Origin of the sequence: Mycobacterium sp. IS-1590, from assembly GCF_001500025.1 — a bacterium.
In the GTDB taxonomy this organism is placed as follows: domain Bacteria; phylum Actinomycetota; class Actinomycetes; order Mycobacteriales; family Mycobacteriaceae; genus Mycobacterium.
Genome location: NZ_LQIW01000050.1, coordinates 56,615 through 250,348, shown reverse-complemented (window position 1 = coordinate 250,348; position 193,734 = coordinate 56,615). Strand labels below are relative to the sequence as shown.

173 protein-coding genes, 2 tRNA genes and 1 pseudogene (1 of these 176 running past the window's edge) are annotated in these 193,734 nt (G+C 67.5%); 56 read left to right on the top strand and 120 right to left on the bottom strand.

Translation table 11 applies throughout. From position 1 onward, the window contains the following. Positions 1-361 precede the first annotated feature (361 nt). Both tyrS and AU197_RS24700 read right to left on the bottom strand, forming a co-directional pair. On the bottom strand, positions 362-1,636 hold the full coding sequence (gene tyrS / locus AU197_RS24705) for a tyrosine--tRNA ligase (protein ID WP_064406374.1): 1,275 nt from the start codon (positions 1,634-1,636) through the stop codon (positions 362-364). Between the two features lie 18 nt (positions 1,637-1,654). Beyond that, complete coding sequence (locus AU197_RS24700) at positions 1,655-2,266, bottom strand: DNA-3-methyladenine glycosylase (protein WP_064406371.1); 612 nt, start codon at positions 2,264-2,266, stop codon at positions 1,655-1,657. Positions 2,267-2,349: 83 nt separating this feature from the next. Here AU197_RS24700 and AU197_RS24695 point away from each other — a divergent pair, with 83 nt between their 5' ends. The 3 genes from AU197_RS24695 to AU197_RS24685 are packed head-to-tail and all read left to right on the top strand — an operon-like array spanning position 2,350 to position 4,486. After that, complete coding sequence (locus AU197_RS24695; RefSeq protein WP_064406369.1) at positions 2,350-3,114, top strand: ABC transporter ATP-binding protein; 765 nt, start codon at positions 2,350-2,352, stop codon at positions 3,112-3,114. Next, complete coding sequence (locus tag AU197_RS24690; RefSeq protein WP_082696837.1) at positions 3,048-3,866, top strand: ABC transporter permease; 819 nt, start codon at positions 3,048-3,050, stop codon at positions 3,864-3,866. Before AU197_RS24695 ends, AU197_RS24690 begins: the two co-directional genes overlap by 67 nt. A 5-nt stretch (positions 3,867-3,871) precedes the next feature. Beyond that, on the top strand, positions 3,872-4,486 hold the full coding sequence (locus AU197_RS24685; protein ID WP_064406365.1) for a TetR/AcrR family transcriptional regulator: 615 nt from the start codon (positions 3,872-3,874) through the stop codon (positions 4,484-4,486). Here AU197_RS24685 and AU197_RS24680 read toward each other — a convergent pair. The 3 genes from AU197_RS24680 to AU197_RS24670 all read right to left on the bottom strand — a co-directional run bounded on the left by AU197_RS24680 (position 4,469) and on the right by AU197_RS24670 (position 8,363). Then, entirely contained in the window at positions 4,469-4,693 is a 225-nt protein-coding gene (locus AU197_RS24680) for a Trm112 family protein (protein WP_197415652.1), read from the bottom strand. The genes AU197_RS24685 and AU197_RS24680 overlap by 18 nt on opposite strands. After that, entirely contained in the window at positions 4,693-5,244 is a 552-nt protein-coding gene (locus AU197_RS24675) for a hypothetical protein (protein ID WP_064406362.1), read from the bottom strand. The genes AU197_RS24680 and AU197_RS24675 overlap by 1 nt, the downstream gene beginning before the upstream one ends. A 101-nt stretch (positions 5,245-5,345) precedes the next feature. Beyond that, positions 5,346-8,363: an acyl-CoA synthetase gene (locus tag AU197_RS24670; RefSeq protein WP_231745181.1), complete on the bottom strand. Its 3,018-nt coding sequence runs from the start codon at positions 8,361-8,363 to the stop codon at positions 5,346-5,348. Positions 8,364-8,411: 48 nt separating this feature from the next. Here AU197_RS24670 and AU197_RS24665 point away from each other — a divergent pair, with 48 nt between their 5' ends. Further along, a complete protein-coding gene (locus AU197_RS24665; protein WP_064406361.1) occupies positions 8,412-10,163 on the top strand; it encodes an ABC-F family ATP-binding cassette domain-containing protein in 1,752 nt (583 codons plus the stop codon). A 66-nt stretch (positions 10,164-10,229) separates the two neighbouring features. On the opposite strand, the gene AU197_RS24660 is transcribed toward AU197_RS24665, so the two are convergent. From AU197_RS24660 to AU197_RS24605, 12 genes are all read right to left on the bottom strand, one after another. Continuing rightward, positions 10,230-11,105, bottom strand: coding sequence for an alpha/beta hydrolase (locus AU197_RS24660; protein ID WP_064406358.1), 876 nt, complete (start codon positions 11,103-11,105; stop codon positions 10,230-10,232). After that, positions 11,102-12,514 (bottom strand): argininosuccinate lyase, encoded by a 1,413-nt coding sequence (argH, locus tag AU197_RS24655; RefSeq protein WP_064406357.1) that lies wholly within the window; start codon positions 12,512-12,514, stop codon positions 11,102-11,104. Before argH ends, AU197_RS24660 begins: the two co-directional genes overlap by 4 nt. Before the next feature lie 105 nt (positions 12,515-12,619). Next, positions 12,620-13,822: an argininosuccinate synthase gene (locus AU197_RS24650; protein WP_064406355.1), complete on the bottom strand. Its 1,203-nt coding sequence runs from the start codon at positions 13,820-13,822 to the stop codon at positions 12,620-12,622. Next, positions 13,822-14,316 (bottom strand): arginine repressor, encoded by a 495-nt coding sequence (locus AU197_RS24645; RefSeq protein ID WP_064406353.1) that lies wholly within the window; start codon positions 14,314-14,316, stop codon positions 13,822-13,824. Before AU197_RS24645 ends, AU197_RS24650 begins: the two co-directional genes overlap by 1 nt. Next, positions 14,313-15,245: an ornithine carbamoyltransferase gene (argF, locus tag AU197_RS24640; RefSeq protein WP_064406351.1), complete on the bottom strand. Its 933-nt coding sequence runs from the start codon at positions 15,243-15,245 to the stop codon at positions 14,313-14,315. Before argF ends, AU197_RS24645 begins: the two co-directional genes overlap by 4 nt. Continuing rightward, positions 15,242-16,423: an acetylornithine transaminase gene (locus tag AU197_RS24635; RefSeq protein ID WP_064406349.1), complete on the bottom strand. Its 1,182-nt coding sequence runs from the start codon at positions 16,421-16,423 to the stop codon at positions 15,242-15,244. The genes argF and AU197_RS24635 overlap by 4 nt, the downstream gene beginning before the upstream one ends. After that, a complete protein-coding gene (argB, locus tag AU197_RS24630) occupies positions 16,420-17,292 on the bottom strand; it encodes an acetylglutamate kinase (protein WP_064406347.1) in 873 nt (290 codons plus the stop codon). Before argB ends, AU197_RS24635 begins: the two co-directional genes overlap by 4 nt. Further along, positions 17,289-18,494: a bifunctional glutamate N-acetyltransferase/amino-acid acetyltransferase ArgJ gene (gene argJ / locus AU197_RS24625; protein WP_064406345.1), complete on the bottom strand. Its 1,206-nt coding sequence runs from the start codon at positions 18,492-18,494 to the stop codon at positions 17,289-17,291. The genes argB and argJ overlap by 4 nt, the downstream gene beginning before the upstream one ends. Beyond that, the gene (gene argC, locus AU197_RS24620) at positions 18,491-19,525 is read right to left on the bottom strand and encodes an N-acetyl-gamma-glutamyl-phosphate reductase (protein ID WP_064406343.1); all 1,035 of its coding nucleotides are present in this window, start codon (positions 19,523-19,525) and stop codon (positions 18,491-18,493) included. The genes argJ and argC overlap by 4 nt, the downstream gene beginning before the upstream one ends. 47 nt (positions 19,526-19,572) lie before the next feature. Next, on the bottom strand, positions 19,573-22,074 hold the full coding sequence (pheT, locus tag AU197_RS24615) for a phenylalanine--tRNA ligase subunit beta (protein ID WP_064406341.1): 2,502 nt from the start codon (positions 22,072-22,074) through the stop codon (positions 19,573-19,575). Then, positions 22,074-23,117: a phenylalanine--tRNA ligase subunit alpha gene (gene pheS / locus AU197_RS24610; protein WP_064406339.1), complete on the bottom strand. Its 1,044-nt coding sequence runs from the start codon at positions 23,115-23,117 to the stop codon at positions 22,074-22,076. Before pheS ends, pheT begins: the two co-directional genes overlap by 1 nt. 74 nt (positions 23,118-23,191) lie before the next feature. Then, a complete protein-coding gene (locus tag AU197_RS24605) occupies positions 23,192-24,064 on the bottom strand; it encodes an adenylate/guanylate cyclase domain-containing protein (protein ID WP_064406337.1) in 873 nt (290 codons plus the stop codon). 287 nt (positions 24,065-24,351) lie between these two features. Between AU197_RS24605 and AU197_RS24600 the strand changes: the two genes are divergently transcribed. Together AU197_RS24600 and AU197_RS24595 are read left to right on the top strand one after the other, a co-directional pair. Beyond that, positions 24,352-25,365 carry an oxygenase MpaB family protein gene (locus AU197_RS24600; RefSeq protein WP_064406335.1) on the top strand — a complete coding sequence of 338 codons (1,014 nt, stop codon included), beginning with the start codon at positions 24,352-24,354 and terminating at the stop codon, positions 25,363-25,365. 5 nt (positions 25,366-25,370) lie between these two features. Further along, positions 25,371-26,612 carry an acyl-CoA dehydrogenase family protein gene (locus AU197_RS24595; protein ID WP_064406333.1) on the top strand — a complete coding sequence of 414 codons (1,242 nt, stop codon included), beginning with the start codon at positions 25,371-25,373 and terminating at the stop codon, positions 26,610-26,612. A gap of 4 nt (positions 26,613-26,616) precedes the next feature. On the opposite strand, the gene AU197_RS24590 is transcribed toward AU197_RS24595, so the two are convergent. The 5 genes from AU197_RS24590 to infC form a co-directional block, all read right to left on the bottom strand. Next, a complete protein-coding gene (locus AU197_RS24590) occupies positions 26,617-28,221 on the bottom strand; it encodes a GMC family oxidoreductase (protein WP_064406331.1) in 1,605 nt (534 codons plus the stop codon). A 73-nt stretch (positions 28,222-28,294) separates the two neighbouring features. Then, complete coding sequence (locus AU197_RS24585; RefSeq protein WP_064406330.1) at positions 28,295-29,050, bottom strand: TrmH family RNA methyltransferase; 756 nt, start codon at positions 29,048-29,050, stop codon at positions 28,295-28,297. Between the two features lie 23 nt (positions 29,051-29,073). Further along, positions 29,074-29,463 carry a 50S ribosomal protein L20 gene (rplT, locus tag AU197_RS24580; RefSeq protein ID WP_064406328.1) on the bottom strand — a complete coding sequence of 130 codons (390 nt, stop codon included), beginning with the start codon at positions 29,461-29,463 and terminating at the stop codon, positions 29,074-29,076. 37 nt (positions 29,464-29,500) lie between these two features. Further along, complete coding sequence (rpmI, locus tag AU197_RS24575) at positions 29,501-29,695, bottom strand: 50S ribosomal protein L35 (protein ID WP_064346257.1); 195 nt, start codon at positions 29,693-29,695, stop codon at positions 29,501-29,503. Positions 29,696-29,716: 21 nt separating this feature from the next. Continuing rightward, positions 29,717-30,304, bottom strand: coding sequence for a translation initiation factor IF-3 (gene infC, locus AU197_RS24570; RefSeq protein ID WP_082680943.1), 588 nt, complete (start codon positions 30,302-30,304; stop codon positions 29,717-29,719). A gap of 223 nt (positions 30,305-30,527) precedes the next feature. On the opposite strand from infC, the gene AU197_RS24565 reads away from it, so the two are divergent. The 3 genes from AU197_RS24565 (at position 30,528) to AU197_RS24555 (ending at position 35,733) form a co-directional block, all read left to right on the top strand. Continuing rightward, entirely contained in the window at positions 30,528-30,908 is a 381-nt protein-coding gene (locus tag AU197_RS24565) for a DUF1844 domain-containing protein (protein ID WP_064406327.1), read from the top strand. Between the two features lie 43 nt (positions 30,909-30,951). Next, entirely contained in the window at positions 30,952-34,278 is a 3,327-nt protein-coding gene (gene lysX, locus AU197_RS24560) for a bifunctional lysylphosphatidylglycerol synthetase/lysine--tRNA ligase LysX (protein WP_064406325.1), read from the top strand. A gap of 108 nt (positions 34,279-34,386) precedes the next feature. Then, on the top strand, positions 34,387-35,733 hold the full coding sequence (locus tag AU197_RS24555; protein ID WP_082696836.1) for an alpha/beta hydrolase: 1,347 nt from the start codon (positions 34,387-34,389) through the stop codon (positions 35,731-35,733). A gap of 38 nt (positions 35,734-35,771) precedes the next feature. Here AU197_RS24555 and AU197_RS24550 read toward each other — a convergent pair whose 3' ends face one another. Continuing rightward, a complete protein-coding gene (locus AU197_RS24550) occupies positions 35,772-36,068 on the bottom strand; it encodes a DUF732 domain-containing protein (RefSeq protein WP_064406324.1) in 297 nt (98 codons plus the stop codon). Positions 36,069-36,185: 117 nt separating this feature from the next. On the opposite strand from AU197_RS24550, the gene AU197_RS24545 reads away from it, so the two are divergent. After that, positions 36,186-36,497 carry a hypothetical protein gene (locus tag AU197_RS24545; protein ID WP_064406443.1) on the top strand — a complete coding sequence of 104 codons (312 nt, stop codon included), beginning with the start codon at positions 36,186-36,188 and terminating at the stop codon, positions 36,495-36,497. On the opposite strand, the gene AU197_RS24540 is transcribed toward AU197_RS24545, so the two are convergent. Continuing rightward, a complete protein-coding gene (locus tag AU197_RS24540; RefSeq protein ID WP_064406322.1) occupies positions 36,491-37,570 on the bottom strand; it encodes a hypothetical protein in 1,080 nt (359 codons plus the stop codon). The genes AU197_RS24545 and AU197_RS24540 overlap by 7 nt on opposite strands. After that, complete coding sequence (locus tag AU197_RS24535; protein ID WP_064406320.1) at positions 37,567-38,871, bottom strand: hypothetical protein; 1,305 nt, start codon at positions 38,869-38,871, stop codon at positions 37,567-37,569. The genes AU197_RS24540 and AU197_RS24535 overlap by 4 nt, the downstream gene beginning before the upstream one ends. A gap of 83 nt (positions 38,872-38,954) precedes the next feature. Here AU197_RS24535 and AU197_RS24530 point away from each other — a divergent pair, with 83 nt between their 5' ends. After that, entirely contained in the window at positions 38,955-39,410 is a 456-nt protein-coding gene (locus tag AU197_RS24530) for a hypothetical protein (protein ID WP_064406319.1), read from the top strand. On the opposite strand, the gene AU197_RS24525 is transcribed toward AU197_RS24530, so the two are convergent. The 3 genes from AU197_RS24525 to AU197_RS24515 all read right to left on the bottom strand — a co-directional run bounded on the left by AU197_RS24525 (position 39,411) and on the right by AU197_RS24515 (position 42,756). After that, positions 39,411-40,604, bottom strand: a complete 1,194-nt coding sequence (locus AU197_RS24525) for a CHAT domain-containing protein (RefSeq protein WP_064406441.1) — start codon at positions 40,602-40,604, stop codon at positions 39,411-39,413. It abuts the gene before it with no gap. Further along, positions 40,601-42,220 carry a hypothetical protein gene (locus tag AU197_RS24520; protein ID WP_064406439.1) on the bottom strand — a complete coding sequence of 540 codons (1,620 nt, stop codon included), beginning with the start codon at positions 42,218-42,220 and terminating at the stop codon, positions 40,601-40,603. Before AU197_RS24520 ends, AU197_RS24525 begins: the two co-directional genes overlap by 4 nt. Positions 42,221-42,282: 62 nt before the next feature. Next, entirely contained in the window at positions 42,283-42,756 is a 474-nt protein-coding gene (locus AU197_RS24515; protein ID WP_064406317.1) for a lipoprotein LpqH, read from the bottom strand. A gap of 119 nt (positions 42,757-42,875) precedes the next feature. On the opposite strand from AU197_RS24515, the gene AU197_RS24510 reads away from it, so the two are divergent. Then, positions 42,876-44,033: a winged helix DNA-binding domain-containing protein gene (locus tag AU197_RS24510; protein ID WP_064406315.1), complete on the top strand. Its 1,158-nt coding sequence runs from the start codon at positions 42,876-42,878 to the stop codon at positions 44,031-44,033. A gap of 68 nt (positions 44,034-44,101) precedes the next feature. Here the strand turns inward: AU197_RS24510 and uvrA are convergent, their stop codons facing one another. Beyond that, positions 44,102-47,011, bottom strand: a complete 2,910-nt coding sequence (gene uvrA / locus AU197_RS24505) for an excinuclease ABC subunit UvrA (RefSeq protein ID WP_064406314.1) — start codon at positions 47,009-47,011, stop codon at positions 44,102-44,104. Between the two features lie 84 nt (positions 47,012-47,095). On the opposite strand from uvrA, the gene AU197_RS24500 reads away from it, so the two are divergent. Genes AU197_RS24500 through AU197_RS24490 form a run of 3 tightly spaced genes read left to right on the top strand, consistent with a single transcriptional unit; the run spans position 47,096 to position 51,796 of the window. Next, positions 47,096-47,767: an MBL fold metallo-hydrolase gene (locus tag AU197_RS24500; RefSeq protein WP_064406312.1), complete on the top strand. Its 672-nt coding sequence runs from the start codon at positions 47,096-47,098 to the stop codon at positions 47,765-47,767. Beyond that, positions 47,761-48,621 carry an SDR family NAD(P)-dependent oxidoreductase gene (locus AU197_RS24495; protein ID WP_156434549.1) on the top strand — a complete coding sequence of 287 codons (861 nt, stop codon included), beginning with the start codon at positions 47,761-47,763 and terminating at the stop codon, positions 48,619-48,621. Before AU197_RS24500 ends, AU197_RS24495 begins: the two co-directional genes overlap by 7 nt. A gap of 10 nt (positions 48,622-48,631) precedes the next feature. Further along, positions 48,632-51,796, top strand: coding sequence for an AAA family ATPase (locus AU197_RS24490; protein ID WP_064406310.1), 3,165 nt, complete (start codon positions 48,632-48,634; stop codon positions 51,794-51,796). Here the strand turns inward: AU197_RS24490 and AU197_RS24485 are convergent, their stop codons facing one another. After that, positions 51,797-53,107, bottom strand: coding sequence for a cytochrome P450 (locus AU197_RS24485; protein ID WP_064406308.1), 1,311 nt, complete (start codon positions 53,105-53,107; stop codon positions 51,797-51,799). Positions 53,108-53,231: 124 nt separating this feature from the next. Between AU197_RS24485 and AU197_RS24480 the strand changes: the two genes are divergently transcribed. Together AU197_RS24480 and lnt are read left to right on the top strand one after the other, a co-directional pair. Next, positions 53,232-54,113 (top strand): fructose bisphosphate aldolase, encoded by an 882-nt coding sequence (locus AU197_RS24480; protein WP_064406307.1) that lies wholly within the window; start codon positions 53,232-53,234, stop codon positions 54,111-54,113. Beyond that, a pseudogene (lnt, locus tag AU197_RS24475) lies at positions 54,110-55,549 on the top strand (apolipoprotein N-acyltransferase); the annotation flags it as partial. The gene AU197_RS24480 and the pseudogene lnt, both read left to right, overlap by 4 nt. Here lnt and AU197_RS26730 read toward each other — a convergent pair. Next, positions 55,515-55,955, bottom strand: coding sequence for a universal stress protein (locus AU197_RS26730; protein ID WP_156434548.1), 441 nt, complete (start codon positions 55,953-55,955; stop codon positions 55,515-55,517). The pseudogene lnt and the gene AU197_RS26730 sit on opposite strands and share 35 nt — an antisense overlap. 224 nt (positions 55,956-56,179) lie before the next feature. Here AU197_RS26730 and AU197_RS24465 point away from each other — a divergent pair, with 224 nt between their 5' ends. Further along, positions 56,180-57,721: a glycosyltransferase family 39 protein gene (locus AU197_RS24465; RefSeq protein ID WP_064406304.1), complete on the top strand. Its 1,542-nt coding sequence runs from the start codon at positions 56,180-56,182 to the stop codon at positions 57,719-57,721. 35 nt (positions 57,722-57,756) lie between these two features. Beyond that, the gene (locus AU197_RS24460; protein ID WP_064406302.1) at positions 57,757-58,416 is read left to right on the top strand and encodes a UdgX family uracil-DNA binding protein; all 660 of its coding nucleotides are present in this window, start codon (positions 57,757-57,759) and stop codon (positions 58,414-58,416) included. A 128-nt stretch (positions 58,417-58,544) separates the two neighbouring features. Here the strand turns inward: AU197_RS24460 and AU197_RS24455 are convergent. The 4 genes from AU197_RS24455 to uvrB all read right to left on the bottom strand — a co-directional run bounded on the left by AU197_RS24455 (position 58,545) and on the right by uvrB (position 63,159). Beyond that, positions 58,545-58,615, bottom strand: a tRNA-Cys gene (locus tag AU197_RS24455). Positions 58,616-58,690: 75 nt separating this feature from the next. Next, on the bottom strand, positions 58,691-60,097 hold the full coding sequence (locus tag AU197_RS24450; RefSeq protein ID WP_064406299.1) for an MFS transporter: 1,407 nt from the start codon (positions 60,095-60,097) through the stop codon (positions 58,691-58,693). A gap of 47 nt (positions 60,098-60,144) precedes the next feature. After that, positions 60,145-60,942, bottom strand: coding sequence for a ribosome hibernation promotion factor (locus AU197_RS24445; protein ID WP_064406297.1), 798 nt, complete (start codon positions 60,940-60,942; stop codon positions 60,145-60,147). Between the two features lie 66 nt (positions 60,943-61,008). Beyond that, positions 61,009-63,159 carry an excinuclease ABC subunit UvrB gene (uvrB, locus tag AU197_RS24440; protein WP_064406295.1) on the bottom strand — a complete coding sequence of 717 codons (2,151 nt, stop codon included), beginning with the start codon at positions 63,157-63,159 and terminating at the stop codon, positions 61,009-61,011. Between the two features lie 63 nt (positions 63,160-63,222). On the opposite strand from uvrB, the gene AU197_RS24435 reads away from it, so the two are divergent. From AU197_RS24435 to AU197_RS24425, 3 genes are all read left to right on the top strand, one after another. Continuing rightward, positions 63,223-63,729: a ribonuclease FAU-1 family protein gene (locus tag AU197_RS24435; RefSeq protein WP_082696834.1), complete on the top strand. Its 507-nt coding sequence runs from the start codon at positions 63,223-63,225 to the stop codon at positions 63,727-63,729. A gap of 2 nt (positions 63,730-63,731) precedes the next feature. Beyond that, complete coding sequence (locus tag AU197_RS24430) at positions 63,732-64,514, top strand: Fpg/Nei family DNA glycosylase (RefSeq protein ID WP_064406291.1); 783 nt, start codon at positions 63,732-63,734, stop codon at positions 64,512-64,514. An 86-nt stretch (positions 64,515-64,600) separates the two neighbouring features. Next, positions 64,601-65,131 carry a hypothetical protein gene (locus AU197_RS24425; protein ID WP_064406288.1) on the top strand — a complete coding sequence of 177 codons (531 nt, stop codon included), beginning with the start codon at positions 64,601-64,603 and terminating at the stop codon, positions 65,129-65,131. Between the two features lie 4 nt (positions 65,132-65,135). Here the strand turns inward: AU197_RS24425 and coaE are convergent, their stop codons facing one another. Together coaE and rpsA are read right to left on the bottom strand one after the other, a co-directional pair. Beyond that, on the bottom strand, positions 65,136-66,347 hold the full coding sequence (coaE, locus tag AU197_RS24420; protein WP_064406286.1) for a dephospho-CoA kinase: 1,212 nt from the start codon (positions 66,345-66,347) through the stop codon (positions 65,136-65,138). A gap of 73 nt (positions 66,348-66,420) precedes the next feature. Next, entirely contained in the window at positions 66,421-67,863 is a 1,443-nt protein-coding gene (rpsA, locus tag AU197_RS24415; RefSeq protein WP_064406284.1) for a 30S ribosomal protein S1, read from the bottom strand. Between the two features lie 168 nt (positions 67,864-68,031). Between rpsA and AU197_RS24410 the strand changes: the two genes are divergently transcribed. After that, a complete protein-coding gene (locus AU197_RS24410; protein WP_064406282.1) occupies positions 68,032-69,195 on the top strand; it encodes a PrsW family intramembrane metalloprotease in 1,164 nt (387 codons plus the stop codon). Here AU197_RS24410 and AU197_RS24405 read toward each other — a convergent pair. Beyond that, on the bottom strand, positions 69,180-70,415 hold the full coding sequence (locus AU197_RS24405) for a threonine/serine exporter family protein (RefSeq protein ID WP_064406280.1): 1,236 nt from the start codon (positions 70,413-70,415) through the stop codon (positions 69,180-69,182). The genes AU197_RS24410 and AU197_RS24405 overlap by 16 nt on opposite strands. Before the next feature lie 10 nt (positions 70,416-70,425). After that, positions 70,426-73,086 carry a DNA polymerase I gene (gene polA / locus AU197_RS24400; RefSeq protein ID WP_197415650.1) on the bottom strand — a complete coding sequence of 887 codons (2,661 nt, stop codon included), beginning with the start codon at positions 73,084-73,086 and terminating at the stop codon, positions 70,426-70,428. A gap of 184 nt (positions 73,087-73,270) precedes the next feature. Here polA and AU197_RS24395 point away from each other — a divergent pair, with 184 nt between their 5' ends. From AU197_RS24395 to AU197_RS24380, 4 genes are read left to right on the top strand one after another with little or no spacing between them, the layout of a single operon-like run. Further along, the gene (locus tag AU197_RS24395) at positions 73,271-73,708 is read left to right on the top strand and encodes a Zn-ribbon domain-containing OB-fold protein (protein ID WP_064406276.1); all 438 of its coding nucleotides are present in this window, start codon (positions 73,271-73,273) and stop codon (positions 73,706-73,708) included. Beyond that, positions 73,690-74,904, top strand: coding sequence for a lipid-transfer protein (locus tag AU197_RS24390; protein WP_502687904.1), 1,215 nt, complete (start codon positions 73,690-73,692; stop codon positions 74,902-74,904). The genes AU197_RS24395 and AU197_RS24390 overlap by 19 nt, the downstream gene beginning before the upstream one ends. Beyond that, positions 74,894-75,568 carry a YwaF family protein gene (locus tag AU197_RS24385; protein WP_064406272.1) on the top strand — a complete coding sequence of 225 codons (675 nt, stop codon included), beginning with the start codon at positions 74,894-74,896 and terminating at the stop codon, positions 75,566-75,568. The genes AU197_RS24390 and AU197_RS24385 overlap by 11 nt, the downstream gene beginning before the upstream one ends. Then, on the top strand, positions 75,565-75,789 hold the full coding sequence (locus AU197_RS24380; RefSeq protein WP_064406435.1) for a DUF167 domain-containing protein: 225 nt from the start codon (positions 75,565-75,567) through the stop codon (positions 75,787-75,789). The genes AU197_RS24385 and AU197_RS24380 overlap by 4 nt, the downstream gene beginning before the upstream one ends. 99 nt (positions 75,790-75,888) lie before the next feature. Here AU197_RS24380 and AU197_RS24375 read toward each other — a convergent pair whose 3' ends face one another. The 6 genes from AU197_RS24375 to AU197_RS24350 all read right to left on the bottom strand — a co-directional run bounded on the left by AU197_RS24375 (position 75,889) and on the right by AU197_RS24350 (position 81,775). After that, on the bottom strand, positions 75,889-76,638 hold the full coding sequence (locus AU197_RS24375) for an ABC transporter ATP-binding protein (protein WP_064406270.1): 750 nt from the start codon (positions 76,636-76,638) through the stop codon (positions 75,889-75,891). Continuing rightward, positions 76,622-77,449, bottom strand: coding sequence for an ABC transporter ATP-binding protein (locus AU197_RS24370; RefSeq protein ID WP_064406268.1), 828 nt, complete (start codon positions 77,447-77,449; stop codon positions 76,622-76,624). The genes AU197_RS24375 and AU197_RS24370 overlap by 17 nt, the downstream gene beginning before the upstream one ends. Next, complete coding sequence (locus AU197_RS24365; RefSeq protein WP_064406267.1) at positions 77,446-78,615, bottom strand: branched-chain amino acid ABC transporter permease; 1,170 nt, start codon at positions 78,613-78,615, stop codon at positions 77,446-77,448. The genes AU197_RS24370 and AU197_RS24365 overlap by 4 nt, the downstream gene beginning before the upstream one ends. Beyond that, positions 78,612-79,658 carry a branched-chain amino acid ABC transporter permease gene (locus AU197_RS24360; RefSeq protein WP_064406265.1) on the bottom strand — a complete coding sequence of 349 codons (1,047 nt, stop codon included), beginning with the start codon at positions 79,656-79,658 and terminating at the stop codon, positions 78,612-78,614. Before AU197_RS24360 ends, AU197_RS24365 begins: the two co-directional genes overlap by 4 nt. An 82-nt stretch (positions 79,659-79,740) precedes the next feature. After that, on the bottom strand, positions 79,741-80,955 hold the full coding sequence (locus AU197_RS24355) for a branched-chain amino acid ABC transporter substrate-binding protein (RefSeq protein ID WP_064406264.1): 1,215 nt from the start codon (positions 80,953-80,955) through the stop codon (positions 79,741-79,743). A gap of 187 nt (positions 80,956-81,142) precedes the next feature. Next, positions 81,143-81,775, bottom strand: coding sequence for an ANTAR domain-containing response regulator (locus tag AU197_RS24350; RefSeq protein WP_064406262.1), 633 nt, complete (start codon positions 81,773-81,775; stop codon positions 81,143-81,145). A gap of 92 nt (positions 81,776-81,867) precedes the next feature. On the opposite strand from AU197_RS24350, the gene AU197_RS24345 reads away from it, so the two are divergent. Together AU197_RS24345 and AU197_RS24340 are read left to right on the top strand one after the other, a co-directional pair. Further along, a tRNA-Leu gene (locus tag AU197_RS24345) sits at positions 81,868-81,941 on the top strand. 50 nt (positions 81,942-81,991) lie between these two features. After that, positions 81,992-83,293 (top strand): adenylate/guanylate cyclase domain-containing protein, encoded by a 1,302-nt coding sequence (locus AU197_RS24340; protein WP_082696840.1) that lies wholly within the window; start codon positions 81,992-81,994, stop codon positions 83,291-83,293. Here AU197_RS24340 and AU197_RS24335 read toward each other — a convergent pair. From AU197_RS24335 to AU197_RS24300, 8 genes are all read right to left on the bottom strand, one after another. Beyond that, positions 83,268-83,717 carry an SRPBCC family protein gene (locus AU197_RS24335; protein ID WP_064406260.1) on the bottom strand — a complete coding sequence of 150 codons (450 nt, stop codon included), beginning with the start codon at positions 83,715-83,717 and terminating at the stop codon, positions 83,268-83,270. The genes AU197_RS24340 and AU197_RS24335 overlap by 26 nt on opposite strands. Positions 83,718-83,837: 120 nt before the next feature. Further along, positions 83,838-84,329 carry a Dps family protein gene (locus tag AU197_RS24330; RefSeq protein ID WP_064406259.1) on the bottom strand — a complete coding sequence of 164 codons (492 nt, stop codon included), beginning with the start codon at positions 84,327-84,329 and terminating at the stop codon, positions 83,838-83,840. A gap of 54 nt (positions 84,330-84,383) precedes the next feature. Continuing rightward, positions 84,384-86,126 (bottom strand): DUF2339 domain-containing protein, encoded by a 1,743-nt coding sequence (locus tag AU197_RS24325; RefSeq protein ID WP_064406256.1) that lies wholly within the window; start codon positions 86,124-86,126, stop codon positions 84,384-84,386. Positions 86,127-86,170: 44 nt separating this feature from the next. Beyond that, the gene (locus AU197_RS24320; protein ID WP_064406254.1) at positions 86,171-86,824 is read right to left on the bottom strand and encodes a response regulator; all 654 of its coding nucleotides are present in this window, start codon (positions 86,822-86,824) and stop codon (positions 86,171-86,173) included. Beyond that, positions 86,797-87,924, bottom strand: coding sequence for a MacS family sensor histidine kinase (gene macS / locus AU197_RS24315; RefSeq protein WP_197415643.1), 1,128 nt, complete (start codon positions 87,922-87,924; stop codon positions 86,797-86,799). Before macS ends, AU197_RS24320 begins: the two co-directional genes overlap by 28 nt. Positions 87,925-87,928: 4 nt before the next feature. Next, positions 87,929-88,681, bottom strand: coding sequence for an amino acid ABC transporter ATP-binding protein (locus AU197_RS24310; protein ID WP_064406428.1), 753 nt, complete (start codon positions 88,679-88,681; stop codon positions 87,929-87,931). Between the two features lie 5 nt (positions 88,682-88,686). Next, positions 88,687-89,619 carry an amino acid ABC transporter permease gene (locus AU197_RS24305; protein WP_064406252.1) on the bottom strand — a complete coding sequence of 311 codons (933 nt, stop codon included), beginning with the start codon at positions 89,617-89,619 and terminating at the stop codon, positions 88,687-88,689. Positions 89,620-89,630: 11 nt separating this feature from the next. Further along, positions 89,631-90,479, bottom strand: coding sequence for an ABC transporter substrate-binding protein (locus tag AU197_RS24300; protein ID WP_156434546.1), 849 nt, complete (start codon positions 90,477-90,479; stop codon positions 89,631-89,633). A gap of 259 nt (positions 90,480-90,738) precedes the next feature. Here AU197_RS24300 and AU197_RS24295 point away from each other — a divergent pair, with 259 nt between their 5' ends. From AU197_RS24295 to AU197_RS24270, 6 genes are all read left to right on the top strand, one after another. Next, a complete protein-coding gene (locus AU197_RS24295) occupies positions 90,739-91,341 on the top strand; it encodes an HdeD family acid-resistance protein (RefSeq protein WP_064406249.1) in 603 nt (200 codons plus the stop codon). A 62-nt stretch (positions 91,342-91,403) separates the two neighbouring features. Further along, a complete protein-coding gene (locus AU197_RS24290) occupies positions 91,404-92,858 on the top strand; it encodes a cytochrome ubiquinol oxidase subunit I (RefSeq protein ID WP_064406247.1) in 1,455 nt (484 codons plus the stop codon). Positions 92,859-92,887: 29 nt separating this feature from the next. Next, complete coding sequence (cydB, locus tag AU197_RS24285) at positions 92,888-93,928, top strand: cytochrome d ubiquinol oxidase subunit II (protein ID WP_064406245.1); 1,041 nt, start codon at positions 92,888-92,890, stop codon at positions 93,926-93,928. A 23-nt stretch (positions 93,929-93,951) separates the two neighbouring features. Beyond that, a complete protein-coding gene (gene cydD / locus AU197_RS24280) occupies positions 93,952-95,502 on the top strand; it encodes a thiol reductant ABC exporter subunit CydD (RefSeq protein WP_064406425.1) in 1,551 nt (516 codons plus the stop codon). Continuing rightward, positions 95,495-96,985, top strand: coding sequence for an ATP-binding cassette domain-containing protein (locus tag AU197_RS24275; RefSeq protein ID WP_064406242.1), 1,491 nt, complete (start codon positions 95,495-95,497; stop codon positions 96,983-96,985). The genes cydD and AU197_RS24275 overlap by 8 nt, the downstream gene beginning before the upstream one ends. Beyond that, the gene (locus tag AU197_RS24270; RefSeq protein ID WP_064406241.1) at positions 96,982-97,506 is read left to right on the top strand and encodes a DUF4190 domain-containing protein; all 525 of its coding nucleotides are present in this window, start codon (positions 96,982-96,984) and stop codon (positions 97,504-97,506) included. The genes AU197_RS24275 and AU197_RS24270 overlap by 4 nt, the downstream gene beginning before the upstream one ends. On the opposite strand, the gene AU197_RS24265 is transcribed toward AU197_RS24270, so the two are convergent. The 13 genes from AU197_RS24265 to AU197_RS24205 all read right to left on the bottom strand — a co-directional run bounded on the left by AU197_RS24265 (position 97,507) and on the right by AU197_RS24205 (position 115,941). After that, on the bottom strand, positions 97,507-98,367 hold the full coding sequence (locus tag AU197_RS24265) for an acyl-CoA thioesterase II (protein ID WP_064406238.1): 861 nt from the start codon (positions 98,365-98,367) through the stop codon (positions 97,507-97,509). Further along, positions 98,364-99,782, bottom strand: coding sequence for a pyruvate kinase (gene pyk / locus AU197_RS24260; protein ID WP_064406236.1), 1,419 nt, complete (start codon positions 99,780-99,782; stop codon positions 98,364-98,366). Before pyk ends, AU197_RS24265 begins: the two co-directional genes overlap by 4 nt. Positions 99,783-99,808: 26 nt before the next feature. Further along, positions 99,809-101,326: a glutamate synthase subunit beta gene (locus AU197_RS24255; protein WP_064406234.1), complete on the bottom strand. Its 1,518-nt coding sequence runs from the start codon at positions 101,324-101,326 to the stop codon at positions 99,809-99,811. Further along, positions 101,319-105,860: a glutamate synthase large subunit gene (gene gltB / locus AU197_RS24250; RefSeq protein ID WP_064406232.1), complete on the bottom strand. Its 4,542-nt coding sequence runs from the start codon at positions 105,858-105,860 to the stop codon at positions 101,319-101,321. The genes AU197_RS24255 and gltB overlap by 8 nt, the downstream gene beginning before the upstream one ends. Positions 105,861-105,944: 84 nt before the next feature. Next, positions 105,945-106,355 carry a DUF2752 domain-containing protein gene (locus tag AU197_RS24245; RefSeq protein ID WP_064406230.1) on the bottom strand — a complete coding sequence of 137 codons (411 nt, stop codon included), beginning with the start codon at positions 106,353-106,355 and terminating at the stop codon, positions 105,945-105,947. Further along, a complete protein-coding gene (locus AU197_RS24240) occupies positions 106,345-106,758 on the bottom strand; it encodes an NINE protein (RefSeq protein ID WP_064406424.1) in 414 nt (137 codons plus the stop codon). The genes AU197_RS24245 and AU197_RS24240 overlap by 11 nt, the downstream gene beginning before the upstream one ends. 196 nt (positions 106,759-106,954) lie before the next feature. Beyond that, a complete protein-coding gene (locus AU197_RS24235) occupies positions 106,955-108,388 on the bottom strand; it encodes an HNH endonuclease signature motif containing protein (RefSeq protein ID WP_064406229.1) in 1,434 nt (477 codons plus the stop codon). A 75-nt stretch (positions 108,389-108,463) separates the two neighbouring features. Next, positions 108,464-110,884, bottom strand: a complete 2,421-nt coding sequence (gene lgt / locus AU197_RS24230; protein ID WP_064406227.1) for a prolipoprotein diacylglyceryl transferase — start codon at positions 110,882-110,884, stop codon at positions 108,464-108,466. Continuing rightward, a complete protein-coding gene (gene trpA / locus AU197_RS24225; RefSeq protein ID WP_197415642.1) occupies positions 110,881-111,696 on the bottom strand; it encodes a tryptophan synthase subunit alpha in 816 nt (271 codons plus the stop codon). Before trpA ends, lgt begins: the two co-directional genes overlap by 4 nt. Next, positions 111,666-112,925, bottom strand: coding sequence for a tryptophan synthase subunit beta (gene trpB / locus AU197_RS24220; protein WP_064406224.1), 1,260 nt, complete (start codon positions 112,923-112,925; stop codon positions 111,666-111,668). The genes trpA and trpB overlap by 31 nt, the downstream gene beginning before the upstream one ends. A gap of 3 nt (positions 112,926-112,928) precedes the next feature. Then, positions 112,929-113,747, bottom strand: coding sequence for an indole-3-glycerol phosphate synthase TrpC (gene trpC / locus AU197_RS24215; protein ID WP_064406222.1), 819 nt, complete (start codon positions 113,745-113,747; stop codon positions 112,929-112,931). 77 nt (positions 113,748-113,824) lie between these two features. Further along, positions 113,825-114,418, bottom strand: coding sequence for a TIGR02234 family membrane protein (locus AU197_RS24210; protein WP_064406220.1), 594 nt, complete (start codon positions 114,416-114,418; stop codon positions 113,825-113,827). Then, positions 114,415-115,941 carry an anthranilate synthase component I gene (locus tag AU197_RS24205; protein ID WP_064406218.1) on the bottom strand — a complete coding sequence of 509 codons (1,527 nt, stop codon included), beginning with the start codon at positions 115,939-115,941 and terminating at the stop codon, positions 114,415-114,417. The genes AU197_RS24210 and AU197_RS24205 overlap by 4 nt, the downstream gene beginning before the upstream one ends. A 157-nt stretch (positions 115,942-116,098) precedes the next feature. Between AU197_RS24205 and AU197_RS24200 the strand changes: the two genes are divergently transcribed. Continuing rightward, positions 116,099-116,563, top strand: a complete 465-nt coding sequence (locus AU197_RS24200) for a peroxiredoxin (RefSeq protein ID WP_064406216.1) — start codon at positions 116,099-116,101, stop codon at positions 116,561-116,563. A 40-nt stretch (positions 116,564-116,603) separates the two neighbouring features. On the opposite strand, the gene AU197_RS24195 is transcribed toward AU197_RS24200, so the two are convergent. The 10 genes from AU197_RS24195 to AU197_RS24150 all read right to left on the bottom strand — a co-directional run bounded on the left by AU197_RS24195 (position 116,604) and on the right by AU197_RS24150 (position 124,512). Continuing rightward, positions 116,604-117,515: an alpha/beta fold hydrolase gene (locus AU197_RS24195; RefSeq protein ID WP_064406214.1), complete on the bottom strand. Its 912-nt coding sequence runs from the start codon at positions 117,513-117,515 to the stop codon at positions 116,604-116,606. After that, positions 117,512-117,856: a phosphoribosyl-AMP cyclohydrolase gene (gene hisI, locus AU197_RS24190; RefSeq protein WP_064406212.1), complete on the bottom strand. Its 345-nt coding sequence runs from the start codon at positions 117,854-117,856 to the stop codon at positions 117,512-117,514. The genes AU197_RS24195 and hisI overlap by 4 nt, the downstream gene beginning before the upstream one ends. Beyond that, positions 117,853-118,635 (bottom strand): imidazole glycerol phosphate synthase subunit HisF, encoded by a 783-nt coding sequence (gene hisF, locus AU197_RS24185; RefSeq protein WP_064406209.1) that lies wholly within the window; start codon positions 118,633-118,635, stop codon positions 117,853-117,855. The genes hisI and hisF overlap by 4 nt, the downstream gene beginning before the upstream one ends. Beyond that, positions 118,635-119,450, bottom strand: coding sequence for an inositol monophosphatase family protein (locus AU197_RS24180; RefSeq protein ID WP_064406207.1), 816 nt, complete (start codon positions 119,448-119,450; stop codon positions 118,635-118,637). The genes hisF and AU197_RS24180 overlap by 1 nt, the downstream gene beginning before the upstream one ends. Then, entirely contained in the window at positions 119,450-120,178 is a 729-nt protein-coding gene (gene priA / locus AU197_RS24175) for a bifunctional 1-(5-phosphoribosyl)-5-((5-phosphoribosylamino)methylideneamino)imidazole-4-carboxamide isomerase/phosphoribosylanthranilate isomerase PriA (protein WP_502687905.1), read from the bottom strand. The genes AU197_RS24180 and priA overlap by 1 nt, the downstream gene beginning before the upstream one ends. Before the next feature lie 50 nt (positions 120,179-120,228). Next, positions 120,229-120,849 carry an imidazole glycerol phosphate synthase subunit HisH gene (hisH, locus tag AU197_RS24170; RefSeq protein ID WP_064406206.1) on the bottom strand — a complete coding sequence of 207 codons (621 nt, stop codon included), beginning with the start codon at positions 120,847-120,849 and terminating at the stop codon, positions 120,229-120,231. Continuing rightward, the gene (gene hisB / locus AU197_RS24165; protein WP_197415649.1) at positions 120,846-121,478 is read right to left on the bottom strand and encodes an imidazoleglycerol-phosphate dehydratase HisB; all 633 of its coding nucleotides are present in this window, start codon (positions 121,476-121,478) and stop codon (positions 120,846-120,848) included. The genes hisH and hisB overlap by 4 nt, the downstream gene beginning before the upstream one ends. Further along, positions 121,457-122,587, bottom strand: coding sequence for a histidinol-phosphate transaminase (locus tag AU197_RS24160; RefSeq protein WP_064406203.1), 1,131 nt, complete (start codon positions 122,585-122,587; stop codon positions 121,457-121,459). The genes hisB and AU197_RS24160 overlap by 22 nt, the downstream gene beginning before the upstream one ends. Next, the gene (hisD, locus tag AU197_RS24155; protein WP_064406419.1) at positions 122,584-123,897 is read right to left on the bottom strand and encodes a histidinol dehydrogenase; all 1,314 of its coding nucleotides are present in this window, start codon (positions 123,895-123,897) and stop codon (positions 122,584-122,586) included. The genes AU197_RS24160 and hisD overlap by 4 nt, the downstream gene beginning before the upstream one ends. A gap of 99 nt (positions 123,898-123,996) precedes the next feature. Continuing rightward, complete coding sequence (locus AU197_RS24150) at positions 123,997-124,512, bottom strand: hypothetical protein (RefSeq protein ID WP_064406201.1); 516 nt, start codon at positions 124,510-124,512, stop codon at positions 123,997-123,999. A 751-nt stretch (positions 124,513-125,263) separates the two neighbouring features. On the opposite strand from AU197_RS24150, the gene AU197_RS24145 reads away from it, so the two are divergent. Together AU197_RS24145 and AU197_RS24140 are read left to right on the top strand one after the other, a co-directional pair. Next, complete coding sequence (locus AU197_RS24145; RefSeq protein ID WP_231745180.1) at positions 125,264-126,460, top strand: PGRS repeat-containing protein; 1,197 nt, start codon at positions 125,264-125,266, stop codon at positions 126,458-126,460. Between the two features lie 85 nt (positions 126,461-126,545). Further along, positions 126,546-126,956 (top strand): nitroreductase family deazaflavin-dependent oxidoreductase, encoded by a 411-nt coding sequence (locus AU197_RS24140; RefSeq protein WP_064406197.1) that lies wholly within the window; start codon positions 126,546-126,548, stop codon positions 126,954-126,956. A gap of 1 nt (position 126,957) precedes the next feature. Here AU197_RS24140 and AU197_RS24135 read toward each other — a convergent pair whose 3' ends face one another. Further along, positions 126,958-127,983, bottom strand: a complete 1,026-nt coding sequence (locus AU197_RS24135; RefSeq protein ID WP_064406416.1) for a zinc-dependent alcohol dehydrogenase — start codon at positions 127,981-127,983, stop codon at positions 126,958-126,960. Between the two features lie 64 nt (positions 127,984-128,047). On the opposite strand from AU197_RS24135, the gene AU197_RS24130 reads away from it, so the two are divergent. Then, entirely contained in the window at positions 128,048-128,614 is a 567-nt protein-coding gene (locus AU197_RS24130; RefSeq protein ID WP_064406195.1) for a TetR/AcrR family transcriptional regulator, read from the top strand. Between the two features lies 1 nt (position 128,615). Here the strand turns inward: AU197_RS24130 and AU197_RS24125 are convergent, their stop codons facing one another. Genes AU197_RS24125 through nadA form a run of 4 tightly spaced genes read right to left on the bottom strand, consistent with a single transcriptional unit; the run spans position 128,616 to position 132,595 of the window. Further along, the gene (locus tag AU197_RS24125; protein ID WP_064406193.1) at positions 128,616-129,098 is read right to left on the bottom strand and encodes a hypothetical protein; all 483 of its coding nucleotides are present in this window, start codon (positions 129,096-129,098) and stop codon (positions 128,616-128,618) included. Between the two features lie 22 nt (positions 129,099-129,120). After that, positions 129,121-129,978: a carboxylating nicotinate-nucleotide diphosphorylase gene (gene nadC / locus AU197_RS24120; protein WP_064406414.1), complete on the bottom strand. Its 858-nt coding sequence runs from the start codon at positions 129,976-129,978 to the stop codon at positions 129,121-129,123. Then, complete coding sequence (locus AU197_RS24115) at positions 129,978-131,555, bottom strand: L-aspartate oxidase (protein WP_064406191.1); 1,578 nt, start codon at positions 131,553-131,555, stop codon at positions 129,978-129,980. The genes nadC and AU197_RS24115 overlap by 1 nt, the downstream gene beginning before the upstream one ends. After that, complete coding sequence (gene nadA / locus AU197_RS24110; protein WP_064406190.1) at positions 131,552-132,595, bottom strand: quinolinate synthase NadA; 1,044 nt, start codon at positions 132,593-132,595, stop codon at positions 131,552-131,554. Before nadA ends, AU197_RS24115 begins: the two co-directional genes overlap by 4 nt. Before the next feature lie 47 nt (positions 132,596-132,642). Here nadA and AU197_RS24105 point away from each other — a divergent pair, with 47 nt between their 5' ends. Both AU197_RS24105 and AU197_RS24100 read left to right on the top strand, forming a co-directional pair. Then, a complete protein-coding gene (locus tag AU197_RS24105) occupies positions 132,643-133,335 on the top strand; it encodes an NUDIX hydrolase (protein ID WP_064406188.1) in 693 nt (230 codons plus the stop codon). 42 nt (positions 133,336-133,377) lie between these two features. Further along, positions 133,378-134,715 (top strand): lipase family protein, encoded by a 1,338-nt coding sequence (locus tag AU197_RS24100; protein WP_064406187.1) that lies wholly within the window; start codon positions 133,378-133,380, stop codon positions 134,713-134,715. Here the strand turns inward: AU197_RS24100 and AU197_RS24095 are convergent. Genes AU197_RS24095 through bioB form a run of 3 tightly spaced genes read right to left on the bottom strand, consistent with a single transcriptional unit; the run spans position 134,672 to position 136,557 of the window. Beyond that, positions 134,672-135,349 carry a DUF2567 domain-containing protein gene (locus tag AU197_RS24095; protein ID WP_064406184.1) on the bottom strand — a complete coding sequence of 226 codons (678 nt, stop codon included), beginning with the start codon at positions 135,347-135,349 and terminating at the stop codon, positions 134,672-134,674. The genes AU197_RS24100 and AU197_RS24095 overlap by 44 nt on opposite strands. After that, positions 135,346-135,537 (bottom strand): biotin synthase auxiliary protein BsaP, encoded by a 192-nt coding sequence (bsaP, locus tag AU197_RS26360; protein ID WP_064406182.1) that lies wholly within the window; start codon positions 135,535-135,537, stop codon positions 135,346-135,348. Before bsaP ends, AU197_RS24095 begins: the two co-directional genes overlap by 4 nt. A gap of 24 nt (positions 135,538-135,561) precedes the next feature. Then, the gene (gene bioB, locus AU197_RS24085) at positions 135,562-136,557 is read right to left on the bottom strand and encodes a biotin synthase BioB (protein ID WP_064346184.1); all 996 of its coding nucleotides are present in this window, start codon (positions 136,555-136,557) and stop codon (positions 135,562-135,564) included. 72 nt (positions 136,558-136,629) lie between these two features. On the opposite strand from bioB, the gene AU197_RS24080 reads away from it, so the two are divergent. Both AU197_RS24080 and AU197_RS24075 read left to right on the top strand, forming a co-directional pair. After that, positions 136,630-137,235: a TetR/AcrR family transcriptional regulator C-terminal domain-containing protein gene (locus AU197_RS24080; protein WP_064406180.1), complete on the top strand. Its 606-nt coding sequence runs from the start codon at positions 136,630-136,632 to the stop codon at positions 137,233-137,235. A 17-nt stretch (positions 137,236-137,252) separates the two neighbouring features. Next, positions 137,253-137,597 carry an MmcQ/YjbR family DNA-binding protein gene (locus AU197_RS24075; RefSeq protein WP_064406179.1) on the top strand — a complete coding sequence of 115 codons (345 nt, stop codon included), beginning with the start codon at positions 137,253-137,255 and terminating at the stop codon, positions 137,595-137,597. Here AU197_RS24075 and AU197_RS24070 read toward each other — a convergent pair. The 4 genes from AU197_RS24070 to AU197_RS24055 form a co-directional block, all read right to left on the bottom strand. Then, the gene (locus AU197_RS24070) at positions 137,590-138,111 is read right to left on the bottom strand and encodes a 2'-5' RNA ligase family protein (RefSeq protein WP_064406413.1); all 522 of its coding nucleotides are present in this window, start codon (positions 138,109-138,111) and stop codon (positions 137,590-137,592) included. The two genes, AU197_RS24075 and AU197_RS24070, sit on opposite strands and share 8 nt — an antisense overlap. Positions 138,112-138,113: 2 nt before the next feature. Continuing rightward, positions 138,114-138,779, bottom strand: coding sequence for a dethiobiotin synthase (gene bioD, locus AU197_RS24065; protein WP_064406177.1), 666 nt, complete (start codon positions 138,777-138,779; stop codon positions 138,114-138,116). Then, the gene (locus AU197_RS24060) at positions 138,776-139,924 is read right to left on the bottom strand and encodes an 8-amino-7-oxononanoate synthase (protein WP_064406176.1); all 1,149 of its coding nucleotides are present in this window, start codon (positions 139,922-139,924) and stop codon (positions 138,776-138,778) included. Before AU197_RS24060 ends, bioD begins: the two co-directional genes overlap by 4 nt. A gap of 70 nt (positions 139,925-139,994) precedes the next feature. After that, positions 139,995-141,278: an adenosylmethionine--8-amino-7-oxononanoate transaminase gene (locus AU197_RS24055; protein WP_064406174.1), complete on the bottom strand. Its 1,284-nt coding sequence runs from the start codon at positions 141,276-141,278 to the stop codon at positions 139,995-139,997. A gap of 32 nt (positions 141,279-141,310) precedes the next feature. Here AU197_RS24055 and sucT point away from each other — a divergent pair, with 32 nt between their 5' ends. From sucT to treZ, 4 genes are read left to right on the top strand one after another with little or no spacing between them, the layout of a single operon-like run. Further along, a complete protein-coding gene (sucT, locus tag AU197_RS24050) occupies positions 141,311-143,488 on the top strand; it encodes an acetyltransferase SucT (protein ID WP_064406172.1) in 2,178 nt (725 codons plus the stop codon). Next, entirely contained in the window at positions 143,488-145,665 is a 2,178-nt protein-coding gene (glgX, locus tag AU197_RS24045) for a glycogen debranching protein GlgX (protein ID WP_064406411.1), read from the top strand. The genes sucT and glgX overlap by 1 nt, the downstream gene beginning before the upstream one ends. Continuing rightward, positions 145,665-147,968 carry a malto-oligosyltrehalose synthase gene (treY, locus tag AU197_RS24040; protein ID WP_064406170.1) on the top strand — a complete coding sequence of 768 codons (2,304 nt, stop codon included), beginning with the start codon at positions 145,665-145,667 and terminating at the stop codon, positions 147,966-147,968. Before glgX ends, treY begins: the two co-directional genes overlap by 1 nt. Continuing rightward, positions 147,961-149,685 (top strand): malto-oligosyltrehalose trehalohydrolase, encoded by a 1,725-nt coding sequence (gene treZ / locus AU197_RS24035; protein WP_064406168.1) that lies wholly within the window; start codon positions 147,961-147,963, stop codon positions 149,683-149,685. Before treY ends, treZ begins: the two co-directional genes overlap by 8 nt. 74 nt (positions 149,686-149,759) lie before the next feature. Here treZ and ilvA read toward each other — a convergent pair whose 3' ends face one another. Continuing rightward, a complete protein-coding gene (gene ilvA / locus AU197_RS24030) occupies positions 149,760-151,040 on the bottom strand; it encodes a threonine ammonia-lyase IlvA (RefSeq protein WP_064406166.1) in 1,281 nt (426 codons plus the stop codon). 29 nt (positions 151,041-151,069) lie between these two features. Then, the gene (locus tag AU197_RS24025; RefSeq protein WP_064406164.1) at positions 151,070-151,507 is read right to left on the bottom strand and encodes a nitroreductase family deazaflavin-dependent oxidoreductase; all 438 of its coding nucleotides are present in this window, start codon (positions 151,505-151,507) and stop codon (positions 151,070-151,072) included. 88 nt (positions 151,508-151,595) lie between these two features. Between AU197_RS24025 and AU197_RS24020 the strand changes: the two genes are divergently transcribed. After that, positions 151,596-151,826 carry a hypothetical protein gene (locus tag AU197_RS24020; protein ID WP_064406408.1) on the top strand — a complete coding sequence of 77 codons (231 nt, stop codon included), beginning with the start codon at positions 151,596-151,598 and terminating at the stop codon, positions 151,824-151,826. Here AU197_RS24020 and AU197_RS24015 read toward each other — a convergent pair. Next, a complete protein-coding gene (locus tag AU197_RS24015) occupies positions 151,823-152,236 on the bottom strand; it encodes an SRPBCC family protein (RefSeq protein WP_064406162.1) in 414 nt (137 codons plus the stop codon). The two genes, AU197_RS24020 and AU197_RS24015, sit on opposite strands and share 4 nt — an antisense overlap. Before the next feature lie 30 nt (positions 152,237-152,266). Here AU197_RS24015 and AU197_RS24010 point away from each other — a divergent pair, with 30 nt between their 5' ends. Then, on the top strand, positions 152,267-152,950 hold the full coding sequence (locus AU197_RS24010; protein ID WP_156434544.1) for a hypothetical protein: 684 nt from the start codon (positions 152,267-152,269) through the stop codon (positions 152,948-152,950). Positions 152,951-152,953: 3 nt separating this feature from the next. Here the strand turns inward: AU197_RS24010 and dnaE are convergent, their stop codons facing one another. From dnaE to AU197_RS23980, 6 genes are all read right to left on the bottom strand, one after another. Next, a complete protein-coding gene (gene dnaE / locus AU197_RS24005) occupies positions 152,954-156,499 on the bottom strand; it encodes a DNA polymerase III subunit alpha (protein WP_064406159.1) in 3,546 nt (1,181 codons plus the stop codon). 89 nt (positions 156,500-156,588) lie between these two features. Further along, positions 156,589-157,248 (bottom strand): TetR/AcrR family transcriptional regulator, encoded by a 660-nt coding sequence (locus tag AU197_RS24000; protein ID WP_197415641.1) that lies wholly within the window; start codon positions 157,246-157,248, stop codon positions 156,589-156,591. Positions 157,249-157,279: 31 nt separating this feature from the next. Beyond that, a complete protein-coding gene (rarD, locus tag AU197_RS23995; RefSeq protein WP_064406157.1) occupies positions 157,280-158,179 on the bottom strand; it encodes an EamA family transporter RarD in 900 nt (299 codons plus the stop codon). Next, the gene (locus tag AU197_RS23990) at positions 158,176-159,105 is read right to left on the bottom strand and encodes an RluA family pseudouridine synthase (RefSeq protein WP_064406155.1); all 930 of its coding nucleotides are present in this window, start codon (positions 159,103-159,105) and stop codon (positions 158,176-158,178) included. The genes rarD and AU197_RS23990 overlap by 4 nt, the downstream gene beginning before the upstream one ends. Next, the gene (gene lspA / locus AU197_RS23985; RefSeq protein ID WP_156434542.1) at positions 159,106-159,657 is read right to left on the bottom strand and encodes a signal peptidase II; all 552 of its coding nucleotides are present in this window, start codon (positions 159,655-159,657) and stop codon (positions 159,106-159,108) included. A 79-nt stretch (positions 159,658-159,736) separates the two neighbouring features. Next, a complete protein-coding gene (locus AU197_RS23980) occupies positions 159,737-161,104 on the bottom strand; it encodes a DNA polymerase IV (protein ID WP_082696829.1) in 1,368 nt (455 codons plus the stop codon). 33 nt (positions 161,105-161,137) lie between these two features. Here AU197_RS23980 and AU197_RS23975 point away from each other — a divergent pair, with 33 nt between their 5' ends. After that, the gene (locus AU197_RS23975) at positions 161,138-161,371 is read left to right on the top strand and encodes an RNA-binding S4 domain-containing protein (RefSeq protein WP_064406149.1); all 234 of its coding nucleotides are present in this window, start codon (positions 161,138-161,140) and stop codon (positions 161,369-161,371) included. On the opposite strand, the gene ileS is transcribed toward AU197_RS23975, so the two are convergent. Together ileS and AU197_RS23965 are read right to left on the bottom strand one after the other, a co-directional pair. After that, positions 161,368-164,505 (bottom strand): isoleucine--tRNA ligase, encoded by a 3,138-nt coding sequence (gene ileS / locus AU197_RS23970; protein ID WP_064406147.1) that lies wholly within the window; start codon positions 164,503-164,505, stop codon positions 161,368-161,370. The two genes, AU197_RS23975 and ileS, sit on opposite strands and share 4 nt — an antisense overlap. 280 nt (positions 164,506-164,785) lie before the next feature. After that, a complete protein-coding gene (locus AU197_RS23965) occupies positions 164,786-165,427 on the bottom strand; it encodes a hypothetical protein (RefSeq protein ID WP_064406145.1) in 642 nt (213 codons plus the stop codon). A gap of 136 nt (positions 165,428-165,563) precedes the next feature. On the opposite strand from AU197_RS23965, the gene AU197_RS23960 reads away from it, so the two are divergent. Together AU197_RS23960 and AU197_RS23955 are read left to right on the top strand one after the other, a co-directional pair. Then, positions 165,564-165,935 carry a hypothetical protein gene (locus tag AU197_RS23960; protein ID WP_064406143.1) on the top strand — a complete coding sequence of 124 codons (372 nt, stop codon included), beginning with the start codon at positions 165,564-165,566 and terminating at the stop codon, positions 165,933-165,935. Positions 165,936-165,979: 44 nt separating this feature from the next. Then, positions 165,980-166,717: a hypothetical protein gene (locus AU197_RS23955; protein ID WP_064406141.1), complete on the top strand. Its 738-nt coding sequence runs from the start codon at positions 165,980-165,982 to the stop codon at positions 166,715-166,717. Positions 166,718-166,724: 7 nt separating this feature from the next. Here AU197_RS23955 and lipL read toward each other — a convergent pair whose 3' ends face one another. From lipL to mutA, 4 genes are read right to left on the bottom strand one after another with little or no spacing between them, the layout of a single operon-like run. Then, positions 166,725-167,999, bottom strand: a complete 1,275-nt coding sequence (gene lipL / locus AU197_RS23950) for an esterase/beta-lactamase LipL (protein ID WP_064406139.1) — start codon at positions 167,997-167,999, stop codon at positions 166,725-166,727. A gap of 47 nt (positions 168,000-168,046) precedes the next feature. Further along, positions 168,047-169,039: a methylmalonyl Co-A mutase-associated GTPase MeaB gene (gene meaB / locus AU197_RS23945; RefSeq protein ID WP_064406137.1), complete on the bottom strand. Its 993-nt coding sequence runs from the start codon at positions 169,037-169,039 to the stop codon at positions 168,047-168,049. Further along, a complete protein-coding gene (gene scpA / locus AU197_RS23940; RefSeq protein WP_156434554.1) occupies positions 169,040-171,289 on the bottom strand; it encodes a methylmalonyl-CoA mutase in 2,250 nt (749 codons plus the stop codon). It lies immediately after the preceding gene. Between the two features lie 19 nt (positions 171,290-171,308). Then, positions 171,309-173,126, bottom strand: a complete 1,818-nt coding sequence (mutA, locus tag AU197_RS23935) for a methylmalonyl-CoA mutase small subunit (protein ID WP_064406133.1) — start codon at positions 173,124-173,126, stop codon at positions 171,309-171,311. Positions 173,127-173,225: 99 nt separating this feature from the next. Here mutA and AU197_RS23930 point away from each other — a divergent pair, with 99 nt between their 5' ends. After that, entirely contained in the window at positions 173,226-174,032 is an 807-nt protein-coding gene (locus AU197_RS23930; protein WP_082696828.1) for a TVP38/TMEM64 family protein, read from the top strand. On the opposite strand, the gene AU197_RS23925 is transcribed toward AU197_RS23930, so the two are convergent. Beyond that, positions 173,941-175,149, bottom strand: a complete 1,209-nt coding sequence (locus AU197_RS23925) for an SPFH domain-containing protein (protein WP_064406131.1) — start codon at positions 175,147-175,149, stop codon at positions 173,941-173,943. The genes AU197_RS23930 and AU197_RS23925 overlap by 92 nt on opposite strands. 30 nt (positions 175,150-175,179) lie before the next feature. Then, entirely contained in the window at positions 175,180-175,611 is a 432-nt protein-coding gene (locus tag AU197_RS23920) for an NfeD family protein (RefSeq protein ID WP_064406129.1), read from the bottom strand. A gap of 60 nt (positions 175,612-175,671) precedes the next feature. Here AU197_RS23920 and AU197_RS23915 point away from each other — a divergent pair, with 60 nt between their 5' ends. Beyond that, on the top strand, positions 175,672-176,520 hold the full coding sequence (locus AU197_RS23915) for an Rv1486c family protein (RefSeq protein WP_064406127.1): 849 nt from the start codon (positions 175,672-175,674) through the stop codon (positions 176,518-176,520). On the opposite strand, the gene AU197_RS23910 is transcribed toward AU197_RS23915, so the two are convergent. The 10 genes from AU197_RS23910 to AU197_RS23865 form a co-directional block, all read right to left on the bottom strand. Continuing rightward, the gene (locus AU197_RS23910) at positions 176,517-177,506 is read right to left on the bottom strand and encodes a ferrochelatase (RefSeq protein ID WP_064406125.1); all 990 of its coding nucleotides are present in this window, start codon (positions 177,504-177,506) and stop codon (positions 176,517-176,519) included. The genes AU197_RS23915 and AU197_RS23910 overlap by 4 nt on opposite strands. After that, positions 177,503-178,312, bottom strand: coding sequence for an NADH-dependent enoyl-ACP reductase InhA (gene inhA / locus AU197_RS23905; RefSeq protein WP_064406123.1), 810 nt, complete (start codon positions 178,310-178,312; stop codon positions 177,503-177,505). The genes AU197_RS23910 and inhA overlap by 4 nt, the downstream gene beginning before the upstream one ends. A 29-nt stretch (positions 178,313-178,341) precedes the next feature. Next, positions 178,342-179,121 (bottom strand): 3-oxoacyl-ACP reductase FabG1, encoded by a 780-nt coding sequence (gene fabG1 / locus AU197_RS23900; RefSeq protein ID WP_064406122.1) that lies wholly within the window; start codon positions 179,119-179,121, stop codon positions 178,342-178,344. Between the two features lie 60 nt (positions 179,122-179,181). Next, on the bottom strand, positions 179,182-180,192 hold the full coding sequence (locus AU197_RS23895) for a VWA domain-containing protein (protein WP_064406120.1): 1,011 nt from the start codon (positions 180,190-180,192) through the stop codon (positions 179,182-179,184). Between the two features lie 23 nt (positions 180,193-180,215). Further along, entirely contained in the window at positions 180,216-181,223 is a 1,008-nt protein-coding gene (locus AU197_RS23890) for a VWA domain-containing protein (RefSeq protein WP_064406118.1), read from the bottom strand. Between the two features lie 21 nt (positions 181,224-181,244). Continuing rightward, on the bottom strand, positions 181,245-182,192 hold the full coding sequence (locus tag AU197_RS23885; protein WP_064406116.1) for a DUF58 domain-containing protein: 948 nt from the start codon (positions 182,190-182,192) through the stop codon (positions 181,245-181,247). Continuing rightward, positions 182,189-183,337: a chaperone MoxR1 gene (moxR1, locus tag AU197_RS23880; protein ID WP_064406405.1), complete on the bottom strand. Its 1,149-nt coding sequence runs from the start codon at positions 183,335-183,337 to the stop codon at positions 182,189-182,191. Before moxR1 ends, AU197_RS23885 begins: the two co-directional genes overlap by 4 nt. Positions 183,338-183,472: 135 nt before the next feature. Next, positions 183,473-184,180 carry an NlpC/P60 family peptidoglycan endopeptidase RipB gene (gene ripB / locus AU197_RS23875; protein WP_082696827.1) on the bottom strand — a complete coding sequence of 236 codons (708 nt, stop codon included), beginning with the start codon at positions 184,178-184,180 and terminating at the stop codon, positions 183,473-183,475. A gap of 31 nt (positions 184,181-184,211) precedes the next feature. Beyond that, positions 184,212-185,636 carry an NlpC/P60 family peptidoglycan endopeptidase RipA gene (gene ripA / locus AU197_RS23870; RefSeq protein ID WP_064406115.1) on the bottom strand — a complete coding sequence of 475 codons (1,425 nt, stop codon included), beginning with the start codon at positions 185,634-185,636 and terminating at the stop codon, positions 184,212-184,214. Positions 185,637-185,881: 245 nt separating this feature from the next. After that, a complete protein-coding gene (locus tag AU197_RS23865) occupies positions 185,882-186,445 on the bottom strand; it encodes an Rv1476 family membrane protein (protein ID WP_064406112.1) in 564 nt (187 codons plus the stop codon). A 159-nt stretch (positions 186,446-186,604) separates the two neighbouring features. On the opposite strand from AU197_RS23865, the gene AU197_RS23860 reads away from it, so the two are divergent. Together AU197_RS23860 and AU197_RS23855 are read left to right on the top strand one after the other, a co-directional pair. Further along, entirely contained in the window at positions 186,605-189,439 is a 2,835-nt protein-coding gene (locus tag AU197_RS23860; protein WP_064406110.1) for an aconitate hydratase, read from the top strand. Positions 189,440-189,459: 20 nt separating this feature from the next. Further along, positions 189,460-190,053: a TetR/AcrR family transcriptional regulator gene (locus AU197_RS23855; RefSeq protein ID WP_064406109.1), complete on the top strand. Its 594-nt coding sequence runs from the start codon at positions 189,460-189,462 to the stop codon at positions 190,051-190,053. On the opposite strand, the gene AU197_RS23850 is transcribed toward AU197_RS23855, so the two are convergent. From AU197_RS23850 to AU197_RS23830, 5 genes are all read right to left on the bottom strand, one after another. Continuing rightward, positions 190,050-190,241 (bottom strand): helix-turn-helix domain-containing protein, encoded by a 192-nt coding sequence (locus AU197_RS23850; RefSeq protein WP_064348432.1) that lies wholly within the window; start codon positions 190,239-190,241, stop codon positions 190,050-190,052. The genes AU197_RS23855 and AU197_RS23850 overlap by 4 nt on opposite strands. Positions 190,242-190,362: 121 nt before the next feature. Next, on the bottom strand, positions 190,363-191,991 hold the full coding sequence (locus tag AU197_RS23845) for an ABC-F family ATP-binding cassette domain-containing protein (protein WP_064406108.1): 1,629 nt from the start codon (positions 191,989-191,991) through the stop codon (positions 190,363-190,365). 12 nt (positions 191,992-192,003) lie between these two features. Continuing rightward, positions 192,004-192,816 carry an enoyl-CoA hydratase gene (locus AU197_RS23840; protein ID WP_064406106.1) on the bottom strand — a complete coding sequence of 271 codons (813 nt, stop codon included), beginning with the start codon at positions 192,814-192,816 and terminating at the stop codon, positions 192,004-192,006. 26 nt (positions 192,817-192,842) lie between these two features. Then, positions 192,843-193,208 (bottom strand): thioredoxin, encoded by a 366-nt coding sequence (trxA, locus tag AU197_RS23835; RefSeq protein ID WP_064406104.1) that lies wholly within the window; start codon positions 193,206-193,208, stop codon positions 192,843-192,845. A 40-nt stretch (positions 193,209-193,248) separates the two neighbouring features. After that, positions 193,249-193,734, bottom strand: partial view of a hypothetical protein gene (locus tag AU197_RS23830; protein ID WP_064406102.1) — the 3' portion only. 147 nt of this gene lie beyond the right edge of the window; only the last 486 of its 633 coding nucleotides appear in the window; the start codon falls outside the window, past its right edge; the stop codon is at positions 193,249-193,251.

Genomic DNA, 193,734 nt, shown 5'->3' with positions numbered 1-193,734 from the left:
AAAACAGGGCATGGCAAAAAACAACAACAAACAAAAACCACCAAACACACTATTGAGTTCTCAAACAACACACCCGCACGGCCGCGCCACTAGTCCGCGGCTTTGAAGCCGCGTACTCGTAGTGCGGACGCTCAGGAACCCACCGAAGTGGGATTTCCCTCTGGGAGTCGCCGCGCTCTTCGGGCTTGGCCCGTGTCGCAGCGACGAGTCCATAAGTTACGTGAGGGAAAAGTAGGAGTCAAATGGCCTGATAGAAGGGGTTTTTCAGCTCGATACCCGTCGCGCGCACCGGAGTGCGTTGACTCCTACCGAGGGGTTCAACGCTTCTCGACCCGTTGTTGTTCCCGCGGCGATCGAGCCCTCAAGCGACCCGCTCGATGCCGGCGATGTTGCGCTTACCGCGGCGCAGCACGAGCCAGCGGTCGTGCAGGAAATCCGTGGGCTGCGGCACCCAATCCTCGCTTTCGACCCGGGCGTTGTTGACGTAGACGCCGCCCTCGGCGACGGTGCGCCTGGCCGCACCCTTGCTCGGCGAGAGCCCACTGGTCACGAGCAGATCGACGATGGTGTCGGGGCCACCGGGCTTGAGTTGGGCGACGGCGGCCTCGCGCAACGCTGCGCCGAGTGTCGGCTCGTCGAGCTCTGCAAGTTCGGCCCGGCCGAACAGGGCCTGGCTCGCGTGCTCGACGGACTGCGTGGCAGCCTCGCCGTGCACCAACGTCGTGAGTTCGCGGGCCAGGCGTCGCTGCGCGGCACGTTCGTGGGCGCGCTCGGCGGTCGCCAGTTCCAGCTCGGCCACCTCGTCTGGCGAAAGAAAGGTGAACCATCGCAGATACCGGACGACGTCCGCGTCAGCGGTGTTGACGAAGTACTGGTACCAGGCGTACGGGCTCGTCATGTCCGGGTCCAGCCACAGGCTGCCGCCGCCGGTCGATTTACCGAACTTCTTGCCCTCGGAGTCGGTCACCAACGGGGTGGTCAGCGCGTGCACCGTGGCGCCGTCCTTCTGGCGGACCAGTCGGACGCCGGCGATGATGTTGCCCCACTGGTCGGAACCACCGATCTGCAGCGAGCAGTCGTACCGCCGGTGCAGCTCCACATAGTCGTTGGCCTGCAGCAACATGTAGCTGAACTCGGTGTAGGAGATGCCCTCGCCCTCGAGGCGGCGCCGGACGGTGTCGCGGTCGAGCATGACGTTGACAGAGAAGTACTTGCCGACGTCGCGCAGGAACTCGATCGCCGACAGAGGCCCGGTCCACGAGAGGTTGTTCTCGATGATGGCCCCGGTCGGGGAGTTGTCGAACTCGACGAAGCGCTCGAGCTGCCCGCGGATACGGTCCGCCCACTCCGCCACGGTGTCGGCGGTGTGCAGCGTGCGCTCCCCGGCGTCACGCGGGTCGCCGATCATGCCGGTCGCACCGCCTGCGAGAACGATGGGCCGATGGCCTGCCTGCTGGAAGCGACGCAGCGTCAGCAGCGGGATGAGATGACCCGCATGCAGGCTCGGGGCGGTCGGGTCGAAGCCCGAGTAGACGGTGACGGGCCCGGCCGCAAGAGCCTCGGCCAGCGCGTCACGGTCGGTGGATTGCGCGATCAGCCCGCGCCGCTCCAATTCGTCGAGGATCGACGTACCCATGCGTGCGATCTTTCCGTACTAGTCGCTTTCCCCGGGAGCCGGTGCCCGTGGGCTCCGCCGGTACGCCGACACCTCGGGCCGGCCTGCCAGCCAGAATCGCCACGGGCGGTCGGCGGCCTTGCTCACGCCGACGCGCGGGCCCTCGGCCGCGACGTGCCGTTCCCCGAGCGTCAACTGGACCGGGCTGTTCGGGTCGAAGATGTCGATCCCATTGTCTTCCATGGTGATTCCCAATGCCGAGCACAGGTTGCCCGGCCCTCGTGCCAGTGCGGCGGGGCGGACCGACTCGCCGCGACGGGCATGCGCGGCGCTCAGACCGGCTTCGATGGCGGCCGCCCGCAGCAGCACGGCGCCCGCCACGCCGTCCGTCGCACAGACGACGTTCGCGCAGACATGGATGCCGTGGCTGCGATAGGTGTAGAGCCGCCCCGGCGGCCCGAACATCACGCGGTTACGCGGTCCGGGGCCCCGGTACGAGTGGGCCGCGGCGTCGGGCCACGGTCCATCCGGTGGCCCGCCGTACGCCTCGACCTCGACGATCATCGCGCTGACGCCACGCGCGGTGAGGTCGGCGCCGAGCAGCCGATGAGCGGCGGTCAACGGGTCGACCGACAACAGTTCAGCGGTCACCGTCGACCAGGCCCTTCGGATTCATCGAGGTGATCCTACGGAGACCCTTGACACGGCGTGACCACCCGAGGATATTTCACCGCATGATGACTTCATCAAAAGATGAATTCCTTGGCGCACGTGTCACCCCCGCCGTCGAGATGGAGAATCTGCGGGTCATCCGCGGTAATCGCGTGGCCGTCGATGACGTCACGGTGGCGATTGCCCCCGGCACGATCACGGGCCTGCTGGGACCATCCGGCTGCGGTAAGACAACGCTGATGCGAAGCATCGTCGGTACCCAGATCATCAGTTCCGGAACAGTGGTGGTGCTCGGGAAACCGGCGGGGTCGGCCAGCCTACGTCACCGCGTCGGCTACGTCACCCAGGACCCCACGATCTACGACGACCTACGGGTCATCGACAATGTCCGCTACTTCGCCGCCCTGTACGGCGCCGGCGCCGACTCCGCCGATGAGGCCGTGACCGCCGTCGGGCTCGACGACCACCGAACAGCGTTGGGCGCCAACCTTTCCGGAGGTCAGCGCACCCGGGTTTCGCTGGCGTGTGCGTTGGTGTCGCACCCCGAGGTGCTGGTGCTCGACGAACCCACCGTGGGGCTCGATCCCGTCCTCCGCGTGGAGCTGTGGGCCCATTTTCAGAGCCTCGCTACGCAAGGCACAACGCTTGTGGTCTCCAGCCATGTCATGGACGAGGCCGATCACTGCGGCGACCTGCTGCTCATGCGTGAAGGTCGAGTGCTCGCCCACACCACGCCCTCGAAACTACGAGAGGACACGCGATGTCAGTCACTGGAGGAAGCGTTTCTGTCCGTCATCAGGCACAGCACCGCGGCCGGAGCCGGCTGAGCGCCCAGGCCTATCTGGCCACCACCAACCGCATCCTGCGCCAACTGGCGGCCGATCACCGCAGCGTGGCGATGATCCTCGTCGTGCCGAGCGTGGTCATCACGCTGATGTACTTCATGTTTCAGAATCTTCCGCACCCGCCCGGCACCCCGAGCCCATTCAACACGGCCTGCCTGATCATGCTCGGGCTGTTCCCGCTGGTGGTGATGTTCCTGATCACGTCGATAACGATGCAGCGGGAACGGGTTTCGGGCACGTTGGAGCGAATTCTGACCACTCCCCTGCGCCGACTCGACCTGCTGGCGGCGTACGGCACCGCGTTCTCGCTGGCAGCCGCGGCCCAGGCGACGATCGCGTGCGTCGTGTCGTACGCCTTCCTCGGCCTGCACACCGAAGGCAGCCCCGTGTGGGTCTTCGCGATCGCGATCGTCAACGCCGTCCTCGGCGTCGGGTTGGGGCTGCTGTGTAGCGCGTTCGCGCGCACGGAGTTTCAGGCCGTCCAATTCATGCCCGTGGTGATCGTCCCCCAACTTCTGCTGTGCGGGATCATTGTGCCGCGCGCCATGCTGCCGGAGTGGCTTCAGTGGATCAGCAACGTGATGCCGGCAAGCTACGCTCTGGAGGCGCTGCAACAAGTGGGGGCATACGCCGAGCCGACATTCACCGTGGTGCGCGACGTCGCGGTGGTCGTCGGCTTCGCGGTCGTCTCGCTCTGTCTGGCGGCGGCCACGCTACGACGAAGGACACCGTAATAACGTTGACCACCAACGCCGAACGCAAGCGCCCGGGACGGCCACCCGGTCCGTCAGACACCCGTGAACGGATATTGAACAGTGCACGGGAGTTGTTCGCGCGCAACGGTATCGACAAGACATCGATACGTGCGATCGCCGCCGCTGCGGGCGTCGACCCGGCGCTGGTACACCACTATTTCGGAACCAAGACCCAGCTGTTCGCCGCGGCCATCCACATTCCGATCGATCCCATGCAGGTCATCGGCCCGCTACAGCGGGTTCCCGTCGAGGAGATCGGCCGCACCCTGCCGTCCCTTCTGCTGCCGCTGTGGGATTCGGAGCTGGGGAAAGGTTTCATCGCAACCCTGCGGTCGATCATCGCCGGCAACGACTCCTCGTTGGTGCGGTCGTTTCTGCAGGAGGTGATCGCCAGAGAAGTCGGTTCGCGTGTCGACGATCCCCCGGGCAGTGGACCGGTCCGCGTGCAGTTCGTCGCCTCGCAGCTGGTGGGCGTGGTGATGGCCCGCTACATCCTCGAACTCGAACCGTTCAAATCTCTGCCGGTGGACCAGGTCGTCGAAACCATCGCTCCGAACCTGCAGCGCTACCTCACCGGGGAGCTACCCGGCTTCACCTGAGGAGCGGTCGAGCATCTGCTGATGTGCGGCGTCGTCGGTGATGTCGACGGCCTCGTCGATCAGCAGCACGGGGATCCCGTCATCGATGCGGTACGCACGGCGAAGCCGGGGGTTGTAGAGGAATTCGTCGCCGATGAGCAGCAGGGGTCCGCGGTCTTGCGGGCAGACCAGGATGTCGAGCAGTTTCTCGTCGAGGGCCACGGTGATCAGCCGGCCGGAACCGGCATGGCCGGCGCCTGCGTGACGGGGATGCCGGCAATGGAGCCTCCGCTGGCGGCAGCCTGCTGTGCGGCGCGCGCCTGCATCTTGCGCTGGTGGGTGATCGTTTCCTTGAGCGCTTCGACGAGCGGCGTCTGATTCGGCCGGTCCTCGAGGGCTTCCTTGAGTGCGGCGGCGTTCGCGTTGGACGGGCGGAAGCCCAGCTTGCGCAGCTTGACCGCGTCGTCGATCAGCACGGAGACCTGACCGCCGCCGTCGCCTTGCCGGTACTCCTCGTGGATCATCTGGAGCACCTGGTCGGCGTTGACCCTGGGCGCGGTCTCCTCGGACCTGTTGCAGTCGTCACCGGTGCACGGCGTCTTCGGGCCGTCGGCTTGCGGCTCAGGTGCCTCGGACTGAACGCTCGGCTCGGCCGGCTGCGCCATCGCCGCCGGGCCTGCGACACCGGTCAGCAGACCGACCGTCAACACGCCTCCGGCCGCACCGCCGATGACGAGGCGACGCCAGATGTCGCGTTGGCTAGCGGTTCGCGATGTCATCAATCCTCCAGCTCGGTGGCGCGGCGGCCGGACCGCCGACTCGCCGCAAGGCGGAGCCTAACAGCGCTCGGCTCCGGCGGCAGGTCGTCGTGAGGTCCCAGCTACTGGCCTTCGGCCAGTTCGGCGCGGACCGCCACGGTCAACCGCTTGTACCGCTTGGTATCGGGGTCGAGGTACCACGCGTTACGAGACGGCTTCGGAACGCCCTCGGCCCGCAGTGGGCTGACCAGCGGCCGGTAGGACGCGCTGAGCGCCATTCTCGGTACCACGTGGACGATGTCGGGCGGCTCACCCACCGCCAGGTTGGCGAGTGCCTCGGACAGGTCGGCGGACGGAATGCTGCCGCCGGGGCGCAGCTCCAGAGCGGTGATGGCGAGCTGCCGTCCGTTGGCGTGCACCCCGTAGGTGACCGAGAGGTCGACCGCCCCCAGGCAGCCGACGGCATCGTTGACCGTCGACGCGTAGACGCAGCCACGGTCGGTGCTGATGACGAGTCCGCGGCTGTCGACGAGCCAGTAATCGCCGTCGTCGTCGCGGCGGAACAGGTACTCGGTGGACACCCAGGTGTCGGCCGGTGCGAACACCCCTCGCTTGATCGGGGCGGTCGGGTCGACCGGACCGCGCGGTCGTGCGAGCAGCACACCGACCTCGTTGGTCTCGGCGTGGCGGACGAAGCCATGTTCGTCCTCCAGGATCAGGTCCTCGCCTGGGTCGTAGGCCGCCAGCGCCAGTTCCCGGCTGCCCGGGAGCGGCCGGCCCTTGCTGCCGATCTTGGCACCGGACACGTTGGCCAGCACGGCTTGTCCATCCGTGGTCGCGAAGAACTCGACGACGTGCGCGGGTTCGAAGATCTCGACCACACGCTTCCACAGCCCGGTCGGCATGCCCGACCCGATGAACAGCCGCACCGGGTGGCTGCCGTGCAGCGCGAACGACGGGTCGTCGATGACGTCGCGCAGCATCGCCCACGTGTAGCTGACGACGGTGACCCCGTACTGGCGAAGTTCGTTGAGAAACCGGTCGGGCCGCAGGCTGCGCGACAGCGCGATCCGCGAGCCGCCGACGGTGGCACCGCCGATCGCCACCAGCAGCCCCGACTGGTGGTGCAGCGGCGTCAGGCAGTAGACCGTGTCGCTGCGGCTGAGGTTGGCCGCCGACGCGGTGCCGAATGCCGAGATCGCCCATCGTGCGTTGGTGATCTGCCGGGCGACCAGGTCGCCACCGATCGAGCTGAACCCTATGAAGGCGAGGTCGCGGGCCAGACCGGGATTCGGCCGGTACCACCCCGGCAGGTCCACCGCGTCCGGGTCGATCTTCTCCATGTCGATGACGTCGCTGTCCTCGGGCACGTCGAGGTCGCGGGCCTCACCGCCACCGAGCACCAGCACACGCATATCGAGTCGCCGGGCGGCCTCGAGATTGCTGGGGTCGGCGATGATGTCCGACACCGAGCCGAGCCGGGCGGCGGTGGGCAGGTCGGCGTCGGGCGGCATCAGCACTGCGACCGCGCCCAGTCGCGAGAGCGCGGCGATCGCCACCAGCGCGCTGGGCCGGGTCTCCATCAGGACGCCGACGCGCGTGCCTTGGCGTACCCCGACCTCGATGAGGCCGCGAACGACGTTGTTGATGCGCCGGTCCACGGCTTCGTAGGTGTGAACTCGACCGTCGAACAGCAGGCAGTCACCGCGCGGGAAGTCGCGAGCCTGTTCGGACATGATGCGGCCGAACGAGATGCGGGTGTGCTCGTTGATCTGGCCGAGCCGGGCTAGGCGCGGAAGCGTGCGCGCCGTCTCGACAGCCAGGGCTCTGGCCGATTTGTTGGCGCTCACCACCGCGTCGGCCGCCGAGCGCGCGAGGGTCCATGCCATCTCCGTGGCCGCGGCGGTGCCGTGCGCAAGGCGCGAGCTGAGCGAGACGCCGGTCTCGTTGGGTTCGGCTGGCTGCAGCGCCATCGGGTTGACGCCTTCGGGCCGTTCACCGGTGCCGTCGAGCCATTTGACCCACTGCGCCACGGCCGGCCACGTCTGGCTGGATGCCTTCGATCCGACGACGAGCCCGAAATGGCCTGCGCGGATGAGGAATTCGTAGACATCGGCCTTCGGAGCGGCACGCTTGATGCCGCGCACCGACGCCGGCTGGCCGATGTCGTCGACCTCGCCCACGACGGCCAGGACCGGACATTCGATATCCGACAACGTGACCAGGTCGCCATGAATCGAGAAGCCGCCGCTCATCATCCGGTTGTGCGCGATGAACTGTTTCAGTAACTCCGCGATCGCGGGCCCCGACCACGCGATCCAGCCATCGGAGGCCAGGAACCGGCGTTGTTGCTCGCGGGGCAACAGGGCTTCGCGATCGTGCAACTGACGCAGGAAGTCGATGCGCGACTGGGCGGTCTTGATCGGGTCGAGCATCTGAAAGCCGGTGCGGGCCAGCCAACCCGGGATGTCGATCCGGCTGAACACATGGTCGGCCATGAAATCCGCGGCCGCAGGTGCCACGCTGGCCGGCAGGTTCATCGGCAGGGCGGCCAGGGTGTCGACCGGCGAACCGAACGCGATGATGCTCGCGAGATCCTTCGACCGTCGGTAGGCGGCGACCTGGTAGGCGAACATCCCGCCCTGCGAGTAGCCGGCGAGGTGCACGTCGCGCCCGGTGACCTCCTTGACGGTGTCGATGGCCTCGCTGAGCGCGACGACGTGGTCGGCCAGCGTGCGTTCCATGCCGCCTTCGACCTTGTCGGGCGAGCCGAAGTCGATGACCCACGGGTCGATGCCCGCGTTGTGCAGGATGCCCACGGCGCCGTCATCGCGGGTGACGTCCCACATGTCGGCCGACATCATCATCGGATGCACCATCAGCACCGGTGGGCCCGGTTGCTTTGCCCCCGGCCTCGTGTCGGGCGGGAAGTAGCGTCGCAGACGGTACATCGGGACGCTCTGGATGATCTGGAACGGCGAGGGTACGGCGCCGGTCTCCAGACCGCCGTAGCGCAGCACTTCCAGCCCGTTCTGCGCGGTCGCCACCAGGCGTCCGACCGGCTTGGTTATCGCCGACAGATCCACAGCGCACGCTCCCATTCCGGCCGAGATGAAAACCCCCGAATTGGCCGACGTCATCATGGCACAGGGGCCCGGCCGGCAGGGGCGACCTATCATCGGCGGCTGATGGCGAACCTGATCAATGTCGAGCGCGCGACCGTCGGCTACGGCACCCGCACGCTTCTCGATGCGATCAGCCTGGGTATCGACGAGGGTGACGCGATCGGCGTCGTCGGGCGCAATGGCGACGGGAAAACCACGCTGCTGCAGATCCTGACCCTCACCCGCGAGCCGGATTCGGGTCGGGTGACCCACACATCGGGGCTATCGGTGGGCTACCTGCGCCAGAGTGACGACTTCGCCGCCGGTGCCACCGTGCGCGACGTGATCGTCGGTGGCCGCCCCGATCACGTCTGGGCCGCGGAATCCGGCACGCGCGACGTCGTCTCCCATCTGTTGGCCGACGTCTCCCTCGACAGCGCGGTCGGCCGGCTCTCCGGCGGGGAGCGGCGCCGGGTGGCGCTGGCTGCGGTGCTGATCGCCGGTCACGACGTGCTCGTCCTCGACGAGCCGACCAACCACCTCGACGTCGAGGTGATCGGATGGCTGGCCGCCCATCTCAATCGGCGCGCAGCCAAGGCGCTGGTGGTGGTGAGCCACGACCGCTGGTTCCTCGACGCGGTGTGCACCAGGACGTGGGAGGTCCACGACGGTGCCGTTGATGGATACGAGGGCGGTTATGCGGCCTACGTGCTCGCGCGGGCCGAGCGGATGCGCCTGGCGGCCGGGGCCGAGGCGCGCAGGCAGAACCTCATGCGCAAGGAACTGGCGTGGCTGCGGCGCGGACCGCCGGCGCGGACGTCGAAGCCGAAGTTCCGCATCCAGGCCGCCAACGAGTTGATCGCCAACGAACCGCCGCCGCGCGACTCCCTGGTTCTGCAGCGGTTCGCCACGACCCGGCTGGGAAAAGACGTGTTCGACCTGCACCGGGTGCGGCTCGACGTCGGCGACACCGTGGTGTTGGACCAGGTGGACTGGTCCATCGGACCCGGTGCGCGGATCGGGCTGGTCGGAGTCAACGGCACCGGCAAGACGTCGGTGCTGCGACTGCTGGCCGGTGAGCTCGCTCCGACGGCGGGCACGATCAAGCGGGGCGCGACGTTGAAGATCGGCTACCTCAGCCAGGCGCTGGCCGAACTCGACCGCGACGACCGGGTGCTCGACGCGGTCGAGGACCGGCGCAGGGTCACCCAACTGGCGGGCGGCAGCGAGATCAGCGCCGACACCTTGCTGCGCGACTTCGGGTTCACCGGCGACAAGCTGACGACCCGGGTGGCCGAGCTCTCCGGTGGTGAACGACGCAGGCTGCAGTTTCTGCGGTTGCTGCTCGACGAACCGAACGTGCTGCTGCTCGACGAGCCCACCAACGACCTCGACATCGACACGCTGACCGTCATCGAGGACTACCTCGACGGCTGGCCGGGCACGCTGATCGCCGTCACCCACGATCGCTACTTCCTCGAACGGGTCTCCGACGTCACCTACGCCCTGACGGGCGGTGGCCGTTGCGACCTGTTGCCGGGTGGGATCGAGCAGTATTTGGCCGATCGCGCGGCCGCGGCGACACCGCAGACTGCCGCAACGTCAGGTGCGCAAGGCGAAACTGCGTCGGCGCGGGAGCGACGCACCGGCAAGGAGATGGCGCGCATCGAGGGGCAACTGGAAAAACTCGAGTCGCGCATCGCCGAATTGCACGAGTCCATGGCCGAGGCGGCAGCAGACCACGTCCGGCTGGGCGAACTCAACGCCGAGCTCCAAGAGCTGTTGAACCGCAAGGAATCTCTCGAAGAGGCTTGGCTGGCCGCCGCAGACGGCTGACGACGTAGCGTGGGGGCATGGCAACCAGAACTGCCTGCAACGACGGCGACGACTGATGCCGGAGGGTTAAGCGAGGACTCGGCGCAGGAAAGCGATCTGATCCGCGATCACCCGACGACGGACGTCGTCGCGGTAGAAGTCGAAATGGGCGAAGTCGTAGGTTTGCAGCTCACCTCGGGGTGTGAGTTCGGCGAGTTGCCGCGCATCGGACTCTTGGGCTTCCTTGTCCCGCTTGCCGACACACACCATCACCGGAGCGCGCACGCGCGGTGCGTGGTCACCCGGTTTGTAGCGCATCATCGCGAACAACGCCCGCGGCGCGACCTCGTTGCGCCATGTCGTGCTCTGCATGCCCTCGATGGTCTGCTGCGCTTCGGAACTGGCCATCACGGCGAGCTCACCGGGTTCTCCAACCGCTTTGATGTACGCCGGTGTTGCGCCCAGAGCGCCGCGCACGGTGTCGGCGGCCATCGCCCACAACAATCGCAGTGTGGCCGCCGCCGAGCGTCCCTCGACTTTTCTGGGGAACCCGTTGAAGGGGATCTGGGCGATCACCGCCGCGATCCGTGGGTCGCGAGCCGCCGCGGTGACAACGTGGCCGCCCCCGAGCGAACTGCCCCACAACACAATGCGGTCGGGGTCGATGCCGCTTTGGGCGCGCGCGAACGTGACCGCAGCAGCGATGTCGTCGAGTTGGCCACCGATGTCCACCAACTGCCTTGGCTCACCGGAGCTTTCGCCGAAGTTGCGGTAGTCGAACGTGAGGGCGGCGTAGCCCGCTTCGACGAAGCTCGTCGCGTTGGCCGTCAACGCCGGAGTGTCCTGCGTCCCGCCGAAGCCGTGGCACAGCACGACACAGGGCCGTGGTTCGTCCTGGTCGCCGTTGTAGAGGTAACCGACCAGAGTCGTCGCACCGGAGCTGAATTCGACGCGTTCGGTCATCCCCTCAACAGTAACCGCAGCCGGCCGGCGGTCTCGCGCACGGCGCCGAGCTGCCGGGCGACCTGCGTCGGCGCGGTGCCGCCGCGCGCGTCGCGGGAGTCCACCGATCCCTCGATGGTCAGGACCTCACGCACCTGCGGGGTGAGCTCGGGATGAATTGCGGCGAGGTCGGCGTCCTCGAGTTCTTCCAGGCCGATGCCGCGCGCCTCGGCCGCGCGCACCGCGGCGCCCGCGGCCTCGTGCGCCACCCGGAACGGCACTCCCCTGCGCACAAGCCATTCGGCGATATCGGTGGCCAGGGTGTAACCCAGCGGCGCGAGCTCGGTCATCCGGTCGACGTCGAAGCGCAACGTCGCCACCAGGCCCGCCATCGCCGGCAGCAGGAGTTCGAGCTGAGCGACGGAGTCGAACACCGGCTCCTTGTCCTCCTGTAGGTCCCGGTTGTAGGCCAGCGGTTGTGCTTTGAGTGTCGCCAGCAGCCCGGTGAGGTTGCCGATCAACCGGCCGGACTTGCCGCGGGCGAGTTCGGCGATGTCGGGGTTCTTCTTCTGCGGCATGATGGAGCTTCCGGTCGACCAGGCGTCGTGCAGGGTGACGTAGCCGAATTCGGTTGTGCTCCAGAGGATGATGTCCTCAGCCAGGCGGGACAGGTCGACGCCGATCATCGAGAACACGAATGCCGCCTCGGCGGCGAAGTCTCGCGATGCGGTGGCGTCGATCGAGTTGTCGGCGGCCGAGTCGAAACCGAGGTCCTCGGCGATCGTATCCGGGTTCAAACCCAGTGACGAACCGGCCAGTGCGCCGGATCCGTAGGGCGACACCGCGGCTCGCTTGTCGAAGTCCGCAAGTCGGTCGACGTCGCGCAGCAGCGGATGCGTGTGCGCGAGTAGGTGATGCGCGAGAAGGACGGGTTGCGCGGACTGCAGATGCGTCTTGCCCGGCATGATCGCGGTCGGGTGCGCGGCCGCCTGGGTTGCCAACGCGTCGACGACCTGCAAAGCCCCGTCGGCGACACGTCTGATCGCGTCGCGCAGCCACATCCGAAACAGCGTGGCCACCTGGTCGTTTCGCGACCGGCCCGCCCGCAACCGGCCGCCGAGCTCCGCGCCAACCCGGTCGATCAGGCCGCGTTCGAGGGCGCCGTGTACGTCCTCGTCGGTCAACAGTGGTTCGAAGCTGCCATCGGCGACGTCGGCGGCCAGACTGTCGAGGCCCGCGAGCAACCCATCGCGCTGATCGTCGGTCAGCAGACCCGCGTCGTGCAGCACTTGCGCATGGGCTTTGGACGCGCGAATGTCGTAGGGCGCCAGAACCCAGTCGAAGTGGGTGGACTTCGACAGGGCCGCGAGCGCGTCGGACGGCCCGTCGGCGAACCGCCCGCCCCACAACGATCCTTCGTTCGTGCTCATTTGCGGCCCCTCACTCTGCGTGAGCGACCGCGTTTGTACGCGTGACAGCGGCGTGTCGGCGGGCAGACACGGTCGCTCGCGGTGGTGGTGGTGGGTGGCGCTTACTCACTCGATACCCAGGTCCCGGCGGGCGGCGATGCTCGACGACAGACCGTGGATCTGGACGAACCCGCGGGCCGCCGACTGGTCGAACGTATCGCCCTCGTCGTAGGTGGCCAGGTTGAAGTCGTAGAGCGACTCGGCGCTGCGACGGCCGTTCACCGCGATGTGGCCGCCGTGCAGGACCAGCCGGATCTCCCCGGTCACGTGCTCCTGGGTCTTGGCGACGAAGGACTCGAGCGCGGTCTTCAGCGGCGAATACCAGAGACCGTCGTAGACCAGCTCCCCCCACTTCTGGTCGGTGTGGCGCTTGAACCGGCCGAGTTCGCGCTCCAGGGTGACGTGCTCGAGTTCGGTGTGGGCGGTGATCAGCACCATCGCGCCCGGCGCCTCGTAGATCTCGCGGCTCTTGATGCCGACCAGCCGGTCCTCGACGACGTCGAGCCTGCCGACACCCTGCTCACCGGCGCGGCGGTTCAGCTCCTCGATCGCCTGCAGCACCGTGACCGCCCGGCCGTCGATCGACACCGGTACGCCACGTTCGAAACCGATGATCACCTCGTCGGGTGTGCTCCAGTTGACCGTCGGGTCCTCGGTGTAGTCGTAGACGTCCTTGGTGGGCGCGTTCCACAGATGCTCGAGGAAGCCGGTCTCCACGGCGCGACCCCAGACGTTCTGATCGATCGAGAACGGCGAGCGCTTGGTGACGTTGATCGGAATGGCGTTCTCCTCGGCGAACGCGATCGCCTTCTCACGCGTCCACGCGTAGTCGCGCACCGGCGCCAGCACCTTCAGATCCGGTGCCAGCGATGCGAACCCGACCTCGAAGCGGACCTGGTCGTTACCCTTGCCGGTGCAGCCGTGCGCGACGGTGCCGCCGCCGTGCTCGCGCGCCGCGGCCACGAGATGCTTGACGATCAGCGGTCGACTGAGCGCCGAGACCAGCGGATAACGGTCCATGTAGAGCGCGTTGGACTGGATCGCCGGCAGGCAGTACTCGTCGGCGAACTCGTCCTTGGCGTCGACGACAACGGCCTCCACGGCGCCGCAGTCGATGGCGCGCTTGCGGACGACCTCCATGTCCTCGCCGCCCTGGCCGAGATCGATTGCGACGGCGACGACTTCGCGCCCGGTCTCCTTGCCGATCCAGCTGATCGCCACCGAGGTGTCCAGGCCACCGGAATAAGCCAGGATGACGCGTTCGGACATCAGCAGGTCTCCTTTTGTCTAATGCTTTCGAGTTTGATCGCTAGTTCGGCGCCGGTCATCGGTTCGCGGGCGACGACCAGGATGGTGTCGTCGCCGGCGACGGTACCGACGACGAACGGAAGTGCCGCGCGGTCCATCGCGCTGGCAAGATAGTGCGCCGCCCCCGGCGGGGTGCGCAGGATGGCCAGATTGCCGCTGGCGTCGGTCGACACGAGCAACTCGGCCAGCAGCCGCGACATCCGTTCGGTGCCACCGGAAACACCGCGCACCGGGCTGCCGTCCTCCGGGACGATGTACACGCCGACCCCGCCGTCGGCGCCGCGCAGTTTCACCGCGCCGAGTTCCTCCAGATCACGCGACAGCGTGGCCTGTGTGACCTCGATGCCCTCCTCGGCCAGCAGGGCGGCCAGTTCGGTCTGGCTGTGCACCGACCGCGACGACAGGATCGCCACGATGCGGGCCTGCCGCCCGGCCCGAGTCGCCGCTGAAGTCACTTCGCGCGCTCCAACAGCCACACCAGCAGCGCCTTCTGCGCGTGCAGGCGGTTCTCGGCCTCGTCCCATACCGCGCTCTGCGCGCCGTCGATCACGTCGTCGGTGATCTCTTCACCGCGGTGGGCCGGAAGACAGTGCAGCACAACCGCATCGGCGGCAGCCCGGCCGAGCAGGTCGCCGTTGACCTGGTACGGCCGGAACGGGCCGACCCGGTCCAGGCCGTCGTTCTCCTGCCCCATCGACGTCCACGTGTCGGTGACCAGCACGTCGGCACCGTCGGCCGCCGCGTCGGGGTTCTCGGTCACGGTGACGGTCGCACCGGTCTCCGACGCCCGCTTCTGCGCGGCCTCGACGAAGTCCGGATGCGGTTGGAAGCCGGCCGGTCCCGCGATCGTCACGTGCACACCCGCGGTCACGCCGCCCAGCATCAGCGAGTGCGCCATGTTGTTCGCGCCGTCCCCGAGGTAGGACATCCGCAGCCCCGCCAGCGTGCGCTTGCGTTCGGCGAGCGTCTGCAGATCGGCGAGCACCTGGCACGGGTGGAACTCGTCGGAGAGCGCGTTGACGATCGGCACGCTCGCACCGGCCGCCATCGCGGTCAGCCGGTCCTGGGCGAACGTGCGCCACACGATCGCCTTGACGTACCGCGAGAGCACCCGGCCGGTGTCCTCCAACGTCTCGTCGCGGCCCAGCTGAGTGCTGCGGCCGTCCACCACGACGGCATGCCCGCCGAGTTGGGCGATACCCAGCTCGAACGAGAACCGCGTCCGGGTGGAGTTCTTGTCGAAGATCACCGCCACCCCGCTCGGGCCCTCCAACGGGCGGCGGCTGAACGGCTGGGCCTTCAACTCGGCCGCAAGGGCGAGAACCTCGGCCTGTTCGTCGGGGGTCAGGTCGTCGTCGCGCAGGAAGTGCCTGGTCCTTCTCATGAGGCGGCGCCTTTGTCGAGGACCGCGGGAAGCGCGGTGAGGAACTCGTCGACCTGGGCCTCGGTGATCACCAGCGGCGGGGCCAGCCGGATCACGTCCGGCGCTGCGGCGTTCACCAGGAACCCGGCATCACGGGCCGCGACCTCGACGGCTTTGGCCACCTGGGCGGTCAGCACGACGCCCAGCAGCAGGCCGCGACCACGGACGTGATCGACCAGCGGGTGCCCCGAGGCCTCGATGCCCGCCGACAGGGTCTTGCCGAGCACCTCGGCGCGGCTGACCAGGTCGTCATCGGCCAGCACCCGCAGTACCGCGAGCGCGGCGGCGGTGCAGACGGGATTGCCGCCGAACGTGCTGCCGTGCAATCCGGGCGTCAACAACTCGGCGGGTGCGCCTGTGGCGATGCATGCGCCGATCGGCAAGCCGCCGCCGAGGCCCTTGGCCAGGGTCACGATATCGGGAGTGATCCCGTCATGTTGATGGGCGAAAAACGCTCCGGTGCGGCCCATTCCGGTCTGCACCTCGTCGAGCACCAACAGCGCGCCGTGCTGCGCGGTGATCTCGCGAGCGGCGGCGAGGTAGCCGGCGGGCGGAACCACCACCCCGCCCTCGCCCATGATCGGTTCGAGGAACACCGCCGCGGTCTCGTCGTCGACGGCGGCCCGCAGTGCCTCGATGTCGCCGTAGGGCACATGGGTCACATCACCGGGCAGCGGCGCGAACGGTGCCTGCTTCGAGGGCTGACCGGTCAGCGCAAGGGAGCCCATCGTACGGCCGTGGAAAGCGCCCTGCGCCGCAACCAGTTTGATGCGCCCGGTGAGCCGGGTGATCTTGAATGCGACCTCGTTGGCCTCGGTGCCGGAGTTGCAGAAGAACACCTTGGCCGGGGCCGACGGGCCCGTACCGAGCAGCCCGACCAGCGCTTCGGCCAGCGCGACACCGGGTTCGGTCGCGTACAGGTTCGACGTGTGGCCCAGCGTGTTGAGTTGAGCGGTGACGGCTTCGATGACCGCGGGGTGCCGGTGGCCGAGGATGTTGACCGCGATGCCGCCGAGCAGGTCGACATAGGTCTTGCCGTCGACGTCGGTCACCACCGCGCCGTCACCGCTGGACAATGCGAGCGGCGGGGTGCCGTAGTTGTTCATCATCACGGCCTGCCACCGCTCCAGCAGAGTCATGACCGCACCACTTTCGTCCCCGTCCCCTCGTCGGTGAGCAGTTCGACCAACACGCAGTGCTCGACGCGACCGTCGATGACATGTGCACTCGGCACGCCGCCGGCCACCGCCCGCAGGCACGCCTCGATCTTGGGCACCATCCCGGCCTCCAGTGTCGGCAGCATCTGAGTCAGTGCGGCGGAATCGATCTCGCTGACCAGCGAACCACGGTCGGGCCAGTTCGTGTACAAGCCCTCGACATCGGTGAGCATGAGTAGCTTCTCGGCGCCCAACGCCTCGGCCAGCGCGGCGGCCGCCGTGTCGGCGTTGATGTTGTGCACCACTCCGTCGCTGTCGGGGGCGATGGTCGACACCACCGGAATCCGGCCCGCGGCAATCAGATCCAGCAGCGATCCGGCGTTGACCCTTTCGACGTCGCCCACCAGCCCGATGTCGGTCGCCACACCGTCGACGGTCACGCTGCGCCGCACCGCGGTGAACAACTGCGCGTCCTCGCCGGTGACCCCGACCGCGTAGGGGCCGTGGGCGTTGATCAAGCCGACCAGTTCCCGGCCGACCTGACCGAACAGCACCATGCGCGCCACATCGAGCACCTCAGGGGTGGTGACCCGGAACCCGCCCTTGAAATCACCTTGTATGCCTAGGCGTTTGAGCATCGCACTGATCTGCGGACCGCCTCCGTGCACGACGACGGGATGGACGCCGCAGTTCCGCAGGAAGACCATGTCGGCGGCGAACGCGGCCTTGAGCACGTCGTCGGTCATCGCGTTACCGCCGTACTTGATCACCACGATCTTGCCGTGCAGTTGTTTGAGCCACGGCAGCGCTTCGGCCAGGACCTTGGCCTTGACCGGGGTTTCGACGCTCATGAGCTGTAGGCCGAGTTCTCTTCGACGTAACCGTGCGACAGGTCGGTGGTGCGGATGGAGGCCTGCGCCGACCCGTTGCCGAGGTCGATGGTGACGTCGATGTCGGCACCGGAGAGGTCCACGTCGCGCGAGCCCGGCTGTGGTGCTCCGTCCCGCCAGACCGCAAACCCGTTGAACGACACGGTGACCCGCTCTGGGTCTACCTTGAACGGCGCCATGCCGATGGCGGCCAGCACCCGGCCCCAGTTCGGGTCCGAGCCGAACAGCGCGGTCTTGACCAGGCTGTCTCGCGCGACGATGCGTGCGCCGAGCAACGCGTCGTCCTCGGAGGCTGCCCCGGCCACCGTGACGACGATGCGCTTCGTCACGCCCTCGGCGTCGGCCTGCAACTGCTGGCACAGGTCGTCGCACACGCGCAGGACCGCTTCGTCGAGTTCGTTCTGACTGGGGGTGATCGCGCTGGCACCGGACGACAACAGCAACACCGTGTCGTTCGTCGAACAGCTGCCGTCGACGTCGAGGCGATCGAAGGTGAGCGCGGTGGCGCGAGTCAGTGCGGCCCGCAACGCTTCCGAACTGGCGACGGCATCGGTGGTGATCACACTCAGCATGGTGGCCAGCGACGGGGCGATCATGCCCGCGCCCTTGGCCATACCGCCCACTGTCCAGTTGTCGGCGTGGTGCAGCGCGACCTGTTTGGGCACGGTGTCGGTGGTCATGATGGCCCGTGCGGCCTCTTCGCCGCCGGTGAGGCCGCCTGCCAACTCGTGCACGATCTCGGTGACGCCCGGCAGCACTTTGTCCATCGGCAGCCGGTCGCCGATCAACCCGGTCGAGCAGACCGCCACCTCGATCGCACCGGTTTCGGTACCCCAGTCGCTCAACGCCGCCGCGACCGCTTCGGCGGTGGCATGGGTGTCCTGGAAGCCCTGCGGTCCGGTGCAGGCGTTGGCGCCGCCGGAGTTCAGGATCACCGCGCGCAGTCGGCCGGTGGTGAGCACCTGCTGGCTCCACAAGACCGGCGCGGCCTTGACCTGATTGCGGGTGAACACGCCCGCGGCGGCGTAGTCGGGCCCCTCGTTGAACACCAGCGCCAGGTCCAGCGCACCGGATGCCTTGATGCCGGCGGCGATTCCGGTCGCGCGGAAGCCTTCGGGGGCGGTGACGCCCTGGGTGCGGAGCAGCCGGGTGGCGGTGGTCACGGTGCCATGCCCACGATCGAAAGCCCTTCGGTCTCCGGCCAGCCCAGCGCCAGGTTCATCGACTGCACCGCGGCCCCGCCGGTGCCTTTGACGAGGTTGTCGATCGCAGCGACTGCGACGAACGTCTTGGCGTCGGCATCGAGGGCGACGGCGAGTTGGGCGGCGTTGCTGCCGAGCACCGAACCCGTCTTGGGCAGTTGACCTTCGGCCAGCAGATGAACGAACGGCTCGGCGTCGTAGGCTTTTTCGTAGGCGGCGCGGATCTCCGAGAGCGGGGCGTCGGTGCGCGCGGTACAAGTGGCCAGGATGCCTCGAGACGTGGGGATGAGCACCGGCGTGAACGAAACGGTGACGTCCTTGGCGGTGACCGCGCGCAGCCCTTGAGCGATCTCCGGTGTGTGCCGATGTTTACCGCCGATGTTGTATGCCCGCGCCGATCCGATCACCTCGGCGCCCAGCAGATCGGGCTTGGCGGCGCGGCCCGCCCCCGAGGCGCCGCTGACCGACACCACGGTCACCGCCGGCTCGATGAGGTCTTCTGCCACCGCCGGCCACAGCGCCAGCAGGGCCGCGGTCGGATAGCAGCCGGGCACAGCGATCCGCTTTGCACCGCGTAGCCGGTCGCGCGCACCCGGCAGTTCCGGCAGCCCGTAGGGCCAGGTACCGGCGTGCTCGGACCCGTAGAACCGCTCCCATGCCGCGGCGTCGGTGAGCCGGAAGTCGGCACCGCAGTCCACGAGCAGGGTGTCTTCGCCGAGTTGTTCGGCCAGCTGAGCCGAATGCCCGTGCGGCAACCCCAGGAACACCACGTCGTGACCGCGCAGCACCTCGTCGTCGGTGGCTTCCAGCACCCGGTTGGCCAGCGGCAACAGGTGCGGGTGGTGTTCACCCAGCGAGGTGCCTGCACTGGCGGCCGCGGTCAGCGCGCCGATCGTCAGCCGCCCGTCGGCGTAGGCGGGATGACCGAGGAGAAGGCGTAGGATCTCACCGCCGGCGTATCCGCTGGCGCCCGCTACCGCGACTGAAATCATGCAGGCAATTCTGCATGTTTATGCATAGCCATGCAAATCCATTACTATCAGCGGCGTTGCTCGGCGCCGACCCGTTGCGCTGCGGCGGCCACGGCCGCTTCCCGCGCTGCGCTGGCCTCGTCCTCGGTGAGGGTGCGATCGGCGGCACGGAACCGCAGCGCGAACGCCAGCGATTTGCGGCCCTCGCCGACCTGCGGGCCGGTGTAGACGTCGAACAACCGCACATCCTCCAGCAGCGGCCCCGCTCCGGCCCGGACCGCGTCGACCACGGCCGCCGCGGCCACCTCCTCGTCGACGACGAGGCTGATGTCCTGGAACACCGCGGGAAACGGCGACACCCTCGGGGCCGGAAGCCGCTCGACGATGGGTATGGCGTCGAGGTCCAGTTCGACAGCACAGGTGCGCTTGGGCAGACCCGACCGCTCCACGACCGCAGGGTGCAGTTCACCGGCGTGGCCGACGACGGTACCGCTGTCGCGGTCACCCAGCACCACTTCGGCGCAGCGACCCGGATGCCACGGCAGGTGCTGGGCGGCACGCAGGCTCAGCTCGACGCCCGCGGCGCGAGCGATCACCTGCACCGCCTCGAACACGTCACCGGGTTGCACCGCGCGACCCGGGCCCCACGGCCCGGCGGGCTCACGTAACCCGGCCACCACCACGCCGACGTGTTGGGGCTGTCGCGGCAGCGACGTGTTCAGCGCGGCGATCTCGTCGTCGGTGGGCCTGCGGTCGGTCGGTATCCGCTCGGGGGAACGGGTGTCCGGCGTCGGTTGGACCACCTGCTGGATGGCGAACAACCCGACGTCCACGGTTCCGCGAGATACGTTGCGGCTCAATGCCTCCAGTAGGCCCGGCAGCAATGTGGTGGCCAGTTGCGGGCGGTCGGAGTCCAACGGATTGAGCACCGCGGTCGTCATCCGGCGGGTGTCGTCGGCGGGCAGGCCCCACTGCTCGAACACGTCGGCGGGCAGGAACGGGGTGGGCAGGATCTCCACATACCCGTTGAGCCCCAACGACTTGCCGATCGCACGCCGGCGTCTCTGCACCGGGGTCAGGCCGCGGCCGGCGGGGGCCAGCGGCAACACCGACGGAATGGTCTCCAGATCCTCGAGGCGCAGCACCTCTTCGACGAGGTCGGCGGGCTGGCCCAGGTCGGGACGCCAACTCGGCGGGGTGACGGTGAGCGTGCCATCGCCGGCGGTGACGACCCGGGCGCCGATCTGGGTGAGCCGCCGTTCCACGGTGCCCGGGGCGTATCGGACACCGGCGGTGCGGTCGGGCAGGTCGGTCGCCATCGTCACCGGCGGTGGCGACCAGTCGTCTCTGGGTGGCTCGCCGCGCCAGTCGGTCAACGTGGGTTCGACCGTGCCGTTGGTGATCTCGGCGAGCAGCGTGGCGCAGCGGTCCAGGGCGGCGACCGAGATCGCCGGATCGACGCTGCGCTCGTAGCGCCGTCCCGCCTCGCTGTACAGACGCAGCCGCCGCTGCGTGCGCGAGACGGCGGCCGGATCCCACACGGCGGCCTCGAGGAGGACGTCGGTGGTGGTATCGCGCACCTCGGTGGTGCCCGCACCCATCACACCGCCGATCGCGGCGGTAGCGACGTCGTCGACGATCAGCACATCGCCCGGGTCGAGGCGGCGTTGCACGTCGTCGAGGGTGACCACGGTCTCCCCCGGTTCGGCAAACCGCACCTGGAAGCCGCCGGTGATCAGGCTGCGGTCGTGGGCGTGCATCGGGTGTCCGAGTTCGAGCATCACGTAGTTGGTGACGTCCACCGCGGGCGAGATGGCCCGGATTCCGGACAGCAGCAGCCGTCGCTGCAGCCACCACGGCGAGACGGCGGCGGGGTCGATGCCGCTGACCGGGCGCAGTCCGAACCGCTGTACACCGGTGCCCGGATCGATCGACACCGGCAGCGCCTCGCCCTGGGCCGGCAGCGGGGCCACGTCGGCAGGATCGACGTAGGTGAGGTCGTAGGCGGTCGCGATCTCGCGGGCCAGACCTCGCACCGACAGGCAGTAGCCGCGGTCCGGTGTGATGGCCAGGTGAAAGACGACGTCGTCGAGGCCGAGGACATCGGCGGCGGGGGTGCCCGGTTCGGCGGTACCGGCAGGCAGCACGAGGATGCCCGAATGGTCGGTGCCGAGGTTCATTTCGGCCGTCGAGCAGATCATCCCGTCGGAGATCCGGCCGTAGGTCTTGCGGCTGGCGATCGTGAAGTCGCCGGGCAGCACCGTTCCGGGCAGCGCCGTCACGACCAGGTCGCCGACGGCGAAGTTGGTTGCGCCGCACACGATATCGCGTGGCTCGGCCTCCCCCACGTCCACTTTGACGGCGCGGATCGGCTTCTTGAACCCGGTGAGCTCCTCGATGGCGGCCACCCGCCCCACCGTCAGCGGGCCCGTGACGGGGCCGACCGGGATGACCTCCTCGACCTCGTGGCCGATGCGGATCAGCGTCTCTTCGAGGTCGGCAGCGCTCACGTCCCAACCCGGCGCGCCGGCCCGCACGACGTCGCGCAGCCAGCTGTACGGCAGCCGCATCAGGCCCCTACCCCGAACGGCAGGGAGAACCGCACGTCGCCTTCGACCATGTCGCGCATGTCCGGAATTCCATTGCGGAACTGCAGGGTTCGCTCCAGGCCCATACCGAAGGCGAAACCGGAGTAGACGTCAGGGTCGATTCCGCAGGCGCGCAGCACGTTCGGATTGACCATGCCGCAGCCGCCCCATTCCACCCAGCCGGCTCCGCCCTTCTTGTTCTCGAACCAGATGTCGACCTCGGCCGACGGCTCGGTGAACGGAAAGAAATGCGGACGGAACCGGGTGCGGGCGGCAGGGCCGAACTCGGAGCGGGCGAACGCGTCCAGCGTGCCGCGCAGGTGCGCCATCGTCAGCCCCTTGTCCACCGCGAGCCCTTCGACCTGATGGAAGACGGGGGTGTGGGTGGCGTCGAGTTCGTCGGTGCGGAAAGTGCGCCCGATCGAGACGATGTAAACCGGCGGCTGGCGTTCCAGCAGCGTGCGGATCTGCACCGGCGAGGTGTGCGTGCGCAACACCTGCCGCGACCCCTCAGGGGCGATGTGGAACGTGTCCTGCTCGCTGCGCGCCGGATGGTCGGGAGCGAAGTTCAGCGCATCGAAGTTGAACTGCTCGGTTTCGACCTCGGGTCCCTCGGCCAGTTCCCAGCCCATCGCGACGAACGTGTCGGCGATGCGCTCGCCCAGGATCGTGATCGGGTGCCGGGCGCCGATCGGTCGCCGGGTCGACGGCAGCGTCACGTCGATACGCTCGGCCACCAGCACCGCGGCATCCCGCTCTGCCCGCAGGGCCGCCAACCGCTCGTCGTACCCGTTCTGCACCTCGGTGCGGGCGACGTTGACCCGTTTACCCGCGTCGGCCCGATCCGCTTTGGCCAGCGACCCAAGCGACTGGCGCGCCAACGCGATCGGAGACCGGTCGCCGAGATGCTCGGTTTTCGCACGCGCGAGCGCATCGAGATCGGCGGCCGCCTCGAAGGCACGCCGAGCGGCGCTGACAGCCTCGGTCAGCGCTTCTTCGGACAGGTCTGCGGGCCGATCAGCCACCCGGCGATCATAGGCGATGGGCCGCTGGCCCTCGAACGCCCATAAGGCGCGCCGATCACCGCGGAAGCCGCCGGCTACTCCGCCGCCGGCCGCTCCTCGTCGCCTCCGGCGCCCCGCGGTTGCGGGAGCGTCTTCAGTCGATACATGACGAAATCGGCCGGCACACCGTCCTGTTTGGGCGCGAAGAGCTGCCGTCGGACGCGTTTGGCCTCGACACCGAGCGAATCGAACTCCTCGGCCGGGATGCGGTCCAGTGTGCTCTGCGAGACCACGAGCTCGCCGTGGGTCGCGCGACTCATCACCCGCGCCGCGATGTTGACGTCGACGCCCAGCCAGTCCGATCCGATGCGCAGTGGACGGCCCGTATGGACGCCCACCCGCATCCGCGGCGTAAAGCCCTCGACACTCACGCTTTTCACCCCTTCGCGTGCGGCGATCACGGCCCGCAGCGCGGTCGTCGGGTCCCGGAAAACCGCCATGAGGCCGTCGCCCATGCGCTTGACGATGTGTCCACCCGCCTCCAGTAGCGGGGGCTCGACGACCTGCGACACCTGACGCAGCAACCGCAGGGTGGCCTCGTCCCCGGCGCTCAACGACCACGCCGAAAAGCCGACGAGGTCGGTGAAGACGAGCGTCGCTTCACGGTTGGCGGGTTTTCCCGACATGCGTTCGGTGACGGCTTGCCACACCTGCAGCGCGCCCAGGCTGACCTCCCGTGTCGCGGCATCCCGCCGCAGCAGGCGGTCAGCAGCGCGCGCAGCCGCCCGCGGTCCACCGTCGCCGTCGGCCGACAGCGGATCCCCGAACTCCGGATCCCCGGGCAGCGCACGCCTCGTTCGACGCAGGAAGGCGATGACCCCCGGGCTGTGGTTGGGGTTCTGCAGCCACGTGCGGCGAAGCGCTTCGCCGCTGCTGCCGGATCGCTCATCGAACGACTCGACATTCACGGTTCGAGCCTAAGCGGCCGTCTTCAGGCGCGGCAATCGACCGTTTGCGAAATTGGCCTCCGTTTTACGAAGCCCGCCGCTCCGAGTTGCTGGTGTGAGGCGTCTACGTGCACTCCAGTCGTTCTCATCACCGCCCCCGGCGGTTTGACAGTGCATTTGCTGGTTACGCGGCTATGTTCGGCTGGTGGAGCGTCGGTAACACTGCGTTGCGACACCGTCTCGGGTCGTAGACAACGGTAGTTGTCAACATTATCGTTTAGCTTGACGCCGATTCAGCGAGGAATCAGATGACCGTGAGCACACCCGACCATCCCCTGGGCCCCGACTCGTTGACGTGGAAGTACTTCGGCGATCTGCGGACCGGCCTGCTGGGTGTGTGGATCGGCGCCGTCCAGAACATGTATCCAGAACTCGGCGCGGGCGTGGAGGACCATTCGATCCTGCTGCGCGAACCGCTGCAGCGCGTCGCCCGTTCGGTGTACCCGATCATGGGTGTGGTCTACGACGGCGAACGGGCACCGCAGACCGGTGAGCAGATCAAGAGCTACCACACCACGATCAAGGGTGTGGACGGCGAGGGCCGGCGCTACCACGCGCTGAACCCCGAGACGTTCTACTGGGCACACGCCACGTTCTTCATGCTGATCATCAAGACGGCCGAGTACTTCTGCGGCGGACTGACCGAAGCCGAGAAGCGCCAGCTGTTCGACGAGCACGTGCAGTGGTACCGGATGTACGGCATGAGCATGCGGCCGGTGCCGCAGAGCTGGGAGCAGTTCTGCGAGTACTGGGACCGCAAATGCCGCGAGGAGCTCGAGATCAACCGCGCCACTCTCGACATCTTTTCGATCCGGATCCCCAAGCCGTGGTTCGTGCTGATGCCCACCGGGCTGTGGGATCAACTGTTCAAGCCGATGGTCGGTGCGCAGCGCTGGATCGCGGCAGGCGTTTTCGACGACGCCCTTCGCGAGAAGGCCAACATGCGTTGGACGCCGGGCGACGAAGTGCTGCTGCGCCTGTTCGGCAAGCTCGTGGAGTTCGCGTTCGTGGCGGTGCCCGACGAAATTCGTTTGCATCCACGGGCTTTGACGGCTTACCGGCGTGCGCAGGGCCGCCTGCCCGCCGATGCTCCACTGGTAGAGGCGCCGGCGTTCATGGCTCCCCCGAGCGACCGGCGCGGCCTGCCGATGCACTACGTCCCGCCGCGCAAGTCGCTGCTCGACCGGGCGGGTTCCCTGGTGCACACGACGTTCTCTTTGGCGGGGCTGCGTCCGGCCCGCGGACGCCATAAGGCAGCCTAGAGGGCATGCTCGATTGGTCTGATGTCGATCTCGCCGTGCGCGATGCCGTCCGCGAGTTCGTCGACAAGGAAATCCGCCCGCATGTCGACGCGCTGGAAAGCGGCGAGATGGAGCCCTACCCCATCGTCCGCAAGCTGTTCGCGACGTTCGGCATCGCCGACATGGCGCGCGAGTCGCTGAACAAGCGTCTGGCCCGGCTGCGCGACGGCGGCGGCTCGGCGGAGAAATCGTCGGGCGGCGGCATGTTCGGCGAGGGTTCCGGCGGCATGGGGTTCGTCGTGGTCAGCGAGCTGTGCCGGGTGTCGATGGGCGTCGTCACCGGCATGGGGGTCAGCCTCGGGCTGACGGTACCGACGATCATGAGCCGCGGCACGCTGGCCCAGCAGGAGCGCTGGCTGCCCGATCTGGTCACCTACGACAAGGTCGGCGCATGGGCGATCACCGAGCCCGACTCGGGGTCCGATGCGTTCGGCGGCATGAAGTCCTATGTCGTACGTGATGGAGACGACTACATCCTCAACGGGCAGAAGACCTTCATCACCAATGGCCCCGACGCCGACGTCGTCGTGGTCTACGCAAAGCTCGACGAGGGGGACCCCAGCGTCGACAAGCGCGACCGCAAGGTGCTGACCTTCGTTCTCGACCGCGGTATGGAGGGTTTCGTGCAGTCGAAACCGTTCCGCAAGATGGGGATTCACAGCTCGCGCACCGGTGAGTTGTTCTTCAACAACGTGCGGCTGGGCCGGGACCGGTTGCTCGGCGAAACCGAAGGGGACGGAGCCAGTTCCGATGGTCGCTCCAGCGCGCGGTCGAACTTCAGCGCCGAACGTATCGGTGTCGCAGCGATGTCGTTGGGCGTGATCGAGGAGTGCCTGCGGCTGTGTGTCGACTACGCCAAGAGCCGCACCCTGTGGGGCCAGGAGATCGGACAGTTCCAGCTGATCCAGCTCAAGCTCGCGAACATGGCGGTGGCGCGGATGAACGTGCGCAACATTCTGTTTCGCGTGATCGAGGCAGCGCAGACCGGTGTGCCGATCTCGCTGCCGGAGGCGTCGGCGATCAAGTGGTACTGCTCGCAGGCGGCAACCGACGTCGCGATGGACGCGGTGCAGTTGTTCGGCGGCAACGGTTACATGACCGAATACCGCGTCGAACAGCTGGCGCGCGACGCCAAGTCGCTGATGATCTACGCCGGCAGTAACGAGGTGCAGATCACCCACGTGGCGCGGGGTCTGCTCAGCTCCTGACGCCTCAGCGGTCCTCGACGATGAACTGCGCGGCGCGGGCGGCCATGGCCATCACCGGCCCGTTCAGGTTGCCGGCCAACATGATCGGCATCGCCGAGCAGTCGACGATACGCAGGTCCTCGAGGCCCCGCACCCGCAACCGATCGTCGACGATGTCGTCGTCGCTGGGGCCCATGGCGCAGCTGCCGATGGCGTGGTATCCGCAGTAGCCGCCGTCGAGCGCCGCGTCGACGAGTTCGTCGTCACTCTGCGCCTGCGGTCCAGGGAAGGTCTCGTGGTCGATGTGCTCGGCGATCGGTGACTGCTCGAACAACTCCCTTGCCCGGCGCAAAAGGTTCGCGGTGGTGCTGCGGTCGTGGTCGCTGGTGAGGTAACTCGGGTCGAGCAGCAGCGGCGCCGCCGGATCCGCGCCGGTGATCGCGACGCTGCCCTCCGAGGTGGGCCGCAGGGTGAAGCCCAGGCAGGACACCCCGGGGTCACGCTCGAGGGCCACCGGCTCACCGTCGTTGTAGGCCGGAATAGTGAAGGGCCCCAACAGAAGTTGTCCGTCGACCCGCGGCATGTCCGGTGCGGTCTTCATGAACGCCAACACATCGAAGGTCGGCGTCGCCAGCGAGCCCCGGCGCCTGGCCAGATAGCGCGCGGCGCTTCTGGCCTGCCCGGCCCGGCTGGACAGCTGCCGGTTGTATCCGAGCTCGGCGTTGAGCCGATACTTCAGCGCGAAGCAACGGTGTTCGCGCATCCGCCTGCCCACGTTCGCGCGTTCGAGCAGCACCTGGACCCCGGCGCGGTCGAGTACCTCGCGCGGTCCGATGCCCGACAGCTGCAGCAGTTTCGGGCTGCCCATGCTGCCGAGGGCGAGGATCGTCTCGCAGTTGGCCTGGAACTCGGACCGCGCGCCGTTGGGCATTCGAACGGTTATGCCTGTGGCGCGCTCGTTCTCGATGACGACGCGGCACACCTCTGCCCGCGTGAGAACGGTGAGGTTCGGCCGTCGCATCGCCGGCCGGAGGAAGGCGTCGGCCGCGCTCACCCGGCGCCCCCTGCGGATCGTGGCCGGCGTGAAGCCGATGCGGGGCTCGTCGCTCTCGTTGATGTCGTCGAGCGGACGAAGCCCGGCGTTGGCGCCGGCCTGAACCATTTCCTGGCTGACGATGTCCTGCTCGGCCGCCACCGAGATGTGCAGCGGTCCGCCCGCGCCCCGGGTCGGCGAGGCGCCGAACGCGTTGTCCTCCATGGCTTTGAAGATGGGCAGGATCTCGTCCCAGCCCCACCCCTTGTTGCCCAGCCGCTCCAGCTCGTCGTAGTCGGCCCGGTTACCACGGTTGTAGACCATGCCGTTGATCGAACTCGAACCGCCGATCACCCTTCCACGCGTCCAGAATTCGGGACGTCGTCGCGGCCCGAACGGCGTCGTGGCATAGCGCCAGACATATTTCTCGTTCTCGAACAGCACGCCCGAGCCCTTGGGCACGTGGAGCATCGGATGCCGGTCGGGACCGCCGGCCTCGACGAGCAGCACCGTTGTCGCAGGGTCGGCGGACAGCCGATTCGCCAGTACGCACCCGGCCGAGCCGGCGCCCGCGATGATGTAGTCGAAGCGACGCATCGCCGCACAATACTTCGCCGAGCTAAGGTTGTGGGCCGATTTGAGCGTCGCAGTGACACAACGCGCTTCGACGCTATAGACGCTGTGCCCGCGCGCTCTGATACAGGCAGATCGCCGCGGCAGCGGCCACGTTGAGGCTTTCGGCGGCACCCGGCATCGGGATGCGGACGCGGTGCGTGGCCGATGCCGCCAGTTCCGCAGGCAGACCGTGGGCCTCCGGCCCGAACAACCACGCCGTCGGCTCGCCCAGTGCGGCCTCCAGAGCGGCATCGTCCAGTGACGCCTCCCCGTCGACCGTCGTCGCCAACACCTGCAGGCCGGTATCGGCGAGTTCCCGCACCGCCGAGGCGGGATCGTTGTCGGTGACAACGGGAACCGAGAAGATGCTGCCCGCGGAGGCACGCAGACACTTGCCGTTGTAGGGGTCGACGCTATGACCGACGAACGCGACCGCGTCCGCCCCCATCGCGTCGGCGATCCGAATCAGCGTGCCCGCGTTACCGGGTTCGGAGATGTCGACTGCGACCGCGACCAGGCGCGGCGAGGCGGCCAGCACCTGGTCAAGCGACGTCTCCGGTGTCGAGCACACGGCCACCAGGCCGACGGGGGTCACGGTCTCCGACAACGCTTTCGCGGCGCGTTCTGTCACCAGATGTACCGGGGCGTCGGCCAGCAGCGCACCGAATCGGTCGGCGGCCTCCTCGGTGGCGAACACCTCGGATACGAGTCCGCGCCGCAACGCCGCCTCGACGAGGTTGGGTCCCTCGGCGAGGAAGCGCGCGGCGCGGCGTCGCCCGACGTGACGGTGCAGCTTGACTGCTGCGACCACCCGGGCGGAGCGTTCGGTGAGCGTCAGGCAGCCTCGCCCGACGGCGCGTTGACGTCCTCGGGCAGTGCGCCCTTGGCGACCTCCACCAGCGTGGTGAACGCGGCCGGATCGCTGACGGCGATCTCGGCGAGGTTCTTGCGGTCGACCTCGACCCCGGCGGCCTTGAGCCCCTGGATCAGCCGGTTGTAGGTGATGTCGTTGGCGCGGGCGGCGGCGTTGATGCGCGAGATCCACAGCTTGCGGAACTCGCCCTTGCGGGCGCGCCGGTCACGATAGGCGTAGTTGAGCGAATGCAGCTGCTGCTCTTTGGCCTTGCGGTACAGCCGCGACCGCTGGCCCCGGTAGCCCTTGGAGGCCTTGAGGATTGTCCGCCGCTTCTTCTGGGCGTTGACTGCGCGCTTGACGCGTGCCATGGGAGTGTCCTTCGTTCAGGTCGTACGTGTTGGTCGGTCAGCCGTTGAGCATCTTCTTGATGCGGGCGTTGTCGGCGGCCGACACAACGGTGCGGCCGTCGAGTCGCCGGGTGCGCTTGCTGGGCTTGTGCTCGAGCAAGTGCCGGCGGTTGGCCTTCTGGCGCACGATCTTGCCGGTTCCGGTGCGACGGAACCGCTTGGAAGCGCCGCTGTGGGTCTTCGCCTTGGGCATGGGGTCCTCTGCTCTGTTGTTCTAGCTGTTTCGGTCGGGTGCTGGGGCCGGCTCGGCGGAGCCTTCGGCCTGTTGCGCCGCCTTGGCGCGAGTCTTCGCGCCGCGGTGCGGGGCCAGCACCATCGTCATGTTGCGGCCGTCCTGCTTGGCCGACGTCTCGACGAAGCCGTAGTCGGCGACGTCGGCGCCCAGCCGCTGCAGGAGACGGAAACCCAACTCGGGTCGCGACTGTTCGCGGCCGCGGAACATGATCGTCACCTTGACCTTGGACCCGGCCTCGAGGAAGCGGATCACGTGACCCTTCTTGGTCTCGTAATCGTGCGGGTCGATCTTGGGACGGAGCTTCTGTTCCTTGACGACGGTCTGCTGCTGGTTCTTGCGAGACTCGCGCGCCTTCTGAGCCGTCTCGTACTTGAACTTCCCGTAGTCCATGATCTTGCAGACCGGGGGTTTGGCATCCGGTGCTACTTCGACGAGATCGAGATCGGCATCCGCGGCGACGCGGAGGGCATCTTCGATACGCACGATGCCTACCTGTTCACCGCCCGGTCCGATCAGGCGGACTTCAGGTACGCGGATGCGCTCGTTGACGCGGGTCTCAGTGCTGATGGGGCCTCCTATGTTGTCCTCAAGGAGCCCACTCCGTCAGCTCTGCTCAACGAACAGAAAAGCCCTGCTCAGAGCAGGGCCCACAGCCGACCAGGACAGGCGCTGACGCCTGTGACCGGACCGCTGAGCCTTCGAAAAGATCCTGTGGCCAGCGGTGGGAGGGGGACTCCACTTGCTGTCCCTGGCGTTTGCCGGGACGGTCGCGCATGCCAGTCTAGCAGCCATGACCGATGACCCGAACTCAGCTGACCTCGGCGGCTCAGGTGATCTGAACGGCTCGGCCGTTCGTGAACTCGCCGAGATACCCGCCGTCGAGGTGATCACCCGGTCGGCCGTGATGCTGATGAGCGCCGCGGCCGAGAAGCTCGGGCTGTCGGCCGACAATCCCGACGAGAGCCCGCACCGCGATCTCGACGAGGCGCGCAGGCTGATCACCGCGCTGGCAGGCTTGGTGACCGCGTCCGCCGAGTATCTCGGATTTCATGCCGGGCCGGTGCGCGACGGCCTGAAGTCGCTGCAGTTGGCCTTCCGCGAGGCCAGCGCATCCCCGGACGAACCAGGGCAGGGCCCGGGCGAAAAATACACCGGACCCGTCTGGTCGTGAGTCGCCACCCATTTGGCGCCCTGACCGAATAATGTCGCGGCCTATGACCGTCGCGAGCCTGCCCGTCACCCGCCGCAGGTCGAGGTACTGGTGGGTGCCGGCAGCGGCGGGCTGGACGGTCGGCATCATCGCGACGCTCTCGTTGATGGCGAGCGTCTCGCCGTTCGTGCGGTCGGTCATCCGGGTTCCGCGCGAGTTCGTCAACGACTACGTCTTCAACTTCCCCGACACCAGCTTCGCGTGGGCGTTCGTGCTGGCGCTGCTGGCCGCGGCGCTGGCGGCACGTAAGCGGATCGCCTGGTGGATCCTCGTCGCCTACATGGTGGGCGCGATCGTCTTCAACGTCGCGGACCTGGTGTCGGGGGACGAGTCGGTGATGGAGGAGATCGGCGAAGTCATCGGGCTGGTCTTCCACGTCGCCGCAATCCTGTTCCTGGTGCTGGCTCGCGGCGAGTTCTGGGCCAAGGTGCGCCGCGGCGCCCTGCTGAAGGCGGCGGTCGTGCTGGTCGCGGGGATGGCGGTCGGCACCCTGATCGGATGGGGTCTGCTCGAGCTGTTCCCGGGCACGCTGACCCGTGGCGACCGGTTCTGGTACGCGCTGAACCGGGTCAGCGCGTTCGCGGGCGCGGACTCGTCGAATTTCACCGGTCATCCCCATGTCCTGATCAACGCCCTGCTCGGCCTTTTCGGCGCACTGGCCCTGATGGTCGCTGCGATCGTGCTGTTCCAGTCTCAGCGCGCCGAGAACGCCCTGACCGGCGCGGACGAATCCGCGCTGCGGGGGCTGCTGGAGTTGTTCGGCAAGAACGACTCGCTCGGGTACTTCGCCACGCGCCGCGACAAAGCGGTGGTGTTCGCGCCCAACGGCCGCGCCGCGATCACCTACCGTGTCGAAGTCGGTGTGTGCCTGGCGAGCGGCGATCCGGTCGGTGATCCCAAGGCCTGGCCTGCGGCGATCGAGGCGTGGCTCGCGCTGTGTCAGACCTACGGCTGGGCGCCTGGAGTGATGGGTGCCAGCGCGTCGGGCGCCGAGGCCTTCCGCGAGGCCGGGCTGAACGCCTTGCAACTCGGCGACGAAGCGATTCTGTATCCGGACACCTTCCGGCTGTCCGGGCCGGAGATGCGCGCGGTCCGGCAGGCCGTGACGCGGGCGCGGCGCGCGGGCGTGAGTGTGCGCATTCGCAGGCACCGGGATCTGGGCGCCGAGGAGATGGCCGACGTCATCGGCCGCGCCGACGCCTGGCGCGACACCGCGGACGAACGCGGCTTCTCGATGGCGCTGGGCAGGCTCGGTGACCCGGCCGACGGCGACTGCCTTCTGGTAGAGGCGGTCCGAAGCGACACCGGGCGCTCGGGTGCGAATGACGAAGTGGTCGCGATGCTTTCGCTGGTGCCGTGGGGCACCAACGGCGCCTCGCTGGACCTGATGCGCCGTGCACCCCAATCCCCCAACGGCACTATCGAGTTGATGGTCAGCGAGCTGTGCATGCAGTCCGAAGACATCGGCATCACGCGGATATCGTTGAACTTCGCCATGTTCCGCTCGGCGTTCGAGCAGGGCGCACAGCTCGGGGCGGGGCCGGTGGCTCGGCTGTGGCGCAGCCTGCTGGTGTTCTTCTCCCGGTGGTGGCAGCTCGAGACGCTGTACCGCTCGAACATGAAATACCAGCCGCAATGGGTGCCGCGTTACGCGTGCTACGACGACGCCCGGCTGGTCCCCCGGGTAGGTGTGGCATCGGTGATCGCCGAGGGCTTTCTGGTGCTGCCCTTTTCGCGGCGCCACGTGCAGCCGCACACCGGACACCACACCGCGGTGCCGCAGGATCTGATGGCCACGGGGCTGCTGCACCACGACGGTACGGCCCCCGACCTCGGCGGGCTGGCGGCCGATCTGCCCGATGCCGAGGAAACGCGGCTGCCGGAACAGGTGCGAGTGCGCATGGCCAAGTTGAAGGCTCTGCAGGACAACGGGACCGACGCCTATCCGGTCGGAAGTCCACCGTCGCACACCATCGCCGAGGCGATCGACGCCGACGACGACGTCGCGGTGACGGTGGCGGGCCGGGTGCTGCGCAGCCGCGACTACGGCGGCGTGCTCTTCGCCCAGCTGCGCGACTGGTCCGGCGAAGTTCAGCTGCTGTTGGACAATTCGTTGCTCGAATCGGCGACGACGGCGGACTTCACGCACGCAATCGACCTCGGTGACCTCATCGAGGTGTCGGGCACCATGGGCTTCAGCAAGAAGGGCACCCGATCGCTTCTGGTGCGTGACTGGCGGATGATCGGCAAATGTCTGCGCCCGCTGCCGGACAAGTGGAAGGGTTTGACCGACCAGGAAGCCCGTGTGCGCGCCCGTTACGTGGATCTGGCGATCAACACCGACGCTCGCGATCTCATCCGCGCGCGCAGCGGTGTGCTGCATGCGATTCGGGAAACCTTGGTGGCCAAGGGGTTCCTCGAGGTCGAGACCCCGATCCTGCAACAGATCCACGGCGGGGCGAACGCGCGCCCGTTCCTCACCCACATCAACGCCTACGATCTCGACCTCTACCTGCGGATCGCTCCCGAGCTGTACCTCAAGCGGCTCTGCGTGGGCGGGGTCGAGCGGGTTTTCGAGCTGGGCAGGGCATTTCGCAACGAGGGCGTCGACTTCAGCCACAACCCCGAATTCACGCTGCTGGAGGCGTATCAGGCGCACGCGGATTACAACGTCTGGATCGAGGGCTGCCGGCAGCTGATCCAGAATGCGGCCGAAGCCGCCAACGGCGCCGAGGTGTTCTATCGGCCCCGGGACGGCGGTGGACTCGAACCCGTCGACATCTCCGGTCAGTGGGCGGTCAAGACCGTGCACGGTGCGGTGTCGGAAGCCCTCGGTGAACAGATCGGCCCCGAGACCGAGCTGCCGCGGTTGCGCAAACTGTGTGACGCCGCGGCCATTCCGTACCTGACCCATTGGGACGAAGGTGCGGTGGTGCTGGAACTGTACGAACGGCTGGTCGAGGACCGCACCGAAGAGCCGACGTTCTACAAGGACTTCCCGACGTCGGTCTCGCCGCTGACCCGCCCGCACCGCAGCATTCCCGGTGTCGCCGAACGGTGGGACCTGGTCGCCTGGGGAGTCGAACTCGGCACCGCCTACAGCGAACTCACCGATCCGGTCGAGCAGCGGCGCCGGTTACAGGAGCAGTCGCTGCTGGCCGCGGGCGGCGACCCGGAAGCGATGGAACTCGATGAGGACTTCTTGCAGGCCATGGAATACGCGATGCCGCCCACCGGCGGTCTGGGCATGGGTGTGGACCGTGTCGTCATGCTGATCACGGGCCGCAGCATCCGTGAAACCCTGCCGTTCCCGTTGGCCAAGCCGCGTTGACAGCGAATCCACAGCGCCCCACAAGGATTGCCCGTCACTCTGTAGTTCGTGACAACGGCGACACTCGCTCATGCGCTCGCTCATGCGCTTCGTGGGCACCTGTCGTTGATGCATGGCTGGATTCCCACAGTGATCCAGGTGGCCGCTGCGATCGCACTGATCGGTGCGATCGGCTGGCGAACACGTCGGTGGCGCCTGGTGTGGGTGCCGTGGGCTGCGCTGTGCGGCCTCATGCTGGCGGCGACAACGTACACCTTCATTGAGTCGCAAGGTCTTTCGGGCAACCCGGCACCGCGTTCGCTGTGGGTGTGGATGGGGCTGACCGGCACCGCGTGCGCCGTGCTGATCGGGGGCTGGCGAGGCGCCCGCTGGTGGCGTCGCGGCTTGTCGCTGATGGCGCTGCCGTTGAGTGTGTTGTCCGCGGCGCTGGTGGTGAACCTATGGGTGGGTTACTTCCCCACCGTGCAAGCGGCGTGGAATCAACTGACCGCGGGACCGCTCCCCGACCAGACCGACGCGGCGGCGATGCAGGCGATGCAGAAGCGGCATCAGGTCCCGGTGAAGGGCACGGTGGTTCCGGTCCACATCGCCGACACGGCTTCGGGCTTCCGGCACCGCACCGAGTTCGTCTACCTGCCACCGGCGTGGTACGCGACCAGTCCCCCGCCTCCGCTTCCCGCCCTGATGATGATCGGGGGCGAGTTCAACACACCCGCGGATTGGGTGCGTGCCGGCAATGCGGTCGCCGCTGCGGACGACTTCGCCTCCGCTCACGGCGGGTACGCCCCGGTTCTGGTATTCGTCGATGCCGGTGGCACGTTTCAAAACGACACCGAATGTGTCAACGGCAAACGTGGCAACGCCGCCGACCATCTCACCGAAGATGTCGTGCCGTACATGATATCGACGTTCAAAGTCAGCCCCAGGCAAGCGAACTGGGGAGTCGTCGGCTGGTCGATGGGAGGCACCTGCGCCGTCGACCTGGCGGTGATGCATCCCGATATGTTCGCCGTCTTCGACGACATCGCCGGCGACCTGGGGCCCAACGCCGGCACCAAGGATCAGACGATCGCGCGACTGTTCGGCGGCAACGCCGCGGCGTACGCGGCGTTCGACCCGACGACGGTGATCCGCCGCCACGGCCACTATTTCGGCGTCACGGGCCGATTCGACGTCAACACCGCGGACACCGCGCAGAAGGATGCGGCCAGGCTGCTGTGCGGCCTGGGCACGGCGAATGGCATCGCCTGTTCGGTGGTGGTCCAGCCGGGTATGCACGACTGGCCTTACGCGGCACATGCGTTCGCCACGGCGCTGCCGTGGCTGGCAAGCCAACTGGGCACGCCGGGGGTCGCAGCCGCACCTGGGTTGACCACAGTCCGCGATGTCGGTACCCCGACACCGCCGCCGGAAGCGCCGCCTGGACTCCCGGTGCGCGCGGGCACGCCGAACTAGTTCGCAGCCAAGGCCCGTGCGCCACCGCGTCGGAACGGCTACGACGGGCAGTAAGACTGGGTCGCGGCCCCGACGAAGAACCCGCTCTGCTCCACGCTCCAGTGCGCGGGCCCGCTGATCTCGACCGCAACCTGCTCGGGCTTCTGCCCGGCGGCCACGTAATCACATACAGCGTGGGCCAGGTCGATCGCGTTCTTGGGACTCGAGAACGGGATCCCCTCGTCCTCGAGCACGGCGACGAAGATGTCGTCGGTGTCATCGGCCAGGGCCGGTGCCGCGGTGCCGAGCGCCATGGCGACGCCGACAACCGCTGAGAAGAGGATGGTGCCGCGCATGGTGGCTCCTTTCGCCGTTATTGGTGGACAGACGCTACGCCCCGCGTACGAGCGCCGCGGAAGTTTCGTCAAAATTGTCATACACGTCAGGGCGTGCAGGCGGGTATCTTGAACCACATGCCGGGCGAACCGGAACAGGATCAGCAACCCGCCGTAGACGCCGAGGTCGTGGAGCCCACGCCGGGATCCACCACGCCGGTCGAGCCCGTCGACAGCGGCTACACCCCGGGCGGCGTCCCGACGTTCGACGCCGTGCGGGAGAAGATCGAAACCCGCTACGGCACCGCGATCGGCGCCTCCGAGCTGGCGGCCGAGACCCCCGAAGGCCGCAGCGTCGCCGAGCAGTACGACGAGCGGCAGCGGGCGGCCGCCGAGCGCCTGGAACAGATCCGCGAGCAGATGCGCAAACAGTCCGACGAGTCTCAGTAATCGGCCTCGGCGGCGAGGATCTCGGCCAGGAACGCATCCGGACCCGGGTGATCCATCCGCGATCGTGCGTAGGCCCGCACCCTGTCGCGGGTCGGTGCGGACTCGTCGACATCGGCGCCCACCACCACCCTTGCGCCGCGCCAGTCATGGTTCCACGCAACCGTTTCCGAGATCGACGTCCCTTCGGTGTCGACGACGGGAAACGCCGCACGCCCGTCGGCGCCGAGAACGCCCGTCCCGCCGACGGCCCCGGACTCCAACCGCACCGCGATGCCGTGGGGCGAGCCCAGCCCCGTCAACTCCACGCCGACCACAACGCTCACACCGTCGCCGACGGCTTCCACCGACCATTCGACGGTGTCCTCGGCGGCGTCGAAGACACCCGGTGGTACGGCCGCCCAGTTGAGCGATGCAGTGCCGCCGGCGATGACCGCGCCACCCCGGACACGCGAATCGGCCCCTGCGGCAAGCGCATAGTCGGCGCGCCGAGAACTCACCGGGCCCACATCGAAGGCGACCCCGACGTCGTCGGCAACATCGCGGCACAGCTCAACTAGCGCGGTGACCCGCGGATCACCCTCGTGCGCAGCGGTGTTCAGGGCCGTCGCGTGCGGCGTGAGCAGATGGGCGATCTCCGAATCGAAGGTGTCGTCACCGAAGTAGTCCTGCGCCGCGGCGGTCAACAGCGCGACCTCGGCGTCCAGAAGGGCACCGTCGAGCGATGCGATCGCATCGCGCTGGCTGGCCGGCCACCAGCGCCGCAGCCAGTGGCCGACCGCGAGGCGGCGCAGTGGAGCAAGCGCGTCGGGCAGCAGAGACACGCCGGTCACGTCGACACTGTCGGACGCGGTGGGGTCGCCCAGCGCGGAGATCACGGCGTGGTGGCCGGTCTCACCGACCACCCGCCACAGCCAGTCGGCTCGCGCCGGATCGGTGAACGCGATCTGGGCGTCCGTCGGTTCGTCGACCGTCCACGACAGCACCGCTCCGCTGACCTCCAGCACGGCCACCAGCGGAGGCGGAGCCACCTGCGGTCCGGTGGTCCACAAGCCCGAATCCGTCATGAGCCTCATCCCGCCACCTGCAGCTCCAGCATCGTCTTGATCCGCTGGCGGTGGTCCAGGCTGACCGACCTCGCCACACCTTCCAGCACCGCGCGCACCTCGTCGACGTCGTCACACGGTTCCTGCCACACGTCGCGACCGTGCAGCCGCGCCCACAACCGGCTCAGATACGGGCGCGCGAATGCCGCGAGCTCGTCGATCACCTGCTGCTGACGCGGATGGATCGGCCCGTTGGCGGCCAGGTACCGACGCGCGTGCAGCACATAGGCCTCCTTGCGCAGCCGCGCCTGAATCTGCCGGGCCAACTCGTAGCGGGGCTCGGCGACATCGGCCAGCGGCGCGAGATGCACCGCGACCTCGATGCCTGCGACCAGCGCGGCCTGCTTGTCTTCTGCGATCAGACCCCACGGAGCGCACGCCCGGTCGACCTCTTCGGCGCACAGTGTCGGCACGTCGGGAAGTTCGTCGCGGTCCATGGCCCTTCGCAGCGTTGCGCGCACCCTGTCGATCACGCTGCGGTTCAGGGGACGGTCACTGTCCTGGCGACCGATGATGCTCGGCTGCTGTTGTGGTTCAACAGAACTGAGGCCGAGGTCCACAATGGACCAGGGCAGCTCTCCCGGCCCACCGCGTGCCCTGGCCCCGAGGTTGTACGGCGCGGCGTCTGCGATCAAGGCGTGCCAGACCCGCTGTCGCGCCGCGGTGGCCGAGTGGCTGTCGGCCGGGCCGAGCACGGTGGTCAGCCCCGCCATGAACGGACCGGTGATGCCGGTGCCGGCGCGCACGTCGCGCCAACTGCGGCTCAGCTGCTTCTCCAGTTCGGCGATGACCCTTTCGTCAGACACAAACCGGTTCAGCACCTCGATCGCGGTGCGGTCGCGTTCACCGTGGATCTCGCGCAGCACCTCTTCCACGTCGGAATCATGTTGCGATGGAGGGCCTTTCGTCACAGCCAATTCGAAACACACCGGAAAATACAGCTCTTGGGCATTGCCGGAGGTGATGCGTAGCCGACGCCGCTCCCGTTTGAGGACGTCGAACCAGGCTGCGGTGTCCCGCAGTTGCGCACCGTGCCCGACGATGGCGTCGTACATCGCATCGGCCACGTCGGGCGCCACGAAAGGTGCCGAGAAGTGGGTATTCGATCGCAGCCGCAGCACCAGCGGATCGATGATCCGCTTCACCGTCCGCCGCAACGGCCCGCCGTCGTCGCCGCTGAGCACCTCCACTCCGGGCCCGATGGCACGCCAGGCCCGGTCGATGACCGCCCGGCGCGGATGGGCGACGGCGACTGCCGTCTCGGTGCTCATCAGGACAGGATAGAAGCACGTCCCGGCTGTGGACAGCAGGAAAGTTGGGTTCGGTAGCCGCGCGGCCGCCCGACCCTTAGGTCATGTTCACTGCGCTGTTCGCGTTCCTCTGCATCATCTACATCGGCACGACGGCCGCCTCGTTACTACCGGCTTGGAAGCTCTCGCTCGTGGAATCCGGCGAGGCCGACGAGCGCCTGGCCACCGCCGATGACATCCTCGCCGCGCGAGCGGAGTTCGACCGGACGATGGTGCGAAAAGGCCTGCTCACCCGTGACCGACTCGAGTTGATCCGCAACGGTATCCGATCACGAGCGGTCGTCACCGCGATGCGGCCCACCGGACAGGCGCTCGAGGGCTGCCGGGAGGTCGAGCTCGATGTGATGGTCAAAAAGCTTGGAGGCGGGCAGTTTCCCGCCCGCGAGACCGCCCTGGTGCCGGCATCTGCGCTCGTGAAGGTCTCCCCCGGCAGCGTCATCGACACCTACTACCGTCCCGGCGACGAGACCGCCGTCGCGATCTGCGTGGCGCCGGTGTGATCAGCGGGCGCCGTCGACGGCGAAACTGGCCAACGACGCCCAGTACAGCGGGCTGGCGGTCAGATCGCCACCGCGCCAGTCGCGCATCCGTTGTCGCTGCCAGCGGTTCACCGCCCGGCCGGCCTCGTCGGCCTCATGGGCGCGGTCGACGGCGACGATCACCTCGCTCATCGGGTCGGCATCCGACGCCGCGAACTGCCGGTAACCCGCCGTCGTCGGTAACGACCACAAAGTGGCGGTGACCAGTTGGGCACCACCCAGAACCATCGCCGCCACCAGCCCACTGGCCTCGTCGAACTGGTAGTCCCCGCCGGATGCGCACGCCAGCAGAGCAACCCGCGGCGGGAAGGGCAATCTCGCGGCCATGATTTCACCCGCGGTCAGCGGCCACTCTTCGGCGAGGTGCAGTGCGGCGCGGTCCGCGTGGCCGGCCTCGCCGTCGGCGGCGGTTGCGTGACCGACGTACACCATGCGGCTGGGCCGCCGGGCGAGTTGACCGGCGAGCCAACCCCGGTCGGCGTCGGTGCGCCGGAACAAATCGACGATGACCGGTACGTCCGGCAGCACCGCGCGACGGTCGGCGAACTCGGCGAAATGGCGGGCCAGCACGGTGTCGGGTGACGGTCTGCCGAGCACAGAGCCCAACGCCGCGTCCGGGCGCTGGCCGGGAACGCGCGGGTCGAGCACCAACAGAACGGCGTGGTCGCTGGTGGTGTTCCAATCCGCCGGGGCCCGCGGTGAATTGACGATGTTGGGTGGCACAGCCATCATGACCTCGACCAGCTCCATCAACCTGGTGGCCTCGTCGTGCGGCGCCGCCAGCAGACCCCAGGGCATCCTCGCCAGCCGTGCGCTCGGCGAGACGAACAGCGTCGCGCGTGGTGACGCCGCATGCTCGACAAGCAGCTGCCAGGCAGCGGGTGCGATCAGCCGCGTGCCCAATGCGCGCGCGAGTTCGAATTCGGTTGTGGGCGAGGCGAATGCAGCTTTGGTGATCGCGCGGTCGAGGGCGTCGAGGCGGGTCTCGGCGCCGACCGGGTCGGGCAGGGCCTGGGCCAGCCGCTGCTCCGCTGCGATGAGGTCCGGCTGCTCGACCACCCACGTGACCGTTTTCGACGGGTCGCCGACGACCCGCAGGGCCGCATACGTCGCCACCCCGACGTCGGCGAAGCGCAGGACGAGAGTTTCGGTCAAGGCCACGTGTACCACGCGGGCTCGTCCGCGGTCACATCGCGGCCGTAACGCTCAGCCGCCAGCGTGCGGTAGCGGCCGATGATCGGTGCGGTGGCAGGGTCCATCACAAGCGGCGGCAACGGTCCCAGCCGGGTCAGCGACGCACCTGAAGTGACCGCTGGTCCGGCGGCGACGAGCGCGTACTCGTCGGCGGACTCCACCGGCACGGCCGCTGTGGCGGTACCCGCCCAGTCCATGGCATCGGCGGAAGTGGGTTCGGCGGTGAACGTGCCCCGCGCGCTGTGGTATTCGATGAGCTCGCTGACGAGCTCGGTGTTGCCCCACGCCCATGCGACGGCGAAGGCACCGGCGAGCATCGGGGCGGAAACGTAGGTCGCCCAGCGCATCCGGGCATCGGCGTCGGGAATCGAGTACCGCACCGAGTCGACGGCCATCGCGGCGGGAAGTTTGAGTTCGGCGGCCTTCTCCAGCTTTTCGGCCGCATGGGCGGGATCGGCCAGTGCATCGGCCCGCCAGACGTTGCCGAGCTGGTCGTCGAGGCGGGCGTACTGCAGCCAGCTGTGCCGCGGCCATGCGTCGAGCAGTTCGCGCGCCTCTTCGACGCGCTCGAGCGCTGCGGCGAAGTCTCCGCGGAAGATGTCTACCCAGCTGCGCTGCAACAGGATCCGGTGGATGTGCAGTGGTTTCTCGATCTCACGCCAGTGCCGTTCGGCGTGGCCGAGTCGTTCGTCGGCGTCATCGAGCGCGTTCACCGAGATGCTGATCAGACCGAAGTACAGCCAGCACCGCGAGACGTCGTGTGCACGAAGATGTTCGGCGATGGCCGGATACGCCTCGTGGACCAATGTCTGCGCCTGCGGCCGGTCCCCCGCGGTCCACGCCGCCGTCGCGCGTTCGAGCTGGGTGCGCGCCACGGCCAGCCGCCAGCCGCGCGACTCGGCGCGTGCCCCGGCCCGCCGCAGCCAGGGCTCGGCTTCTGAGAGTCGGCCGGTCTCGACGCAGAACCTGCCGTAGCCGGTAGCTCCCTGGACGAGCAGGTGGTCGTGGTGTTGTCCACCGTCGCCCGGCCGATTGATGACGTCGATCACGCGCTCCCACAGTGGGATCGACTTCACGTGCAGGTCGTCGTCGCACAGCGCGACCGCGCAGAGGATCTCGGCGTAGGTGATCAGGAACCGGTGTTCGGCGGCGAGTTCGGCCACCGGTTCGTCGTCGGTCAGGGCGATCAGCGCGGCCTCGGCGGTCTCATGGTCCCCGTGCGCGGCAGCCAGTCCGGTCTGTAGGAACTGTGCCCGCCGCCAGTGCCGGCGCACCATCAACTCGATCTCGGCCGTCGGCATCGTCACCGGTGCCGCGGCCTCGGGCCTGGTGCCCGCGAGTATCGCCGAATAGACGGCCAGGCGCTCACGCATGCGGTTCAGGCATTCCTCGGTGCCGCTGTACGCGGTGCGAACGAGGTAGATCTCGCCGAGCAGCGAGTACACCTCGAGCATCCAGTCGTCGCGGCCGGCCTGCTCGATCTGCGGCACCAGAGACAGCAGGAGATCCTTGGCCGCCTCTTCGTTGGCGGCGAAGGCCAGGTGACGGGCACGCTCGAGGTCCGCGGGGATCGCCACGGTCGAATCATAGAAAGCGGCGGGCATGCCTGGCACGCCCGCCGCTTCAGGAGGGGGATCGCTCAACTGCAGTTGACCTTGACGGTGAACGGCTTGGTGATCGACCCTGCCATCGGGTTCGAGATGTCGGCGCCGGTCGCTTCGCCGGTGATGGTGTAGGTGTCGCCGTCCACCTTCACCTCGGCCGAACCGACCTTGGCGCCCATGGTGTTGGTGACCGCGAGGGCGTTTCCGTCGACCACCATGCCCAGCGACTCCACTTTCGGATTCGCTTCATCGCTCATCACGATGCCCAAGCCCTGCTGACCGCCGACCGCGCCGCTGGCGACGTTGATGCGGCCGCCCTGCTTCACGCATGTGACGGTGTTGAGGTCCAAGCCCGCGAGATCCTTGCCGTCGACCTTCACCTCGGTGCTGCCACCGCTGCTCACGCCCGCCGCGCTGGCCGCGGGGGCACTTCCCTTGTCGTCTGAACAGCCCACCAGCACGGTGGCGCCGGCGACCAGTCCCATCAGACCCACAACAACGCGATTCATCGATCTTCCCTTCATTCGGACGTCGCCCCGATGGCGCCCGTCATGGCGGTAAGTCAAAACCGCGCCGGTCGCTACCGATCCCAAACTTTGTCGGCGTCCGACGGTACGGTTCGCAGGCGATGCGCAGATTCACGATCGACGAGCGGCGGGCACGGCTCGCCCGTCGGCACTTCCTCGGTGCGCTCGCGGACTCCATCGGAGCTGTCGTCGGCGGTGTGCTCGGGTTGCACGCGACCGATCCGGCAACGCCGTTCCTGTCGCTGTGGGCGCGCCTCCCGGGATTCGGAGTGGCCGATCTGGATGCCGAACTCTACGAGCGGCGCACGCTGGTCAAGCATCTGGCGATGCGAAGGACGCTGTGGACGGTACGTGCCGGCGACGTGCCGCTGATCCAATCGGCGGCAAGCGACAGAGTCGCCGAGACCGAGCGTCGGCGACTCCTCGCCGATGCGCAGAAAGCCGGTCTCTGTACCGATCCCGACGCGTGGCTCGACGCGGCCCGCAGTGCGGTCCTTCGGCACCTGAGCGAACGGGGCCCGACGAGCGCCAAGGACCTGCGCGAGGCGCTGCCCGAGTTGGCGGGGTTCTGGGACCCGGCCCCGGGTAAGCGCTGGGGCGGCGAGACCCCGTTGGCGCCGCGCATCTTGACCGTGTTGGCGGTGTGCGGCGACATCATGCGTGGCCCCAACGACGGGAAGTGGACCACATCCCGGCCGCGTTGGGTCGCCACCGGCGACTGGATCGACGCCGCCGATGCGGTCAACCCGCGGACGGCCCGCGGAGAGCTCGTGCGCCGCTGGCTCGCAGCGTTCGGCCCGGCCACCGTGACCGATGTCAAGTGGTGGTTCGGCAACACGTTGACGTGGGCGCGGGAGGCGTTGCGGGATGTCGGCGCGGTCGAGGTGGATCTCGACGGCACACCGGGCTTTGCCCTGGCCGACGATCTCGACGTCGAACCCGAAGCCGAACCGTGGTGTGCGCTGCTACCGGGTCTGGACGTCACGACGATGGGCTGGTTCGACCGCGACTGGTACCTCGGGCCGCATCGGGCGCAGGTGTTCGACCGCAACGGCAACGGCGGGCCCACCGCATGGTGCGACGGCAGGATCGTCGGTGCGTGGGGTCAGGACAGCGCCGGGCGGGTCGAGGTGCGACTGCTCGAGGACGTCGGCCGCTCGGCACAGGCCCGCTTGCAGAAACGGGCCGACGAGTTGACCGACTGGCTCGACGGCGTACGGGTCAGCCCGCGCTTCCCGTCGCCGCTGTCCAAGGGCTAGCGCCGAGACTGCGCTTTTTGACGGATTTCGACCGAATCCCGTCAGAAACCGCATTCTCGGTGAAGGCGCTAAGCGCTGACCTTGCTGCGCTTCCCGTTGCGCGCCTTGGGTTTCGGTCGTGCGACACCCAGGCACTCGGCGAGGAAGTGGCCGGTGTAGCTGTCGGGATTGGCCGCGACGTCCTCCGGCGTCCCGGACGCGACGAGGGTGCCGCCACCCGCTCCGCCCTCGGGCCCCATGTCGACGATCCAGTCCGAGGTCTTGATCACGTCGAGGTTGTGCTCGATGACGATCACCGTATTGCCTTTGTCGACAAGGCCGTTGATGACCTTGAGTAGCTTGCGGATGTCCTCGAAGTGCAGGCCGGTGGTCGGCTCGTCGAGGATGTACACCGTGCGGCCAGTCGACCGCTTCTGCAGTTCGGAGGCCAGCTTCACGCGCTGGGCCTCACCACCGGACAGCGTCGGGGCCGGCTGGCCGAGGCGCACATAACCCAGGCCCACGTCGACGAGCGTCTTCAGATACCGGTGGATCGAGGTGATCGGGGCGAAGAACTCGGCGGCCTCCTCGATCGACATGTCGAGGACCTCGGCGATGGTCTTGCCTTTGTAGTGCACCTCGAGCGTCTCACGGTTGTACCGGGCGCCGTGGCACACCTCGCACGGGACGTACACGTCGGGTAGGAAGTTCATCTCGATCTTGATGGTGCCGTCACCGGAACACGCTTCGCAGCGACCGCCCTTGACGTTGAACGAGAACCTCCCGGGTTGATACCCGCGCACCTTGGCCTCGGTGGTGGCCGCGAATAGGGTGCGGATCTTGTCGAAGACGCCGGTGTAGGTGGCGGGGTTGGACCGCGGTGTGCGCCCGATCGGCGACTGGTCGACCCGAACCAGCTTGTCGAGCTTGTCGAGCCCCGTCACGCGGGTGTGGCGGCCCGGCACCTGTCGCGCCCCGTTGAGTTTGTTCGCCAGCACCGACGCCAGGATGTCGTTGACCAACGTCGACTTACCCGACCCCGAAACACCGGTGACCGAGGTCAGCACCCCCAGCGGGAAGGCCACGTCGATCTCACGCAGGTTGTGCTCGCGGGCGCCGACGACCGTCAGCAACCGCTTCTTGTCGACCGGCCGCCGGATCGCCGGCACCTCGATCTCTTCCTTGCCCGAAAGATACGCTCCGGTAAGCGATTCCGGGTTCTTCAGCAGCTCGTCGTAGGGCCCGCTGTGCACGATCTGACCGCCGTGCTCACCCGCAGCCGGACCGATGTCGACGACCCAGTCGGCGTGGGCGATGGTGTCGAGGTCGTGCTCGACGACGATCAGCGTGTTGCCCAGATCCCGCAACCGGACGAGCGTGTCGATCAGCCGGCGGTTGTCCCGCTGATGGAGCCCGATCGACGGTTCGTCGAGCACGTAGAGCACTCCGACGAGCCCCGACCCGATCTGGGTGGCGAGCCGGATACGTTGCGCCTCACCGCCCGACAACGTCGCGGCGGCCCGCGACAGCGACAGGTAGTCCAGGCCGACGTCGAGCAGGAAGCCCAACCGCGACTGGATCTCCTTGAGCACCTGGCCCGCGATGGCCTGCTCGCGTGCACCCAGCGTCAGCGCGTTGAGAAACTCCGAGCACTCCGCGATCGACAGCTCGGCGACCTCGGCGATGGACTTCGGGCCGAACTCGCCCGCCGTCAGCGTCACCGCGAGGATTTCGGGTTTGAGCCGCGTGCCCTCGCACTCCGGACAGGGCACGTCGCGCATGAAGCCCTCGTAACGCTCCTTCATCTGCTCGGAGTCCGTCTGCTCCATCCTGCGCTGCAAAAACGCCATCACGCCCTCGAAATCGGCGTAGTACGAACGGGTTCGGCCGTAGCGGTTCTTGTACCGCACGTGCACCTGCTCGTCGCAGCCTTCGAGAATCGCCTTGCGCGCCTTGGCGGGCAGCTTCTTCCACGGCGTGTTCACATCGAACCCGAGCGCATCGCCGAGCCCCGCCAGCATCCGGGTGAAGTACTCCGCGGTCTGCCCCATCGACCAGGGCGCGATGGCCCCCTCCGCCAGGGTCAGGTCCGGATCCGGCACGACCAGTTCGGGATCGACCTCCTTGCGGATGCCCAGGCCCAGACATTCGGGGCAGGCGCCGTAGGGCGAGTTGAACGAGAACGACCGCGGCTCGAGGTCGTCGACAGCCAGCGGGTGACCGTTGGGGCAGGCCAGCTTCTCGGAGAACCGCTGTTCGCGGTGCGGGTGGTCGTCGTCGCGGTCGACGAACTCCAGCACGACGATGCCGTCGGCGAGGTTCAGCGCCGTCTCGATCGAGTCGGTCAGCCGCTGCTTGGCGCTGGCCTTGACCGTCAGGCGGTCGACGACCACCTCGATGTCGTGCTTCTCCTGCTTCTTGAGCTTCGGCGGGTCGGTGAGCGGATACACCACCCCGTCGACCCGCACGCGGCTGTAGCCCTGGGTGTTCAGCTTGTCGAACAGGTCGACGAACTCGCCCTTGCGGGTGCGCACCACCGGTGCGAGCACCTGGAAACGCAGCCCCGCGTCCATGGCCAGCACCTGATCGACGATCTGCTGGGGCGTCTGCCGGGCGATGCGCTCACCGCAGATGGGGCAGTGCGGGGTGCCCGCGCGGGCGTACAGCAGGCGCAGGTAGTCGTAGACCTCGGTGATGGTGCCGACCGTCGACCGCGGGTTGCGGTTGGTCGACTTCTGGTCGATGGACACCGCCGGGGACAACCCCTCGATGAAGTCGACGTCGGGTTTGTCCATCTGACCGAGGAACTGGCGGGCATAGGCCGACAGCGACTCGACGTAGCGGCGCTGGCCCTCGGCGAAGATCGTGTCGAAGGCCAGCGACGACTTCCCCGAACCCGACAGCCCGGTGAAGACGATCAGCGCCTCGCGTGGTAAATCAAGATCGACACTTCGCAGGTTGTGCTCGCGCGCACCCTTGACGACAAGGCGGTCAGCCACCCGGTTCCCTCCCGAAGAGATAGTTCAAAGCCACTCTATGTGGACCCACCGACAAGCCCCAGACGAGGCGGATACCGTGAGGACATGACCGTCGTCGACGACAACTACACCGGCCATGTCGAACCAGGGACCGGGGCCCGGCGCACGCTTCCCGGCGCCTCGATCGTCAAGGTCTCGGTCGGCCCGATGGACAACAACGCGTACCTGGTCACGTGTTCCCGGACCGGCGAAACCCTGCTGATCGACGCCGCCAACGATGCCCCGATCGTGCTCGAGCTGATCGAGAAGCACGCCCCGAAACTGTCCTTGATCGTCACCAGCCACCAGCACTTCGATCACTGGCAGGCGTTGGAAGAAGTGGCCAAGGTCACCGGGGTGCCCACGGCCGCGCACCAACTCGACGCGGACCCGCTGCCGGTGCGGCCCGATCGGCTCCTCGCCCACGGCGACACAGTCGACATCGGCGAGCTGAGCTTCGACGTCATCCACCTGCAGGGCCACACTCCCGGTTCGGTGGCGCTCGCGCTCGACGGCGCCGACGAGGCGACCCACCTGTTCACCGGCGACTGCCTGTTCCCCGGAGGTGTCGGCAAAACATGGGAGGACGGCGCCTTCGACCAGTTGCTCGGCGACGTGACCCGCCGCGTGTTCGATGTGTACGGCGATTCGACGGTGGTCTATCCCGGCCACGGTGACGACACCACGCTCGGCACGGAGCGCCCGCACCTGGCCGAGTGGAGAGAACGCGGTTGGTAGACGCGCCCATCGCTGTCGTCACGGGTGCCAGCCGCGGCGCCGGACGCGGCATCGCGCACGCGCTCGGCAGGCACGGCTGCACGGTGTATGTCACGGGGCGCACCGAGCGCGCAGACGAGTCCGTGCTCGACGGCACGATTCACGAGACCGCCGAGCTGGTGACGGCCGCCGGCGGCACCGGGATCGCCGTCCGCGTCGACCATGCCGACGACGAACAGACGAAGGCCCTCTTCGAACGGGTCGAACGGGAGCAGGGCCGGCTGGACCTACTGGTGAACAACGCGGTGATCATCCGCGAGGAGATGATGGGTCGAACCCGGTTCTGGGAAGAGCCCGTCCACGTCATCGACACCCTGAGGGTCGGCCTGCGCAGCAGCTACGTCGCGACGGTGTACGCGGCCCCGCTGATGCTGGCGCAGCGCCGCGGGCTGGTGGTGTTCACCTCCGCGCCCGGTGCGGCCCACTACGTGTTCGGCCCGGCATACGGCGTCCACAAAGCCGGCACCGACAAGATGGCCGCCGACATGGCGGTCGACTTCCGCGACTTCGGCATCGCGACGGCGTCGATCTGGATGGGTGTCCTGCTGACCGAACGCTTCAAGCAGTTGCTCGCAGCCGCACCCGACAAGCTCGCTCACCTGCTCGACAACACGGAGACACCGGAGTTCACCGGGCATCTGATCTGGGCCCTGTTCAACGACCCCCAACTGTTGGACAAGAGTGGCCAAACCTTCATCGGAGCTGAGCTGGCGGCGGAGTACGGGATCAAAGATGCCGGGGGTCGGGAACCGCCGTCGTACCGCGACCTGCACGGAATTCATCCGATCAGGCAATTCGACCGCATATTGCGGTGACACTGATGGTGTGGACGCCGCGCGGTGCCCGTCGTGCGGAACCGAAGTGGGGACGCAGGCCAAGTTCTGCAGCGAGTGCGGAACACCGCTGACCCGTGCCGCGGGAGCGGCCGAATACAAGCAGGTGACGGTCCTGTTCGCCGACGTGGTGCGCTCGATGGACATCGCCAGGACGGTCGGCCCCGAGCGGCTGCGCGAGATCATGGCCGAACTCGTCGACGTAGCGGGTTCCCTCGTCCAACGCTACGGCGGAACCGTCGACAAGTTCACCGGCGACGGCATCATGGCCGTCTTCGGTGCACCCCTCGCACTGGAGGATCACGCGGTGCGCGCGTGCCTGGCAGCGCTGGGCATTCAAGCCGAGATGCACGCCGTCGCCGCCGACGTCGGCAAGCGCGACGGTGTCGACCTGCAACTGCGCATCGGCCTCAACTCCGGACAAGTCATCGCCGGTGAAATAGGTTCCGGCGCTTTGGGTTACACCGCAGTCGGGGAGCACGTCGGGTTGGCTCAACGGATGGAGTCGACGGCCCCGCCGGGAGGGGTGATGCTCAGCGCGTCGACAGCGCGCCTGGTGGAGTCGGTGGCGGCACTCGATGCACCGGAGACGGTGCACGTCAAGGGCGGCGGCGAACCAATACCCGCCCGGCGGCTGCTGAGCATCGGCCGCGGGCAGGGCCCGCTGCGATCCGAGACCGCACTGGTCGGGCGGCGCTGGGAGAAGTCGGCCCTCGAGGGGCTGTTGGACAGGGCGATCGACGGTCAGGGCTCCGTCGTCGGCGTATCCGGACCTCCCGGCATCGGCAAGAGCAGGCTCACACGTGAACTCGCGGCGACCGCGGTCAGCCGAGGAGTGCCCGTGTACACGACGGTCTGCGAATCACACACCACCCAGGTGCCCTTCCACGTGGTGGCCCGGCTGCTGCGGGCGGCGACCGGCGTCGAGCACCTGGATGCGTCGTCTGCCCGTGCCCTGATCGAAGCGGGGACCTTCCCCGACGCCGGCCGTGACGACGTAGCCCTTCTCGAGGACATGCTGGGCATCGCCGACCCTGTGGTGGAGCCGCCGCGGATCGACGCCGACAGCCGTCGGCAACGCCTCATCGCGCTCGTGAATTCGGCTGCGCTGGCCACACCGACGCCTGCCCTCTACATCATCGAAGACGCCCACTGGATCGACGAATCCAGCGAGTCCATGCTCGCCGCGTTCCTCACCGTCATCCCCCAGACACCGCTGCTGACGATCATCACGTATCGCCCCGAGTATCGCGGATCGTTGACCCAGGTGCCGGGGACGCAGACCATCGCTCTCGGCCCGTTGAACGACGTGGAAACCGCCGATCTGGTCACTACCCTGCTCGGACCGGATCCGTCCGTGCGTGCGCTCACGCATACCATCGTCCAAAAGGCCGTGGGCACACCGTTTTTCGCCGAGGAGATCATTCGCGACTTCGTGGAACGCGGCGTACTGCACGGGCGCCCGGGGGCGTATGCGTCGACGGCCGAAGCCGCCGACGTCAGTGTGCCCGCCACGCTACAGGCGACGATCGCGGCCCGCATCGACCGACTCGATCCGGCCGCGAAACGCACCCTCAATGCGGCGTCGGTCGTCGGATCACGCTTCGGCACAGAGCTGTTGAAGGCGCTCGACATCGAACCGCGCCCGGCCGAGCTGTTGACGGCTCAGTTGATCGACCAGGTCACGTTCACCGATGAACCGGAATTCGTGTTCCACCACCCACTCATTCGCGCGGTCGCCTACGAAGCCCAGCTCAAGTCCGACCGGGCCGAACTGCACCGCCGCGTGGCCGCTGCCATCGAACGACGGAGCGCGGGCAACCTCGGCGATAACGCGGCCCTCATCGCCGAACACGCCGAAGCCGCAGGCGATCTGCACGCCGCATTCGGTTGGCATATGCGAGCCGCCGAATGGTCGAACAATCGCGACGTATCCGCCGCGTTGCTCAGTTGGGAGCGTGCGTGCCGAGTCGCCGATACCCTGCCCGAGGACGACCCGGACCGCAGCGCGATGCGCATCGCGCCACGCACCTTTCTCTGCGCGAGCGGCTGGCGGATGGCCCGCGAATGCGGCGCGTATTTTGAGGAGTTGCGCGAACTTTGCGAGTTGACGGGAGACAAGGCGTCGCTGGCCGTCGCGATGATGGGCCCGATGTCGGATCATCACTTCCGCGGTGAGACACGGGAATCGTCGCGGTGGGCCTCCGAGCAGATGGCGCTCCTGGAATCGATCGGCGATCCTGGGCTGATCGCGCAGGCCGCCTTCGGAGCCATCGGCATCAAGGTCCAGAACGGCGAGATGGCAGACGGATTGCGATGGGCGGAGACCACCATCGAGTGGGCCGCAGGCGACCTCACCAAGGGCGGCCTCGTGGTGGGCTCGCCCCTCGCGATCGCCACGGCGATGCGCGGGTTGGTCGGGTGGTGGTTCGGCCGTCGAGGATGGCGGCGCGACGTCGATGCCGCCTTCGCTCTGGCCGAGGAAAGCAACGAACCGCTCACCATCGCCCTCACCACCTCGTGGAACCTGGGGCTTGGTGTGGCCTTCGGCGCGGTCGCCTGCGACGGATCGGCGGTCGCGAAGGCCGAAGCGACGTTGTCAACCGCAGAGTCGTTCGCCTACGGGTACGCCGGCGAAATCGCGAGGTACGTCCTCGGTGGTCAGCTGCTGTATCAGGACACCGTGGACAACTGGGACCGCGGGCTTCAGATGGTCACCGAGGTCAGGGACGCCTGGACCAGGAACCGGACGATGCTTGTCGAGGTCACGTTCATGGACGCCCTGCTCGGGGTCGACCGCGCCAACCGGGGCGACTACGACGCGGCGGTCGCCCTCATCCGCGGCGTGGCCGACACAATGTTGGACCGCGGGCAGTACACGTACTGGATTCCGGTTGTCGGCTTTCTCGTCGACACGCTGCTCAAGCGCGGGTGTGACGGCGACGCCGCCGAAGCCGAGGCCGCCATCGACGAGCTCGAGCACGCACCGCTCGACGGAGCGGCCATCTGCGACATCTGGGTCCTGCGCTTGAGAACATTGCTGGCCCGGGCCCGCGGTGACGACGCCGGATACCGCCAACTCAGAGATCGTTATCGGAAGATGGCCGACGACCTCGGTTACGAGGGGCATCAGAAGTGGGCCGCCGCGATGCCCTGATCACGCGGGCACCGACCAGGCGACGGGCAGCCGTTTGATGCCGTGCACGAAAGCCGAATGCTGGACGGCCGGCTCCTCGGCGGCGACGATGTCGGGAATCCGGCGGTAGAGCTCTTCGAACAGCACCCGGATCTCGCGGCGGGCCAGGTTGGCACCCAGGCAGAAGTGGGCACCCCCGGCCCCATACCCGATGTGCGGGTTGGGATCCCGGGACAGATCGAACAACCACGGATTGTCGAATTTGGTCTCGTCCCGGTTGGCCGAGTTGTACCACATCGAGATCTTGTCACCGGCGTGCATCGCGATGCCGCGCATCTCGATGTCCTGAGTCAGGTTGCGCCGCATGAAGATGATGGGCGAGGCCCATCGCACGATCTCTTCGACCGCAGTGGCGGCCAGGCCGTCGAAGTCGGCCCACCATCTGGCTCTCTGCTCCGGGTACCGGGTCAGCGCCACGAGACCGTGACTGATCGCGTTGCGCGTCGTCTCGTTCCCCGCCGCGGACAGCAGGATGAAGAACGAGGCGATCTCATCGGATGTCAGTCGTTCGCCGTCGACCTCCGCCTGTACCAGGTTCGTGGTGAGGTCCTCGGCGGGGCGGGCACGCCGCTCCTCGGCCAAGTGCACGCCGTAATGGCCCAATTCCGTTACCGCGCTGATGATCTCTTCGAATCCGCCGGCGACCACCTCGTCGTCGCCGGCACCGAGGGTGACCGACGTCAGGTAGAAGATTCTCGCCTCGTCCTCCTCCGGGATGCCCATCATGTCGCAGATGATCTGCAGCGGCAGCAGGCTTGACACCTCGGCGACGAAGTCGGCCTGGCCGTCCGGATGGTCGGCGGTCAGCTTGGTCACGATCTGCCGTGCCCGCTCACGCACGCTGTCCTCAATGCGCGCCACCACCTTGGGTGTGAACGAACGGTTGACGATCTTGCGAAGCCGGAGGTGACGCGGGTCGTCGAGGCTGATCATCGAACCCACGTACTCGGCGACCTCGGCGGGCACGTCCGTGAGCGCCGTGCTGGTGGGAATGGAGCTGAAGATGTCGGGGTGTCTGCTGGCGTGGTGGATGTCGTCGAACGACGTCAACGCCCAATGTCCGGACCCGGCGGTGAAGCCCGGGAACTCCGGCGCGTCGAAGAAGGCGATCGGCGCTTCGCGACGCAACGTCGCGAAGGCGCCGTCGCGCACGTCGTCGTTGAGCTCCCAGAACTCGAGCGAGCCGAGGTCGATGTCGGCGAGCGGTACGAACGGGGGCGGGGCACCGTTCTCACGCGGTGCGATTCCTGATCTGGCGAACGTCGCAGTCATAATTGACCTCCCCGTCGAGCGAATTGTCCCACCCGGACAAGGCCCGCATCGGATGTTGGGCAGCCATCTGACGATCGGCCGTGCGAACTTCGATAGATTGCCTGGTGACGAAGAAAGGGCAGACATGAACACCGATCAGTTGAAGAAGGCGCAGAGCGGCGCCGGGTTCATCGCAGCGCTCGATCAGAGCGGCGGGAGCACCCCCAAGGCGCTGAAGCTCTACGGGATCGCCGAGGATGCCTACTCCGGCGACGACCAGATGTTCGACCTCGTGCACGAGATGCGCACACGCATCATCACCAGCCCCGCCTTCGACGGCGACCGCATCATGGGCACCATCCTGTTCGAGCAGACGATGGACCGCGAGATCGAGGGCCGCCCGACCGCCGACTACCTGTGGAACGTCAAGAACATCGTGCCGTTCCTCAAGATCGACAAGGGCCTGGCCGAGGAGAAGGACGGCGCGCAGACGATGAAGCCGATGCCCGGCCTCGACGATCTGCTCGACCGCGCCGCCGCGAACGGCGTCTTCGGCACCAAGGAGCGTTCCGTCATCAAGCTGCCCGGCGCCGGCCTGGACGCCGTCGTGGCGCAGCAGTTCGAGGTCGCCGAGCAGGTGCTCGCCAAGGGCCTGGTGCCGATCATCGAACCCGAGGTCGACATCAAGAGCCCGAAGAAGGCCGAGGCCGAGGAGCAGCTCAAGGCGGCGCTGCTCGAAGGTGCGGGCAAGCTGGGCGACAAGAAGGTCATGCTCAAGCTGACACTGCCCGACGTCGACAACCTGTACAAGGATCTGGTCGAGCATCCGAACGTACTGCGGGTCGTGGCACTGTCCGGTGGCTACAGCCGCGACGAGGCGAACGAGAAGCTGGCGCGCAACATCGGTGTCATCGCGAGCTTCTCGCGCGCGCTGACAGAGGGGCTGACCGCCCAGCAGAGCGACGAGGAATTCAACTCCACGCTCGACCAGGCGATCGCGAGCATCGCCAAAGCGTCGAGCACCTGATCTCGCTGCGGGGCTACGCGTCGGCGCTCGTCGCCGGCGCGTTCCCCGCGCTCGCGTTTCCGGCACCTGCCCTGTGGTATCTGGCCTGGCTCGGGCTGGCACCGCTTCTGCTCGTGCTCCGGGCGGCACCGACGTCCGGACAGTCCGCCGCGCGAGCCTGGCTGGGGATGGCCGCGTTCGTCGGCGTCACCCAGTATTGGCTCTGGCCGAGCACCGGTCCCCCATTGGTCGTGCTCGCGGCCGCACTCGGTGCGTTGTGGCTGCCCTTCGGGTGGGCGGCGCACCGCCTGTTGGCCGGCCATGTCACCCCCGCTCGGGCGTTCGGCGCCGTGGTGGTGCTCCCCAGTCTGTGGGTGCTGGCAGAAGCGGTCCGATCATGGGACCGGCTCGGCGGGCCGTGGGCGGTCCTCGGCGCATCGCAGTGGAATCAGCCCGCCACATTGGCGCCCGCCACCCTGGGCGGCGTGTGGCTGGTCAGCTTCCTCGTGGTGGCGGTCAACACCGCAATGGTCGCCGCCCTCGTGCGGCGTTCGGCGGCACCGGCCGTGCTCGCGGCACTTCTTCTCGCGATGGGTCCCGCCTGGTTCTGGTGGGGTCCGGCACCAACGCCCGGGCCCACGGTCCGCGTGGCCCTCGTCCAACCGGGCGACATCGCCGAGTCCTCGGCGCGACAGACCGCCAGCGAGGCGCTGACCGAACAGCTGGCCGGGCAGCGACTCGACCTGGTGGTGTGGGGCGAAAGCAGTGTGGGCGTGGATTTGGCGGGCCACCCCGACGTCACCGCACGGCTTGCCGCCCTGTCGCGGCGTGTCGGTGCGCAGCTTCTGGTCAACGTCGACGCCCGGGCGGCATCGGGTGATATCTACAAGTCGTCGGTGCTGATCGGACCAGACGGGACGCAGGGCTCGTATGCCAAGACGCGTCTGGTGCCGTTCGGCGAGTACGTGCCGTTGCGGTCCCTGATCGGATGGGCCACGTCGAACACCCAGGCCGCGGGCGAGGATCGGCGTCGCGGGGACGGACCGGTCGTCCTGCACACCGACGCCGTCGCGATCGGACCGCTGATCAGCTTCGAGACGATGTTCTCCGACCTCGCGCGGGAAGCCGCCCGGCGGGGAGCCGAGCTACTCGTCTACCAGAGCTCGACGTCGTCGTACCAAGGCAGTTGGGCGCAGCCGCAGTTGGCGGCGATGCCCGCGGTACACGCGGCCGAAACGGGCCGCCCCGCGGTTCACGCCGGGTTGTCCGGGGTCAGTTCGGCGTTTGATGCTCGCGGCCACCGGCTGGCGTGGCAGCCCGCCGCCGAGCGCGGGGTCACCGTCGTCGACGTCCCGCTGGGCGCGCGGACGACCCTGTATCAGCGGTGGGGTGACTGGACGATCGCGGCGGCGCTGGTGGTGATTACGGCGTGGTGTGCACGATCAACACGTCGGTCTTGGACCGGCGTGCGACGTTGGCGGGAACAGAACCGAGCAACCGGCCGGCGATGGTGGACAGGCCGACGTTACCGACGACCAGCAGATCCGCCTTGACCTCTTCCGCGAGCTCCACCAGCGCATCGACGGGAGCGCCGACGATGGCCTTCTCCTCGACGTTCGTGGCCCCCGCCTGGTGGGCGCGTTCCTTCGCCTCGCGCAGGATCGCGTAGATCGGCGCGTTGCCGGCCATCTTGTAGCCCTCGTCCTTGAGCACATCGGCCGCTCGCTGATCTTCGTTCTGGGGGAAGTACGCCGTTGCGATGACCAGCTTGGCGTCACCGGCGATCTGACCAGCTTTCTCGACCGCGCGCAGCGACGAGTCCGATCCGTCCGTGCCAACCAAGACGGTCTGATAGGCGCTCATCCACATCCTCCCGATTTCAGTTCCGTTGCCATCCGGAACAGTAGCCGCTCGAGTGGCAGTTTCCTGCGATTTCGTCCTACTTCGCACCCAACGTCACCCTGGGCCGCCCCAGGTGACGCCGCCTACACCCGGTCATCACGATGACTTCCCCATCCATTCGGCGAGCGCGGTACAAGCGCACACGCTAGCGTTTTGCCGTTCGCGGGAAGGGTGGGTAGCAGCGCGTGGATCTGTCGCTGGTACAGCAACGCCTCGCGCGCCTCGACCCGTCGGGATCCCTTCGCGCCGGCCGGTTCGACGCTGCGCTGACGGCGATGTTCGCGATCGCGGTGTCGGCGGCGGGCGCGGCCCGACCGTCGCTGTGGTTCGACGAGGCGGCCACGATCTCGGCATCGACGCGGTCGATCCCCCAGCTGTGGGGCCTGCTGCACAACATCGACGCGGTGCACGGCCCGTACTACCTGCTGATGCACGGGTGGTTCGCGGTGTTCCCGGCCACCGAGTTCTACTCCCGGCTGTCGAGCTGCCTGGCCGTCGGGCTGGCCGCCGGCGGCGTCGTCGTCCTCGCGCGACGCTTCGCTTCCCGGACGACGGCCGTCTGCGCGGGCGTCGTGTTCGCGATCCTGCCCCGTATCACGTGGGCGGGCATCGAGGCGCGCTCCTATGCGCTGACGGCGGCGGCGGCCGTCTGGCTGACCGTGTTGTTGGTAGTCGCGGTCCGCCGCAATTTCCGATGGCTGTGGGGCTGCTACGGGCTGGCGCTGGTGGGCGCGTCGTTGCTGAACGTCTTCGTCGTGCTGATGGTGCTCGTGCACGCGGTGACGCTGGCCGCGGTGACGGCTCGGCGAGCGGTCGTGCGCCGCTGGATCGTGACGGCCGCGGTGGCGATCGCGCTGGTGGCGCCGTTTCTGGTGTTCAGCAGGAGCCAGATAGCGCAGGTCCGGTGGATCTCGCCTCCGGGCTGGCACACGGTCGCCGAAGTGCTGCAGGAACAGTACTTCGACCACAGCGTGGCGTTCGCGGTCTCGGCGGGGCTGGTGCTGGCCCTGCTGGCGATGCGGCAGTTCCGGCCGACGGACGCCGGTGTCCGGTCGCTGGTGGCGATGAGCGCGGCGTGGATCGTGCTCCCGACGGCCGTGCTGCTGCTCTACTCGGTGTGGTCAGAAGCCGTCTACTACCCGCGCTATCTGACCTGTACCTCGCCGGCGATGGCGTTGCTGTTGGCTGTCGGCCTCACCGCCATCGCCAGGTCGCGCGAGGCCGTCGTGGTGATGCTGACCGCTCTCGCGGTGGCGGCGACCCCGAACTATCTGCTCGAACAACGGGGTCCGTACGCCAAGGAGGGAATGGACTTCAGCCAGGTGGCGGACGTCCTCACGACACACGCCTCCCCCGGCGACTGCTTGGTGCTCGACAACACCACCAACTGGGCGCCCGGGCCGATTCGCCCCTTGACCGCCGCGCGGCCCGAGGCGTATGCGGGCCTGGTCGACCCCGGGCGCGGCCGCCGCGCAGCGGACCGAAACCGCTTGTGGGACAGCCATCTTGGCATCTGGGGTGTGGCCGATCGGCTTCGGCCCTGCACGGTACTGTGGACGGTTTCACAACGCGACGCCACCGTCCCGGATCGAGAAAGCGGGCCCGCGCTGGATCCGGGACCACGTCTGCGCCGCGCGCCCGCCTACCGGGTACCGCACGCGATGGGCTTCCGGCTCGTCGAGCGCTGGCAGTTCAGTTTCGCGCAGGTGGTCAAGTCGACGCGGTAGCGCGTGACCGCACCGGAACCGGGTACCCGATTCCCATGCCCACAAGGCCAGCCCACACCGCTGCGGAGTTCGTGCCCGACACCCGCGATCTCGATGCTCTGGCCGACGCCGCGCACGGTTGCAAGGGCTGCGATCTGTACCTCGATGCGACGCAGGTGGTGTTCGGCGGCGGTTCCTCCAGCGCGGACATGATGCTGGTCGGCGAACAGCCCGGCGATCAGGAGGACAAGGCGGGAGAGCCGTTTGTCGGACCCGCAGGCAAACTGCTGGACAAGGCGCTGGCGCAGGCCGGTATCGACCGCGAGCGGGTGTATGTGACCAATGCGGTCAAGCACTTCAAGTTCACGCTGCCCGAGCGCGGTAAACGACGGATCCACAAGACCCCGGGCCGCACGGAAGTGGTGGCTTGCCGGCCGTGGCTGCTGGCCGAGCTGGACGCCGTCAGACCCGAGGTGCTGGTGCTGATGGGAGCGACCGCCGCACAGTCGTTGATGGGCAGCAAGTTTCGGCTCACCGCGCACCGCGGCGAAGCACTGCAACTGCCCGAGACCGACGAGCTCGACGTCGCACCGGAAGTCGCCGTTACCGTGCATCCGTCGTCGGTGCTACGCGGCCCGCCGGAGGATCGGGAGAAGGCGTTCGAGGCGCTGGTGTCCGATCTGCGGTTCGCCGACGGCCTGCGCGCGCACCGCTAGCAGTCGACCACCGGCGTGGCTTGCCTCGAAGCAGCGAAGTGTTGCCCATACGCGGCGATGATGCGCTGAAAAGCACTGTCGCGCAGTTCGGTTGGAATGCGTTGATTTGCTCAACAACGGCCCATACGAGCGAGTGACGGGATTCGAACCCGTGTAAACGGCTTTGCAGGCCGGTGCCTAGCCACTCAGCCACACCCGCATTGACAGTGAGTGTCCCAGCGCGGTCAGTCACCGCCCAGCGTTGAAATCGCCGTGATCGTTAAGCGGTTCACCATCACGGTTGGCTGGGCTGTCGTCCGCTCCGCGTCGACGCGACCAGGCCCATCGCGGCGAGCGCGGCGAATGCCGCCAGCAGCCACCGCGCCGGTGTGGCATCACCGCTGTCGGTCATGTTCACGAGAACTCCGGCCAGCCCCGCGCCGAAGGCGCCGGAAATCAGCTGCACGGTGTTGATCGCGGCAGCCGCGGTCGGCCCCTCCGACGGGTCCTCCACACGGCTCATCGCCCATGCCGACAGATGCGGCCAGGCGATCCCCACCCCGGCGCCGGTCACGATCAACGCCGCGGCCCAGACGGCCACCACGGCCGCCGGTGCGTCGTCCCGCATGGTCACCGCCGCAAGCGCGAGGCCCACGGCCATCACCGCGGGCGCGACAGCGACCGTGCGCTTGATCGCTCGCGGGTTGCTCATCGAGGCGCTGCCGATCTCCCCGACCGTCCAACCGAGCGCCAGACCCGCACCGAGAAATCCCGCAGCGACCGGTGTGAGATCGGCCAACCGCTGCCCGAACAGCGGAACATACATGTCCGCCATCGTCGCGGCCATCAACACAGCGAGGGTCAGGTAGATCCACTTCAGCGGTCCGCGCGCAAAAGTGCTGGGCGGCAACACCTCAGCGGGTAGCCGCCGGTCGACGACCAGGAACACGGCCACCAAAAGGGCCCCGAAGCCGAGCAGCACGATCGTGGGCCACACATCGCGCGGGATACCGGCTGCGCTGACGGCCAACGCGGCAACACCCAACAACAGCAGCGACCACACGGGTATCGGCGTTCGCGGCGCTTCGAAGTCGGCGCGAGTGCGCCGGGGCAACGCCAGCGGGACCAGCACCGCGATGGCTGCAGTCAAGATCGCCAGCGCAGCGAACGCCCAACGCCACGAACCATATTGGGAGAACAGACCCCCGGCGGCGGGGCCGAGCAGCGTCCCGACGCCCCACATCGCCGACACCAACGCCGACGCCTTGGTCCACAACCGCTCGGGCAACGCCGTGTTGATCACCGCATAGCCCAACCCGGCCAGCAACCCGCCCGCCAGTCCCTGCACCGTGCGGCCGACAAGCAGGGTTTCCATCGTGGGCGCCGCCCCACATGCGAGGCTGCCCAGACCGAATACGGACAGCGCCGCCAGATACGACACCCGCGGTCCGAAGCGCATCAACGTCGAATGCACGGTGGTCGCCGCGATCACCGAGGCGACCAGATACACCGTCGTCACCCATGCATACAGTCGGTAACCGCCGATATCCGCCACCGCGCTGGGCATCAGGCTGATGGTGAGGAACTCGTTGGTGGCGTACAGCGCGACCCCGCCGGCCAGGACGGTGCTGGCGCCGAGGTACTTCGGTCCCAACAGGTCGCGCCAGCGTCCTGTACTGGTCGTCGGCGCGGTGTCGGTCACGCCGGACACGCTACGAGCTCAACCTTCGTTCAGGTCAAGCGGTGACCTCAACCGGCCGGGGTGATGAGCCCGTAGTGGCCGTCGTAACGGTGGTAGAGCACGGCTGCACGACCTTGGGCGGCGTCGATGAAGAACATGAACGGCAGCCCCAGCAGACCCATCCGCTCGGCGGCCTGCTCGACGGTGTGGATCGGCGGCGGGTGGGGGCTGATCGTCAGCGGCAGTTCGAACGGCGCCAGCTCGCCTTCCGAAGCCGGTTCGACCTGAGCCAACCGGTATTCGGACGGTCCGCTCTTGTAGAGCACGCTCGCCATCCCGGTGCGCTGCTCGGTGAACAGGTGAAAGTCGTAGTCGAGCAGGTCCATCTCGATGGCGGCCTCGTCCACCGTGCACGGCGCGAGGGTGAACGACTTGCGCCGCACGATCTGGCGCTCCTCGGGTGGGAGCGGAAGGCGGCTGGGCTGCTGAGCGGGTCCGGCGTCGGGCTCGTGCGAAACCCGTGTAGTTCGACCGTCGCGGCGAGCCTGCCAGTGGTCGGCGGCCCGGCGCAGTTGGCGTCCCAGGCGTTCACCCAGGCGGTCGATCGCGTCTCGCGCCGTGTCACCTGAGGCCTGAGCACGCACCAACCGGCCGTCGAGGTCGAGGTTCGCCTGCGCAATGACCGGCCGTTCCAGTTCCGGGTCACCGTGGCGCGTCAGCTTCACATGGGCATGTGCCAACGGTCGGTGTGCGAACCGGCTGACGTCTTCGATCTTGCCCCGCGCGTATTCGGCCGCGCCGGGAAGATCACCGCGTGTCGTCACATCGACGTGGACTGACGATTCGATATCGGCTCTGTCACTCATACTTTCGTTTGTACGCGAGGCGACAGGGCAAGGACCAGGGCCGAAGGTCCCGGACGGTGTTGTCGGCTATTTCAGACCGGCCGCGTCCATGCCGCGCAGTTCCTTCTTGAGGTCGTGGATCTCGTCGCGGATGCGTGCGGCCAGCTCGAACTGCAAATCCCGCGCCGCGGCCATCATCTGCTCGGTCAGGTCCCTGATGAGGTCGGCCAACTCGGCGCGCGGCATGTTGGAGGTGTCGCGCCCTTCGATGATGCCGGCGCTGACCGCCCGCCCAGGTTCGCCCTGCGCCCGGCGGCCCCGCGACGCGTTGCGCCCGGAACCACCCACCTCGACATCGTCGGCTTCGCGATACACCTGGTCGAGAATGTCGGCGATCTTCTTACGCAACGGCTTTGGATCGATGCCGTGGGCCTCGTTGTAGGCGATCTGCTTGGCGCGCCGGCGTTCGGTCTCGTCGATGGCTTCCCGCATCGACTCGGTGATGTTGTCTGCGTACATGTGCACCTCGCCCGACACGTTGCGCGCGGCGCGGCCGATCGTCTGGATCAGGCTGCGAGTCGACCGGAGGAACCCCTCCTTGTCCGCGTCGAGAATCGCCACCAGCGACACCTCCGGCAGGTCGAGACCCTCGCGGAGCAGGTTGATGCCGACCAGCACGTCGTAGTCGCCGAGACGCAGTTGGCGCAGCAGTTCCACCCGACGCAAAGTGTCCACCTCGGAGTGCAGGTAGCGCACACGGATCCCCATCTCGAGCAGGTAGTCGGTGAGGTCCTCGGCCATCTTCTTGGTCAACGTGGTCACGAGCACCCGCTCGTCGCGCTCGGTGCGCGTGCGGATCTCGCCGATCAGATCGTCGATCTGGCCCTTCGTCGGTTTCACGACCACCTTCGGATCCACCAAACCCGTTGGGCGGATGACCTGTTCGACGAATTCACCGCCGGACTGGCTGAGCTCGTACGGCCCCGGCGTCGCCGACAGATACACGGTCTGGCCGATGCGGTCGGCGAACTCCTCCCAGGTCAGTGGCCGGTTGTCGACGGCCGAGGGCAGTCGGAAACCGAAGTCGACGAGGTTGCGCTTACGCGACATGTCGCCCTCGTACATGCCGCCGATCTGCGGCACCGTCACGTGGGATTCGTCGATGACGAGCAGGAAGTCCTCGGGGAAGTAGTCGAGCAGCGTGGCTGGCGCGGAGCCCGCGGGCCTGGCGTCGATGTGACGCGAATAGTTCTCGATGCCCGAGCAGAAGCCGACCTGGCGCATCATCTCGATGTCGTAGTTGGTGCGCATCCGCAGCCGCTGCGCCTCCAACAGCTTGCCCTGCCCCTCCAGCTCGGCGAGCCGCTCCTCGAGTTCCTGTTCGATGGTCGAGATCGCATGCGCCATCCGCTCCGGGCCCGCGACGTAGTGGGTGGCCGGGAAGATCCGTAGCGAATCGACTTTGCGGACGACGTCTCCGGTCAACGGATGCAGGTAGTACAACTCCTCGATCTCGTCGCCGAAGAACTCGATGCGGACGGCCAACTCCTCGTAGGACGGGATGATCTCGACGGTGTCGCCGCGCACACGGAACGACCCGCGAGTGAACGCCATGTCGTTGCGGGTGTACTGCACGTCGACGAGCAGCCGCAGCAGCGCGTCACGCGGCACCTCGTCACCGATCTTGAGCTCCACGCTGCGGTCCAGGTACGACTGCGGCGTGCCGAGACCGTAGATGCAGGACACCGAGGCGACAACGACCACGTCGCGACGGGACAGCAAACTCGAGGTTGCCGAGTGCCGCAGCCGCTCGACGTCGTCGTTGATCGAGCTGTCCTTCTCGATGTAGGTGTCCGTCTGGGCGATATAGGCCTCGGGCTGGTAGTAGTCGTAGTACGACACGAAATACTCGACGGCGTTGTGCGGCAACATCTCCCGCAACTCGTTCGCCATCTGCGCGGCGAGCGTCTTGTTCGGTTCCATCACCAGCGTCGGCCGCTGGACCCGCTCGATGAGCCACGCCGTCGTCGCCGACTTACCGGTGCCGGTGGCGCCCAGCAGCACCACATCGTGCTCCCCCGCCTTGATCCGGCGCTCCAGTTCGTCGATGGCGGCCGGCTGGTCACCCGCCGGTGAGTAGGGGCTGACCACCTCGAAGCGGTTGCCGGTGCGCACGATCGCATCGACCGGGCGGTACTCCGAGTGCGCGAGCACGGGGTGTTCGGTAGCGAAAGCCATAATCACTCAGGGTAAGCGCGCACTCCGACAAGTTCATTCCCCGGACAGCCCTATCCTGTTCTCATCCACGCTCCCAAACACGAGACGTTCGACCTCGTCGCCCGCACCAACACCGATCCGAAGGGCATCGTGCGCGCCGTCGACGTCTTCACCGTCCAGCCCTGGGGCCTGTACATGGCCCGCCCCACCCCGGGGCGGGCGCAGTTCCACTATCTGGAGTCCTGGCTGCTGCCCTCGCTGCGACTGCGCGCAACCGTGTTCCACTTCAATGCAGGTCACGAGCTCGACCAGGACTACTACCTGGACGTGGGCCAGTACACACCTGGCCCCGACGCCTGGCACGCCGAAGACCACTACCTCGACCTGGTGGTGCGCACCGGCCGGGGTGTCGAACTGCACGACGTCGACGAACTGCTCACCGCGGTACGGCACAACCTGCTGGCACCCGAGACGGGCGAGCAGGCCGTGCAGACCGCGGTGGCCGCCATCGACGGGCTGGCCCGGCACGACTACGACCTCAAACGGTGGCTGGCCGGGCAGGATATGCCACTCACCTGGCGCGACGAGTAGACATGCCCGAACTACCCGACGTCGAGGGCTTCCGCAGGGAGCTGGTGCGTGAGCTGCCCGGGCGTCGTATCCGCCGGGTGGACGTACGCGACGCGGGAGTGCTGCGCAACACCTCCGCACGCGCGCTGGCCCGAAACCTGGTCGACCGCACCTTCGAGGAGCCTCGTCGGCACGGCAAATGGCTGATCCTGCCGACCGACGGCCCCGTGTTGCTGGTGCACAGCGGTATGACGGGCAGGCCGTACCACACGCTGGGCGACGACGACACCAAACACGTCCGGCTGGTCATCGCACTCGACCATGGCGAGTTCCGCTACGCGGACCTGCGCAAGCTGCGTGGTGTGTGGCTCCTTGCCTCCGAGGACGACATCGGCGAAGTGACGGGCAAGCAGGGCCCCGACGCCCTGCACCTCGACCTGCGCTCGTTTCGCGAGCTTCTGCGGGGTCGGCGCGGACGCCTGAAACCGACGCTGATGGATCAGGCCGTGATCGCCGGGCTGGGGAATCTGCTCGTCGACGAGATTCTCTGGCGTACGCGCCTGTCGCCGTCGCTGCCGGTGTCGACCCTGGACGACGACGACGTCAAGCGTCTCCACGAGGCGATGCGGGCGGTACTGCAAACCGCGGTCCGGCACGGGCGGGTTCCCGACCTACCGCGGTGGCTAACCGGCAACAGGGAAGCGCCCGACCCGACCTGTCCCCGCTGCGGCGCCCGACTCGCGCGCGGCCGCATCGCGGGGAGAACCTCGGTGTGGTGCCCGCACTGCCAACCGGCCCCCGGGTAACGAACCCCCTGCATACGGCGATCTTGATTCCGATGGCTACCGCTACGAATTTGTCTGCCCAGGTACGGCCGGTATTCTCTCGTCGCATGTCCCCCACAGCCCGCATCCGGACCGCAGGCGCGGCGGCCGCGGCGATGCTCGTGGGCTCGGTCCTGTTCCCGGGTGGCGCCGCGGCCCAGCCGAGCGCCGAGACCGAGGCGCAGCCTGCGCCGCCGGCGCCCGAAGTTCTGCACAACGTCATCTACCGAGCCCGCGCGGACGGCACCTCCCGCGGCGCGGTGGTGGCGTACAAGATGGACGACCACAACGTGAACAGCGCGCAGCCCACTCTGCTACCCGGCCAGACATTCGAGGTCAACGCGGTGCTCGCCGATCCCCAACTGGCCGGGATGGAGATCTCCATCGAATGGCCCTACGGCTCCAACCTGCACTGCGAGATCCTGGTCGACGACCAGATCGTGGCCAAGGCCGACCAGTTCATCGCGCCGCGACTGCTCCGACCCAAGGACGACCCGATGTACGGGGTGCTGCAATGCGGGGCGCCGCTGAACATCCCGGTCGACGGGGGCACCACCCCGACACCCGACGTCGGCACGCCGCCGCCACCCGAGGCCTAGTGCCTCACGGCCGCCACCCGGTGCTGTCGGCCCACTCCCAGGCCCGCCGGTACGCGTCGAGGAACCAGGGTTCCTTCGCCTCGGCATAGGCACCCGTTGAAACGTGCCCGTGCCCGGCGACCCGCCGCTTCAACGAGAGGTAGTCGGCCCGGACGCCGGGGTTCGCGCGCATCCAGTCCACGAACAGCAACGCGAACTGTTGGCCCGGCCACCCATCCACCCGGATGTGGACATTGGTCGGCCGCCCGGGATCGGCAGAGCTGTGAAGACGCTTGTGCCACAACGCCTCATCGTTCGACTGGTCGAACTCGGCGATGGTGCTGCGGGCGTCGGGCTTAGCGACGTCCGCGGTGACGGGCCCGCGCACATACCCCGCGGCGGTCAGCGCTTCGTCGAGTTCGTCGGCATCCGCGAGCGACGCGACCGTCACCTGGATGTCGATCACGTCCTTGGCGTCCATGTCCGGCACCGCCGTCGACCCGACGTGGTCGACCCGCACGGCGCGATGCCCGCACGCGGTCTTGAGTCGCGCCACGATGCGCCGCGCCTGATCGGCCCATGTGGGGTCGAAGGGCACCAGGACCGGCTGCGAGTCCGCCGGCCGATTCTCGTGCAGGTTGTGCGCGAAGGGCAGGATGCGCTCGTGCCACAGCTCACGGGCCTTCTCGACCAGTTCGCCCGCAGTGCCCGAGTTGTCGAGCCAGACGTCGGCGACGGCGCGGCGCTGCTCCTCGGTGGCTTGTGCGGCGATCCGGGCCCGGGCGTCCTCTTGGGTGAACCCGCGGTACTCGATCAGCCGCTTCACCCGCAACTCCTCATCGGCGTGGACGATGACCACCAACGGAAACATCGGCGCCATACCGGATTCGACGAGCAGCGGGATGTCCTCGATGATGACGGCGTCGTCGGCCGCGGCCGCGATGAGCTCGGAGCGGCGGTGGGCCACCAGCGGGTGCACGATCCCGTTGAGGATCTGCCGCTTCTCCTCGTCGCTGAACGCGATCGCGGCCAGCGCGGGGCGGTTCAATGCGCCGTCATCGTGCAGGATTTCCCTGCCGAAGGCGTCGACGAGCTTGGCCAACCCCTCCGTCCCCGGTTCGACGACCTCCCGGGCTATCACGTCGCCGTCGACGACGATGCCTCCCAGCTCACTGAACGTCGAAGACACCGTCGATTTTCCGGCGCCGATACCGCCGGACAGCCCAATGCGCAGCACGGCCCCAGTCTGTCAGGGCCGCTCGACGACGAAGGCCCCGGCTCGGTGAGCCGGGGCCTTCGGTCGTAACGAGTTAGGCGTTGCCTGCGAGCTTCTCACGCAGCGCCGCGAGCTGGGCGTCGCTGGCCAGCGAGCCTCCCGCCGACTGCTCCTCGCCCCGCGAGGTGCCGTTGGCCGCCGGACGGCTGGCCGCCTCGGCCTCGGCAGCGGCGAACTTCTCCATCTGCGCGGTGTGCATCTTGTGCCGGCGCTCGGCCTCGGCGTAGCGCGACTCCCACTCCTCACGCTGCTTCTCGAAACCCTCGAGCCACTCGTTGGTCTCGGAGTCGAAGCCCTCCGGGAAGATGTAGTTGCCCTGCTCGTCGTAGCTGTCGGCCATGCCGTACTTCGACGGATCGAACTCCTCGGTGTAGTCCTCGTTGGCCTGCTTGAGGCTCAGCGAGATGCGGCGACGCTCCAGGTCGATGTCGATGACCTTGACCATCGCGTCGTCGCCGACCTGAACCACCTGGTCCGGGACCTCGACGTGGCGCTCGGAGAGCTCGGAGATATGCACCAGGCCCTCGATGCCCTCCTCGACGCGGACGAACGCGCCGAACGGCACCAGCTTGGTGACCTTGCCCGGCACGATCTGGCCGATCGCGTGGGTGCGGGCGAAGTGACGCCACGGGTCTTCCTGGGTGGCCTTGAGCGACAACGAAACCCGCTCGCGGTCCATGTCGACGTCGAGCACCTCGACGGTGACCTCGTCGCCAACCTGAACCACCTCGGACGGATGGTCGATGTGCTTCCAGGACAGCTCGGAGACGTGCACCAGGCCGTCGACGCCGCCGAGGTCGACGAACGCACCGAAGTTGACGATGCTGCTGACGACGCCCTTGCGGATGGCGCCCTTCTGCAGCTGGTTGAGGAACTCGCTGCGCACCTCGGACTGGGTCTGCTCCAGCCACGCGCGGCGGCTGAGCACCACGTTGTTGCGGTTCTTGTCGAGCTCGATGATCTTGGCCTCGATCTCCTTGCCGATGTACGGCTGCAGATCGCGGACGCGACGCATCTCGACCAGCGACGCGGGCAGGAAGCCGCGCAGGCCGATGTCGAGGATCAGGCCGCCCTTGACGACCTCGATGACGGTGCCCTTGACGGCCTCGTCCTTTTCCTTGAGCTCTTCGATGGTGCCCCAGGCCCGCTCGTACTGAGCGCGCTTCTTGGACAGGATCAGGCGGCCTTCCTTGTCCTCCTTGGTGAGGACCAGGGCTTCGACCTCATCGCCCACGGAAACGACCTCGTTGGGGTCGACGTCGTGCTTGATGGACAGCTCACGGGAAGGGATGACGCCTTCGGTCTTGTAGCCGATGTCGAGCAGGACTTCGTCACGGTCAACCTTGACGATGGTTCCCTCGACGATGTCGCCATCGTTGAAGTATTTGATGGTCTTGTCGATGGCGGCGAGAAAGTCCTCGCTCGAGCCGATGTCGTTGACGGCTACTTGGGGCGAGGTGACGGAGGGACTTGGCATGTGGTGGGTTGCTCCGGACAGGTTCAATCGTAGGGACTTAGGACATTCGAGTTAAGGGTGTTACCCGCCGCAGAAGATGACGAAAACCACAGACAGGTACCCGTAGAGGTTACTCGACTGGGCACATGCTGGACAAACTCGGTCCCCACCGGCCGCTAGTCTGCTCTGGTGTCACATCCCGGCGCCCCGCACCACCCCTGGCTGCACGCACCGCCGTTTCAACGCAAGGTCCGCAAAGTCGGGGCGCCGCTGGCGGTGCTCATCCTGCTCGCCACCGTGGTGGGGCTGATCATCATCGGGCTGACCGCGCTCAACCCCATCGGAGCCGGGATCGGGCTGGTGCTGTCGAGCCTGGCCATGGTGGTCGTGGTCCTGGCGTATGTGTGGCTCGACCGCTTCGAACCCGAACCGCCGCGGTTGTTGGCCCTCGCCTTCCTGTGGGGCGCCTCGGTCGCGGTCGTGTTGTCGGTGATCCTGGGACTTTTTCTCGAGTCGTTGATCGTGGCGGGTGACTCCGACGGTGTCAGCGCGGTCTCGGTGGTGGTCATCGCGCCCGTCATCGAGGAGGCGGCCAAGGGCGCGTTCCTGCTGGTCATGATGACCGGTCGACGCCGCCGGGAATTGAACTCCCTGACCGACTGCCTGGTCTACGCGGGACTGGTCGGCGCCGGGTTCGCCTGGCTGGAGGACATCCTCTACATCGCCAGCGGTGAATCGCTCGGTGACTCGCTGCTGACCGCCGCGTTACGACTGGTCATGGCCCCGTTCGCGCATTCGCTGTTCACCACGTTCTTCGGTATCGGGGTCTACTTCGCCCTGCACCGCCGCGACGCGTCCGCCAAGGCCCTGGCTCTTGTCCTGGGGTACTTGGCGGCGGTCTTCACCCACGCGCTGTGGAACGGGTCGTCGCTGCTGGGCGTCGGCTGGTACCTCGGGATCTACCTGTACTGGATGATGCCGCTGTTCGCGCTGGCGATCGTTCTCGGCGTGCAGAGTCGCCGCCGCGAGCAGGCGATCGTCGCCAGCAAGCTGCCCGGCATGGTGCACGCCGGTCTGGTCACGCCCACCGAGGCCTCATGGCTGGGCTCGCTGCGGCACCGCAAGTTGGCGCTCGCCCAGGCCGCCCGGCAGGGCGGGCGTCCGGCCCGCAACGCGGTCAAGCGGTTCGCCGGCCAGGTCGTCGAATTGGCGTTCGTGCGCGACCGCATGGACCGTGGGTTCGGCGATCCGCGGGTGCAGGCGATGCTGGTCGAGGAGACCTACGCGCTCTACGCCGCCCGCGCGGCCGCCGGCCCGGCGCTGCAGTCGCTGGGCGGCTACCGCGGTCCCTGACCGGCGACCACGCGGTGCTGGACCAGCTGCCACAGCACCAGGCCGGCTTGTAGCCCCAACGCCACGGAGATCATCGAGATCACCGTCGCCGGGAAGGCGGAGTCTCCGTCGGCGCCGAAGAGTTCGGTCACCCCGATAAGGCCCATCGAGCCCGGCACCAGCAACCAGAAACCGGGCAGAATCATCGTGATTGCCGGCGGTGCGCCGCGACGCCGAGAGATGGCCAGCGCGGCGACCGTGAGCACCAGCCCGCCGCAGAAGCCGCTCGCGTAACTTCCGAACACCATGTCGCCGACGAACTGGGCGGCGAATGCGGTGTACACGATCAACGTCAGCCACGGCAGGAAAGACAGGGGCGGAGCCAGGAAGAGCAGTACGCCGATGGCATAGACCGCAACCCCCACCCACGGCGACCACGGGCCGATCTTGTTGACCACATCGGGACTGAGTTGGCTGCCGTCTGCACCGAGCAGCTGGGTGGCGATGAGAATGCCGAAGGCCAGCTGGGCGATCTGCATGAAACCACTGATCAACCGGCTGGAGCCGGAAATGACATCACGGGCGGTCAATTCGACCACGGCCAGCGTGATGGCGGCACCAGGCAGGAACGTCGCCAGCGGCGGGATCAAGGCACGCAGGCTGACGTGGTCGAGGCCCATCCGCTGCGCGCCGGCGATGCAGATGGCCGACACCGCGAACGCGCTGATGGCCGGGATCAGATGTTGCAGCACGGTGACGCGTCGCCCGGCCGCGCAGAAGGCGCCCACCATGAACCCGAGCACGGTGGCGATCAGCAGGTTCAGCGGCGTCGGCTCCATCACCAACGCGAGACCGGCGCTCTGGACCCCGTACCCGAGCACGGTGACCCAGCCCGGGTACCTGCTGCGCATCGCCAGGATGTCATCGAGTCGGGCTTCGCCGTCCTCGGGAGAGACCCGGCCGTGTCGGGCATCGGAGATCAGCCGGGCCAGCGGGAACGTCTGGTCGAACCGCAGGTCCTGGTCGAGGTTCGCCGCCTCGACCACGGTCCCGCTATCGGTGGACGGGCCCACCACCTGAACGTAATTGGGCAGCGCGATGTATCGGTTGGGCACGCCGTAGGCCGCCGACACCTGAGTCAGCATCTGCCGGATCAGGGTGACCGGGTAGTTGGCGGCACCCATGGCCGCCCCCAACCGAGCGATGAACCGGATTTGTTGGTGCGCAACGGATTCGGTCATCGCAATGGATCTAGTGAGCGGCGGTATCCCAGCTGCGGCCGTAGCCGACCGACACCTCGAGCGGCACGTCCAGCGGATAGGCATTGCCCATCTGCTCGCGGACCAGGGCATCGACCGTCTCCCGCTCCCCCTCGGCGACCTCGAAGAGCAGTTCATCGTGCACCTGGAGCAGCATCCGTGACTTGAGTCCCGCCTCCTTGAGCGCGGTGTCGACGTTGATCATCGCGACCTTGATGATGTCGGCCGCGCTGCCCTGGATCGGCGCGTTGAGCGCCGCACGCTCGGCGGCCTCGCGGACGTTGCGGTTGCTGCTGTCCAATTCGGGTAGATAACGCCGCCTGCCGAACACCGTCGAGGTGTAGCCGTCCTTGCGCGCCTGGTCCACGACGTTGCGCAGGTAGTCGCGCACCCCGCCGAACCGGTCGAAGTACTGCTCCATCTGCACCTTGGCCTCTTCGGTGGAGATCTTGAGCTGGGCGGCCAGCCCGTAGGCGCTCAGCCCGTAGGCCAGCCCGTAGGACATCGCCTTGACGCGGCGCCGCAACTCGGCGTTGACCTCGTCGATCGGCACCGAGAACGCGCGTGATGCGACGAAGGAGTGCAGGTCCTCTCCGGTATTGAAAGCTTCGATCAGGCCCTCGTCCTGGGACAGATGCGCCATGATGCGCATCTCGATCTGGCTGTAGTCCGCGGTCATCAGCTCCGCGAAACCCTTGCCCACCACGAAGGCGTCGCGGATCCGGCGGCCGGCATCGGTGCGGATGGGGATGTTCTGCAGGTTGGGCTCGGTCGACGACAACCGTCCGGTGGCCGCGATCGTCTGGTTGAAGGTGGTGTGAATGCGGCCGTCGGACGCCACCGAGTTGAGCAGCCCGTCCACGGTGACCTTCAACCGCGTGGCGTCGCGGTGGGTCAGCAGATGCTGCAGGAACGGGTGGCCGGTCTTGTCGAACAATGACTGCAGTGCGTCGGCATCCGTCGTGTAGCCGGTCTTCGTGCGCTTGGTCTTGGGCATCTCGAGCTCGTCGAACAGCACCACCTGCAGCTGCTTTGGCGAGCCGAGGTTGATCTGCTTGCCGATCACCGCATACGCCGCCTCGGCCGCGTCGCGGATGTGGTCGGCGAACTCGCTCTGCAGCCGGCCGAGTTGCTCGAGATCCACCGCGATGCCCACGGTCTCCATCTCGGCCAGCACCCGCTGCACGGGCAACTCCATGTTGCTGAGCAGTGCCAGGGAGTCGATGCGCGCGAGTTCCTCGTCGAGCGCGTCGGCGAGGTCCATCACGGCGCTGGCCCGCAGTATCACGGTCTGCACGGCCTGGTCGTCAACGCCGTCACTGTCGTCGAGCAGCGAAAGTTGTTGCTGCTCAGGGTTTTCAGCGCGCAGTTCACGCTTCAGATAACGCAGCGAGAGGTCGTCGAGCGTGAAGCTGCGCTGGCCGGGCCGGACCAGGTAGGCCGCCAGTGCCGTGTCGGAGGTGACGCCCGCGAGCTTCCATCCGCGGCCCTCGAGGTCGTGCATCGCCAGCTTGGCCTCGTGAAGGGCCTTCGGCGGGCCGGGGTCGGCAAGCCACGAGGCCAGGGCGGCCTCGTCGTCCTCGGTCAAGGTGGCGGTGTCGATGTAGCGTCCGTCCCCGTCGGCGGCGACGATGCCCAACGCCGTCGCGTCCGCGTCGAAGGCCAGATGTGTGCCGACGACGGCCAGCCCGAACCGCTTGCCCGAGCTGTGCTCGGCCAGCCACGCGGCCAGCTCCCCCGGCTCCAGGGCCCGCCCGCGCACGTCGAAGCCCTGGTCGACCTCGGGATCCGCTGAGGCCAGCGTGTCGAACAGCCGATCGCGCAGGACGCGGAACTCCAAATCGTCGAACAGCCGGTGGATCTGGTCGCGGTCCCACGGCTGCATGCGCAGGGTGTCGGGGGTCTGGGGCAGCGGGACGTCCCTGACCAGATCGGTCAGTTCCCGGTTGAGCACGACGCTGGACAGGTTGGCCCGCAACGCGTCGCCGACCTTGCCCTTGACCGTGTCGACGTTGTCGACCAGCGCCTGCAGCGAGCCGAACTCCGCGATCCACTTGGTCGCCGTCTTCTCTCCGACCCCGGGGATGCCGGGCAGGTTGTCGCTGGGGTCGCCGCGCAGGGCCGCGAAGTCCGGGTACTGCTGCGGGGTCAGCCCGTACTTCTCCTGCACCGCCTCCGGCGTGAACCGGGTCAGCTCGCTGACGCCCTTGCGGGGATACAGCACCGTGACGTCATCGCTGACCAACTGCAGCGAGTCGCGGTCGCCGGTGACCACGAGAACCCGGTAGCCGCCCTGCTCGGCCTGCGTGGCCAGCGTGGCGATGATGTCGTCGGCCTCGAAGCCGGGCTCGGCGAGCACCGTGATGCCCAGCGCGCCGAGCACCTCCTTGGTGATGTCGATCTGGCCGCGGAACTCGTCGGGTGTCGACGAGCGACCCGCCTTGTACTCGGGGTACTTGTCGACGCGAAACGTCTGGCGCGACACGTCGAACGCGGCGGCGATGTGGCTCGGTTGCTCGTCGCGCAGCAGGTTGATCAGCATGGCGGTGAACCCGTACACCGCGTTGGTGGTGAGTCCGCCCTGTGTCTTGAAGTTCTCGGCGGGCAGTGCGTAGAACGCCCGGTATGCCAGTGAATTGCCATCGAGCAACATCAATGTCGGCTTCTGATCGGTCGACTGGGGCGCCGTCTTCTTGCCGGTGGCGGTGGTGGCAGGGCTCACGGCCCTAACTCTAGGCACCGCCGCCGACATCGACCCCACCCGCGGCCGTTGTGCCCACGTCCCACTGAACTGGAACACGTTTCAGTTCTGCCCCGCGACTCGGTACTCTGAGCGGGTGTCAGCTTCCACTCAGCCCGCGATCGACGGTTGGTTCGCCACCGACGGGTCCGGAGCGCCCTACCTGATCGGCGGCAAGTGCCACCAGTGCGGCACCTATGTGTTCCCGCCCCGCGCCAACAACTGCCCCAACCCGGCCTGCGACGGTGACGAACTAGCGCAGGTGGCGCTGTCGCGGCGGGGAACCCTGTGGAGCTACACCGAGAACCGGTACGCTCCCCCGCCGCCGTATCCGGCGCCGGATCCCTTCGAGCCCTTCGCTGTTGCCGCGGTGCAGCTCGCCGACGAGGGGCTGATCGTGCTCGGCAAGGTCGTCGAGGGAACGTTGGCCGCCGACCTGAAGGTCGGTATGGAGATGGAACTGACCACGATGTCCTTGTTCGTCGACGACGAGGGCGTCGAACGTGTCGTCTACGCATGGAGGGTCGCGGAATGAGTCCCGAACCGCTGTACATCCTCGGCGCCGGCATGCACCCGTGGGGAAAGTGGGGCCGCGACTTCACCGAGTACGGCGTGGTGGCCGCACGGGCGGCGCTGGCCGAGGCGGGTCTGGACTGGCGACAGATCCAGCTCGTCGCGGGAGCCGACACGATCCGCAACGGCTACCCCGGTTTCGTCGCCGGCTCTACGTTCGCCCAGAAGCTGGGCTGGAACGGTGTGCCCGTGTCGTCGAGTTACGCCGCGTGCGCCAGCGGCTCGCAGGCACTGCAGAGCGCCCGGGCCCACATCCTCGCGGGATTCTGCGACGTAGCGCTGGTGATCGGCGCCGACACCACCCCGAAGGGTTTCTTCGCCCCGGTCGGCGGTGAGCGCAAGAACGATCCCGACTGGCAACGCTTCCACCTCATCGGCGCCACCAACACCGTCTACTTCGCGCTGCTGGCGCGCCGGCGCATGGACCTCTACGGGGCCACGCTGGAGGATTTCGCCGCGGTGAAGGTGAAGAATGCCAAGCACGGATTGGACAACCCGAACGCGCGCTACCGCAAGGAAGCCACGATCGACGATGTCCTGGCCAGCCCGGTAGTCTCCGATCCCCTTCGGCTGCTTGATATCTGCGCGACATCGGATGGCGCGGCCGCTCTGGTGGTGGCGAGCAAGTCCTTCGCCGAGAAGCATCTGGGCTCCGTCGAGGGGACTCCGTCTGTCCGCGCCATCAGCACGGTGACACCGCAGTATCCGCAGCATCTGCCCGAATTGCCGGACATCGCAACGGATTCCACGGCGGTGGTGGATGCGCCCGAGCGGGTGTTCAAGGACCAGATCCTCGACGCCGCCTACGCCGAAGCCGGTATCGGGCCCGAGGACCTGAGCCTCGCCGAGGTCTACGACCTGTCGACCGCGCTCGAACTCGACTGGTATGAGCACCTGGGTCTGTGCCAAAGGGGCGAGGCCGAACAACTGCTGCGCAGCGGGGCCACGGCGATCGGCGGGAAGATCCCGGTCAACGCGTCCGGCGGCCTGGCCTGCTTCGGCGAAGCCATTCCGGCACAGGCCATTGCGCAGGTGTGTGAGTTGACCTGGCAGCTGAAGGGCCAGGCGACCGGCCGCCAGGTCGAGGGCGCCACGGTGGGGGTCACCGCCAACCAGGGGCTGTTCGGGCACGGCTCGTCCGTGATTGTTGCTCGCTAGGCAGTTCGAACCCTACGGCCCCTCCTACTGGGGCGCCATCACCGTGTTCGCGGTCGGCGTGGTCGTGCTGGTGTGGACGGGTCGCAGACAGACCGACGGCCAGGCGCAGCGATGGGGCCGCGCGCTCGGCGGGCTGACCGCGCTGATCTACGGCGCGATCGTGATCTACAACCTGCTGCCACCGACGCTGGCCGGTTCGGTGCCGCTTCAGCTCACCGACCTGGCGACCGTCGTCGCCGCCTACGCCCTGTGGTCGCGACGGCAATGGGCGTACGCACTCACCTATTACTGGGGTCTCGTGCTGAGCGTGCAGGCGCTGATCTCACCGGTGTTGCGGGGTCCCGACTTTCCGCACTATCGCTTTCTGGCCTTCTACGCGATCCACCTGCTCGTGGTGTGGGCGGCGATCTATCTGACGTGGGGCCGCCGTATGCGGCCCGACTGGCGCGACTACCGACTGGCGGTGACGGTCACCAGCGTGTGGGCCCTGGTGACCGTCGTGTTCAACAGGGTCGCCGACACCAATTACGGCTTCACGAACCACAAGCCGGACACCGCGTCGGCGTTGGACTTCCTGGGGCCGTGGCCGGTGTACATCGTGAGCACCGCGGCCGTGGTCTTCGCCGTGTGGGCCTTGATGACATGGCCCTGGGTGCGGCGATGATCGTCGTCGTCCGGGTCAAGCCCGGCAGCGCGAAAGGCCCGCTGGTGGAGGTCGACGATACCGGCGAACTGACGGTGTACGTGCGTGAGCGGGCCGTCGACGGCAAAGCCACCAAGGCCGTGATCCAGCTCCTCGCATCGCATTTCGGAGTAGCACCCTCGCGGATCGGCTTGGTATCGGGGGCCGCATCGCGGGTCAAGCGCTTCACAATCGAGCGTTGAGCGCACTGTCACCGCGTCGCGAACGTGCGCAATCGCAGGGATTTCCGCGGCGTGTCGAGGACAGACACGCACGCTCGCGCAACGAGAGGGGGGATGTGATCAGGCGACGCCGAGGTAGGCGGCACGAATGCTGTCGTCGGCCAACAACTCTCGGGCATCGCCGGTACGGGTCACCTCACCGGTCTCGAGGATGTAGGCCCGGTCCGACCGGCTCAACGCCTGCTGGGCATTCTGCTCCACCAGTAACACCGTGGTGCCCTGGGCGTTGATCTCCGCGATGATCCTGAAGATCTGCGAGATGACCATCGGCGCCAGGCCCATGGACGGCTCGTCGAGCAGCAGCACCCGCGGCCGGGCCATCAACGCGCGGCCGATCGCGAGCATCTGCTGCTCACCACCGGACAGCGTGCCGCCGACCTGATTGCGGCGTTCGGCCAGCCGCGGAAACGTCTCCAGAATCCAGTCGAGTCGTTCCCTGTGTTCGGACCGTGAGGCGAATTTTCGTCCATAGCAGCCCATTTCGAGGTTCTCGACAACCGTCATGCCCGGGAACACCCCGCGTCCCTCGGGCGCCTGCACCAGCCCCTGGATCACGCGTTGGTGGGCCTTGACCTTGCTGACGTCGCGACCCTCGAACCAGATCGAGCCCGCCGTCAGGGGCAGCAGGCCCGAGATGGCGCGCATGGTGGTCGTCTTACCGGCGCCGTTCGAGCCGAGGAGGGTGACCAGCTCACCCTCGTGAACCTTCAGCGAAATACCGTGCAGTGCACGGATTCGCCCGTATTGCACGACGATGTCGCGTAACTCGAGGATGACGGGCCGTTCGGATGTCTCATTCGACTGCGTCATCGGGCACCCCCAGATAGGCGGCGATGACCTTCGGGTCCTCGCGGATCTCGGAAGGTAGTCCGTCGGCGATCTTGCGCCCGAACTCCAGAACCACGATGCGATCGGTCACGCCCATCACCAGCCTCATGTCGTGTTCGATCAGCAGGACCGTGTAGCCGTCGTCGCGGATTTTCTGGATCAACTCGATCAGGGAGGCCTTCTCGCGCGGGTTGAACCCGGCCGCCGGTTCGTCCAGACACAGCAGTTTCGGTTCGGTGGCCAGCGCGCGTGCGATCTCCAATCGGCGTTGATCCCCGTACGGAAGGTTCTTCGCCTTCTCCCCGCCGCGGTGCGCGATCCCCACGAAATGCAGCAGTGCGGCCGACCTTTCGATCGCCGAGCGTTCCTCGCGGCGGTGGCGCGGCGAGCGGATCAGTGCGCCGGGAACCGAGGTGAAGTGCCGGGCGTCGGTGCCGACCATGACGTTCTCCAGAGCCGTCATCTCGCCCCACAACCGGATGTTCTGGAAGGTGCGGGCGATACCGCGGCGGGTGATCTGGTGTCGTTTGATCCGGCCCAACGGCGCGCCATCGAACGTGACCGTTCCCGACGTAGGGCGGTAGACCCCGGTGATCGCGTTGAAGCACGTGGTCTTACCCGCCCCGTTCGGCCCGATCATGCCGAGGATCTCACCGCGGCGGATGTCGAACGACACCGAGTCCAACGCCGTCAGCCCACCGAACTTCATCGTCAGATCGGTTGTCCGCAAGAGGACTTCACCTTCGGCGGCCTGGATCTCGCGGTGAACGCCGGCCAGCTCTTCGATGGTCATCGCGCCGACTCCTTCTCCGGCGAGCGCAGCAGGTCGCGCGCGGCCTTACCGTAGGCCAGCAACTGCGCGCGTGCCGGGAACAGGCCCTGCGGCCGGAAGATCATCAACATCACCAACGCCAGCCCGAAGAACAGGTACTTCAGGTCACCGAGGTTGATGCCCAGGAACTCCACACCCAGTAGCCGGTTCGGCAGGTAGACGATGACGAACGCGCCGACCACCACGCCGAGTTTGTTGCCCTGCCCGCCGAGCACCACCGCGCACAGGAACAGCATCGAGTTGATGATGTTGAACGTCGGCGGCGCCACGAACTGCACCTGGCCGGCGTACAGCGCGCCCGACAGGCCGCCGATCGCCGCACCGATGACGAAGGCCCACAGTTTGAAGCGGAACGTGTTGACGCCCATGACTTCCGCGGCGTCCTCGTCCTCGCGGACCGCGATCCAGGCGCGTCCGACGCGGCTGCGTTCGAGGTTGCCGACCAGGATCAGGATTCCGATCATCAGCACGATGCCCAGCCAGAACCACCACGTCCCGTAGTTCGCGTCGCCCGCGGAGTTGCCGCTCGAGAAGACGCCGTCGGGCACGCGTTCGCTCGCACCCACCCGTGGGTAGGCGACCTCGTTCAGGCCGCGGGGCCCGTTGGTCACCTCCGAGAGGTTGTCGGCCATCAAGCGGATGATCTCGCCGAAACCGAGCGTGACGATCGCCAGATAGTCGCCGCGCAACCTCAGCGTCGGTGTGCCCAGGATGAGGCCCGTCAGCGCGGTGATGGCCATCGCCAGCGGCACACAGGCCAGCCACGCCCAGTCCTCGTTGAACCATCCCGTGGCGCCCATCTTGTTCCACGGGCTGTTCGGACTGGTCAGCAGCGCAACGGTGTACGCACCCACGGCGTAGAACCCGACGTAACCGAGGTCGAGCAGGCCTGCCTGACCGACCACGACGTTGAGGCCGATCGCGATGATCGCGACCATCGCGAACTGCGCCATGGTGCCGCCGAAGCTGATGTTCGGCGTGTTGAGCAACGGTGGCGGAAACAGCGGCAGCAGCGCGACCAGGCCGAAGGCGATCACCCCGAAGCCCCACTTCTGTACGCGGGAAAGCCCGTCCCACCAACGACGCAGCGCGTCGCCGGGTGCCAAGACCTTCTCGCCGACCCTCATGCTCGCGCCTTCCCCAGGCTTTCGCCGAGTATCCCCGTCGGCCGGAAAAACAGAACCAGAACCAGCAGCACGAAAGCCACGACGTCACGCCACTGGGTCCCGAACACGGCCTGCCCGTAGTTCTCCATGATGCCGAGCAGCAGGCCGCCCAGCAGGGCGCCGCGCAGGTTGCCGATGCCGCCGAGAACCGCGGCCGAGAACGCCTTGATGCCGAGCAGGAAACCGCCGGAGTAGATGATGCCCTGCGGCACTTTCAGCGTGTACAGCAGCGCGGCCGCCCCGGCCAGCAGGCCACCGATCAAGAACGTCATCATGATGATGCGTTCGCGCGAGACGCCCATCAGCGTCGCGGTGTCCGGGTCCTGAGCCACCGCCCGGATCCCGCGTCCGAATTTGGTTTGGTTGATCGTCAGGTCGGTCATCAGCGCGAGGACCAGCGCCGCGCCGACGATGATCAGGGTGATGTTGGAGACCGCCGAACCGAACACCGTGAACTGAGTTTCGGGTGCGACGAGCCGGATCGGTTGCTGCGCATTGGATCCGCCGTAGCCGTCGATGATCTTCGGCAGGATGAAGTGCACGAACTCCTGCAGCACGAACGACATTCCGATCGCGGTGATGAGAAACGACAGTCGGTCGGCCTTGCGTCGCCGCAGCGGCCGATAGGCCACCGCCTCCAGGCCGACCGCCGTGGCGCCGGACACCGCCATCGCGAACAGCATGGCGATACCGAGGTACAGCACCGTCAGCGCGATGCCTTTGTTGTAAGTGTTACCGCTGGGCGTGAAACCCAGGATCATGTCGAGGCAGAAGTACGCCCCGAACATGCCGAACATGAACACTTCCGAATGTGCGAAGTTGATCAGCTTCAGCACGCCGTAGACCAGCGTGTAGCCCACGGCAACCAACGCATAGATCGCGCCCCACGACAGCCCGTCGATCGTCAACTGCCAGAAGCCGTCTCGCAACCCGTCCAGGTTGAAGCTGATGTTCGCGGCCAAACAGGTGTACTGGTCGACGCACTCGGGTGGGATCCCGGTCATCCGGTGGCGGCTCCTCGCGGGGACAGGCCTCTAGCGAAAACGCGTCCGAGCCTTGCGGTCTCGGACGCGTTCGCCTCAGCGGCTATTGGACTTTGTAGATCCAGATCAAGCTGGTGGTCAACTCACCGTTCGGGGTCCACTGGTACTGCCGGGCCACGCCGCGACCGTCGTAGTTGCGGACGAAGTCGAGCAGCGCGGGACGGGTGATGGCGCCCGAGTCGATGCCCTTCAGCAGGATGGTGCCCAGGTCGTAGCCCTCGCTGCTGTACGTGCCGGGTTCCTGGTTGAATTTCTTGGTGTACTCGTCGGCGAAGCTGCCGGTGGCCGGGCCGCACGGGCACGACAGCACGGCGTCCTTGGACGCGTCGCCGGCCTGCTTGACGAACTCGGGGTCCTTGGTGCCGTCGGCGCTGGCGAAGGTCCCTTCGTAGCCGCCGTCCCGCAGCTGCTGCACGAACGGTGCGGCCTCGGCGTAGTAGCCGCTGAAGAACACCGAGTCCGGATTGGCACCCTTGATCTGGGTCACCGCCGCCGAGAAGTCCTTGTCGCCCTTCTTGACCGAGATGTTGCAGGACGAGTCGGCCACCGGGCCCAGCGTCTCGCGGACGGTCTGCGCCAGCCCCAGGCCGTAGTCCGTGCTGTCGTCGACGACGCAGACCTTCTTGTGGCCGAGGGTGTTCTTCAGGTAGTTGGCCACCGACGGGCCCTGCACGCCGTCGTTGCCCAGACCGCGGAAGAAGGTCCGCCAGCCCTTGTCGGACAGCGTCACGTTGGTCGCCGAGGCGGTGGCGGCGACGAGACCGGCCTGATTGAAGACGTCGCCGGTGGCCATGGTCTCACCGGAGAAGGCGGGACCGATCAGGCCGATGGTGAACGCGTCGTTGATGATCTGCGGCGCGATCTGGGTGGCCTTCTGCGGGTCGCCCTCGGTGTCGAAGGTCTTCAACTGGACCTGGCACCCGGGGTTCGCGGCGTTGTGCTTGTCCACGGCGAGCTGGATGCCGTTCTTGATGTTGATGCCCAGTGCCGCGTCGGGGCCGTTGAGCGCCCCGGCCATCGCCAGCGACACCGGCGGGCACTGCGCGTTGCCGTCCCCGGCGGGGTCGGCCGGCGCGGCACCCTCGTCGGCCTTGACCTCGGCACCGTTCTCGTCGATCTGGATCTGTTCGACGATCTTCAGATCGGTCTGCGCCTCACCGCCCTCGGTCGGCTCGGCCTGTTGGCAGCCAGCTATGCCGAGCACAACCAGGCCTGCGCTACTGATAGCAAATGCTTTCCGTGCCACGCGACCGCGCACGCTTCACCTCCGGGTCGTTGTGTTTGTCGGCTCCGGCGCCTCAGCCCGGTGGGCGGGGGCGGCGACGTTCCGGGAAGACCATAGCCAACGCTCGGCGCTGGTGCGTGGTGTTGAACCACGCGTCGCGGCCGTCGCGGTCAAACCACGCCATCGGAAACGCAGTTTTTACGGGGTGCCATGTCGGCGGTTAACTCGGTTCCGGCGCATCGCTCGGCGCGTCGAGGGTTTCGAGCACCACTTCGGCGACGCGCTTCATGGTGGTGCGCCGGTCCATCGCGGCGCGTTGGATCCACTTGAACGCCTCGGGTTCGGTCATCCCCTGGTTGGTCTGCAGCAAACCCTTGGCCCGTTCGACCAGCTTGCGCGTCTCCAACCGGTCCGACAGCGTGGCCACTTCCTGCTCCAGCGCGGCGATCTCCCCGAAGCGGCTCACCGCGACCTCGATGGCCGGGATGAGGTCGGTGACGGTGAAGGGTTTGACCAGATAGGCCATGGCGCCCGCATCCCTGGCACGTTCGACCAGCTCCCGTTGGCTGAACGCGGTCAGGATGACGATCGGCGCGATGCGCTTGCCGGCGATCTCGGCGGCGGCGTCGATGCCGTCGCGCCGGGGCATCTTGACGTCCATGATCACGAGGTCGGGTTTGAGGCTCTCGGCGAGATCGACCGCCTCCTGTCCGTCGCCGGCCTCGCCGACGATCTCGTAGCCCTCTTCGCGGAGCATCTCGGCCAAGTCCATCCGGATGAGCGCTTCGTCCTCGGCGACGAGAACACGGCGGCCCTTCACGGCCTCGGGTGGTGCCCCAGCAGCGGTTGCCATGGAAACCATTGTGGCGGTAGCAGTGCCGTTCAGCGAGTTCGGGGCATCATCTAAGGTGGTAAGCCGCGCACCAGAGCCGTACGACGACCAGAGCCCTCGTAGCCCAATTGGCAGAGGCACACGACTCAAAATCGTGACAGTGTGAGTTCGAGTCTCACCGAGGGCACCGAGAATCAGCAGGTCGAGACCGTTCGGCGTTACGCTCTAGTCGTGGAGATGAGGCTGCGGCCGGTCTGCGTGCCCGAAGTGGCGCTCGAAAACCGGACGCCCGCCCGGGTTCGGCATCACGCGGAAAGGTCCGTGCGACGCCGCCGGGTACTCGACGTCACCGCCATGATCAGCGCGGCCATCAGCGCCTTCTTCGGCTTTCAGGGTCTGCTCGTCGGCGTCGAGGTGTGGTGGATCCCGGTCCTCAGCCTCGTCAGCGCCGTTGCGTTCGCCACCATCCCCCTGCTGTGCCGGTTCGGCGAGCTGGTCGCGCCGCTGGTGTTCTTCGCCGTCGCGTACGTGACCATCGCGATCCAGTGCATACAGCTCGGGACCGGTTCGGGGCTGCAGTTCTACTTCGTCGTCGCGGCCGCGATCGTGGTGGTCATCCTCGGCATCGACCACATCGTGCTGGCCTCGGTGCTGTCGGCGCTGGGTGCGGCGACGGTGGTGGCTCTGGAGTTCTTCGTCCCGGAAAACACCGGCATTCAACCGGACTGGGCGCGCACGACCTCGTTCATCCTCACCGTGGCCACCGCGTGGATTCTCGTCGTGGCCACGCTGTGGTTCGCGCTTCGGGAGATCCGCCGCGCACGGTTGGCGATGGAGGCCGAATACGAGCGCTCCGAACGCCTGTTGACCAACATCCTGCCCGCGACCATCGCCGAGCGACTCAAGGACCCGACCCGTACGGTCATCGCCGACAGGTACGACGACGCATCGATCCTGTTCGCCGACATCGCCGGGTACACCGAGCGGGCCAGCGACACGAACCCGTGCGATCTGGTGCGGTTCCTCGACCGGCTCTACACCGATCTCGACGCACTCGTCGACCGTCACGGCCTGGAGAAGGTCAAGACAAGCGGCGACTCCTACATGGTGGTCAGCGGTGTGCCGCATCCGCGCCCCGATCATCTCGAAGCGCTGGCCTGCCTGGCTCTCGACATGGCCGACGCCGTCGCCGACCTGCGCGACCCACGCGGACGCAAGGTGCCCCTGCGGATCGGTCTGGCCGCGGGACCGGTCGTCGCCGGGGTCGTCGGGGCGCGCAAGTTCTTCTACGACGTGTGGGGCGATGCGGTCAACGTCGCGTCCCGGATGGAGACCACCGACGTCGAGGGCCGCATTCAGGTTCCCCAGGACGTGTACGAACGCCTGCGCAGCACGTTCGTGTTCGAGCCCCGCGGCGAGGTCGACGTCAAAGGCAAGGGCGTCATGACGACGTGGTACCTCGTCGGTCGTCGCGACGACGCCGCGGTGCGCGAGGCGGTCGAACTCCAACCGCTCAGTCGTCGACCTCAGTCGGTTTGAGCCGCTCGGCCAGTGCGGCCAGCCGCCGCAGGGTCTCCCGGTTACGGGGGTAGACGGCGATGTCGGTCAGCTTGTTGGGCATGACCGCGGCGGGGCCGCTCACCGGGAACTCCGTCATCTCCACCCGGCAACCGTCGGGAATGTCGTGCAGCCGCAGGACGATTCGCGCGCCACCGAAGGGCCGCCCCTTGGCGTGCAGCACCAACTCCTCGGGCGGCACACTCTTCTCCACGACGGTGACGTCGTTGAGCAGGAGCGGCCAGACGCCCACCGAATGCCGGATCTCGGATCCGGGTGCCGGCCAGTTCGGGTCGACGGCGCGCATCCGGCTGTTGCCGACCACCCATTGGGAGTACGTCCATCCGTCGGCCATGACGTCCCAGACCTGCTGACGGGATGCGTGAATATCGCGTGTCACAGTCACGGCCGGAGATATACCCCGATCGCGGAAAACAACCCACCCCGCGATGCGATCACAGATGCAAAACGCCGCGACCGGCGTTGTGAAACGCACAGTCGCGGCGTCGGCGGTTCGGCGAACCTGCTAGACCTTGCGGTTCTCCGACTTGATCAACCAGGCCAGCTTCTCGAGGCCCTCGATCAACTGATGGAGGATGTCGGCAGAGGTCGGATCCTCGGCGTCCACGGCGTCGTGAACCCGACGCATCGTGTCGACAGCGGCGTACACCCGACCCGTGATCAGGTCGACCGCGTCCTGGGTGCTCACCGCGTAGGCGGGGAACTGCGGCAGCGAGGTGCCGGCGGTGACCGTATCCGACCGTCCGTCGGGCCACGCTTCCAGCGCGCGCATCCGCTCGGCGATGGTGTCACTGCCCTCGCGGGCGAAGTCGACGAGTTCGTCGAGCTGTAGATGAAGGTCGCGGAAGTTGGTGCCGACGATGTTCCAGTGCGCCTGCTTACCCTGAAGATGCAGCTCGATCAGATCGACCAGAACCCGCTGCAGGCTGTCGCTGAGTTCCGGTGAGGCCTCGAATGCCTCGATATCTGCTTCTGAACGACGTGTTGTGGTGGTCATGATCGCTACAACGCCTCCTTTTTTGGATTGATTCCAGTTTAGCACAGTTCCTGGTCAGAGGCTATTTTGTTGGTCTTGTCTCTCCAGCAGACGGGCATATCCGGCGCCCATGCCCAGCAGCACCAGGCCGACGACGATGAACACCACGACCCGGAAGATGCCGTCGAGCGTGCCGAGGTCGAACAGGAACAGCTTCGCCATCGCCGCGGCCACCAGCGCCAGGCCCCCGGCGATCGGGACCGACCGGTCGGTTCGCGGCAGCCGCGCCGCGTAACCGAACAACGCGGCGGCCAGCCCGATCCAGCAGATTGTCGCCGCCATGTGACCGGCGTAGAAGCCGCTGTCGGTGCCACCGATCAGCACACCCGTGGTGACGGCGAACGTGGTGATCGCGTATCCCGCGACGACGGCGGCGACCGCCCACAGGGCCGAATTGCGCCGGTCGAACGCCCACACCATCGTCACCGACCACGCGATCAGCAGCACGCTGGCGATCAGCGTCGAGGCGGCCACCCCGGCGCTGGCCGACGTCCCCCACAGCAGCGTGTCCGGCGGGGCCCAGTTCAGGTAGTAGAGGGCACCGACGGCCGCGAAGCCGACCGAGATCGTCTTCGCCGTGAGGTGCTGCCGCCCGGCCAACGCCACCACCAGCGCCATCGCGAACAGCACCGGTCCCGCGATCGGGCCGTCGAACGCGACCACCACCGCGGTCAGCGCCGATATCGCGGACAGCACCGTCCAGATGCGCCGTACCGCGCCGTCGACGCCCGGCAACCGGTCGCCGATGAGCACGATGGCGAGCAGTCCGGCCGCCAGCGCGGCCGCCATCAGAGCCGCGACGACGCGGTCGGCGGCCAGCGCAACGGAGAGCACAGGCAGCACGCCGGCCCCGGTCAACACGGCCATCGCCGACCTGTTGGCTGTACCCGGCAGCAGGACGAGTGCCCCGGCGATCGCGAGCAACGCGCCGATGCCACACGCACCGACCAGCCACGGGTCGCGTCCGTCATCGAAGTGCACGCCGAGGAGCGCCACCAACAGCGGCAGAGTGCCCGCCGCGATCCGGGCGGCATGCAGCCAGAGCCAGTCCTTGCCGATCTGCACGGGCAGCGAGGCCGCCGACAGAGCGAGCATGAACGCCACGAGCAGCAGCGTGACACCACCGACCACGATCGGCGCCAGCACCAACAGCGGCACCAGCACGAGCAACCCCAGCTGCTCGGAGTTCCATCGCCGGGCCAAGGTGAGCCCGCCGCCACCGATGAGTGCGGCGAGAATCAGGCCGACGGGCGGAGCCACCCAGTCGTAGATCGTGGTCAACGCGATGACGTCCATATAGGCCGCGGCGATACCGGTCGCCGCCAGGGCGACCGCCCCGGTGCGGCCGCCGGGCCTGCGATACAGCCACCAGCCGGCGCCCACGAGCCCAGCGGCCAGCGCCGTCCCGGCCGCGACGCGGATCTGAGGGCTCAACAGGCCCGCCTGCGCGGCCAGCACGAGGAGGAACACCACCCCGATCAGCGTCACCGCGACACCGGCGACCGCCAGCAGCTTGCCGATCCAGCCCTCATCCCGGGCCGGCTTCGGCGGTGAATACCCAACGGGCTCAACGTGTTGCGGCTGATACTGCGGCGGCGCGACGTAGGCGGTCGGGTGGTATTGCGGCTGGTATTGCGGTGACGACGCCAGCTGCCGGTCGAGTTCGGTCAGGTCCGACGACACCCGCGCCAGGTACGCGGAGATCGCGGCGACATCAGCGGACAGGCGGGCGACGACGGCACGCTGCGGTTCGGTCATGCTGACATCGTCACAGCACAACGGCGTCAGCGGGATGAGTAGGACTACTCGTCTAAACCGTGTTCGATCGCGTATCGCGCCAACTCGACACGGTTGGCGACCTGCAGCTTGCGGAAGGTGGCCTGCACGTGGTTCTCGATGGTGCGGTGACTCAGCGAGAGCCGCGCCGCGATCTGTTTGGCGGTCAGCCCTTTGGCGACGTACCGAAGGATCTCGGTCTCCCGCTCGGTCAGGCTCGGGGCCTGCGGGCCGCCCTTGTTCTGCGCGATCCGCCGGTACTCGCCGAGCACAAGGCCCGCCAGTCCGGGTGTGAACACGGCCCTGCCCTCGGCGGTGGCGCGCACGGCATCACCGAGTTCCTGCTTCGAAGCGCTCTTCACCAGGTATCCGGTCGCCCCGGCCTTCACGGCCTCGAGCACGTCCTCGCGTTCGTCGGAAGCCGACAGCACGAGGATCTTCGACGACGGCGATACGGCGAGCACGTCGGCGGTCGCCTGCGCGCCGTCACCGTCGGCGAGCCGCATGTCCATCACCACGACATCGGGCTGCACCGCTGCGGCGCGGCGTCGCGCGGCACCGCAGCCGTCGGCGGTGGCGACCACGGTGAAACCGTCCTCTTCGAGGTCGCGGGCCACCGCATCGCGCCAGATGGGATGGTCATCGACGACCATCACCGTCGGGGTAGCGTCAGTTCCCATTCCGTCCCGCTCTCCGGACCGGTGGTCAGCTTGGCGCTGCCACCGAGCCAGTTCATCCGTCCGACAATCGATTTCGCGACACCGATGCGGCCCTCTCGCACGGCCTCCTCGAGCCGTCCCTCGGGGATCCCGATGCCGTCGTCTCGGATGCTCACCGTGATGGTGTCACCGAGGTCCTCCAGCAGCACGTAGGTGTGGGCGTCCGGTCCGGCGTGGGCGACCACGTTGTCGAGCGCGTTGACGACCGCGGCGGACAGCTCCGTGGCCACGACCGCGTCGACAAGGACGGGTGCGGCGGGCAGGCTCACCGAAACACGGTCAGAGGCGCGCTGTCGCAATACCGCACCGAGGTCGGTCATCGCCCCGACGCGTGGTTCGGCCTCACCGGAGCTGACCAGCCGCCTCAGCGCCCGTTCCTGCTCACCGGCGAGTTCGGCGAGTTCAGCTGTCGCTCCTCCGATTTCGCGGCCGCGACGCGAGACCAGGGCGAGCACCTGGATGGCGCCGTCGTGCACCTCGCGAGACAACCTCTCCCGCTCCTGGTGGGCGGCCGCCAGCCGAGCCGCCTGCTCGAGTTCGGAATGGGCCCGTCGGGCGGTCTGCGCGGCCATGCCCACCGCGAGACCAACCGCGAGTTCGATGACGATCGTCGCGTTGCGGCCGAGGTCGTAGTTGATGAAGCCCTTGACGACGGTGCTGGCGACCATCACGAGCACGCCGGTGAACATGCCCGCGATGGGGCCGGCGACGATCGCCGCGGAGATGGTCGCATTTGTCGCCCACAAGGTCGTCGGCCACGACTGGTTGTCGAACGCCCACTGCGACGAGGCGACCACCTCGGTCGACAGGATCAACGCCACGACCACTGCGAGCTCGGCCAGCACGAACACCGGGCGCCGGCCGAACCCCTGCAGATAGGCGACCGCGCACAGCGCACTGAACCCCAGCAGCACTGCGAACAGTGCCCACGCCACGGCCGGGCGGTCCAGGTCGGGGTTCACCGACACCTGGAATCCGAGCGCGTACAGGCAACTCAGCAGTCGGAACACCTGGGCGGCCCGCCACAGCGGCGTGGCCGGATCCGGGGCGTTGGCCGGCATCTGTCTACAGCACCTTGGACAGAAACGCCTTTGTGCGTTCTAGCTTGGGGTTGGACAGCACTTCGCGCGGCGGTCCGCTCTCCACGACCACACCGCCGTCCATGAACACCAGTTGATTGGCCACCTCGCGGGCGAACCCCATCTCGTGTGTCACCACCACCATCGTCATACCCTCGGCGGCAAGCTTTTTCATCACTTCGAGCACCTCGCCGACAAGTTCGGGGTCCAGCGCCGAAGTGGGTTCGTCGAACAGCATCAGCTTGGGGCTCATCGCCAGAGCGCGGGCGATCGCGACGCGCTGCTGCTGGCCACCGGACAGCTGGGCGGGATAGGCGTCGGCCTTGGCGGTCAGACCGACCTGGTCGAGCAGGTCTCGTGCGCGCGCCACCGCCTCGTCTTTCTTGACGCGCTTGACGTGAATGGGAGCCTCGATGACGTTCTCCAGCACCGTGCGGTGGGGAAACAGGTTGAAGTGCTGGAAGACCATACCGATGTCGCGGCGCTGCCGGGCCGCTTCGCGCGGGGACATCTCGTGGATCTTGTTGCCCCGCTGCCGGTATCCGATCAGCTCACCGTCGACGTACAGACGCCCGGCGTTGACCTGTTCGAGGTGGTTGATGCACCGCAGAAACGTGGATTTGCCCGAGCCGGACGGCCCGACCATGCACAACACCTCGCCGCGTCCGATCTCGAGCGTGACGCCCTTCAGAACCTGCAGCGCACCGAAGTTCTTGCACACGGCCTCGGCTTTGACCATCGGTGTCACGGGTGCGCCTCCCCCAGCGTCTGCGCCTTGGCCAGCGCCTCGAGCTGTTTGGTGGTCAGCTTGCGTGACGCGCCACGCGAGTAGTAACGCTCCAAGTAGTACTGGCCGACCATGAGCACGCTGGTGATCGCCAAGTACCACGTCGCGGCCACCAGCAGCAGCGGAACGGGTTCGAAGATGCGCGCGGCGATCTCACGCGATGTGATGCCGTACAGGTCCAGCGTGAACGGTACCGCGGTCACCAGCGACGTGGTCTTCAGCATGCTGATCACCTCGTTGCCGGTCGGTGGGATGATCACCCGCATCGCCTGCGGAAGCACGGTGCGCCGCATGGTCATCCCCCAGGACATGCCCAGCGCTGTGGAGGCCTCGGCCTGGCCCTCGGGCACGGAACTGATTCCCGCGCGGATGATCTCGGCCATGTACGCGGCCTCGTTCAGCGCCAGTCCGAGGATGGCCAGCAGGAAGGGAATCGACAGCGACTGCAGGTCGACCTGAAGCAGCGAGGGCCCGAACGGCACCCCGAGCTGGAGGTTCTGGTAGATCGTCGGCAACAGTCCCCAGAACACCAGCTGCACGTACACCGGGGTGCCGCGGAAGATCCACAGATACACCCACGCAACGGCTTTCAGCACCGGGTTCGGAGACAGTCGCATCACCGCGAGCAACACACCCAGCAGGATCGCGAGCACCATCGAGTAGATGGTCAGTTGCAACGTGTTGAGCACCCCGACCGTCAAAACCCGTTCGTTGAACAGGTACTCCCAGTAAGTGGACCAGCGATAGGAGTCGTTGGTCGCCGCGCCGTAGAGGAACAGTGCGACGAGTATGGCGATGACGACCGCCGCCACCCACCGCCACGGATGGCGCAGCGGCACCGCATCGATGGCGGCGGGGGCAACGGGTGACGACGTGTCGACATCGCTCATGAAAGCGTCCTTTACGAGACCGCGCCGTTGATGACCGGCTTGTCGATCATCCCGTTCTCGACGCCCCAGTTGGCGGCGATCTCGCGATAGGTGCCGGCTTCGATCAGGTGCTCGAGGGCCTTCTGCAGGGACTGCGCCAGGGCCGAACCCTTCTGCACGGGCCAGCCGTACGGCGCCGAATCGAAGATCTCACCGGCGGACTCGAGTTTGCCGTTGCTCTGCTTGATCGCATATGAGGTCACCGGGGAGTCCGCCGACATCGCGTCGACCTGGCCCAGCACCACCGCGTTGGTCGCGGCGTCCTGGCCGTCGAACGGGACGATCTCTATCGGCGGCTTGCCGGTATCGGTGCACGCCTTGCTCTTCGCCGGAAGTTCCTGGGCCTCTTGGGTGGTGGTCGCCTGCACCGCCACCTTCTTGCCGCATGCGTTGTTCGGGTCGATCGCCGATCCCGGCCGCTGCGCCCACAGCGTGCCCGCGTTGAAGTAGGTGACGAAATCGACGGTTTTCTCCCGTTCTTTGGTGTCGGTGAACGACGACATGCCGACGTCGTAGGTGCCACCCTGGATCGACGGGATGATCTTCGCGAAGTCCGACTCGCGGTATTCGGGCGTCAATCCGAGCGTGGCCGCGATCGCATTCATCAGGTCGACGTCGAAGCCGACGATCTTGCCGCTGGGATCCTTGAATTCGTTGGGCGCGTACGGAATGTTGACACCGACGACCAGCTCGCCGGACGATTTGATGTCCTCTGGAACGGTATTGGCAATCTCGTCGACCTTGGCCGCCGGCGCCGTGGGCGACGCACTGGTGGCATCGCCACCGCCACCGCCTCCTTCGCCGCTGGCGCATCCGGACATCGCCAGGGCGCCGGCCGCGGCGAATACGACTGCGAAACGCCAGAATCTACCTCGACGGTTGTGACACTCACCTAACACGGATGCCCCTACTTTCTGCGTCGTGGGATCGATGCATAGCACCGGTACCGGAACAGTAGTAGAGACGCCAGGCTGCGGCAGGGGAACCAAACGGCGCGCATGCGCGGGGCCGCACCATTGACGGTCGAATCGATACCGAATTGCGACGATCATTTCCGTTTCGCTATGTCACACTGCGCCCATGACTAGCACCGCGCCGCCCAACCTGTTGCGGCATCTGTGGAAAACAACCTTGGTCTCCGGACTTCTCGCAGTAGTCCTGGGCGCGCTCATCTGGCTGTGGCCGGGCAAGACGATCGTGGTCGCCGCGATCTTCTTCGGGGCCTACCTCTTGATCGCCGGTATCGCCCAGGTGATCTTCGCGTTCAGCCTGCACGTCTCCGCCGGCGGCCGGGTGCTGCTGTTCATCTCCGGCGCCGCGGCGCTGGTCCTTGCCGTGTTGTGCTTCCGTAGCCTGCAGGAGTCGATCCTGCTGCTGGCGATCTGGATCGGCATCGGCTTCATCTTCCGCGGCGTGGCGACGGCGGTCTCGGCGATCAGCGACCCGACACTGCCGGGGCGTGCATGGGAGATTTTCGTCGGCGTGATCAGCCTCATCGCCGGTGTGGTGATGCTCGCCCTGCCGTTCGAGTCGCTCGCGATCCTGACGGTCGTGGCCGGCTTCTCGCTGGTCGTGATCGGCATCTTCGAGATCGTGTCCGCGTTCGGGATCCGTAAAGCCTCGAGGGAGCTCACCGACGCGGGGTCAACCCCCTCACCTGCGGCCGAGGAGTCGGTGAGCTAACACACACTGACGTCTACTACACCCTGTCGTAGGCTGGGGCCACAGCCACGGAAGAGGGTGAGATGGACGCACTCGATGTGTCGCGGTGGCAGTTCGGCATCACGACCGTCTACCACTTCATTTTCGTCCCGCTGACCATCGGCCTGGCGCCGTTGATCGCCGCCATGCAGACCGCGTGGCTGCTCACCGGGAATTCGTCCTGGTACCGCCTCACCCGCTTCTTCGGCAAACTGTTCCTGATCAACTTCGCCCTGGGCGTGGCCACCGGCATCGTCCAGGAATTTCAGTTCGGCATGAACTGGAGCGAGTACTCACGGTTCGTAGGTGACGTTTTCGGCGCACCGCTGGCGATGGAAGGACTGGCCGCCTTCTTCTTCGAGTCGACGTTCCTCGGCCTGTGGATCTTCGGGTGGACCCGGCTGCCGCGCCTGGTACACCTCGCCTGCATATGGGTGGTGGCCGTCGCGGTGAACCTGTCGGCGTTCTTCATCATCGCGGCCAACTCATGGATGCAGCACCCCGTCGGCGCCCGGCTCAACCCGGAGACCGGGCGCGCGGAGTTGACCAGCATCGTCGAGCTGTTCACCAACAACACCGCGATCGCCGCCTTCGCGCATGCGGTGTTCGGTGCGTTCCTCACCGCCGGCATGTTCGTCGCGGGCGTGTGCGTGTGGTGGATGATCCGCGCGCGGGACGACAAGCGTTCCGAGGCGCAGACGATGTTCCGGCCGGCGGCGATCATGGGATGCCTGGTCGTCCTCGCCTCGACGCTCGGTCTCGTCGTCACCGGAGATGTGCAGGGCAAGCTGATGTTCGAGCAGCAGCCGATGAAGATGGCGTCGGCGGAATCACTGTGCCACACCGCAACCGACCCAGACTTCTCCATTCTGACCGTCGGCACCCACAACAACTGCGATAGCGTCACGCATCTCATCGAGGTCCCCTACGTTCTGCCGTTCCTGGCCGAGGGCGAATTCGAGGGCATCCGCCTCGAGGGTGTCAAGGACCTTCAGGACCAGTACATCGAGAAGTTCGGACCGGGCGACTACCGGCCCAACCTGTTCGTCACGTACTGGTCGTTCCGCGCCATGATTGGATTGCTCGCCGTCCCAGTGCTTTTCGCGGTGGTAGTGCTGTGGCTGACACGTCGTCGCCGGATTCCGCAGTCACGCCGGCTCTCGCGCTTCGCGCTGGTTGCGCTACCCGCCCCCTTCTTGGCCAACAGCGCCGGATGGATCTTCACCGAGATGGGTCGTCAACCTTGGGTGGTGGTGCCCAACCCCACCGGGGATCCGATGATTCGGCTGACCGTCGCCGACGGGGTCTCAGGCCATCCGGTCGGCATGGTCGTCGCCTCCCTCGTCGCCTTCACGCTGGTATACGCGGCGCTCGCGGTCATCTGGTTCTGGCTCATCCGCCGCTACACGATCGAAGGGCCGCAGGCACACGACTCCGAGCCCGCCGCGCCGCTACCGCCCGGCAGCGACGAGGTGGCGCCCTTGTCGTTCGCTTACTGAGTCGTTCGCGTACTAGAGGAGTGGTGGCAATGGCACTGCAGGAACTGTGGTTCGTGGTGATGGCCGGTCTGTTCCTCGGCTTCTTCGTGTTGGAGGGCTTCGATTTCGGCGTCGGCATGCTGATGGGGATGATCGGCCGCACCGGCGGCGGTGACCCCGAACGACGCCGCCGTGCGGTGCTGAACACCATCGGGCCCGTCTGGGACGGCAACGAAGTCTGGCTGATCACCGCGGGCGGGGCCATGTTCGCCGCCTTCCCCGACTGGTACGCGACGATGTTCTCGGGTCTGTACCTGCCGCTACTGGCAATCCTGCTGTCAATGATCCTGCGCGTCGTGGCGATCGAATGGCGCGGCAAGATCGACGATCCCGGTTGGCGGCGGTGGGCCGACATCGGGATCGCCGTCGGATCGTGGGTGCCCGCCGTGCTGTGGGGTGTGGCGTTCGCCGCGCTGGTACGCGGGCTTCCCGTCGACGCCGACAAGCAGCTGCGCATCGCGTTCGGTGATCTGGTCAACGGTTACACGCTGCTCGGCGGCCTGACCACCGCCGGATTGTTCCTGTTCCACGGCGCGGTGTTCGTGGCGCTGAAAACCGATGGCACCGTGCGTGAAGATGCCCTGCGATTTTCCGGCAGGCTGGCACTGCCCGTGACCGCGGCACTGGCGTCGTTCGGGCTGTGGACGCAACTGGCGTACGGCAAGGACTGGACCTGGCTGGTGCTTCTTGCCGCGGCTCTGGCGCAGCTGGCAGCGGTCCTGCGGGTCTGGCACGGTGTCCGAGAAGGCTGGGCGTTCGCGTACACGACCTTGACCGTCGCGGCGGTCGTGGTTCTGCTCTTCGGCGTGCTCTACCCGAATCTAATGCCATCCACGATAGATCCTGCCTACAGCCTGACAATCGACAACGCCGCCTCGAGCCCGTACACGTTGACCATCATGAGCTGGGCGGCGCTGATCTTCGCACCACTGGTGCTGCTCTATCAAGGTTGGACGTATTGGGTCTTTCGGCAACGTATCTCGGTCGACCGGATCCCCGAACCGGCGGGATTGACGCGGCGGCGGAGATGAACCTGTGGCGGTCCTCCCCCGCGATGCGGCGCTATCTGGTCGCATCGGTGGTGTGCGGGGTGCTCATCGCCGGCGCGACGATCGGTGCGGCGGTCGTGCTCGCCGATGTCGTGGCAGGGGTGATCACCGACCCCACCTCGCATCACCTCCGCCACTGGGCGGGCCCGCTCGCAATCCTGGTTGGGCTGTGGGCGATTCGCTCTGTCGCGCACTGGCTTCAGAGCAGGCTGGCCTCGACGGGCGCGACACAGGTGATCGCCGACCTGTCCGGTCAGGTTCTCCGCGCTGTCACCGCACTGCCACCGCGACTTCTCGCGGCCGAACGCGATACCACGGCCGCGCTGATCACCCGCGGCCTCGACGGTCTGCGACCGTTTCTCACGGCGTATCTGCCCGCGATGTTCCTCGCGGGCATCCTCACACCAGCCGCGGTGCTGGTGATCGCCGCGGTCGACTGGCCCTCGGCGCTCATCGTTCTGATCGCGCTGCCGCTCATCCCGATATTCATGGTGTTGATCGGTCTGCTGACCAGGGACCGTTCGGAGACCGCCCTGGCGGCGATGAGCACACTGCAGTCGCGGATGCTCGACCTGATCGCGGGCATACCGACGCTGCGGGGACTGGGTCGCCTCGAAGGATCCGCCGGCCGCATCACCGAACTGGCTGCGGCGCACCGTCGTTCGACAATGGCTACCCTGCGGATGGCTTTTCTGTCGGCGTTGGTCCTCGAACTGCTGGCCACGTTGGGCGTCGCGCTCGTCGCCGTTGGCATCGGGCTGCGGCTGGTATTCGGCGAGATGACCCTCACCGCAGGCCTCACCGCGCTGCTGCTGGCGCCGGAGGTGTTCTGGCCGCTTCGCCGCGTCGGGGTCGAGTTCCACGCCGCCCAGGACGGCAAGACCGCGGCCGAGGCCGCACTCCGGCTCCTGCACAAGCTGCCGCGTAGACCGGCGGCGACCCGCACGGTCCGGGCGGCCGGGGCCACCATCCACCTCGGGACCCTCGACGAGGATGTGGAGCCGGGGCGGGTGACGGTGCTGACCGGTCCCAACGGTGTCGGCAAGTCGACGCTGCTGCACACGATCCTCGGCCTGCATCCCGGTCAGGTTTCGATCGACGGCATCGATGTCGACGACCTCGACCTGCGGGCATGGTGGGCCCAGGTCTCCTGGCTACCGCATCGTCCGATGCTGGTGCCGGGCAGCGTCCGCCACAACCTCGAGTTGTTCGGGCCGATCGCCGATCTCGACGAGGCCTGCCGCTCAGCGGGTTTCGACGAGGTCCTCGCGACGCTTCCCCAGGGCCTGGACACCGTGCTCGGCCGCGACGGTTCGGGCCTGTCACTCGGTCAGCGCCAGCGGCTCGGGCTGGCCCGGGCGCTGGGCTCGACCGCGCCGGTACTCCTGCTCGACGAGCCGACGTCTCACCTCGATGCGGCGATGGAGACCCGTGTGCTCGACACGATCGTCGCGCGGGCCCGCGCCGGCACCACGGTGCTGGTCGTCGGTCACCGAGATTCGGTGCGCGCCATCGGTGACCGCGTGATCTACATGAGGGAGCTCGTCGATGCGTGAGCTGCTGAGGGCCCGGCTGGGGCGCTTGTCGCTCGCGGTCCTGCTCGGTGTCCTGTCGTTGGGCAGCGCGCTGGCGCTGGCCGCGATTTCGGCCTGGCTGATCACGAGGGCGTGGCAGATGCCACCGGTGCTGGACCTCACGGTCGCGGTCGTCGCGGTGCGCGCGCTCGGTATCTCCCGCGGCGTGCTGGGGTACTGCCAGCGGCTGGCGTCACACGACACCGCGCTTCGCTCCGCGGCCGACACCCGCGAGTCGCTGTATCGGCGGCTGGCGGATGCGCCCGCCGACACCGCGATGCGGATGCCCGCCGGCGAGCTGGTGGCCCGGATCGGCGCGTCGGTCGACGACCTGGCCGACGTCGTGGTGCGCGCCGTGCTGCCGATCGCCGTGGCAGCCGTTCTCGGGTTGGCCGCCGTCGTCGGCATCGGCCTCATCTCCCCCGAGGCGGCGGTCATCCTGGCGCTGTGCCTGCTGATCGCGGGCGTGGTCGCACCCGCGCTGGCCGCCCGCGCCGCCGAGGCGACGGAACATGCAGCCACACAACATCATTCGGGGCGCGACGTCGCGGTGATGCAGGCTCTCGAGCACGCACCGGAACTTCGCGTCTGCGGACGCCTCGATGCGGTACTGGCCGAGGCCGAGCGCCGACACCGCGACTGGGGACGCGCCACCGACAGGTCGACCGCCCCCGCAGCGGTGGCGGCCGCGGCCTCGACCGCGGCGATAGGCGCCAGCGTGTTCGGCGCTGTGGTCGCCGCGATCGCGATCGCCGACTCGGTCCCAGCGACGACGCTCGCGATTCTGATGCTGTTACCGCTGTCGGCGTTCGAGGCGAGCGCGGCCTTGCCCGCGGCCGCGGTGCAGCTGACCCGGTCGCGTATCGCGGCGCGCCGCCTCGCCGAGATCACCGAACCGATCGACTCCCCGCGTGAGCGGCCGGCCGTTCCCGAGGTGTCGGTGGCGCGCGGCGACCGTGTCGCGATCGTGGGCCCGAGCGGATCGGGCAAGACGACGCTGTTGCTCTCCATGGCCGAAAGCGACCCGTCCGCTGTCTTTCTCGCCGAAGACGCCCACATTTTCGCCACGACGGTGCGGGACAACCTGTTGGCGGCGCGCGGTGACGCGACTGACGACGACATCCGGGCGGCCTTGCAACGGGTGGGTTTGCGCGACTGGTCGAACACGTTGCCGGAAGGGCTGTCCACCGTGCTGTTCGGCGGGGCGGCCGCCGTGTCCGCCGGGCAGCGCCGGCGTCTGCTGTTGGCGCGCGCACTGCTCACCACCGCCCCAACGGTGTTGCTCGACGAACCGACCGAACACCTCGACGCCGCCGCTGCCGACCGGATTCTGATCGGCCTGCTCACTCCCGGGGGGCTATTTCCCGCCGACCGCACGGTCGTCGTCGCCACGCATCATCTACCCGGCCAGCTTGAGTGTCCTACCCTCATTCTCGCTGGTCGCGGAGTAACCTCCTCGACATGAGCGATCCGGAACACCCCGAAACGCCTTCGCAGCCGCCACCGCCGCCACCGCCTCCACCGCAGCCTTCGTCCCAGCCGCAGTACGGGGCGTATCCAGGCGGTTATCCGCCGCCTCCACCGCAGGGTTACGCGTATCCACCGCCGGCGACCGCGCCGAAGAACGGCATCGGCATCGCGGCCCTGGTGGTCGCGATCATCGCGCTGCTGTCCGTCTTCGGCGGCATCGTGCTCGGCGTCGTCGCCGTGATCCTCGGCTTCATCGGCTGGGGCAGGGCCAAGCGCGGCGAAGCCACCAACGGCGGTGTCGCCATGGCCGGTATCGTGCTCGGGTTCCTGAGCATCATCGAGGCCATCGTCGTCATCTGGCTCGCCGTCTGGGGTTTCAACCAGGTGGGGGGAACCGACTACGTCGATTGCGTGTCGCGCGCCGGCAACGACCAGGACGCCGTGCAGCAGTGCGCCGAGGAGTTCCAGCACCGCGTCGAGGACCAGTTCGACGTGACGCTCACACCGACGCCTTAGTCAGCGGGGCGGGAAGTACTTGACGATCCCTTCCTGCACCACGGTCGCAACCGGCTGACCGGACCGGTCGAAAAAGTGTCCGGTTCCCAGGCCGCGGGAGTCGGCGGCCACCGGTGAGGCGGTCGAGTACAGCAGCCATTCGTCGAAGCGCACCGGCCGGTGGAACCACACCGAGTGATTGGTGGTGACCGCGAAGATCCGGTCGTAACCCCACGACAGACCGTGTGTGGTGATGATCGAGTCGAGCACGGTGGTGTCCGACGAATAGACGAGCGCGGCGGCGTGCAGCACCGGGTCCTCGGGCATCGTCCCGAGCGCCTTCATCCACACCCGGTTGTGCGGCAGCTTCTCGCCTCTGTCGCGCATCACCCAACTCGGGTCGTTGGTGTAACGCCACTCGATCGGTCGCAGCGCGTTGACGAAATGCGGGACGACGTCTTCGTAGCCGCGCAGCAGTTCGTCCACCGGCGGCACCGACTCCGGATCGGGCAGCTCCGGTGGCGCGATCGCGTGCTCCAGGCTGCGACCGCCGGCCAGGAACGACACCATGGCCGTGGTCAGCAGCCGGCCGTCCTGCATGACGTCGACGCGGCGGTTGGCGAACCGGCGTTCGTCACGGAGCCGCACGATGTGAAACTCGAGATCCTTCTCCGGATCCCCACCCGCGATGAAGTGAGCCGAGAGCGCACTCGGCGGCGTCGGATGCTTCAAGCTGCGGCCCGCGGCAACGAAGGATTGGGCCATCATCTGGCCGCCGAATGTGCGAACGGGGTTCTTGCTGGGATGCGAGCCGACGTAGATGTCGTCGTCGATCTGGCGGAGGCGGAGAATCTCGAGCAGCTCGTCGAAGTCCGCCGTCACACGTCGTCCTCGCCGATCCGGTGCACGTGGATCAGATTGGTGGAGCCAACCGTGCCCGGCGGGATGCCCGCGATGACGACCACCAGATCCCCTCGCTTGTAGCGCCCGAGCTCGAGCAGCGACTTGTCGACCTGACGGATCATTCCGTCGGTGGTCTGGATGTGCGGCACGATGAACGTCTCGGTTCCCCAACTCAGCGCGAGCTGGCTGCGCACCTCGGGAAGCGACGTGAACGCCAACAGCGGCAGCGGCGTGTGCAGCCGCGCGAGCCTGCGCACCGTGTCGCCCGACTGGGTGTAGGCCACCAGCGCCTTCGCGTCGAGGCGCTCGCCGATGTCGCGGGCGGCATAGGAGATGACGCCGCGCTTGGTCCGGGGCACATGCGTGAGCGGCGGAGCCGCAACGGAGTTCTCCTCGACCGCCTTGATGATGCGCGCCATCGTCTTGACCGTCTCGAGCGGGTACTTGCCGACGGAGGTCTCACCGGAGAGCATCACCGCGTCGGTGCCGTCGAGGATCGCGTTGGCGACGTCGGACGCCTCGGCCCGGGTGGGCCGCGAGTTCTCGATCATCGACTCCAGCATCTGGGTCGCGACGATGACGGGTTTCGCGTTCTCCCTTGCCATTTGGATCGCGCGCTTCTGCACCAGCGGGACTTCCTCGAGCGGCAGTTCCACACCGAGGTCGCCGCGGGCCACCATGATCGCGTCGAATGCCAGTACCACGGCCTCGAGGTTGTCGATGGCTTCGGGCTTCTCGAGCTTGGCGATGACGGGCACCCGACGTCCGACCCGGTCCATCACCTCGTGTACGAGTTCGATGTCGGCCGGTGACCGGACGAAGGACAGCGCCACGAAGTCCACGCCGAGGCGCAGTGCGAACTCGAGGTCGTCGATGTCCTTGTCGGACAGGGCCGGCGCGGACACGTTCATCCCGGGTAGCGACATGCCCTTGTTGTTGCTGACCGGACCGCCTTCGGTGACGGTGCAGACGATGTCGTTGCCTTCGATGCTTTCGACGACGAGACCGACATTGCCGTCGTCGACCAGGACCCGGTCACCGGGCGTGGCGTCCTCGGCCAGGCGCTTGTAGGTGGTCGACACGCGGTCGGATGTTCCCTCGACGTCGTCGACGGTGATGCGCACCGTCTCACCGGCCGCCCAGAACGTGGGGCCATCCTTGAAGCGGCCGAGCCGGATCTTGGGGCCCTGCAGGTCGGCCAGGATGCCGACCGCACGGCCGGTGGCGTCCGACGCGGACCGAACCCGCTTGTAGTTGGCCTCGTGATCGGGATAGTCGCCGTGGCTGAAGTTGAGCCGCGCAACGTCCATTCCCGCTGCGACCAGCGCACGGACGGCGTCATCGGTCGCGGTGGCCGGACCGAGGGTGCAGACGATCTTTCCGCGTCTATTCACGACACTCGAGCATAGTCGTTATCGATTCAGACGACGGCCAGCGGAAGTGCGCCCGGCGTCACCGGGGCCGGCAGATCCGACTCCCCCATCAGAAACGTGTCGACCGCATGCGCGGCGCTTCGGCCCTCGGCGATCGCCCAGACGATCAGTGAGGCACCGCGATGGGCATCGCCGCAGACGAACACGCCGGGGGTGTTGGTCTGCCAGTCCGAGCCGCACGGCAGTGCGCCGCGCCGGTTCAGCGTCAGGCCCAGTTCGTCGAGGAGTGGCATGTGTTCGACACCGTCGAAACCGATGGCCAGCAACGCGAGTTCACAGGGAATTTCCATCGGATCGCCGACCGGCGTGATGACGCGGCGCCCTACCGGGCTTTTCATGTCGCGCTCGACCTTGACCTCGGCGATCTGAAGCGCACGGAGCTGACCGCTGTCGTCGCCGACGAATCGCTGGACGGCGACCTCGTAGCGTCGATGCCCGCCCTCGGCGTGGGCCGGTGAGAGCCGGGTCCGTAGCACGATCGGCCAAGTCGGCCACGGAGTGCGCGACTCGTCGCGGGTTTCCGGCGGTTCGGGGTTGTAGTCGAGCTGGGTCACCGACAGTGCGCCCTGACGGTGTGCGGTGCCGAGGCAGTCGGCGCCGGTGTCACCGCCGCCGATGATCACGACGTGCTTGCCCTTCGCGCTGATCGTGCTGGGCCCATCGCCCTCGCATTCCTTGTTCGCGGACACCAGGTGCTCCATCGCCAAATGGACACCCTTGAGATCACGACCCTCGACCTGGTAGTCGCGTGCACGCAGCGCGCCGACCGCCAGCACGACCGCGTCGTACTGCGCGCGCAGTTGCTCGACGGAGATGTCGACGCCGACTTCGGTCTCGGTGACGAATCGCGTTCCCTCCGCACGCATCTGAGCCAACCGCTGATCCAGCGTCGCTTTCTGGAGTTTGTACTCGGGGATGCCGTAACGCATCAACCCGCCGATGCGGTCGTCACGCTCGTAGACGGTCACCTCGTGGCCGGCGCGCGTGAGCTGTTGTGCCGCGGCCAATCCCGCCGGGCCGGAGCCGACGATCGCGACACTCTTACCGGAGGCGATGGCGGCGGGCTGCGGTTCGACGATGCCGTTGAGCCAGGCATGGTCGGCGATGGTCTGCTCGATGCGCTTGATGGTGACGCTGCCGCCGGTCTGCTCCTCCGAGATCGACAGCACGCACGCCGCCTCGCAGGGTGCCGGGCACAACCGGCCGGTGAACTCGGGAAAGTTGTTGGTGGCGTGCAGGCGGTCGCTGGCCGCGTCCCATCTGCCGCGGCGCACCAGATCGTTCCACTCCGGAATCAGGTTGCCCAGCGGGCAGCCCGCGGTTCCGGAGTGGCAGAACGGTATTCCGCAGTCCATGCACCGACGGGCCTGCTGGGACACCTCGGCGGCGCGCCGGTTCGGGTCCTGCTGTTCGTAGACCTCGCGCCAGTCGCCGACGCGTTCGTCGACCGGACGTTTGGCCGCCTCGACCTTCGGAACTCTCAGGAATCCGGTGGGATCAGCCACGGCTGGCCTCCATGATCGCAGTGTCGACGTCGCGCCCCTCGCGCTTCGCGGTGAGTGTGGCCTGCAGGACGCGCTGGTAGTCGCGGGGCATGATCTTGGTAAATTGTGTACTGCGCCTTGGCCAGTCCGACAGCAGTGATGTCGCCAGGCTGCTGCCGGTGAACTGAGCGTGCCGGGAGATCACGTCGCGCAGCCACGCCAGATCTTCCGGGTCGAGATGCTGCAACTCCACCATCTCGGTGTTGACCCGTCTCGGGTCCAGGCCCAGGACAAAGGCGATGCCGCCGGACATGCCCGCGGCCATGTTGCGACCGGTCTTGCCGAGCACGACGACCCGGCCGCCGGTCATGTACTCGCACGCGTGGTCGCCGACCCCCTCAACCACCGTCAGCGCACCCGAGTTTCGGGCGGCGAAGCGTTCGCCGGCCCGACCCCGCAAATACACCTCACCCGACGTCGCGCCGAACAGCAGCGTGTTGCCGGCGATCACGTTGTCCTCGGCCAGGAACAGCACGTCGTCCGGCGGTCGCACGATGATCCGACCGCCGGACAAACCCTTTCCGACATAGTCGTTCGCGTCGCCGACGAGTTCCAAGGTGATGCCGGGTGGCAGGAAGGCGCCGAGCGACTGGCCGGCGGAACCGGTCAGGGTGATGTGGATGGTGCCGTCGGGAAGACCCTGTGCGCCGAAACGCCGGGTCACCTCGGAGCCCAGCAGCGTGCCGACGGTGCGGTTGACGTTGCGGATCGGTAGTTCGAGTCGGACGGTATGCGCGTCCTCCAGTGCGCCCTCGGCGAGCTGGATCAACGTCTGGTCCAGTGCCTGGTCCAGTGCGTGGTACTGGTCGCGGACCTTGCGGCGGGGCGCGGCTTGGCCGGTGTGCCCGTCGGCGGGCACTGCGAAGATCGGTGAGAGGTCCAGGCCCCGGGCCTTCCAATGCTCGACACTTTTGTCGGTATCGAGCAGCTCGGCGTGGCCGATCGCCTCGTCGAGGGACCGGAATCCGAGCTCTGCCAGGTATTTGCGGATGTCTTCGGCGATGAAGCGGAAGAAGTTCTCGACGAACTCGGGCTTGCCGGTGAACCGGGCGCGCAGTTCCGGGTTCTGCGTGGCCACGCCGACCGGGCAGGTGTCGAGGTGGCAGACCCGCATCATGATGCAGCCCGACACGATCAGCGGTGCGGTGGCAAACCCGTACTCCTCGGCGCCGAGCAGCGCGGCGACGATGACGTCGCGCGCGGTGCGCATCCCGCCGTCGCACTGAACCGTGATCCGGTCGCGTAACCCGTTGAGCATCAACGTCTGCTGAGTCTCGGCCAGCCCGATCTCCCATGGTGCGCCGGCGTGCTTGAGGCTCGTCAGGGGCGCGGCTCCGGTGCCGCCGTCGTACCCCGAGATCAGCACGACGTCGGCATGCGCCTTGGACACGCCGGCGGCGACGGTTCCGACGCCGACGCTGCTGACGAGCTTGACGTGGATGCGCGCCTGGTCGTTGGCGTTCTTGAGGTCGTGGATCAGCTGAGCGAGATCCTCGATGGAATAGATGTCGTGGTGCGGCGGCGGCGAGATGAGACCGACGCCCGGGGTGGAGTGCCGTGTCTTGGCGATGTTGGGATACACCTTGAAGCCCGGGAGTTGCCCGCCCTCACCGGGTTTCGCGCCCTGTGCCATCTTGATCTGGATGTCCGTCGCGTTCACCAGGTAGTCGCTGGTGACGCCGAATCGACCGGAAGCGACCTGTTTGACGGCGCTGCGGCGCGTGGGGTCGTAGAGACGATCGGTGTCCTCGCCGCCCTCCCCCGAGTTGGATCGGCCGCCGAGGTTGTTCATCGCGATCGCCATCGTCTCGTGGGCCTCGACCGAGATGGAGCCGTAACTCATGGCGCCGGTGTTGAATCGCTTGACGATCTCCTCTATGGGCTCCACTTCGTCGAGCGGCACCGGCGGCCTGAGCCTCTTGAACTCGAACAGGCCGCGCAGGGTCCCGCCTTCGCGGGAGAGGCGGTCCACTTCGTCGGAGTACCGCTGGAAGATGTCGTGGCGCCCGGTACGGGTCGAATGCTGCAGCAGGAACACCACTTCGGGTGTGAACAGGTGCAATTCGCCTTCTCGCCGGAACGCGTAGTCGCCACCGACCTCCAGGCGTCGGTGCACGCGCTCGGTCGGGTTCTCCGGGTAGGCCCGGCGGTGGCGCTGTTTGACCTCCTCGGCGATCACGTCGAGGCCCACACCACCGAGTTGGCTAGGAGTGTCGGTGAAGTACTCGTCGATGACGGCCTTGTCGATGCCGACCGCCTCAAAGGCCTGCGCGGCCGTGTAGGAGGCGACGGTGGAGATACCCATCTTGCTCATCACCTTCATGACGCCCTTGCCGAGTGCCTTGCAGTAGTTGCGTACTGCGGCGGCGGGTTCGATTCCGGTGAGTTCACCTTCGCGGACCAGGTCCTCGATCGACTCGAACGCGAGGTAGGGGTTGACCGCGGCCGCGCCGAAGCCGATGAGCATCGCAATGTGGTGCACCTCGCGGGCATCGCCGCTCTCGACGACCAGTGCCACGGTGGTGCGTTCCTTGGTCCGCACGAGGTGGTGGTGAACGGCCGAGACGGCCAGCAGCGACGGGATCGGCGCACGGGTGTGGTCAGAGTCCCGATCGGAGATGACAAGCGTTCGTGCGCCTTTGGCGATCGCCTCGCAGGCTTTGGTGCGGAGGTCTTCGAGGGCCTCGGCGAGGCCTTCGCCGCCGCGTTCGACGTCGTAGAGGGCCTTGAGCACGGTGGTGCGTAGGCCGGGGTGTTCGCCGTCGTCGTTGATGTGAACGATCTTGTTGAGCTCGTCGTTGTCGAGAACCGGCCAGCGCAGCACGATCTGGCGACAGGACGCGGCTGACGGTTCGAGCAGGTTCTGCTCCGGGCCCATGATTCGGGCCATCGACGTGACGATCTCTTCGCGGATTGCGTCCAGCGGCGGGTTGGTGACCTGTGCGAACATTTCGACGAAATAGTCGTAGAGCAGTCGGGATCGTTGTGAGAGGACCGCGGCCGGTGTGTCGGTACCCATGGATCCCAACGGTTCTGCCCCGGCGGCGGCCATCGGTGTGAGCAGAACGCGCAGATCCTCTTCGGTGTAGCCGAAGGCGATCTGGCGTTTGACGACGTTGTCGTGGTTGGGCTGCACACGGGTGCGGTCGGGCAGGGTGGCGATGTCGAGCAGTCCGGAGTGCAACCATTCGCCGTAGGACTCTTGCGCCGACAGGTCGGCCTTGATCTCGTCGTCGGAGACGATGCGCCCGGCCGCGGTGTCGACGAGGAACATCTTGCCCGGCTGCAGGCGGCCCTTGGCGACGATCTGCGCCGACGGCACGTCGAGCACGCCGCTCTCGCTGGCGAGGATGACGCGGTCGTCGATCGTGCGCCACCACCGGCCGGGACGTAATCCGTTGCGGTCCAACACCGCGCCGACGACTGTGCCGTCGGTGAAGGTGACACAGGCGGGGCCGTCCCACGGCTCCATCAAGGACGCGTGGAACTGCCAGAAGGCACGCTCGGCGTCGTCCATGGTGGTGCTGTTCTCCCAGGCCTCCGGGATCATCATCAGTACAGCGTGGTGCAGGCTGCGGCCGCCGAGGTACAGCAGTTCGAGCACTTCGTCGAAGGAGGCAGAGTCCGAAGCGTCCGGCGTGCAGATCGGGAACAAGCGGGACAGATCGCCGGGGATGTTGGCGCTGGCGAGCATCGCTTCCCGTGCGCGCATGCGGTTTCGGTTGCCGCGGACGGTGTTGATCTCACCGTTGTGGGCCACGTAGCGAAATGGGTGCGCCAAGGGCCACGACGGGAACGTGTTTGTCGAGAACCGGCTGTGCACGATCGCGATGGCACTGCGGCAACGCTCGTCGCGCAGATCCGAAAAGTACTGCGGCAGCTGCTTTGTGGTGAGCATGCCCTTGTACGCCATGGTGCGGCTCGACAGCGATGGGAAGTAGACGCCTTCGCGCTCGGCCCGCTTGCGGAGCGGATAGACGCGTCGGTCGAGGTCGATTCCGCCGACGTCGCTCGTCGACGTCACGAACAGCTGCTCGGCGTGCGGCATGCAACTCAGCGCGGTGGCACCGAGATTCGCGCCGAGAGGGTCGATCGGCAAGAGGCGCCAGCCGAGAACCTTCAGCCCCTCGTCGTCTGCGATGGCTTCGACGGTTTCGCGGGCGGCCGCGCGGGCCGCGGGCTCCTGCGGCATGAAGCAGATGCCTGCGGCGAAGGTGTTGCTTCCGTCGAGCGCGGGGGCCGGGAGGTCGAAGTCGACAACTTCGCGCAGCAGGTCGACGGGCAACTGGATAAGGATTCCGGCACCGTCGCCACTGTTGGTCTCGGCGCCGGCGGCGCCGCGATGGTCGAGATGTTCGAGGGCGGTCAATCCGTCGGCGACGATGGAATGCGAACGTCGCCCCTGGATGTCGACAACCATGGCGACACCACAGGAATCCGCTTCATTGGCCGGGTCGTAGAGACCTTGGGGCTCGGGGAATGCCGAAAACAGCATCGTGGGGCACCTTCGCAGTCCGGAAGAGTTTCATGTCCGGGACTGCACCGGCCCGCAGCCGATTGTAACAGCGCGGCTATGGGCTCACCCGTCGAGAACCGTGGGGACCAGCGGGAATCCGGGCAGATTGCGCATCACGGTCCAGGTCAGGGCTGAGACGACAATCACGACGATCAACGGGGCGTTCAGCAACGGTTTGTTTCGACGCCACCGGACCAGAAGCCACGCCATCAATAAGGGAAGGCCGACGAGCAGGTAGACATTGTCGACGACCGCTGCGGCCAGGTCGCCGTGCAGTAGGTCGTGCGTCATGCGCAGACCACCGCAGGCGGGGCAGTCCAAACCGGTGATCGCCTTGAACGGACAGGCAGGGAAGACGAAACTCGGGCGATGTGGGTCGCCGATGCCGATATAGGCCAGGGCACCAGCCAACACGGCGCCGGTACCGAGTGCGCCGTACAGCCGCTTGCGGCTCGTGTCGGCGCTAGGTGCCATCGCGCAGAGGGCGCCCCTGTGGATCGCGGACTTTGTCGGTGAGCAGCATGACGGCGTCGATGATGCCCCAGATGATGGCGCCGATACCGCACGTGATCAGGCCGACGACCAACTGGGCGATACCGAGCCCGGTATAACCGAGGTAAATACGGCCGATCCCGACCAGTCCGAAGAGTCCGAGCAACTGCAACAGGCCCGCGACCAGTTTGGACTTGTCGGAATAGGGCTCCCCCGTGATGGGGTGACGTCCGTAAGGCGCCAGCGGGTCGCCGTATGCCGACGGGTAACCCCCGGGGGGCGCGCCGTACTCGCTGCCTGGCGGGGGCGGGTATTGCGGCTGGTAACTCGGCTCCTGAGGGGGCGTGCTGCCATGCTCACTACCACCGAACTGCGGCTCCGTCATGGCTCCCAGCATGCCAGACAGGGGTGTGCCAGTCAGTAAGAATTCTGTGGCGCATTGACCCCGAGGTGTAGCCCAGGCATGCGCGGGCGTTTGCCGAAACCCGCGGTCGTGGCGAGATGGGTCAACGGATTGTCGCTCAGGAGGATTCGCTGGAGCGACTGCGGAATGACTTCGCGGTCCCCGATGGTCGGGCGTGTCAGAACGGTGGCGGTTGATAGTTGGCGGCCAGCCAGGCTTGTCGCTGCCGCTCTTCTTCGGCGATCAACTCGGCGCGCTCGCGGCGTTCGGCCTTGATCCGGTCGCGAAGGTCGTCGTCACGCGTCTGTTTGCGCCGGGGCATCATCAAGGTTCGATCGGCGGTGTCGTCGGAGATATCCGCGGGAACGTCGAGCTCGCCCGTCGACTGTCCGAGCGCTGGAAACATGCTTGCGCCATGGGGTTCGCTCCGCCACACGTGTCCTGTCGGAGCTATCAACTCGATTGTGCCGTCGGACAGCTGTCGATCCGTCCAACCACGAGGCCCACTGAAGAACGTCTTGAGCAGATGGTGAGTCCGGCAGTAGTGCTTGGTGTTCGACGGATGCGTCGGCCCCTGGGGCCAAGGCGTGGTGTGGTCAACGTCGCAATGTTGCACCGGCTTGTCGCAGCCCGGCCATCGGCACGTTAGGTCCCGCCACTGGAGGAACTCCCGCAGCGCGAGGTTGGGCCGGTAGCTGTTGCCGCCCTTGGCTTCCGGGGTGGGCACGGTCAACGGCTTCGATTGCGCGGTCTTGGCTACCCTGCGAACCGACTCGGCGGGCAGGACTCCGAACCCTTTCAGGTAACCGGGTTTGTCGCTGGTTCCATCGACAGTGCCTTGTTCGGCCAGCAAATGGATGACCGCCGACTCAACGGCCGCGCGCTCGGCGGCCGCCGGGCAGTCGTCAAGCCCACATTCGCAAGGCAGTGTGGCCTCCATGCGAGAAAGCGGACCACAAGCGTCAGCGCGGCGCTGATCCTTGGTTCGAGGGTCGTTGTCGCACACTGTGGCGGCCAAAGCGTCGAGCCTGGCATTCAGCGCCGCACCGTCCTCGGCGCGTAGATTGCCAGTAAGCCAAGCCATTCCGGGGTCACCCGGTTCGATCTCGACGTGGCGATTGTTCTCGGATCGGCGCGGCACCCGCACCGCCTCCGGGTCGAAGCGCGTGACGAACATGTCCACGCGGTCAACCAATTTGGGACCCGAGAGCTTCATCCACTTCTCGGCTCTGGCAGCCAAAGCCTCGTCGAGCGCGGGCATGATGTCCGGTTCCACGTTCTGAGTACGCGACATGATGGTGGCCACTACCCGGTAGTCGATCCACCCCCGCCGAAAGATCTCAGCCACACGGGGGAGCCGCTCGCGCAGATCCTTCGCGGCATGGACTTGACCGAGTGCGCGGGCATGACTGATGTTCTGCACCGGCGATATCTCCGCCGCCACGACGACCGCGACGTCGGTGAAGAACATCCTCGCTTCCTCATGTTCCCTCTCGCGCCGCGCATAGAGTTCGGCCACGAGCGCCAGCCTGCGCCCCATCGCCGCAGCCTCCTCGCGAGCCTCTTCACCCATGAGGGTGAGAAGATCGCCACTGGAAGCATCCTCGAACATGTGTTCGACACTACTCGAACACTATGACACGACAACACATTCGAACGGTGGCCTGGGGATAACCCGGAAAAGTGTCTAGCCTCTCCGGCGGCGGCGCAGCCACTTGCGCACTCGCCCGCCGTCCGAGGTCTCGGCATTGTCTGCGGGCTCTTCGGATGCGGCTTCGCCCTCGACGGCGCCAACACCGCTGACCTCGGCAGTGTCGGCTTCGTCGGTTGATTCTTCGGCTGTCGCCGCATCTTCCGTCGCTTGCGCGTCGGTCGGCTCCGTGGCTTCGGCCTCCGCTTCGTCGGCTAGCTCCGCGGCTGTCGCCTCACCCTCGACGGCGGACTCGTGTGCCTCAGCGGCGTCGGCAATCGCGTCGCCGGCCTCCTCGCCTTCGACGGTGCCCACACCACCGATATCGGCGGGCTCACCGGAGTCAGGCGCTTCTTGGCCTTCCGCGGTGCCATCGCCCTCGGCCTCGGCACCTACCGATGCCTGCGTGTCGGTCGGCTCCTCGGCTTGCGCTTCCGCCGCTCGCGCCAGCTCTTCGGCTAGCAGCTCATCCTCGGCGGCTGGCTCACCGGCTTCGTCGGCTTCTGCCTCGGCCTCATCGGCCAACTCCTCGGCTGCAGCCTCGCCCTCGACGGCGGACTCGTGCGCCTCTGCGGCATCCGCGAGCGCGTCACTGGCCTCTTCACCCTCGACCGCACCGACACCGTCCGCGTCAGCCGCCTGCCCGGCTTCGGCGAACTCCTCCGCCTCAAGAATCTCCTCGGCAGGCGCCTCGTCCACCTCGTCACCGAGGGCTTCGGCCGCCGCGACCGCCTCTACCTCATCGGCTTCTGCCTCGGCCTCATCGGCCAACTCCTCGGCAGCAGCCTCGCCCTCGACCGCGCCCTCGTGTACCTCAGCCGCCTCCGCGAGCGCGTCACTGGCTTCTTCACCTTCGACCGCACCGACACCGTCGGCGTCGGCGACACCACCGGCGTCGGCGGCACCACCGACTCCGGGGACCGCCGCGCCGCTTACGTCCGCGCCTCCAAAGGGCTCTTCCGCGGCAACGACGTCCTTCCGCCCGCGCTTCGGCCAGAACCGCAACCTGCGCCGTTCCTTCGCCGGCGGCGTCGCAACCGTCTGCGCGGCCGCAACGTTCGCCAACTCTTCGGCTGCCGCCTCGCCCTCAACCGCGGATTCGTGCGCCTCGGCGGCGTCGGTCAGCGCATCACTGGCCTCCTCGCCCTCGACGGCCCCCACGCCGCCTTCGGCCGCCGAGCCCGCATCCGCGAATTCCTCCGCTTCGGCGATCTCCTCGGCCGGCGCTTCTTCCACCTCTTCGGCCAGCGCCTCGGCCTCCGCGACCGCCTCGAAGTCCGACTCGTCGTCGCCCTCGGCCGCGAACTCTTCGGCCTCTTCCAGGTCCTCCGCCGGCACACCCGCGACGTCCGCGCCGAGCTCTTCGGCCGACACGTCCTCGGCGGCGGTCGCCTCGTCCTCGGCAACGTCTGCCGTGAGCGATTCGGCGCTCACCGATGTCTTCGATGTCTCGTCTTCCTCAGCGGCGGCCTTGGCAGCGGCGAACACACCTGTCGTCGACGCCACCGCGGCCAACTCTTCGGTGAGGTCTTCGACGGTCGGCCGTTCCGGCTCTGCCGTACCCCTGAGGGACGCCGGATCCTCTCGGCCCTTCGGCGCGGCCATGATGTACACGACGGCACCGATGAACACGAACGTCGCAGTGAAAGAGTTGATCCGGACACCTTCGATCAGCGTCGCATCGTCGACCCTCAACAGCTCGATCCAGAACCGGCCCACGCAGTAGCCCGCGACATACAACGCGAACAGGCGACCGTGCCCGAACTTGAAACGCCGGTCGACGTAGATGAGAACCGCGAAAACCAGCAGATTCCAGAGCAGTTCGTACAAGAACGTGGGATGGACGAGGTGAACGACTTCGCCGGTCGACACGCCGTTGAGATTGTCGATCATGCCGGATGAATCTCGGCGCTCGTAGATCTTCAGCGCCCAGGGCAGCGTCGTTTCGGCGCCCCAGAGCTCCTGGTTGAAGTAGTTGCCGAGGCGGCCGATCCCTTGCGCCAGAATGACTCCCGGCGCGACAGCGTCCGCGAACGCCGGCAGCGGAATGCCTCTGCGCCGGCAAGCGATCCACGCGCCGACGGCGCCGAAGGCGACCGCGCCCCAGATTCCGAGACCACCGTCCCAGATTCGGATCACGCCGGCCAGGCCGGCACCGTCGTCCCCGAAGTAGCGCCACCAGTCGGTCGCCACGTGGTAGAGCCGCCCGCCGATCAACCCGAACGGCACAGCCCACAAGGCGATGTCGTAGATGACACCGCGTTCTCCCCCGCGTGCCTCCCAGCGCCGGTCACCGATGATCAGCGCCGCCACAATGCCGACGATGATGCAGATCGCGTATGCCCGAATCGGCACGGGACCGAGCTGCCAGACGCCCTGAGCCGGGCTGGGGATGGCGGCCAAGACACTCGTCGTCACGCAGTAACCCTTCGCCTGACGCCGTCCGCAAGCTCGGCTGTCAACGCTCCCACCGCGTCGACACCGTTCTGCAACGCCGACACCAATGCCGAACCCACAATGACCCCGTCGGCGTACGCGCCGATCTCAGCCGCCTGGGCTCCCGACCGCACCCCGAGACCCACGCCCACCGGGATATCCGACACGGCCTTCACTCGGCGTACCAGTTCAGGGGCGGCCGTGGACACCGCGTCGCGCGCACCGGTCACACCCATCGTCGATGCGGCGTAGACGAATCCGCGTGATGCCTGCACCGTCATCGTGAGCCGTTCCGGTGTCGATGACGGCGCGACGAGGAAGATCCGGTCCAGATCGTGGGTGTCCGAGGCGGCGAGCCATTCGTCTGCTTCGTCAGGGATCAAATCGGGAGTGATCATCCCGAGACCGCCGGCCGATGCCAGATCTCGGGCGAATGCGTCGATGCCCCACCGCAGCACGACGTTCCAGTACGTCATGACCACGGCCCTACCGCCCGCATTCGTGATCGCCTCGACCGCGGCCAGTGAATCGCGCACTCGCACTCCGCCGCGGAGCGCGGCCTCGGTGGCCGCCGCGATCGTCGGGCCATCCATACCGGGGTCGGAGTACGCGACGCCGACCTCCACGAGGTCGCATCCGTTTTCGACCAGCGCCGTCATCGCCGAGATCGAGCTGGGCACATCGGGAAATCCGGTGGGCAGGTAGCCGATCAGCGCGCTACGCGCCTCGCTTCGGCAGGTGTCGAACAACGGCGCCAGCCGACTCACGGCGCACCGTCCAGCAGACCGAACCATTTCGCCGCGGTCTCGACGTCCTTGTCGCCACGTCCCGACAGATTCACCAGCACGATCGCCCCGGGCCCGAGCTCTTGCCCCAACTGCAAAGCACCCGCGAGCCCGTGCGCCGACTCGATCGCGGGAATGATTCCCTCCGTACGGCAGAGCAACGAGAACGCGTCCATCGCCTCGGTGTCGGTGATCGGCCGATACTCTGCGCGGCCGATGTCCTTGAGAAATGCGTGCTCCGGCCCCACGCCTGGATAGTCCAAACCCGCTGAAATGGAATGTGATTCGATGGTCTGACCGTCCTCGTCCTGCAACAGGTACGAGAACGAGCCCTGGAACGCACCCGGCGATCCCCCGGTGAAAGTTGCTGCGTGCCGCCCGGTTTCGACGCCGTCGCCGGCGGCCTCGTAACCCACCAGCCGCACGTTGGGGTCGTCGATGAACGCGTGGAAGATCCCTATCGCGTTCGACCCGCCGCCGATACAGGCTGTCACCGCATCGGGCAGCCGGCCAGCCTGTGCCTGGATCTGGGCACGCGCCTCGAGCCCGATGACCCGCTGAAAGTCGCGCACCATCGTCGGGAACGGGTGCGGTCCGGCGGCCGTGCCAAAGCAGTAATAGGTGTTGTCGGCGTTGGTCACCCAGTCGCGGAAAGCTTCGTTGATCGCATCCTTCAACGTCTTCGAGCCCGCCTCGACCGACACGACCGTCGCCCCCAGAAGGCGCATCCGCGCGACGTTCAACGCCTGGCGCGCCGTGTCGACGGCACCCATGTAGATGATGCACTCCAGGCCGAGCAGCGCGCACGCCGTCGCGGTCGCCACACCATGCTGCCCCGCGCCGGTCTCGGCGATCACCCGGGTCTTGCCCATCTGCCTGGCCAACAGGGCCTGGCCGAGGACGTTGTTGATTTTGTGAGATCCGGTGTGGTTGAGGTCTTCTCGCTTCAGAAAGATTCTGGCGCCGCCGGCGTGCTCGGACAACCGTTCGGCTTCGTACAGCGGTGACGGGCGGCCGCTGTAGTGCCGCTGCAGCCGATCCAACTCGTCGAGAAAGGTCTGGTCCCCACGCGCCTTCTCGTAGGCGGTGGTGACCTCCTCGATGACGGCCATCAGCGCCTCGGCGACGAATCGCCCGCCGTAGACACCGAAGTGGCCGCGCTCGTCCGGGTCGTGGGCGGTGGGTTCCGCTACGGCCGCGCTGGAACGGGGCAGCTCAGGCCCGGCGAGATCGGCCACTTCTCAACGCGCGGGTTTCGGGCACGACGGATGGGTGCCTGCGGTGACCAGATCGGCGACGGCGCTTCGGGGGTCACCGCTGGTGACCAGACCCTCGCCGACGAGCACCGCGTCGGCGCCCGCGCCAGCGTATGCCAGCAGATCGGCGGTCCCGCGAACCCCCGACTCCGCGACGCGGATGACGTCGGTCGGCAATCCCGGAGCGATCCGCGCGAAGCAATCCCGGTCGACCTTCAATGTCTTGAGATCGCGTGCGTTCACGCCGATTACCGCGGCGCCGGCCGACAGCGCGCGGTCGGCCTCCTCCTCGGTGTGCACCTCGACCAACGCGGTCATACCGAGAGACTCCGTGCGCTCCAGCAACGACTCCAGCACCGGCTGCTCCAGCGCCGCGACGATGAGCAACAGCATGTCTGCACCGTGGGCGCGAGCCTCGTGGATCTGGTAGGGGCGGACGATGAAATCTTTGCGCAACACCGGGATTGACACGGCGGCGCGCACCGCGTCCAGATCATCGAGCGAGCCGTTGAAGCGACGCTGTTCGGTGAGCACGCTGATGATGCGCGCACCACCGCTTTCGTAGGCGCTCGCGAGTTCGGCGGGGTTCCCGATGGGGGCCAGCTCACCGCGCGATGGACTCGCACGTTTCACCTCGGCGATCACCGCGATTCCCGGAGCGCGCAGCGCTGCCATCACGTCCAGCGGGGGCGGCGCGTCCTTCGCCTTGGCTTTGATGTCGGCGAGGGGGATGACTGCCTCGCGGGCGGCGACGTCGGCCCGGACTCCCTCGATGATCGAGTCGAGTACCGTCGCCGAACTCATGAGTGCCGCTTCCCTTCCCCCGAAAACACCGAACGATCTTCAACCACGAAGGGTAGCCGCCACCACGACACCGCCGATCACCGGCCCTTGTTGTCCGGATTCGTCGCATCCTGCGTCGGATCGGAACCCGCATCGAGGGCGTCCCAGATCGCGCGCTCGGACATCTCGCCTGCGGTTTCGTCGGCCTGGGTGACGGCGCGTCGCGAGTACCGGGCCGCACCGGGCCGCTCACTCACCGCAGACCGCATCAACAGCACCGCGCAGGCCAGCGCCACCGCCGCGGCGACCACGGTGATCACCGCCCCCACGTAATGCCGCTGCGTACCGACCAGGTCCGCCACAGGCGCGTCCGCGATGTGGGAGGCACGTACCGCCACGTCCCGGATGACCCACAGGCTGATCGCCAGATAGGCGGTCCCGGCGCTGGCCGCGGCGACCAGCAGAGCCAGCAGCCGAAGCGGCCATCCGCGCACCGCCAGGGCGGCGACCGCCGCGGCCAGCAGGAGCACCGCGAGCGGGATCAGAGCGGTCGACCAGGTACCGCCGGACAGGGCGACCGTCTTCGGCTCGCCGAGACCGTCGAACGAGGTCACCTCGACCCACGTCATCCGCGAGGCCACCCACAGCCCCGCCGCGGCGAGCACCAGACCCAGCTGGGCGACCCTGATCATGGCTCGGTCAGGGTCTCGGCGGCGGCGATGGCGTTGAGCACCGCGCGAGCTTTGTTCGCCGCCTCGGTGTACTCGTATGGCCCGTTGGAATCTGCGACGACGCCCCCGCCCGCCTGCACATACGCGGTGCCGTTGCGCATGAGTGCGGTGCGGATGGCGATCGCGAAGTCGGCGTTGCCCGCGAAGTCGAGATAACCCAGCACGCCGCCGTACAGGCCGCGACGCGTCTTCTCGACCTCCTCGATCAGCTCCATCGCCCGGACTTTCGGGGCGCCGGAAAGGGTTCCCGCCGGGAAACAGGCGGTCACGGCGTCGAGCGCGGTCTTGCCCTCCGCCAGCAGTCCGGTCACCGTCGACACCAGGTGCATCACGTGGCTGTAGCGCTCGATGTGGCTGTAATCCTCGACGCGCACCGTGCCGGGCCGGCAGACCCGGCCCAGATCATTACGGCCCAGATCGACGAGCATCAGATGCTCGGCGCGTTCCTTCTCGTCGGCCTGCAACTCCTTTTCGAGCAGCAGGTCTTCTTCCTCGGTCGCGCCGCGCCACCGCGTGCCCGCGATCGGATGGGTTGTCGCCCGCCCGTCCTTGACGGTGACCAGCGCTTCCGGGCTGGAGCCGACAACCGAGAAGTCCGGTCCGCCTGCGGCGTTGGGCACGTTGAGCAGATACATGTACGGACTGGGGTTGGTCACCCGCAACATGCGGTACACGTCCAGCGGATCGGCCTCGGTCTCCATCTCGAACCGTTGCGACGGCACGACCTGAAACGCCTCGCCGGCCTCGATGTCGCGCACGAGTTTGTCGACGATGGCTTCGTACTCCTCGAGCGTGCGCTGAGCGCGGTGCGACGGCTCGGGTCGGCTGAACGTCGCAACCGTCGACGGCAGGTGCTCACCGAGCGCGGCGGTCATCACGTCGAGACGAGCTACCGCGTCGTCGTACGCCCAGTCCACCCGTTCGTCGGTGCCGTTCCAGTTGACCGCGTTGGCGATCAGCGTGATCGTGCCCTCGTGATGGTCGACCGCCGCGATATCGGTGGCCAACAGCAGCAGCATGTCCGGAAGGCCGAGATCGTCGACCGCCAACGACGGAAGCTTCTCCAGGCGCCGCACCATGTCGTAGGCGAAGAATCCGACGAGCCCGCTCGACAACGGCGGTAAGCCCGGCAGCGGCTCCGTCTTCAACAGCTCCAGCGTGGCTCGCAGCGCCTGCAGCGGGTCGCCACCTTGCGGCGCGTCCTGCGGCGTCGTGCCCAACCACACGGCCTCACCGTCACGGACAGTGAGCGCCGACGGCGCGCCGGCGCCGACGAAGGACCAGCGCGACCACGAGCGGCCGTTCTCCGCTGATTCGAGCAGGAACGTCCCCGGCCGGTTGGCGGCCAGTTTGCGGTATGCCGACAGCGGGGTTTCGCTGTCGGCGAGGACCTTGCGAGTCACCGGCACCACGCGATGCTCGGCGGCCAACGCGCGGAAGTCCTCCCGCGAGGTGGTGATCGCGAGGTCGGCCGTGGTCTGCACGCGTCAAGTGTCCCAGACGCGCCGCAGTGCGGCGTCGTGCGTCGGTGCTCGAACCCGACGCAATGGTCGATCCGACTGCCCGACACCAGCCCAAACGTCGGCCTGGACGATCGCGCGGGCCGGTGACTCGATCACTTCGCGGCGTAGCGTGGCCTCCATGAAAACGGGTGACCGAGTTGCCGAGTTCGAATTGCCGGACCAGACGGGCAGGGTGCGAAGCCTCAGTGAGTTGCTCGCGGACGGCCCGATCGTGCTGTTCTTCTATCCCGCCGCGATGACGCCGGGGTGCACCAAGGAGGCCTGCCACTTCCGCGATCTGGCCGCGGAGTTCGCCGCGGTCGGTGGCAGCCGCGTCGGAATCAGTACCGACGCGGTGGACAAGCAGGCGAAGTTCGCCGACAAGGAGCGGTTCGACTATCCACTGCTGTCCGATGCCGACGGCGCCGTCGCAACGCAATTCGGCGTGAAGCGCGGCCTGCTCGGCAAGTTCATGCCGGTCAAGAGGACCACCTTCGTGATCGACACCGACCGCACGATCCTGGCCGTGATCGCATCGGAGATCAGCATGGACAGCCACGCCGACAAGGCACTCGAGGTGCTGCGTCAGCGCCAGTCGGCCTAGTGGGCGAGTCGGTGCCGATACGTCACGGAAGCGCCTGCGCTTAGGGCGTTGCGGGACCGATGAACTCGACGCCCGCGCGGATCGCCGGCCGATGCCGAAGAATCCGGTAATGCGCCAACCGGCCGAGGCCCTTGGTCGTCATCAACTGCGCGCCCGGCCAAGACGCGACGACGCGCTGGCTGGTCTCATAGGGCGTGTCCGGGTCATCCGGATCATGGATGAGCAGCAGCGGCGGGTAACCGGTGCGGGCGCCGACGACGGTCATGTTGGTTTCGTACAGCGGCATCTCGATGCGGCGTTCGAGGCCGCGCTGCAGTCCGGCGCGGATACGGGGGCCGAAGCCGTGGCGTCTGGCGAAATAGTCTAGATAGAGCGGGAATTCGCCCATCGGCGCGAGGTACACCAGCCGCTCGACTTTTGCGCCGTAGGCGATCGCGAACGTCGTTGCGTTCGCGCCGAGAGAGTGGGCGACGACCGCGCGGGCCGGCCCATGTTCGCGGATCATGGCCCCGACCGCGTGTGCGCATTCGATGGCCGTCGTGCGCCCGGGCTTGAGTGCGCCCGCTTCGGACTCGTTGTGGCTCGGCAAGTCGAACGCGATCACCCGGTGACCGGATTCGATGAGCGGTTTGACGAACGTGCCCAGATGCGGGCGCCGCCCGCCCCAGCCGTGCACCAGATACACCGGGGGCCCCTCGCCCCACGATTCACCCACGACTCGGTGACCATTCCAGCGCGCTTCGATCGGCTCGCCTGGCTTGACGCCGGGGGGCATGCGCAGGTTCGACTCCATGACCGGCGGGGTGCACCACAGTTCGACTGCCCACCGCGACCCGATGCCGGGCGCGAAGCGCTCCAGCCACCAGAACGCCCGGCGGACACGCGGGTCGACGGGCGGCTCGATGCCTGATCCCTCTAGCTCGACGGCGACGGCACGATCTGCTTCTGTCACGCGGGCCCCATCAACAGGTCCGCATCGAAGCAACTGTGATCGCCCGTGTGACAGGCACCGCCGACCTGATCGACCTCCAGCAGCACCGTGTCGCCGTCGCAGTCGAGCCGCACCGAGTGGACGTATTGAGTGTTGCCCGACGTCTCGCCCTTGATCCAATGCTGTTGGCGCGACCGCGAATAGTAGGTCGCGCGGCGGGTTTCCAGCGTGCGGGCCAGCGCGAGATCGTCCATCCACGCCACCATCAGAACCTGCCCGGTGCCGCGCTCCTGTACGACGGCGGTGATCAACCCGTTGGCGTCGCGTTTGAGTCGCGACGCGATGTCTGCATCGAGCGTCATCGAACGGTTATCCCTTCGGCCGCCATCGCCGCCTTCACCTGCGCGATGGTGAGCTCTCGGAAATGGAACACGCTGGCCGCCAGCACCGCATCGGCCCCCGAGGCGATGGCGGGTGCGAAATGCTCGGGTGCCCCCGCACCGCCGCTCGCGATCACCGGCACGTTCACGGCACCGCGAACCGCCTCGATCATCGGCAGATCGAAACCGGCCTTGGTCCCGTCGAAATCCATCGAATTCAACAGGATCTCGCCGACACCGAGTTCGGCGCCCCGCGTTGCCCATTCAACAGCGTCGAATCCGGTCCCCCGACGCCCACCATGGGTGGTGACCTCCCACCCCGACGGCGTCGGCTCCTGATCCCGCGGCACCGTGCGGGCGTCGACGGACAGCACGATGCACTGCGAACCGAACTGCCGCGACAATTCGGCGAGGAGTTCTGGGCGGGCGATCGCCGCGGTGTTGACCGCCACCTTGTCGGCACCCGCCCGCAACAGGACGTCCACATCGGCCACCGAGCGCACCCCGCCGCCGACCGTCAACGGGATGAAAACCTGCTCGGCGGTGCGTTTCACGACCTCGAGCATGGTGGCTCGTCCCGAGGACGACGCCGTCACGTCGAGGAACGTCAGTTCGTCGGCGCCCTCGGCGTCGTAGGCCGCGGCCAGTTCGACGGGATCGCCTGCGTCACGCAGATTTGCGAAGTTGACACCCTTGACCACCCGGCCGTCGTCGACATCCAGGCACGGGATCACCCGCACCGCCAGATCCTTGCCGTACATCAGAAATCCTTGGGATCGCCGACAGAGGCAAGCAGATCGAGCAATTCCTCGTGCACACCGGGGGCGCCGGCGAGTGCCGACGGGCAATCCACCGTCCACTCGTTGCCCGCAAGGTCGGTCACGACACCGCCCACAGCGCGGATCAAGGCCACCCCCGCGGCGTGGTCCCACACGTGACCACCGAAACTGATTGCGCCACCGAGGATTGCGGCCGCCGTATAGGCCAGGTCGATACCGGTGGCCCCGTGCATGCGCATGCGTGAGCACTTGCGGCTGAGGCTCTCGATGACCGCGAGCCGGTAACGTCCCGGCACCTTGCCGCGGGAATCGACGCTGAATGTGCTGACCCCGACCATCGAGTCGGACAGCGCTGCCCGGTCCAGCGTGGGCGACTCGACTCCGTTGTAGCGCAGAGGCCCTCCGACCACGGCAGTGAAGCGCTCCTTGGTGAAGGGCACCCAGGTCAGTCCGGCCACCGGCTCGCCATCACGCACCAGGCCCAGCAGGATCGCCGCCATCGGCGAACCGGCAGCGTAGTTGAAGGTGCCATCGATCGGATCGAGCACCCACACCAGCGGCGACTTGAGATCCGCGCCGCCGAATTCCTCGCCGTGCACCTCGATTCCGGTTCTGGCGGTCAATGCCTCGACGACCTGACGTTCGATGGCCAGGTCCACCTCGGTGGCGAAGTCGTCGCCCTTCTTCTGCACCGCTGAGTCCGCGCGGTGGCCGTCGACGAACGGGATCGCTGCGTCGTCGAGGATCTGCGCGGCCTCGGCGACCAGGGCGTCGAGGTCGCCCGCGTCCAGGGCCATTACCGCTCCACCGCGGCCAGGGCCTCCGGCAGGGTGAATCGACCGGCGTACAACGCTTTTCCGACGATCGCCCCTTCGACACCACGATCGGTCAGCGTGGCGATCGCCCGCAGGTCGTCGAGGCTCGACACACCGCCGGACGCAATCACCGGCGCGTCCGTTCGGTCGGTCACCTTCGAGAGCAGTTCGAGGTTGGGTCCGTTGAGCGTGCCGTCCTTGGTGACATCGGTCACGACGAAGCGCGAACAGCCTTCTCCGTCAAGCCGTTCCAGGACCTCCCAGAGGTCTCCGCCGTCGGTCTCCCATCCGCGGCCGCGGAGGCGATGGTCTCCGTCGACGATCTTCACGTCCAGGCCAACGGCCACCTTCTCGCCGTGTTCGGCGACGACCTTGGCGCACCACTGCGGGTTCTCCAGTGCTGCGGTGCCGAGGTTCACCCGCGCACAGCCGGTGGCGAGCGCCGCCGCCAGCGACTCGTCGTCACGGATGCCGCCCGACAGCTCGACTGCCACGTCGAGCTTGCCGACCACCTCGGCCAGCAGTTCTCGGTTGCTGCCCCGGCCGAACGCGGCGTCGAGGTCGACGAGGTGGATCCACTCCGCGCCGTCGCGTTGCCACGTCAGCGCGGCCTCCAGCGCAGAGCCGTATTCGGTCTCGCTGCCTGCCTGGCCCTGCACCAGGCGCACAGCGCGGCCCTCGACCACGTCGACGGCGGGAAGAAGAATCAGTCGTTCCGGCACTGTGGTGGTCTCCTCTTCGCGCGAGCGCTCATCGGTGGTCAACCTAATGCCTTCACCCAGTTAGCGAGTAATGCGGCACCGGCATCGCCGCTCTTCTCCGGGTGGAACTGCGTGGCCGACAGTGGTCCGTCCTCGACGGCGGCGAGGAACGGCACATGGTGCGTGGCCCATGTCAGTTTCGCCGCCGGATCGCCCTCCCACTGCTGGGCGGCGTACGAGTGCACGAAATAAAAGCGGGTGTCCGCCTCCATTCCGGCGAACAGTGTGCTGCCCTCGGGGGCGTCGACCACGTTCCAGCCCATGTGCGGGATCACCGGCGCGTCGAGTCGCACCACGGCACCGGGCCATTGGCCGCAGCCGGTGGTCTCGACCCCGAACTCCACACCGCGGGAGAACAGAATCTGCATACCGACACAGACGCCGAGCACGGGCCGGCCGGCCGCCACCCGGTCGGCGATGAGCTTGGGGCCGTCGATCTTGCGCAGTCCGGCCATGCACGCCTCGAACGCCCCGACGCCGGGTACCACAAGCCCGTCGGCGTTCAGTGCGGCGTCGGCGTCGGCGGTGACCGTGACGTCGGCACCGACGCGCTCCAAGGCTCGTTGAGCCGAGCGAAGATTGCCCGAACCGTAGTCCAGGATGACGACGTTGGTTGTCACAGAGTGCCTTTCGTCGACGGCACACCGGTCACCCGCGGGTCGTATTCGACAGCCTGTCGCAGCGCGCGGGCGACGGCCTTGTACTGCGCCTCGGTGATGTGGTGGGGGTCGCGTCCGTAGATCGTGCGCACGTGCAGCGCGATGCGGGCGTTCATCGCCAGCGACTCGAACACGTGCCGGTTGACGACGGTGTGGTACGGCGCCGAGGAGCCGGCGATCGTGAAGTGCAGCATGTGATCCGGTTCGCCGGTGTGCACGCAGTACGCCCGTCCCGACACGTCGACGGCGGCGTGCGCGAGCGTCTCGTCCATCGGGATCCACGCGTCACCGAAGCGGCGGATGCCCTTCTTGTCACCGAGCGCCTGCCCGAGCGCCTGCCCCAGCACGATCGCGGTGTCCTCGATGGTGTGGTGGCCCTCGATCTCGACGTCGCCCTTGGCGCGCACGGTCAGGTCGAAACTCGCGTGACTGCCGAGCGCGGTCAGCATGTGGTCGAAGAACGGCACACCGGTGTCAACGTGCACCTGCCCGGTGCCGTCGAGGTTCAGTTCGACGACGATGTCGGACTCTTTGGTCTTGCGCTCGATGGTCGCGCGACGGGGTTCGTTCACGGTGCTCCTACTGGGGATAGTTCGGTCGCGGCCAGGCGGGCGCTGGCGGCCAGCAGCGCGTCGTTCTCCTCGGCCAGGCCGGTGGTGGCGCGCAGATATCCGGGGATCCCGACGTCGCGGACGAGGATGCCGGCGTCCAGGTAGCGCTGCCAGGTCGCGGGGGCGTCGGCGAACTCGCCGAACAGCACGAAGTTGGCGTCGCTGTCGATCACGCGAAAACCCATCTCCGACAGGGCTTGTGTGACCCGGTTGCGTTCGGCGATGAGGGTGGCGACGCTGCCGAGCGTGTCGTCGGCGTGGCGCAGTGCGGCGCGGGCGGCGGCCTGGGTCACTGACGACAGGTGGTAGGGCAGCCGGACGAGCAGCATCGCGTCGATCACCGCGGGTGCGGCGATCAGATAGCCGAGTCGGCCGCCGGCGAACGCGAACGCCTTGCTCATCGTGCGGGTGACCACGAGCCGGGTCGGGTACTCGTCGATGAGGCGCACCGCGCTGGGCTGCGACGAGAACTCGCCGTAGGCCTCGTCGACGATCATCATGCCGGCGCTCATCGCGTCGAGCAGGCGGCGGAGATCGTCAAGCGGAACGCTCTGTCCCGACGGGTTGTTCGGGCTCGCGATGAAGACGACGTCGGGGTTGTGTTCCTTGATCGCGCGCACGGCCACGTCTATGTCGAGGCTGAAGTCATCGGCGCGGTTGGCCACCAGCCACTGCGTCTGCGTGCCGTCGGAGATGATCGGGTGCATCGAGTACGAGGGCACGAATCCGATTGCGCTGCGCCCGGGCCCACCGAAGGCTTGCAGGAGCTGTTGCAGGATCTCGTTGGAACCGTTTGCCGCCCATAGATTTTCGACAGTGAGCTGAGTGCGTGTCTGCGCCGAGAGGTAAGCGGCCAGATCGGTTCGCAGCGCCACCGCGTCGCGGTCCGGGTACCGGTGCAGCTCCCCCGCGACCGCAGCGACGGACGCCGTTACGTCGTCGATCAGCGCTTTGGTCGGCGGATGCGGGTTCTCGTTGGTGTTCAACCGCACCGGCACGTCCAATTGCGGTGCACCGTAGGGTGATTTTCCGCGCAGATCATTCCGCAGCGGAAGCTCGTCGAGCGTCGCCTTCTTTCCGACGGTCACCTTTCGAACCTCCGCCGCACCGCTTCGCCGTGCGCGGGCAGGTTCTCGGCCTGAGCAAGCGTGATCACGTAGCCGGAAACATCTTTCAGCGCGGCCTCGTCGTAGTCGACGACGTGGATGCCGCGCAGGAACGTCTGCACCGACAGCCCGCTGGAGTGACGGGCACAGCCCGCGGTGGGCAGCACGTGGTTGGATCCCGCGCAGTAGTCGCCCAAGCTGACCGGTGCATAGGGACCGACGAAAATCGCCCCCGCGGAACGGATTCGACCGGCCACCTCGCGCGCATCGAGGGTCTGGATTTCGAGGTGCTCGGCGGCGTAGGCGTTCACGGTTCGGATGCCGGCCTCGAGATCGCCGACGAGCACCGTGGCGGACTGCTCTCCACCCAGCGCGGCGGTCACCCGCTCGCGGTGCACCGTCGTCTGGAGCTGGTTGGCCAGCTCACGGTCGGTCGCGTCGGCCAATTCGACGCTCGGGGTGACCAGCACGCTGGCGGCCATCTCGTCGTGTTCGGCCTGGCTGATCAGATCGGCGGCGACGTGGACGGGGTCGGCGGTGTGGTCGGCCAGGATCGCGATTTCGGTGGGGCCGGCTTCGGCGTCGATGCCCACCTGGGAGCGGCAGATGCGCTTGGCCGCGGTGACGTAGATGTTGCCCGGGCCGGTGATCATGTCAACGGGCGCGAGTTCGGCGCCGTCGGTGTCGGTGCCGCCGTAGGCCAGCAACGCGATGGACTGCGCCCCGCCGACCGCCCACACCTCGTCGACGCCGAGCAGCGCGGCGGCGGCCAGGATCGTCGGGTGCGGGAGGCCGTCGAACTGCGCCTGCGGCGGGCTGGCGATCACCAGGGAGTCGACGCCGGCGGTCTGCGCGGGCACGACGTTCATCACGACGCTGGAGGGGTACACGGCGTTGCCGCCGGGCACGTACAGCCCGACGCGCTCGACCGGTACCCAGCGCTCGGTGACCGTGGCCCCGGGGGCGAGCGTCGTGGTCGTATCGGTACGGCGCTGGTCAGCGTGGACTGCGCGGGCACGTTCGATGGCCACCTCGAGCGCGGCACGGACGTCTGAGGGCAGTTCAGCCAGGGCGCTGTGTAAGCGAGCCGTGGGTACGCGGACCTGCGCGGGTCGCACACCGTCGAACGAGTCACCGTATTCGAGCGCCGCCTCGGCTCCGCGCGCGGCGACCGCGTCGACGATCGGGCGGACCTTCGGCACCACCGTGTCCACGTCCACGCCGCCGCGCGGCAGGGCGGACCGCAGCTGCGCGGCGGACAGCTGCGCGCCGCGCAGGTCGATGCGGGCGATCGGGGATGACGGTGGGCTCACACAGCCATTGTCCCAGAACAGGCCAAATCGATATCACCGCGGCGAAAGGCAGCGCCTCTGGTCAGGCGAGGCGGCCGCTCACTTGCAGAGACCAGCGATTTTGCCGCTGGTGGCGTCGGCATTCTTCAGCCGGGCTGCTTGGTCAGGGTCGGCGTTCGCGATGCCTGCAATCGAGCGCGCCCCGATGTCCATGAGCTGGTTGCCGAACGAGCGGATCGCATCAGCCAACTCCGATGGCGTATCCGGATGCAGGCGGGCCAGCAGATACGCCCCGCCCTCGTATAGCGACAAACGAGCATTTGCACCCACCGCCAAAGTTCCCGTCGCGTCCTGCGGGCCACCAGGGGGTTGCAGGTTGGTGTTCAGCTGAACCCCACGCCGAACGAGGTCGAACGCCTGGCAGGAGGCGGCCTTCGGGTCATCGGTGGATGTACCAGTAAAGACCGACGCGGGTCCAGCTGAACCGCTGTCCTGGGTCGTCGAGGCCGGCTCCTTGACCAACGCCCAGACCGCGACGCCTAACGCTACAAGCGCCACGACCAGCGCGAGAACGGAAACGATGGACCCCCGTGAAGACTGCGATGCCTCAGACATGCGGCCGATCGTATAGAGGAGTTCGACTCTCCGTGCAGCAAACTTCGAAATCAGTCGTCGATCGGCGTGTACAGAACAAGATCAATTCGCAGAACGTTGCCGACGAGACTGTTGCTAACTCAAGCAGTTAAAGTCTGAAGTTAGCTGGATAGGTGCTGGCGCTCGATCTTGAATGCCTTTGTCCATGCCTCTTCGCAAAATGGCTATTCCCGTCGTCCTCACCGCCATAGAGGGGCGGCACGCTCGAGGAACGTATGTCTCTGGCGTTAACTCGCTAAGGCATTCAGCCCAGCTCACATACGGTTTTTCGTGGCTGTATGCAGCCCACAGAATCAACGCGAGCATCAATATCGTGATTGCTGCAGTCACCCGCCGATTGCGAAGGGTCGTTGCGCCCGTAAACGCTTCCGCCCTCGGATATTGCATCCCTTGCAGAATTGACTGGGCGGTTGATTTGGCTTTTTTTCACGAGATTCTAAAAGTTGCTAGGCAAAGCGAGCGCTAGGTGTCAATATGTCTGTGATCGACATCATCGATTAGCTGACGACGAGAGTGAACACGAGGTCCAGCCACTCGGCCACTTGCTTCGCGAACGGACGTCAGAGGCGTTGGGGTAACTGGATCGGCCGATCCAGGTTCGACAGAAGGGGTACGTATGTCCAGGAAATCAGCTGGCGGTAACCACCGCGCAGCCTTAGAGCGAGGTGCGGTCGCACGGCGTGCTGTCGGCGGTGCAATGCTGGGCGGGGCGATGACCGCCGCGTTTGTCGGCTTCGGGTCGATCGGAACTGCGCAAGCGCAGGACGAAGCCGACGTCTGCTCACTCGTACCGTGCAATTTCTTGCCGACTGACTTCCTCGGCCTCGGCATAGGTGAGGGTGCCGATTTCAGTCGGAACGGTGCGTTCGATCCGGCGCCCTTCATCAACGCATTCGATCCTTTCCTGGACAACCCGCTGGTCAAGGTGTTCACGTTCGGGGCGATCGGCAACGGTGCTGACGGCACGAGCCTGTCCCCTGATGGCGAAGACGGCGGCTGGCTGTTCGGTAGCGGCGGCGACGGCTACAGCCCCACCGACTCGCTTGCGGACGTCCTTTCCAGACCCGGCAACGGCGGCAACGCCGGCTTCTTCGGTAACGGTGGCCAGGGCGGCAACGGACGCGACGCGGCTTACGTCACGGTAGGAGGCGTAACGACGCAGACCAGGGCCGCGGAGAACGGCGGTGACGGCGGCAACGGTGGCGTGATCGGTAGCGGCGGCGGCGGCGGTAACGGCGGCGGCGACGACAATCCCGGCGGCGTCGTCCTTGACCTCGACGGCGGCATCCTTGACGCCGACAGCAACGCCGAGGGCGGCCAGGGTGGCCAGGGTGGCACGGGCGGCTACGTCGGCGTCGGCGGCGACGGTGGCGACGGCGGCGACGCAACGGCTGTCGGAGGCAACGATGCCACCGGCGGCGACGCAGGCGATGGCGGCACCGGCGGTACGGGGGGCGGCGACGGCGGCACGGGCGGCGATGCCGAGACCCCGGCCGGCGTGGCCGAGTCCGGCGAAGGCGGCGACGGCGGCGACGCGGACTACATCGGTAGTGGCGGTGCGGGCGGCGACGCCGGTGACGCCGATACGGACACGGGCAGGGCCGATGGCGCCGACGGCGGGAACGCTGGCAACAGTGGTGTCATTTTCGGCAACGGCCGTAATGGTGGCGTTGGTGGCGATGCAACAGCCACCCAGGGCGGCACTGGCACCACTTCCGCCGGAAACGGCGGCAGCGGCGGCGACGGCGGGACCGTCCTCTCCAACGGTGGTGACGGCGGTGCTGGCGGAAACGCCGACGGCGGCGTAGCCGACCCCGATAGCGGCGGCACCGGCGGGACCGCCGGCACCGGCGGGAGTTTGGGTGGCCGCGACGGCAGCTCCGGTGCTGACGGCGACAACAGCCCGTAATCACCGAACTGGCTGAAGCCGCATCACAACTGGCGATGCCCGTCCCCTGCCTGGGGGCGGGCATCGTCACGTAATGTCCCAAAACATGTCCGCCAAGGATCACCCCAACAACGCGCCGGGCGTGCCGATGGTGTATCCGCCCACGTTCGAGCGTCTGCAGATCAAGTACATGAACCCGATGGTCAAGCGGGTCTCGCGGTTCATCCCCGGTCTCGCGAAAATCCGGCACCGCGGCCGCAAGTCCGGCAAGACCTACGAAACCGTCATCACCCCGTTCCGCAAGGGCAACACCCTCGCGGTCGCGCTGGGCCACGGCAAGACCGACTGGGTGAAGAACGTGCTGGCCGCCAACGAGGCCGACGTGCTCTTCGGCTCGCGCACGGTGCACATCATCAACCCGCGCATCGTGCCCGCCGGCGGCGACGCGCAAGGCCTACCTTTCATGGCCCGCCTCCAGGCCAAGAAGATGGGCGTCTTCGTCGCCGACATCGCCTGAGCTACAACCGGCTGAACACCGTCTTCCCCGTCATTCTCGGCCACAACTCCGGCGCCTCCTCCCACGGGATCACACGTTCCACAGCAGCCGAAAGATCCTGTCCGGCAAGCAGTTCCAATACCTCCGGTAGCACCGCGCGGGCATTGACCCGCCCCGTGACGAAACGCGCGCCGCGCGTGTACATCGACAGCAGCGGCATCTCCACCGCGCCCTGGTAGTAGATGCCGGTGTCGGTGCACACACCATCCGGCCAGGTCGCCCGCAGCGTCGCCGCCAACAGCGCCGGGTCCGCCGACGTGTGCACCGTCACCGGATACGGATCAGCGGTCTTGTCGGGCTTCTCGCGGTCGTGCACGACCGCGCCCAGCTTCTCGGCCACCGCAAGCCGGTGCGGATCGGTGTCGACGTAGTCCACGTGCACACCCGCCGCGACCGCCGTCGCCGCCGCGTACAGGCCGATCGACAGCCGTCCCACGACCAGCACCCGTTGATCCGCCACCGGTAGCGAAGCAAGCTCGTCGCGATACGGCCCGACGCCGCGCCAACCGTCGGGGATGTTGTCCGACATCGAGGCGACGGCGATGGGGTCGGCGCCCTCGGGCAACGGCACGAGCATCGCGTCGGCATACGGCACCAGCACCAGGTCGGCCATGAAACCGCCGCCGTCGAGACCCGACAGCGGCGCCATCCCGTACGTCGCCATCAGCGGCACGGACGCACACGACCCGGTCACACCCCGCAGACACGCGCCGCACTCACCGCAGCTGATCTGAAACGGCACAACAACCCGATCGCCGACCGCGACACTGCGCACGTCGTCACCGATCGCGACCACCTCGGCCACCCCCTCATGCCCGACCGCATGACCAGGCGGCATCGGCAGCCGACCCTGCACCACCGCCACATCGAGGTCACAGCACGCCACCGCAATTGGTCTGACGAGCGCTTGCCCCGGACCGGCGAGTTGCGGGTCGGGTGCCTCACGCCAGGCGTACTTACCGGCGTCTTCGAGCATCAGCTGTTGCATGGTCACGCCCTTCTTTAGTGATCGCTCAACTATTCTTGAGCGATCTTTCTAGTAAAGTCAAGACATGCCTCGCCCGGACCGCAGTCGCGCCGCTCTGATCGACACTGCGGCACTACTGTTCCGCAGGCAGGGCTACGCGGCGACCGGCGTCAACCAGATCCTCGAGCTCGCCGAGGTCAAAGCGGGCTCGCTGTACCACCACTTCCCCAAGGGCAAACAACAGTTGGCGGCCGCCGTGGTTGCGCGTGTCGGCGCCGACATCGAACAGCGACTGCGGGACCTGCTGGCCACAGAGGCACCCGTACCCGACCTCATCGACGGCTGGCTCGACCTGATGGCCTCGGGACTGACCTCCGACCCGCGCGACGGCTGCCCCATCGAGCCGATCGCCACCGAGTCGGTCGACGCCAGCGCACTGGTGCGGCAAGCATCGGCGACAGCGTTCGCAGGCTGGCGCCGGGCCATCGCGGACCGGCTGCATGCCGACGGGTGGGCGCAGGACGACGCCGAGCAGACCGCGCTGGCTCTGATAGCGCTCGTCGAGGGTGCGTTGATACTCGCCCGAACCGCAGGTGACACCGCCGCCCTCGACTCTGCGAAGGCCGCAGCTCGGACGCTGCTGAGCCGGTGAGCTACTTGCAGAGCTCGGTGATGCTCTTGTTCTCCGCGTCGGCGTCGGTCAGCCGTTTCGCTTGCGCCGGATCGTCATTGGGCACTCCGGCGGTAGCGTTGGCGCCGATGTCCATCAAGTTGTTGGCGAACTGTTCGACTTTCTCCGCGAGCACCACCGGGGTCGCCGGATCGAGCCGCTCCAGCAGGTACTGACCTCCGTCGTACAACGAGATCCGCGCATTGGCAGCTACCGCCTGCGCCCCGGTGACGTCCTGCGGACCACCTTCGGGCTGCATGTTCGTGTTGAGCGTGATGCCTTTGCGGACCACGTCGGCGGCGCTACAGACTCGTGTCTTGGCGTCGGCGACCTGGGTGGAATCGTATTCGGGCTCAGACGCGCTGGTTCTGAACAGCGCCCATCCGGCGAGCGCCACGGCGACAACGGCTACCACCAGGCTGACGACGACCAGCAACGCAAGACGCCGAGACGAATCCTCTTCCACGCGACCGATGTTAGCGGTCGGATCAGATATCGAGTCCGATATCGAGCACCCGCACCGAATGCGTGAGCGCACCCACCGCGAGATAATCGACACCCGTGCCCGCATATTCGGCTGCGCTTTCCAGCGACAGCCCACCCGACGATTCCAGCTTGGTTGCCGGTGACCGGGAGTCACGGCGCTGCACGGCGATCTGCGTCTGCCACACGGGGAAGTTGTCGAGCAGCACGAGTTCGACGTTTTCGCTTAGGACTTCGTCGAGCTGCTCGAGCGAGTCGACCTCGACCTCACATTCGAGTCCGGGCGCCGACGCGCGCACCGCCCGTAGTGCCGCCAGCACCGACCCCGCCGCCGCCACGTGGTTGTCCTTGATCAGCGCCGCATCCCCGAGCCCCATGCGGTGATTGACCCCGCCGCCGACGCGCACCGCGTACTTCTGCAGTGCGCGCAAGCCCGGCAACGTCTTACGAGTATCGCGGATCTTCGCCGCCGTCCCGGACACCGCTTCGACCCACCCCGCGGTCGCGGTCGCGATGCCCGAGAGGTGACATACCAGGTTCAGCGTGGTGCGTTCGGCGGTGAGCAGCCCCTGCGTGGGCGCTTCGACGGTGAGCACGACACCGCCCGGTTCGAGGTGGGCGCCGTCCTCGACGCGATGCTTGACCAGATAGTTGCCGGGGCCGATCACCTCGTCGAACGCGAGCAGTGCGATGTCCACACCCGCGATCACGCCGGCCTCACGGACCACCATCGACGCCGTGGTCCTGGAGTCGGCGGGAACCGTCGCCAGCGTGGTGACGTCGGGCCCGTACCGCAGATCCTCTTCGAGGGCGCGGGCGATCACCCTGCGAGCCTCGGTGAGCTCGTCGGCGTTCAGCTCCATCAGCAGCACACTTCCGCCGGCTCGAGGGTGCGTGCCTGCAAGGGGTCGATGTCGGGGTAGTCCCGGCGATGATGACAACCTCGAGATTCGGTACGGGCCAACGCCGCCGCGGCCACCGCCATCGCAGCGTTGGTCAGCGCGGCGTCCTCGAAGTCGCCGCGTGAGTCGATCACCCGGGGCGGCGCGGTGTCGAGTTCCTTGGCCAGGATGCGCAGTCCGTCCGCGTCGCGAACCACACCGGCGTTCTTGGTCATCGCCCGCTGCAGATCGGCACGGGGCAGGGCCCGCCGCACCACCGGCTCCGGCGGCCGCGCCGTCACGGGCCCGACAGCCAAAGAATATGCGGCAGCGACCTTTCCGGCCCTACTCCCGACCACGAGACCCTCGAGCAAGCTGTTCGACGCCAGCCTGTTCGCGCCGTGCATACCCGTCCGCGCCACCTCACCCGCGGCAAACAGGCCCGCCAGGTCAGTGCGTCCGTGCACATCGGTGACCACGCCGCCGCAGCTGTAGTGCGCGCCCGGTAGCACCGGAATCGCCTCGAGCGTGGGATCGATACCCGCAGCCCGACAGGCGGCCGTCACCGTCGGGAATCGCCTCGCGAAGTTGTCGATTCGCCGGGCGTCGAGAAACACACAAGGCGCGCCCGTCTGCTCGATGCGGGCGTGGATCGCCGCGGCAACCACGTCACGGGGCGCGAGGTCACCCATCGGGTGAACCCCGGCGGTGACCGAACGGCCTTGCGAGTCAACGAGTATCGCGCCCTCACCGCGAACGGCCTCGGTGATCAGCGGGCGCCTGCCCCCGTGGTGGCCGTCGAAGAGCATGGTGGGGTGGAACTGGATGAACTCGATGTCGCCGACCGGAACTCCGGCCCACGTGGCCAGCGCGACGCCGTCTGCCGTCGACCCATCTGGGTTGGTGGTCGCCGAGTAGAGGTGACCCAGTCCCCCGGTCGCGAGTATCACCGACGGTGCGTGCACCACGCCGAACCCGTCGTCGTTGAGCACCAGGACACCGGTGACAGCGCCGGCGTCGTGCAGGATCTCGACCGCGACGTGATTGGTGCGGATGTCCAGCGTGGCCGCCGCGCGGTTGAGGGCTCGCTGCACCTCGGCGCCGGTCGCGTCGCCCCCCGAGTGGATGATCCGGCGCCGCGAATGCCCTCCCTCGCGGGTCAGCGACCACGTGCCGGGTGTCGACTCATCGAACTGCGCGCCGTGCTCGACAAGTTCGGCGACCGCGCGGTACCCGTCGGTTACGATCGAGCGCACGGCGTCGGGATCACACAACCCCGCCCCCGCGGCGAGCGTGTCGGCGATGTGCGCCTCGATCGAGTCACCGTCCTCGCGCAGGGCGTCGGGCAGCACGACGGCGATCCCGCCCTGGGCATAGAACGTCGCAGTGGTCCCCTCTAGTTTGGGGGCCTTGCTGAGCACCATGACTTTTCGGCCCTGACGATGCGCGGCCAGGGCGGCCACCAGGCCCGCCACTCCGGTCCCGATCACCACGACGTCGGCGCGCTGCTGCCAATGACCGGCCCACCTGCCGGCACCGCAAGCCGCCGGACGCGTCATTCTCCGCCGCCGGGCTGGCCGATCGCGATCATGCGTTGCACGCTGGCCCGCGCCAGCCGTGCGGTCTCGGGATCGACGTGCACCTCGTCCTTGCCCTCCACCAGGCAGCGCAGCAGCGCGGCGGGGGTGATCATCTTCATGAACCGGCAGGACGCGCGGTCATTGACGGCCATGAAGTCCACATCCGGTGCGGCGCGGCGCAACTGGTGCAGCATCCCGACCTCCGTGGCGACCAGCACCTGCCGCGCACCGGTCTCGCGGGCGGCGTCCAGCATGCCGCCCGTCGACAGAATCTTGACGCGTTCCTCCGGGAAGGAGCCCTCTCCTGCGAGGTACAAAGCCGATGTCGCGCAACCGCATTCGGGGTGGACGAACAGCTCGGCATCTGGATGGGAGCGAGCCTGATCGGCGAGCTCGTCGCCGTTGATCCCGGCATGCACGTGGCACTCGCCCGCCCACACGTGCAGGTTCTTGCGGCCCGTGACGCGCCGGACGTGTGCGCCCAGGAACTGATCCGGACAGAACAGCACTTCGCGGTCCTCGGGAATCGACGCCACCACCTCGACGGCGTTGGACGACGTGCAGCAGATGTCGGTCTCGGCCTTCACCGCCGCGGTGGTGTTGACGTAGGACACCACGACCGCGCCGGGATGCTCGGCCTTCCACGCGCGCAGTTCGTCGGCCGTGATGGAGTCGGCGAGCGAACAGCCGGCCCGCTGGTCCGGAATGAGCACCGTCTTGTCCGGGGACAGGATCTTGGCCGTCTCGGCCATGAAGTGCACGCCGCAGAACACGATGGTGTCCTCGGGCACCTCGGCAGCGATCCGCGACAACGCCAGCGAATCACCGACGTGATCGGCGACATCCTGGATGGCGGGCAACTGGTAGTTGTGCGCCAACAGCGTCGCGCCCCGCAGATCGGCAAGGCGACGAACCTCGGCGGCCCACTCCTCGTCGCCGTCGACCCCGGAGAAACCGGCCGGACCGTCGACGATGCGGCTCGAGAGGTTGTCTGCGGGCATCCGGTCCAGAACCGTCATGGCCGCCTCCTTCGTCCAAATCGAGTTTTCGACTTACAATCGAAAACATGGCACATACTAGCACCGCCCACGAGGTGCTCGCCGCCGTGTTCCAGGTTCGGGAAGTCGCCGACGGGAAATCAGCACTTCACGTGCTGTTGTGGCAGCGAGCACTGGATCCTCAGCGCGGCAGGTGGTCACTTCCGGGCGGGTGTCTCGGTGACGACGAGGACATGACGAGCTCGGTGCGCCGTCAACTCGCCGAGAAAGTGGATTTGCGTGAGCTTGCCCACCTCGAGCAGCTCGCGGTGTTCTCGGATCCGCGCCGGGTCCCCGGAGACCGGACGATCGCGTCGACCTTCCTCGGGCTGGTGCCCTCCCCCGCGACTCCGGCGTTGCCGCCCGATACGCGTTGGCACCCGGTGAGCGACCTGCCGCCGATGGCGTTCGACCACGGCACCATGGTCGAACACGCACGCACTCGCCTCGTCGCCAAACTGTCGTACACGAATATCGGGTTCGCCTTGGCGCCAACGGAATTCGCGCTGTCCGCGCTGAGGGACATCTACAGCGCCGCGCTCGGCCACCACGTCGACGCCACGAACCTGCAACGCGTGCTCGAGCGCCGCAACGTCATCACCCGCACCGGCACCACCGCCCGGTCCGGCCGCAGCGGTGGCCGGCCGGCGGCGCTGTACCGGTTCACCGAGGCGCGCTACCGCGTGACGGACGAGTTCGCCGCCCTGCGCCCGCCCGGGTGAGTCGACTGGATTCTTAAGGCTTCCTTAAGTAAGAATGGCCGAATGTCTCTGGGCAACGCCGCGCCAGCAACAGGTGCCGAGTGGATCGGGCTCGTACCCCACGAAGACCTGAAGCGCGGCACCCGTCCGCAGCTCCCCAGCGAGGACCCCTTCTACGACCCGCCAAGCGGCTTTCAGCACGCCGAACCGGGCACCGTCCTGCGCAGCCGCGACGTCGAGCTGGCGTTTCTCGGCCTGATCCCGCAGAAGTTCACCGCGACGCAGCTGCTGTACCGCACCACCGACATGAACGGTGCGGCGGAGGCCACCGTGACCACGGTGATCGTGCCCGCCGAGCGGGCCAACCGCGACGTCATACCGGTGATCTCCTATCAATGTGCGATCGACGCGGTGTCCTCGCGCTGCTTCCCGTCGTACGCGTTGCGCCGCAAGGCACTGGCTCCCGGCGCTCTCGCCCAGCTGGAGTTCCTGCTGATCGCCGCCGCGCTCGCCGAGGGATGGGCCGTGTCGGTACCGGACCACGAGGGCGCACACGGGCTCTGGGGCACGCCGTACGAGCCGGGATATCGCATTCTCGACGGCCTGCGTGCGGCGGTGAGCTGCGAACGGCTCGGGCTGACCGAATCGGCGCCCATCGGCCTCTGGGGCTACTCAGGCGGCGGCCTGGCGTCGGCGTGGGCGGCCGAGATGCACAGCCAGTACGCCCCCGAGCTCAACATCGTCGGCGCGGTGCTCGGTTCCCCCGTCGGGGATCTCGGACACGCCTACCGGCGGCTCAACGGCAGCCTGTACTCGGGCCTGCCCGCGATGGTGGTGGCGGCGCTGAGTCATGTCTATCCGGACCTGGACCGGGTCATCCAGGAGCACGCCACCGACACGGGCAAGGCGATGCTGACGCGCATCCAGGACATGACCACCGCGCAGGCGGTGCTGCGCTTCGCGGGTATGGACATGGGCAAGCTGGTCGACCGGCCGCTCAACGAGATTCTCGACATGCCCGAGGTGAAGCACGTCTTCGACAGCATCAAGCTGGGCACCGCGGTGCCCACGCCGCCGGTGCTGATCGTGCAGGCCGTTCACGACAGGATCGTCTCGGTCGACGACATCGACGAGCTCAGCGAGATCTATCGAAGTGGCGGCGCCTCGGTGACGTATCACCGCGACATGTTCAGCGAGCACATGTTGCTGCACCCGATGTCGGCGCCGATGGCGCTGCGCTGGCTGATCGACCGGTTCGACGGCAAACCGCTGTCGGAGCACCTGGTCCGCACGACCTGGCCGACGCTGCTGAACCCGATGACCTATGTCGGAATGACGCGGCTGGTCCGGATCGCGGTCAAGGTGATGACGGGCCGGAAGGTGGAGCGCTCTCCGCTGTAACGGCCGGGGCGGTCGGCGGGACGAATGCCGGCACCTCGACCGGCGGCCATGCGCCGAGATCGTCGCGCGCGGTGGACACGGCGGCCAGCGAGTACACGAGCGCCGCGACGGCTGCCGGGAACAGGATGGTCAACGCCGCCTGTATCGGCGAGGGCCCGAAGAAGACCGGCGGCGCCTCGGTGACGTAGTGCACGCGGTTTTCGGGGGTGAGCGGCGCGGCGGCCACGTCTATGGTCCCGTACCGCAGGTGGACAAGAAGTGCGCCCACACCGGCGGCCACCCCGGCGGCCAGCATGCATCCGGTCGCCAGCGCCGCCGTCATCACCGGTCCGCGATGCGCCCGCCACTGCCATACCGCCACCGCCGCGACGACCGCGACGACACAGAGCATTCCCACGAGCAGGAACGCCGCGACGAAGAAGTGGTCGCTCTCGTTGCCCAGGTGCGCGCGGACGCGGTCACCGTCGCGCGTCAATGCCACGACACCGCGCACCGGCGGCGCCAGCCATGCCCACACCGCGCCGACCACAGCACCAGTGGCCGCGAGTGCCGCGCCGACGGTCAGCGCCGCGCGGGTACGTGAGAACCGCGGCGCGGCACTGTCGAATCTTGGCTCGGCCTCAGCGTGGTTCATCGCTGCTCCAGATCTTTCGAATCTGTCAGCCCGTGCCGTGAGCACTTGGCCGACCAGCCGTCGGGGCGCACTTGCACGATCATCCGCCTGCCGCATTCGGCGCAGAACCGGGGCGGCTCCAGACCCAGCTGGGCCGCGGTCGGCACCGTGATGCCGTCGGGCTCGCCCGTGTAGACGTTGAACGCCATACCTGTACGTTCTACCGGCCGGCCTCAGAGACTGGCATTGAGCGCCTTGATCGGCATCTGCAGATCGTCGAGCAGTTCGAGGTCGGCCTCGGCGGGCCGGCCCAGCGTGGTCAGGTAGTTGCCGACGATGACGGCGTTGATCCCACCGAGAATGCCCTTCTTGGCGCCGAGGTCCCCGAGGGTGATCTCCCGGCCGCCCGCAAAACGCAGCATGGTGCGCGGCAGCGCCAGGCGGAAGGCCGCGACGGCCCTGAGCGCATCGGCGGCAGGCAGCACCTCCAGATCGCCGAACGGGGTGCCGGGTCGGGGGTTGAGGAAGTTCAGGGGCACCTCGTGCGGGTCGAGTTCGGCCAGGTTCGCGGCGAACTCGGCGCGCTGTTCGAGGGTTTCGCCCATGCCCAGAATTCCGCCGCAGCACACCTCCATGCCGGCCTCGCGCACCATCTGCAGGGTGTCCCAGCGCTCTTCCCACGTGTGCGTGGTGACGACGTTGGTGAAGAACGACCGCGCGGTCTCCAGGTTGTGGTTGTAGCGGTGCACGCCCATCTCGGAGAGCCGCTCGACCTGTTCCTTGGTCAACATGCCCAGGGAACACGCGATCTGAATGTCGACCTCATTGCGGATCGCCTCGATCCCCGCAGCGACCTGTGCCAGCAGCCGCTCGTCGGGTCCGCGCACGGCGGCCACGATGCAGAATTCCGTCGCACCGGTCTTGGCGGTCTGCTTGGCCGCCTCCACCAGGCTCGGCACGTCCAACCACGCGCTGCGTACCGGCGAGGCGAAAAGTCCTGACTGCGAACAGAAGTGGCAATCCTCGGGACAGCCGCCGGTCTTCAGGCTGATGATGCCCTCGACCTCCACGTCGGGACCGCACCATGCCATGCGCACCTCGTGCGCCAACGCCAACAGGTCGTCGAGGCGATCATCGGGCAACTGCAGCACCTGCAGCGTCTGGTCCTGGTTCAGGCCTTCGCCGCGCTCGAGCACCTGCTCGCGGGCCACTGCCAGAATGTCGCTCACCCGATCACCTTCCTGTGAATTGAACACGTCGGCGAGCCGACAATTGAACGGTGTTCAGGTTAGGGTACGGGCGTGCAGCTTCACAAACGCGACGTGGTGGCCGCGGCGGCGACGTTGTTGGACAGCTACGGCCTCGACGACCTGACGATGCGGCGCCTCGCGCGCGAGCTCGAGGTCTCCCCCGGCGCGCTGTACTGGCACTTCACCAGCAAGCAGCAGCTTCTGGGTGCGGTCGCCGACCGAATTCTCGAGCCCGTCGGCGACACCACCGGAGGCTGGCGGGACCGGGTGTCGGGCATCTGCGTGGCCCTGCGCGATGCGCTGTTGTCGCATACCGACGGCGCCGAGTTGGTGTCGGCCAGCTTCGCGGCCGGGCAGTCGACCGCGATGGCGCAGATCCTCGAACGGCTCACCCAGGCGGCCTGCGACGCCGGCGTGCCCGTCGGCCACGCCGAGTTGGCCGCCCGCACCGTCGTGTACTACGTGCTGGGCTTCACCGTCGACGAGCAGTCGCGCCTGCAATGGGACGCCGCCGGCGCCGACCTGCCCGGCGACCAGTCGGTGTTGACCGAGGACGCCTCAGCACGGTTCCGCTTTGGGGTGGGCCTGCTCATCAGCGGGATCCGCGTCGGTGAACGTGAGCTTGTTCTCGAAGATTCGCCGATTTCTCGCGCATAAGCGCACGCTCGACGAGGATCGACGCAGTAATCACCGTCGACGATGTACGGCGCATCACCGCGACGCTGCCGCGGTCATACGAGGCGGTGGTCCGCGACAGCATCAGGTTTCGGGTGGGGCGCCTCGTCTACGTCGCGTTCTCGCGCGACGAGACGGTGATGGGCGTCGCCTTTCCCAAGGAGGAGCGGGCCGCGATGGTGGCCGCCGAGCCCGACAAGTTCGCGCTGCCACGCAAGTCGGAGATGCGGTTCAACTGGATTCTGGTCAAGCTCGACGCGATCGACCACGACGAGCTACGCGAGCTGGTGATCGACGGTTGGCGGATGTGCGTGCCGAAAAGCGTTGGCGCAACAGTCAGTTGATGGGATATTCGACCCGGTTGTCGCCGTCCCAGTGACGCAGGCCGGTCACCGCGCCCCGCAGTTCGCGCCCCACCGATCTGATCGTCAGCGCCGTCGGCAGCTTGTCGGGCGCGACGCGACGCGCCAGCGTCACATGCGGCGTCCACTGCCCCGGATCGGCGTGGCCCAGGACGCCGCCCGGGATGTGCGGCAGGCACAGCTCATGCACCTGGCGATGCAACGCCAGCAGTTCTGATGAGGGCACCACCAGCCGCACCAAGGTGACGACGCGACTGCCGAACAGCATCGGGGCCCCGACGGTGCACGCCAGCGGCAGCAGTTTCAGTATTGGACGTAAGGCGGTGTTGACCGCCTCGTCGATGTTCTCGGCGACGGTCACCGTGAGGTGCGGCCGATTGGTCGGGGACTTGTTGCTCGCCTGACTGCGAATCCCCGCGCGCGTCAGGTCGTCCCAGATACCGCGGATCTTCGCGTCCGTGTCCGGATCGAAGACCAACTCGACTGAGTGCACCATCGTCACACCAGGCCTGCGACCCACGCAGGGGCGAAAGCCGATGCGCTCATGCGCTCGAACTCCGACCCGCTCAGCGCGCCGGCATGCGCAGGCAGAATCCCCCGCACCGGGGCCAGCTCGGCCAAGGCTTCGCGGTTGCCCTGTTCTGCGGGGCCCGGGTCGGGCGGCCACGCGCCGATGACCAGGCCGGCGCACGGAATGCCCGCGTGCGCAAGGGCTTCCAGCGTCAGCGCGGTGTGATTGAGTGTGCCGAGCCCCGCGGCGACGACGACCAGCACCGGCGCGCCCAGGTCGGCTGCGAGGTCACGTAGCGTCGCCCTCGCCCCGATCTCGACCAGCAGCCCGCCGGCCCCCTCCACGAGCGTCAGGGGCGCGGCCACGGATCGCACCGACTCGACGAGCTCGGAACGTGTGGGCAGCGTCATGCCCGCTCGGCGCGCGGCCGCGGCGGGCGCCAGCGGCTCGGGGTATCGCCACCCACCGTGCAGTCGGATCACACCCGAGAGCCGCCCGACGTCGGCGAGGTCGTCATCGTGGGGACTGCCGGTCTGTACGGGTTTGCACACCGCGACGTCGATGCCGGTCAGCCGGGCGTGGCACGCCAGCGCGGCGGTGGCGACCGTCTTTCCGACGCCGGTGTCGGTGCCTGTGACGAGGAGCGTGCTCACCGGCGCACGGTCGCCAGCACGTCGGCGAGAACCTCACTCGCCGAACGCATCTCGTCGTCGGTCAGCGACGCCCGCGCGGTGAGCCGCAGCCTCGACGTGCCGGCGGGCACGGTCGGCGGCCGGAAACATCCCACCCGCACACCGCGGTCCAGGCATGCCAGCGCGGCGCCGAACGCGACGTCAGCATCACCGAGAACCACCGATACGACGGCCGATTCGGGCCGCTGGGTCACCGAGCAGATCGATGCGAGCCCGGCGGCGCGGTCTATCACGGCCCGCGCGCGCCACGGCTCGGCGATGAGGATGTCGAGCGCGGCCCAGGCCGCACCGATCGCGGCGGGCGCCAGCCCGGTGTCGAAGATGAACGGCCGCGCCGCGTCGACCAAATGGTCACGCACCGCCGCCGGGCCCAGCACCACACCGCCCTGGCTGCCCAGCGCCTTGGACAGCGTCGTGGTCATCACGATGTCGGGCGCACCGGCCAATCCGACCTCGTGCAGCAAGCCGCGTCCGCCCGCGCCGCGCACCCCGAGGCCGTGGGCCTCGTCGACGATCAGCAGTGCACCGTGGCGTCGGCACACGTCGTGCAGCGCACGCAACGGTGCAAGGTCACCGTCGGCGGAGAAAACCGAGTCCGTCAGCACCACCGCGCGCTCCTCATCGCGCGCCGCCAAGGCCGCCTCCACCGCGGCTACGTCGCGGTGTGGCGTGACGACGACCCGCGCCCGCGACAGCCGGCAGGCGTCGACCAACGAGGCGTGTGTCAAGGCGTCGGACACCAGCAGCGACCCGGCACCCGACAGCGCGACGACCGCGCCGAGGTTGGCGGTGTAGCCCGACGAGAACACCAACGCGGCCTCCGCGCCGACGAATGCGGCCAGCGCGGCTTCGAACCCTTCGTGCAGTTCGGTGTTTCCGGTCACCAGCCGCGATCCGGTGGAACCCGCACCCCAGGTCCGCAGTGCAGCCACCCCGCCTTCGATGACCTCGGGATGCTGCGACAGGCCCAGATAATCGTTGGAGGCCAGGTCGAGTTCGGTGCCTACCGGTGGCCGCGGGCGCAGGGAACGTCGCAGACCCGCGGCGCGCCGCTGCCTTTCGACATCGTCGAGCCACGCCAGCGGTGAGAGACCTGCGCGCGTCACCGTGCTCCTCGCATCGGACTTGAACAGCGTTCAGGTTAGGGCACCCGCGCGCGAGCGCACAAACGGCGTCTCAACCCAGCGCTTGGGCGACCGCGACCATCCCCGAGGTGATCTGGTCGATCTCGCCGGGCGTGCAGATGTACGGCGGCATCGCGTAAATGAGGTTGCGGAACGGGCGCAGCCAGAGCCCGTTCTCCAGGGCGGCCGGCGTCGCCACGGTCAGGTCGACGGGCCGGTCCATTTCGATCACCCCGATCGCGCCGAGCACCCGCACGTCAGCCACGCCGGGTAGCCCCGACGCCGCGGCCAACCCCGAACGCAGTCCCGCCTCGATCTCGCGCACTCGCGCCCGCCAATCCTGCTCGAGCAGCACCTCGACCGCGGCAACCGCGACCGCACACGCGAGCGCGTTGGCCATGAACGTGGGTCCGTGCATCAGCGCGCCCGGCTCGTTCGAGCCGATCGTGTGCGCGACGTCGCGCGTGCACAGCGTGGCCGCCAGCGTGATGTAGCCGCCGGTGAGCGCCTTGCCGACGCACATGATGTCGGGGCTCACACCCGCGTGGTCGGCCGCGAACAATTCCCCGGTGCGGCCGAAACCGGTCGCGATCTCGTCGAAGATCAGCAGCACGTCGTGCCGGGAGCAGATGTCGCGGAGCCCGGCGAGGTAGCGCGGGTCGTGAAACCGCATCCCGCCCGCGCCCTGCACGACGGGTTCGACGATCACCGCGGCCAGTTCATCGGCGTGTTCGACCAGTTGCCTCTCGAACGCCTCGGTGTATCCGGGGTCGTAGTCGCGCGGGACCGGCGGCGCGAACTCCTGCGTCATCAGCACATCGGTCCACAGCGAGTGCATCCCGCCGTCGGGGTCGCACACGCTCATCGGAGTGAAGGTGTCGCCGTGGTAGCCCCCGCGCCAGGTCATCAGGCGATGCTTGGTGCCGCGGCCCATGCTGCGCCAGTACTGCAGCGCCATCTTCACGGCGACCTCGACCGACACCGATCCCGAGTCGCTGAAGAACACGGTGTCCAGGCCGTCGGGGGTGACCTCGACGAGCAACTGTGCGAGCCGCGCGGCCGGTTCGTGGGTGAGCCCGCCGAACATGACGTGATTCATGGTGGCGAGCTGATCGGTGATCGCCGCATCGAGCACCGGATGGCCATGGCCGTGGATCGCGGTCCACCACGATGCCATCGCGTCGAGAACGCGCAGTTCGCGACCGTCGTGATGGACGGTGAGCCAGGCGCCGTGCGCCCCGACCGCGACGACGGGAGCCAAGGCTTCCGCGCCGATGGTGCTATAGGGATGCCAGACGTGGGCGGCGTCGATCGCACCGATCTCGGCAGGCGTCATGGCTGGCACCTTCGGTAGATTATCGGTCGACCATGATGACCCTCGCTCCTCCCCGGTCGGCGCCCGTCCGCTATCCGGGACGTCCGTCGCGCGCCGCGAAAGCTCCGAGCGGCACCCGTCCGCCGGCGGCCTACCGACACGACCTCGACGGCCTGCGCGGCATCGCCATCGCGCTCGTCGCCGTCTTCCACGTGTGGTTCGGCCGGGTGTCCGGCGGTGTGGACGTGTTCCTCGCGCTGTCCGGCTTCTTCTTCGGCGGCCGGCTGCTGCGCGCGGCGATGACACCGGGTGTGTCGCTGCGGCCGGGGCCTGAGGTGACACGGCTGATCCGGCGGCTGTTGCCCGCGCTGGTCGTGGTGCTCGCGGCCTCCGCGCTGCTCACCGTCCTGATCCAGCCTCAGACGCGCTGGGAGACCTTCGCCGATCAGAGCCTGGCCAGCCTCGGCTACTTCCAGAACTGGGAACTGGCCAACTCCGCGTCGAACTACCTGCGCGCAGGCGAGGCAGTGAGCCCGCTGCAGCACATCTGGTCGATGTCGGTGCAGGGGCAGTTCTACATCGCGTTCCTCGCGATAATCTTCCTGTCCGCCTTGCTGTTCCGGCGGGTCTTCGGCCGGTACACGCGCGTGGCATTCGTCGTGCTGCTCAGCGTGCTGACCATCGCGTCGTTCGTCTACGCCATCTACGCCCACAACACCGACCAGGCCACCGCCTACTACAACAGCTTCGCCCGGGCGTGGGAGCTGCTGCTCGGGGCGCTCGTCGGCGCACTCGTGACACATCTGCGGATGCCGATGTGGCTGCGGACGACGGCCGCGGTGGTGGCGCTGGCCGCGATCCTGGCGTGCGGAGCGCTGATCGACGGTGTCAAAGAGTTCCCCGGGCCGTGGGCGCTGGTACCGGTCGGCGCCACCGTCCTGTTCATCTTGTCCGCGGCGAACCGGGTCGCCGACCCGCACACCGCGGGCCGGATGCCGCTACCCAACCGCCTGCTGGCCACGGCGCCCTTCGTGTCGCTGGGTGCGATGGCCTACTCGCTGTATCTCTGGCACTGGCCGTTGCTGATCTTCTGGCTCTCCTACACCGGCCACAGCCGCGCCACCTTCGTCGAAGGAGCGGTGGTCTTGCTGGTGTCCGGCGTGCTGGCGTGGCTGACGACCAACTACGTCGAGAACCCGCTGCGCTACCGCAGTTCCTCGGCCCAGCGCACGGCCGCTCCGAAGAAGACGCGCCGCCGCAGGCCGCCGGTGGTGCTGGGGTCGGTGGTCGCCCTGCTGGGTGTCGCGTTGACCGTCACCTCGTTCACCTGGCGTGAGCATGTGCTCGTCCAACGCACCAACGGGGCGGAGCTGCTGTCGCTCTCGACACAGGACTACCCCGGCGCCGCTGCGCTGCTGAGCAATGCCAGGGTCCCCAAGCTGCCGATGCGCCCGAGCGTGTTGGAGGCCAAGAACGATCTACCGGAGACCACCGAGGACGGGTGCATCAGCGACTTCGACACCGTCGACGTGATCAACTGCACCTACGGTGACAAGAACGCCAAGCGCACGATCGCGCTGGCCGGCGGGTCGCACGCAGAGCACTGGATCACCGCACTCGACCTGCTCGGCAAACGACACCACTTCAAGGTGGTCACCTACCTGAAGATGGGGTGCCCGTTGACCACCGAAGAGGTACCGCTGGTGATGGGCGACAACCGCCCGTACCCGAAGTGCCACGAGTGGAACAAGCGGGCGATGGCCAAGATCGTGGCCGACCGGCCCGACTACGTCTTCACGACCTCCACCCGACCCTGGAACATCAGGGCCGGCGATGTGATGCCCGCGACGTATGTCGGCATCTGGCAGGAATTGTCCGCCAACAAGATCCCGATCTTGGCCATGCGGGATACGCCGTGGCTGGTCCGGAACGGTGAACCGTTCTTCGCCGCTGACTGCCTGGCCGACGGCGGTGACGCCATCTCCTGTGGAACACGGCGATCCGACGTACTCTCAGAACGGAACCCGACGCTCGATTTCGTCGAACGGTTCCCGTTGATGAAGCCGCTCGACATGAGTGATGCGGTGTGCCGCAAGGATATCTGCCGAGCCGTGGAGGGGAACGTGTTGCTCTACCACGACGCTCATCACATTTCGAAGACGTACATGCGCACGATGGCTCCCGAACTCGGCCGTCAGATCGCCGCCGCCACCGGTTGGTGGGTTGGCTGATGCCTTCCGGCGAACCGGCTTCCCGCACGCGAGGAGGACCGGAGACTTCCGTACCCACCGTCTGGCCGGGAGCGGCCTATCCCCTGGGCGCAACCTACGACGGCGCGGGCACCAACTTCTCGGTGTTCTCCGAGGTGGCCGATCGCGTCGAACTGTGCCTGATCGGCAAGGACGGTAGCGAAGAGCGGATCAACCTCGACGAGGTCGACGGCTACGTCTGGCACTGCTACCTACCGACAGTCACCCCCGGGCAGCGCTACGGCTTTCGCGTGCACGGCCCGTGGGACCCCGCATCGGGTCACCGGTGCGACCCGAGCAAGCTGCTGCTCGACCCGTACGGCAAGTCGTTCCACGGTGATTTCACGTTCTCCCAGGCGCTGTTCTCCTACGACCTGAACGCCGAGGATCTGGCCTCCGGCGGTACCCCGCCCCGCGTCGACTCCCTGGGGCACACCATGACCAGCGTCGTGATCAACCCGTACTTCGACTGGGTATCGGACCGCGCACCGCGCACGCCGTACCACGAGACGGTGATCTACGAGGCCCACGTCAAGGGCATGACGCAGCGCCATCCCGGTGTCCCCGAGGGGCTCCGCGGCACCTACGCGGGCCTGCACCACCCGGTGATCATCGACCACCTCAAGTCGCTGAACGTGACCGCCATCGAGTTGATGCCGGTACACCAGTTCCTCCACGACCACCGGCTCATCGACCTTGGTCTGCGAAACTACTGGGGCTACAACACTTTCGGATTCTTCGCACCACACCACGAGTATGCCGCGAACAAGCATGCCGGCGGCGCGGTCGCCGAGTTCAAGAACATGGTCCGCTCCTTCCACGAGGCCGGGATCGAGGTCATCCTCGACGTGGTCTACAACCACACCGCCGAGGGCAACCACCTCGGCCCGACGCTGAACTTCCGCGGCATCGACAACGCCGCCTACTACCGGCTGCTCGACGGCGATCTGCGCCTGTACAAGGACTTCACCGGTACCGGCAACAGCCTCAACGCCCGCCACCCGCACACCCTGCAGCTGATCATGGACTCGTTGCGCTACTGGGTGATGGATATGCACGTCGACGGGTTCCGTTTCGACCTGGCCGCCACCCTGGCCCGCGAATTCTACGACGTCGACCGCCTGAGCGCGTTTTTCGACCTGGTGCAACAGGATCCGGTGGTCAGCCAGGTCAAGCTCATCGCCGAACCCTGGGATGTCGGCGAGGGGGGCTACCAGGTCGGCAACTTCCCAGGTTTGTGGACCGAATGGAACGGGAAGTATCGCGACACTGTGCGTGATTACTGGCGGGGCGAGCCCGCGACCCTCGGCGAGTTCGCATCGCGGCTGACCGGTTCGTCGGACCTCTACGAGGCGACCGGCCGGCGCCCGAGCGCGAGCATCAACTTCGTCACCTGCCACGACGGCTTCACGTTGAACGACCTTGTGTCCTACAACGAGAAACACAACGAGGCCAACGGCGAGGACAACCGCGACGGCGAGAGCCACAACCGGTCCTGGAACTGTGGCGTCGAGGGCCCGACCGACGATCCGGACATCCTGGCGCTGCGCGGTAAGCAGATGCGCAACATCATGGGCACGCTGATGGTTTCGCAGGGCACACCGATGATTTCGCACGGCGACGAGATCGGCCGCACTCAGCGGGGCAACAACAACGTCTACTGCCAGGACTCCGAGATCTCCTGGATGGACTGGTCGCTGTGCGAGACAAACGCAGACCTGCTCGAGTTCACCCGCAAGGTCATTCAGCTGCGCAAGGACCATCCGGTATTCCGCAGGCGACGATTCTTCGAGGGCAAACCGATCCGCAGCGGCGACCAGATCCGCGACATCGCGTGGCTGACCCCCGCGGGCGAGGAGATGACCCTCGAGGACTGGGGTACCGGGCTGGGCAAATGTGTTGCGGTGTTCCTCAACGGTGACGCCATCGCGGCGCCGAACGAACGCGGGGAGCGAGTCGTCGACGACTCATTCCTGTTGTGCTTCAACGCCCATGACCGTCCGCAGGTTTTCGTCACCCCGTCGGGTAGCTACGCGAAGGAGTGGACCGCGGCGCTGGACACCGCGGACACCGCCGGAGCCACCGACCTGGTGGCCAAGGCCGGCGAGAAGATCTCGCTGCCGGCGCGCTCCCTGCTGGTGATGCGTAAGACGGCGTGATGACGCGCCGCACACCGATCCGGTCGACGTACCGCCTCCAGATGCGTGGCGACGCTTTCACTTTCGCCGACGCCGAGAAACTGCTCGACTACTACTCGGCGCTCGGCGTTTCGCACCTGTACCTGTCGCCGATCCTGACCGCGGCCGAGGGCTCCACGCACGGCTACGACGTCACCGACCCGACTACGGTGTCCGCCGACCTCGGTGGGCCCGAGGGGTTCGCGAGCTTGTCGCGCGCCGCGCGCGACAAGGGCATCGGCTTGATCGTCGATATCGTGCCCAATCACGTGGGTGTGGAGAAACCTCGGCAGAACGCGTGGTGGTGGGATGTGCTCAAGCATGGGCGCACCTCGGCCTACGCGTCTTTCTTCGACATCGATTGGGATCTCGACGGCGGGCGCGTCGTGCTGCCGGTGCTCGGTTCCGACGACGACGCAAATGATCTCGAGGTCGACACCAGCGGTGACGAACCCGTGCTGCGCCTCGGTGACCTCGTCTACCCGATCGCCCCCGGGACCGAGGACGGGACCGGTCCGCAGGTGCACGATCGCCAGCACTATCACCTGATCGGCTGGAAAAACGGCGTCTGCGGCTATCGCCGATTCTTCTCGATCACCTCGTTGGCCGGATTGCGCCAGGAAGACCGCGCGGTATTCGACGCCACGCACGCGGAGGTGAAACGATGGTTCGACGAAGGTCTGGTCGACGGCATCCGCATCGACCACCCGGACGGGCTGTCGGACCCCGCCGGATATCTGACCTGGCTGCGTGAACTCACCGGACCCGACGCCTGGATCGTGATCGAGAAGATCCTGGCCGCCGACGAGCCCCTGGAACCGACGCTGCCGGTCGCAGGCACCACCGGCTACGACGCGATGCGCGAAATCGGCGGGGTGTTCGTCGATCCCTCGGGCGAAGAGGCGCTGACCGACCTGTTCGAGTCCACCGGGGTGGCCTACACCTCGATGCCCGACCTCGCGCGCACCCTCAAGGCGAATGCCGTCACGGTGACCCTGGGCAGCGAGCTCGCCCGGTTGCGCCGCACCATCATCGGCGCCATCGGCACCGACCACGACGACCTGCCCGCCGCGATCGCCGCTCTGCTCAGCCGCATCCACGTCTACCGCTCCGACTACCGCTCGCTGTCGGGTGTCCTGCCCAGCGCACTCGCCGAAACAGCATCTGCGGAACCGGAGTTGGCGGAGCCACTGGCGACGATCGCGGCCGCACTGGCGGTCAGCAAGGAGGCCGAGGTCCGGTTGCAGCAGCTGTGCGGCGCGGCGACGGCGAAATCGATGGAGGACTGCCTGTTCTACCGTGACGCCCGGCTCGTCTCCCTCAACGAAGTCGGCTCCGAACCGCACCATTTCGGGGTCAGCGTCGCCGAGTTCCACCAGCGGGCCGCGGTGCGCGCGCGGATGTGGCCCGAAGCGATGGTCGCGATGACGACCCACGACACCAAGCGCGGCGAGGACGTGCGGGCGCGCATCGGAGTGCTGTCGCAGGTCCCGTCGCTGTGGGCGGAGTATGTCACGGCCTGGGAGCAACGCACCCCACCTCCCGACCCCGCCACCGGATTCTTCCTGCTGCAGAACATGTTCGGGGTCTGGCCGACCGACGGCCGGGTGTCCGGCGAGTTGCGTGAGCGGCTACACGCCTATGCGGAGAAGGCCATCCGCGAGGCTGCGGTGCACACCACCTGGAACGATCCGGACGATGGGTTCGAGTCCCGGCTGCATGCCTGGCTTGATGACGTGATCGATGGCCCGGTGGGCACCGAGTTGACTGGTCTGGTCGCGCGGCTCGACCTGTATGCCCGCAGCGATGCGCTCGGCCAGAAACTGTTGGCGCTCACCGCGCCCGGGGTCCCCGATGTCTACCAGGGCACCGAGCTCTGGGAGGACAGCCTGGTCGATCCGGACAACCGCCGGCCCGTCGACTACGGCGCCCGCCGCGAGGCGCTGCAAGCGATGCGTCATCCGAAGCTGCGCGTGCTCACCTCCGCCCTGGCGCTTCGGCAGGAGCGGCCCGCGACGTTCGCGTCGGGCGACTACACCCCGGTGCTGGCCGACGGATCGGCGGCCCAACACCTCCTGGCGTTCCTGCGCGGTGAGGACGTGTTGACCGCGGTGACCCGGCATTCGGTGCGGCTCTCTGAAACCGGCTGGGGGGAAACCGCTCTCGTCCTGCCCCCAGGCACCTGGGCGGACCGCATCGGCGGTCGTCGGCACAACGGGCGGGTGCTGGTCGCCGAGCTCTTCACCGAACTGCCGGTCGTCTTGTTGGAGCGGGTCGATGCCTGAGTTCAGCGTGTGGGCGCCGCGGCCGCAGCGGGTCCGGCTCGATGTCGACGGTGAGCTGTACGAGATGATCCGTTCCGACGACGGGTGGTGGCGCGCCGAGGTCGAGGCGGGGCCCGAGGCCCGCTACGGCTTCGTCCTCGACGACGACCCGAAGGTGCTCCCCGACCCGCGCTCCCCCCGCCAGCCCGACGGCGTACACGAGAGATCGCAGCTCTGGCAACCGGATCCGTCGGCATGGACGGACGCCGACTGGGCCGGCCGCTCGATCGAGGGTGCGGTGATCTACGAGCTGCACGTCGGAACCTTCACTCCGGAAGGGACTTTCGACGCCGTGATCGAGAAGCTCGACTATCTCGTCGATCTCGGGATCGATTTCGTCGAGCTGATGCCGGTCAACGCGTTCGGCGGCACCCACGGGTGGGGTTACGACGGCGTGCTCTGGTACGCGGTGCACGAACCCTACGGCGGTCCCGACGCACTGGTGCGCCTGGTCAACGCCTGCCACCAACGCGGACTCGGGGTGCTGATCGACGCCGTGTTCAACCACCTGGGCCCATCGGGAAACTACCTGCCCAAATTCGGACCGTACCTGTCCGCGGGCAGCAATCCGTGGGGCGAGTCGATCAACATCGCCGACGCCGACGCCGACGAGGTGCGGCGCTACATCATCGACTGCGCGCTGCGCTGGATGCGTGACTTCCACACCGACGGGCTGCGCCTGGACGCGGTGCACGCGCTCGTCGACACGACGGCGATCCACATCCTCGAAGAGCTGTCGGCCCAAACCGATGCGCTGGCCGCGGAGTTGGGCCGGCCCCTGTCGTTGATCGCCGAGAGCGACCTCAACGACCCGCGGCTCATCACGCCCCGCGACAAGGGCGGTCTGGGGATGACCGCGCAGTGGGACGACGACATCCACCACGCGATCCACTCCGCCGTGTCCGGCGAACAGCAGGGCTACTACAACGATTTCGGAACCGTCGAGGCGCTGGCCACGACGCTGAAGAACGGTTACTACCACGCGGGCACGTACTCGTCGTTCCGGCACCGCAGACACGGGCGTCCCCTGGACACCGCCACGATCCCGGGCACCCGATTGTTGGCGTACACGCTGACCCACGATCAGGTGGGCAACCGAGCGGTCGGCGACCGACCGTCGCAGAACCTGACGTTCGGCCAACTCGCCGTCAAAGCGGCCTTGGCGCTCGCGAGCCCTTACACGGCCATGCTTTTCATGGGCGAGGAATGGGGGTCGTCGTCGCCGTTCCAGTTCTTCAGCTCTCATCCGGAGCCGGAACTGGCGCGGGCCACGGCCGAGGGCCGCAAGCGCGAGTTCGCCGAGCACGGGTGGGACGCCGACGAGATCCCCGATCCGCAGGACCCCGAGACCTTTTTGCGCTCGAAGCTGAACTGGGACGAGATCGACGAGGGTGACCACGGCCGGTTGCGGCGGGTGTACCGCGAGCTGATCGCGTTGCGACACAACGAGCCCGACATGGCAGACCCGTGGCTGGACAACCTCGGGGTCGACTACGAGGAAGACCGTCGTTGGATCGTGCTGCACCGCGGGTCGCTGTCGATCGCGTGCAATCTGGGCGCCGATGATGTCGATGTTCCGGTCACCGGCGAGGTGGTGCTGGCGTGGGATCCGCCGACGGTCGGAGCGGATTCGACGCGGGTGCCGGGGCACTCCTTCGCTGTCATCCGCCGAAACTGAACTTATTCGCTACGCGGCGGCGAAAAGTGCGACACAGCTTCAGTTTCGACGCAGGACGCGCGAAACCGACTGCCTCAGAGCAGGTAACGGTACGCCGGCGAGTCGGGTTCGAGCGCCTCGACGTGGATGTCCGATGCGCGCATGCGCTCGAGCAGGCCCTCGAAGTCGGTTGCCGAACCCAGCTCGATTCCGACCAGCGCCTCGCCGGTCTCGCGGTTGTTGCGCTTGACGTACTCGAACAAGGTGATGTCGTCGTTCGGGCCGAGGATCTGGTCGAGGAATCTGCGCAGGGCACCCGGTTCCTGCGGGAAGTCGACCAGGAAATAGTGCTTGAGACCGAGATGGACCAGTGAACGCTCAAGCACCTCGCCGTAGCGCGACACGTCGTTGTTGCCACCCGAGATCACGCACACCACCGTCGATCCGGGTGCGATGTCGGCCTCCATCAACGCGGCCACCGACAGCGCTCCCGCCGGCTCGGCGATGATGCCCTCGTTCTGGTACAGGTCGAGCATCGCGGTGCACACGGCACCCTCGTCGACGGTCGTCATCGACACCATGTCGCCGGCCGCGGCCAGCACCTCGTACGGCAGGGTTCCCGCGCGGTTCACCGCCGCACCATCGACGAACTGGTCGACGTCGTCGATCGTCACCGGCTCACCCGCCGCCAGCGCCGCGATCATCGCGGGCGCCCCCGCCGGCTCGACTCCCAACACCGACGTGCCGTTGGTGCGCTCGACCAGATAGGTGGTGATGCCGGCGATGCATCCACCACCGCCGACCGGAACGACGACCAGGTCGGGCTCGGTGTCGAGCTGATCGAGGATCTCGGCGGCGATCGTGCCCTGTCCGGCCATCGTGCGCAGATCATCATAGGGCGGCACCAAGGTCGCACCGGTGCGCGCGATATCTTCGGCCGCGGCGGCCGCGGCGTCGTCGTAGGTCCTGCCGCCGACGATCAGCTCGATGAACTCGCGGCCGTGGTAGCGGATCCGGTCGCGCTTCTGCTTGGGCGTCTTGCCCGGTACATAGACCCGGCCGCGGACCCCCATCGAGCGGCACGCCATCGCGAAGCCCTGCGCGTGGTTGCCCGCCGACGAACACACGACGCCCGCGGCCAGCTCGTCGGGCGACAACTGCATCAGCAGGTTGTGCGCGCCGCGCAGCTTGTAGGACCGTACGGGCTGCAGATCCTCGCGCTTCAGATACACCGTCGCGCCCGTGGCGTCCGACAACCGCTCGCTGAGCTCCAGCGGGCTGCGCAGCACGACGTCCGCAATTCGCTGAGCGGCCTCGTCGATATCCACCGCACGAAGCGGCGACGTCCTCGGGCTTTGGCTCAGTTCAGCGGACACTGGTCAATGGTGCCACCAACCAGCGGTTCTCAAGAAATCGGTGTCAGCACGAACACCGGTATCTGGCGGTCGGTCTTCTTCTGATACTCGGCGTAGTCCGGCCACGCCTCCACGGCGCGCTCCCACCAGACGGCCTTCTCGTCCCCGGTGACCTCCCGCGCGTCATACTCCCTGGTCACCGCCCCATCCTGCAGTTCGACCCGCGGATGAGCCTTGATGTTGTGGTACCAGACCGGATGCTTCGGGGCGCCGCCCAACGAGGCCACGACCGCGTACTGGCCGTCGTGTTCCACCCGCATCAACGGGGTCTTGCGGATTTTGCCGGTCTTCGCGCCGACGGTCGTCAGAAGGATGAGGGGCTTACCTTTCATGTCCACACCCTCGGTGGTGCCGGACTCCGTGATCTGGTCGGCGTGTTCGCGCACCCAGTCCCACGGACTGGGTGCATACTCTCCGGAAAGTGGCATTTCACCAGCTTAGACTCGCTGTAGATCCGCCAACCTGATTCGGTGTTTCGGCTGGCCGAAAATTTGATTACGAGCTATCGTGGATGCCATGACCACCGCAGGTAACTTCCGCACCGCAGCCGCACGCGCGACGTGCGACGTGTCGGTCGCGGGCGTGCCGTGGCCGGCGTACAAGCTGATCGCCCTCGTGCTCGGCGCGCTGGTGGCGTTGGTGGTCGGGATTGCCACCGCGACGGCGGCCACCGCGGTGCTGGTCGGCGCGGCGGTCGGCACCGTCACATGGCTCGCGTTCAGCGCGCTGTGCTCGGCGCGCCCCTAGTCCTCGATCAGCCTCTTCAGCGTCGCCAGGTCGGCGGCCACCGCCTCGGTGTCGGCATCGAACTCCTCGTCGGTCATTCCGGACCGTCGTCGCACGCTGAACACCACCTCGCAGCGTGCCGCGTCGGCGTCGGTCGGCACGCTCCAGGGCTGCACCCGCACCGGGTTGTAGACCGCTTCCCCGGTGGGCAGCCGCACGACGTGATCGAGCACGCCGAAATCGTTGCGCGGCGAGAACTCGACGGTCACCTCGCCCATCGGTGAGTCGGCGACCCAGCCGCCGGCGGACTGGCGAAGTCCGCCCTGCGCGAGACCAGCCGCCCACCGCGGCCACGTCTGCGGATCCGCGGCGAACTCGTAGACCGCCTCGGGTCGCGCGGCGATCCAGATGCTGACGTGTCGTGACTCCATCCGACCATCCTCGCGCATCAGAATGACGTGATGGAATCACCGCCCGAACAGCACCGCGCGCCGGCCTGGCTGCGGCGCGGTGATCCGGAAAGCACGCTGCCCGTTCTGATCGCGGTGATGGCCGTGATGGCGTTGCAGCTCGCAATCCCGAAGGGCTACACGCTGGTACCCCGGTGGCCGCTGGTGCTGCTGGAGGCACTTCTGCTGTTGGCGCTGCTGGCGATCAACCCGCGCGTCATGACCCGGCGCACGCGGTTCGGCCGGTACACCACATGGGTCCTGCTGGCGGCGATCACCCTCGACAACACGCTGTCGGCGGTCGTGCTGGCCGTCGGCATCCTCAGCGGCGACGAAAGCAACGACGCGGCGGTGCTGCTCGGCAGCGGCGCGTCGATCATCGTCACGAACGTGATCGTGTTCGGCATTTGGTACTGGGAGCTGGACAGGGGTGGGCCCTTCGCGCGGCATGCGGGCGAACGGCCCTATCCCGATTTCCTGTTCCCACAGATGACGACTCCGCATGTGGCCGAACCGGATTGGCGTCCGACATTCGTCGACTACCTCTATGTCAGCGTGACGAACGTGATGGCGTTCTCCCCGACCGACACCATGCCGCTCGCCCGGTGGGCCAAGATGATGATGACGGTGCAGGCGATCGTCGCACTGGGCACCGCCGGACTCGTCATCGCGCGGGCGGTGAATGTCCTGAATTGATCGTCAGCCGCCGAGGCAGCCGGGACCCAGCAGGGCCTTGAGGTCGCCCATCAGGGCCGACGAGGGCGTGACGCGCAGCGATGTGTCGAGCTCCAGCGTGGTGATCCGCTCCCCGCTGATCAGCCGCAGATGAACCTGTGACGTGCCGGGATGGCGGGCCAGGACCTGTTTGAGCGCGGTCACCTTGTCGACGGTGCACTGCCGGGTCGGCAGGCTAACCGCGAGCGGTCGATCCAGTTGCGCATTCGAGAAGTCCGGCACCACAAGGTCATTGGCGATCAACGAGATCCGATCGTCGCGGATCGCCACCTTCGCACCGACCAGCACGACGGCGTCGTCGGCGATCTCGCCGCCGAACGTCGAGTAGGTCTGCGGGAAGAACAGCACCTCGATGCCGCCGGTCAGGTCCTCCAATTGCGCCGAGGCCCAAGGTAACCCGTTCTTGTTGACCCTGCGGTTGACCGAAGCCAGGATGCCGCCGACGCGCACCTGGGTGTCGTTGGGGAGGTCGCCGTCGAGGATGGCCGGGATCGCGGTGTCGACCTGGGCGGCCAACAGGTGGGCGATGCCGTTGAGCGGATGACCGGACACATAGAGGCCGAGCATCTCGCGTTCCAGCGCGAGTTTGTGCTTGTCCTCCCACTCCTCGTCGGGCACCTTGATGGTGAACACCGCGTCGGTGGCCGTGTCGGCGCCTCCGAACAGGTCGAACTGCCCCATCGCCTCGGCCTTCTTGGTGCCGAGCACGGAATCGACGGCGTCGGTGTGGATGAGGAACAACCCTTTGCGCGGGTGTCCCAGCGAGTCGAACGCGCCGGCCTTGATCAGCGACTCGGTGACCTTCTTGTTGCAGGCACCGATCTCGATCTTGTTCAGGTAGTCGGAGAAGTCGATGTACTTCCCCTTCTCGGTGCGCGTGTTGATCAGCGAGGCAACGACATTGGCCCCGACGTTGCGCACCGCCCCGAGCCCGTAGCGGATGTCCTCGCCCACCGAGGCGAAGTTCAGCCCCGACTCGTTGACATCGGGCGGGAGCACCGTGATGCCCAGTTTCCGGCAGTCGGCCAGGTACACCGCGGCCTTGTCCTTGTCGTCACCGACCGACGTGAGCAGCCCGGCCATGTACTCGGCGGGGAAGTTGGCCTTGAGGTAGGCCGTCCAGTACGAGACGAGGCCGTACCCGGCGGCGTGCGACTTGTTGAACGCGTAGTCGGCGAACGGCAGCACGGTGTCCCACAGCGCCTTGATGGCGGCGGCAGAGAAACCGTTGGCCTTCATGCCCTCGGAGAAGCCCTCGAACTCCTTTTCCAGGACTTCGCGCTTCTTCTTGCCCATGGCTTTTCGGAGAATGTCGGCTCGGGCCAGCGAGTACCCGGCCACCTTCTGCGCGATCCGCATGATCTGCTCTTGGTAGACGATCAGGCCGTAGGTCTCGGCGAGGATCTCGCGCAGCGGCTCTTCGAGTTCCGGGTGGATCGGCTTGATCGCCTGGCGGCCGTTCTTGCGGTCGGCGTAGTCGTTGTGGGCGTTCATGCCCATCGGGCCGGGGCGGTAGAGCGCGATCACCGCGACGACGTCCTCGAACCCGGTCGGCTGCATGCGCCGCAGCAGGTCGCGCATCGGCCCGCCGTCGAGCTGGAACACGCCGAGCGTGTCGCCACGGCCCAACAGCTCGTAGGTGGCCTTGTCGTCGAGTGAGACGGATTCGAGGTCGAGCTCGATGCCGCGGTTGGCCCGGATGTTGTCCAGCGCGTCCCCGATGATCGTCAAGTTGCGCAGCCCGAGAAAGTCCATCTTCAGCAGGCCGATGGCCTCGCACGACGGGTAGTCCCAGCCGGTGATGATCGCGCCGTCCTGGGGGCGCCTCCACAGCGGGATCGCGTCGATGAGCGGCTCGGAGCTCATGATCACCGCGCAGGCGTGCACACCGGCGTTGCGGACCAGGCCCTCCAGCCCACGCGCCGTCTCGTAGATGGTGCGGACGTCGGGGTCGGTGTCGATCAACCCCCGGACCTCGGCGGCCTCCTTGTACCGCTCGTGGTTGGGGTCGGTGATCCCCGACAGCGGGATGTCCTTCGCCATGATCGGCGGAGGCAGCGCCTTGGTGATCCGGTCGGCGATCGCGAAGCCGGGCTGGCCGTAATGCACGCGCGCCGAATCCTTCAGCGCCGCTTTGGTTTTGATGGTACCGAAGGTGATCACCTGGGCGACCCGGTCGCTGCCCCACTTGTTGGCGGCGTACCGCAGCATCTCGCCGCGGCGGCGGTCGTCGAAGTCGATGTCGATGTCGGGCATCGACACCCGCTCGGGGTTGAGGAACCGCTCGAACAGCAGCCCGTACGGGATCGGGTCGATGTTGGTGATGCCCAGTGCGTAGGCGACCAGCGACCCGGCGGCCGACCCGCGGCCGGGCCCGACTCGGATGTCGACCGAACGCGCGTAGTTGATCAGGTCGGCGACGATGAGGAAGTAGGACGGGTAGCCCTTGTCGCAGATGACCTTGATCTCGTAGTCGGCGCGGTCGGTGTACTCCTGCGGTACGTCACCGGAAGGGAAGCGACGCTCGAGCCCGGCGCGGACCTCGTGCCGCAGCCAGGACTCCTGGGTGTGGCCCTCGGGCACGGGGAAGACCGGCATCCGGTCGCGGACCGTCCACACGTCCTCGTAGGACGAGACCCGCTCGGCGATCAGCAGCGTCGAGTCACATGCTCCGGGCACCTGGTCGTCCCACAGCGCTCGCATCTCGGCGGCCGTCTTGAGGAAGTAGCCGTCACCGTCGAACTTGAACCGGTTCGGATCCGAGAGCGTCTTGCCGGTCTGGATGCACAGCAGCGCCTCGTGATTCTGGGCGGCGTCGCGGGTGACGTAGTGGCAGTCGTTGGTGGCCAGCGGCCGGATGCCCAGCTTGCGCCCGATGTCGAGCAACCCCTCGCGCACCCGGCGCTCGATGTCGAGGCCGTGGTCCATCAGCTCGAGGAAGAAGTTGTCCGGCCCGAAGATGTCGCGCCACTTGGCGGCCGCAGCCACGGCCTCGTCGACGTGGCCGAGCCGCAGCCGGGTCTGCACCTCGCCCGACGGACAGCCGGTGGTGGCGATGATGCCCTCGGCGTGCTCGGCGATCAGTTCGGCGTCCATGCGCGACCACTTGCCGAGTTGACCCTCGAACGACGCGAGGGAGGACAGCTTGAACAGGTTGCGCAACCCGGTGGCGTTCTCGGCCACCATCGTCATGTGGGTGTAGGACCCGCTTCCGGATACGTCGTCGCCCTTCTGGCCGGGATCGCCCCACAGGATGCGCTTGGTGTCGAATCGCGAACCCGGCGCGATGTAGGCCTCGACACCGATGATCGGCTTGATCCCGGCCTCGGTGGCGGCGTTGTAGAACTCGCTGGCGCCGAACATGTTTCCGTGGTCGGTCATCCCGATCGCGGGCATCTCCAGACGCTGAGCTTCGGCGAGCATCGGCTTGACCTTCGCGGCACCGTCCAGCATCGAGTACTCGGTGTGGTTATGCAGGTGCACGAACGACCGCGAATCCGAAGGGCTCATAGGAGGGCCAGTCTATGACCGCCCTCCGACAGTTCCCGGCGTGTCGGAAATGCGTGTCTTCGAGTCGCGCGCCGAATTGCGACTTCTCGCTAGACCGCGAGGCTCTGCGTCGATTGGAGCAAGCCCTGGCGCAACAACCTGTTCAGTTGCTTGGCAACTGCAACCGCCGGTTCGGATCCGTGGACGAACCGGCCGAAGAAGCCCATCCCCCAAAACATCGCCGAGAGCATGTTGACCACCGCGCCCGCGTCCGCGTCCTCGGGGATCTCACCGCGGCGGATCGCCTCGTCGACCATCCACGTGTAGAAGTCCGCCACCGCCTCGGCAACCGGTGTGACGCTACCGCGCAGCCCCGGATGGCGGTGCTGCTCAAGCCGCGACGCGATCACGAACCGCATCATCGAACCGTCCGAGGGATCGAGCTCACCGGCGGCGGCAATGAACGCAGAAAGCTGTTTCAGCAGCGTATTTCCCTGTTTCGCAGCCGCGATCGAAGCCGAAACCGCCGCGTAGGCCTCACGCTGAAGACAGTCGTAGAGATCTTCCTTGGTGGCGAAGTAGTAGTGCATGGTCGGCCGGCTGATCCCCGCGCGCTGCGCGATGGCTTTGAACGTCGCCGCCTCGTACCCACGCTCGTTGATCACCGCACGTGCGGCCGAAAGAATGTTCGCGCGCGTCTCGGCCGAGTCGGATCCCACCGGACGTCCCCGCCCGCGCGGGCTGAGCACCAGCTCGGTCTCGTCAGCCACGAGCAAACGTTAAGACATTGCTACTTCAAGGTCAACCGGCAGTTTCGCAAAGTTCATGATCGGGCCGCGAGCGTCCGATGGCGTCGACGCTGAAGACGACCAGCGCCAGCCAGATCAATGCGAAACCCAACCAGCGGGCCGGTGGCATCGGCTCCCGGCCGACGAACACGCCCCACGTCAGCTGCATCACCGGCGTCAGGTAGAACAGCAGGCCGATCGTCACCAGCGGCAACCGCTGCGCGGCCGCGGCGAACAGCAACAAAGGCACCGCGGTCAGGACGCCGGACAGCACCATCAGCGCGACGTGGTCACCGCCGTGGTCGGTGAACGTCGCCTGCCCGGTGCTGTGCAGCACAACGATGTACACCGCCGCGAACGGTGTGGCGATGCCCGCCTCCACGCCGACGCTGACCCGCGGGTCGGTCGTCACGACTTTCTTCAGCGCGCCGTACAGACCGAACGACAACGCCAGGCCCAGACCGATGTAAGGCGGCGCGCCGACTTCCACCGTCAGCACCACCACACCGGCCACCGCGACGGCCAACGCCGCGAACTGCGCGCCGTTGAGCCGCTCCCGGAACACGATCAGCCCCAGCGCCACCACCACCAGCGGGTTGATGAAATAGCCGAGCGCCGCGTCCACCACGTGCCCGTTGTTGACGGCGTAGACGTAGATCCCCCAGTTGATCGAGATCAACGCAGACGCGGCAGCCAACAGCAGCCAGGTACGACCGGTGAGTCGCTTGAAGTCGCCGAGCCTGCGCACGACCGCGATCACCACGATCATCAGCAGAAAATTCCACACGATGCGGTGCGCGAGCACCTCGAGGGCCGATGCCGGTTTCAGCAGCGGGAAGAACGCCGGAAACGTCCCCCAGCACGCGTAGGCGCCGACCCCGAACAGCAAACCGGGTCTGCGGGTGTCGCTCACAGCTCGTGGTTGCGCAGGGCGTCGAGGGCGTGTTGCAGATCAGCCGGATACGGGCTGGTGATCTCGATCCGGCGCCCGTCGGCGGGATGCGCGAAGGCCAGCGATCGCGCGTGCAGCCACTGCCGTTCCATGTTGAGCCGCTTGGCCAACGTGGGATCGGCACCGTAGGTGAGATCGCCGACGCACGGATGATGCAGCGCGGCGAAATGCACCCGGATCTGGTGTGTGCGGCCGGTTTCCAGTTCGATGTCGAGCAGGCTCGCGGCGCGGTGTGCCTCGAGGGTGTCGTAGTGGGTGATGCTGTGCCTGCCGTTCTCGGTGACCGCGAACTTCCAGTCATGTCCGCGGTGACGCCCGATCGGAGCGTCGATCGTGCCGCTCGACGGGTCGGGATGCCCCTGTACCAGCGCGTGATAGCGCTTCTCGACGGTGCGCTGTTTGAACGCCCGTTTGAGCGCGGTGTATGCGCGTTCCGAGAGCGCGACGACCATGACCCCCGAGGTGCCGACATCGAGGCGGTGCACGATGCCCTGGCGCTCGTGGATTCCCGAGGTGCTGATCCGGAAGCCCGCCGCGGCCAGGCCGCCCAGCACCGTCGGACCCGACCAGCCCACGGTGGCGTGCGCTGCGACACCCGGCGGCTTGTCCACCGCGACGATGTCCTCGTCGGAGTACAGAATCGCCATCCCGTCGATCTCGACGGGCGTGTTCTCCACCGGCGCAGGCGCTTCGGGCAACCGCACATCCAGCCAGGCGCCCGCCGTCAGTTTGTCCGATTTGCCCGCGGGGGCGCCGTCGATCTCGACACCGCCACCTTCGGCCAGCGCGGCGGCGGCCGTGCGCGACAGGCCGAGCAACCGAGCCAGACCCGCGTCGACCCGCATGCCCGCCAGACCCTCGGGGACCGGAAGCGACCGATCGGCCATCTATTCGTCCTCGCCGGCCTTGCGCCTGCCCGGGGTGTCGTAGTCGAACCCGAACAGGGACAGCCCGACCAGCAGGATCGCCCCGCCGACCACGCACGGGTCGGCCACGTTGAACACCGGCCACCACCCGATGGACAGGAAGTCCACGACGTGACCCTGCAGCGGGCCGGGCGAGCGGAAGAACCGGTCGATGAGGTTGCCCAGCGCGCCGCCGAGGATCATGCCCAGCCCGACCGCCCACCACGGTGACACCAGCCGGCGACCCATCCACACGATCCCGATCACCACGCAGGTGGCGATCAGCGTGAGCACCCACGTGTAGCCGGTGGCCATCGAGAACGCCGCACCCGAGTTGCGGACCAGGGTCCAGGTCACTGTGTCGCCGATGATCGAAACGGGCTGGCCCGGGGTGAGCAGTTTGACCGCGAGCACCTTGGTGACGATGTCGGTGACCAGCACCACGGCCGCGATGCCGAGCAGCAGGCCCAGCCGTCGCTTCGGCGGCGCGGTCTCCTGGGTGGTCTCGTCGGCCACTTCTGGGTCGTCAGTCACTGGACCATCATCCCAAAACGTCGACGCGGAAGAATTTCGCACCATGGTCGTCTCGGCGTCGTCACCATTGCTCGCCGGTTCACGGGTTGCTCTGGTAACGCGCCAGTTCGGCGATGTAGTCCGGCCAGTCGAGGGAATCGACGGGGTTCGCGCGCTCGATGCCGGGCGTGTCGACCGGAAATGTGCGGGCCTGGCCCGGTCCGCTGATCCTGGTCTCGAACCGGACCGTCATCACCCCGTGCCCGGCGCCCTGGATCCACCCGTGGCCGAAGTCCGGATGGGTGACGTCGTCGCCGATGCGCCACGCGGGCGCGGTCGCGGCGAGTTCGGAGACGGTCGGCGGCAGCCCGGTGTGCGCCACGTCGTCGTACGCCGCGAGCTCCAAGTCCGGGAACAACGACTCCTGACGGACATCGGAGAGTCCCGAAAAGCCAACGCCCAGAAGACGAATCGGCCCGACCTCGACGGGGTCGAGCAGCAGCCTGCGCGCGGTGGCGATCAAGGTGGCCGCGTCGGTGGTGGCGTACGGCAGCGTCGCCGAGCGGGTGAGAGTGCTCATATCGGACTTCTTCAGCTTCACGGTGACGGTGCGCGCGCCGCGGCCGTCCTTCTCCAGACGCCGGTGGGCGTGCTCACCGATCGGGTCCAGCGCTTCGCGAAGCTGGTCGAGGGTGGTCAGGTCTTCGGGAAAGGTGGACTCCGCGCTGATCTGTTTGGCGGGCGCGTTCTCGGCCACCGGGCGGTCGTCGATGCCGCGGGCGAGCCGGTGCAGCGCGGGCCCGACGGTGCCGCCGAGGATGTCGGCGGCCTCGGCCTCGCTCAGTGCGGCGAAGGCGCCGATGGTCTCGATGCCGAGCCTGTGCAGCTTCTCCCCCGCGACGGGTCCGATCCCCCATAGCCTGCGCACCGGCAGGCCGTCGAGCAGCGCGCGCTCCTCGTCGCGGCGGACCACTCGCATGCCGTCGGGTTTGGCCAACCCGGATGCGATCTTGGCGAGTTGTTTACCCGAGCCGGCCCCGATCGACGCGACGAGTCCGGTCTCGCTGAGCACCCGGGCGCGCAGGGTCCGGCAGAAGTCCTCGACCTCTCCCGCCGACGCGCCCGCGAGCTCGGCGGGCTCGCCGAAAGCCTCGTCGTAGGACAACTGCTCGAGAACCGGGACCATCGCGCGCACGGTCTCGAACACCCGGCGACTGGCCACCCCGTAGACCACCCCGCGCGGCGGAAGGACCACCGCCGCGGCGCCGACCAGCCTGCGGGCCTGGTGCATCGGCATCGCCGATCTGGCGCCGTAGACCCGGGACTCGTAGCTCGCCCCGGCCACCACACCGCGCCCGCCGAGCCCGCCGACCAGCACCGGGCGCCCCCGCAGCGTCGGACGGGTCAGCTGCTCGACGGACGCGAAGAAGGCGTCCATGTCGAGGTGCAGAACCCAGCGAGCGTCCACAGTTGCAGATGCTATGGCGCTAGCCTGACCTGCATGGCACACCCGGGCGCCGAGCCCTTCGACGTCGTCATTTCAGACGACTCGATTCGGCTGGGCCAGTTTCTCAAACTGGCCGGGCTCATCGACTCGGGCGCGGACGCGAAATCGGCGATCGCCGACGGGCTGGTCACCGTCAACGGCGAGATCGAGCATCGACGCGGCAGGCAGCTGCGCCCCGCCGACGTCGTGGTGTTCGCCGGCCGCGGCGCGCGCGTCGCCGGCAGCTAGCGGTCGACCTTCGCGATCGCGACCTTCACACCGTCGCCGATCTCGCTGCCGTTCTCCGGATCCCCGAAATCGAATGCGGTCGCGAGGATCTCGCCCGCGATCAGGTCGCGGTGCGTACGCGCCCAGGCCTGCCGCTCCTGCGGGACCGACATCACGACCGTGATCCGGTCGGACACGTCCAGACCCGTCGACTTGCGCAGGTCCTGCAGTTCGCGGATGCGGTCTTTCGCCCAGCCCTCGGCCTCCAACTCCTCGGTGACCGTGCCGTCGAGCACCACCAGCCCGGCCTCGTCCGACAGCGCCGCGGTGTACTCCGGATCGGCGGCGACCAGCCGCGAGCTGTACTCGTCGGGCTGCAGCACCGCCGGTCCGGCGGTCAGCGTGCCGTCGGCGTTGACGACGGCCTCTCCCGCCTTGACCGCCTTGATGGCCGCCTGCACGTCCTTGCCCAGCCGCGGGCCGGCGACACGCGCGTTGACCGCGAGCTCAAATCGACCGTAAGCGTCGATGTCATCGGTGAGCTCGACGGCCTTGACGTTGAGCTCGTCGGCGAGCAGGTCGGTGAACGGCTCGAGTCGCTGCGGGTTCTGCACGGCCACAGTGAGTTTCGGCAGCGGCAGCCGCACCCGCAGCTTCTTGGCCTTGCGCAGCGACGACGCCGCCGATGCCACCTCGCGCACCAGATCCATCGTCGCGACCAATTCGGCGTCGGTGGGTAACAGATTCTCCTCGGGCCAGTCGGTCAGGTGCACCGACCGCTCACCGGTCAGGTCGCGCCAGATGCGCTCGGTGATCAGCGGCAGCAGCGGAGCGGCCAACCGGGCGGTCACCTCCAGCACGGTGTGCAGGGTGTCGATCGCGTCCGGGTCCTCCTCCCAGAACCGCGAACGCGACCGTCGCACATACCAATTCGTCAGCGCCTCGGTGAACTGCCGTAGCTCCTCGCAGGCCCCGGAGATGTCACAGACGTCCAGCGACGCGGTGAGGTCGTCGCGCAGGACGGCGAGTTTGGCCAGGATGTAGCGGTCCAGCACGTGTGTGGAGTCGGTCCGCCAGGTGCCCTTCTTCGGCGCGTACAACGCGAGGAAGGTGTAGGCGTTCCACAGTGGGAGCAGCACCTGCCGGACGCCTTCGCGGATCCCCTGCTCGGTGACGATCAGGTTGCCGCCGCGCAGGATCGGCGAGGCCATCAGGAACCACCGCATGGCATCGGAGCCGTCGCGGTCGAACACCTCGGTCACATCCGGGTAGTTGCGCAGCGACTTGCTCATCTTCTGGCCGTCATTGCCGAGCACGATGCCATGCGCCACACACGTTTTGAACGCGGGTTTGTCGAACAGCGCGGTGGCCAGGATGTGCAGCGTGTAGAACCACCCGCGGGTCTGGCCGATGTACTCGACGATGAAGTCGCCCGGGAAGTGCGCCTCCTCGGCGCCCGGCCCGCCCGTGAACCACTCGGCGTTCTCGAACGGGTAGTGCACCTGCGCGTACGGCATGGAGCCCGAGTCGAACCAGACGTCGAAGACGTCCTCGATGCGTCGCATCGTCGAGCGGCCCGTCGGATCGTCGGGATTGGGCCGGGTCAACTCGTCGATGTAGGGCCGGTGCAGATCGGTCGGGCGCACCCCGAAGTCACGCTCGAGCTCGTCGAGGCTGCCGTAGACGTCGATGCGCGGATAGGCCGGGTCGTCGGACTTCCACACCGGAATCGGGGTGCCCCAGTAGCGGTTTCGGGAGATCGACCAGTCGCGTGCGCCGGCCAGCCACTTGCCGAACTGACCGTCCTTGACGTGTTCGGGATACCAGGTGATCTGCTGGTTGAGCTCAACCATGCGGTCGCGGAATTCGGTGACCTTGATGAACCAGGACGACACGGCCCGGTAGATCAACGGATTGCGGCACCGCCAGCAGTGCGGATAGGAGTGTTCGTAAGTCTCGTGGCGCAACAGCACCGCACCGTGCGGGACCGCCGGCCCGGTCTGGTTTTTCAGGTCGCGGATGATCTGCGGGTTGGCGTCGAAGACGTGCTGGCCGGCGTAGTCGGGCACGGTGGCGTCGAAGCGCCCCTTGGAGTCGACCGGTGTGACGGCCTCGATGCCCGCGGCCTGCGCGGTGAGCATGTCGTCTTCGCCGTAGGCGGGCGACATGTGCACGATGCCGGTGCCGTCCTCGGTGCTGACGAATTCGGCGGGCAGCACACGGAAGGAGCGGGGCGCGTCGGCGAAGTACGGGAACGGCGGCAGGTAACGGGTCTCGAGCAGTTCGCGCCCGGAGAAGGTGGCCAGGATCTCGGGCTCCTCGCCCAGTTCCCGCGCGTAGGCCGCGACCCGCGCTTGGGCCAGCACGAAGCGCCGCCCGTCGGGCGCCTTCACCTGCACGTAGGTGACGTCGGGATGGACCGCGACCGCCTGGTTGGACGGCAGGGTCCACGGAGTCGTCGTCCAGATCAGTAGGTACGCGCCGGTCAGATCCCCCTCGGCGACCTGAAAGCCGACGGTGAGCGCGGGGTCCTGGCGACTCTGGTAGACGTCGTCGTCCATGCGCAGTTCGTGGCTGGACAACGGTGTCTCGTCGTTCCAGCAGTACGGCAACACACGATTGCCCTCGTAGGCAAGGCCCTTGTCCCACAACTGTTTGAAGGCCCAGATCACCGACTCCATGAATTCGGGTTCAAGGGTCTTGTAGTCGTTGTCGAAGTCCACCCAGCGGGCCTGCCGGGTCACGTAGGCACGCCATTCGTTGGTGTACTTGAGCACCGAGGCGCGACAGGCGTCGTTGAACTTCTCGATGCCCATCTCCTCGATCTGCGCCTTGTCGGTGATGCCGAGTTGGCGCTGCACCTCGAGTTCGGCGGGCAGGCCGTGGGTGTCCCAGCCGAACCGGCGCTCCACCTTGTAGCCGCGCATGGTGCGATACCGCGGCACGATGTCCTTGACGTAACCGGTGAGCAGATGCCCGTAGTGCGGCAGGCCGTTGGCGAACGGAGGACCGTCGTAGAAGACGTACTCGGGGGCGTCGTCGCGGCGGGCGATGCTGGCGCGGAAAGTGTCGTCGCGGTCCCAGTATTCGAGGACCTCGGCTTCCAGCGCGGGGAATTTGGGCGCCCCGGCGGCCGGCTTCGGGTAGGCGGTCATATCTCCTGTGCCTCGTTCGGCTTCCGGGTGGGGAAGCCTTCGATGTTCGTCAAGGCACGGGGACGACGCCGCGCTGGTGCGCGAGAGCCGCGGTACCACCCCGCTTGCGCACCACTACTGAAGAGGTGCGCCGCTCACTTAGGGCGTTGACGGGCCCACCCGTTCGGTTCTACTGAGCTCAGACCGCCGCAGAATGGGTGGCGCCGAACCGTTCTTCCGAAAGCTCCCCGGTGATGGCCGGATCCAAGCCGTTGACGCCGATCTTACCGCTTGCGGAACGTCAGGCCGGAGGCAGCGCGTCGGAGGTCATCTCGACGAGCGCGAGCGGGAACTGTTCGGACAACTCCTCGATCGTGTACGGCTCGAACCGGCTGGTGTCGTACCACCAGTCGACCCGCACGTCGCCGTCGGCGCGATAGACACGCACCTCCAAGGCGTGACCGAGGCCGGGCGGCGTCTCCTGCACCGGCACCGTGTCCGTCGGCAGTTCGCCGATGTAGTTGAAGTACACCTCTGGCGAAGCGGCCACCTCGCGCTCCGAAGCGGCGGCCAGCGTCTGGTGCACGGAGGCCAGCACCTCGGTGGCGCTCGCGTGTTGACCCGCCACACACACCAGGGGTACGGCATCGAGCAGGGAGCCGCGCTCGCTGGCGATGTCGACCCGGACCATGCCCTCTCCGAGTGTGCGGGCGATGGTCCTGCTCAGCGCGGCGATCAGGATCTCGTCGGCCGGCAGGCCGAGCCATTCGGTGGCCCCGTCGAGTTCGGCGGTCAGCTCATCGCTTGCCGGGGTCGACACTTTGATCATGCTGGCCGAGGTGACGGCATCGGCGTCGTAGTCGGTGATTCGGACCGTTGCCGTAGCAAAGTCGCCGAGCGGGTGCAGGACCTCTGTCGGCGAAGCCAGGTAGGGAGCAACCATGGGACCAAAGATAGCCCAGGTGTCCCAGAAATGGGAGACACCTCCCAAAACTGTGACGCCAGTGTCAATTTAGGCAAACTCCTCCAGTTTGCGGACCGCACTGCCCAAACCCGGGACGTTGGTTTAGAGTGGACAGGTGCCTCGGACAGACGAGAACGGCAGACAACTCAAGGCGCTGCTCGACTACCTGCTCGACGGGGACATCGAGGCCAAGGACATCTACGACGCGCTGGGCACCTCCAGCAGCACGTACTACCGCCGCATCAAAGAGCCGGACTATCCCGACGCCGAGGAGCTGCGGCGAGTCGCCGACCGGTTCGGTCTGAGCTATCCCGACCTGCAGATCAGGTTCGGGCTGATGACCAGGCAAGAAGTGCTCAGTTACGTCGAATACCTCGAACGCACGGGTGGTTCCGGCCAGACGGCGGTGCGGGAAACGACCAAGGCGCGGACCCGGATTCCCCGGCTCTCCGAACTGCGACCGCGGAGTGACGCCCCGCCCCTTTAGCCGTACACTTTGCTGAGTACCACGGCAGCTCCGAAGGCAACCCTATGGCTTTGGCGACACTGATCGCGATCACGCTTTGCTGTATCGCGTGGAGCCTGTGGATTCGCCGGGTCACCTGGTCCTCCCGCTGGGAAGTGGCCGCCACCCTCAACATCGCCCTGCAGGGCATGGCGGTGCTGTTGATGTCCCCGTGGGCCTCGGAGACACTCGGGGTCGCCCTGCACGCGCTGACCGGCAAATGGAACCTCGAGGACTTCATCGGCCACGACTGCTACATCGTCGCCGCATCGGCAGTCGTCTACAACGCGCTCGGCCGCCTGCAGGACGACCACCTGCTGCAGAGGTCGTTCAAGCAGTACGTCGAAATTCCGGCCACGCTGTGCATCCCGCTGCTACTGGTCACCTTCTCCCTCGGCAACGGCGCACGGATCTTCAAGCCGGACTTCTTCCAGGTGCCGACCGACTTCTGGCTGAACATGTACTGGCTCATCCTGTGCGGCATCCTGATCTATCTGCTCGGCTACGGCAGCCGGGCCCTGCTGGTGCTGCGCAGGGATCCGCGGTCGCGCAAGATCGCCAACGTCTATCTGATCTCGTCCGCCGCGGGCATCGCCGCGTGCGTGGTGCGGCTGCTCACGGCCTACATCCCGGCACTGCAGCAGCACGACGGCGGCACCACGCTGGTCTGGGTCTTCGCCTGTATGTGCGGCGCTGGGTTCGCGCTGACCTCGGCCGAGTCCTGGCGTCAGAAGACGAAGTGGTTCAGCAGCGCTTCCCAGTGACTCGCGCCTAGCCCGCGACCGGGCGCGACACGCTGTAGAACGGCGCGCCCAGATCGGGCACGGTCTGATAGCCACGCCTGCGCGCCCGCGCCGCGTCGCGCCGGATCAGCACGCCCAGCCCGGCGAACGTCGCCTGGTCGAGCACCATCCGGGTGAGCAGCCGATTGTGTACGAACCCGAACGCCAACCCGGTGCTCGGATCCGCCCACCCGACCGACCCGGCCAGCCCGGCATGGCCGAATCCGGGCATCACACCGGGCGGCAACGGTAGTGAGTGATAGCCCAGATTGAAGCTCAACGGCACGACGATGTTGCGGTCCGGCCAGTAGCTCGCCCGGCCGGTCAGCGCCGCGACCCGCTCCTCGGACAGGAACTGCTTACCCTCGATGCGGCCGCCGTTGGCGATCGCGCCGTACATCTTGGCCAGGCTCCTGGCGGTGGCGACACCGTTGGCAGCGGGGATCTCGGAGTCCAGGAACGGGGTGTCGCCCTGAACCACGGATTTCATGCCGGGGAAGTACATCGAACCGAACATCCCGGACACACCGAGGGCCGCAACGCGCGGGGCGACGAAGTTGAAGATCGGGTTGGCGAGGGCGCCCTGCGGGGCGAGGATCTGGGCGGCCCGCGTGGGCGCATCGGCCGGCGGGCGGCCCAGGTGCAAACCGTCGGTGTCGAGCGGTTCGGCCAGCTCCTCGCGGATCAGATCGCGCATGCCCTTTCCGGTCACCGCCCGGCCCAGCCCGGACATCAGCCAGCCGTAGGTCAGCGCGTGGTAGGCCTGATGTCCGAACAGCAGCTTGTTGACCGGGGCGGATGCCACCCGCTCCTCCATCACCCGATGGTCGAGCAGCTGGGCCTTGGTGCATCCATTGAGGTGCGAGAGCCCGGCCCGGTGCTGCATCAGCTCGCGCACCGTGATCGCGGCTTTGCCCTTCACGCCGAACTCGGGCCAGTACTCGGCCACCGCGGTGTCGTAGTCGATCAACCCGCGGTCGGCGAGTCGGTGGATGACTGTCGATGCCATGCCCTTGGTGACCGAGAAGACCATCGCACCGGTGTCGGCGTTCCAGTACTGCGTGCCGCGACGATCCGCGTAGCCGGTCCACACGTCGACGACGGGCTCACCGTGCAGGTAGATCGACAGGGCGCCGCCGCCGTAGCGACGGCCGGGGAACAGTCGCGAGAAACCACGCAGGGTACAGGCGAAGTTGGCATCGGCAGCGCCCTGGACACCGTGCGGGAGCGCGGCGCTGCGCTCCCGTTTGTTGACACCCGTCACAATTTATTTAATTTACTCGCAGCCCCGGCAAATAAACCTGCCGTTACCTATTTGTTAGGTTCGCGCATGTCAGCGGCGTTCAGCAGGTGCTGCGCAGCAAGCGCCGGGGTCAGCTCCCCATCCCGTACCTGACGCTCGATCTCGGCGCGAACCCGCTTCACCTCCGGGTTCGACAACACCCGGTCCAGAACCGAATCGCGCACCATCGACCACGTCCACTCGACTTGCTGAGCGCGCCGGCGGCTCTCGAACTCCCCCGCCTCGGTGAGCACATCGCGGTGTTTGAGCACCGTCGTCCACAGCTCCTCGAGACCCGTGCCCTCCAGCGCACTCATCGTGAGAACCGGTGGGCGCCAGAGAGTTTCGCGGGGGTAGATGAGGCGGATCGCGCCGGAGAGCTCCCGGGCGGCCCGCTTGGCCTCGATCGCGTGTTCACCGTCGGCCTTGTTCACCACGACGATGTCGGCGAGTTCGAGAACGCCCTTCTTGATGCCCTGCAGCTGATCGCCGGTGCGCGCGAGGGTGAGGAACACGAACGTGTCCACCATGTTGGCGACGGTCACCTCGGACTGCCCCACGCCGACGGTCTCGACCAGCACCACATCGAAACCGGCCGCCTCCAGCAACACGATCGTCTCGCGAGTCGCCTTGGCGACGCCGCCGAGCGTGCCCGAGGTCGGCGATGGGCGGATGTAGGCGTCGGGGTGTACGGCCAACTGCGCCATGCGGGTCTTGTCGCCGAGGATCGAGCCCCTGGTCCTGGTCGAGGACGGGTCGACGGCCAGCACGGCGACGCGGTGTCCCTGGTTGATCAGGTACATGCCGAGCGCTTCGATCGTCGTCGACTTGCCGACGCCGGGCACCCCGGTGATCCCGACGTGCAGGGAACTGCCCGCGTGCGGGGTCAGCTCGAGGAGCAGGTCTTGAGCCTGCTCGCGATGGTCGACACGCGTCGATTCCACCAGCGTGATGGCTCTGGCCAGGGCGGCGCGGTCGCCGTCCGCCACGGCGGCCGCGAGGTCGGCGGTGGGGTCGGCCATCTAGTCGAGGCGGTAGCCCAGCCGCTCGGCCAGCTTGTGCAGGAGGCCGACGGCCGCGTCGGCGATCACCGTGCCGGGCGGGAAGATCGCGGTGGCCCCGGCCGCGTAGAGCTCGTCGAAGTCGCCGGGCGGGATGACCCCGCCTACCACGATCATGATGTCGGGCCGGCCGACCTCGGCGAGCGCCTCGCGCAGCGCGGGCACCAGCGTCAGGTGCCCGGCCGCGAGCGACGAGACGCCGACCACGTGCACGTCGTTGTCGGCGGCCTGGCGCGCCACCTCCTCGGGGGTGGAGAACAGCGATCCGACGTCGACGTCGAAGCCGATGTCGGCGAAGGCGGTCGCGATCACCTTCTGACCGCGGTCGTGGCCGTCCTGGCCCATCTTCGCGATGAGGATGCGCGGCTGGCGGCCGTCGGCTTCGGCGAACTTCTGCACGAGGTCGGTGGCTTGCGTGATGTTGCTGACGCCCTTACCCCCCATCTCATCGCGGTAGACGCCGGCGATCGTACGGATCTCGGCGATGTGGCGCCCGTAGACCCGCTCGAGCGCATCGGAGATCTCGCCGACGGTGGCCTTGGCCCGCGCGGCGTTGATCGCCAGGGCGAGCAGGTTGTTGCCGAGGCCGTCCTCGCCCGCAGGCTCGCGGGTGCCCGCAGCCCGGCTCAGCTCGGCCAGCGCGGCGTCCACCTCGGCCTGGTCGCGGTCGGCACGCAGCCGCTCGAGCTTGGCCATCTGCTCCGCGCGCACCCGGCTGTTCTCGACCTTGAGGACCTCGACCTCGTGGTCCTCATCGACCTGGTACTTATTGACGCCGATGACCGTCTGCTGGCCGGAGTCGATACGCGCCTGGGTGCGCGCGGCGGCCTCCTCGATGCGCAGTTTCGGGATGCCGTCCGAGATCGCCTGCGCCATCCCGCCGTGCTCGACGACCTCGCCGATGTGCATCCGCGCGGCGGTCGCGAGCTGATGGGTGAGCCACTCGACGTAGTACGAGCCGCCCCACGGGTCGATCGGGCGCGTGGTGCCCGACTCCTGCTGCAGCAGCAACTGGGTGTTGCGGGCGATGCGGGCCGAGAAGTCGGTCGGCAGCGCCAGCGCCTCGTCGAGCGCGTTGGTGTGCAGCGACTGGGTGTGCCCTTGGGTGGCCGCCATCGCCTCGATACAGGTCCGCGCGACGTTGTTGAACGGATCCTGCGCGGTCAATGACCAGCCCGAGGTCTGCGAATGAGTACGCAATGACTTCGATTTGGGGTTCTTGGGCCCAAATTCAGCGACCAGTTCGCTCCACAGCAGCCGGCCGGCCCGCAGCTTGGCGACCTCCATGAAGAAGTTCATGCCGATGCCCCAGAAGAACGACAACCGCGGCGCGAACTTGTCGACGTCGAGCCCGGCCTCGAGGCCCGCCTTGATGTACTCGACACCGTCGGCCAGCGTGTAAGCCAGCTCGAGATCGGCTGTGGCACCGGCTTCCTGGATGTGGTAGCCGGAGATCGAGATCGAGTTGAACTTCGGCATCTTGACGCTGGTGTAGCCGAAGATGTCGGAGATGATCCGCATCGAGGCCTGCGGCGGATAGATGTAGGTGTTGCGGACCATGAACTCTTTGAGGATGTCGTTCTGGATGGTCCCGGCCAACTTCTCCGGCGGCACGCCCTGCTCTTCGGCGGCGACGACGTAGAGCGCGAGGATGGGCAGCACGGCGCCGTTCATCGTCATCGACACCGACACCGTGGACAGGTCGATGCCGTCGAACAGCTGGCGCATGTCGAGGATGGAATCGATTGCCACGCCGGCCATTCCGACGTCGCCCTGCACCCGCGGGTGGTCGGAGTCGTAACCGCGGTGGGTGGCCAGGTCGAACGCCACCGACAGGCCCTTCTGCCCCGCGGCGAGGTTGCGTCGGTAGAACGCGTTGGACTCCGCGGCGGTGGAGAAGCCCGCGTACTGCCGGATGGTCCACGGCTGGTTGACGTACATCGTCGGGTACGGCCCGCGCACGAACGGCGGTTCACCCGGGAAGGTGTCGAGCGGATAGCCTGCGGCGACTGCGGCGTCGCGGTCAGCGCCGATGTAGACGGGTTTGACGTCGATGCCCTCCGGCGTCACCCAGTCCACCTGGTCGGCGCCGTATCCGTGTGCCGCGGCGGCGGCCTCGACGTGCGCGGTGACGGCTTCCTCGGTCGGCGCCTGCGCACGCTTGTCACCGTGCAGCGGGACGTCGGCGAAGCTCCCGACGGTCTTTCCGATCCCGGCTGTGGCAGTCACCTCAGGCCCCCAATCTGGTGAGCAGGTCCGATAACGTGGCGACCGCGTCGATCTTGGCGGTCAGGTAGCCGTCCGGTTTGGAATCTGCTTCCGCGACGGCTTTTTCCGGCCCGGCGAGCAACACATGCGAGACACCCGCCGCGCGCGCCGAGGCGACCGCACCAGAGGCCTCCTCGCCGTAGCGGGCGTCGGTGCCGCAGATCACGGCGATCGGCGGTGTCTGGTCGGCCTCGGTCACCGCTTCGATGCCGCCCGACGCGAGCAGGTTCGTCGCGAAGGTGGTGCGCACGTTGTGTTCGGCGAGGGGACCGAGCGGCAGCAGCAGCACCTTCGGCCTGGCCCCGGTCTTTTCGAGGAAGGCGTCGGAGCGGTCCCGCAGTTCCTCGAAGCCCGCCGCGTACCGGGCCACCCCCGGCAGTGAATCTCCCTGGGGCAGAGCCGGATCGGCGATGTTGGGAAACTCGTTCACACCCGTCAGCGCGGTCCGCCGGTGGGCGATGTCCTCGGCGCGCCGCTGCGCCACCTCGGCGATCCGGGCGGCGACGTGGTCGCGGGCCTGTTCGAAGCCACCGCGGGATTCGATGTCCTGGAAGTGTTTCCACGCCTGCTCGGCGAGTTGCTCGGTGAGGTCCTCGACATGCCAGGAGCCCGCGGCCGGGTCGAGCACGCGGCCAAGGTGTGACTCCTCGAGCAACAGCAGTTGGGTGTTGCGCGCCATCCGGCGCGCGAAGCTCGGCGCCGTTCCCGGGAAGCCGCCGGGGATCGCGACGTCGAACGGGTGAACCTGGATGGTGTCGGCCCCTCCGATCCCGGCCGAGAAGGCGGCCACCGTGGTGCGCAGCATGTTCACCCACGGATCGCGCTTGGACATCATCGGCAGCGATGTCGTGGCGTGCAGGGTGACCGCTCCGTGCTCCGGGGCTCCGAGGACCTCGGCAACCCTGGCCCACAGCAGGCGCACGGCCCGCAGTTTGGCGATCGTCATGAACTGGTCGTCGTCGGCGGCGATGCGGAAACTGATCTGCCGCAGCGCATCCGGGACAGCGACTCCGCCCTCTTCCAGCTGCCGCAGGTAGCTCACACCCGCGGACACCAGCCCGGCGAGCTCCCAGGATGCATTGGCGCCGAGGTTGTGGAACGCCGGTCCGTCGACGGTGATGGCGCGCACACCACCGTCGTGGTCAGTGAGTTTCGCCGCGGTGTCCACAACGTCGGCGATCTCAGGTGCCACGCGTCCGCTCAGCGGTGCGGTCAACGGGTCGGCGCCGAGGTCCACCGACAACCGGCTGCGCTGATCGGCGTCGAGGTCGCGCAGCAACCCGAGCACCGCGTCGGCGGCGGAAACGTAATCCGGCCCGGCGATCTCGAAGAGCACCGGTACGAGGTCGAGGAAAACGCCGTCGAACAACCGGTCCAGCTCGGAGGCCGCGACGCCCGAGTTGCCACCGACGCGCACGACGAGCGCGCTGACCCCCTCGGTGAGGCTGAGCAACACGGCGCCGTTGTGTTCGGCCACGTTGGCGGGTCCGTTCGCCGGGAACGCCTCGGCGACTTTCCAGCCGGCCTTGACGTCACGGAGCGCGTCACCGCCGCGCACGAACGGCCACTGCCCGGGCAGCGGAGCTTCGGGCAGCGCGTCGGCGCCGGTGTACAGCGGGCGGATCGCGAAGCCGTCGTAGGTGGGCGAATCCAGCAGCCGCTCGGGTTCGGCGGGAAGCTCGGCGGGATCTCGCCGGGTGCTCTTTGCCAGTACCGCGGCAACCGCTGAGCGCCAGCGCTCGCGATCGGCCTCGACCACAGTGGGTTTCTGCACGATCATCAGGCTAAATGATCGCAGTCACAGCGGTGTCTGCCGGTCGGTGGACTCGCGGCCCGGCGGACAGGTGACTCCGGCCGCGGTTCCGTAGTCTTGGTAGGCGTGAACTCCGTCGTCAGCACCCTGCGCGCGGTCCGCGCGGCGGTGATCGCGACGCTTTCCAGCGTCTCCCGGGTGCGTCTGGTCGGCTCACTGGCGGCGATTGTGATTCTCGTCGCAGTCGCGTTGCTGGTCCCCGTACCGACCGCCGTGCAGTTGCGTGACTGGGCCACCTCGGTCGGGCCGTGGTTCCCGCTGGCTTTTCTGGCCGCCCACATCGTGGTGACGGTGTTCCCGTTCCCCCGCACGGCGTTCACGCTCGCCGCAGGCCTGCTCTTCGGCCCCGTGCTGGGGATCCCCCTGGCCGTGACGGCGGCCACGATCAGCGCGGTCATCGCGGTGCTACTCGTGCGCGCCGTGGGCCTGCGACTGGACCGGGCGGTGCGCCATCCGCGCATCGAATCGCTCAACGGGCGGCTGCGCGAACGCGGTTGGCCGACGGTGCTGTCGATGCGGCTGATCCCGGCCGTGCCCTTCGCCGTGCTCAACTACGCCGCCGGCGTGTCGTCGGTCCGCGTGCTGCCGTACGCGCTGGCCACCCTGGCCGGGCTGGTACCGGGCACCGCGGCGGTGGTGATCCTCGGCGACGCGCTGACCGGCAACGTCAGTCCCCTGCTGGTGCTGATCTCGTTGTGCACCGCCAGCCTGGGCGTCGCGGGCCTGGTCTACGAGGTCCGCGCGCACCGGCGTCATCACCGCGAGCGCACGGCCGAACCGGTCAGCGGGAGTGCGCCCCACCGCCCGGCTCGCGCTCCTGCGGTACAGGATTCGACTGTTGACCGATGCCCGGGAACGAGGGCGGTGCGTTGATGGGCGCGGGCCCATCGACCGAGGTGCGCGCCTCGGCTTCGGCCTTCGCCACCGCGCGGGCGATCTCCGGATCGGTCTCGGTGTTGAACCAGTCGGCGACCTCTTCGTCGTCGTCGGTCTTGGCCGGCGCGTCGTCGACCGGCGACGGGGTGTAGCGGAACACGCCGTCCTCCCCGGGTGCGCCGAGCAGCTTGGTGAAACCCTGTAGCGCCGAACCGAAGTCGCTGGGCACCAGCCACACCTTGTTCGCCTCGCCCTTGGCCATCTGGGGCAGGGTCTGCAAGTACTGGTAGGCCAGCATCTCGGGCGTGGGGCGGCCCGCCTTGATGGCCGCGAACGTCTTCTCGATCGCCTTGGCCTGACCCTGGGCCTGCAGGTAGGCCGCGGCGCGTTCACCCTGGGCGCGCAGCATGCGCGACTGACGGTCGGCCTCCGCGGCCAGGATCGCGGCCTGTTTGGCGCCCTCGGCGGCCAGGATCTGTGCCTGCTTCTGACCCTCGGCCTGTTTGATGGCCGATTCCCGGTTGCCTTCCGCGGTCAAGATCATCGCGCGCTTCTCGCGGTCGGCGCGCATCTGCTTTTCCATCGAATCCTGGATCGACGGGGGCGGGTCGATGCTGCGCAGTTCGACGCGCGCCACCCGCAATCCCCAGCGGTTGGTGGCCTCGTCGAGCACGCCGCGCAACGCCGTGTTGATCTGGTCGCGCGAGGTCAGCGTCTGCTCCAGCGTCATGCCGCCGACGAGGTTGCGCAGCGTGGTCGTGGTCAGCTGCTCGACGCCGACGATGTAGTTGCTGATCTGGTAGACGGCGGCCTGCGGGTTGGTCACCTGGAAGTAGACCACCGTGTCGATCTGCACGGTCAGGTTGTCCTCGGTGATCACCGGCTGCGGCGGGAAGGACACCACGCGCTCGCGCAGGTCGACGCGGGCGCGGATTCGGTCGATGAACGGCAGCAGCAGCGTCAGCTGGCCGGACACGGTCTTGCTGTAGCGGCCGAGCCGCTCGATGACCGCGGCCTCGGCCTGCGGAATCAGCGCGATCGACTTCGCGACGATGATGGCGGCGAACACCACCAGCACGCCGACGAGCACCAGGCCCGCGACGGCACCATCCATGACGATTCCTTCCCTCGTACCCAGCGTCTTCTAGGCGAGCTTCTGGACGACGGCGGTGGCACCGTCGATGTGCACGACGGTCACCTGGTCCCCCGGTTCGTAGACATCGTTCTCGTTGAGCGGGCGCGCCGTCCAGACTTCGCCGTCGAGTTTCACCTGGCCCTCGTGCTGGGCCACCCGGTCGAGCACCAGCGCGCTCTTGCCCTCGAGCGCCTTTGCCGGGTCGGGCAGACCGCTCCCGGCCTGGAAGTGCCTGCGCAGCGCGGGTCGCACGAGCACCAGCAACAGGATCGACACGACCGCGAACACCGCGCCGTGGACCCACAGATCGTCGAAGATCAGGCTCGATCCTGCGGCCGCCAGCGCCCCGCCGCCGAGCATGAGCAGGAACAGGTCGCCGGTCAGTGCTTCGGCACCGGCGAGCGCCAGCGCGGCAATCAACCAAATCAGCGCAGCGGGCATGACACCACCCTACTGTCGTGCCCGACCGCCTGCGGGCGTAACAACTACACTTCGAACATCATGTGGTGTCCCAGTGTTTCGCTGTCGGTGTGGGCCAATGCCTGGTTAGCGGGCATGGCGGCGCCCGACGATGTCCTCGACGCGCTATCGCATTGGGCGCCAAAACATTCCGTGACCGCTTACGATTCCGTGGCGGCTGGCGCGACCGGTCTGCCCTGGCCCGATCTGGTGGATACGGGCGCGGTGTCGCTACTGCAGACGCTGCGCACTGCCGCCGGCCCCGGTGTGACGGAACCGCCGATCGGTCTGGCACTGCCGGTCCCCGGCGATGTCCGGGGCCTGCCCGCAGGAACCCAGTTCCAGCGCGATGCGGTGACCGCGGGTGAGGCGTTGGTCGTCTTCGGCGTGGGCTCGATCGGCCTGGTGCCGGACTTCGAGTACGACGAATTCGAGGATGACGACGAGTTCGACCGCGATCCCTGCGGGCTGTCGTGGACGGCGTACTCCATACCGTCAGCGACCACGCCGGCCGGATACGTCGATCTCGCCGAGGCGGAGTACGCCCTTCGATCGGCGGTCCGCTCCGCGGCCGACGCACTCGGGGCGCTTCGGGCCGGCGCAGCGGAGATCGACGTGGAGGATCCCCGCGGCCTGGTCGAGCAGGTGCTGGAATCCACCCGCATGCATCGCCTTCCGGACCATGCGCCGAACCGGGCGGTGCGCGTGCTGGAGAACGCCGCACACGTCGACGCGATCATCTCGGTCAGCGCCGGGCTGTTGCCGATCGGACTGCACAGCTCCGCTGAGGTGCAGATCGCCACCGACGCGCTGCGGCCGCTGTCGACGGTGGTGCGCTCGGCGCGACTGGCCGCGGTCGACGCGGTCCTGCACTCGGCCTGGCGAGGCTAACCGCAGGCCGGCGTGCACACCACACCGTCGACCGAATATCCCTGCAGCGGAGGTGGATTCGCGCCTCGCACCCGTACCGGGTCCCGGCCGTCGCGCAACTCGGCGAACAGATCGGCGGCGACACGCGCGAGATCGGCGTTCGGCGTTGCCGCCCTCGCCAGCGTCACCCCGGCTTCCTCGGCCTGTTCGCGCAGTTCGTGGTCGAGGTCCCACACCACCTCGATGTGATCGGCGACGAAACCGATCGGGCAGACGATCACCGCTGTGGTGCCGTTCTCGGATAGGGACGAGAGATGATCACCCACATCGGGTTCCAGCCAGGGCACCTGCGGCGGCCCGGAGCGTGACTGCCACACCTGGTCGTAGTCGTCGTATCCGGCCGCGGCCGCGACCAGCCCGGAGGCATATGCCACCTGCCGCTCGTAAAGCTCTGTGCCACAGCGTGACCGCGCAGCCAGCGGAATCGAGTGTGCGGTGAACACCAGGCGTGCGTCCGCCGGTACCGTCGTCGCCGCCTCGGTGATCGCGTCGGCGAACAACCGGACGAACAGCGGATGGTCGAAGTACTGACGCAGCTTGACCATTTGCGGGGCCGAGGCGCCCGCCGCCTGCCGACCCCTGGCGATGTCCTCCACGTACTGGGTGCAACTCGAGTAACCGCCCCACGCGGATGTGGTGAACACCGCCGCGCGGCGCACCCCGTCGTCGCGCATCGCGGTCACGGCGTCCTCGACGTAGGGCTCCCAGTTGCGGTTGCCGAAGTACACCGGAACGTCGACGTAGGTGCGCAGCCGCTCGATCACCGCGCGGTTGATGCCGTTGATCGGCGAGACGCCGCCGAAATGCAGGTAGTGCTCGGCGACCGCCGCCAACCGCTCCCGCGGGATGCCGCGTCCACGAGTGACGTTCTCCAGGAACGGGATCACGTCTTCGGGACGCTCCGGCCCACCGAACGAGAGCAGCAGGACGGCGTCGAAACCCGTCACAGCAACTGCGTGCTGGCGCCGCCGTCGGCGTAGATGACCGTGCCGGTGGTGGCCGGCAGCCAGTCCGACAGCAGGGCGCACACGGTCTTGGCGACCGGCGTCGGGTCCTTCATGTCCCAGCCGACCGGTGCGCGCTGATCCCAGCCCTCCTCGAGCAACCGCATCTGCTCACCGGCCTCGGCCCCGAGCGCGCCGCCCACGATCGCGCTCATCGCGAGCGTGCGGATCGGTCCGGCCGCGACGAGATTCGAGCGCACACCGTACGGCCCGGCCTCGCGCGCGACGAAGCGGTTCACCGACTCGAGCGCACTCTTGGCCACCGTCATCCAGTTGTAGGCCGGCATCGCGCGGGTCGGGTCGAAGTCCATGCCGACGATGCTGCCGCCGCGGTTCATGATGGGCAGCGTCGCCTTGGCCAGCGAGGCGTACGAAAAGGCCGAGATGTGAATGCCTTTGGACACGTCCTCATAGGGGGCGTCGAAGAACGGGTTGATGCCCATGCCCGACTGCGGCATGAAGCCGATCGAGTGGACCACGCCGTCGATCTTGTTGCCCTCGCCGATCACCTCGGTGATGCGGTCGGCCAGCGTGTCGAGGTGCTCCTGGTTCTGCACGTCGAGCTCCAACAGCGGCGCGGGGTTGGGCAACCGGTCGGCGATCCGCTGGATCAGCTTCAGCCGGTCGAATCCGGTCAACACCAACTCCGCACCCGACTCCTGGGCGACCTTGGCGATGTGGAACGCGATCGACGAATCGGTGATGATCCCCGTGACGAGGATGCGCTTGCCTTCGAGCAAACCGGTCATGTGAAAGTCCCTCTCCTTCGCGAAAAGATCTAGTGGCCCATACCCATGCCGCCGTCGACGGGGATGACCGCGCCGGCGATATAGCTCGCATCCTCGGACGCCAGGAAGCTGACCGCGCCCGCGACCTCCTCGGCGGTGCCCACGCGCTTGGCGGGGATGAAATCCAGCGCCCCGGCCTGGATCCGCTCGTCGAGGGCGCGGGTCATCTCGGTGTCGATGTAGCCGGGCGCGACGACGTTGGCGGTGACGTTGGCCTTGGACAGCTCACGGGAGATCGAGCGGGCCATGCCGATCAGGCCGGCCTTGGCGGCCGCGTAGTTGGCCTGGTTGCCGATGCCCCACATGCCCGACACCGAACCGATGAAGATGATCCGGCCGAAGCGCTTGCGCTGCATGGTGCGGGATGCTCGCTGCGCCACTCGGAACGCGCCCGTGAGGTTGGCGTCGATGACCTCGGTGAACCGCTCCTCGGTCATCCGCATGAGGAACGCGTCCTTGGAGATGCCGGCGTTGGAGACCAGCACCTCGACCGGGCCCTGATGCTCCTCGACCTCTTTGAAGGCGCGGTCGACGGCGGCGTTGTCGGTGACGTCGCAGACCACCCCGAACAGCCCTTCGGGGGCTCCCGAGCCGCGGTGGGTGACGGCGACCTTGTGACCGTCGGCGGCGAGGCGCTGTGCGATGGCAAGGCCGATACCGCGGTTGCCGCCGGTCACCAGCACGGAGCGGGAGACGAAAGGCGGACGACCACCGGCCGATTCGGATTCGGCGGTCGCTCCGGTGTCATTGCTCGTCGCGTGCGCAGTCATGCCCGCCAACCTATCGCCTGCCCGCCATTCTTAAGAAATCGCCTTAGTGAAGCGTGGCGCTCACAGCGGTAGCCGGCGGTTGATCAGCAGCGCGGCGACGGCCGCCACGGCCGCGAACAACGCGCCGAGCCGCAGCCAGCCGGTGGTGGCCTCGCCGCGCACGGTCTCGTACCCGATCTGGTCCTGCAGGGTGTCGTAGACCTTGTTGAGTTCGTCGAGGTTGGAGGCGGTGTAGGAGTCGCCCCCGGAGAGCGCGGCGACCTTCTTCATGCCCTCGTCGTCGACGGGGACCGGGACCCGCTCGTTGTTCACCTCGACCGAGCCGTTGGGGGTGCCGAACGAGATCGTCGAGATCGGCACACCCTGGTCCTTGGCGGCCCGCGCGGCGGTGAACGCGCCCTTCGGGTTGTCCGGGTTGTTCGGCACGGTTTCCTTGCCGTCGGAGAACAGCACGATGTGCGCGGGCGGCGGCGTGTCCCCACCGCCGATCACGGCGCCGACGGTGGAGATCGACGACAGCGCGGTGAAGATGGCCTCACCGGTCGCGGTGCGATCGGCCACCTGAACGTTTTCGATCGCGCGCCTGCTCGCGTCGCGGTTGGTGGTCGGCGACACCAGGACGTTGGCGGTGCCGGCGTAGGCGATCACGCCGAGGTTGATGCCCGGGGTGAGCTCGTCGACGAATTTCTTCGACGCCTCCTGGGCGGCGGCCAGCCGGCTCGGTTCGACGTCGGTGGCCCGCATCGACTGCGAGACGTCCATCACCAGCATCACCACGGCGCGGTTGCGGGGCAGCCGCTGGTCGTGGGTCGGCCCGGCCAGCGCGATCGTGCACAGCAGCAGCGAGATCGCCAGCAGCGCCGCGGGAACATGGCGCAGCGGGCTCGGCCGCTTGGGCGCGACGCTGTCGAGTAGTTCGGTGTTGGCGAAGCGCTGCAACCGCTTTCGCCGGGCGATCTGGGCGGCGGCGTACAACCCGGCCAACGCCAGCAGCAGCACGAGGAACAGCAGGAACCACCAGATGTGCTGAAAACCGGTGAGCGAGAGTGGACCCAGCAGTGGAAGCGTCATGTCAGATCGTCATCCCTCGCGCATCAGTTCGGCAGACGACGGTTGATGAACAGGGCGGCGAGCGTCGCCATCACGAGCGCCAGCGTTCCCAGCCGCAGCCACCCCACGCTCGCGTCGCCGCGGATCGTCTCGTAGCCGATCTGCTGCTGCAGGTTGGCGTAGACCTCACGCAGCTGTTGGAGGCTCGACGCGGTGAACGCCTCGCCACCGGACAGATCGGCGATCTTCTTGAGCATCTCGTCGTCGACCGGAACGGGCTGGCGCTGGTCGTTGATCTCGACGTAGCCGTACGGCGTGCCGAACGAGATCGTCGAGATCGGCACACCCTGGTCCTTTGCGGTGCGGGCCGCGGTGTACGCGCCCTTCGGGTTGTCGGGGTTCGACGGCACGGTCTCCTTGCCGTCGGAGAACAACACGATGCGCGCGGGCGGGGGTTCGTCGCCGCCGCCGATCACCGCACCCACGGTGGCGATCGCCTGCAGCGCGGTGAAGATACCCTCACCGGTCGCCGTGCGGTCGGCGAACTGGAGCTTGTCGATCGCGGCCTTGGTTGCCTCCCGACCGGTGGTCGGCGACACCAGCACCGTCGCCGTGCCGGCATACGAGATCAATCCGAGGTTGATGCCGGGGGTGAGTTCGTCGGCGAACTGCTTGGACGCCTCCTGCGCGGCGGCCATGCGGTTGGGCGCGACGTCGGTGGCCCGCATCGACTGCGAGACGTCCATGACGAGCATCACCACCGCGCGGTTGCGCGGAATGCGGACATCGTGGGTGGGGGCGGCCATCGCCACCGTCAGGAAGACCAGCCCGATCACGAGCAGGATCGCGGGCACATGCCGCCAGCGCGAGGGTCGTTTCGGCGCAACGCTTTCCAGCAACTCCATGTTGGCGAACCGCAGCATCCGCCGGTGCCGGGCCACCTGCACGACGAGGTAGAGCCCGACGATTCCGAGCACCACCAGAAGAAACAGGAAGAACCAGGCGTTTTCGAAACCCGACAGCGTCATGGGTCCGAGCAACGGCAATGTCATGTGCGCCTAATCATCTCGATATCAGGCGTGGCCCGCCAGCGCGCCACGCCTGCGGTTGGCGACGAACCGGACGACGTCGGCGATCCAATCGCGGTCGGTGCGCAGCGTCAGCAGCGGTGCATCGCATCGCCGCAACGTCCTGGCCACCTCCGCGCGGTGCGCCGCGGCCGCCCGCTCGAAATCGTCACGCAACTGCTCGTCGATGGTGAACTCACGGGTCACCCCGGTCTCGGCGTCCTGCAGCACGACTTCGCCCACCGCGGGCAGTTCGACGTCGCGCGGGTCCAGCACTTCGATTCCGAGCACCTCGTGGCGCCCCGCGATCGCCCGCAACGGACGCATCCAGTTGATCGGGCCGAGGAAGTCGCTGATGATCACCGCCATCCCGCGGCGTCGCTCGGGCCTGCGCAGCGCGTCGATCGCGGCGGCCAGGTCGCCGCGGACACCGGCGGGCGCCTTGGGCATCGTCGCGATGGCGCGCAGCATCTCCTGCTCGTGCATCCGACCGGACAGCGCAGGAACCCGACGCACGGTGTCGCCGTTTGCGATGATCGCGCCGATCCGGTTGCCGCCCCCGCTGTTGAGAAATGTGATCGCCGCCGCGGCGGCCACCGCGAGATCGCGCTTCTCGCAACCGGTTGTGCCGAAGTCGAGGCTGGCCGACATGTCGATCACGAGCCAGGTCTCGAGTTCGCGGTCGGCGATCATCTGCCGTACGTGCGGATGCGTGGTGCGCGCGGTGACCGACCAGTCCATCCGGCGCACATCGTCGCCGGGCTGGTAGAGCCGCGACTCCCCCGGTTCCGAACCCGGGCCGGGAAGCAGGCCGAGGTGGTCGCCGTGCAGCACGCCGTCGAGCTTGCGCCGCACCGTCAACTCGAGCTTGCGCAGCGCCGCGCTCAGTGCGGGATCACGGATCTCACCGCGCTTCAGCGACGGCAGATCAACGGAGCGTCGGGAACTGGTCACCGATTGCTGGCCGCACCAGCGGCGGCGGGCACGACGGGCGGCACCGAATGACCTTGCTGCGGAATGGCGTTCACCTGCGGCAGGGCCACGGTCTGCAGAATGCGGTTGATCACGGTCTCGGCGGAGATCTCATCGGCCAGCGCGTCGTAGGTCAAGACCAGCCGGTGCCGCAGCACGTCGGGGATGACCTCGACGACGTCCTGCGGGATCACGTAGTCGCGTCCACGCACGAGAGCCAGCGCGCGCGACGCCGCGATGATGCCGAGCGATGCGCGCGGTGACGCGCCGTAGGCGATCCACGCCTTGGCGTCGGGCATGCCGAACTTCTCGGGCTGACGGGTGGCGGTGACCACCCGGACGACGTAGTCGACCAGCGCGTGGTGCACGAAGTTGTTGGCCGCCACGTCCTGTAGACGCAGCAGGTCACCGGGCGCCAGGATCTGCTTGGGCTCCGGCGGTTTGACGCCCATCCGGTAGATGATCTCGCGCTCTTCCTCGGGCGACGGGTAGTCGATGTTCAGCTTGAACAGGAAGCGGTCCCGCTGGGCCTCGGGCAGCGCGTACACGCCCTCCTGCTCGATCGGGTTCTGTGTGGCCATCACCAGGAACGGCTGGGGCAGCGGAAACGTTTTGCCGCCGATGGAGATCTTGCGCTCGGCCATGACCTCCAGCAGCGCCGACTGCACCTTGGCGGGGGCGCGGTTGATCTCGTCGGCGAGCAGGAAGTTGACGACGACCGGCCCGAGTTCGATGTCGAACTCCTCCTTGCCCACGCGGTAGATGCGGGTACCGACGATGTCGGTGGGCACCAGGTCCGGCGTGAACTGGATGCGGGCGAAGGTGCCGCCGACCACCTTGGCGAAGGTCTCGACGGCCAGCGTCTTGGCCACGCCCGGCACGCCCTCGAGCAGTACGTGGCCCTTGGCGAGCAGGCCGACCAGCATGCGCTCGACCAGTTGGTCCTGTCCGACGATGATCCGCTTCACCTCGAAGACGGCCCGCTCGAGCGTGTGGACCTCCTGCTGCAGACCGCCGTTCTGGGAAGCCGGGCCCGACGGTGCGGCGTGTGAGCCCTGGTATCCCTGTGCCGGTGCCTGGCCGGGGTAGCCTCCAGGCCCCTGCGACGGCCCACTCGGTGAGGTCATCAACGTTCCTTCCACATAACTCGCTGGTCAGTGCCGCGCTGCCCCGTCGGGGCGGCACGCTCGCCGTCAACTATTCCAGGCACGGCAGAATCCGTCGACGCCGCCCGAAACGTTCAGCTTCGGCTCAGCTTCCGCTCAGGATTCGATGATGCGCGCCACGTACGGCTGCAGGCCGGAGTGACGCACCGGGCCCACCGTCACCTTGCCCGCGCTGCCCGAGGACTCGAGCATCTGACCGCCGCCCAGGTAGATGGCGACGTGCTGGCTGCCGCCGGGACCCCAGAACAGCAGGTCGCCGCGTTTTGCCTGCGATGTCGGCACCTTGCGGCCGGTGTCGTACTGGTCACCGGAGTACTTCGGGATCAGCACCCCGACGCCCGCGAACGAGAACTGGGTGAAGCCCGAACAGTCGAACCCGACGGTGTTGGCCCCCGAGTCGATACCCCGGCTCGGCCCGTTCGGCTTTCCGCCGCCCCACGAGTACGGCACGCCCATCTGTGACGCACCGCGACGGATCACGTATTCGATCGCCTGCGGTCCGCGCACCCGGCCCGGCGCCACGCTCGCCGTCGCCGCCTCCGGTGGCGCGAGACCCAGGGTGGACAAGAACTTGCGGCCCAGGCTCATCGTGACCTCGGTGGCCTGTGCGGTCGCCGCGAGCGACGCGTTGGCGATCGCGAGGGGATCGCCCGGCGCGCCGGCGCTGATCAATTTGGGCAGCGTCGGATCCCACTGGCCGTCCTCGGGTGCGGACGCCGCCGGCGTCGCCAGCCCGACGGTGAGCGCGACGGTCGCCACCAGCAGCGCACAACCGCTCAAGAACCGAATCAGCTTGAAACGCAAAGTTTTCCTAACGTCTTTCGCTTCTGACCTCTCACCATTCGATGAGACGAGTCGCGTACGGGGTCATACCGCTGGTACGCACCGGCGAGATCTTCACCACCGAACCCGTATAGGGCGCTTCGATCATTTGTCCGTCGCCGAGGTACAGCGCCACGTGCTGGCTGGCGTTGGGGCCCCAGAACAACATGTCGCCGCGGCGCATCTGTGACGTCGGGACCTTGCGCCCAGCGTTGTACTGCGAACCCGAGTAGTGGTCGAGCTTGATGCCGACCCCGGCGAACGCGTAGAGCATCAGGCCCGAGCAGTCGAAACCGACTGTGCCCGCGCCGGAGTCGATACCGCGGCTCGGTCCGGCCGCGTTTCCGCCGCCCCACGAGTACGGCACGCCCATCTGCGACATGGCGCGTTTGATCACGAACTCGGTCGCCTGCCTGCCGTAGACGCGGGGAATCGCGCCGTTGTTGAAGGCCGGCGCGGCGGCCGGTTGCGGCAGGATCCCCAGCGATTGCAAGAACTTGCGCCCCAGGTCCTGGGTCACCTGCGCCGAGGTCGACGCGATGCCGAGAACCGCGTTGATGATCGCGATCGGGTCGCCGCTCACGAAGGCGCTGGGGATCGCGGGCAACGTCGGATCCCACGGTGTGGCCCAGTTACCGGTGCCGGGGTCGACGCCCTGCGGGGCGCGGTCCCAGTCCGGGCTGCCCGGCGTCGCGGCGGCCGCCGGTTGCGCCGGAGCACCCCCCGGCTGCGCCGGGGCGGCCTGAGTGCGCGCCTCGGCGAGCTTGGCCTGCGCGGCCTTGCGCTCGGCGGACAGCTTGTCGAGTTGGGCCTGCTGGGACTTGAAGGTCTCCTGCGCGTTGGTCAGGGCCGAAACCGCGGACTGCTGGCTGGCTTCGGCGTCGGCGACGGCCTTGTCCGCGTTCTGCTTGGCCAATCGCGCCGCGGACTCACGGTTGACCTGCTCGGTGCGGGCCCGCTGCAGATCGGCGATCACCTGCTGCGAGCTGATCGCCAGTGTCTGCCCCGCCGCGGCGGTCTTGATGACCTCGGCGGGATCGCCGGCGGTCAGGTACGAATCGGAGGGGCCGTTGACGTATGTCGCGGCGGCGAACGAGTCGAACCGCTTCTGCGCCTGGTCGATGGCGATGTTGGCGTCCTCGACGCGCTGACGGCTCGCGTCGACCTCACGCTGGGCGGCATCGGCGTTGTCCCGTGCGGTCTGCACGTCCAGGATCGCCTTGTTGACGCTCTCCTGCTGCTGCTGAATCTGGGCGCCCAGATCCTGCAGCCTCTGGTCGGCATCGGCGACGGCGGCGACCAGCGCCGCGAGGCTGTCGGGGCTGCCGGGTTGGGCGAGGGCCAGGCCAGGTGTCGTGGACAACATGGCTGCCACGACCAGGGCCGCGCAGAACCGTCCACACGGCCGCGTAGCGGATGCGCCAGGGGTGCGTCTCATCCGACTCAGTTCTCCTATTGCTTCAGGCGAACGTGCGGACACATTCGTCGCGGTGACTGTGCTCATTTGTCACAACATGCACATCTACAACACAGTTACCGATTGCACCGTACGTCACATCTGACGCCAAAGAAACTTAAGTCGCGAATTACAACTTTGTAATTGGAAGAAGTGTTATCGCGTCGTGACTTCGCCAATATCGGGGCGGTGTGATCTCACGCCAAAACCGTTGTCGCAGTGAGACTTCAGGCGTTCTCGCGCGACGCGGCACGCTTGGCGCGGACCTGCAAAAGTCGCGTGCCGATAACGGCGGCAACCACTCCCAAGACCACCAGAATCGTCAATGCGGTCCACGGAAAGTGCGATGCCGTCAACTCGCCGAGGAAATTCTTCGAACCCTGCACCGGGCCACGCCCTTCGGCGACGTCCTGACCCGCCTCGAGCGTCATGCGATCGAATGTCGTACTGAAGGTGCCCGAGTCCGTCGGGCTGAGCACCAGCACCGTCGACCCCGGGAACGCCTCGCCCACCTCGGTGGCGATATCGCGCAGTGGGGTGTCGATCGGCGGGTTCTCGTCCACGACGACGACCTTCAGGTCGATCCCCTTCTGCTGGGCTTCGGCGACCACCGCGGGCAGGCCCTCGTTCTCCGGCCTGGGTGAGGCACTCACCCCGTCGTCGCGAACGTCCTCGATGACCAGGTTCAGACAGGTGTCGACCGGCGTGGTCGCGGGGTCCATGCCCACGGGCCCACAGACGTCGGGCGGGATGTACGCCGGCAGATACGGAATCACATGCGGTCCGAACACAGAAGAACCGTACGTGATGGGTACCCGACAGGGTGACAGCACGCGCAGCGGTACGAGACTTCAAATCCGACCCCGACCGTCTTGCAGGACAAGCGTACTGTTAGAGTTGTAACGCGGCCGTCACAGCCCGTCGGCTGCGAGAACTAGCCGGGAGTTGATGTGAGCAAAGGTAATACGGAAAATTCTTCCCCCAATTCATTTGACGCCCGCGACACCCTGAAAGTCGGAGACAAGAGCTACGAGATCTACCGCCTCGACGCGGTGCCGGGTACCGACAAGCTGCCGTACAGCCTGAAGGTCCTCGCCGAGAACCTGCTGCGCAACGAGGACGGCGCCAACATCACCAAGGACCACATCGAGGCCATCGCCAACTGGGATCCCGAGGCCGACCCCAGCGTGGAGATCCAGTTCACCCCCGCGCGCGTGGTGATGCAGGACTTCACCGGCGTTCCGTGCATCGTCGACCTGGCCACCATGCGCGAGGCGATCGCCGACCTCGGCGGCGACCCCGAGAAGGTCAATCCGCTCGCCCCGGCCGACCTGGTGATCGACCACTCGGTGATCGCCGACCTGTTCGGCCGCGCCGACGCGTTCGAGCGCAACGTCGAAATCGAGTACGAGCGCAACGGCGAGCGCTACCAGTTCCTGCGTTGGGGTCAGGGCGCTTTCGACGACTTCAAGGTGGTGCCGCCCGGCACCGGCATCGTGCACCAGGTCAACATCGAATACCTGGCCAGCGTCGTGATGGACCGGGACGGTACCGCTTACCCCGACACCTGTGTGGGCACCGACAGCCACACGACCATGGTCAACGGTCTCGGCGTGCTCGGCTGGGGCGTCGGCGGTATCGAGGCCGAGGCCGCGATGCTGGGCCAGCCGGTGTCGATGCTCATCCCCCGTGTCGTCGGCTTCAAGCTGACCGGCGAGCGCCAGCCCGGAGTGACGGCCACCGACGTCGTGCTCACGGTCACCGAGATGCTGCGCGAGCACGGTGTGGTCGGCAAGTTCGTCGAGTTCTACGGCGACGGCGTGGCCGAGGTTCCGCTGGCCAACCGGGCCACGCTGGGCAACATGAGCCCCGAGTTCGGTTCCACCGCAGCGATCTTCCCGATCGACGAGGAGACCATCAGCTATCTGCGCTTCACCGGGCGCAGCGAGGAGCAGCTGGCGCTGGTCGAGGCCTACGCCAAGGAGCAGGGCATCTGGCACGACCCCCAGCGAGAGCCCAAGTTCTCCGAGTACATCGAGCTGGACCTGTCCGACGTCGTGCCGTCGATCGCCGGGCCGAAGCGCCCGCAGGACCGCATCGCGCTCAACGAGGCCAAGGCGGCCTTCCGCCGCGACATCACCGACTACGTCGAAGACGGCGAGTTCAACGGGGACTACTCGGAACTCGACGAGGCCATCGACGAGACCTTCCCGGCGAGCGATCCGGTGCGCAACACGTCGTTTTTGTCCAACCGCAAACCCCCGCCGCATGTCGAAAGCGCCGCGCTCGAACCCAACGGCCGGCCCAGCAAGCCGGTGACCGTGAGGTCCGATGAGCTCGGCGAATTTGAGCTCGACCACGGCGCGGTGGTGATCGCAGCCATCACGTCGTGCACCAACACCTCCAACCCCGAGGTGATGCTCGGCGCGGCGCTGCTGGCCAAGAACGCCGTCGAGAAGGGCCTGACCACCAAGCCGTGGGTGAAGACGACGATGGCACCGGGCTCCCAGGTGGTGACCGACTACTACGAGAAGGCCGGGCTGTGGCCGTATCTGGAGAAGCTGGGATTCTTCCTGGTCGGCTACGGCTGCACGACCTGCATCGGAAACAGCGGCCCGCTGCCCGAGGAGATCAGCAAGGCCGTCAACGACAACGACCTCGCGGTGGCCGCAGTGCTGTCGGGCAACCGCAACTTCGAGGGCCGGATCAACCCGGACACCAAGATGAACTACCTGGCGTCGCCGCCGCTGGTGATCTCCTATGCGCTTGCCGGCACGATGGACTTCGACTTCGACGCCATGCCGCTGGGCCAGGACAAGGACGGCAACGACGTCTACCTGCGCGACATCTGGCCGTCGCAGTCCGACATCAACGACACGATCGCCAACGCGATCAGCCAGGAGATGTTCACCAAGAACTACGCCGACGTCTTCAAGGGTGACGAGCGCTGGCGCAACCTGCCGACCCCGGAGGGCAACACCTTCGAATGGGCCGACGAGTCGACCTACGTGCGCAAGCCCCCGTACTTCGACGGGATGTCGGCCGAACCGGAGCCGGTGACCGACATCAAGGGCGCGAGAGTGCTGGCGCTGCTGGGTGATTCGGTCACCACCGACCACATCTCCCCCGCGGGCGCGATCAAGCCCGGAACACCGGCCGCTGAGTACCTGGAGTCCAACGGCGTCGAGCGGGCGGACTACAACTCCTACGGTTCACGGCGCGGAAACCACGAGGTGATGATCCGGGGTACGTTCGCCAACATCCGGCTGCGCAACCAACTGCTCGACGACGTCTCCGGCGGCTACACCCGCGACTTCACCAAGGACGGCGAGCAGGCGTTCATTTATGACGCCGCGCAAAACTATGCGGCGCAGGACATCCCGCTCGTCGTGCTCGGCGGCAAGGAGTACGGCTCGGGTTCGTCGCGGGACTGGGCGGCCAAGGGTACGCGGCTGCTGGGGGTGCGGGCGGTCATCACCGAGTCGTTCGAGCGGATCCACCGGTCGAACCTGATCGGAATGGGCGTGATCCCGCTGCAGTTCCCCGAGGGCGAGTCGGCGGAGTCGCTGGGCCTCGACGGCACCGAGACGTTTGACATCACCGGCATCGAGGAGCTCAACGAGGGCAAGACGCCGAAGACGGTCCACGTCACCGCGGAAAAGGAAGATGGTTCCAAGGTCGAGTTCGACGCGGTGGTGCGCATCGACACCCCGGGTGAGGCGGACTACTACCGCAACGGCGGCATCCTGCAGTACGTGCTGCGCAACATGCTCGAGTCGCAGTAACCGAAGAAGGGACAACCGCGTTGCCCCGGGTCACCGACGACCACCTGGCGGCGCGTCGTCGGCAGATCCTCGACGGCGCCCGCCGGTGTTTCGCGGAGTACGGCTACGACAAGGCGACCGTGCGGCGGCTCGAGCAGACGATCGGGCTGTCGCGCGGCGCCATCTTCCACCACTTCCGGGACAAGGACACGCTGTTCTTCGAACTGGCCCGCGAGGACGCCGAACGCATGGCCGATGTCGCCGCGCGCGAAGGGCTCGTCCAGGTGATGCGCGACATGCTGGCCGCGCCGGATCAGTTCGACTGGCTGGCCACCAGGCTCGAGATCGCCCGAAAGCTGCGCAACGATCCCGACTTTCACCGCGGCTGGGCGGAGCGGTCGGCCGAACTGTCGGTGGCCACCACCCAGCGGCTGCGCATGCAGAAGCAGGCGGGCCGGCTGCGCGACGACGTTCCCAGCGCCGTGCTGCAGACCTATCTCGACCTCGTCCTCGACGGCCTGGTCGCGCGTTTGGCGTCGGGCGACGATCCCGAAAAGCTCAGTGCAGTACTGGACCTGGTCGAGGCGTCACTGCGGCAGCGGACTGACCGGGAGGCCGTGCAGCAAGCCGACTAGCGGCGCCTGCTGCGGTGATTCGGGCCGCCACGGCTGCGCATCGTCGTACCCGACTCCCGCAGCATGCTGTGGATCGAACCGTACGAGCGGCCCGTGGACGCGACCAGAGTACGGATGCTTGCCCCACCCTCGTAAGCACTCCGCAGCTCGTTCAGCAACTGGTCTCTCGACTTGTCCAGCTTCTTCATCAGCACCTCCCCGCTTCGATGCCCCGACGGATACCCAGCGTAGGAAGCGGTTACACACAACGGGAGAAAATGACCAAACGCTTCGCGCAATGGATCGAGCCAACCTCGATCAGGCGCCGGTTCAGGCGAGCTCGATGAGATCCGAGTAATCGTCGGACCAGTAGTCCTCGGTGCCGTCGGGAAGCAGAACCACGCGTTGCGGTTCGAGTGCCTCGGCGGCGCCGGGATCGTGGGTCACCAACACCACCGCGCCGACGTAACTGCGCAGTGCATCGAGCACCTGCTCACGCGAGGCGGGATCGAGGTTGTTCGTCGGCTCGTCGAGCAGCAGTACGTTCGCGGTCGATGCGACCAGGCCCGCCAGCGCCAGCCGGGTCTTCTCTCCGCCGGACAGGGTGCCCGCGGGCTGATCCAATTGCGGTCCGCTGAACATGAAGGCGCCCAACAGCCCGCGCAGGTCCTGCTCGCCGGTGTCGGGTGCGGCGTGCCGGATGTTCTCCCACACCGTCGCGTTGTTGTCCAGGGTGTCGTGTTCCTGGGCGAAGTACCCCAGCTTGAGGCCGTGACCGGGTTCGAGGCGCCCGGCGTCGGGCGTCTCGGTCCCCGCCAGCAGGCGCAACAGGGTGGTCTTGCCGGCACCGTTGAGCCCGAGCACCACCACCCGCGACCCTCTGTCGATCGCCAGGTCGACACCGGTGAAGACCTCGAGCGAGCCGTAGTTCTTGGTCAACCCCTTGGCGACCAGCGGGGTGCGCCCGCACGGCGCGGGGGTCGGGAACTTGATGCGGGCCACCTTGTCGGCGACGCGTTCCTCGTCGAGTGCGGCCATCATCCGATCGGCACGACGCAGCATGTTCTGCGCTGCAACGGCTTTCGTGGCCTTGGCGCCCATCTTGGCCGCCTGGGTGCGCAGCGCAGACGCCTTGCGTTCGGCGTTGGCGCGCTCGCGGCGGCGCCGGGCTTCGTCGGTCGCGCGGGCATCGAGGTATTTCTGCCAGCCCATGTTATAGACGTCGACCTCGCTGCGCACGGCGTCGAGGAACCACACCCGGTTCACCACGTCGGCGAGCAGGTCGACGTTGTGGCTGATCACCACGAGGCCACCGGAATGGTTCTGCAGGAAGTCACGCAGCCAGCCGATCGAGTCGGCGTCGAGGTGGTTGGTCGGCTCGTCGAGCAGCAATGTCGTGCTCGAACCCGCGCCGCTGTCGGAGGCGGCGAACAGGATCCGCGCCAGCTCCACGCGTCGGCGCTGCCCACCGGACAGTGTGCGCAGCGGTTGGGTCAGGACGCGCTCCGGCAGTCCGAGGCTCGCGCAGATACGGCCGGCCTCGCTCTCGGCGGCATAACCGCCCAGCGCGGCGAACCGCTCCTCGAGCTGACCGTACTTCCGCACGGCCTTGTCGCGGGCGGCGTCGTCGGCGACTTCGGCCATCAACACCTGCTGCTTTTCCAGGTCGGCGAGCAGAGTGTCCAGGCCACGCGCCGACAGGACCCGGTCGCGGGCGAGCACGTCGAGGTCGCCCTCTCTGGGATCCTGTGGCAGATAACCGATTTCGCCGTTACGGACGATGTCGCCCGCATACGGCTCACCCTCGCCGGCGAGGATGCGCATGGTCGTGGTCTTGCCCGCGCCGTTACGCCCGACCAGTCCGATCCGGTCGCCGGGCTGCACGCGAAGCGCGGTTCCGTCGGTGGACAGCAACGTGCGCGCCCCGGCGCGGACCTCGAGGTCCGTTGCGGTGATCACGCTGTGCGGTCCTTACTTGTCGTCGGTGAATACGGGGTCCCGTTTTTCGGCGCGCGCTGCCACCGCTTCTTCGAAGTTGGCGGTGAGCAAACGGACGAACAATTGTCCGAGGCCCTCGGCTTGCATGTGCCCTTCCAGGCTACCGGCGTCCAGTCCACTCCAAAGTGTGCGCTTGGTCAACTCGATTCCGGGCCGGGAGAACGCCGCGATGCGCTCCCCCATCTGGTAGCAAACCTCGAGCAGGTCATCGCCGGGTACCGCGCGCGACACCAGGCCGATGCGTTCGGCCTCCGCGGCGTCGACGTCGCGGCCGGTCAGCATCAGCTCGAACGCCCGTGACGTGCCGATGGCGCGCGGCAGCAGATAGGACAGCCCCAGCTCGCTGGCGGTCAGCCCGTTGTTGATACCGGCCGCGCGGAAGTAGGCGCCGTCGGCCGCCACCCGGATGTCGCAGGCCAGCGCCAGGCACAGGCCCCCGCCGATCGCGGCGCCGTTGACCGCGGCGATGACCGGCTGGTGCATCTTGCGCAGGCCGAGGATGACCTCGTCGAGCACCTCCATCGAGCGCAGCGCGAACGTGGGCCGGGTCAAGCCGTCGATGTGGGGTACCGAACCGGCCGACTTGTGGTCGGCGCCCGAGGAGAATCCGCGGCCGGCGCCGGTGAGCACGACCGCCCGCACGGAATTGTCGTAGGTCAGCTCGTCGAGCACCTTCTTGAGCGGAACCATGACGTCGAACGCCATGGAGTTCATCCGTTCGGGCCGATTGAGGGTCACCAGGGCGATGCCGGGACGCGGCCGGTCGACCAAGACGAAGTCAGTCACGCATGCACGCTATCGCGTGCCGACGCTCACTCCGGCTGGCCGTTGTCCTGCGCCGCGATCGCCGCGTCGATGTCGAACTCCTTGACGCGCTGAACCAGTTCCTCGAGGGCCGCGGGCGGCAACGCGCCCGCCTGGTTGAACACCAGCTTGCCCTTCTTGAACGCCATCAGCGTGGGGATGGACCGGATGTCGGCCGCGGCGGCCAGCGCCTGCTCGGCCTCGGTGTCGACCTTGGCGTACACGACGTCGGGGTGCTGTTCAGAAGACGCCGCGAACGTGGGGGCGAACGCCTTACACGGGCCACACCAGGACGCCCAGAAGTCCACCAGCACGATCTCGTTGTCGTTGATGGTGTCGTTGAATTGTTCGGCGGTGATGTCTTGGGTAGCCACGTTGATTCCTAACGCTGATGGTCAGCTCTGTGTTCCCAGCCTACGGGCGGATACCCAGTTCAGTGCGGCCGCGCTCGAAGAACTCGGTGATCCGGGCGGCCAGCGTGTCGACGTCGTGGGCCGCGTCCAGTGGGTGGAGCGCTCCGAACGGCGCATTCCAGAACGGACCCGTCCGCTTCTGCCACGGGCCGACGTAGGCATACGGCGTCGGATGGGTTTCGTCGCCGGCCGACACCCCGTAGTTCACCTCGTCCTCCACAGCTGCGACGTCGAAGTGCTCCGGCCACAATGTCGGATGCTGCTGCGGCAGAACATGCTTCAGCGCAAACCCACCCGCGTAGTGGGCGCGCTGCAGCCACGCCGCGGCATCGGGGTCGAGTGCGAGCTCGGCGTCGGCGGGCAACGGGTCGACGATCCGGTAGACCCCCTCCGGCGGCCCGGGCGCCACGCCGACCGCCTCGGCGACGGCCGCGACGCTGCCGGTCAGCGGAACGCTGCCGTCCGGAAAGACCAAGTCGGTGCCCTG

What these genes read in the sequence shown, in the direction of transcription:
- AU197_RS24595 (WP_064406333.1), top strand. Translation starts at nt 25,371, where the DNA reads ATGCTCGATTGGTCTGATGTCGATCTCGCCGTGCGCGATGCCGTCCGC.
- tyrS (WP_064406374.1), bottom strand. Translation starts at nt 1,636, where the DNA reads ATGGGTACGTCGATCCTCGACGAATTGGAGCGGCGCGGGCTGATCGCG.
- macS (WP_197415643.1), bottom strand. Translation starts at nt 87,924, where the DNA reads ATGCCGGCCAACGCCCCGGATCCGGCCACGCCGCTGTGGCGGGCCGCC.
- AU197_RS24670 (WP_231745181.1), bottom strand. Translation starts at nt 8,363, where the DNA reads ATGACGTCGGCCAATTCGGGGGTTTTCATCTCGGCCGGAATGGGAGCG.
- AU197_RS24150 (WP_064406201.1), bottom strand. Translation starts at nt 124,512, where the DNA reads ATGTCTGAGGCATCGCAGTCTTCACGGGGGTCCATCGTTTCCGTTCTC.
- AU197_RS24370 (WP_064406268.1), bottom strand. Translation starts at nt 77,449, where the DNA reads ATGACCATCGAAGAGCTGGCCGGCGTTCACCGCGAGATCCAGGCCGCC.
- AU197_RS24535 (WP_064406320.1), bottom strand. Translation starts at nt 38,871, where the DNA reads ATGAGCACCGAGACGGCAGTCGCCGTCGCCCATCCGCGCCGGGCGGTC.
- AU197_RS24130 (WP_064406195.1), top strand. Translation starts at nt 128,048, where the DNA reads ATGCCTCGCCCGGACCGCAGTCGCGCCGCTCTGATCGACACTGCGGCA.
- glgX (WP_064406411.1), top strand. Translation starts at nt 143,488, where the DNA reads ATGCCTTCCGGCGAACCGGCTTCCCGCACGCGAGGAGGACCGGAGACT.
- mutA (WP_064406133.1), bottom strand. Translation starts at nt 173,126, where the DNA reads ATGATCGTGCAGAAACCCACTGTGGTCGAGGCCGATCGCGAGCGCTGG.
- AU197_RS24600 (WP_064406335.1), top strand. Translation starts at nt 24,352, where the DNA reads ATGACCGTGAGCACACCCGACCATCCCCTGGGCCCCGACTCGTTGACG.
- cydB (WP_064406245.1), top strand. Translation starts at nt 92,888, where the DNA reads ATGGCACTGCAGGAACTGTGGTTCGTGGTGATGGCCGGTCTGTTCCTC.
- AU197_RS24360 (WP_064406265.1), bottom strand. Translation starts at nt 79,658, where the DNA reads ATGACCGGGATCCCACCCGAGTGCGTCGACCAGTACACCTGTTTGGCC.
- trpA (WP_197415642.1), bottom strand. Translation starts at nt 111,696, where the DNA reads ATGGTTCGGTCTGCTGGACGGTGCGCCGTGAGTCGGCTGGCGCCGTTG.
- AU197_RS24365 (WP_064406267.1), bottom strand. Translation starts at nt 78,615, where the DNA reads ATGAGGGTCGGCGAGAAGGTCTTGGCACCCGGCGACGCGCTGCGTCGT.
- AU197_RS24550 (WP_064406324.1), bottom strand. Translation starts at nt 36,068, where the DNA reads ATGCGCGGCACCATCCTCTTCTCAGCGGTTGTCGGCGTCGCCATGGCG.
- AU197_RS24430 (WP_064406291.1), top strand. Translation starts at nt 63,732, where the DNA reads ATGCCCGAACTACCCGACGTCGAGGGCTTCCGCAGGGAGCTGGTGCGT.
- AU197_RS24020 (WP_064406408.1), top strand. Translation starts at nt 151,596, where the DNA reads ATGACCACCGCAGGTAACTTCCGCACCGCAGCCGCACGCGCGACGTGC.
- AU197_RS24275 (WP_064406242.1), top strand. Translation starts at nt 95,495, where the DNA reads ATGCGTGAGCTGCTGAGGGCCCGGCTGGGGCGCTTGTCGCTCGCGGTC.
- inhA (WP_064406123.1), bottom strand. Translation starts at nt 178,312, where the DNA reads ATGACCGGTTTGCTCGAAGGCAAGCGCATCCTCGTCACGGGGATCATC.
- AU197_RS23850 (WP_064348432.1), bottom strand. Translation starts at nt 190,241, where the DNA reads ATGAAGAAGCTGGACAAGTCGAGAGACCAGTTGCTGAACGAGCTGCGG.
- hisF (WP_064406209.1), bottom strand. Translation starts at nt 118,635, where the DNA reads ATGTACGGCAAGGATCTGGCGGTGCGGGTGATCCCGTGCCTGGATGTC.
- AU197_RS24070 (WP_064406413.1), bottom strand. Translation starts at nt 138,111, where the DNA reads ATGGTGCACTCAGTCGAGTTGGTCTTCGATCCGGACACGGACGCGAAG.
- AU197_RS23990 (WP_064406155.1), bottom strand. Translation starts at nt 159,105, where the DNA reads ATGGCCGATCGGTCGCTTCCGGTCCCCGAGGGTCTGGCGGGCATGCGG.
- moxR1 (WP_064406405.1), bottom strand. Translation starts at nt 183,337, where the DNA reads ATGACCTCACCGAGTGGGCCGTCGCAGGGGCCTGGAGGCTACCCCGGC.
- trpC (WP_064406222.1), bottom strand. Translation starts at nt 113,747, where the DNA reads ATGAGTTCGGCGACGGTACTCGACTCGATCATCGAGGGAGTCCGGGCC.
- AU197_RS23965 (WP_064406145.1), bottom strand. Translation starts at nt 165,427, where the DNA reads ATGGTTGCTCCCTACCTGGCTTCGCCGACAGAGGTCCTGCACCCGCTC.
- nadC (WP_064406414.1), bottom strand. Translation starts at nt 129,978, where the DNA reads ATGGAGCTGAACGCCGACGAGCTCACCGAGGCTCGCAGGGTGATCGCC.
- AU197_RS24545 (WP_064406443.1), top strand. Translation starts at nt 36,186, where the DNA reads ATGCCGGGCGAACCGGAACAGGATCAGCAACCCGCCGTAGACGCCGAG.
- AU197_RS24270 (WP_064406241.1), top strand. Translation starts at nt 96,982, where the DNA reads ATGAGCGATCCGGAACACCCCGAAACGCCTTCGCAGCCGCCACCGCCG.
- AU197_RS24350 (WP_064406262.1), bottom strand. Translation starts at nt 81,775, where the DNA reads ATGGCAACCGCTGCTGGGGCACCACCCGAGGCCGTGAAGGGCCGCCGT.
- AU197_RS24055 (WP_064406174.1), bottom strand. Translation starts at nt 141,278, where the DNA reads ATGACGCCTGCCGAGATCGGTGCGATCGACGCCGCCCACGTCTGGCAT.
- AU197_RS24660 (WP_064406358.1), bottom strand. Translation starts at nt 11,105, where the DNA reads ATGACCGAACGCGTCGAATTCAGCTCCGGTGCGACGACTCTGGTCGGT.
- AU197_RS24140 (WP_064406197.1), top strand. Translation starts at nt 126,546, where the DNA reads ATGTCCGCCAAGGATCACCCCAACAACGCGCCGGGCGTGCCGATGGTG.
- AU197_RS24095 (WP_064406184.1), bottom strand. Translation starts at nt 135,349, where the DNA reads ATGAACCACGCTGAGGCCGAGCCAAGATTCGACAGTGCCGCGCCGCGG.
- bsaP (WP_064406182.1), bottom strand. Translation starts at nt 135,537, where the DNA reads ATGGCGTTCAACGTCTACACGGGCGAGCCCGACGGCATCACGGTGCCG.
- fabG1 (WP_064406122.1), bottom strand. Translation starts at nt 179,121, where the DNA reads ATGACTGCGCACGCGACGAGCAATGACACCGGAGCGACCGCCGAATCC.
- AU197_RS24320 (WP_064406254.1), bottom strand. Translation starts at nt 86,824, where the DNA reads ATGGGAACTGACGCTACCCCGACGGTGATGGTCGTCGATGACCATCCC.
- AU197_RS24105 (WP_064406188.1), top strand. Translation starts at nt 132,643, where the DNA reads ATGGCACATACTAGCACCGCCCACGAGGTGCTCGCCGCCGTGTTCCAG.
- AU197_RS23925 (WP_064406131.1), bottom strand. Translation starts at nt 175,149, where the DNA reads ATGGATGGTGCCGTCGCGGGCCTGGTGCTCGTCGGCGTGCTGGTGGTG.
- polA (WP_197415650.1), bottom strand. Translation starts at nt 73,086, where the DNA reads ATGTTGCTCGATGGCAATTCACTGGCATACCGGGCGTTCTACGCACTG.
- AU197_RS24405 (WP_064406280.1), bottom strand. Translation starts at nt 70,415, where the DNA reads ATGACCGAATCCGTTGCGCACCAACAAATCCGGTTCATCGCTCGGTTG.
- AU197_RS24015 (WP_064406162.1), bottom strand. Translation starts at nt 152,236, where the DNA reads ATGGAGTCACGACACGTCAGCATCTGGATCGCCGCGCGACCCGAGGCG.
- AU197_RS24305 (WP_064406252.1), bottom strand. Translation starts at nt 89,619, where the DNA reads ATGAGCGATGTCGACACGTCGTCACCCGTTGCCCCCGCCGCCATCGAT.
- AU197_RS24460 (WP_064406302.1), top strand. Translation starts at nt 57,757, where the DNA reads ATGCCCACAAGGCCAGCCCACACCGCTGCGGAGTTCGTGCCCGACACC.
- AU197_RS24590 (WP_064406331.1), bottom strand. Translation starts at nt 28,221, where the DNA reads ATGCGTCGCTTCGACTACATCATCGCGGGCGCCGGCTCGGCCGGGTGC.
- ripA (WP_064406115.1), bottom strand. Translation starts at nt 185,636, where the DNA reads ATGAGACGCACCCCTGGCGCATCCGCTACGCGGCCGTGTGGACGGTTC.
- AU197_RS23920 (WP_064406129.1), bottom strand. Translation starts at nt 175,611, where the DNA reads ATGCCCGCTGCGCTGATTTGGTTGATTGCCGCGCTGGCGCTCGCCGGT.
- AU197_RS26730 (WP_156434548.1), bottom strand. Translation starts at nt 55,955, where the DNA reads ATGAGCGCCTATCAGACCGTCTTGGTTGGCACGGACGGATCGGACTCG.
- AU197_RS24500 (WP_064406312.1), top strand. Translation starts at nt 47,096, where the DNA reads ATGACCGTCGTCGACGACAACTACACCGGCCATGTCGAACCAGGGACC.
- AU197_RS24100 (WP_064406187.1), top strand. Translation starts at nt 133,378, where the DNA reads ATGTCTCTGGGCAACGCCGCGCCAGCAACAGGTGCCGAGTGGATCGGG.
- AU197_RS24510 (WP_064406315.1), top strand. Translation starts at nt 42,876, where the DNA reads ATGCGCAGATTCACGATCGACGAGCGGCGGGCACGGCTCGCCCGTCGG.
- AU197_RS24485 (WP_064406308.1), bottom strand. Translation starts at nt 53,107, where the DNA reads ATGACTGCGACGTTCGCCAGATCAGGAATCGCACCGCGTGAGAACGGT.
- AU197_RS24310 (WP_064406428.1), bottom strand. Translation starts at nt 88,681, where the DNA reads ATGGTCAAAGCCGAGGCCGTGTGCAAGAACTTCGGTGCGCTGCAGGTT.
- AU197_RS24565 (WP_064406327.1), top strand. Translation starts at nt 30,528, where the DNA reads ATGACCGATGACCCGAACTCAGCTGACCTCGGCGGCTCAGGTGATCTG.
- AU197_RS24300 (WP_156434546.1), bottom strand. Translation starts at nt 90,479, where the DNA reads ATGTCCGGATGCGCCAGCGGCGAAGGAGGCGGTGGCGGTGGCGATGCC.
- gltB (WP_064406232.1), bottom strand. Translation starts at nt 105,860, where the DNA reads ATGCTGTTTTCGGCATTCCCCGAGCCCCAAGGTCTCTACGACCCGGCC.
- lysX (WP_064406325.1), top strand. Translation starts at nt 30,952, where the DNA reads ATGACCGTCGCGAGCCTGCCCGTCACCCGCCGCAGGTCGAGGTACTGG.
- AU197_RS24375 (WP_064406270.1), bottom strand. Translation starts at nt 76,638, where the DNA reads ATGACGCAGTCGAATGAGACATCCGAACGGCCCGTCATCCTCGAGTTA.
- AU197_RS24245 (WP_064406230.1), bottom strand. Translation starts at nt 106,355, where the DNA reads ATGGCACCTAGCGCCGACACGAGCCGCAAGCGGCTGTACGGCGCACTC.
- treY (WP_064406170.1), top strand. Translation starts at nt 145,665, where the DNA reads ATGACGCGCCGCACACCGATCCGGTCGACGTACCGCCTCCAGATGCGT.
- AU197_RS24380 (WP_064406435.1), top strand. Translation starts at nt 75,565, where the DNA reads ATGATCGTCGTCGTCCGGGTCAAGCCCGGCAGCGCGAAAGGCCCGCTG.
- AU197_RS24330 (WP_064406259.1), bottom strand. Translation starts at nt 84,329, where the DNA reads ATGACCACCACAACACGTCGTTCAGAAGCAGATATCGAGGCATTCGAG.
- argC (WP_064406343.1), bottom strand. Translation starts at nt 19,525, where the DNA reads ATGATTTCAGTCGCGGTAGCGGGCGCCAGCGGATACGCCGGCGGTGAG.
- AU197_RS23895 (WP_064406120.1), bottom strand. Translation starts at nt 180,192, where the DNA reads ATGACGCTTCCACTGCTGGGTCCACTCTCGCTCACCGGTTTTCAGCAC.
- rpsA (WP_064406284.1), bottom strand. Translation starts at nt 67,863, where the DNA reads ATGCCAAGTCCCTCCGTCACCTCGCCCCAAGTAGCCGTCAACGACATC.
- AU197_RS24235 (WP_064406229.1), bottom strand. Translation starts at nt 108,388, where the DNA reads ATGTTCGAGGATGCTTCCAGTGGCGATCTTCTCACCCTCATGGGTGAA.
- AU197_RS24650 (WP_064406355.1), bottom strand. Translation starts at nt 13,822, where the DNA reads ATGTCCGAACGCGTCATCCTGGCTTATTCCGGTGGCCTGGACACCTCG.
- AU197_RS24200 (WP_064406216.1), top strand. Translation starts at nt 116,099, where the DNA reads ATGAAAACGGGTGACCGAGTTGCCGAGTTCGAATTGCCGGACCAGACG.
- uvrB (WP_064406295.1), bottom strand. Translation starts at nt 63,159, where the DNA reads ATGGCTTTCGCTACCGAACACCCCGTGCTCGCGCACTCGGAGTACCGC.
- AU197_RS24480 (WP_064406307.1), top strand. Translation starts at nt 53,232, where the DNA reads ATGAACACCGATCAGTTGAAGAAGGCGCAGAGCGGCGCCGGGTTCATC.
- AU197_RS24025 (WP_064406164.1), bottom strand. Translation starts at nt 151,507, where the DNA reads ATGCCACTTTCCGGAGAGTATGCACCCAGTCCGTGGGACTGGGTGCGC.
- AU197_RS24390 (WP_502687904.1), top strand. Translation starts at nt 73,690, where the DNA reads ATGGAGGGTCGCGGAATGAGTCCCGAACCGCTGTACATCCTCGGCGCC.
- rplT (WP_064406328.1), bottom strand. Translation starts at nt 29,463, where the DNA reads ATGGCACGCGTCAAGCGCGCAGTCAACGCCCAGAAGAAGCGGCGGACA.
- rpmI (WP_064346257.1), bottom strand. Translation starts at nt 29,695, where the DNA reads ATGCCCAAGGCGAAGACCCACAGCGGCGCTTCCAAGCGGTTCCGTCGC.
- hisI (WP_064406212.1), bottom strand. Translation starts at nt 117,856, where the DNA reads ATGACGCTCGATGCAGACATCGCGTCGCGACTCAAACGCGACGCCAAC.
- AU197_RS24515 (WP_064406317.1), bottom strand. Translation starts at nt 42,756, where the DNA reads ATGAATCGCGTTGTTGTGGGTCTGATGGGACTGGTCGCCGGCGCCACC.
- AU197_RS24135 (WP_064406416.1), bottom strand. Translation starts at nt 127,983, where the DNA reads ATGCAACAGCTGATGCTCGAAGACGCCGGTAAGTACGCCTGGCGTGAG.
- AU197_RS24445 (WP_064406297.1), bottom strand. Translation starts at nt 60,942, where the DNA reads ATGAGTGACAGAGCCGATATCGAATCGTCAGTCCACGTCGATGTGACG.
- AU197_RS24665 (WP_064406361.1), top strand. Translation starts at nt 8,412, where the DNA reads ATGGCGAACCTGATCAATGTCGAGCGCGCGACCGTCGGCTACGGCACC.
- AU197_RS24530 (WP_064406319.1), top strand. Translation starts at nt 38,955, where the DNA reads ATGTTCACTGCGCTGTTCGCGTTCCTCTGCATCATCTACATCGGCACG.
- AU197_RS24240 (WP_064406424.1), bottom strand. Translation starts at nt 106,758, where the DNA reads ATGACGGAGCCGCAGTTCGGTGGTAGTGAGCATGGCAGCACGCCCCCT.
- AU197_RS24290 (WP_064406247.1), top strand. Translation starts at nt 91,404, where the DNA reads ATGGACGCACTCGATGTGTCGCGGTGGCAGTTCGGCATCACGACCGTC.
- AU197_RS24340 (WP_082696840.1), top strand. Translation starts at nt 81,992, where the DNA reads ATGAGGCTGCGGCCGGTCTGCGTGCCCGAAGTGGCGCTCGAAAACCGG.
- sucT (WP_064406172.1), top strand. Translation starts at nt 141,311, where the DNA reads ATGATGACCCTCGCTCCTCCCCGGTCGGCGCCCGTCCGCTATCCGGGA.
- AU197_RS24180 (WP_064406207.1), bottom strand. Translation starts at nt 119,450, where the DNA reads ATGGCCCTGGACGCGGGCGACCTCGACGCCCTGGTCGCCGAGGCCGCG.
- AU197_RS24325 (WP_064406256.1), bottom strand. Translation starts at nt 86,126, where the DNA reads ATGACCGAACCGCAGCGTGCCGTCGTCGCCCGCCTGTCCGCTGATGTC.
- pheT (WP_064406341.1), bottom strand. Translation starts at nt 22,074, where the DNA reads ATGCGGCTGCCGTACAGCTGGCTGCGCGACGTCGTGCGGGCCGGCGCG.
- nadA (WP_064406190.1), bottom strand. Translation starts at nt 132,595, where the DNA reads ATGACGGTTCTGGACCGGATGCCCGCAGACAACCTCTCGAGCCGCATC.
- AU197_RS24690 (WP_082696837.1), top strand. Translation starts at nt 3,048, where the DNA reads ATGTCAGTCACTGGAGGAAGCGTTTCTGTCCGTCATCAGGCACAGCAC.
- AU197_RS24675 (WP_064406362.1), bottom strand. Translation starts at nt 5,244, where the DNA reads ATGACATCGCGAACCGCTAGCCAACGCGACATCTGGCGTCGCCTCGTC.
- AU197_RS24425 (WP_064406288.1), top strand. Translation starts at nt 64,601, where the DNA reads ATGTCCCCCACAGCCCGCATCCGGACCGCAGGCGCGGCGGCCGCGGCG.
- AU197_RS24115 (WP_064406191.1), bottom strand. Translation starts at nt 131,555, where the DNA reads ATGACGCGTCCGGCGGCTTGCGGTGCCGGCAGGTGGGCCGGTCATTGG.
- AU197_RS24635 (WP_064406349.1), bottom strand. Translation starts at nt 16,423, where the DNA reads ATGACTCTGCTGGAGCGGTGGCAGGCCGTGATGATGAACAACTACGGC.
- dnaE (WP_064406159.1), bottom strand. Translation starts at nt 156,499, where the DNA reads ATGAGCCCTTCGGATTCGCGGTCGTTCGTGCACCTGCATAACCACACC.
- AU197_RS24145 (WP_231745180.1), top strand. Translation starts at nt 125,264, where the DNA reads ATGACCGCCGCGTTTGTCGGCTTCGGGTCGATCGGAACTGCGCAAGCG.
- argB (WP_064406347.1), bottom strand. Translation starts at nt 17,292, where the DNA reads ATGAGCGTCGAAACCCCGGTCAAGGCCAAGGTCCTGGCCGAAGCGCTG.
- AU197_RS24295 (WP_064406249.1), top strand. Translation starts at nt 90,739, where the DNA reads ATGACTAGCACCGCGCCGCCCAACCTGTTGCGGCATCTGTGGAAAACA.
- AU197_RS23955 (WP_064406141.1), top strand. Translation starts at nt 165,980, where the DNA reads ATGGCTTTGGCGACACTGATCGCGATCACGCTTTGCTGTATCGCGTGG.
- AU197_RS23975 (WP_064406149.1), top strand. Translation starts at nt 161,138, where the DNA reads ATGGCACACCCGGGCGCCGAGCCCTTCGACGTCGTCATTTCAGACGAC.
- treZ (WP_064406168.1), top strand. Translation starts at nt 147,961, where the DNA reads ATGCCTGAGTTCAGCGTGTGGGCGCCGCGGCCGCAGCGGGTCCGGCTC.
- AU197_RS23890 (WP_064406118.1), bottom strand. Translation starts at nt 181,223, where the DNA reads ATGACATTGCCGTTGCTCGGACCCATGACGCTGTCGGGTTTCGAAAAC.
- argF (WP_064406351.1), bottom strand. Translation starts at nt 15,245, where the DNA reads ATGAGAAGGACCAGGCACTTCCTGCGCGACGACGACCTGACCCCCGAC.
- AU197_RS24540 (WP_064406322.1), bottom strand. Translation starts at nt 37,570, where the DNA reads ATGAGGCTCATGACGGATTCGGGCTTGTGGACCACCGGACCGCAGGTG.
- meaB (WP_064406137.1), bottom strand. Translation starts at nt 169,039, where the DNA reads ATGGCCGACCCCACCGCCGACCTCGCGGCCGCCGTGGCGGACGGCGAC.
- argH (WP_064406357.1), bottom strand. Translation starts at nt 12,514, where the DNA reads ATGAGCACGAACGAAGGATCGTTGTGGGGCGGGCGGTTCGCCGACGGG.
- AU197_RS24210 (WP_064406220.1), bottom strand. Translation starts at nt 114,418, where the DNA reads ATGATCAGGGTCGCCCAGCTGGGTCTGGTGCTCGCCGCGGCGGGGCTG.
- AU197_RS23915 (WP_064406127.1), top strand. Translation starts at nt 175,672, where the DNA reads ATGTGGTGTCCCAGTGTTTCGCTGTCGGTGTGGGCCAATGCCTGGTTA.
- AU197_RS24555 (WP_082696836.1), top strand. Translation starts at nt 34,387, where the DNA reads ATGCATGGCTGGATTCCCACAGTGATCCAGGTGGCCGCTGCGATCGCA.
- AU197_RS24010 (WP_156434544.1), top strand. Translation starts at nt 152,267, where the DNA reads ATGGAATCACCGCCCGAACAGCACCGCGCGCCGGCCTGGCTGCGGCGC.
- AU197_RS24695 (WP_064406369.1), top strand. Translation starts at nt 2,350, where the DNA reads ATGATGACTTCATCAAAAGATGAATTCCTTGGCGCACGTGTCACCCCC.
- cydD (WP_064406425.1), top strand. Translation starts at nt 93,952, where the DNA reads ATGCGGCGCTATCTGGTCGCATCGGTGGTGTGCGGGGTGCTCATCGCC.
- ileS (WP_064406147.1), bottom strand. Translation starts at nt 164,505, where the DNA reads ATGACCGCCTACCCGAAGCCGGCCGCCGGGGCGCCCAAATTCCCCGCG.